Genomic DNA, 225430 nt, shown 5'->3' with positions numbered 1-225430 from the left:
AGCGCCGCGCGGCGCGGTTGCCCTGGCCGTCGGTCAGGACCAGCGGCCCGGTATCGCGCAGCCAGATATCGCCATAGACCCGCCGCTCCAGCTTGACTGCCGCGCTCGTCAGCTGGCGCGCCCGCATCTCGTTCGCGCCGTCACGTACCAGCAGCCGTACTTCCTGGCCGGTTTCGGCCACGGCATTTGCGAAGGCGGCGATTTCTTCCTGCGCCTGATCGATCACGCCCGACCATTCCGACGGATCATGCGGAAAGCCTATCCAGATCCAGTCCTGTGCTTGCCATTCGGGCGGCATCCGCCAAGTGGTATCGGTCATCGTAGCGTGTTGTCCTGATGATAACGGGTTGGCACCTGATCGTCTGGCGCGCACCGGTGCCAGAGCGTGCACAGGCAGGCAAGGCGAAGAACAACCATGCTCGCACCCAGGTTCCCCTTCTGATAGCCAGAGGACCATGATTACGACAAAATCCCTGCTTGCCGCCTCGCTCGCTGTCGTGCTCGTCGCCTGCGGGACAGAGCAGGCACCGGCCCCTTCGCCGACGGAGGGGATGGCCACGCCGGACCCGACGCAGACCGCGCTACCGGGCGAATCGCGCTTCCCGCAGTCGTTCCGCGCACTGGGCACGGAACCGTTCTGGGCCATTCATGTCAGCGAAGGGAAACTGCGCTACATGACACCTGAAGATCAGGAAGGGCGGCAGATCGACGTCATCCGCGAACAGACCGAAAGCAACGAGCTTGCCCTTTCGGGCGAACTGGACGGCGATGACCTGATGCTATCGGTGACGCAAGAGCCGTGTTCGGACGGTATGTCTGACCGCAGCTACCCCTTTGCGTCGACCTTGCGGTTGGGAACGGAGACCTTCCACGGATGCGCCCGTCCGACCGAGCCCTGATGGTGCGGCGCACAATAAGATTTGCGTCAGCCCCATAAGAATGCTCCTCTTTTCACGTATTAATATGCTGACGTGGCTGAATTACAATGGTTTACGTGATTAGTTGCATTTTGTGCAATTTACATTTCTGTTTTCGCACTTGCGAGATAGCCGCCGAACCGGCACTTAGGACGGGCCTTACAGGCATCCTCTCCCAAACTTATACGGCCCGGTCGGTCTTCCGCCCGGGCCTTTTTTTGTCCGAAATCCGCATGGCGAAGCGGCCTGACCGTTTGCATGTGGCGGAACCACTTCCCATCTCGTCCTTTGAGACCGTACCAGACAGGACGAGGACAATTTCATGGCCGACGCAGGCGCTGCGATCGAAAACGAGGTCAAGCTGCAGGTCGCAGCCGCGAAGCAGGAGGAATCGGGCCATGGCATCGCCCGCATCCCGCGCACCGCGATGGCAACACTTGGCATTACCGAAGGGGACGTGATCGAGATCGAGGGCAAGCGCAAGACGCCTGCCCGCGCCCTTCTGCCCTATCCCGAAGACGAAGGGCTGGACGTGATCCGGCTCGACGGGCTCGAACGCGGCAATGCCGAAGTGGGTTCGGGCGAGCATGTCTGTGTCCGCAAGGCCGATTCGCGCCCCGCCACCCGCGTCGTGTTCGCCCCGGCCCAGCGCGAGATGCGCCTGCAGGGCCCGGCAGAGGCGCTGCGCCGCAATTTCTTCGGACGCCCGCTTACCGCCGGCGATCTTGTCGCCACGCGCGGGCAGCAGCGCGTTCAGGACATGCCGCCCGAAATCGCGCGCATGTTCAACGCGCCCGCCTATGCCCTGACCCAGATCCGCCTTTCTGTCGTGTCGACCACGCCCAAAGGCATCGTCCACATCGACGAGAATACCGAAGTCGAGCTGAAGGCGGAGTTCGAAGAACCGCGCGACGCCCGTGCGGCCGTCAACTACGACGACGTCGGCGGGATGAGCGAGACGATCCAGCAGCTTCGCGAGATGGTCGAACTGCCGCTGCGCTATCCCGAACTGTTCACCCGCCTTGGTGTCGATCCGCCCAAGGGCGTGCTGCTGCACGGCCCGCCGGGAACGGGCAAGACGCGCCTGGCCCAGGCCGTCGCCAACGAATCGGACGCGAATTTCTTCCTGATCAACGGGCCGGAAATCATGGGTTCGGCCTATGGCGAATCCGAAAAGCGCCTGCGCGAGGTCTTCGAAGAGGCAGAGAAGAACAGCCCCTCCATCGTCTTCATCGACGAGATCGATTCGATCGCGCCCAAACGCCAGAACGTGCAGGGTGAGGCGGAGAAGCGCCTTGTCGCACAGCTTCTGACGTTGATGGACGGGCTTCAGGCGCGGTCCAACCTTGTCGTCATCGCGGCAACCAACCGGCCCGACGCCATCGACGAGGCGCTGCGCCGCCCCGGCCGTTTCGACCGCGAGATCATCGTCGGGGTTCCCGATGAAAGCGGGCGCAAGGAAATCCTCGCGATCCACACGCGCGGCATGCCGCTGGCCGACGACGTCGACCTGAAGGAACTCGCCCGCAAGACGCACGGTTTCGTCGGCGCGGACCTTGCCGCACTGGCGCGTGAGGCCGCTATCGACGCGGTGCGCCGGATCATGCCGCGCATCGACCTCGATGCCCGCACGATCCCGCCCGAAGTGCTGGACGACCTGAAAGTCGTGCGCGACGATTTCATCTCCGCTTCAAAGCGCATCCAGCCCAGCGCCATGCGCGAAGTCATGGTGCAGGCCCCGTCTGTCGGATGGTCCGACATCGGCGGTCTGGACGATGCGACCGAAATGCTGCGCGAAGGCGTGGAACTGCCGCTGAAGAACCCCGACGCTTTCAAGCGCCTGGGCATCCGTCCGGCCAAGGGCTTCCTGCTCTATGGTCCGCCGGGAACCGGCAAGACACTGCTGGCCAAGGCCGTCGCCAAGGAAGCGGAGGCGAACTTCATCTCGATGAAGTCGTCCGATCTCCTCTCCAAGTGGTACGGCGAAAGCGAACAGCAGATTTCGAAGCTTTTCGCCCGCGCCAGACAGGTCGCCCCTTGCGTCGTCTTCATCGACGAGATCGACAGCCTGGTCCCCGCACGCGGGTCCAGCGGCAACGAGCCGCAAGTCACCGCCCGCGTGGTCAATACGATCCTGGCGGAAATGGACGGCTTGGAAGAACTGCAGTCGATCGTCGTCATCGGTGCCACCAACCGGCCCACGTTGGTCGATCCGGCGCTGCTGCGTCCGGGCCGTTTTGACGAGCTGGTCTATGTCGGCGCGCCGAACGAACCGGGCCGCCTGCACATCCTCAAGATCCACACTTCGGCCATGCCCTTGGCAGAAGACGTCGACCTGGCCGACGTCGCGAAGAAGACCGAACGCTATACCGGCGCAGACCTTGAAGACGTGGTCCGCCGCGCGGGCCTCAACGCCATTCGGCGCGAAGGTTCGAACGTGTCCACCGTCACCAAGACGGACTTCGAGGACGCGCTGGAGGATTCGCGCCCGACGGTGACCGACCGGATGGAGAGCGAATACGCCAAGATGCGCGGCGAGTTGAAACGGCGCGCGGCCGAAGTGAACCCCATCGGGTTCGTGACGCCGGGGATGTTGAGCCCGACCCGCGACAACAAGCACGAATAAGGGAAAGGCCCGCCACCATGGCGGGCCTTTTTCGTATCAGCCCTGCAGGATAGCCGGAGCGCCCTCGACACGGACCGGTTCGGTCGTGCGCAGGCGCTGGCTGGCGATGGCGTCGGGCATTTCGCGGCGCAGCCAGTCCATCATCGATTCGCGGATCGCGACGCGAAGGTCCCAAAGCTCTTGCGCAGCGGTCGCACTGACCAGCAGGCGCACTTCCATCGCATTCGGTTTCAGGTCGGTGACCTGCACGTTCTGAACCCGCCCGTCGAAAAGACCGTGATCGGCGATCTGGCGTTCGAATTCCTCGCGGATCGGGGCGACATCGGTTGCGGGATCGACATAGAGCATGACCGAGCCGAGCAGCTGCGACCCGCGCTTGGTCCAGTTTTCGAAGGTTTCCTCAAGGAACTTGGTCGTCGGCACGACCAGCCGCCGCTCGTCCCATATCTTCACGACCACGTAAGTCGTCTTGATATCCTCGATCCGGCCCCATTCCCCGTCCACGATCACGACATCGTCGATGGCGATCGGTTCGGTCAGCGCCATCTGCATCCCCGCGATCAGCGACTTGAGCGCAGGCTGTGCCGCCGCGCCGACGGCAAGGCCGGCAAGGCCGGCCGAAGCCATCAGGGTCACACCGATATCGCGCACGCCGGGAATCGACAGGAGCATGAGGCCCACGGTGACGAAAATGATGACCGCGGTTCCGATGCGAGAGAATATGGCCAGCCGCGTGCGTTTGCGCCGCGCGCGCTGATTGTCGGCAACGGTGATATCCGCCCGGATGGTCATCGCGTGGATGAAAGCGTGCAGGATGGCCAGCGCGATCCAGCCGACCAGTGCGGGCATGACGAAGCCCGCCACGCGCTCCCATACCGTCTCCAGCAGGGGGATTTCCCGCGCCGCGAGGACCAGACCCAGTGCGATCAAGGCATAGCGCGAAGGCCGAGCCAGCTTGCGCACCAGAAGGTCGTCGGTACTGCTGTCGCTGCCCTTGGCGAACTTCCTGAGGATACGGAAGATGAACCGGTGCACGACAAGGGCCGCGAGGATGGCGATGGCCGCGGCCAGCAGCGCGACGGCGCTATCACTCATCCACGGCGGGGTTTCGGCGAGCAGGTCTTGAATCGCTTGCATGGCGGCGAACCTAGGTTGCTGCACTGCAACATTCAACGCCCCTTAAACTTCAAGGCGGGCAATCCGGCGCGGTTCAGGACGTGGGAACGCTCGCCGCGGCGAACGGGAAGTGGATATCGACGATCATGCCGTCAGGCTCGAACCGGCGCTCGATCGCGCCGCCGAGCTGGCGCGCGCTGCTTTGCATGAGCATCGAGCCGAAACCCGTACGATCGCTGGGCGGGGTCGGATTTGGCGAGGTTTCCTTCCACGCGAGGCGAAGCGCGCGATCGGCGCCCGCGCCTTCGTACGCCCAGTCGATGGCGATCTTGCCGCCCTCGCCAGACCAGGCGCCATACTTGACCGCATTGGTTGCCAGTTCGTGCAACACAAGGCCCAGCGGCGTCGCCTCCCTCGGCGTCAGATCGACGTCGGGGCCGGAAACCTCGACCACGCTGCCTGCGTCCGAATAGGGCGCGAGCACCTTGTCGATCAGCACCCGCATCCGCGCTGTGCCGTCCGGCCCCTTGCCCTGTGTCGCGTCATGGGCATCGAGAAGCGCGTGAATGCGGGCCGATATGCTCTCGACCACGGGTGCAGCCTCGGGCTTGTCGCGCGCGCTCATCCTCACGATGGCAAGGATGACCGCGAAAAGGTTCTTCACGCGGTGATTAAGCTCGTGGGCCAGCAGGTCGGCACGGTCGCGCGCCTCGGCCAGTTCGGCCGCCTGCGCGGCCTGCGCCTCTGCGTGAGCGGCGCGAACGGTGGACCACAGGCCAAGTCCCAGTGCGCCGATCGTCAGCAGGAGCGTCAGCGACAGGAGCGGAAGAATGCGATCTTCGGCAGCGGCCGCCTCTTGCGTGGCAGAGGCGAGGATGCCCTGCTCCAACGCTTCCATCTCAGACAGGGAATTGCGCAGCCGCTCCATCGCGATGCGCCCTTCGTCCGACAGGATCCGCTGCTGCGCATCGCGGATTTCGCCCCGCCCGATCATCTCGACGGTCGTGGCCAGTTCCTCGAACTTGGCGTCGGCGTGCTGTTCGATGACCGAGAGCAATTCGCGCTGGCGCGGAAGCATGCCCGCTGCCTCGACCTCGACCTTCAGCCGCTCCATCGATCGCGGATAGAGCGAACGGCCCAGTTCGTATGAGGCCAGGTATCGCTTGTCGAGCGTGATGAAATAGCCGCGCTGACCCGCCTCGGCATTGATTGCCGCCCGGTCGATGTCGCGCACCGCGTACATGATCTCATTGGTCCGCTCGACCTGCTGACGCTCGGCCCGCTCGCTCGCGATCGTGGACCAGACGAGCAGCAGGCTGCCGATCAGGCCGACCGCGGTCAGCGTCAGGACGAGAAGGATCGGCGCACGGCGCTGGCGCGAGCCGCCGGTATCGTCCGGCCGCAACATATTGAACAATTGCAATGGCATTCCTGTGCTAACCGTCCACGAGCCCGTTTTGCGGCGACAACAGGCCGCGCCCTTCTCTCTGGCAGATTGGCACCCGCGTCAATCGACTTGGCCGGACGTTCAAGGCGGCTAGTGCGCCTCGCCCCACGACTTGCCGGTGCCGATGTCGATGCCCAGCGGCACGTCGAGCGTGACGGACGGCAAGGCGGCTTCTGCCATGACCCGCTCGATAATCGGGCTGGCGGCGGCAACATCGCCTTCGGGCAGTTCGAAGACCAGTTCGTCGTGCACCTGCAACAGCATCCGCACGTCCTTCAGCCCCGCATCGCGCAGCGCCGGCAGCATGCGGGCCATCGCGCGCTTGATGATGTCGGCGCTGGTGCCCTGTATCGGCGCGTTGATCGCGGCACGTTCGGCCCCTTGGCGTTCGGCCTGGTTCTTCGAATTGATGTTGCGGAAGTGGGTCTTTCGCCCGAACAGCGTCTCGGAATACCCGCATTCGCGCACTTTTTCGAGCGTTGCGACGATGTAGCGCTGGATGCCGGGGAAACGCTCGAAATAGCGGTCGATCATGCCCTGCGCCTCTTCCGCGTCGGTGCCTAGCCGTCCAGCAAGGCCCCAGCGCGAGATGCCGTAAAGGATCGCGAAGTTGATCGTCTTGGCCTGCGCGCGGGTGTCGCGGGTGACCTCGCCATACATTTCGAGCGCGGTGCGGGCATGGATGTCCTCACCATTGGCGAACGCTTCCTTGAGCGGCGGAACATCGGCCATGTGCGCGGCAAGGCGCAATTCGATCTGGCTATAGTCGGCGGCCAGCAGGACATTGCCTTCCTCCGCCACGAAAGCCTCGCGGATGCGGCGGCCGGTTTCGGTGCGGATCGGGATGTTCTGCAAGTTCGGATCGGTCGATGAAAGCCGCCCGGTCTGCGCACCGACAAGGCTGTAGCTGGTATGCACGCGGCCCGTGCGCAGGTTGATCGCCTCCTGCAACGCCTCGGTATAAGTAGAGCGCAGCTTCGACAGCTGCCGCCAGTCGAGCACGCGGGCAGCCATGTCCACGCCCTGCGCGGCAAGCTTTTCGAGCACCGACTGGTCGGTCGAATACTGCCCGCTCTTGCCTTTCTTGCCGCCCTTGTAGCCCATCTTGTCGAACAGGATCTCGCCAAGCTGCTTCGGGCTGCCGACGGTGAACGGCTCTCCGGCCATTTCGTGAATCTGCTTTTCCAGCGCATCGATCTGGCCGCCGAATTCCGACGAAAGCCCCGACAGGAAATCGCGGTCGACCTTGATGCCTTCACGCTCCATCCCGGCGACGACGGGGATCAGCGGGCGGTCCACCTGCTCATAGATACGCGTCGCGCCTTCGTCTGCCACGCGCTGGCGCAGGACCTTCCACAGACGCCAAGTCACGTCCGCGTCCTCGGCGGCATAGCGGGTCGCCTTGTCGAGTGGGACCGCGCTGAACGGGATCTGCTTCTTGCCGGTGCCGCAGATATCCTTGAAGGTCAGCGTCGTATGGCCAAGGTGCGTCTCGGCCAGCGAGTCCATGCCATGCGCCTGCCCGATGCCGCCGCCGCCGCGCCCGGCGTCGAGGTCGAAGGACAGGATCATCGTGTCCTCCACCGGCCCCATCGCGATGTCGTGACGGGACAGCACGTTGATGTCGTACTTGATGTTCTGCCCGACCTTCAGCACCGCATCGCTTTCCAGCAGCGGCTTCAGTTTTGCGAGCGCGACGTCCATCGGCACCTGTTCGGGCTTTTCGGCGAACATGTCGTCGCTGCCGTGACCCAGGGGGATGTAACAGGCGTCATTGGGGCCAAGCGCCAGCGACACGCCGGCAAGCTCCGCCCGCATCGCGTCGAGCGAGCTGGTCTCGGTATCGATGGCCACGGCATGGGCCGTAAAGGCGCGTTCGATCCATGCCTCCAGGCGTTCGACGCTCTGCACACATTCATATGTATCGAGATCGATCTTCGGCCATTCGGGAAGCGGTTGGCGGGTCGCGCCCTCGACCTGCTCCGCTGCCGCGTTCTCCGCCTTGGCGGGATTGAGGTCGGTGGGCCGCGCCGGGCTGCCCGCGCCGTTGCCCAAACGCTTGAGCAGCGAGGTGAAGCCGTGCTTCGACAGGAACGCCGCCAGCGGATCGGGCGGGATACCGTCGAGCGCAAAATCCTTCAGCTCCATGGGAAGATCGCAATCCTCCTTCAGCTGCACAAGCTCGCGGGACAGGCGCGCCATGTCCGCGTGTTCGATGAGGTTTTCCTTCATCTTCGATTTCTTCATGTCCGGCGCGGCGGACAGAACGGCCTCAAGCGTGCCATATTCGTTGATCAGCTTCGATGCCGTCTTGGGGCCGATGCCCCGGACGCCGGGCACATTGTCGACGCTGTCCCCCATGAGAGCGAGGACATCACCCAGCTGTTCGGGCAGGACGCCGAACTTTTCCTGCACTTCGGGTATGTCGATGCGCGCGTTCTTCATCGTGTCGAGCATGTCGACACAGCCGCCCTCGACCCCGTCATCGGCATCGCCGCACTGTCCGACCAGCTGCATCAGGTCCTTGTCCGAGGACACGATCGTCACGTCCCAGCCCTTGCGGGTCGCTGCGCGCGCATAGCTGGCGATCAGATCGTCGGCCTCCAGCATCTCTTCCTCGATGCAGGGCAGGCTGAAAGCGCGGGTCGCGTCGCGAATCAACGGGAACTGCGGCACCAGGTCTTCGGGCGGCGGCGGGCGATTCGCCTTGTAATCGGGAAACAGGTCGTGCCGGAACGATCGCGACGCCTTGTCGAGAATCACCGCAAGGTGCGTCGGCCCATCCGCATCGTCGAGATCCTGCGCCAGCTTCCACAGCATCGTCGTATAGCCATAGACGGCACCCACCGGCGTCCCTTCGGGATCGGTCAGCGGCGGCAATCTGTGATAGGCGCGAAAGATATAGGCCGACCCGTCGACGAGATAGAGATGGGGCCTGCGATTCGCGGATTCGGCAGGGCTTTCGGCGGAAGTTTTCGTGTCGGCATCGCTCATGGCCAAGGGGATTAGCAGGGGGCCGCGGTAAGGTCAGCCGCTGATTTGCCCAAAAGCACAGGCAATCGGACGGCAGGAAACAGCCGGAAAGGGCCAAAAAAAGCGGCCTTTGCCCCAATTCCGCCTCAATACGCCGCATTGTTGCCCAAGTGTCCTGCGACAAGGAGCGTGGCGTTTTGCATGAGAACGCTTGCATCCCGATTCGGAAGTGTTTATTTGTGCCTCCATGGTTCGGTCCATGAGGGTCGGATCGCACGTGTTTGAGGGTCTCGGCACGTATTATTCTGAATAAGGATGCATATTCATGCGCAAGATCATTCTCGCCGCCGCCGTTGCTGGCGCTGCTCTCTCGCTGACCGCTTGCTCGGAAGGCACGCAGGATTCGGCTGAAGCTACCGTTGATTCGGCTGCTGATGACACCTCAGAAAACATGGACGAAGCCGGCATGGCCGTCGAAGCAGCTGCTGACGATGCTGCTGCTGCTGCTGACGAAGCCGCTGCTGAAGTCGAAGCCGACGTTCAGGGCGAAACCGAAGCAGAAGCACAGGCTGACTGAGCCTAAGCTTTCAAGCTTTACGAAAAGGGCGTGGGAACTTCGGTTCCCGCGCCTTTTTTGTTGTCTGCGCAACGGATGGCCGAAACCGATCCGGCTGCGCTTGAATAGCGGGCTTCGGCAAGGCATCTGCGTGGGCCGACCCGCAGGAGATCTTCGCCGATGGCCAGCCTTTACGATCGTTTCGCCCGCAGCTTCGCCCGATTCGGCGACAGGACCGCGATTGAGGCGGACGGCCGTAACTGGACTTATGCCGAACTCGAAAGCGCCGCTGGCGGCCTCGCCAGCCGGTTGCAGGCCAAGGGCGTGCGGGCCGGCGAACGCGTTCTGGTCCAGACCGACAAGTCGGTCGAGACGGTCGTTCTTTACCTCGCCACCTTGCGCTGCGGCGCGATCTACCTCCCGCTCAACAACGACTATACCGAGAGCGAGCTTGCCTATTTCGTAAGCGACGCTGGCCCTGTCCTTGCCGTCTGCCGCGAAGGCTCACGCGACCTGTTCGCCCGCATCGGCGGCAGTGACCTTGCGGTCACGACGCTTGAGGGCCAGTTCGAAAGCCTGCCCGAGACGGCGGTCGATCCGGTTTCGCGCAATGGCGACGATATCGCGGCGATCCTCTACACTTCCGGCACGACCGGAAAGCCCAAGGGCGCGATGCTGACGCACCGCAACCTCGTGTCGAACGGCGAAATGCTGGTCGATTTCTGGCGCTTCACTGCCGATGACCGGCTGATCCACGCCTTGCCCATCTTTCATGTCCACGGCCTGTTCGTCGCGCTGCACTGCGCGCTGTTTTCCGGCGCGACCGTGATTTTCCAGGCCCGGTTCGACGCACGGGCCGCGATCGATGCGATGCCGGACGCCACCGTCATGATGGGCGTGCCCACGTTCTACATCCGCCTTCTGGCCGAAGACGGCTTTACCGCCGAAGCGGCGCGGAACATGCGGCTGTTCATTTCCGGATCGGCGCCGCTTTCGGCCGACATCCACCGCGCTTTCGAGGCGCGGACGGCCCACCGCGTGCTGGAACGATATGGCATGACCGAAACGGGAATGCTGTGTTCGAACCCCTATGACGGGGCGCGCAAGGCAGGTTTCGTCGGCCCGCCGCTGCCGGGCGTGGATTTGCGGATTGCCGATGGCGAGGGCCAGCCGCTGCCGCAGGGCGAAGTCGGCATCGTCGAGGTGAAAGGCCCCAACGTCTTTGCCGGATACTGGAAAATGCCGGAAAAGACCGCGGCCGAATTCCGCGACGACGGGTTCTTCATCACCGGCGACATGGGGCTGATCGACGCGGACGGCTATGTCCAGCTTGTCGGGCGGGAGAAAGACCTGATCATCACCGGCGGGCTCAACGTCTATCCCGCAGAGGTGGAGGCTCTGTTGGACGATCGTGACGACGTGGCCGAAGCCGCCGTGATCGGCGTGCCGCATCCCGATTTCGGCGAAGCCGTCGTCGCCGTCCTGCGCGCCAATGGCGAGATCGACGCCGACGCGGTGCGAGAAGAGATGAAGCGCGACCTGGCCGGATTCAAAGTGCCCAAGACGGTCATCGTCATCGACGAAATGCCGCGCAACACGATGGGCAAGATCCAGAAGAAGGCGCTGCGCGAACGCTACGCCTCCCTCTTCACCGATTGACCGGGTTTAGCGGACCCGCGCGTTGTCGTTTGATGCGCTGGCGGCAAGACGCGGGTTTGCAAATCCGTTGTAAAGCGTGCGGGTGATCTCCGCGATCCGCGCATCGCGCTGCGGACGGCCACCCTGCCCAGTGACGTAGATCGCCATCACGACCACGCGGCCATCGGGCATCTCGACAAAGCCGACGTCGCTCGCCGTGTTGTTGAGCGTGCCGGTCTTGTGGCCGAAATCGATCCCGCTCGGCAGGCCCGCCTTCATCCGGCGGCGGCCGGTGACGGTGCGGGTCATCGCGCCGATCACGACATCGGTGCTTTCGCCCGAAAGCCATTCACCCTTGTAGAGCCCCGCGATCAGGCGAACCATCTCGGCAGGCGGGGTCGAATCGCGCTGATCCGCGCCGGTGGCGGGATCGAATTCGCCGTCATCGCGCACCAGGGTCGCGATGTCGCGGTCGATGCGGAAACGTTCGAACCCCTTGCTGCGCATCCACTTCGTCACTTCCGCCGGGCCGCCAACGGCCTTCAGCATCGCGTCGGTCGCGGTGTTGTCGCTGCGCGTAATCATCAGTTCGATCAGGCTGCGTGCGGTCAGCTCCATCCCCGGCTTGACCGGGGCCACGCTGGTCGAGAACGGGCGCGAGGCGACCGGAATCATCAGCGGATACTTGCTGTCGAGGCGATAACGCCCCTGATCCACCCCGGCGAGGAAAGTTGCGGCAATGGCGATCTTCGACGTGCTGGCCATTGGAAACGCCTGATCGCCCAGGATCGAAACGGTCTGACCCGTCGACAGGTCCATCGCGGCCACGCCGATGCGGCCCTTGTCCGGGCGGGCAACGGCGAACAGGTTCTGACGAAGGCCGGTACCGACCGGATCGGCTTCCCGCCCGTCGAGCACGGCGCCGTTCGGACCGTTTATGAACTGGTCGAACGTTTGCGCAGGCGCATTGTCGGCAGCTGCCGGATTGGCGGAGAAGAGCAGCGCGGAGGCCGAAAAGGCCGCCACCGCCGCGCGGCGAATTTTGCGTGTTCCCAGTCCCATCATGTTCCCGCGTATAGCATGGATCGGATTGTTACAGAATTAACCGATTCGCCTTTCACGCAAAAGCGTCTCGCGACAGGGTGTGCAAAAGCAGGCCGCGAGGCGATTTTCAGCCCTTGGGCGCGGGGTCCACGCGATCGGCAGGCTTCATCGCGCGGGCCTGCGCCTTGCGCCGCCGCAAGTTCTCGCGAAGCTGGCGCGCCAGCCGTTCCTCGCGGGTTTCCGCAGCCTTTGCCCCGGTCTCGTCCTGCTTTTCGCTCATTCGTCTGCGATGGCACCGGTCGCCGCGAACCGCAAGTCGCCGCAGCAGGCGAACGCCGTGCTTGACAAGGGCCCATGCCCCCGCCAATAGCGCGCCCCTGCGATGCGGTCCCATCGGACCGGCGGCAACTTGTCCGCGAATCGCCTTGCAATGGTTCTTGCTGCTGTAGCTCAGTGGTAGAGCGCACCCTTGGTAAGGGTGAGGTCGGGAGTTCAATCCTCCCCAGCAGCACCATTCGCTTCTCCGATATCGTTGAGAGATGGCCCGCAAGCTTGGTTTGCGAGCCCTTAACCTTTGCTCCCTATGGCTTGGGACTGCGCATGTGCGCGGTCCGTTAAGTCGATGAAGAGTGCTGTCATGGAAATGACCGGCCTTCTTCCGCGCTGCGGGCACGCGTATCTGGAACAGTACGGGCGTTTCGTGATGCTTCCCCCCCAACCGGCATCGCGGAACGTTCGACCATCAAGGATTACGGACGATGTTCAAGCGTTTCTGGAAAGACGAAAACGGCGGATCGGCGGCCGAATACGCGCTGATACTGGCCGTCGTGGGTCCGGGACTTGGCGCGGCCGCGCTGGTTCTTGGCGCTAACGTCGGCGCTTCGGGCAGCTCGCTCGAAAGCGATCTGGACGCGACGAATGCCTATGCCTCGGCGTCGAATTCGAACGGCGGGGGCGGCGGACAGGTCGATCCGGGCACCGGCAACAACTCGGGCGGCGGGACGGATACCGGCGGCGGGGACACCACTACGCCTACCCCAACGAACCCGGGCAAGGATTGCAATCCCAAAGCCAGGAAGTGCAAGTGACCTGAACCAAACAGCATTTTCGCGCGCGTCCCCAAACACCGCGCACGAAAAAGGGGCGAGGTGGCAGCGAACACCTCGCCCCGCTTCGTTTGGGGCCCCGCTTCGTTTGAAGCGCCTGCTTTCGTTCAGAGGGGCGAGCGCCAGGCTCGCCCCTCTGAAGATCAGCACTTGGGATGCTGGCCGATATCGCGGATATCGTAAACGCGGCCATCGGCGACCGTCATCTGCAGGCACTGCCGCGAAGCCGGGCGTGCCCAGATCGTATAGGCCGTGCTGCCCGTCTTGAAGCCATCGACATTGACGAACCCACGCTCGGTCAGCGTGCTGTCTGCCCCGGCCGCTCGCGCGCCGGAAAGGTCGTTGAACTGCGCCTTTTCGCGGTAACCGCCGCTGCCGTGGTGATAGCTGGTGTTATGCTTGCGCTGATCAACACCGGCCGAGTAGCCGGACGAGTAGGCGTCGGACTTGTCGTAATTATGATAGGCGACGTTGTGCAGGCCGTCGGTATAGCCGCGGTCGTACTGACGCTCCGCCTCTGCATCGTCGAGATGCTTGTTGTCGTCATGGTGGTGGGACTTGTGCGAAAGCAGCGCCCCGATCAATGCTGCGCCCGCGACGGCGGCAACCGCCGTGCCCGCACCCGAATGACCTTTTTCGGTATGGCCGCAATCCTGCGCCGCCACGTCGTTGATCGTCATCACGCGGCCATCCATCACTTCGACCGTCACGCAGTCGCGATCGCCCTTGTGCCACCAGTTCGAATAGGCCGCGCCATATCCGCCCTTGTGCCCGTCGATATATTTGAAACCGCGATCCTGCAGTTCGCCTTCCGCGCTCGACGCGCGCATGCCGTTGATGTCGGTCAGCGTGCTTGCTTTACGCGCCATGGCAGGCGTTGCCGCAAGCCCGGCAGCCGCGATCAGTGCCAGGATCGAACCTGAAGTACGTACAAATGCCATCTTTCTGTCTCCCCACATCCGGACAGTTCAAGCACAGGCCGACGCGAATCGTCGGCCTGTGCTTGAACACCAGGCGGGCATTCGGGGCGAATTGACCCAGATTGTCAACTATTTGGGAAGACAGGAAAGTCGATCAGGCCTCGACGTCGCTCCAGTCGGGATGGCGCCGGAACGCGGCGACGACATAGCTGCAGACGGGCTTGACCTTGAAGCCTTCCTTGCGCGCGTCGGTGACGAGCGCGTCGACCAGCTTGCCCGCGATGCCCTTGCCGCGAAGGTCGCCGGGCACGAAAGTATGGTCGGCAACGAGAACCTTGCCGCCGTCGTCCTTCCGGTAGGTCAGTTCGGCCTGCGTTTCGCGGCCGTCGACTTCGGCGTGATAGGCACCGCGGCTTTCGCCGTCCTGGCGCGTGATCGTGACATTGCTCATGAAAACTCCTTTACCTCCCTAACCAGCGGAGGCGCAGGCCAGTTCCATGCGGGGCGATGATCAGTCGCGCGCGCCAAACAGGGCCGTGCCGACGCGCACGTGAGTCGCGCCCAGCATTATCGCGGTTTCGAAATCCCCGCTCATGCCCATCGACAGGCCCGAAAGCCCGTTTTCCGCCGCCAGCTTGGCGAGCAACGCGAAATAGGGCGCGGCCTCCACATCGGCGGGGGGCACGCACATAAGCCCTTCGACCGGGATGCCTGCCTCGCGCGCTTCGTTCAGAAGGGCGGGAAGATCGGCGATGGCGCAGCCGCCCTTCTGGTCTTCATCCCCGATGTTCACTTGCACGAAACACGGCACGGTGCGGCCCGCCTTCTCGAAGGCCTTGGCCAAAGCCTTCACCAGGCTGGACCGGTCGAGCGAGTGGATCGCGTCGAACAGCGCGACGGCATCCTCGGCCTTGTTCGACTGAAGCTGGCCGACGAGGTGGAGCTTCACATCGGGATAGCGCGCCTTCAACTCGGGCCACTTGCCTTGCGCTTCCTGAACGCGGTTTTCGCCGAAGACCCGGTGGCCTTCTTGCAATAGCGGCTCGATCTCGCCCGCTTCCCTCGTCTTGGAAATGGCAATCAGGGTCACGTCCTCGGGTTTGCGGCGGGCAATCCGGGCGTTGCGGGCGATATCGTCTGCGATCTGGTTCAGTGCTGTTCCGGCCATGGCGCGCTGCTATAGCGAGTGCGTGCCGCCAATCCATACCCAACCTTCACCTGCCGCAATCTGGCTGATCAGCGACGCCCGCAACGACGCGGTGCTGGAGGCGGCGCTGATGCGCCTGCCGGTGGGAAGCGGGTTCGTGTTTCGGCACTATCACCTGGACCCTGCCGCAAGGCGTGCTCGGTTCAGGCGGTTGCAGCGGATTGCACACAGGCGCGGCCATGTCGTGGCGCTGGCGGGCGATCCTGCCCATGCGCGCCGCTGGGGCGCGGATGCGGTCTATGGCGCACCTGCGACAGTCGCGCGGGGGTACGGTCTGCTACGCATCGTGACCGTCCATTCGCTGCGCGAACTGGGCGCGGCGCACCGGGCGCGGGCGGATCTGGTCATGATCTCCCCGGTCTTTCCCACCCGTTCGCACCCCGGATCGGCGGTTCTGGGCGTGGTGCGTGCAAGGCTGCTGGCGCGCCGCGCGCGGGTGCCTGTCGTCATGCTCGGCGGGATGGATGCGAACAGGGCCATGCAGGTCGAACCGCACGGCTGGGCCGCGATCGACGGGTTGGCCGGATGGGCGGCTGGCTGACGATACCCACAGGCTCGCCTGAGCAGATTGACCCCCTTTGCCCGCACGGAGCATAATTCAAACCCGTTCGAACAGGGAATTTTGAGGCAATGGCCACACGAGCCGCAAGAGGCGCGCCCGATTGGCGCGCGGCGCTGAAGCGCAGCGTGAACCGCACCGGCGAACTGCTGGGCGCGGGCGCACTGCTGTTGTTCGCGCTGTTCCTCGCGCTTGCGATGGCGAGCTATGCACAGACAGACGCCTCGTTCTCGACCGCGGCGGGCGGCGGGACGGCCAACTGGATGGGCGCGCCCGGCGCCTATGCCGCCGACGCGCTTTTCCTCGCCTTTGGCCCCGTTTCCGTCCTGATCCTGCCGATGCTGTGGGTTTTTGCCCGCCGCTTGTGGCAGCTGGCCGATGAAGAGGACGTGGCGGCCCGTCCGCACTGGTGGCGGCCACTGGCTCTCCTGGCGCTGGCGATGATCCTGTTGGCCACCGTGCTGGCCCTGCTGGTCGAAGGGCCGGTCTGGGGCCTGCCTGCCGGGATGGGCGGCATTGCGGGTCTTGCCGGATCGAAGCTGATCTATGCCCTCTCCGGCTTTGCCCCGGCGGCCTATGCGGGCTGGGTCATCCTGGCACTGGCCGTCGTGTTCCTGCTGGGCGGGGCCTATATCGCGGGCCGCGTCTTCGCCATCGACTGGGCGGGCCTGCTGACGCTCCCCCTCGCCCTGCGCCGCGAACGCGCGGACGACGACGACGTGATCGAAGCCCCGCGGCCTGAGAAAAAGACGAAGAAGGCCGCAAGGCGCGAGACGATCGTCGATGACGAACCCGACCTGGTCGAGACCGCGACCCCGCGCCGCGCACCCGAAATCAGCGACCCGACCGCCCCGCCAAAGCCTTCCGCCAAGGCGAAGACCAAGCCGAAGCAGGGCGATTTCTTCAACGCAGATTACACCTTGCCGAGCCCCGAACTCCTCGCCGAAGTCCCGGACCAGAGCGGGCAGAAGCTCGACAAGCTGGCACTGGAACGCAACGCGCGCCTGCTGGAAAACGTGCTCGAAGACTTCAACGTCAAGGGCGAGATCACCGCGGTCCGCACCGGCCCCGTCGTCACGATGTACGAGCTGGAGCCTGCGCCGGGTATCAAGGCCGCGCGCGTCATGGGTCTTGCCGACGATATCGCCCGTAACATGAGCGCGATTTCCGCCCGTGTCTCCGCCATTCCGGGCAAGACCGTCATGGGCATCGAACTGCCCAATGCCGACCGGCAGATGGTATCGTTTCGCGAACTGATCGAAAGCGCGGCCTTTGGCGATCACAAGGGGATGCTTCCGATCATCCTGGGCAAGGATATCGCGGGCGAACCCATCGTCGCCGACCTTGCCGCCATGCCCCACTTGCTGGTCGCTGGCACCACCGGTTCGGGCAAGTCCGTCGGTTTGAACGCGATCCTGCTCTCGCTGCTCTATCGCCTGACGCCGGCTGAGTGCCGGTTGATCCTGATCGATCCCAAGGTGCTGGAGCTCAAGACCTACGACGACATTCCGCACCTCCTCTCGCCCGTGGTGACAGAGCCGCAAAAGTCGGTCCGCGCACTGAAATGGGCGGTCGAGGAGATGGAACGGCGTTACCGGATGATGAGCTCGATCGGATCGCGCAACCTTGCTGGCTTCAACGAGAAGGTGAAAGTCGCCAAGGCCAAGGGCAAGCCGCTCGGCCGCCGGGTTCAGACCGGGTTCGACCCCGAAACGGGCGAGGAAATCTTCGAGGAAGAACAGCTCGAATACGATGTCCTGCCCCAGATCGTGCTGATCGTCGACGAACTGGCCGACCTCATGATCACCGTGGGCAAGGAGATCGAGGTCCTGATCCAGCGCCTGAGCCAGAAATCGCGCGCGGCGGGCATCCACCTCATCATGGCGACGCAGCGCCCGTCGGTCGACGTCATCACCGGCGTCATCAAGGCGAACATGCCGACCCGCATATCCTTCCACGTCACCAGCCGCATCGACAGCCGCACGATCCTGGGCGAACAGGGCGCGGAACAGCTGCTGGGCAAGGGCGACATGCTCTACAAGGCCAGTTCCAAGCCGCTGACCCGCGTGCACGGCCCCTTCGTGTCGGACGAAGAAGTGGAGGAAGTGGCCAACTTCTGGCGCGGCCAGGGTTCGCCCGAATACGTCGATTCGGTCACGGAAGAACCCGAGGACGGCGGCTTTAGCTTCGACGATCTGGACGGCGCGTCCGACGATCCGGAGCAGCGCAAGTACATGCAGGTGTGCCAGATGGTGTTCGAAAACCAGAAGGCCTCGGCCAGCTGGATTCAGCGGCAGATGGGCGTTGGTTACAACACCGCGTCGAAATGGATCGAACGCATGGAAAAGGACGGCCTCGTCGGCCCGGCAAACCACGTCGGACGGCGCGAAATCTATCGCGACCGGGATGGACAGCCGCTCTGACCCGTGATGACCTTCGATTTCGGCGGCCCGACTCAAGATACGCGCGCGAATTGGGATACGACTACCGGTCCGTGCCAAGGGCCCTTGGTATTTTCACGTAGGAAATCGTTTCGCGGTCATTAACCAGACATCAAAACATCGCTGCCATCTTGCAGGACAATGGTGGGATGGTCTTACAGATTTCTGGCAGCCTTGATGCTGCTGGGCACTTTGCTGATGCCGCAATCGGCTTTGGCCGCACCGTCGGTGCGGGCCAGCTGTTTTGCCGCGACGCCCTATGTCCACGCCGTCGATCATCCCCGCCTGCCCGCGCGCGCGGACTGGACCTGCAACGGGCGTAGCCCTTCGGGAATGCCGCCGGTCAGCTGGGTTTTCTTCACCCCGGACGACTTCGCCCGCAAGGGGCTGGAGCCGAGCCATTTCGTCACCGACATCTCCCGCTTCGACCGCATCAGCCTGATCGTCATGGACGCCAGCGGCCCGCTGCGTTCGCGCAGCTATTCGATGGAGGACGTGAGCCACTTCGTGAACGGGCCCAAGTTCGCCCTGCCGCTTCCCGACATGCAGGGCGCCACCGGCCTTGTCGTGGCGATCGAACGTCCGTGGGCACCCGTAATGGCCGCCCGCGCGTCGCTTGAAGTGCAGCAGCAGTCGACCGATGCATTGGGGTGGAGCGAGGACTCCATGCTCCTCATCGCGCTATTGCTGGGCATGATGCTGACGCCGCTGGTCTATCACGGCGTGTTCCACAGCATCCTGCGCGAACGGTATGTCCTGTGGCAGATCGCGTCCACGGCCAGTGTCGTCGCGCTCATCACGATCCACTCCGGCCTCATCCATCACATTGTCGACCTCAGCCTTGCGACGACGATAGAGATATCGATGCTGGCGCTCTTGGTCCCGCTGATCTTCGCCAGCGGCTTCCTGCTCAGTTATTGCGAGGAAGAGGCGATCCCCGAAGGCTTGCGCAAATTGCTCAAGTCGCTGGTCATCGCATCGGCGCTGGTCCTGATCGTGCTCGTCCTTCCTTTCGCGTTCCTGCGCCCGCTGACCACGCCTGCTTTCCTTTTCATCCCGATCCCGCTGACCGCCGTGGCGATCATGGCTGCGGTCGCGGCCATCCGGTCGGGTCGGCGCATCGCCTGGCTGCAACTGGCAAACTGGGCAGCGCTCTCGATGGCCTTTGTCTTCAACGCCTTGCGCGGGTCCGGCATCGCAATGTCCGATGGCTGGGTCGATGCAGGCTTTTTCGGCGCGATCACGCTGCACGTCTCAATGTGCGTTTTCGCCGTGCTCTACCGCGTCGACATCATGCGCAAGGAGCGTGAGCGCGTGAACGCCCGGCTCGACGCGCTGACCAATCTCATCGATCTCGACCCGCTGACCGGGATTTTCAATCGCCGCGCCTTCGAACAGCGGTTCATCGAATTGCGCTCCGACGGGTTCCACGCGCTGGCCGTGGTCGATCTCGACCATTTCAAGCGGATCAACGACAAGTTCGGCCACTCCACCGGCGACCGCGTCCTGCAGGAAGTCGCCGCCGTTCTGGGCGGGGACAAGGACGCCATCGGGTTTCGCATGGGCGGCGAGGAATTCGTCGTCATGCTGCGCGGCAGCCAGGTCCAGCAGCGCGCAGAACAGCTGCGCCGGGCAATCACGATCCGCATCGCCAACGAAGTCGAGGGGATCGACGGCCCCGTCACCGCGTCGATGGGCCTTGTCGAAAGCCCGCCGGGCGGAGCATCGTCGATGCGCCAGCTCTACAGCCATGCCGACCGCCTGCTTTACGAAGCGAAGTATTCGGGCCGCAACCGCCTGATCAGCGAGCGCATCCAGATTTTCGAACCGCCTTCGCGCGAACGCCGGATGAAAGACCGCCGGGCCAGCGAACGCCGCAATTAGGCCTGATATCTAGGTCCGAATGAAGGCCTGCGCGACTTCGGCGGGGACGCGGGCAAGGCGCCCGGTATCGCGCTGGATCATGGCCCAGCTGGATCGGACCGACACGATAGGCTTGCCCTGCGGTTCGCCGCCGTCTTCGCGGAAAAAGTCGATCAGGCGTTCGAAACGTGCGCCCTTGGGCGGCTTTTCGATCCGGGTTTGGGCGATCACGCTCTCACCCTCGCCGATATTGCCGCGATAATCGATCTCGTGCCGGGTCACGACCCAAAGGTACGCCGCGACATGAGCCGGATCGGCGGCCTTCTCCCAATGCTCGGTCGCGATGTCCTGAGCCCAGTTCAGCCAGATCGCGTTGTTCACGTGGCCCATGAAATCGATGTGTTCGGGCCCCGCGGTAAAGGTCATGCGGTAGGAAGAAACCGGATCACTCATCGTCCAGATCGACTCCGACCAGTTTCCAGCCCAGCCCGTCACGGCGGAATACCAGCGCGCCGCTGCCTTCTTCGGCAGCAAGGCGGAAGGTGTTGAAGCCGCCACGCTCGAACCGCCACGCGACTTGCTCACGCTCGCTTTCCCGGCGCGAGATGACGAGGCCAGCAGCCTGTCCGGTACGGATGATCTGGGCGACCGTTTCAGGCGTGACGACGGTATCGACGACAACGCCGGTTCCGGCTTTCGCCAGCTTTGCGCCCAGAGGGCCGAGCGAGGCGCCGCGGGCCTCGGCCTCGCTCTCTATCCGGCTTTCGATCTGGCCTTTCACCGAATCGCGAAAGGCCGGGAAGTCGACCCGCCCTTCCAGCCGCGCGACATCGCCGTCGCGCGCGGCCTGTCGCAAGTCGTGCGCGGCATAGAACTGCGATCCGAAGAACCAGATGCCGCAGACGATGACCGCCAGTAACAGCCAGCCGAAAAGCTTCTTCATGCCGCGTCGGCCATGCCCAACTGCCACAGCAGGAAGGCATATTCCTCGGCCACTTCGCGCAGGCCGTCGAACCGGCCCGACTTGCCGCCGTGCCCTGCGCCCATGTTCATCTTGAGCAGGAGTTCGTTGTCGTCGGTCTTCATCTCACGCAAACGCGCGACCCACTTGGTTGGCTCCCAATATGTCACGCGCGGATCGTTCAGCCCGCCGGTCACCAGCATCGGCGGATAATCCTTTGCCGCGACCTGATCATAGGGGCTGTAGCTGCGGATCAGTTCGAACGCGGCCTTGTCCTCGATCGGATTGCCCCATTCGGGCCATTCGCCCGGCGTCAGCGGAAGCGAGGCGTCGAGCATCGTGTTCAGCACGTCGACGAAAGGCACTTGCGCCACGACCGCGCCCCACAGGTCGGGATCGGAATTGACGATCGCGCCCATCAGTTCGCCGCCTGCCGAACCGCCTGATGCGGTTATGCGGCCTTTTGACGAATAGCCCTTGGCGATCAGGCCCCTGGCCACGTCCACGAAGTCGTTGAACGTGTTGGTCCGCTTGGTCAGCTTGCCGTCCAGATACCACTGGCGGCCAAGGTCGTCGCCGCCGCGGATCTGCGCCACGGCATAGATGAAGCCGCGATCGACAAGGCTGAGCCTTCCGGTCGAGAAATAGGGCGTCATCGCGATGCCGTATGCGCCATAGGCATAAAGGTGCAGCGGCGCGCTGCCGTCCATCGGCGTGTCGGCGCGCATCATCAGCGATACGGGCACTTGCGTCCCGTCGCGCGCGGTGATCATCACGCGCTCGGTCCGGTACTGCGAGGCATCGTAGCCCGACGGGATTTCCTGGACCTTCAGCGTTTCGAGCGTCTTTGCCTGCGGATCGTATTCGAACACCGTGCTGGGCGTGACCATCGAGAAATAGCCGAGCTGCAGCATTTGCGTGTCATATTCGGGGTTGTTGCCAAGGCTTGCGGTATAGCTCGCCTCGGGAAATTCGATCGCCTCAAACTCGGTCGGCGTGTCGTAGGACCGCAGCTGCACCTGATCGAGACCCTGCAGGCGCCCTTCGGTGACGAAGAAGTCCTTGAACAGCTCGAACCCGGTCAGGTAAAAGTCGTCAGACCCTGCGATCACCGTTTCCCAGTCGCCCGGCGCGGACAGTTTGGCGCGGGCGAGGCGGAAGTTGATGTGATCGTCGTTGGTATGGACGTAGATATCCTCGCCCGCGACATCGATGTCGTATTCGACCCCGGTCTTGCGCGGCTTAACCAGGATCGGTGTGGCCAGCGGATCGGCGGCGGGGACCATGCGCACTTCACTGGTTTCATGGTCCGACGTGCCGATCAGAACCCACTTTTCGTCCGATGACAGGCTGGACCCGACGCGGAACCCCTCGTCATCCTCGTGGTACAGCTCGACATCATCCGCCAGCGGCTTGCCCAGCCAGTGGAGCCGCGCATTGTCGGTGCGCCAGTTCTCGTTCGCCAGCGAATAGACCACGCCCGTATCGTCCGCGACCCAGACCAGCGTACCCAGCGTGCCGGGGATCGTGTCGGGCAGGATTTCGCCGGTGGTCAGATCCTTGAACTTCGCCTCGAACCGTTCGGACCCGTTGGTGTCGACCGAATAGGCCAGCTTCGTGCCGTCCTGGCTGACCGAGAACGAGCCCAGCTTGAAATACTCGTGCCCTTCGGCGAGCGCGCTTTCATCCAGCATCAGCTCCTTGCCGTCGACACTGTCGCGGCCGCCCGCGGCGGGCTTGCGCCACCACTGCTTGTACTGCGCGCCCGCTTCGTATTCGACCCAGTAGTACCAGTCGCCGTCCTTGGTCGGGACCGAGCTGTCGTCTTCCTTGATGCGCCCGCGCATTTCGGCAAACAGCGTGTCGATCAGCGGCTCGAACGGCTTCATACGCGTTTCGAACCAGGCATTTTCCGCCTTCAGGTGATCGAGAATCTCCTGATCCGCCACGTTCGGATAACCGGCATCGCGCATCCACGCATAGGGGTCGTCCACGGTGATGCCGTGGTGACTGAAGCTATATGCGCGTTTTTCGGCGACGGGCGGAGCGATAGGGGCGGTTGCTGGCAAGCTGTCGTTCAAGGGTATCTGGTCCTCGGCATCGGGTGTTGGCAGGTCGGGGGAACCTGAAATGGGGACGCGCCCGGCCAGCGCAAAGGGGAACTTCGCTGGAAAGGCGGAAGCGTCAGGCCTATGTTGCGCGCATGAGCCTTACAAGAGCCTTTGCAACGGGCCTTCGGGCGTACCCAATTCGAATACGAAAGACGACACGATGCTGATGCAGACCCACGAAGCCCGCCTCCACGCCCTGAGGGAGGAACTGAAACGCCGCGACCTCACCGGGTTCGTCGTGCCGATCAGCGACGAACACATGAGCGAATATGTCGGCGAATATGCCCAGCGTCTGGCCTGGTTGACCGGATTTGGCGGGTCGGCGGGTATCGCGCTGGTCACGCTGGACCGTGCGGTGATGTTCGTCGACGGCCGCTATACCCTGCAGGTGCGCGATCAGGTCGATGGCAAGTTCTGGGACTATGAAAGCATCCCCGACACCAGCCCCGCCGACTGGCTGCGCCAGAACGCCACTGCCGACGCGCGCATCGGGTTCGACCCGTGGCTCCATTCGCGCGGATGGGCCAAGGGCATGGCCGCGGCGCTGGCGAAAAAGGGCGGCGAACTTGTCGCCGTCGACAGCAACCCGATCGATACCGTCTGGGAAGACCAGCCGGAGCGCAGCAACGCGCCCGCCCGCCCGCATGACGAGGCCTATACCGGCCGTTCCAGCGCGGACAAGCGCGGCGCGATCGCCGAATGGCTGAAGGAAAACGAATACGACGCCGCCGTCATCAGCGCGCTCGATTCGATCGCCTGGCTGTTCAACATTCGCGGATCGGACGTGTCGCGCACGCCGGTCGCCCTGTCCTTTGCCGTCGTGCGCGGCGACGGGACGGCGGACCTGTTCATCGCGCCCGACAAGGTTACGCCGGAGCTTATCGCGCACCTTGGCAACGCGGTATCGGTGCGTGACCGCGACGCTTTCGAGGACGAATTGGCCGCGATGGGCGGCAAGACCGTCGCCGTTGATCCCGACCGTTCGGTCGCCGCGATCTTTCGCGCGCTCGACGATGCCGGCGCGACCGTGAAGGAAGAGCGTGACCCCGTCGTCCTGCCCAAGGCGATCAAGACCGATGCGGAACAGTCCGGCCACCGCGCCGCGCAGGCCCGCGACGGCGCGGCCATCGCCAAGTTCCTGCACTTCGTCGAGGTCGAAGGCCCCAAGGGCGAACTGACCGAACTGGCCGCGTCTGACCGGCTGGAGGCGTTCCGCGCCGAAAGCGACAAGCTGACCGACCTGTCGTTCGACACGATTTCGGGCGCCGGCCCCAACGGCGCGGTCGTCCACTACCGGGTGAGCGATGAGACGAACCGCACGCTGGAACCCAACAGCGTCTACCTTGTCGATTCGGGCGGCCAGTATCATGACGGCACGACCGACATCACCCGCACCGTGTGGGTCGGCCCCGACGCGCCGGGCGCGGAAGTGAAGGACCGGTTCACCCGCGTGCTGAAGGGCCATATCGCGCTGGCCATGGCGGTGTTCCCCAAGGGCACTGTCGGCAGCCAGCTGGACACGCTGGCGCGCCAGTTCCTGTGGCAGGCGGGCATCGACTATGCCCACGGCACCGGCCACGGCGTCGGCGCGTATCTTGGCGTTCACGAAGGCCCGCAGAACGTGGGCAAGAGCCGGGGAACCAAGGAACAGGCCCTGCTGCCGGGCATGATCCTGTCGAACGAGCCGGGTTACTACAAGGCGGGCGAATACGGCATCCGGATCGAAAACCTGGTGCTGGTCCACAAGCTGGACATTCCGGGCGCGGAACTGGAATCGATGGGCTTCGAGACCCTGACGTTCGCACCCATCGACCGCCGGTTGATCGACGCCGGGATGCTTTCACAGGCGGAACGGGAATGGCTCGACGCCTATCACGCCAAAGTGCTGGACGTGGTTGGCCCGCAGCTGGACGGTGAACGGCTGGAATGGCTGAAAACGCAGTGCGCGCCGCTGGTAGCTTGAGGGGAAATTAACGGCGCTGCCGCGCTGATACACAGTGCGACAAATCTCCTCTCGCCCGGCATAAACCTGCGACATGGGCGGTGTAGAACGATCCTCAGAAGTCGCGGGGCGACGGATCTTCGGGTTTCCCCTGATGTCCCCTCCCCCAAGCCCGTGCCGGCGCTGCCGCGGCTTCGCCCCATTCACTCAAGATCGTTGAGAGAGGACGATAGTCATGATGAAGAAGACAATGCTTGCCGCAGGTGCCGCCGTTCTGGCGATGGGCACCGTGGCCTACGCCGCCCCCGGAATGATGGCCGAAAAGGGCCCGATGACGCTTGCCGAAGCAAAGGCCAAGTCGGCCACGATGTTCGACAGGATGGATGCCAACGGCGACGGCCAGATCAACGCCGCCGACCGCGAGGCCCGAATGGAACAGCGCTTTGCCAAAATGGATACCGATGGCAACGGCTCGCTCAGCCTCGCCGAATTCAACGCGGCGCACGAAATGCGCGGAGAGCGCAAGGGTCGACATGGCCATAACGGTCATGAAGGCAAGCGCGGCCACGGCATGCGCATGATGGGCAAGATGGCCGACACCAACAACGACGGCACGATCACTCGCGCCGAATTCGATGCCGGCGTCGAAGCCCACTTCGCCAAGATGGATGCCGACGGCAACGGCACCGTGACCGCCGAGGAACGCCAGAAAGCCCGCGAACAGATGCGCGAGCGTTGGCAGGAACGCCGCGAGGCGCGCCAGGCGAATTGAGCGGGGCGATTGATCCCGCCGCCATCGACGGCAATATCGAAGGGGCGCACCGGTACCTGCCGGTGCGCCCCGATTCATGTAATGGCCGCCAAAGTTTGAATACCCCAATCCGCGAAAGGCAGATCGATGTCCGACAGCACGGTTCCCGACCGCATCCTCCTCGTCGATGACGAGGAAGCCCTGCGCGATCCGCTTGCTGCCTATCTTGCAAAGCAGGGATTTTCCGTCCGGCAGGCCGAAAGCGCGGCGATGGCGCGCACGATGCTGCGCGACGAACCTGCCGACCTGGTCCTGCTCGACATCATGATGCCGGGCGAGGACGGGCTGTCGCTGTGCCGCCATCTCGTCGAAACGCAGAAAGTCCCCGTCATCCTGCTGACCGCGCGCGGGGAGTCGACCGACCGTATCGTCGGGCTGGAAATCGGTGCCGACGACTACGTCGTGAAACCGTTCGAACCGCGCGAACTGGTGGCGCGTATCCGGTCCGTCCTGCGACGCGCGACCCGGGCGGAGTCCGCACCGGCCAAGGAACAGGACTATATGTTCGAAGGCTGGCGACTCGACCCGCTGAAACGCCGCCTGTCCGACCCCGAAGGCGCGGTCGTCGCCATTTCCTCGGCCGAATTCCGCCTGCTGCGCGCATTCCTCGACCATCCGCGACAAGTGCTGGACCGTGACCGCCTGCTAGACATGGTACAGGGGCGCGAGGCGCACTTGTTCGACCGCTCCGTCGACAACGCGATCAGCCGTCTGCGCCGCAAGGTTGAGGAAGACCGCACCGACCCGCAGCTGATCCTGACGGTTCGCGGCGGCGGCTACATGCTGGCAGCGGACGTTACACGGGTCGATCCGGTCGCGGCATGAGGCGTTTCCTGCCCAGATCCCTTCAGGGCCAGATGCTGCTGGCCGTCGCGCTCGCGCTCTTGGTCGCGCAGGGGATCGGCGCGGGCATCGCCTATCGCGCCCAGCTTGAGCGCGAGGACAACGGCATTGTCCACTCGCTGGCTTTTCGCATGATCGGCGGGCGCATGCTGCGCCAGGCAGATGGCCGCGAACTGCGCCCGCCGCGGGGCCGTCCGCCGCGCACGGGCCGCCTGCTGCGCATGGACACGACCCCGCTGTTGGATAGCGACCAGCGCAAGCGCAAGTTCGAGGTCCGGCTTGACGATATCCTGGCCGCACAAGGCGTCGAGGCGGCAGAGATTCAGGTTTTCGAGCGTGACGCGCAAGACACCGCGATAGGCCGCTTTATCGAACGCCGACGCCAGCTTGGCGGCCGCGACCGCAGGCCCGCGCCCAAATCGGTGGTTATCGCCGCCGTTCGCGAACAGGGCAGTGACGACTGGATGGTGGCGCGCACGATCCGGGGCGAGCGCGAGCCGCGTTTCCTGCGCAACCTGATTTTCCAGACCCTGCTGATCTACGTCGTCCTGATCGGCGTGATCGCGCTGATCCTGCGCCAGATTACCAAGCCGCTGGCCGCGCTGACCCGGCGGGTGGAGGATTTCGCGGCCAATCCCACGCTTTCGCCCGAGGGCCGGGTGGAACCGCAAGGTCCGCTCGATACGCGCAGCCTGATCGCGGCACACAATGCGATGGAGGCGCGCATCGGCGCGCTGCTCGATGAAAAGGACGTCATGCTGGGCGCCATCGGGCACGATCTAAAAACCCCGCTGGCTGCGCTTCGCGTGCGAATCGAATCGGTCGACGACGATGACGAACGCGCCAAGATGGCCGGTACGATCGAGGACATCACCCGCACGCTGGACGACATCCTGTCGCTGGCCCGCGTGGGCCGCCCATCCGACCCGCTGGAGCCGACCGAGATTTCCGCCCTCACCGCCTCCGTCGTCGAGGAGTTCGAGGACATGGGACAGCCTGTCGAGCTTGGCGATACCCAGCGCATCGTCTTGTCGGTCCGCGCCACATGGCTGCGCCGCGCGATCCGCAACCTGGCCTCCAACGCCCTGCGCTATGCGGGCGGGGCCTGCGTCACGGTGAAAAAGCGCGGCAACCTTGCCGTGATCAGCGTGACCGACGACGGCCCCGGCATCCCCGACAACGAACTGGACCGCATGATGGAACCGTTCGAACGCGGCGACCCCAGCCGCAACCGCGGCACCGGCGGCGCGGGGATCGGGCTGACGCTGGCAAGGGCCATTGCCGAACAGCATGGCGGCTCACTGGTGCTGGAAAACCGGGCCAAGGGCGGGCTGAGCGCGGAATTGCGTTTGCCCTTGGGATAATGGGTGGCTCCGCAGTTTATTTGCTTTAGTCCCTCAAACGCCGGGCGGGGTGCATCCGCACCCCTTGGCTTCGCCGCAGATGCGGCGGCGGCCGTTCGGCCTTGCGGGAGTCGCTGGCGCGCCCCGGGTTTTTCCTGATGGGTCGTGCCATTCCGGGCGCGAAGCGACGCCGGCAAGCGCGAACGCGCGCCCGAGCTTATGCGAGGATAGCCAAGGGGCCGGATGGCCCCGCCAGCGCTTGAGGCTGAACAGAAGTTCCGGCGTCTGAGGAACTAAAACAAACAAACCACGAGCCACCAACCCCCGCCATCACCTCATCAAACCGCCCACGATATTCCGCACGAACGCGTTCAGCCCCGTCCGCAGCGGATCGGCACGCGATTTCTTGCCCAGCGCCGCCGCCACGCCGATCGATACGGCAGAACCAGCCGCCGCCTTGATCGCGCTTTTGCCCGCCTTGCCGATGTCCATGCCCCACAGGCTGGTCGACTTGCGTTCGCGCTTGGCCACTTCCTCGCGGCCCTTTTCCGCAACTTCGGCGGCTGTCGCCGCAGCGTCGGCCGCCTTTTGCGCCAGCACTTCTTCCGCGCTTTCGCGGTCGACCGCCTCGTCGTACTTGCCCTCGACCGGGCTGACCGAACGGATAATCGCACGTTCCTTGGGCGTGACGGGGCCAAGGCGCGAACGCGGCGGCTTCATCAAGGTGCGCTGGACGATCGACGGCGCGCCGTCCTCCATCAGGGTGGAAACGAGAGCCTCGCCGGTTCTGAGCTGCGTAATCGCCTCGACGACGTCCAGTTCGGGATTGATGCGGAACGTATCGGCCGCCGCCTTGATCGCCTTCTGGTCGCGCGGGGTGAAGGCGCGCAGGGCGTGCTGCACGCGGTTGCCCAGTTGTCCGGCCACTTCCTCGGGAATGTCGATCGGGTTCTGCGTCACGAAGAACACGCCTACGCCCTTGGAACGGATCAGGCGCACGACCTGCTCGATCTTTTCCTCCAGCGCGCGTGGCGCATCGTCGAACAGCAGGTGTGCCTCGTCAAAGAAGAACACCAGCTTCGGCTTTTCCGGGTCGCCCACTTCGGGCAGCGTCTCGAACAGTTCGGACAGGAGCCATAGCAGGAACGTGGCGTAAAGTTTCGGACTGCGCATCAACTTGTCGGCGGCCAGCACGTTGATGAAACCGCGCCCGTTTTCGTCACAGGCCAGGAAATCCTCGATCTCCAGCGCGGGTTCGCCGAAGAACTGGTCCGCGCCCTGCGATCGCAGCGACAGAAGCGAACGCTGGATCGCGCCGACGCTGGCCTTGGTGACGTTGCCGTAGCGGGTCGACAGGTCCTTCGCGTTTTCCGCCGTGTGGGCCAGCATCGATTGCAGGTCGTCGAGGTCGAGCAGCAACAGGCCCTGTTCGTCGGCCCAGTGGAACGCGATGTTCAGCACGCCTTCCTGCGTTTCGTTCAGATCCATCAGCCGCGACAGCAGCAGCGGACCCATTTCGGAAACCGTGGTGCGGATCGGATGGCCCTGTTCGCCGTAAAGGTCCCAGAAAACCGCCGGATTGTCGGAATAGGCATAGTCGTCCATGCCCAGTTCCTTCGCGCGTCCTTCCAGCTTGTCGGCGTGCTTGAACGTGGGCGATCCGGGCATCGAAATGCCCGACAGGTCGCCCTTCACGTCGGCGACGAAGACCGGCACGCCCCTGGCCGAAAAGCTTTCGGCCAATCCCTGCAACGTCACCGTCTTGCCGGTGCCGGTCGCACCCGCGATCAACCCGTGGCGGTTCGCGCGCGACAGTTCGAGGTACTGGCGCTCTCCATTGGCGGCGAGGCCGAGAAAAATCGCGTTGTCCGACATGCCTTGCGTCATTCCTTTTTCGAGACCCCTGAACGGTGCCGATCTGGCCTTGCCTGTGGGGCGCGGTCAAGTACGGCTTGCCGCACCCTGCAAGGAACGCCATCTAGGCGCGGCAATGCGCAAGCCCTTCATCCTGCTGGACGATGCCCGGGAAACGTCCGGCGCGGCCCCCGCCCGCCTCTACCGCGATCCCGTGGCGGTTTTCCGTGCGGACAGCGCAGACGAGGTCGAGGACGCGCTGTCGAGGGCGGAAAGCGCACGCCGCGGCGGCCTGCACCTGGCCGGATATCTCGCCTACGAAGCCGGGCTGGCGCTGGAGCCGCGACTGGCCTCGCGCCTTGCGGGCAAGGATGCCGCGCCGCTGGTGTGGCTATGCGCCTTTGCCGATTACGAGACGATCGCCGCCGACGATGTCGCGGACTGGATCGCCGGGCAGGTCCATGACGAAGACGGCCCGCCCATCCTGTCGCCCGCGCGCCCCGCGATAGAGCGGGAGGATTACGACGCCGCCTTCGCCCGCGTGCAGGAGGCGATCCGGGCCGGTGACATCTACCAGGCGAACCTGACCTTCCCGCTTCACGCGGCGTGGGCGGGCGATCCGCTGGCGATCTATGCCCGGCTACGCACCCGCGCGGCGGCGGGGTACGGTGCGTTCATCTACGACGGAGAGCGGCACCACCTCAGCCTCTCGCCCGAGCTGTTCTTCACCCTGAAGGACGGCGCCGTGATGCTCAAGCCGATGAAGGGCACGCGTCCGCGCGGCGAAGATGCCGCCGCCGACGCCGCGATGGTCGCCGATCTGGGGGCGAGCGAGAAGGACCGGGCCGAAAACCTGATGATCACGGACCTGATGCGCAACGACGTGTCGCGCCTTGCCGTGCCGGGGTCGGTCCAGGTGCAGGATGCCTTCGCGGTGGAGACTTATCCTACGCTGCACCAGATGACGTCGACCGTCAGGGCACAGCTGCGCGAGGGCGAAGGCGCGGTGGACCTCTTGCGCACGGTATTCCCCTGCGGTTCCATCACCGGCGCGCCGAAAATCCGCGCCATGGAAATCATCGACGAGATCGAGCAGTCGCCGCGAAAGTTGTACTGCGGCGCGGTGGGGCGGGTTGACGCAAGCGGCGATGCTGCGTTCAATGTGGCGATCCGCACCCTTTCACTGCACGGGCGCGGGCAGGGACAGGCGCATATGGGCGTCGGTTCGGGCATCGTCGTGGACTCGCGGCTGGACGATGAATGGGCCGAATGCCTCATCAAGGGAGAGTTCGTGGCAGCGGCGGGCCGTGATGTTCAGTTGATAGAGACGATGGCCTTTGATCCGAAGATCGGGGTGCCGATGATCGAACTGCACCTGCAACGCCTGAAGGACAGTGCGCTGGCGCTGGGCTTCGATCTCGATCGCCACGCCTTGCGCAATCACATCCAGGCCTTCTGCTTCCTCAACACCGAACCGAAGAGATTGCGCGTGCTGGTTGCGCAGAACGGGACGTGGGAACTCGACGGCAGCGACCTGCCCGATGTCATGCCCGATCCGGTGCCGGTCCAGATCGCGCCCCTTCCCGTCGCGCAGGGCGACTGGCGATTGCGCCACAAGACGACCGACCGGGCCTTTTACGACGATGCCCGCAAGGCGGCGGAGGCATCCGGCGCACGCGAGGTCGTGTTCGTGCGCGAAGACGGGCTGTTGACCGAAGGCAGCTTCACCAACCTGTTCGTGAAACGCGGCGACATATTCCTCACCCCGCCCCGGTCGGTGGGCCTGCTGCCGGGCGTGCTGCGCGCCGCGATGCTGGAGGATGGCCGCGCGCAGGAGGCGGAGCTGACCGCCGACGATCTTGCGGAAGGCTTCTTTATCGGCAATGCGCTGCGCGGGCTGATGCCGGCCCGGCTGATCTGATCCGACAAGGCGCGCTTGCACATGACCGAACCCCGCCTGTCCGCCGCCCTGCAGCGGATAGCCCCTTCGCAGACCACCGCGATGACCGATCGTGCGACCCAGCTTCGCGCGGAAGGCGCGGACATCATCTCGCTTTCGGTCGGCGAACCCGATTTCGACACGCCCGCCCATGTCGTGGCGGCGATGAAGGACGCGCTGGACGCGGGGCAAACCCGCTATACCCCGGTCGGCGGCACCGCCGCGATGAAGCAGGCCGCGGCCCTCCATTTCAAACGCGACCTCGGCATCGCGGCCGAACCAACGCAAATCACGATCAGTGCAGGCGGCAAGCAGGCGATCTTCCACGCGCTGACCGCGACGATCGATCCGGGCGACGAGGTGGTGATCCCCGCGCCGTGGTGGGTGTCCTATCCCGAAATCGTACGCTTTGCAGGCGGCACCGTCGTCCCGCTGGCGACGCGGCCCGAAACCGGCTTTCGTTTCTCGGCAAGCGAGCTTGAGGCGGTGATCACGCCGAAGACCCGCTGGCTTTTGATGAACAGCCCCGGCAACCCGACCGGCGCGGTGTTCAGCGCCGAAGACCTTGCCGCCATTGCCGAAGTGCTGGCCCGCCATCCCCATGTCCTGGTGATGAGCGACGATATCTACGCGCCGCTGACCTATACTGGCGCGCCGCATGCGGCGCTGGCCGCGCTGCGCCCCGATCTGGCGGATCGCGTGCTGACCGTGTCGGGCGTTTCGAAAAGCCACGCGATGACCGGGCTTCGCATCGGTGTCGCCACCGGTCCTGAATGGCTGATCCGCGCAATGGAAAAGCTGCAGTCGCATTCCAGCGGCAATCCCTGTTCGATCAGCCAGGCCGGTGCCGTCGCCGCCTTCGAAGGGCCGCAGGATTTTCTTGTCGAGTGGCGAGAGACCTTTCGCCGCCGCCGCGAACTCGTGGTAGGGCGCATCAATGCCATTTCCGGCCTGTCCACCCCCGTGCCGCAGGGTGCGTTCTACTGCTTCGTCGATGCCTCGCCCCTGATCGGCGGCAAAATCGCCGATGACGGCGCATTGGCGCTCCACCTTCTGGAACACGGGGTCGCGGTCGTCGCGGCTTCGGCCTTTGGCGGCACGCATTCGGGTCTGGCCGGTTTCCGTATCAGCTTCGCGGCCAGCGAAGCGCAACTGACCGAAGCGATCGACCGCATCGAGAAAGCCGTAAGCGTCCTATGACCATCCCCATCCTCTACGAAGACGGCGAAGCGCTGGTCATCGACAAGCCCGCCCGCCTTCCGATCGAACGGCCCCGCGCAGGGGGGCGCAGTCTCGACGATCATCTCGACGAATTGAAACTGGGCTTTCAGCGCGCGCCGATGCCGGTGCACCGGCTGGACACCGATACGTCGGGCTGCCTGCTGCTGGCGCGCAATCCCAAGGCGTTGAAGCGCTTCAACAAGGCGTTCGAGGACCGACAGGTCGAAAAGGTCTACCTTGGCATCCTTGCAGGAACCATCGCGGAAGAAGAGGGCGAGATCGCGCTTTCGCTGTCGAAGATCAGCAGCAAGGAAGGCGGCTGGCGCATGATCGCGGCGAAGAAGGGCAAACCGTCGCTGACCCGCTGGCGCAAGCTGGCGGAAAAGGACGGGACGACGCTGATCGAATTCCGGCCCGAGACCGGGCGCACGCACCAGATCCGCATTCACGCGCTGGCAGGGCTCGGCGCGCCGCTGCTGGGCGATCCGATTTACGGCAATGGCCCGAAATCCGGACAGGGGGGCGCACCGCGCACGATGCTGCACGCCAGCGGGCTTGTCGTGCACCGCGAAGGCAAGCCCCCGATCGAGGCGAGCGCCCCGCTGCCCGCCGATTTCGCCCGTCTGGGCTTCACCGTTCCCGATTCGCCAGGTGTCTGAAGAACAGGACCCCATCGTCGCGCGGGCGCATTCCCTCGCCGAAGAACGCTTCATCGCCGCATCGGGCCCCGGCGGGCAGAACGTCAACAAGGTGGCGACGGCGGTGCAGCTGCGCGTCAACATCTACAAGCTGGGCCTGACCCCGCGTGTGTTTCACCGGCTGAAGGCGCTGGCGGGAAGCCGCATTTCGTCCAGCGGCGACCTTATCATCGACGCCCGTCGATTTCGCACGCAGGACCAGAACCGCTCCGACGCGCGCGAACGGCTGGCCGAATTGCTGACAGAGGCGCAGATAGAGCCGAAAAAGCGCGCCAAGACCCGCGTGAACCGCGTGGGCAAGGTACAGCGCCTGAAGCACAAGAAAGCGCGCGGTGAAGTGAAGGCCGGGCGCGGAAAGATCAAGGGCTGGGATTAATCGGGAGCGGCTTCGCTCTCACTCGCTGCGGGCGTTTCGGCCGGCAGCATCTCGGCCGCATCGGACAGGACCCTGGCCTCGTCCGCTGCGGGGGTCGCCTGGGGTTCGGGCTCCCCGCCGCAGGCCGCCAGTAGCAGCAGGCCCAAGGCGGGGAGCGCGAGACGCATCAGTTCTGCTCGTTCATCGCCGCCTGCAGATCGGCCGCCGCGTCGGCAGCCGCATCGGCCGCGTCGTCGGCCGGAGCGGTCGTTTCCTCGACCACCGGCGTATCGCCCATTTCGTCGGCCATTTCGGCATCGACGGCCGGATCTTCGTCCATTCCGGGCTGTGCCATCACTTCATCGGCGGGCATTTCGACGGTATCGGCCTCTGCCGGGGCGTCCGGATCGTCGGTCGAACCGCAGGCGGACAGGGCAAAGGCCAGCGAGGCCGCGACGAGTGCAATCTTCTTCATGGGGATCCCTCCATGTGGCGGAAATAAGGCGACCTCTCTAGGGCAACGCCGCTCCGCCTGCAATCGCAACCGGGCCGTGGGAAAAGGCGGTTCGGCGCACCGTTGCAAACATATAAAGATTTCTTTATATGCCCGCCTGACGATGACCGTGCACGATCTCATCAGCGCCCTCGACGACCCTACGCGCCTGCGCCTTTTGCGCTTGCTTGCGCGCATGGAACTGGCCGTGGGAGAGCTGGCCGACGTTCTGGAACAGAGCCAGCCGCGCATTTCGCGCCACGTACGCATCCTGACCGAGGCGGGCCTTGTCGAAAAGCGCAAGGAAGGTAGCTGGGTCTTCCTGCGCGCCACCGGCCACGACGAAGACGCCATGGCCGCCCGCGCCGCGGACCTGCTGGCCGCGGCGGAGGAAGAGGACGCGGCCTTTGCCGATGTCTGCGCCGCCGACCGTGCACGCCTTGCCGCCATCCGCTCCGCGCGGGAGGAAGCGGCAGAGAAATACTTCGCCCGCCATGCCGAGGAGTGGGACCGCCTGCGTTCGCTGCACAGTCCCGACGGCGCGGTGGAGGCCGAACTGACACGCCTTCTGGGCGTGGCCGACGCGCATGACGATCCCGCGCCCTTGGGCCGTCTGCTCGATATCGGTACCGGCACCGGCCGTATGGCCGAACTTTACGCCCCCAGCGCGCAGCACGTCGCCGCCATCGACAAGAGCCCGGAAATGCTGCGCATCGCCCGCGCACGGCTGCAACACCTGCCGCCTGCGCGTCTGTCGCTGCTGCAGGGCGATTTTCTTGAGCTTCCTTTCGAGGCGGAGAGCTTCGACACGGTCCTGTTCCATCAGGTCCTGCACTATGCCCAGGCGCCCGAGCGCGTGCTGGCAGAAGCGGCCCGCGTGACGCGGCCGGGCGGGCGCATCGCCATCGTCGATTTCGCCGCCCACGCCCGCGAGGACTTGCGCACCGAACAGGCCCATGCCCGCCTCGGCTTTACCGACACGCAGATGCGGACCCTGCTCGAAGGGGCGGGATTCGCGCCTATCGCCGACAGCGCCCTTTCCGGGTCAGAGCTGACCGTCCGTATCTGGACCGGCAGCCGCACATCGTCCGTCCATCGCCTTCCCGCGCGTAGCGACACCAGAAGAAAAGCCAGCAAATGAACCAGTTCCAGTCCCCCACAGCGGCCCTTGCGGGCCTGCCGCTGTTTGCCGATCTTCCCGGCGACGTGAACGTCAGCTTCGAATTCTTCCCGCCCAAGACCGAGAAGATGGAAGCGCAGCTGTGGGACGCGATCGAAAAGCTGGCCCCGCTGAACCCCGATTTCGTGTCGGTCACGTATGGCGCGGGCGGTTCGACGCGCGAACGCACCCACGCCACGGTGTCGCGCATCATCCGGGAAGCGAAACTGCCCGCCGCCGCGCACCTGACCTGTGTCGAGGCGAGCAAGGCCGACATCCGGGCCGTCGCCGAACAGTACTGGGAAGAAGGCGTGCGCCACATCGTCGCGCTGCGCGGTGATCCGACGACGCCGGGCGGAAAGTTTCAGCCCCACCCCGACGGATATGCCAATGCCGCCGAACTGGTCGCGGGGCTGAAGGAAATCGCCCCGTTCGAAATCAGCGTGGCCGCCTATCCCGAAACCCATCCCGAGGCGACCTGTCCGCAAGCCGACATCGACAACCTTAAGCGCAAGATCGATGCGGGCGCAGACCGGGCGATCACGCAGTTCTTCTTCGCGCCCGAATGTTTCCTGGAATTCAAGGACAAGCTGATCGCCGACGGCGTAACCGCGCCGATCATCCCCGGCATCCTGCCGGTGTCGAACGTGGCGCAGACCCGCAAGATGGCCGCGATGTGCGGCGCGGCGATCCCCGACTGGATGGACCGCCTGTTCGAAGGGCTGGACGAACGGCCCGGTGCGCGCAAGCTCGTCGCCGCGACGATCGCGGCCGAATTCTGCCGCGCGCTCTATGCAGGCGGCGTTCGCGATTTCCACTTCTACACGCTGAACCGCGCGGACCTGTCCTACGCGATCTGCCACCTGCTGGGCCTCCGCCCGGAGAAAGTACCCGCATGACGCTTACCCCATCCCTTGCCCGCGCCCGGTTCGAGGCCGCAGCGGCAGAGCGCATCCTCATCACCGACGGTGCGTTCGGTACGCAGATCCAGACGAAAGGCTTGGTCGAGGCCGACTATGCCGGTGATCTGGGGCTGTCCCACGATCAGAAGGGCAACAACGACATCCTTGCGCTCACGCGCCCCGACGTGCCCGAATCGATCCACCGCGCCTATTTCGAGGCCGGTGCTGACATTGCCGAGACGAACACGTTTTCGGCGAACAAGATCAGCCAGGCCGACTACGGCGCGGAAGCACTGGTCGAAGCGATCAACCGCGAAAGCGCGGCGCTGGCCCGCAAGGTCGCTGACGAGTTCGAGGCAAAGGACGGACGCCCCCGCTTTGTCGCGGGCGCCATCGGCCCGACGAACAAGACCCTTTCGCTCAGCCCCGATGTGAATGACCCCGGTTACCGCGAGATTGACTTCGATTACCTCACGCAAGTCTACCGCGAACAGGCCGCCGCGCTGGTCGAAGGGGGGGCCGACTTCATCCTGATCGAAACGGTGTTCGACACGCTGAACGCCAAGGCCGGGATCATGGCGGTGAAGCAGCTCGAAAAGGACCTTGGCCGCGAGATCCCGATCATGCTGTCGATGACGCTGACCGACCTTTCGGGGCGCAACTTGTCGGGCCACACGGTAGAAGCGTTCTGGTATGCCGTGCGCCATGCCCGCCCGCTGACCGTGGGCCTCAACTGCAGCTTCGGTGCGACGCAGCTTCGTCCGCACGTGAAGTCGCTGAGCGCGATCGCCGACACCTACATCATGATCTATCCCAATGCGGGTCTGCCCAACGAACTGGGCGAATATGATGAAATGCCCGACACGACGGCGGGCTTCGTCGGCGAATGGGCGATTGCCGGACAAGTGAACGTGCTGGGCGGATGCTGCGGCTCTTCCCCTGCGCACATCGCCGCGATGGCGCAGAAAGTGGCGGGCCTGCCCCCGCGCAAGCTGCCCGACCTTGAAACGAAGACCCGCCTTGCGGGCCTCGAACCCTTTATCATGGCCGCCTGATGACCAATTCCCAGAATTCCTCACGTTTCGTCAATATCGGCGAACGCACCAACGTCACCGGTTCGGCCCGCTTCAAGAAGCTGGTCATGGCGGGCGACTATCCCGCCGCGGTTGAAGTCGCGCGCCAGCAGGTTGAAAATGGCGCGCAGGTCATCGACGTCAACATGGACGAAGGCCTGCTCGACGCGGTCGAGGCGATGACCACGTTCCTGAAGCTGATCGCCGCCGAACCCGACATCGCGCGCGTTCCGGTCATGATCGACAGTTCGAAGTTCGAGGTGATCGAGGCAGGCCTGAAATGCGTTTCGGGCAAGCCGATCGTGAACTCGATCTCGATGAAGGAAGGCGAAGAACCGTTCCTCGAACATGCGCGCAAGTGCATGGATTACGGCGCGGCCGTCGTCGTCATGGCCTTCGACGAAACGGGCCAGGCGGACACGAAGCAGCGCAAGGTCGAGATCTGCAAGCGGGCCTATGACCTGCTGACCGGCATCGGCTTTCCGCCAGAGGACATCATCTTCGATCCCAACGTCTTCGCCGTGGCGACGGGGATCGAGGAACATGACCGCTACGCCCTCGACTTTATCGAAGCGGTGGCGGAGCTGCGCGACCTCTGCCCCCACGCGCACTATTCGGGCGGGCTGTCGAACCTCTCGTTCTCCTTCCGCGGGAACGAGACGGTGCGCCGCGCGATGCACTCGGTCTTCCTCTACCACGCCATTCCGGCAGGCCTCGACATGGCCATCGTCAACGCGGGTCAGCTCGACGTTTACGACCAGATCGAACCGAAACTGCGCGAAGCGTGCGAGGACGTGATCCTCATGCGCCGCCCTGACGCGACCGAACGCCTGATCGAACTTGCCGAAAGCTACAAGGGCAAGTCGGTCGAGGCCGAGAAACAGGCCGCCGAGTGGCGTTCCTATCCGGTCGAGAAGCGGCTGGAGCACGCGCTGGTCAAGGGCATCGACGCGCATATCGTCGAGGATACCGAGGAAATGCGCGCCGCCGTGGCCGAAGCCGGTGGCCGCCCGATCGAGGTGATCGAAGGCCCGCTGATGGACGGCATGAACGTCGTCGGCGACCTGTTCGGCTCTGGCAAGATGTTCCTGCCGCAAGTCGTCAAATCGGCCCGCGTCATGAAGAAGGCCGTCGCCCACCTGATCCCCTATATCGAGGCGGAGAAAGAGGCTGGCGCCAAGGCCAAGGGCCGGATCATCATGGCCACGGTCAAGGGCGACGTTCACGACATCGGCAAGAACATCGTCGGTGTGGTCCTGCAGTGCAATGGCTACGAAGTGATCGACCTGGGCGTCATGGTGCCGTGGTCGACCATCCTGGACGAGGCACAGAAGCACGACGCCGACATCATCGGCCTGTCGGGCCTCATCACCCCTTCGCTGGATGAGATGGTTACCGTGGCCGAGGAGATGCAGCGCGCCGGGATGACCATTCCGCTGCTGATCGGCGGCGCGACCACCAGCAAGGTTCACACCGCGCTGAGGATCGATCCGGCCTATGAAGGCCCGGTGATCCACGTCCTCGACGCCAGCCGCGCGGTGGGCGTTGCCTCGCAGCTCCTGTCCGACACGCAGCGCGACGGCTTTGTCGAGGCGACGGCGGACGAATACGAAAAGGTCCGCGTCGCCCGCGCCAACAAGGGGCAGAGCGCGCTGCTCCCCCTTGCCGAAGCACGCGACAACGGGTTTGCGGCGGACATGGCGCTAAAGGCTCCGGCCCCTGCACAGCCGGGCCTCCACGTGTTCGAGGAATGGGACCTTGCCGACCTGGTCGATTGTTTCGACTGGACCCCGTTCTTCCGCGCCTGGGAACTGGCGGGCAATTATCCCGCCATACTGGACGACGAAGTTGTCGGTGAAAGCGCGCGTAATCTTTTTGCCGATGCGAAGAAGATGCTGGACAGGATCGTCTGCGAAAAGTGGCTGACCGCAAGGGGCGTCGCAGGCTTCTGGCCGTGCAAGCGTGACGGCGACGACGTGCTGCTGGACGATGGGACGCGCCTTCCCTTCCTGCGCCAGCAAGTGAAGAAATCGCGTGAGCGGGCCAATTTCTGCCTGTCGGACTTCATAGATCCTGACGGCGACTGGATCGGCGGCTTTGCCGTGTCGATCCACGGCATCGATCCGCACACCGAACGCTTCAAGGCCGCGCATGACGACTATTCGGACATCCTTCTAAAGGCGCTGGCCGACCGTTTCGCCGAGGCTTTTGCCGAACGCCTGCACCAGCATGCCCGCACGAACCTGTGGGGTTATGCCGAAGGTGAGCAGCTGACCAATGAGGCGCTCATCAAGGAAGAGTACCGCGGCATTCGCCCCGCCCCCGGCTATCCGGCCTGTCCCGACCACTCGCTGAAACCGGTCTTGTTCGATCTCTTGTCCGCGCAGGACAATACCGGCGTCACGCTGACCGAAAGCTTTGCCATGCTGCCGACCGCGGCGGTCAGCGGGTTCTACTTCGCCCATCCCGAAAGCCAGTATTTCGGCGTGGCGCGTATCGGGCCGGACCAGCTTGCAGACTATGCTGAACGGCGCGGGGTCGATATTGCGGTGGCAGAACGCTGGCTCAGGCCCAATCTAGACTGATGTTGCCCAACGCTGCGCCCTCGGTGTAAGGGCGCGGCAAAGCACGAACACCTGAACAATCGAGGATCAGCGGCAATGGCCGGCCATTCCAAATTCAAGAACATCATGCATCGCAAGGGCGCGCAGGACAAAAAACGCTCTGCCATGTTCTCCAAGCTTTCCCGCGAGATCACCGTGGCCGCCAAGATGGGCGCGCCCGATCCCGACATGAACCCGCGCCTGCGTCTGGCTGTGAACAACGCCAAGGGCCAGTCGATGCCCAAGGACAACATCCAGCGCGCGATCGACAAGGCGTCGGCCAACGAAGGCGACGACTACGAAGAGCTGCGCTACGAAGGGTACGGCCCGGGCGGCGTCGCGCTGATCGTCGAGGCGCTGACCGACAACCGCAACCGCACCGCCACCAACGTTCGCACCGCCTTTTCCAAGAACGGCGGCAACCTTGGCACGGCAGGCGCCGTCAGCCACGGGTTCGAACGCCTTGGCATGATCGAATACCCTGCCAGCGTCGGTGACGAGGAAAAGGTCCTTGAAGCCGCGATCGAGGCCGGGGCCGACGACGTCGAATCGAGCGAGGACGGCCACGTCATCTGGACCCAGATGGAAGCCCTTCACGAAGTTTCGTCCGAGCTGGAAAAGGCGCTGGGCGAGGCGGAAAACGTCAAGCTGGCGTGGAGGCCCAACATCACCGTCGAATGCGACGAAGGCACTGCGCAGACCCTGCTGAAGCTGGTCGACGCGCTTGACGACGATGACGACGTCCAGACCGTCTGGGGCAACTACGAGATTTCCGACGAAGTCATGGAAAAACTCGACGCCTGATGCTTGCGCTCATCGCCAAGGCCCTGCTGGCCGGCGCGATGATCGCGGCCATTGCGGAACTGGGACGGCGGCTGCCCGCGGTGGCCGCCCTCGTCGCATCGCTGCCTCTGGTATCGGTGCTGGGCATGGTGTTCCTGTGGCACGGCAAGCCCGATGCGGAGAACATGGCCCGCTTTAGCGAAGCGACGTTCTGGTACGTCCTGCCTTCGCTACCGATGTTCCTGCTCATCCCCTTCATGCTGCGCCACCAGTGGCCGTTCTGGCTTGCGCTTTCCGCGGGCTGCGCCCTGACCGTTGCGCTTTACGGCCTGCTGCGTCTTGCCGCGCCGCGCTTCGGCCTGCCGATCTGATTGCGGCGTGCTGGTCCTTGGCCTCGATCCTTCGCTGACCTGTACGGGCTGGGGCGTGATCCGGGTCGACGGGCCGCGCCTGTCGCACGTGGCCAACGGCCAGATCCCGACCGACGCCAAGACGCACCTGGCCGCGCGGCTGCACCACCTGCACGATGCGGTCTATGCCGTGATCGGGGCGTACAAGCCCGATGTCGCGGCGGTTGAGGAAGTCTTCGTCAACAAGAACCCGCACTCCACGCTCAAACTCGCGCAGGCGCGCGGCAGTGTGCTGGCCGCCTGCGGGCGCGGGTCGATCCCGGTTTTCGAACACGCCGCCCGGCTGGTGAAGAAATCGGTCGTGGGCACGGGCGCTGCCGACAAGACGCAGGTTCAAGCCATGCTGCGCGTCCTGCTCCCCACCGCGAAAGTCGAGGGCGCGGACGCCGCCGATGCACTGGCCGTGGCCATTGCCCACGCGCATCTCGGCAAACACTGACCCGGCCCGCTTGAAACATTGGCGGCCCCTGCGCGTTGGAGAAACATTCTCCATCCGTGTCGCAGAAGAAGGTCCCGCCCCATGCGCAAAGTGCCTGTCATCGCCGCCACCGTTATCGGTGCCGCTCTCGTCTCCGGCTGCACGGCCAGCCGCTACCAGATCTCCGACGCGCTGCAGCGTTATGGCCTGTCCTCCAGCGAGGCGAGCTGTGCTTCCGAATTCCTGCGCGGCGAACTGAGCACGCGGCAGGTCAACCGGCTCAGCGACGCGGCGCGTTACTACAATGCCGACGGCCCGCTGACGTTCGGCTCGCTCTTTGCCGTGGCGACCAGCCTCGACGATCCCGAAGTCGCGCTGAAGGTCGCAGGCTCGGCCGCCGCATGCGGCCTTGTCGCCGACATGCCGATTCCGGGCCTGTAATGTCGACGACCGGCGACGAGGCCTGGATGGCCAGGGCCGTCGAACTGGCGGTGGAGACCAAGGGCACCAATCCCGCCAACACCCCGATCGCCGCGCTTGTCGTCATGGACGGCAAGCTGCTGGCCAGCGGCGTGAACCAGACCGCCGAATGCTGCGACGCTACCGCCCATGCCGAAATCGTCGCCCTGCGCGCCGCGGGTAAAGCGGCAAGGGAAATGCGGGTAGAGGGCGCAACGCTTTATTCCACGCTGCAACCCTGCGGCATGTGCACGATGGCCTCGATCTGGGCAGGCGTGTCGCGCGTGGTCTTTGGCGCGGGGCGCGACGACGTTCACGCGATGTATTTCGAAGACCGCCACCTCTCCACGCTCGACTTCATCGCCGATGCCTACAAGGACGACCTGTCTCTGACCGGCGGGGTGCTGGCCGACGAATGCGCCCCGCTCTACTTCCGTCCGTGGGACGACGTGCCAGAAGACCTGCAGGGCAATGACTGATCTCGTCCGCTGATCACAGGGGATAGGCGCCGGCCTTCGGTTTGCGCGCCGCGCGCGGTGCGCTAGCGTTGCGCCATGATCGCGAAATTATCGGGAAGGCTGGACGAAACCGGGCTCGACTGGGCCGTTATCGACGTGGGCGGCGTCGGCTACCTCGTCCATTGCAGCGCCCGAACCCTGACCGCCCTTGGCGAAAAGGGCGAAGCGTGCACCGTCTATACCGACCTGCAGGTGAGCGAGAACGACATGCGCCTCATCGGCTTTGCCAGCGGCGGGGAACGCGACTGGTTCCGCATGCTGACGCTGGTGCAGGGCGTGGGCAGCAAGGTCGCGCTGGCGATCCTGTCGGCCCTGAGCACCGAGGAATTGCAGCGCGCCTGTGCCAACGGCGATGCCAAACAGGTCGCCCGCGCCAATGGCGTCGGCCCGAAACTGGCCGCGCGCATCGTCAACGAGTTGAAGGACAAGGCCGGTGGACTGCCCAGCGCGCCCTCAGCCGGTGGCACCATGATCAGCCCGGCCGGCGGGTCTAGCGCGGACGCGGTCTCGGCACTCGAAAACCTCGGCTTCAAACCTGCCATCGCGGCAGAAGCAGTTGCCCATGCGCAGGCCGAACTGGGCAGCGAGGCAGGTCTCAACGACCTGGTCCGCATGGCATTGAAGAAAGCGTCAAGCTGAACGCGAAAGGGGGGCTGTCATGAAAATCTGGGCTTCGGGCATCGCGGCGATGCTGATTTTGGCAACTCCGGCAGCGGGACAGGACATGAGCAAGTTCGATAAAGGCCCAGTCTTCACCCAATACGGCCCGCATGCCCCGGTCGAAACCGACATACCGATCCCGGCGGGCACCGTCTTCAAGGTGGCGTTCGACGCGTCGGATCGTGCCGAAGACGGCAAGATCAACCGCAAGTTCGAAAGCCTTGCCCGTTTCATCAACATGCATGTTGCCAATGGCGTGCCGGAGCAGGACATCCGCCTTGCCATCGTGCTGCACGGCGGTGCGGTCGACGATGTCCTTTCCGATGACGCCTATGGCAAGCGCCACGACGGGGCGGCCAACCCCAATGCCGATCTGGTGCGCCAGCTTCTGGCACACGACGTGCGCTTCATCGTCTGCGGCCAGTCGGCCACGGCCAGCAATATCGAGAAGAGCGATCTGATGGAGGGCGTCGAAATGGCGCTTTCGGCCATGACCGCCCATGCCCTGCTCAACCGCGAAGGTTTTACCACCAACCCGTTCTAGGCGCCGACAAAAGCCTCCCCCTGCGTAGGCATTTGTTGAGGAATCGCCGCTACACCGGCCCCCGTGATGGTTATCAAAGGGTAGCGGAACGGCCGCGATGGACCTTGGCGACAAACTTTTCGGGCGGCTGAAGCCCGGCTACTACCTGCTGCTGGCCATTATCGCGGCTGCGGTCCTGTGGGCCGCGCGCCAGTCAGGTACGCCTGTGCTCGACATCGTGCCCAACCTCTGGGCCGATCCGCGTTTCCTGTTTTTCCTGACTTTCCCGATCTACGGGTGGCTGTTCGTCGTGCTGTTCCGCCTGATGCGCAAGGGATCGAAGCATCCCGCCGCCACGATCAAGCGGCTGCTGCGCCGGGACAAGTGGTGGCTGGTGCGCATGGTCGTGCTGCTGGTCTTCGTGCTGATGGCGGGCAAGTGCTTCTCGCTTTTGAAGAACACGATTCCCCTCACCCTCAATTTCTATGCCGATCCGGCGCTGGTAAACCTGGAACGCACCCTGCTGGGCGGGAATGACGCGTGGGTCTATACGCACGCGGTGTTAGGCTCGCCTTTCGCCACCGAAGTGATCGACCGGATCTACACCCTGTTCTTCCCGATTTCGGCCGCGTTCTACGTCTGGATGATTGCTTCTTGGGACACGCGCCTGCAGCTGCGCGGGCTATTGGGCTGTGTCTTCGTGTGGATCGTGCTCGGCTACATGCTGGCGACGCTGCTGTCGTCGTCGGGGCCGGTGTTCTACGAATACCACTATGGCCGGACCGATTTCCTGCCCCTGCTGGAACGGTTGAACGCGATTTCGCAAGAACGCCACCTCATGGCGCCGGAAATCGCGGGCTGGCTGATCGAGAGCATGGGCAAGGGCGAATTCGGATCGGGCGTGTCGGCCATGCCGTCGATCCATGTCGGACAGGCGTTCCTGCTCTATCTCGTCCTGCGCTATCGGATGGGCTGGAAGCACTGGATCAGCTGGTGCGCGCTGGCCTTCGTGACGGTAACGTGGATCGGATCGGTGCACCTTGCCTGGCACTACATGCTCGACGGGCTGGTTTCGATCGTCCTGATCAGCATTGCCTGGCACTTCATCGGGCGGTTCGTGGATTACCTGTGGGCAAGGGACGACTTGCGCGCCCAAGCCGACTATACCCCGGTACTGGTTCCTCGATAACCCGCGCACGTCATCCGCGCGGCCAGCACAGGTGGACACGCGCAAGACATGGCGGAGCCTTCGCCCCTTCTGACCCCCGACCGCCAGCCGGAGGACCCGGACGCCGCACTGCGCCCGAAATCGCTGCGCGAATTCGTCGGGCAGGAAGCGGCGCGGGAAAACCTGCGCGTCTTTATCGAGGCGGCGCGCGGCCGGTCCGAGGCGATGGACCACGTCCTGTTCTTTGGCCCTCCGGGCCTTGGCAAGACAACGCTGGCACAGATCGTGGCCAAGGAACTGGGCGTCGGTTTCCGCGCCACGTCCGGCCCGGTCATCGCCAAGGCGGGCGACCTTGCCGCGCTGCTGACCAACCTTGAATCGGGCGACGTCCTGTTCATCGATGAAATTCACCGCCTGAACCCCGTGGTCGAGGAAGTGCTGTATCCGGCGATGGAAGACCGCGCCCTCGACCTCATTATCGGCGAAGGTCCGGCGGCGCGTTCGGTGCGGATCGACCTGCCGCCTTTCACCCTGGTCGGCGCGACGACACGTCAGGGATTGCTGACCACGCCGCTGCGCGACCGGTTCGGCATTCCGGTGCGGCTCAACTTCTACACGGTCGAGGAACTGGAAAAGGTCGTGACCCGCGCCGCGACGCTGCTGGGCCTCAAGATCGAACCCGATGGCGCGACCGAGATCGCCCGCCGGGCGCGCGGAACGCCGCGTGTCGCGGGCCGCTTGCTGCGCCGCGTGCGCGATTTCGCCGACGTGGCGCGCAGCGATACCGTGACGCGCAGACTTGCCGACGACGCGCTGACCCGGCTTGAAGTCGACAGCCTCGGCCTCGACGCGATGGACCGGCGCTATCTCCACATGATCGCCGACATCTACAAGGGCGGCCCCGTCGGCGTCGAAACGCTGGCCGCAGGGCTTTCCGAGCCGCGTGACACGATCGAGGAAGTGATCGAGCCCTACCTGATCCAGCTCGGCCTTGTCGCGCGCACCGCGCGCGGCCGCTGCCTCAACGATCGCGGGTGGGCCCACCTCGACCTCACCCCGCCGCGCAGCGCCACGCCGCAGGGCGGTCTGTTCGAGGACTGATCGCCGCTCGACCGGCGCAGTCGGTCGCTCGTCGAACGTTCACGCCGATTGTCGACCCCCCTGACGCCGCCGTCGATGCATCCGCGACGACGGCGTCCTCTTGCTGCTCTTCTTGCTTTGCCGGTGCCGATTGGTGCCGGGCATGACGCAAGGAGAAGCCACATGAAATCAGTACCCTGTGCCCTTGCAGCCCTTTCGATGATGCTGGCATCGGGGTCTGCCATGGCGGCCGAGCCCAATGGGCGGACCGTCGAGATCGAACTCGACGACGTGGATCTGACCGATCCGGCAGAGGTGGAACGCGTGAAGAAGTCGATCCGATCGGCGATGCGCAAGGTATGTTCCAACCGCCACACCAACGTGCCCGCCGTGCTCGACGAAGAGGATGGCTGCCGCAAACTCGCATTGGAAGATGCGATGCGACAGCTGGAGAAGAAGCAAAGCGAGCAACAACGCGTCCTATACGGGGGATAGCGGCTCGCCAGCGCTTTCAGCCAAGCCCCTGGACGGGGTATCCGCATGGGCGTGAAAGCCGAAATCGTCATTGGCGAGGAGGCGGGTCGCCCCGTCCAGATCGACATGGAAGAGCTGCTTGCCACGCGCCTTTTGGTGCAGGGCAATTCCGGCTCCGGAAAGTCGCACCTGCTGCGCAGGCTTCTGGAAGAAAGCGCCGGCATGGTGCAGCAGATCGTCATCGACCCCGAAGGCGACTTCGTCAGCCTGGCCGACGAGTTCAGCCACGTCGTCGTCGATGCCGCGTCCTATTCGCAAGGCGAGCTTGAGGCGCTGGGCGCGCGCGTTCGCGAACACCGCGCCTCGGTCGTCCTCGCGCTCGAAGGGCTTGAGGTGGAACAGCAGATCAAGGCCTGCGCAATCTTCCTCAACGCCCTGTTCGATGCCCCGCGCGAACACTGGTATCCCGCGCTGGTCGTGGTGGACGAAGCGCAGATGTTCGCCCCTGCCGCTGCGGGCGAAATGGCGGAGGATACCCGCCGCCTGACGCTTTCGGCGATGACCAACCTGATGTGCCGCGGGCGCAAGCGTGGGCTTGCCGGGATCGTCGCGACACAGCGTCTGGCGAAACTGGCCAAGAACGTCGCGGCAGAGGCATCGAACTTCCTGATGGGGCGCACGTTCCTCGATATCGACATGGTCCGCGCCGCCGACCTGCTGGGCATGGAACGCCGTCAGGCCGAACGCATCCGCGACCTGCAACGCGGCAGCTTCGTCGGGCTTGGCCCCGCGGTCAGCCGCCGCCCGGTAACGGTGAAGATCGGCCCCGTGCGTACCGGCAACAAGGCGGCGGTATCGGGCCTCATGCCCCTTCCCGAAGCGCCCAAGGCCGACATGGCTGCCCTGCTTACCGATTCGCTGATCGAGGAGGCCGCCGCCAAGCCCCCGCCGCCCCCACCTGCCCGCACAGCGCCTCCGGCAAAGGACCTGGCCGAAACGATGGCGGACATGTCGCAGACACCTGCACGGCGCGACACGGCAGAGCCGGTGGACCGATCCGAAACCGTGCGCGAGATCATGTCCGCGCTGGCATCCGATCCGAAAAGCCCGTTCCAGCCTGCAAGCGCGCTTTACCAGGCGTTTCTTGCCGGGTGCCGCTCCAAGGGCATTCACATCCCCCCGCTCGACCTGATCGGATTCCGCCGCGAATTCGCCTGCGCGCTGGCCGGGCTCGACCGCGTGGACGAGGAAAGGCGGACCCGCCTGCTTTCGATCGCGGGCGACATTCCCGACGATGTCCTCTCGCCTTTCCTCGTCATCGCGCGCAGTGTGCTCGAAGGCCGCGACGCGCCGGACGATGAGGAACTGGCCCGCGCCTACGGCACCAGTTCACCGGGCCGCGTGCGGCGCCTGCTCGACCATTTCGAGAGGGAAGGCCTGATCGCCGTCCGCGAGATTTTCGGCGGCGCGCGCAAGATCACCGTGCCTGCGCTGGAAGCAGCGGACTGAGCCTCAGCGCAGGGCACTCGTGATGCGGTGCTCCAAATTTGCCAAACGCACAAAAAAGGCCCGATCCAACGCTGGACCGGGCCCTTTTCGTGTCGCTTTACGCGCCGATCAGTCGGCGGCGAGCTTGCGCAGCACGTAGTGCAGGATGCCGCCGTTCTTGTAGTATTCGAGTTCGTTCGCCGTATCGATGCGGCAGAGAACTTCGAACGAGAAGGTCGAGCCGTCCTTGCGGGTGACTTCGACGGTCATGTCCTGCTGCGGCTTGACTTCGGCAACGCCCTTGATGGTGAAGGCATCGTCGCCGGTCAGGCCCAGGCTCTGGCGCGTGTCGCCGTTCTTGAACTGCAGCGGAAGCACGCCCATGCCGACGAGGTTCGAGCGGTGGATACGTTCGAAGCTTTCGACGAGGACCGCGCGCACGCCCAGCAGGATCGTGCCCTTCGCCGCCCAGTCGCGCGACGAACCGGTGCCGTATTCCTTGCCGGCCACGACGATCAGCGGGGTGCCGTCTTCCTTGTGCTTCATCGCGGCGTCGTAGATCGCCATCTGCTCGCCGTTGTAGACGGTTTCGCCGCCTTCGACGCCGGGGACCATCTCGTTCTTGATGCGGATGTTGGCGAAAGTGCCGCGCATCATGACTTCGTGGTTGCCGCGGCGCGAGCCGTAGGAGTTGAAGTCCGCCTTCGCGACCTGGTGGTCACGCAGGTAACGGCCAGCGGGGCTGTCTTCCTTGATCGAACCGGCGGGCGAGATGTGGTCGGTCGTGACCGAATCGCCCAGGATTGCCAGCGGCTTGGCCTCGATGATGTCTGAAACCGGCTCCGGCGTCATCGTCATGCCGTCGAAGTACGGCGGGTTGGCGACGTAAGTCGAGGTCGGGTTCCAGCTGTAGGTTTCCGAACCTTCGACGTTGATCGCCTGCCAGTGCTCATCGCCCTTGTAGACGTCGGCGTAGCGGGCCTGGAACATCTCGCGGCTGATCGAGCTTGCCATCAGATCGCTGACTTCCTGATTGGTGGGCCAGATGTCCTTGAGATAGACGTCAGTGCCGTCGCTGCCCTGGCCGATCGGGGTTTCGGTGATGTCCTGGGTCACGGTGCCCTTCAGCGCATAGGCGACGACGAGCGGCGGCGATGCGAGGAAGTTTGCGCGCACGTCAGGCGACACGCGGCCTTCGAAGTTGCGGTTGCCCGACAGGACCGAGGCGGCGACGATGTCGTTGCCGTTGATCGCCTTCGAGATCGGTTCGGCCAGCGGACCGGAGTTGCCGATGCAGGTGGTGCAGCCATAGCCGACGAGATCGAAACCGATCGCGTCGAGGTGGTCCTGAAGACCTGCCTTCACAAGGTAGTCGGTCACGACCTGCGAGCCCGGTGCCAGCGAGGTCTTCACCCACGGCTTGGGCATCAGGCCCTTTTCGTGCGCCTTCTTGGCGACGAGACCGGCGGCGACCAGAACGCTGGGGTTCGAGGTGTTGGTGCAGCTGGTGATCGCGGCGATGACGACGTCGCCGTCACCGATGTCGTGATCCTTGCCGTCAACATCGACGCGCTGGGCCGATGCCTTCTTGTAGATCGATTCGAGATCGGAGTTGAACAGTTCGTCCACGCGGTCGAGCGCGACTTTGTCCTGCGGACGCTTGGGCCCGGCAAGCGAGGGGACGACGCTGCCCATGTCGAGTTCGAGCGTGTCGGTGAAGACCGGATCGGGGTTCGAGGGCGAGAACCAGAGGCCCTGTTCCTTCGAATAGGCCTCGACCAGTGCGATTTCCTCTTCCGGACGACCGGTGAGGCGCATGTATTCCAGCGTCTTGTCGTCGACGCCGAAGAAGCCGCAAGTCGCGCCGTATTCGGGTGCCATGTTGGCGATCGTCGCGCGATCGGCGAGCGACAGCTTGGCCGTGCCTTCGCCGTAGAATTCGACGAAGCGGCCGACGACGCCCTTGGCGCGGAGCATCTGTACGCAAGTCAGCACGAGGTCGGTGGCGGTGATGCCTTCGGCCATTTCGCCCGTCAGCTTGAAGCCGACGACTTCGGGGATGAGCATCGAGACCGGCTGGCCCAGCATCGCGGCTTCCGCCTCGATGCCGCCGACACCCCAGCCCAGAACGCCGAGGCCGTTGATCATCGTGGTGTGCGAATCGGTGCCGACGCAGGTGTCGGGATAAGCGACGGCCGCGCCGCTTTCGTCGTTCGACGTCCACACGCCCTTGCCGATGTGTTCCAGGTTCACCTGGTGGCAGATGCCGGTGCCCGGGGGCACGGCGTAGAAGTTGTCGAGGCTCTTCGCGCCCCACTTGAGGAAGTCGTAACGCTCCGCGTTACGCTGATACTCAAGCTCCACGTTCTTTTCGAACGCCTTGGGATGGCCGAATTCATCGACCATGACCGAGTGGTCGATCACGAGGTTCACGGGAACCTGCGGGTTGATCTTCTGCGTGTCGCCGCCAAGCTTGGCGATGGCATCGCGCATGGCGGCCAGGTCGACGACGCAGGGAACGCCGGTGAAGTCCTGAAGCAGGACGCGGGCCGGGCGATACTGGATTTCCGGGTGCGGCCCCTTGGGGTCGTTCATCCAGTCGACGATCGCCTTGGCGTCGCCTTGTGAAACGGTGAAACCTTCGTCCTCGAAACGAAGCATGTTTTCGAGAAGGACCTTGAGCGAGAACGGCAGGCGGCTGACGTCGCCGAGCTTCTCACCGGCCTTCTTGAGCGAGTAGTAGGCGTATTCCTTGCCCCCGACGGTCATCGTCGAACGGGTGCCGAGCGTGTCCTTGCCGACTGCGGTCATGCGGTGCTTCCCCTTGGCTTACCGGTCGCGGCAGACGGCAGGAGTGCCGATTCGGCCGCGTATCCGTGTTGCAATTGCTAACGTGCGTGGGCGCGATGCGCGTAGAACGCCGCCACGTCAAGGCAGCCTATTGTCGAATGAGCGTGGTTTGCGCCCGATTGCGGGCTTTCGCGCGACCGGATGGCCGCACCTGCAGCGAAGATTAATTCTGTGATTATAGCAATGTTGCATATTATAAGCACTGCTACTATCTCACGCGCATGGTCAAGAACATAGCCTATCTCGCCAATGACATCGGGCGCCTTTTCCGAAAACGGCTCGACGTGTTCAGCCGTCCGGTCGGCATCACCGGCGCGCAAGTGCGCGTCCTGCTCAACATCCGGCGCAATCCGGGTATCAACCAGTCGACACTGGCCAGCATCCTCGAAGTCGAACCGATCACCGCGGGCCGGATGATCGACCGCATGACCGCCGCTGGCCTCGTTGAACGCCGCGCCGATCCGGACGACCGCCGCGCATGGCGCATACACCTCACCGATGAAGGCAGCCGCCTGCTGGCGCGCATGGATGAACCGATCGGCGAGATGCTGGAAACCGCACTTGCGGGCATGGACAGTGCAGAGCGCGATACGCTCGAGATGCTGCTGGGCCGGGTGCACGAAAATCTCGTGTCCGATTGCGACAGGAAGGAAGCCGTCAATGGCTGAGGCCGATCCCCAGACCGTACCGCATGCCGAAACGACAAACCCGGCGGCGGCAAAGCCCGCTTCGCGCTGGCGCAAGGCTTTGCTGATGCTGGGCGTGCCGCTGCTGATCGTGGCGGGCGGGCTCTATTACTGGTTCGGACATCCCGGCGAGGTCGCGACCGACAACGCCTACCTGAAGCTCGACATCGTTTCGGTCGCCAGCGAAGTCCCCGGCCAGATCACGAAAGTCCACGTCCGGGAAAACCAGTTGGTGAAGAAGGGCGACGTCCTGTTCGAGATCGACCCGAGCCAGTACGAAAACGCCGTCAGCCAGGCCGACGCGCAGATCGCGGCTGCACAGGCGCGGATCACCGCGCTGGACGCCGACGTACACGCCACCGCCGCCGACTTGGCCGGTGCGCGGGACGACCTGGCCCTGGCGCAGGCAAACTACCGCCGCGAAAAGGAACTGATGTACCGCGGCTTCAACACCCGCGCCCGCATGGACGCCGCCACCCACGCCGTGGCCAGCGCGCGCGACAGGTTGACCGCGCTTCAGGCCGACGTTGCCAAGGCGAAGGCGCAGCTTGCCACCGGCGCGCAAGTGCCCGGCGTAAACCCCGAAGTCGCCGCCGGGCGCGCGGCATTGGAACAGGCGCGGCTGAACCTTCAACGTACGGTCGTTCGCGCACCCGTCGATGGGCGCGTCACGCAAGTCTCTCGCCTGCAGGTGGGGCAGGCGGCGATGACCGGCCTGCCGATGCTTTCAATCGTGCAGGAAGCAGGCGCGCGGGTCGAAGCGAATTTCAAGGAAACGGACCTTGCGAACATGCGTCCGGGCCAGAAGGCGCGGATTTCGATCGACGCCTACCCGAATCTCGAACTCGCCGGGCATGTCGATTCGATCGGCGCGGGCACGGGGTCGGAATTTTCCGTCCTCCCGGCCCAGAACGCGACCGGCAACTGGGTGAAGATCACGCAGCGCGTGCCCGTGCGCATCGCCATCGACGAAGCATCGAGCCGCCCGCTGATTTCCGGCCTTTCCACCGAGGTGACGGTCTACACCACGGATGACTGAGGCCGCCGCCCTGCCGGACCGGGGGCCTGTGCCCCCTCCACCTCCTTCACCGCGCCAGGGGGTGCGGCTCGTCGTGTCGAACCGGCCGCTGCTGATCGGCGGGTCGATGGCGGCGATGGTCATGCAGGTGCTGGACACCACGATCGCCAATGTCGCCCTGCCCCACATGCAGGCCTCGCTGGGCGCGACGACGGACACCATCACCTGGGTGCTGACCAGCTATGTCCTGGCATCGGCCATCGCGCTCCCGGCGACGGGCTGGCTGGTGAACCGGCTGGGCCTGCGCACCGTTTTCGTCGGTTCGGTCGCGGCGTTCACGTTCGCATCGGTCCTGTGCGGCCTAGCGCAGAACATGCCGCAGATCGTTACCTTTCGCGTCATGCAGGGCCTGGCGGGCGCGTTCCTGGCCCCGCTGGCGCAGACCGTGCTGCTGGATATCAGCACCGAGGAAGAGCGCCCGCGCATGATGATCATCTACAGCCAGGGCGTGCTGTTGGGACCGATCATCGGGCCGGTGCTGGGCGGTTACATCACCGAGAATTTCAGCTGGCACTGGGTCTTCCTGATCAACCTGCCGATCGGGATCATCACGGGCCTGGTGCTGTTCGCAATGCTGCCCAATCTTCAGGGCCCGCGGGAAAAGTTCGATTTCCGCGGCTGGGCGCTTCTGGGCGTCGCGGTGGCTGCCTTGCAGCTGATGCTCGATCGCGGACAGGGAGAGGACTGGTTCTCCTCTGCAGAGATCGTGATCTACGCCGTCATGGCGCTGGCCGCGTTCTGGATGGCCGGGGTACACCTGTTCACGAAGAAGGATTCGATCTTTCCGCGCGAACTCTTCGCCGACGCGAACCTGCTGCTGTGCGTCTTCTTCACCTTCATTTTCGGCATGGTGATGATGTCGGTCCTGGCCCTGTTGCCGGGACTGTTACAGCAGATTTACGGCTATCCCGCGGTCGATGCCGGTTGGCTGCTCATGCCGCGCGGGCTGGGAATGCTCTTGTCGATGACGTTGATCGGCCGGCTGATCGCAAAGCTCGATGCGCGCCTGTCGCTGGCGCTTGGCTTTGGCATTACCGGCGGGTCGATGTGGATGATGACCGGCTGGACCGTGGACATGCCCGCCACCGAAATCTTCATTGCCGGGCTGGTACAGGGCGTGGGTTTCAGCTTCCTGTTCATGCCGCTCAACATCCTGGCCTTCGCGACGCTGCCCGGACACTTGCGCACCCATGCGACCAGCCTGCTGAACCTGACCCGCAACATCGGCCAGTCGATCGGCCTTGCGGTCTGCACGGTCCTGTTGTCACGCAACATACAGGTCAACCACGCCGAACTGGGCGCGCGGATCACGCAGTATTCCTTTCCCATCGATATCGGACGGCTGCGCGCGGCGGGCCAGCTATCGGAAAGCGCGCTAAGCGTGGTGGACGGCATCGTCACCAAGCAGGCGGCGATGATCGCCTATCTCAACGATTTCTGGTTCATGGCGATCATCTGCTGGGCCGCGATTCCGCTGATCGTCTTTACCCGCAAGCCAAAGCCCGCCGCGGGGCCGCCTTCGGGCGACATCCCGCACTAGGCGCCGATCAGGAAAGGGCGACGCAGGAGTGATAGCCGCCGCGATGGAACAGCAGCGGCGTATCGCCCCCGCACAGGTCCATCGCCTCGACCCGGCCGACGACCAGCCAGTGATCGCCGATGTCTTCCGTCCGCTCGATCACGCAGTCGATCCATGCCAGCGCCTCGTCGAACACGGGCTGTCCCGAGGGGCTTTCCCCGTGCGAGAGATCAAGGAACTTGTCCGGCGCGCGCGATGCGAACCGCTGGCACAGGGCAAGCTGGTCCGAACCCAGCACGTTGACGCAGAACCGGCCCGCCTTGGCGATACCCTTGTAGCTGCTCGACGACTTGTCCGGGAAGAATCCCACCAGCGGCGGGTCCATGGAAATCGAGGTGAACGATCCGACCACCATCCCGGTGCGGGTTCCCTCTTCGTCGAGCGACGTGATCAGGCAAACGCCGGTCGGATAGGCGCCAAGGACGGTGCGAAAGTGCTGGGGTTCGATCATGGACGCCTTTTGCCCAGACCGCCGCCACACGTCAAACGTCGGGGCCGTCAAATTTCCAGGACCGTAAAACATCCGGGAGAGGCAATTCAGAAACCCGAAAGCGGCGCTGGCGCATGAACCGGGAAACCCCTATGCGCTTCGGCGCGTTATCCCGGTGAAACGCGCGCCCTCCGGCGCCCGACTACCGGCAGGAGCATCTTGCATCGTGTTGCCCTATATCCGCCTTACGACTTCCAGCCTTGCCGCCATCGCGCTTGCAGCCTCGCCCGCCATCGCGCAGCAGGATATGCCCGCCGCACAGCCGCAGGACGGCACCGTCTATGTCGGCGAAGGGCAGCTGCCCAAGCCTGCCCAGACTCCCGCACCGGCTACTCCCGCCCCGGCTACTCCCGCACCGACCACCACGCCGGCCGGTACGGTCTTCGAATCGAACCCGACGGTACAGACCGTACCGACCGACTATTTCGCAACCGCGCCGCAATGGACGCAGGGGCAGGCAGAGGCGCTGCTCGGCTATATCGCTAACCTGGGCAACGAGGGGCTGTTTCCCGCCGACTACAACCCTTCCGAGCTTGAGGCCGCGATTTCGGCGGGCGACGGCGCACAGCTGAACGAGGTCGCCACGCGCATCTTCACGATGGTCGCGATGGACCTGCGCGACGGGCGCACCGAAATGGATTCGCGCCGCCAGTGGTTCGTGCGCGATCCCGATGCCGAACGCCTGCCGATCAAGCCGCTTCTGGAAGAGGCGCTGACCACGGGCGACGTCGTCTCGGCGCTCGATTCGCTCAACCCCGTGCACCCCGACTACGCGGTGCTGAAACAGATGTTGCTGGAAACGCCCGAAAGCGAGGCGGAAAAGCGCGCCAAGATCCGCATCAACATGGATCGCTGGCGCTGGCTCGCGCGCGATCTGGGCCGCAGCTACCTGCTCACCAACGTCCCCGAATACCAGCTGCGCCTGACGGTGAACGACAAGATCGTGCGGTCCTATCGCACCATCGTCGGCAAGCCGGGCCGCACCAGCACGCCGCAACTGGCCGAAACGGTCGAGGGCGTGATCTTCAACCCGACCTGGACCGTGCCGCAATCGATCGTGGTGGGCGAAGGACTGGGCGCGAAAGTGCTGAACAATCCGTCCTATGCCCGCGCCAAGAACTACAAGGCGTGGAAGAACGACAACGGCCTGATTACCGTGGTGCAGCAGCCGGGTCCGGGCAATTCGCTGGGCCTGATGAAGCTCGACATGCCCAACCCGCACGCGATCTTTCTGCACGACACGCCTTCCAAGAACCTGTTCGACACCGATAACCGCGCCTATTCGCACGGCTGCATCCGCACCGACCGCGCGCTGGAACTGGCGCTGACACTGGCAATGGTGCTGGGCGAAGTGCCGCAGGAAGAGGCCGTGGCCATTTCGAAATCGGGCGAATACACCAAGGTCCCGCTGAAAAAGCAGCTGCCGGTCTACATCACCTATTTCACGATGGCGCAGGACATCGACGGCCAGATGCGCAGTTTTGGCGACATATATGGGCGCGACGAACCGGTGCTTGCCAGCTTCAAGGCCCCGCGCGTCGCCAAGGACGGCCGCCGCGTCACGAACGAGGAAGTCGTCGCGATCGAAGATCCGGGTCTGTAAGACAGAACCGCTGCGTCAACTTTTGCGCGATCTGCGATTGGAAGCGGACTGTCGGCTAACGACCCAGTTGCGGACGTTGAACTTCGAAACTAGTGCTCTGATGGCCGGAATTATCTGTTCCTTAGGGCGCCTATCTCGTGAGGCAGGTTACTTGAGAACGGATTGTTCGGCACCTTCCTGTACGCAGCAAGATTGTCGAGCCACGACAATCGCCGCTCAATCCCGGTTGTCACTGCATCAGTCGTCATCTCGACCGTGATACCCTTGATCGAAACTCCCTGACCGAAGATGTCAGCAAGGTTGTCAGGATCGACCTGTCGGACCGTCATGGGGTCCTCGATATCAGCGAACGTCACCAGCATAGGATAGGCTTCGCGTGGCACGTCGGCATCGCCTTCAGTCTCTTTCAATTGGCGAATGGTTCTGATGGAGCCGTAATCACCGCGATACCTAGGTGGATCAAATGCTGCGTGAGCGATGCTGTCTGCCTTGTCTAGAAGGGCAAAAAGGAGATGCCCGCCGCCCAGATCGACAACAACGGCTTCACCTCTAGCTTGAGACCGGACGCCTCTTGCTTCGGGCAAAATGAAAGGACTGTCGCCTGTCTCGGTGACCGATACCTGGAGCACGCCGGACCCCGCCTTGATTCCATCTGGTGTATCGACCTCGACAGTGAGGCGGTATCGAAAGGTTTCAGATTTTGAGAAGATGCACCCGGTCAACGCGAGCGAGAGAAGGATGAGCGCAGCCAAGTTTCGTAATTGAGCCGTTCTGCAGAGATGAACAGTTTCAGCGCGCCGCATTCTTGTCTTGTCGCCCAATTCCGCCGATGCGGCAAGGTCCGCTTTCCACCCCAAAGTCAGACACTCGAAACCATCTGCACCGTTCCCGAAAGCTGACGCTCCAGATCTGGCCCTGGCCTCGCTAACGCCGCTCCCGAAAGAAACCGCGGAGCAGTTCAGCCGCTTCCGTTTCGCCGATGCCGGGATAGACTTCGGGCCGGTGCAGGCACGTCGCCTGTTCGAAGGTGCGGCAGCCGTGTTCCACCGCGCCGCCCTTGGGATCGGACGCGCCGTAATAGACGCGCGCGATTCGGGCGTGGGCGATGGCACCTGCGCACATCGGACAGGGTTCGAGCGTGACATAGAGGTCGCAGCCGGTAAGCCGCTCATCATCCAGCACTTGCGCCGCGCGGCGAATCGCCAGCATTTCGGCATGGGCGGTCGGGTCTTTCATCGCGCGCGGCGCGTTGTGCGCGCTGGCGATCACGGCGCCATCCTTCACGACGACCGCGCCCACCGGCACTTCGCCCACCTCGGCGGCCTTGCGCGCTTCGCCCAGCGCGGCCTGCATCGCAGGGGGAAGCGGCCATCTTTTGGCGGTTTCGTTCATTTCACCCGCCGACTTGCCCGAATCGATAGAATGCGGCAATGGGGCCTCGCACCGGAAACGGTTCAGCGCCCGTTTGCTTGACGGACGGGCCTGTCGCCGCTATGCGCGCCGCTTTCCGACAACGGATTCACTGTTTTACAAGCGAGTTTAAAGCCATGTCGCGCATCTGCGAACTGACCGGCAAGGGTCGTCAGGTCGGCCACAACGTGAGCCACGCCAACAACAAGACCAAGCGTGTCTTCCTGCCGAACCTGCAGAACGTCACGCTGCTCAGCGAAAAGCTGGAGCGCAGCTACAAGTTCCGCGTTTCGACGCACGGCCTGCGTTCGGTTGAGCACAATGGCGGTCTCGACAACTGGCTGATGAAGACCAGCGATACCAAGCTTTCGCCGCGCGCCCTCAAGGTGAAGCGCGAGCTGAAGAAGGCTGCCGCCGCAGCCTGATTTCTCCCGCAAGGGAAAATTGAAGAAGCGCCCGCGAGCTATCGCAGGGCGCTTCTTCGCGTTTCCAGTTTGAGCAGGATCGTGCGCTGAATGATCTGCGCGTCGTTGCTGTCGGACACGATCCAGATGGTCAGCGCACCGCCTGCGCCTTCCTCGACCGCCATGCCTTCGTAATTGTCGGACAGGCCGGGCCCGTCGATTCGCCCGATCAGCCGGGCAACGACCCGCCTTGCCGGGCCGACATCATCCAGGTCGAAGGCATAGAGCGCGCTTTCGAACCGGAACGGCAGTCCGAACTTGCGCCCCAGGACCAGCACCGTGCCATCGGAAAGCACCGCCGCATCCACCGGGCGCAGGCCGTCGGGCATCTTGAGGTGGAACAGGTAGGGTTCGGGCGCCGCAACCGGGTCGCCGTCAAAGACCAGACCCGGGAAGGTTCCGTCCCGTCCCTCCTCGCGCCCCTCTCCGATCACGATGAAGCGCCCGTCGGGCGTGCGGGCCAGCGTTTCGGGCCCGCGCATGGCGGACCAGTGCGCCATGGCGGCAGGGCGGACCGAATCGGGCCTCTCGCCTAATGCGCCCAGCCGCGAAATCATGTTGTGGCTTTCGCTGACGAACCAGGTTTCGCCGCCTTCGCCAATGGCGATGGCTTCCGAATCGATCAGGGCAAACCCGCCCTTGCCATCGGGCACCAGCGCCCGTGCCGTCGCCAATTCGCCTTCGCCGGGTTTGGGCATCTTGATCAGCAGCCCACGATCGCTGACCGCGGCAAGTTGCCCGTCCTGCGTGATGGCCAGCCCGGACAGCGAGTGAAACTCGCTCGCCCCGCCGGTCAGGCGCCATGCCCCCGCAAGGGTGAGCGGGCCGTCGCCGCTCAGCGCCGCACCCTCTATCGGCTCGGCCGAAACGGGAAAATCGAACAGGATTCGCGTTCCGCGCGGGACCGTGCGGTCCGGCACGAACAGGATCAGCCACACGAACAGCAGCAGGGCCAGAAGCCTGCCTGCCCGCAGGAGCCGCCGCATCAGTTGCCCATCGGCCCCGTGAACAGCAGCGGATCAAGTCGTGCGTCGTTCCACTTCAGGCTCCAGTGCAAGTGCGGACCGGTCGCCCGCCCGCTGGAGCCGACAAGGCCGATACGCTGCCCCTGCTTCACATGATCGCCTTTCTTCACGAAAAGCTCCTGCGAATGGAGGAACGCGCTGTTGAGGCCCATGCCGTGGTCGATAATCAGCAGCTTGCCTTCGAGCGAGAAGTCATCGACCGCCAGCACGACGACACCGTCCGCCGGGGCGACGTAGGGCGTGCCTGCGCCGGGCGCGATGTCGATGCCCGAATGGTAGCTGCCCGGTTCGCCTCGATAGATGCGCTGCGATCCGAAAAGGCCTGAAATACGCCCCTTCACCGGCCAGATGAAATCCTCGCGCCAGCCCTGCGCGCCGGTTTTTTCGGCGCGAGAGGCATTGATCGCCTCAAGCTCGGGCATGCGGCGCTTCATGAAGGCCTCGCTCGGCCCGCCGGTGCGGCGGGCGGCGTTGATGTGTTCGATCCGCCAGTCTCGCGGGCTGATCTGTAGCGGCTTCGTCACTTTCGACCCGTCGCTACGCGTAGCGACCAAAGTGGCGATCGGGCCTGAATCGCGGTCGAAGGCGGCAAGAAACCGGCCATCGGCATCCAACGCCACCGGATCGCCGTTCAGCGTCAGCGAAGTGGTGCCGACGGGCGCATCGCCGCGTAGCCAGCCGCCCTGCGTCATCTCACCCGATAGCGTGAAGGTGCCTGCGGGCAAGGCCTGCGGCGTGGGCGCGGGTGTCGGTGTGGGCGCAGGCGCAGGTCGCGCAGCCGGTGCGGATGCCGATGCCGCCTGCCCGCCGTCCGAAGGCGGTACGACGGTGCAGCCTGTCAGCGCGGCGGCAAGGGCGATGAAGGTAAGAGGCGCCTTGATCATCCCTTCGGCGAAAGCCGCTCTGTCGCGATTTCGCAGGTGGCGTAGGGTTCCTGACGCTCAACGCTCCAGTACCGGAGCATGTCGAGCTGGATCGGAACGCCGGACACGGCACAAAGGACATGGTCCCCCGCGCTCAATTGGCGAAAGCCGTTGGGGCCGTAAATCAGGCGGGCCGGTTCTTTAGTGCTCATCAACATTCATTCCAGATAGGCAAATGGACCTGTCAAAACAATGACTGCTGGCCCGAAGCGGGATCGTCCTGCGACGAGCGGCGCGCGGTCTTGCGCGGTCGCGGCGCGGGCGGAGCGGAATCGCCGGGGGTCACGTCCAGCGTACCATCACCGAATCGCAGGGTCAGTCCCGATTGCATGGCCGCAACCTCGCGCGTGGTCACCGCATGGCCACTGGGGTCGGTAACGACGGCATAACCGCGTTCGAGCGGGGCATAGGGGTTGAGCTGCGGCAAGAGACGCGAGAGCGCGGCCAGCGCCTGCGCCGCCTCGCCCACGCGTTTGCGCGCCAGCACGCCGGGATCGGGCACGCGGGCCAGATCGCGGCGCAGCTGGACGACGTGGCGTTGCAACAGGGCGGGGCGCAAGCCGCCGCCGCTTTCGGCCAGTGCCCGCCGCGCCTGTTCCGCCCGGCCCGCAAGCCCGCGGCGCAAACGGTCGGTCAGGTCGTCGAGCCGCTGGCCTTGTGCCTCAACCATCGTTTTGGGATCGGGCAGCCGCTCGCTCCACGATATCAGGCGTTCGCGGGCCAGTGCCACGGGCCGCACCACGCCGCGCCGCTGGCGAGCGGCATATTCGTCGAGCATTGCCATCAGTTCCTGCCGCACGGGAACCGCGATTTCGGCAGCAGCGGTCGGGGTCGGGGCGCGCAAGTCGGCGGCGAAGTCGGACAGGGTGGTGTCAGTCTCGTGCCCGACGGCGGAAATCGTGGGGATGGTAGATTCGGCGATGGCGCGGACCACGATCTCTTCGTTGAAAGACCACAGATCCTCGATCGAACCGCCGCCACGCGCCACGATCAGCAGGTCGGGCCTCGGCACCGGCCCGCCGGGGGCAAGCGCGGAGAACCCGCGTACCGCCGCCGCAACCTGCTCGGCCGAGCCCTGCCCTTGCACCATGACCGGCCAGACGACGACGTGGCTGGGAAAACGGTCGCCCAGCCGGTGCAAGATGTCGCGGATGACCGCGCCGGTCGGGCTGGTCACGACACCGATCGTGCGCGGCAGGAACGGCAGGCGGCGCTTGCGTTCGGGGGCGAACAGCCCTTCGCCCTCCAGCTTGGCTTTCAGCTTGGCGAGAAGCGCCAGGAGCGCACCCTCGCCGGCGATTTCCATCGATTCGATGACGATCTGGTATTTCGAACGCCCCGGATACGTCGTCAGCTTGCCGGTCGCGATGACCTCCACGCCGTCTTCGGGCCGGAACGCCAGCCTTCCGGCATTACCGCGCCACATCACGCCGTCGATCACGGCGTTTTCGTCCTTCAGCGCGCAGTACATGTGGCCCGATGCGGCGCGTTTGACGCCCGAAAGCTCTCCGCGCAGGCGCACATGACCGAAGCGATCCTCGACCGTGCGCTTCAACATGTTCGAGATTTGCGACACCGAGAGGGGTGCGGCGTTGTCCCCTTGCCTCTCCTTCGCTAGGAGCCGCGCGTCTTCATCATAATTTTCAGGGCGATTGGCCAATGAACTTCCTTTTGATCGGCTCGGGCGGACGCGAACATGCGCTGGCATGGAAGCTGGCGCAATCCCGCCTGCTGACGCCCGAGGGACGAGAGCCGGGGAAAATCTTTGCCGCGCCGGGCAACCCGGGCATTGCCGACCATGCCGAGTGCATAACGCTCGACGTGTCGGACCATGACGCGACTATCGCCTTCTGCGAGGAAAATCACGTGGGTCTGGTCGTCGTCGGCCCCGAAGCCCCGCTGGTCGGCGGCATCGCCGATGCCCTGCGCGGCGCAGGAATCGCGGTATTCGGACCCAGCCGGGAGGCTGCGCAGCTCGAAGGGTCGAAGGGTTTCACCAAGGACATGTGCCAGCGGGCGGGCATTCCCACCGCCGGTTACGTGCGCGCCGACACGGCGGACGAGGCGCTGGCCGCGCTCAAGGACTTTACTATCCCCGTCGTCATCAAGGCCGACGGTCTTGCCGCGGGCAAGGGCGTGATCATCGCCGAAAGCGAGAACGAGGCGGTCGAGGCTATCCGCGACATTTTCGGCGGGCGATTCGGCTCTGCCGGGGCGCAAGTCGTGATCGAGGAATTCATGCGCGGCGAGGAAGCGAGCTATTTCGCGATCACCGACGGCGCGACGATCATGCCGTTCGGGTCTGCGCAGGATCACAAGCGCGTTGGCGAAGGCGACACCGGCCCCAATACCGGCGGCATGGGCGCGTACAGCCCCGCCCCGGTGCTGAGCCCGATGCTGCGCGGACAAGTGCTGGAACGCATCATCGCGCCGACCGTGCGCCAGATGGCGGAAGACGGCACGCCCTATCGCGGTGTCCTTTACGCCGGGCTGATGCTGACCGACGAGGGGCCCAAGCTGATCGAATATAACTGCCGGTTCGGCGACCCGGAATGCCAGGTCCTGATGATGCGGCTGGAAGACGACCTGGGCGAGATCCTGCTGGCCTGTGCCACGAACTCGCTGGGCAAGCTGCGGCCTGCGCGCTTTGCCGATCGGACCGCACTGACCGTGGTGATGGCGGCCAAGGGCTATCCCGACACACCCGAAAAGGGCGGCGCGATCGGCGGGCTGGACGCGGCAGAGGCGAAGGGCGGGAAGGTCTTCCATGCCGGAACCGCGCAAAAGGACGGCCAGCTGGTCGCCAATGGCGGGCGCGTGCTGAATGTGACGGCCACGGGCGAAAGCGTCACCGCCGCGCAGAAGGCCGCTTACGAGATGGTCGACGCCGTGGAATTCCCCACCGGCTTCTGCCGCCGCGACATCGGCTGGCGCGAAGTCGAGCGTGAAGCGAAGGGCTGAGTATCGCGCTCAGCCCCGCGCGGGTCATCCCAGCCGCTTTGCGACCAGTTCCTTGAGGTCCGCCTCAGGCCGCGCACCATAGTGGCCGATGACTTCGGCGGCGGCGACCGCCCCCATCGTCAGGCAATCGGCAAGCGGTGCCCCGCTGACGTGGCCGTGCAGGAAGCCTGCGGCAAAGCTGTCGCCCGCGCCCGTCGTGTCGACGACTTTGGCAACGGGTTCGGCGGGGACTTCGGCCCGATCCGCACCGGCCACGGCAACCGCGCCCTTCTCGCTGCGCGTCGCGACGAGTACCGGCAATTTCGGCGCAAGCGCGGCAAGGCCCGCTTCGAAATCGGCAGCGCCGGTCAGGCCCATCAGTTCGACTTCGTTGGCGAAGAGGATGTCGATCAGGCCATCGTCGATCAGCTTGCGGAAATCGTCGCCGTGACGGTCCAGCAGGAAAGCATCGGACAGCGTGAAGGCGACCTGGCGGCCTGCCTTGCGCGCGGCCTCGATTGCGCCCTTCATCGCGGCGCGCGGATCGTCCGGGTCCCAGAGGTACCCTTCGAGGTAGAGCACTTTCGCACTGGCGATCAGGTCCGCATCGACGGCGCTGGCGGGCAAGTGCTGCGACGCGCCGAGGAAGGTGTTCATCGTGCGCTGACCATCGGGCGTGACGAGGACGAGGCACCGCGCCGTCGGCGGATCGCCGGCGCGCGGGGCGACTTCGTAGTGAATGCCCGCTGCCCGGATGTCATGCGCGAAAACCGCGCCAAGCTGATCGTCGGCGACCTGCCCGATGAACGCGGTGCGGCTGCCCAGGGCGGCAAGCCCGGCGCAGGTGTTCGCCGCCGATCCGCCCGAGATTTCGCGGGCCGGACCCATGTGGGCGTAAAGTTCTTCGGCCCGCGCGGTGTCGACCAGCGCCATCGCGCCCTTGTCGAGCCCTTCGGCCTGGAGAAATGCGTCTTCGCACGGCGAGATGACATCGACGATGGCGTTGCCGATGGCGAGGACGTCGAAACGGGTGTCGGTCATGGTCTGGCTTTGGGCCCTTGCAGTTCTTTATCGGGAATTGCGCAGCGGGTTAGGCGCAAGGGCCCGATACGGCAAGCACCGAACATCGCGTGCTTTATTGACAGCGGGCGCATGCTGGCATCTATCGTCACGCCCATGCAGGATGCCCGTTCAGCCCTTTCGATACCGCAGGCCTTCGCGCTGGCGACCACGCAGCTTGGCGACAGGCGGGTCATCTGGCTGCTGGTCAAGTCGATCCTGATCAGTCTCGTGCTGACCGTTGTGCTGGGGGTGGCGCTCGTCGCGCTGCTGGGCTGGGGGATCGGCGCGATCTTCGGGCTGGATTACGATCAGACGGTGCCGGGCGTGGGTATCGCGATGGTCGCGGTGCTGGGGCTGGTCGGCCTGATCGCGGCGTGGCTGGCCTGGCGCATCGTCGCGATGGCGGTGCTGCAGTTCTATGCCGACGATGTCGTCGAACTGGTCGAAGGCAAGTTCTATCCCGCGCTCAACCCGCGCGACCTGCCGATGGGCGAACAGGCGCGGATCGCGGTGCGCGGCGCGCTGCGAGCACTGATCGCGAACCTGATCGCCCTGCCCTTCGCGCTGGCGCTGGTCTTTACCGCGATCGGCCCGGCGGTGGTATTTGCCGTCGTCAACGCGTTCCTTCTGGGGCGGGAGCTTCAGGACATGGTGTGGATACGTCATCAAAAGGACGACAGCGCCGCGCCGCTGGGCTTTTCCAGCCGGTTCCTGCTGGGCCTTGCCGTTGTCGGAATGCTGGCCGTCCCGATCCTGAACCTGCTGGCCCCGTTCCTGGGGGCAGCGGCGGCGACCCATCTGGTGCATCGCGCCGCGCTGAGGCAGGGGAAGACCCATGCGTAATCTTGCCGCCCTGGCCCTTCTCCCCCTCGTCGCCGCCTGCGCAACCTCGCCCAACTATACCGTGCCGTCATCGCGCCCGGCGGGTTCGGCGGCGGTTCCCCCGCAGCAACCGCAGGTCCAGCCGCAGACCGGCTTTCGCGCGCCGCGAATCATGGATGCACCGGGCCTCGACGGCGTGATCGGCAGTGATGCGAGCGGGCTGGTCCGGCAATTCGGTACCCCGCGGCTGGACGTGTGGGAAGGCGATGCGCGCAAGCTGCAGTTTTCGGGCAATGCCTGCGTTCTCGACATCTTCCTCTACCCGCCCGCCCCCGGACGCGGCGAAACCGCGACATGGGTGGAGGCCCGCCGCAGCACCGACGGGCGCGACGTCGACCGGGCGGCCTGCGTTGCCGCGTTGCGTCGCCGCTAAACACGGATCACGGGATAGTAACCCGGTCTTAAGCTTGTTTGCGTAAGCCATTCCCCGACGAACAAGGGGTTTTGCGCGCTCATGACCATGCATTTCAGCGATATCGCCCGGCAGGCTGCTGCCGATCGCCAGATTTCGGACGAAGAAATTCTCCAGCTCCGCCGCGCCGGTTGGGGTGACGGACGGATCACGCCCGAAGAGGCGGAGGCGATCTTTGCCCTGAACGATTCGCTGGGCATCCGCACCGACGCCTGGGTCGATTTCTTCGTGGAGGCGATCGGCGAATACGTGCTCAACACGCTCGAACCGCGGGGCTACGTCACCGAGGAACAGGGCAGCTGGCTGATCGCGCGCCTCAACGCCAGTGGCAATGTCGAATCGATGGCCGAACTGGAACTGGTCGTCCGCCTTGTCGAACGCGCATCGAACGTGCCGGAAAAGATGAAGGTCTATGTCCTCGGCGTCATGGAACACGAAGTGCTGACCGGCACCGGACCCACGCGCTGTGGCGGCGAATTGTCGCACACGCATGTCAGCGCCGCGGAATGCCGTATCCTGCGCCGCGCGATCTTCGCCCCCGGTTCGGACCGCCCCGGCGCGGTAAGCCGCCGCGAGGCCGAAATGCTCTATCGCATCAAGGACGCCTGTCTGGACGCGAACAACGCGCCCGAATGGAAGCGCCTGTTCGTACAGGCCGTAGGCAACTACCTGCAGGGTTTCTCGTCCGAAAGCTCCCAGATCAGCCGCGAACGCGCCGCCGAACTGGAAACGTTCATGGCCGATGCCAGCTCCAACGTCGGCCGTTTCCTCGGCCGCATGGCCAAGACCAGTCCCAATCGTTTCGGCAAGGTCTTCGGCAAGAAGGGCACCGGAGCGCCGACCCGAGAACAGCTTGTCGCCGCCGATCACGCGGTCACGGCAAGCGAGAAGAAGTGGCTGGATGCGCAGATGTCCGGTAACGGCATGGTCGACGAATACGACCAGGCACTGCTCGACTTCCTCGACGGCGGGGACGCGCCTGTCGCCTAAATGCAAGTTTTGCCGTAGAAATTCGGTCAGGCGGTGCCGAGGCCGGTGGTTTGGGCAGACCCGGAGCGCAGCGTACCTCAGTACGTGAGCACCGGAAGCAGACCGAAACGCCGGCCGCAGGCCCGCATGGGCGGATTTATACGGTGAAACTTTCCCCGCAGCCGCACGATCCGGTGGCGTTGGGATTGTTGAACACGAAGCCTGCCTGAAAGTCGTCCTCGACCCAGTCCATCGTGCTGCCGATGAGGTAAAGCACGCTGGCACCGTCGATGAAGAACAGGCCGCCCGGTGTTTCGATCCGTTCGTCAAAGGCGTTCGCCTCGTCCACGTAGTCGACCGAATAGGCAAGGCCGGAACAGCCGCGACGCGGGGTCGACAGCTTCACGCCGATCGCCCCTTCCGGCGCCTTGGCCATGAGGTCGGCAATGCGCTGCTCCGCGCTGGGCGTCAGCGTGACAGCGGCCTTGGGGGCGGGGCGGGTTTTCGTGTCGGTCATAATTTCTTTTCCCAGAATTGGGCACTGCCCATCGCCGGATCAAGGGCATACGTCGCAAAGCCCTCGCTGGCGTAGAGCGCTTTTGCCCCTTCGTTGCCCGACAGGACCTCCAACGTGATCTTGCATGCGCCGCGCTTTCTCGCCTCTGTGGCGACGGCGCGCATCAAAGCCCGGCCAAGGCCCTTGCCCCGATGTTCGGGTAGGACTGCCAAGTCATGAATGTTGACCAGAGGCGCGCAGGCGAAAGTCGAAAATCCGGTGAAACAGTTGGCAAGGCCCGCCGGTTCACCGTCTTCACGCGCGATCAGGGTAAATGCGCCCGGCTGTTCGGCCAGCGCAGCCGGCAGGCCATCGCGTACCTTGGGCGAAAGCGGTTCGCCGCCGCCCATAGGGTCGCGCGCATAGGCATCGAGCAGCGCGACGAGCGCCGCGCCGTCCGCCGGATCGCGGTAATCGGCCAGGGCGATGGCCAGGGTCGAGGCGTTAGACGCGCTCACAACATTCCGAGTTCGAGCTTGGCCTCGTCGCTCATCTTCTGGGGGTCCCACGGCGGGTCCCAGATGAGGTTCACTTCGGCATCGCCCACGCCCGGCACCGCGCCGACGCGCAGTTCGACTTCGCCCGGCATCGATTCGGCGACCGGGCAGTGCGGCGTGGTCAGCGTCATGGTGACGACCGCGCGGCTGTTGTCGTCGATCTCGACGCCGTAGATCAGGCCGAGATCGTAGATGTTCACCGGGATTTCCGGGTCGTAGATTTCCTTCAGCGCGGTGATGACGCTTTCATAAAGGTCGCCGCCCGGTTCGTTACCCGCAACGCCTGCCGGCTTTTCCTTCAGGAAACCGTCGAGATAGTCCTTCTTGCGTTCCAGCTTTTCGCTGGCCGTTTCCGTGTCGTCGGCAAGGTCCTGAACGCGGGCGCGGCGCGGGACTTCCACGCTGCTCACTTCCTCGCTCAGCGGGCCTTCCGTCGGGGACGGGGCCAGGACACGGTCGGGGGTGTTGGTTTCGTCGTTTTCGGGGGTCATCCGAAGATCCTCATCGTACGTTCGATGCCGCGGATCAGCGCGGCGATATCGTCTTCGTCGGAATAGAGGCCAAAGCTGGCCCGGGCCGTGGCGGGAACGCCAAGGTGGTCCATCAGCGGCTGGGCGCAGTGGTGCCCGGCACGGATCGCGACGTTTTCCTCGTCCAGAATGGTGCCAAGGTCATGCGGGTGAATGTCGCCCAGCTGAAAGCTGACGATGCCCGCGCTGTCGTCCGGCCCGAACAGCCGCAGCGAATTGATCTTCGCCAGCTCGCTGCGCGCCTTGCGGCAAAGCTCGTCCTCGTGCCGCGCGATCTGTTCGATGCCGATACCCTCGACGTAATCGACGGCGGCGGCAAAGGCGATCGCCTCGGTAATGGCGGGAGTGCCCGCCTCGAACCGCTGCGGGGCGTCGGCCCATGTGGTCTTTGCAAACGTCACCCGGTCGATCATCGCGCCACCGCCCTGATAGGGGGGCATGGCGTCGAGGATATCTTTCTTCGCCCAGAGCGCGCCGATACCTGTTGGCCCGTAGATCTTGTGCGCGGAAAAGACGTAGAAGTCGCAGTCGAGCGATTTAACGTCGACTTTCGTGCGGGGAACGGCCTGACAACCGTCCAGCAGCAATTTCGCACCGACCGAACGGGCGAGTTCGGCGGCCTTTGCGGTATGCAGACGCGATCCGAGTACGTTGGACACGTGCGCCAGCGCGATCAGTTTCGTCCGTTCGTCAACCATTTGCTGCGCAGCATCGATGTCGATGCGGCCATCTTCGGTCAGCGGGCAGACGTCGATCTCTATCCCGACGCGGTCGCGCAGCATTTGCCACGGCACGATGTTGGAATGATGCTCCAGAACCGACAGCAGGACACGGTCACCCGCCTTCAGGTTTGCTGCACCCCATGTTGCAGCAACAAGATTGATCGCCTCGGTCGCGCCGCGGGTGAAAACGATCTCGTCCTCGGCCCCGCCGACCAGCCCGGCAACCTTGCGGCGCGCGGCTTCGTAACCCAGCGTCATTTCGGCAGAGCGCGAATAGACACCGCGGTGCACGGTCGCGTAATCGCGGCCCAGCGCGTCCGCCATCGCATCGACCACGGCCTGCGGCTTCTGCGCCGTCGCGGCGGTGTCGAGGTAGTGCCACGGGCTGCCGTCGGCATTGACCATGCCGGGGAAGTCCGCTTTGCGAGAGATCGTCTGCGTGCTCACAGCTGCGCACCTTCCAGAACCGACAGCGCGCGTTCCAGCAGGCGTTCGCCCAGTGCCTCGTCCTCGATATTCTCGAACGCGTCGGCGACGAAGGCCTGCACCTGCAGCTTGCGGGCGATCTCGGGCGGAATACCGCGCGCGGCCATGTAGAAACCCGCCATCTGGTCCAGCGCGCCGATCGCCGCGCCGTGGGCGCACTTCACGTCGTCGGCAAAGATTTCCAGTTCCGGCTTGGTATTCGCGCTCGCACCCTTTTCGAGCAGGATGGCGCGAAAGTTCTGAGCCGCGTCGGTCTTCTGCGCATCGCGCACGACCTCGATCCGGCCCAGGAAATTGCCGGTCGCCTTGCCCCAGTGAACCGCGCGCACGACCTGGTTGGACGTCGCATTGGGCTCAACATGGATGCAGCGGGTCACGAATTCGCGCGTTTCGTTGCCGCCGCCGATGGTGACGCCGCCGAATTCGAAATGCGCGCCGTCTTCCAGCGTGACTTCGCATTCCAGCCGGGCATATCCGGGCGCCGCGTTTACGGCGGACAGTTCGAATTTCCCGCTCTTGCCGACGCGCACCCGGATGCGTTCCACGCCGGTGACGTCGCGGCTTTCGGCGCGGCTTTCGCCCGCAGGAACCGCGATTTCGGTCCAGCCGGTCAGCGTTTCGGCGTCAGACGATTCCAGCGCGGCTGCATCGGCATAGCGCCAGTCTTCGTCACGCGTTGTGGGAAGTGTTGCCAGATCGGTCACACGACCTCCTCATAACCCTCGCGCTCAAGCTCCAGCGCCAGTTCGGGGCCGCCGGTCTTCACGATGCGGCCCTTGGCCAGGATGTGCACCTTGTCCGGCTTCACGTAATCGAGCAGGCGCTGATAGTGGGTGATGAGCAGCACGCCCTTGCCCTCTGCGCGCATGATCGAATTGATACCGTCACCAACCGTGCGCAGGGCATCGATGTCGAGGCCGGAATCGGTCTCGTCCAGAATGGCGAACTTCGGGTCGAGGATGCCCATCTGGACCATCTCGTTCCGCTTCTTCTCACCGCCCGAGAAACCGACGTTCACCGGACGCTTCAGCATGTCCATGTCCATGCGCAGCAGCGCGGCCTTTTCCTTGGCAAGCTTCAGGAATTCACCGCCGGTCAGCGGTTCCTCCCCGCGCGCCTTGCGCTGGGCATTGGCGGCCTCGCGCAGGAACTGGACGTTGGAAACGCCGGGGATTTCGACCGGATACTGAAAGCCGAGGAACAGGCCGGCGGCGGCGCGTTCGTGCGGTTCCATGTCCAGCAGGTCTTTCCCGTCGAACGTCACCGACCCTTGCGTGATCTCGTAACCGGGTCGTCCGCCCAGCGCGTAGGCCAGCGTCGACTTGCCCGCGCCGTTGGGACCCATGATGGCATGGACCTCGCCCGCGCCGACTTCGAGCGTCAACCCGTTCAGGATTTGCTTTGCCCCATCTGCGGTGGCGACTTCGGCGTGAAGGTTTTCGATTTTCAGCATCGTGCCAGTTTCTACCAAGTTAGTCTCTGTTCGGTCCGCGGTAGGTGCGGGGCTTGTAGCCCTGCCCGCTGTTCTTCTTTTCGTCGAAGTGCTTGGCCCGCGCCTCGCGGCGGTCGGCGATGCGCATCCGCATGCCGGCGGTGATGCGCTTCAACACGTCGTCGATATTGTTCAGGATGTCGTCGGCCTTGATCCGCATGACGCGGATGCCGACGGCCTCAAGGCTCTTGTCGCGGCGCTTGGCCAACGCCTCGTCCTCGCCTTCCTCGTCGATGTCGATCGCCATGCCGAGGGAGTGGCAGTTGAAATCGACGATCGCGCTGCCGACGACGGCGTGGCGGGTGAACTTGTGACGGCCGAGATCCGCCTTCGCGAACTTCTCGGCCAGCGCCTTGTGCGCAGGGGTCGAGTGCCGCCGCATCTCGCGCGCACGATCGTGCAGCGCGTCGAGGCGCGATTCGGAAATTTCCCAACCACGACCCTTCTTCTTGATCGTGGGTTCGGCGTCGTCCGATGCTTCGCGAAGCTTCAGCGTCTTCTTTTCAGTCATTTCGGTCATCCAACTGAACCCTCAAGCGAGATCGCGAGCAGCTTCTGCGCCTCGACCGCGAATTCCATCGGGAGTTCCTTCAGCACTTCCTTGGCAAAGCCGTTGACGATCAGGGCCACGGCCTCTTCCTCGCCCAGCCCGCGCTGCATCGCGTAGAACAGCTGGTCGTCGCTGATCTTTGACGTGGTCGCCTCGTGCTCGATCTGGGCACTCGGGTTCTTCACCTCGATATAGGGCACGGTATGCGCGCCGCACTCGCTGCCCAGCAGCAGGCTGTCGCACTGCGTGAAGTTGCGCACGTTGTCCGCGTTCGCGCCCACACGGACGAGGCCGCGATAGGTGTTGTCGGACTTGCCCGCGCTGATCCCCTTGGAAATGATCGTGGACCGGGTGTTCTTCCCGTTGTGGATCATCTTCGTGCCGGTATCGGCTTGCTGGTGATTGTTGGTGACGGCGACCGAGTAGAACTCGCCCACCGAGTTTTCACCGTTCAGCACGCAGGAGGGATACTTCCACGTCACCGCGCTGCCGGTTTCCACCTGCGTCCAGCTAACCTTGCTGTTCTTGCCCTGGCACAGCGCGCGTTTGGTCACGAAGTTGTAGATGCCGCCCTTGCCCTCGCCATCGCCGGGGTACCAGTTCTGCACCGTGGAGTACTTGATCTCCGCATCGTCGAGCGCGACCAGTTCGACCACCGCGGCGTGAAGCTGGTTTTCATCGCGCATCGGCGCGGTGCAGCCTTCGAGGTAGGAGACATAGCTGCCCGCTTCGGCCACGATCAGCGTCCGTTCGAACTGGCCCGTATTCTCGGCATTGATGCGGAAATAGGTCGACAGCTCCATCGGGCAGCGCACGCCCTTGGGCACGTATACGAAAGTGCCGTCGGAAAAGACCGCGCAATTGAGCGTGGCAAAGAAGTTGTCGTGCATCGGCACGACCTTGCCCAGCCATTGCTTCACAAGGTCAGGGTATTCCTTGATCGCCTCGCTGATCGAGCGGAAGATGACGCCCGCTTCTTCCAGTTCCTTGCGAAACGTCGTGGCGACCGAGACAGAGTCGAACACCGCGTCGACGGCAACCTTGCGCGCGCCTTCGACACCGGCGAGCACTTCCTGCTCGGCAATCGGGATGCCCAGCTTGTCGTAGACGGCCTTGATCTCGGGATCGAGTTCGTCGAGCGATTCCAGCTTCGGCTTCGCCTTGGGCGCGGCGTAGTAGTACGCGTCCTGGTAATCGATCGGCGGGAAATTCACTTTCGCCCAGTCCGGCTGCGGCATGGTCAGCCAGTGGCGATAGGCCTTCAGGCGCCATTCCAGCATCCATTCCGGCTCGCCCTTCTTGGCCGAGATGAAGCGCACGGTTTCCTCGGACAGGCCTTTTTCCGCAAACTCCTGCTCGATATCGGAGGAGAAGCCGTATTCGTAGGTCTCGAGCGCCTTGGCCGCGTCTTTGGCGGCGCGGTCCTTCTCGACAGCCTCTTCCTGCGCTGCTTTCAGAACTTCTGCCTGTGGGTCGTTCATGCGGATACTTCCAGATCGGTAATGTCTTGCGGCGCTTTCTCGTGGGCGAGATCGACCAGCGAAATGCCGGAAAGCGCAGAGCGGATGGCCCGGTTCACTTGCGGCCAGTGGGCGCGGGTGCCGCAGCGCAGTTCTATGGCGCAGTCGCCATCCTCGTCACAGCACTGGGTCAGCGCGATGGGGCCTTCGATGGCCTCGACAATGTCGGCCACGGTAATCGCGGCGGCCGGGCGGGCCAGGCGGAAACCGCCGCCTGCACCGCGCACCGAACGCAGCAGGCCAGCGGACGAAAGCCTGCTCACCAGCTTTTGTACGGTGGGCAGCGGCAGGCCGGTTTCTTCCGAGATTTCGGACGCATTGGTCCGGTCACCGCCACAGTGAAGGGCAGCGGCACGCATCGCCACGACGGCGTAATCGGCCATGCTGGAAAGCCGCATGTAAGATCGTGCTCCCGGGTGTCTACCAAGGGATCGATCCTTAATCGGAACGATCCGGTCCGGTTTCACCTAGGGATGCATTGCTACCGATTCAATGAAAACCGACTGTTGAGAGTCGTTTGCATTTGCCCCGGAATCGGCGCTTAACCGCCGCGGTCGACGATCACCGGATCGCAGAACGCAAAGGTGCCGCTGTCGTCGGTCGACTGCAGCAGGACGGCATATTCGTATTCCTGGCCTGCGGTGCCGCTGGACGTAACCTTGAGCTGCAGGTCCTGATCCGATGTGCCGGTGCGCGCGTTGAAAGCGATCTGGCCGTCCTCGACCAGCACGCCGATAAATGTGCCGCTCGCATCGGTCAGGGCAGTCCACGAGCTGTAACCGGCCGGGATGAAGCCGGTGTTCGTGGCGAACTCCCACTTGTTGTCCTGCGCGATGGTCAGTTCGACGATGCCATTCGCATCGGGCGTGATCTTGCGATGATCGACGATCACCCCGCTCTTGTTGACCTTGAAGTTCACCGTATTTGGCAGATTCTGACTTGCCATAGTCCCCACTCCTTTGCGTTATTCTGCAAATATTCCCCCGAAAGCAGAGGCAGGCACGCCGGCCCTATCCTCCGAGCAGAATTCCTGTTTGCCGCGCGTGCGGCGACACACCCTATCCTTCTGAAGCCTCTCCAGCACCGTGCGGTGGCCCGATGCCGCCAGCACCTCGCCTGCGCGGTCCCACGCCTTGCGCCGCGCCTTGCCGCCCGGTTTCTCGGCATCGCCGATCGCAATCAGGATCGCCGCGCGGGCCGGGGCGCTGCTCGCCAGCTTCTCGAAGTCGCCAGCATATTCCCTTTTGGCGTAGAGAGCGAGCGTTGCCGGTTCCGCAACGCCCAGCCCCGCAGCATAGGCCAGTGCGACGAGATAGAATTCGTCCGCCTCGTCCGTGCCGTTGCCCTCGCTGTGGGCGATCTTGCCGGAAATGGCGCGAAGATCGGCCGCCGCCTCGCCCTTGCCGCCCGCGCGCCACTTGCACAGCGCCATCTGCGCGCGGTCGAAATCGCGGTCCTGCGCCCATGCCTTGTTATCGGGGTCCAGCGCGATCAGCTCACGCCAGCGTCGGTCGGCCAGCTGCAGGCTGGCGCAACCTTCGTTCATCCGCCCCAGCGCGAAACGAAGGCCCGCCAGCTGGTCGAGCCCGATGGCACGATAGCGGTCGAGCTGGCGGTCCGAACCATCGTCGTAGGCATCGATCTGCAGGATCTGGCGGATGCGGCGCTTTTCCGCCGCGACCTCGTCACCTGCATAGGCCAGCGTCGTCGCCGCGTGCGAAATCGCCTGCACGATGAACATCCGCGTCATCCGGTCCTGCGGTTGGATCAGGCGGTAAAGCCGCTCAGCCTCGTCGAAAGAGGCGAGCGCATCGCCGAAACGGCCGATCTCGCGGTTGACGACGCCCAGGTTGAGCTCGCCCGAAGCCGCCTCCAGCTTCGAGGTCGGGTCGTCGGGTTTCAGCGCGACCAGCTTGCGGCCCAAATCGCGATAGCGGCCAAGGTGGACCGCCGCATTGGGCCAGTCGGCCTGTTCGTAAAAGCCGTAGCCGACCCAGAACTCGCTTTGCGAATGATCGAAAACGCGCTGCCAGTTGTCCGGATCGTCCTGCAAGGCAGCGCCCGTCGCTTTCGCCGCCTCGATGAAGCTGCGCCGTGCCTGTTCGGGCTGTCCGCGAAGGTTCGCGACTTCGCCGACGAGGTGCAGGGCTCGCGCCTTGCGGCCCAGAGCATCGATGTCGAGTTCGTCCTGGTCCTGATCCTCGTAATAGGACAGCGCCCGCTCTCCCACCGAATCGAGCACGTCGAGACGGCCCACTTTCTCGAGCCGAGGCTTCAGGTCGGTAATCATGAATTCGACCAGGCTGTCGGCTTGCGCCCGCTGATACTGCGCCTCGTCGCGGGCGCGCACGGCGGTGTAGGCCAGCAGGCTGGTACCGATCATGCCAAGGACCGAGGCCGCCGCCAATATCGCCAGCCGCCGGTGCCGCCGCTGGGCGTCGCGGCGCACGATCCGGTCCAGCTTGACCCCGATGATCCCGGCAACCAGCTTCAGCCGGGCCAGCCGCTTGCCGTCGCCGCCTTCGCGAAAATCGGCGGCCAGCGGCTCCACCCGCGTGTCGGTCAACTCTCCGTCCGGTCCGGTCGCGAAACGCAGTGCGCGCGGCAGGCATTCTTCGTCCTCCCGGCCCGGAATGTCGCTGGCATGCGGTTCGCCCGAAAGGATCGCGGCCAGCACCACGCCATCGGGCCGTACCGTGCGGAAATACCGGATTTCCTCGTCCACCCAGCGCGATTTCGCCGCGCGCGGCGAACAGATGACGACAAGACAGCGCGACGCGGCAATCGCCTCGCGCAGCCGGTCGCCAAGGTCGTTGGCGGCTTCCAGTTCCTGCCGGTCGCGGAACACGGGGAACAGGCGGCGGGGCAGGTCCCGCCCCTCGCCGTCCTGCAGGTGTCGGGGCAGGCGATAGGTTTCAAGCGCGCGGTGGAGCCATGTCGCAAACGGTATGTCCGCGTGCGAATAACTGATAAACGCCCAATAACTGGGCTCCGCCTCTTTAATCGCGGCGCCGTTCATTCCCGATGTCTCTGCCCCAAACACACAAGCATGCAACTTGCGCGCCCGTATAAGCCGGAACTATCGTTAACTCCATGATCCGCAACCCCGAACCTGACACGGTGCAAGCCATCGCACGCGGTTTCGACTGCGACGACGCGGTCGCGATGTCGCTGGCGCGGCAGGCGCAGCGCGTCAGTTTCGGGCCGCGCGACATCGTCCTGGCCAGCGGGCAGCGGGCTGAACACCTGTTCCTGATGATCCGCGGCCACGCCCGGATGCTGGCGATTTCCATCGACGGACGCATGGCCGTGATCGAGGAATTTCGCGATGGCGACCTGTTCGGCGAAGGCGCGCTGACCGACGACGGCGCGGGCAGCGAGACGGGAGACGAAGTCGTCGCCGTCAGTCACAGCACGGCCTGCAGCCTCGAATCGCACGTCATGGTCGCGGCCATGTCGGCCCATGCCAGCGTGGCGATGGCGATCTCGCGCCGCCTGCTCAAACGGTTGATGACCCAGAACCGCCGGATGGCAGAGGTGTCGACGCTGTCGACCGTCGGGCGCATCCATTCCGAACTGCTTCGGCTGGCACGTGACGGCGTGAACCTCACGATTTCGCCGCCACCGGTTATCACGCAATTCGCGCTCAGCCTTCAGACCACGCGCGAAACCGTGTCGCGCGCGATCAGCAAGCTGGAAAAGAAGGGCATCGTGAAACGGGAAGAGGACGGTCTGCGCGTCGTCGCCGAACACCGGCTCGAAGAACTGATCTTCTGATCTGCAAGGCCCGCCCGGCCTAGCCATCGCGCAGGGCGAAGAGGGTCAGGCCCTCGCACTCTCCGACAGGTTCGGCATAGACGACCCCCGGCACGCCGAGGAACAGGGCGGACGCGAAAGGCTCGCTCACCGTTACCACCCCTGGCAGCGCCTGCCCGGCAAGGCGCGACAGGTCCGCCACGCCGCGGCCTGCCAGCGCGGCGGGATCTTCGAACCAGTGGGCAAGCGCATAGTGGCCTGCGATCGACAGCGGCGCCTTGAAACTGTGCTGCCGAAGTTCGCAGGCAAACTGCCACGCGGCTTCCGGCGTGCCGAAGGCGGCAAGACGGTCGTTCCCGCACGACAGCATGACCGAAGGCTGCGCCTCCATCGCGGCGAGGGCGTCGCGCAGGGGATAGAGCAATTCGTCGGCCGCTTTCTCGAACGAGGCCTCGTCCAGATCGTCCAGCCCCGCGAACCCGATCAGCAGCATGGCGGCGAGCCGCCTGTCGGAGCGGCCTTCGCGCGGCTTGGTGGCAGAGGCGCGCACGCTTTCGACGCGGGGCCAGCGCAAGTGATGGCTGCGACGGCCCGCGTCCTGCCACCGGGTGGCATCGCGCGCGGTGGCGCGGCCCTGTCCCAGTTCACCCCCCTCGTCGTCGACGATGGTAAGCTGCACCGCCTCGCTCCCCATCATACAGGCGTGGAGTACCGCCGAACCCATCGCGACATCGGATGCCAGCGCGGTCGCCAGCGGTTCGTAGGCGCCGGTGTCGGTGGCCGTGGTGACAAGGCTTTCTGCGGCATCGAGGCAGGCGCGGAATCGCGCTTCCCACCCTTCGCCATAGGGGCGAATCGACTGGGCGACGAAAGCCTCCGGCGTCAGCGGCAGGACGACATGAAGCTGTGCACCGCGCGCCAGCAGGCGTTCCGCGATCAGGATGTCGGCCCCGGCGGCCAGTGCCCCAAAGCCGAAGCCGATCGCCTCTTCCTCAAGCACCGCGTCGATCCGGTCGGCCAGCGCGGCGACGTCGCGCGCGTCGACCCCCATGTGCCCGGCAAAGTGCAGCGAACGGGGCGGGCGGAATTCGTCCAGCCATTCCGCATCCTGCCCCCGCGCCTCGACGATCAGGCGCAACTGGCGCAGCGTGCTGGCCATGTCCTCGTGATTGTCGGGCGATGCCTGAAGCGCCGCGATCAGCGAGGCCCTGGCCCCGGCCCGATCTCCGACCAGCAGGAGCGCCTCTGCCCGCGTGGCGGCAAGGTAGAACGGCGTTTCGGCCAGTTCGGCGTCGTTTTCCAGCCATTGCGCGATTCCCGCGGCAAGGCTGCGCGCGCCTTCCTCGTCTCCCGAAAGCAGGCGCAGCGTCGCCACGTTGATGCGGGTATAGGGCTGAGGCAGCTGGGCGTCGGCCCGTTCGTAAAGCGACGCGGCCTCAGCCATCATCGCGCGCCGTTCCTCGCCCGACAGGCGCAGGGCGCGATCCTTGCGCAGGCGCCCCCTGACGGCGAGCGTCGAGGGTTCTTCCCGGCCTTCGGACCCGCCCGCCGCGAATAGGTGTTCGGCATGGTCGAGCGCACCTGCGCGCGCAGCCGTTATGATCGCGGGAAGCGTCGGCTTCATCGGCATTTACGGTCCTCGGTCAATTTCCGCCCCCGGACGGTCGTTGCGGGCAAGGGGTTAGCACAAACGCAGAAAGTCCGAACCCTCTCGGGCCCGGACTTTCTTTCGCCATGTTTTCCGGACGCGTCAGCGTGCGGGCGAACGCGGAGCCTTTGCGGGATCGACCGCGACCATGACCGGAAGGTTGTTCCGCGAATCGATGGCAGCTGCGACCTGCACCTCGGTGCGATCCATCGTATCGGCCATGCACTTGCGCACGAGAGCCATGACGCCTGCGCCGCGCAGTTCCTTGGCTTCGCAGACCTGTCGCGCAGCGCGGCGGACCGAGTTGCGAAGGTCCTTGACCCCCTCATCGCTCGTAAGATCGAAGGCCCAGGTATGGATCTCGATCGTACGCGTGGCCGGTTCGGCATGGGCGGCAGTGGTGAAGCCGGTGACAGCGACACCGGCGGCGATAATGGCGATGAATGCCTTGTTCTTGTACATGATAAGAGCTCCCCACAGTCTTGCATGTGATTGTTGCGACCAGACAAGAGATGCTCCCATTTTCGATTCGTTGCGCGTGATCGTCGTCACGAGTAATTTATTTATTTAAATAGAGATAGTTTCAGATCATATGAAATCTTAATAGAAACCGGATAGTATTAAGGCGCAAACTTCGATTTCTTTACTGACACGATTGTTTGTTTAATTTTTGCCCGGACTGATTTTTGGCGGCCCTGAAACGGCGAATGCCCGGATCTCGAAAGATCCGGGCACCCCCCACGGACACCGGCGCGGACAAACGCCGGTAGGCCTTGCAAGCGAGCCTTGGTCATCGGACCATGACGGAACAGGCTCAGCTCACAACGTACAGAACGGGAACTCCCCCAAGTCCCTGCCCTGTATCTGTTGGAAACGGGTTTAGGCCCGAACGCGAAACAGGGCCCGTGACGGCGGTCACGCTCACGACGAAAAATGCGGATTTTTATCGACGCGACTTTGCGTAAATTGCCTGCAGCCGCCGTTCGACATTGCGCAAAGCGTCTTTTATAGGCGCGCGCATGGTCTACTCGCTGCTGCGCCCGCTTATCTTCCGTCTCGACGCCGAACAGGCACACGGTGTCGCTCTCGACGCCTTGAAGACGACGCCCAGTTCCCTGTTGGCCAGCCCGCCGCGCCCCGATCCGGCGCTGGCGATCGACGTGGCCGGACTCCGCTTTCCCAACCCTGTCGGCATGGCCGCCGGTTTCGACAAGAACGGCGAAGTACCCGACGCCCTGCTGCGTTGCGGCTTCGGGTTCGCCGAACTGGGCAGCGTCACGCCTTTGCCGCAGGAGGGCAATCCGAAACCTCGCCTGTTCCGGCTTGCCGAAGATCGCGCCGTCATCAACCGCATGGGCTTCAACAACGAAGGGGCCGAGGTGGTGGAGAAGCGTATCATACGCCGCGCAGGCCGCCCCGGCGTGGTCGGGATCAACATCGGCGCGAACAAGGACAGCGACGACCGCGTGGCCGATTACGCCACGATGACGCGGATCATGGCGCCCTATGCCAGCTATCTGGCGGTCAATATCTCCAGCCCGAACACGCCGGGCCTGCGCGCTTTGCAGGACGAGACAGCGCTGACCGGCCTGCTCGATGCCGTGCTGGAAGCGCGTGGCGAAGACGGCCCGCCGGTCTTCCTGAAAGTCGCCCCCGATCTCGAACCGGCGGACGTGGATGCGATCTCGCGCATCGCTATCGACAAGAAGCTCGGCGCGCTGATGGTGTCCAATACCTCGATCACGCGGCCCCCGCTCGCATCGAAGAACCGCGCGGAAGGTGGCGGCTTGTCGGGCGCTCCGATCAAGGCGCTCGCGCTGCAGCGGCTGCGCGATTTTCGCAAGGCGACCGGCGGAGCGATCCCGCTGATCGGCATCGGCGGCATTGCTACGGCAGAAGACGCCTTCGAACGCATCCGCGCCGGGGCCAGCCTGGTGCAGCTCTATTCGGCCATGGTCTACGAAGGACCGGGCATCGCGGCAAAGATCGTGCGCGGGTTGCCCGCCCTTATGGCGCGTGACGGATTTTCATCGATTGCCGAAGCGGTTGGCAGCGAATAGCCTGCGCTCCATGATCCAACGCCTGATTGCCGTTCTCGCCGCGCCGCTCGCCCTTGGCGCCTGCGCGACGCTCCCTTCCGAAACCGGCCCGATCCGCCCTTCGGCAGGCATGGTCAGCGCCGCCGATCCGCAAGCGGCAGAGGCGGGTGTCGCCATGCTGCGCGCAGGCGGCAACGCGACCGATGCGGCCCTTGCCACGATGCTGGCGCTGACCGTGGTAGAGCCACAGTCGAGCGGGATCGGCGGCGGCGGTTTTCTCGTCCTCGACCCCGAAGGCGACGGCGATCCGACCACCTACGATGGCCGCGAAACAGCACCCGCCGCGGCAACGCCCGCGCGATTCCTCGATGCTTCCGGCCAGCCGATGCCGTTCCGCGCCGCGGTCGAAAGCGGGCTCAGCGTCGGCGTTCCGGGCAACGTCGCGCTGGCGGCCAAGGCGCACGCCGAACACGGCGCGCTGCCATGGAAAGACCTGTTCGACCCCGCAATCGCACTGGCCCGCGATGGTTTCGTCATCGGGCCGAAGCTGCGTGACAGTCTTGACCGCTGGCGCTCCGTCGGCGCGATGAGCGCGGATGGACGCGCCCTTTTCTACGGCGCGGATGGAGAGCCGCTGCCCGTCGGGACGAAAGTGCGGAATCCAAAGCTTGCCGCCTTCCTCGAACGGCTTGCCGCCGAAGGACCCGAGGCATTCTATACCGGCAGCAATGCCGACGCGATTGTCACCACGGTCGACACCGCGACTCCCGCAGGCAAGGGCGCGATGACCGTGGCCGACGTCACTTCCTACACGGCGAAGGAGCGTGGCAGCGCCTGCGGCACGTACCGCCTTTACGTCATTTGCGGCATGGGTCCGCCCTCTTCCGGGGCGACGACCGTCTTCGCCATCCTGAAACAGATCGAACGGTTCGACATGGGTGCCTATGGCCCGGAAAGCCCGGTCGCCTGGCACCTGATCGCCGAATCGATGCGCCTCGCCTTTGCCGACCGTGGACGTTGGCTCGCCGACAGCGATTTCATCGACGTGCCGCTGACGGGCCTGATGGATGAAGGCTATCTCGTAAAGCGCGGCCAGCAGATCAGCGCGACCGGCACGATGCCCGACCCGCAGGCAGGGCTGCCGCCCGGCGCAATGGCGATCATGAGCATGGCCGACCCTCAGCCCGAAAACGGCACGTCGCATTTCGTGGCCATCGACGGCGACGGCGGCATCGCATCCTATACCTCTACGGTAGAGAGCGCCTTCGGATCGGGGCTTACCGTCAACGGCTACTACCTCAACAACGAGCTGACCGACTTCAACTTCGCGCCCGGCACGGCGAACAGCGTCGAAGGCGGCAAGCGGCCCCGTTCCTCGATGTCGCCGTCGATCGTCTATGGTCCCGACGGCACGTTCCGCATGGCCGTGGGCGCTGCGGGCGGCTCCACCATCATCGCGCAAGTGGCCAAGGCGCTGATCGCGGTGATCGACTGGGACATGAGCGCACAGGACGCCATCGACCTGCCTGTCATCTTCGCGCCCGGCGATACCGTCTTCGTCGAGGAAGGTACCCCGCTAGTCGCGATGATCCCGGCGCTGAAGGCGCTGGGCCACGCGAACGTGACCACCCGCCCCGGCACGTTCAAGGCCAACGCGGTGGAGCTGGTGGACGGCGCCTATGTCGGCGCGGCGGACCGTCGCAGCGAAGGCGCGGCCGTAGCGCAGTAGCTTGCCGGTAGGGCCAGTAACTTGCCGGTAGGGAACGTGCGCCGTAGAAGCGCATTGACGGAGAGGAAAGGAAGGACACGCCGCATGGCGAAAACCACTGCGGGTGGACCGCATACGGGGCCTCACGGTTTCACCATCGCCGAAATGGACGAGGCGCAGAACCTCGTCTTGATGTTCCTGCATCGCGCCGACACGCTGGGCGATGCCCCTTTTCTCTATGCCAAGAAAGACGGCACCTGGCAGCCTCTGACCTGGTCCGAAGTCGCGCGGCAGGTCACCCTGCTGGCCGAAGCAATGCTGGCTATCGGTCTCAACAAGGGCGACCGCGTCGTGCTGGTCAGCGAGAACCGCCCCGAATGGCTGATCGCAGACCTTGCCATCATGGCCGCAGGGCTGGTCACCGTGCCCGCCTACACCACCAACACCACGGCCGATCACCTGCACGTGCTGGAAAATTCCGGCGCGCGGGCGGCTTTCGTGTCCTCTGCCAAACTGGGCAAGACGCTGCTGCCCGCCGTATTGAACAGCCCGTCGGTCGAACACGTGATCTCGTTCGACACATTGAAGCAGGAGCAAGTCGGCACGGCGCGGTTCCATACCCTGGCCGATCTGCTGACCGGCGATGCCGATGCGGCACGGGCGGCGGTATCCGAACGGATGCAGTCGGTCGGGCGTGAGGATCTTGCCTGCATCATCTACACCAGCGGCACCGGCGGCGCACCGCGCGGCGTGCGCCAGCACCATGGCGCGATCCTGATGAACTGCGCCGGCGCGGGCCGCGTCATTGGCGAGGATTTCGGATGGGAGGAGGAAACCTTCCTCTCCTTCCTGCCGTTAAGCCACGCCTACGAACATACCGGCGGGCAATTCTTCCCGATCTGCCTTGGCGCGAAAATCTACTACTCCGAAGGGCTGGACAAGCTGGCCGGCAATATCGAGGACGTGGGCCCGACCATCATGGTCGTCGTCCCGCGCCTGTTCGAAGTGCTGCGCGCGCGCATCCTCAAACAGCTGGAGAAACAGGGCAAGGCGGCACAGACGCTGGCGACACGCGCGATGGCGCTGGTCGAACGGCAATCGAACGGCAAACGCCGCCCCCTGATCGACGCGATGGAAGACCGCATCCTGAACAAGGTCCTGCGCCCCAAGGTGCGGGCCAAGTTCGGCGGGCGGATCAAGGCGATGGTGTCGGGCGGTGCGCCGCTCAATCCCGAAATCGGCTATTTCTTCACCGGCCTCGGCCTGCCGCTGCTGCAAGGCTACGGCCAGACCGAAAGCGGCCCGGTCATCTCGGTCAGCAGGCCGCAATCGGGGCTGAAGATGGATACCGTCGGCCCGCCGATCCACGGCGCCGAAGTCCGCATTGCCGAGGACGGCGAAATCCTGGCGCGCGGCGAAATGGTCATGCACGGATACTGGCAGAACGCAGCCGAAACCGCGAAAACGCTGGTCGACGGCTGGCTGCACACAGGCGACATCGGCCATTTCGACGAACGCGGGCGGATCAAGATCACCGATCGCAAGAAGGACATGATCGTCAACGACAAGGGCGACAACGTCGCGCCCCAACGGGTCGAGGGCATGCTGACGCTGGAGCCGGAGATCGCACAGGCGATGGTTTCGGGCGACCGAAAGCCCTACATCGTCGGCCTGATCGTGCCCGATGCCGAATGGACCCGCGACTGGGCGCGTGAGAACGGCACCGATACCGACTGGACAAAGCTGAAGGACAATCCCGACTTCAAGGCGGCGATCCGCACGGCCGTGGACCGGGTCAACACCAACCTGTCAGTGATCGAAAAGGTGCGCCGTTTCGAATTCGCGGACGAGCCCTTCACGATCGAGAACCACGAAATGACCCCGTCATTGAAGATCCGGCGTCACAAGATCCGCGATCGTTATGCGGACCGGATCGGGGCGATGTACAAAAGCTGAGGGCCTAGAACCCGAACTTGGTCTGGAACTGCTCCAGCTCGATGCTGAGCAGGGTATAGGCCGCGTCGAGCACTTCCTCGAACGCCTCGGCCTCGACCTTGTCGGCGACCCATTGTTCGATCTTCACGCTGTCGCCGCTGCCCGTGATCGAATCGAAGCGGGCGTGCCAGCGTTCCTTGTTCTGCATCAGCGCGGTGATGACGCCGTGAACCACGAAAGGCCGGCGCACGCCCATTTTCGACCAGGCATCGATCGCCCGCACGACGTTGGACCGCGTACCCTCCTCCCCGGTCTCCGCCTCGGCGAGATCGCGCAGGATGCCAAGCTGTTCGTGTGCCGGAAGCGTCAGGTCGACCTCGTGCCCGGCGGCTTCTGCCACCATCAGCGTTTCGCAGATGATCTCGTCACTGCGGGCGTAGAGGTTCATGCAGCGGCCCCGCCAGCTGCAGATTTCGTCCCAATGCGGTCCGTTTCCGCCGGTTTCGGGCACCGGCTGTCCCGTGATAGCGCTCAATGGATCTCCGCCGACTGGTCTTCGATCCAGTCAGGATAGAATCCAGGACGGCGCTTTGACCAGCCCGGAGCGCATGCGGCGGCCTCGCTGATCGAGTGAAGCAGGACCTTGCGCCGTTCTGGCACAATCTGGGGCAGCGCGGAGGCGGCGCAGAACGCCGCGGGAAGCCAGGGGCGCACTTCGGGGCCAAGCAAACGCTCATAAAGGAAGCGGTAGGCCGCGAATCCGTTGATGCATCCTTCGCACAGGTCGGCGACGGTCAGCGCGATGAGACGGCCCATGAACCGCTCCATCTTCTCTCCGCTGCGCATGTCGGGAAGCGCGGTGCGAAGCGTGCGAAGCTGCTGGTAGGCCAGCATCTGGCGGCGGATCGAGGCGGCCTCGTCCGGATCGCGCGCCCAGCGGGCCAGCGCGTCGGCGCGGGCCAGACCGATGTCGAGCCCTCTTCGGATATAACGCTGCTCCGCCGGGTCGAACTCGGCAAATTCGCGCAGTTCCGCGATCGCCAGAGATGCCGTGTCGAGCTGCGCCATGATCCTTCCTTCTCGTCCTGCGCCGTTCCTGCCGCGAAAACTGCGGCGGGGTTCGGCAAGATTGCGCGGGACAGGGTTAGGATCGGGTTAAGGCGGCTGGCGATTTTTGCACTGCCGGCCGCCCCGGAAATTCAGATCAACCCGGCAAGCGGGCTCGACGGATCGGCGTATTTGCGCGTCGCCATCCGGCCAGCGCGATAGGCGGCGCGGCCTGCTTCGACCGACAGCTTCATCGCGTGGGCCATCAGGACCGGGTCCTTCGCCTCGGCAATCGCGGTGTTCATCAGCACGCCTTCGCAGCCCAGTTCCATGGCGACCGCCGCATCGGACGCGGTGCCGACACCGGCGTCGACGAGCACGGGAACGCCCGCGCCTTCGACGATCAGACGGATCGTGACGCGGTTCTGAATGCCAAGGCCCGAACCGATCGGCGCGCCCAGCGGCATGATCGCGACGGCGCCTGCGTCTTCGAGCTGCTTGGCCGCGATGGGATCGTCGGCGCAATAGACCATCGGCTTGAACCCGTCGTTTGCCAGCACTTCGGTCGCGCGCAGCGTTTCGATCATATTGGGGTAGAGCGTCTTCGCCTCGCCCAGCACTTCCAGCTTGACCAGGTCCCAGCCGCCCGCCTCACGCGCAAGGCGCAAGGTGCGGATCGCGTCTTCGGCGGTGAAGCAGCCCGCCGTGTTGGGCAGGTAGGTGATCTTCTTCGGGTCGATATAGTCGGTCAGCATCGGTGCCTTGGGGTCCGACACGTTGACGCGGCGGACCGCCACGGTGACGATTTCCGCGCCGCTGGCCGCGACCGCGGCGGCGTTCTGTTCGAAGTCCTTGTACTTGCCCGTGCCCACGATCAGGCGCGAACGGAAGGTCTGACCAGCCACCGACCAGGTATCGTCATTTGCAACGCTCACGTCACCACCTCCCACGAAATGCACGATCTCCAGCTTGTCACCTTGTGCAAGGCCCACGCCTTCCAGCGTCGAGCGCGGGACGATGTCGCCGTTCCGCTCCACCGCGACTTTCGCCGGGTCGAGTTCGAGCAGGCGGGCAAGGTCCGCGATCGAACTGCCGTGGGGAATGCGGCGGGATTCGCCATTGACGATGATGGATATCTGTTCGGACATGCAGGCGACATAGCCGCTTTGCCCCGCGCTTCAAGCTTCGCCATCGATATGCACCGCGCCCCGACGCGGATTTGCGACGGGATCAGAACGCGTGCGCGCGCAAGTTCATGATGTGCGCGGCGGCCACGAAGGCGACGCCCGCGATGGTTAAGGAGGCTTCCGACACGCCGTGCGGAACGACAAGCGCCGAACCCATCAGCAAAAGTCCAAACCCGCCGACGGCCAGCGGCATCATCCGGCCATGGCGCAAAACGCCGACCCCGATCGTCGCCGCGCCGACCAGAATCGCAAGGCCCAGGCCGAATTCGTGGATTTCAGGCGCCAGCAGCCACTGCCCGCCCAGTCCGAGCAAACCGACCAGCAGGATGCTGGCCACGCAGTGCACGGCGCAAAGCCCGGACAGGGCGATTCCCATCCGGTCCAGCTTCAGGCGCGTTGCATAGCTTGGTCGTTCCATGCGGCGCATGTATGTAATATTGTATCATTACACAAGCAGAATCCGCGCTGGCCCCTTGCGCTTTGCGGCAAAGCGAAGCAGATGCGGGGCCGAAAAGATGAAAACGGCTCCTGTATATCCCCCCGATTCCGTGCGCTATGGCAGCGAAAGACCGCTGGCCCTGTCGCATTGGCTGACATTCGTGGCGGCGCTCGTCATCCTGATGATCGCGGTCGGCGGGATCACCCGCCTGACCGAATCGGGATTGTCCATCACCGAGTGGAAGCCTGTGACCGGGGCAATTCCACCGCTGAGCGAAAGCGCGTGGCAGGCCGAGTTCGACGCTTACAAGCAGATCCCCGAATATATCGAGGTGAACGGCCCCGCCGGGATGACTCTGGCGGAATACAAGTTCATCTATTTCTGGGAATGGTTTCACCGCCTGCTGGGCCGCCTGATCGGACTGGCCTTTGCCCTGCCGCTGGCGTGGTTCTGGTTTCGCGGCGCGATCCCGGCCGGATACAAGCCGCGCCTTCTTGCGCTTCTGGCGCTGGGCGGGCTGCAGGGCGTGTTCGGGTGGATGATGGTGCGTTCGGGCGTCGGTACCGAGGCGATGATCGACATGCGGACTGACGTTTCGCACTACTGGCTGTCGATCCACCTGATGACCGCGCTGTTCACGCTGGGCGGGCTGGTCTGGACCGCGTTCGATTTGCGCAACTGGGCGCGCAGCGATCCGCATGCGGGGCTTTCGCGCTTCAGCATTGTCGTCCTGGCCCTGCTCGCGGTGCAATTGCTTTACGGTGCGTGGATGGCCGGGCTCGATGCGGGCTACGTCGCGGGCGGCGGGATCATCAATTCCTGGCCCTTGATGCAGGGCCAGTTCTTCCCCGAGGGGATCGACTGGTCGCGCGGAGTGCTGCACGCCTTTACCGCCGATCCGTACCTCGTCCACTTCATCCATCGCTGGTGGGCATGGGTGGCCGTGGCCGGACTGATCGTCATGGGACGCCGCCTTCGGGCCAAGCATCGCCACATCTCGATCTTCATTCATGCCGCCTTCGGCACACAGATCCTGCTGGGCATCGCCACGGTCTGGTCGGGCATGGAAATCTGGGTCGCCGTCGCCCATCAGGTCGTCGGCGCGCTCGTTCTGGTCACCGCGGTCTGGGGCGCCCATGCGCTGGGCTTTCGCGACAGGATGCCGGGCAGCGTGCTGAAATGAGCGGGGCGGCGCTGATCTGGGCTCCTTTCGAGGACGAGGACAGCGCAGCCAAAGTCGCCGACGCGCTGCTCGACGAAGGGCTTATCGCCTGCTGCAACATGATCCCGGTAAAGTCGCGTTTCGTCTGGCAGGGCGAACGTGGCGAGGGCGAGGAAGTAGGCGCACTGTTCAAGACACGGGCCGACCTGCTCCACCGCGCGGTCGCCCGGCTTGAGGAACTGCACCCCTACGACACCCCGGCGGTCTCTGGCTGGACCTGTCAGGCCGCGGGCGGCGAAACGCTCGCCTGGCTCGCCGGAATCGGGCCGATGCTCAGGGAAAGCTGAACGGGCAAACGCGGCACGGTATTATTTTACCGCGCCCGAAAGCCCCCGATTTGCTTGACTTGCGGCAATGATGCGGACAAAAGCGCGCCAACTCGCCGCGGCAGCCCCGTGGCGATTCTCTTTTTTCAACGTAAGGAACTGAAAGCCATGAAGGCGCTCAGCACCCAGACCCGGTCGATCAAGCCGGCCGAGGTCGAAAAGAACTGGCACATCATCGACGCCGACGGTCTCGTCGTCGGTCGTCTGGCGGTTATCATCGCCAATCACCTGCGCGGCAAGCACAAGCCGAGCTACACCCCCCACGTCGATTGCGGCGACCATGTCGTCGTCATCAATGCGGACAAGGTGAAGTTCACCGGCAACAAGACGCAGAACAAGAAGTATTACAAGCACACCGGCTATGCCGGCGGCATCAAGGAAACGACCCCGGCGAAGATCCTCGAAGGTCGCTTCCCCGAGCGCGTTCTGGAAAAGGCCGTTGAGCGTATGGTCCCGCGCGGCCCGCTCGGCCGTCAGCAGATGAAGGCTCTCCACCTCTACGCCGGCACCGAACACCCGCACGACGGTCAGAAGCCCGCCGTGCTCGATGTCGCCGCCCGCAATCGCAAGAACAAGGTTGGTGCATAATGGCCGACAACGAAGTTAAGGATCTGTCCGATCTCGCCGAGCTGACCGAAGGCACCGAGATCGAGAACACCGAAGCCCAGGTTCCCGCCACGCCGCTGCGTGAACAGGAACTCGACAAGTTGGGCCGCGCCTATGCGACCGGCCGCCGCAAGGACGCCATCGCACGCGTCTGGATCAAGCCCGGTTCGGGCAAGATCACCATAAACGGCCGCGACCAGGAAGTGTACTTTGCACGTCCCACGCTGCGCCTCGTCATCGACCAGCCTTTCGCGATCACCGATCGCCAGGGTCAGTACGACGTCGTCGCCACCGTCAAGGGTGGTGGCCTCTCGGGTCAGGCCGGCGCCGTAAAGCACGGCATCTCGCAGGCCCTGTCGAAGTACGAACCGGCCCTGCGCGGCACCGTCAAGGCAGCCGGCTTCCTCACCCGCGACAGCCGCGTGGTCGAGCGTAAGAAGTACGGCCGTGCGAAGGCACGTCGCAGCTTCCAGTTCTCGAAGCGTTGACGCCTCGCAAACATATCTCGAAAAAGGGCCGTATTCGTACGGCCCTTTTTTTTGGGCCGCATTCTCTTGCAAGAGTTCCGCCTGACACATGCGTTTCCTGACCAGATCGAGATCCGCTGCGCCTGCCCGGATTGCCGGCTTCGAATATGCCGAAGATCCCAGGATAGATCGCATGGTGTTCATCTGAGGCCTTCACCGCACTGAGCGGCGCTGGCCGACATGCGTGACGAGGATTGCCACGTGCTGCGCTATGAAGACCTGTGCGAAGATGCCGATGCCGCCATCGCCGAAAGCGGCATCGACGCGCATCTGCAGCGCCGAGCCGAACCCATCGCGATCGAGGATCGCTCTGCGTCCTTCCGCAATTCCAACGCCCGCTATTTCGATCTGCATGAAGGCACCCGCTATGGCCGCGGGGCCTGGGACGCCTTCGGCTACAGCGTGTAACCCGATCTAACCACTTCAAATCGTGCGCTTGCTGATGCATCTTCCCCCGGTTCGTATCGGGGGAGTTGGTGGATGGGCAATTTGCATTTTCTCGGGCTTGCGGCGGCTGCACTTGCGGTATCGCCCGCCAACGCCGGAACAACCGCCCTTGTCGGCGCGACCGCCATCGACGGGACCGGCACCGCGATAGAGGACAGCGTGATCCTCGTCGACGATAGCAAGATCACATGCATCGGCACGGCGGAGGACTGCAAAGTCCCGAAAAAGGCCGAGGTCGTGCAATTGGCCGGACGTTACGTGACACCGGGCCTTGTCGACGCGCATGTCCACTTCGCCCAGACCGGATGGATGGACGGGCGGCCCGACGGGCTGAACGCGCCGGACATCTACCCCTATCCCGAAACGATGGCCGCCCTGCGCGCCGATCCGGGACGCTGGCACCGTGCCTATCTGTGTTCAGGTGTCACCTCGGTCTTCGACGTGGGTGGCGCGGACTGGACCGTCACGGGTGAACAGGCGAGCGATAGCGACAGACCCGATCGTGCCCGCGTCCGCGCAGCCGGCCCGCTGATTACCCATGCCAGCGAATACAACGAGAATTACGTCGCAGGCGGACACCCGGAACTGGCGCCTTTCCTGCCCTTCGGCACCGATGACGAGGTAAGATCGGGCATCGCACACCTCAAGACCATCGGTTCGCGCGCGGTGAAGGTCTGGTTTCTGAAGCCCAAGCCCGAACGGCGTGAGGAGCTGGAAGCCCGGCTCATGCTGACGGGGCAGCTGGCCAGGGAAGCCGGCCTGCCGCTCATCGTTCATGCCACCGGCCTTGATGAGGCAAAGGCCGCCTTGCGCGCTGGCGCTGCCATTCTGGTGCACAGTGTCGACGACAAGCCGGTCGATACCGAGTTCCTCGACCTGCTTAGGGCGAACGATACCGTCTACACGCCCACCATCGTCGTAGGCGAAGGCTGGCTGCGCGCGATGGCCGCGGTCGGGACCGGTGCTGCTTACGAGCTCGACGATCCCGGAAAGTGCGTTGACGAGGCGATCATCGAACGCATCAACGCGCCCGAACGGCTGAAACCGCGGGCCGCGCGGCTCACGCCAGAGTGGGTCGTGAACAGGGCGCTATCCATCGGAAGGGAGCAGGCGATCATGACGCACAACTTGCGCGCCGTGCGTGATGCCGGCGGGCGGATCGCGCTCGGGACCGACGCGGGCAACCCGCTCACCCTGCACGGCCCTTCGGTCAACTGGGAACTGGAAGCGATGCAGGCTGCCGGAATGACGCCCCCAGAAGTGATCGAGGCCGCGACGATTGCAGGGGCGAGGGCCATGGGCGTCGATGACGAGACCGGTTCGCTGACCGTTGGGAAGTCCGCCGACCTGCTGGTCATGCCCGACGATCCGCGCAAGGACGTCGCCGCTTTTCGCATGATCAGCCACGTCATGCGCCAGGGTACCTTGTACGAACAGCACGAATTGCAAGTGCGCTGAACCTTGCGCGTCAGTCGCGGTCGGAAAAGCCGATCTCGATGTGCGATCCGTCGCAGAACGGCTTGTTCCCACTCGCCCCGCAGCGGCACAGCGCCATGCGGTTTCGCGGCTCGTAAGCCTCTCCGTCCGCACCGGTAAGCGGCACGCCGCCCTCTACATAGAGGGGGCCGGAACATTGCTCTGCCGGGTCTTGCGTGGTGGAGATGCGCTTCTCTCGCCGGTCCTCGACGATCTGATCGGATGACGCGTCCACCGCGACCAGTCGGCCCGAAGGACAGCACGAAACCTGCTTCAGGAATATCTCCGCGACCTCTTCGTCGTCGGTCTGCTCCACCTCTTTCCACACGGTCTGGTACGTGTCGCAGAACCGCGCCGACGCGCAGAGGTCTTCCTTGTCGAGCAAATGATAGCGGGGGCCTTCCAACTTCTCCGCCTTGGCAACAAACCCGTCGCGATCAGCCGTTTCCGTGCCGTCGAAATCCGCATCTTCGTGGCTGTTGTCGCAGAACGGCTTGTTTGCGCTGCGCCCGCAGCGGCACAAGTAATAGTTCGGCTCTGCATCGTATTCGCCCGTCCGTTTCCAGTCGAGCGATGCGCCGTCGGGACCGGTTTCGATCGTCTGCCGATGGAGAGGCACCGATGCGCTGACCTCGTAAGGGCCGTCTTCGGTGATCTTGATGCCGTTTTCGTCTGCCATGCCCGGTAAACCGACCGGCAGGGCAAGCGGTTCCGGTCAGGGAATGTCCGAAAGAATGAAATTGTTGCCTGCCCCCTTCCGCGCCGACACGGTGTCCACCGCCAAGGGCGGCAAATCCGCCTCGATCACCTTTTCCGCGCACTCTGCCGGATTCCTATAGTCTAGCTTCAGAGGGCGGAGATCATAGCGCCACCATTCGCTTTTAAGCAGGAGCGCGATCGTCTCCGGTGGGAACCGGTAGCGCAGGATCTTTGCCGGAGTTCCGCATACGATGGCATAGGCGGGCACGTCCCTAGTCACGACGGCGCGCGCCGCGATCACCGCCCCATCGCCGATGGTAACACCTAGCGAGATGAACGCACCTTCGCCGATCCAGACGTCGTTTCCGATCCGGATCGGGCCGTTCTTGCCCCGGCCTGCTTTCTGAACGACGGCATCGATATATTCATCGTCGTTGAAACCGCCGCGATTGCCGTGGCTGAAGGGATGCGTCGTAAAAAGATTCACCGGATGTTCCGGAAGGCCGCTGACGAGATTCGCAGCGATTGAACAAAACCGGCCGATCGAGGTGTTCCTTATCTTCCCCGGCCCCGTCGCATATGTGTAAGCGCCAAGCGCAACATCGCCGTGCATGAGGAGATGCCGCACGTTGAGCGGCGTCTCGGCATGCAAGAGAGCGAGACGAGAATTCAGCCTGACCTTTGCACCGCGATCAATCAGTTGTTGCTCGATCTCGCTGGCAGGCCTCATCACTTGGGAATCACTCACGCGTCGTCCTCATTCCTCTTCGCCGCGCCCTTGAACCCTTGCGCGATCACGTACCATTCCGAACTGCCCTTGCGGCTGGCGGGGGGCTTGGCGTGTTTCACGGTTCGGAAATTCTTCTTAAGGATGTCGAGCAGGGCCTTGTCGGTTCCGCCGGCAAAGACCTTGGCCACGAAATCGCCGCCCGGCGCCAGTGTCTGCACCGCGAAATCGACGGCCAGTTCCACCAGCCCCATCGTGCGCAAGTGGTCGGTCTGCTTGTGGCCAACGGTGTTGGCGGCCATGTCGGACAGGACAAGATCGGGGGCCTGGCCCAGCGCTTCCATCAGGGCATCGGGCGCGGCGTCGTCCATGAAGTCCATCTTGAAGATCGTCACACCCGGCAACGGATCGACGTCGAGCAGGTCGATGCCGACGATTTTCGCCTGCGGACGCTGTTCGGACACCACCTGGCTCCACCCGCCCGGCGCGATGCCCAGGTCGACCACCGCGTTCGCCTTTTTCAGAAGAGCGAATTTCTCGTCCAGTTCCTTCAGCTTATAAGCCGCGCGGCTGCGATAGCCGTCGGCCTTGGCCTGCACGACGTAGGGATCGTTCAGCTGACGCGCCAGCCAGCGCGCCGACGATGCCGTGCGCTTCTTGTTGCTTTTCAGCTTCTGGCGGTCCTGACCCGATCTGCTCATGCCGGGCCTCTTACAGCGGTTTTTCACGCTGGGCGAGAGCGCGTGGCTGATCCAGCCTCGCCCCGCCCATCAGGGATCGCAAGATACCTTCGCGAATCCCGCGATCGGCCACGCCAAGGCGAGCGGCGGGCCAGAGGTCGAGGATCGTCTCCAGGATCGCACAGCCCGCGACGACAAGCTCGGCCCGGTCGCGCCCGATGCAAGGCAGCGCCTGCCGTTCGGCGGGCGAGATATGCGACAGGCTCTTGGCGATGTCGCGCATGGCCGTCGCCTCCACGATCAGCCCGTCGACCGCGCGGCGGTCGTATTGCGGCAGGCCGAGATGCAGGCTGGCCAGCGTAGTGACGGTGCCGCTGGTGCCCAGCAGGCGCAGGCCATCTTTCCCGCCTTGCGAGCGGAAAGGCGTCAGGCGGTTGGAGAAGTCGGCAAAAGACTGATGTACCGTGCGGCGCATCCTGCGATAGCGGTCGAGGCGATGCACGTCGGTTTCCTCGTCCGCGCTAGCGGGGAAACTCTCGGTCAGCGAAACGACGCCCCAGGGCACCGATTGCCAGTCCACGATGCGCGGCACCGCCTTGCCGGTTTCGATCAGGACCAGCTCGGTCGAACCGCCGCCGATGTCGAAGATCATCGCCGGGCCTTCGCCGCGCTCCAGCAGGACGTGACAGCCCAGAACGGCGAGCCGCGCTTCTTCCTGCGCGCTGATCACGTCGAGCACGATGCCGGTTTCGCTCCGGACACGCTCGATGAAATCGTCGCCGTTCGAGGCACGGCGGCACGCCTCTGTCGCGACGGATCGGGCCAGATGGACGTTACGGCGCTTCAACTTGTCGGAACAGACGTGGAGCGCGGACAGTGCGCGATCCATCGCCTCGTCCGACAGGCGGCCGGTCTGCGCCAGCCCTTCGCCCAGCCGCACGACGCGGCTGAACGCATCGATCACGACGAAGTTTTCGCCTGACGGCCGTGCGATGAGAAGACGGCAATTGTTGGTGCCAAGGTCGATCGCGGCATAGGCCTGCCGCGACGGGCGGCCCTGCGGCGCGCCATTCGGTGCAGGCTTGGCATTGCGTTGCGGGTCGTTCCCGCGCGCAGATCTGCCTCGCCCGTCCCGGTTGTACGAGTGCCTGTCCGGCGCGCTCTTGGCAGATGGGGGCCTCTTTGCCCCTTCCGATCCCGGATCGTGCGGCCCATCCTCGGCCTGCCGATCCCCGTCCTGCGTTGCCGGCGGGTCAAGATCCGCCATGCTGTATTTCCAAATCCAAAATCAATGAACTGCGCCGCCGACCAGTGGCCGTGCGCAGCGAACCTGGAACCCATGCTAACGACGGGCGGTTAATGTGACAAGTTCGCGGCCCGAAACCATGCAAGACTCGCCTTGACGCAGGCGGGAGATGCGAATATTGGGCGCCCCTCGGCGGCCATTTGGCTGCCCGTTGCCCCGTCGTCTAATGGTAAGACTACGGTTTCTGATTCCGTCTATCGAGGTTCGAATCCTCGCGGGGCATCCATCCTCTCGCCATCATCGAACGCCTTGTCCCTCAGGCCGCGACGCTTTCGAGTCGTGCGCGGATGTTGCGCAGCACGCGGCGTGAAATCTGGCGTTGTTTTTCGCGGTCCAGCGGATGGTCGGGATCGAATCGCGACTTGTCGCTGTCGGCGAAAACGTATCGGGCGACGATCGCGCGCTCCATGGCCAGATCGCGTTCCAGCACGTCCAGTTCATCCGGGTGCAGCGTGCCCGGCATCGTTTCCCGGCTGCGCACCGTTGCCCTTGCCTGGTCACGCGCGGCGCGTTCGCGCATCATCGCTTCGTAGTCGTCTAGCATGTCATCCAGCGTACGGTGCGCGATGCGGGCCGACGTCTCTGCCTCGACCCTTGCGCTTGCACTCTCATCCTCGATCTCGAAGCCGGGGCCGTCTTCGCCTTCGCCCATCATCGCCTCGAGAGAGACGGTACGCGCACCGACCCGCTTTGCACTGTCGCGCGAATCGAGGCGGACGCGGTGGCGCAGGGCCTGGAGTTCGCAGCGCAGTTGCCAGTTCACGAACGTCGTAAACAGCGCGCGGGCCGGATCGTATTCGCAGATCGCGCGATGCACGCCGATGGCGCAGGCCTGCCGCGCGTCTTCGGCCATGTCGAGAAGGCCGTAGACGCGGGTGAAGTGCCGGATGCGCGGTGCGATGAGGTGCATGATACGGTCAAAATGTGCGTCGATGGCATGCAATATGCGCGGCCCCTGCGGACCGCTACGCAAGGCGAGGATCGCGGCGACTTCGTGTTCCAGGGCCTGTGTCGTGCGCGACATGATCCCGATCCCTCCATCTGCGGAAGGCCGATGCCTCCCCGGGAGGAACAGGGTTAACGACGCGCCCATCAACAGCGCCCGCAAGCGCGGCTAGGCAATTGCACTTAGGCGGGAATGTTCAGGCGGGGTCGGATCAGGAAAGCAAGACGTCGAGCGTGTGGATCACAACGCCGACAAGCCCGCCGACGAGCGTGCCGTTAATGCGGATGAACTGCAGGTCGCGCCCAACCGCGCCTTCGACCCGCTGAGTTATCGTCGTCGCATCCCAGCGTTTCACGGTTTCGGAGACGAGCCGCACGAGCTGATCGCCATAACGGTTGGCGATGCCGACGGCGCTGCGGCGTGCGAAGCGGTTGATCTGTATCTGCAGGCGCGTATCGTCGCGCAGGGCCTGGCCCAGTTCCGAAATCGCCCCGCCAAGCTGACCGGCCAGCGCGGCATCGGGATTGCGGGCCATGTCGATGAGGCCGCGCCGCATCCTTTCCCAAACGCTTTGCCACCAGACGCCGACGGCGGGGCTGGACAGGATCTCGTGCTTCATCCCTTCGACACGATCACGCATTTCGGGATCGTGGACGAGATCGTGGGCCAGTTTCTCCAGCCCTTCCTCGATCTTGGCGCGGACCGGATGATCGGGGTTCACCAGCATTTCGGCCAGCATCCGGTAAAGCCCGTCGAGCACCGAATTGGCCAGCCGTTCGTCCAGCCCCGTCCAGCGCAGCAAGGCATTGGCACGTTCGTGGATCATGGTCCGCACCATCGGCTCGTTCGCCTCCAGCGTGAGACCGGCCCAGCGGATCGTCGAATCGACCAGCGGCAAGTGCTTTCCATCGGCGATGGCGGTGGTCAGGACATTGCCCAGAAGCGGTGCGACATCCAGCTTGTCGAGCTGGTTCTTGAGGCCCGAGCGGACCTGTTCGCCCAGCCTTTCGGGGTCGAGCGATTCGAGGATTTCGGCAAACAGTTCTGCCGCCCCTGCCCGGACTCCGCCACCGCCATGTTCGGGCGCAGCCAGATAGTCGCCGATGCCGCGAGCGATGTTCATCCCGGCCATGCGGCGGGCCACGACCTGGGGCGTGAGGAAATTGGTCCGCAGGAAGCCCGCCATGGTGTCGGCGATGCGGTCCTTGTTGGTCGGGATGATCGCGGTGTGCGGGATCGGGATGCCCAGCGGATGCCGGAACAGCGCCGTGACCGCGAACCAGTCCGCTAGCGCGCCGACCATCGCGGCCTCGGAAAAGGCCATGACGTAACCGACCGACGGGTGCATCCCGGCATACTGGCGCGAGACGAGGAAAACGGCCGCCATGAGGACGAGCAGACCCGTCGCCACCCTGCGCATGGTGCGGGCCCGGTCGGGCATCTCGCCCGTGCCGGGCGCGAGGTCTTCTCTGCCGGTCAAACCGGGCGCGTCTTGCGCATTATTCCGCCGGGGCGGGGCGATTGCCTCCGCCCAGTGCATCGTCGCGCAACCCGTGTTCGTCGCCGGGGCGATAAGTCAGGAACCAGTGGCGCAGCTTGGGACCGACGCGCTTTTCGAACCCGTCCGCGATGGAGAAGCCGGCCGGCACGATGACCAGCGTCAGGATCGTCGACAAAATCAGACCGCCGATCACGACCGTGCCCATCGGCGCGCGGAATGCGCCGTCACCGCTTAGCGAAAGGGCCGTCGGGATCATGCCCGCGGCCATGGCCACGGTGGTCATCACGATCGGCTGGGCACGCTTATGCCCGGCATCGATGATCGCTTCCTTCTTCGGCACGCCGGCTTCCATCTCCTCGATCGCGAAGTCGATCAGCAGGATCGAGTTCTTGGCGACGATACCCAAAAGCATCAACAGCCCGATATAGACCGGCATGGAGATGATGCCGAGGTTCCTGTCGAACAGCCCCAGAAAGGCGAGCAACAACAGCCCGCCGAGCGGCGCGAGCAGGATCGAGGTCATGTTCACCAGCGGCGAGATTACGCGCTTGTAGAGCAGGACCAGCACCGCAAAGACGAGGAAGATGCCGGTGATGACCGCATACATGAAGTTGGTCACCATCTCCTGCTGCCACTCGTCATCGCCGACCGGCGGGGTCGATACGCCCGTCGGCAGGTTCTGCATCGTGGGCAGCTTGTTGATCTCCGCCATCACGTTGCCCTTCACCTGACCGTCAGCCATGTCGGCACCGACGAGGATGCGGCGGGACAGGTTGAAACGCTGGATCTGGGTCGGACCGGCACCGAAGCTGACATCGGCGACACGGCCCAGCGGAACCGAAGCGCCATTGGCGGTCGGGATCGGCAGGTTCTCGATCGTGGAGATGTCCTGACGCGATTTCTTGGCAAGGATCACCCGGATCGGGATCTGACGGTCGGACAGCGAGAACTTGGCCGCGTTCTGATCGATCTCGCCGATAGTGGCGATGCGGATCGCCTGGCTGAGCGAGGCGGTGGTCACGCCAAGCTGCGCCATGAGATCCGGGCGCGGCGTGATGACGAGTTCGGGGCGCTGAAGATCGGCGTCGATACGCGGGGCGATGAGCGAATCGAGCCCGCGCATTTCGTTGACCAGCTGGTTGGCGACTTCCTCAAGCTGATCCGAATCCGAACCCGAAAGCATGATGGTGATGTCGCGGCCCGTGCCGAAGCCGCCCGACTGCGAAGCGAAGCTTACGCGGGCATCGGGAATCTCCTGCAGCAGCGGGGTCAGGCGATTTTCGAACTCGATGCTCGTCGTGTCTCGGTCGTCCTTGAGCGCGATATAGAGATTGCCGTTGCCTTCGTAGACCGACATCAGCGCGCGTTCGACTTCGGGCTGCTGGTAAAGCAGGTCCGAAATGCTGTCGGCGACGGCCACGGTCTGATCCAGCGTGGTGCCCGGCGTCATTTCGATCCGGACCTGGCTGGTGTCCTGATCGGATTCGGGCTGGAACTGCTGCGGCAGGGAAACGAGCAGGATCGCGGTCAGGACGAGAGCCGCGACGCCGCCGACGAACGCCCAGAAACGGTGATCGAACAGGCGGGCAAAAGCGCGGTGGCCGAAAGCGCGAAGCCGCGCCATCGCGCCGCCGCCGCCGCGCGTTGCCCGTACGATGACTGCGATGAGCAGGCTGATGCCGAACAACGCACCGCCCGCGATGGCCGCTGCGATAAGCGTTCCGCCAAGAACCTTGCCGGCCGTGACAAGCCCCTCGCCCACGGTGTCGCCATATTCGGCCGTGGCCAGTCCGAAGCTTGCACCGATGGCGAAGACGAAAACGGCCAGCACGAAGGCGGGCACGAACATCTCGATATCGCGGGCCGGACGGGCCTTGCGGTCCTCGGCCTTGGTTTCGTCCAGCATATAGGGGAGCAGGCGCATGTAGAGGTCCATCATGCGGCCCCCGCCATGTTCGGCATGCCCCTTTGCACGCAGGAAGTAAGCCGCGACCATGGGCGTTATCATGCGCGCGACGGCAAGGCTGGTCAGCACCGCAGCAACGACGGTCAGGCCGAAGTTCTTGAAGAACTGGCCCGAAATGCCCGGCATCAGGCCGACCGGCAGGAAGACGGCGACGATGCACATCGTGGTCGCGACGACCGCCAGGCCGATTTCGTCGGCAGCGTCGATGGATGCCTGATAAGCCGATTTGCCCATGCGCATGTGGCGCACGATGTTCTCGATCTCGACGATGGCGTCATCGACCAGCACACCCGCGACAAGGCTGAGCGCGAGTAGCGACAGCGTGTTCAGCGAAAATCCCATGAGGTCCATGAAGAAGAACGTCGGGATTGCCGAAAGCGGGATGGCGATGGCGCTGATGATCGTGGCGCGCCAATCGCGCAGGAAGAAGAACACGACGATGATCGCCAGCAGCGCCCCTTCGACGAGCGCCTCTATCGAGCTTTTGTACTGGTCCTTGGTGTAGGTGACCGAGGTGAAAAGCCGGTTGATGTGAATGCCCGGATTCTCTTCCTTGATCTTCTCCAGCTCGGCCACCGCGTCGTCGTAGACCGACACTTCCGATGCGCCCTTCGCCCGTTCCAGGCTGAAAGTGACGACCTGCCGTCCCTTGAGCTTGGCGATGCGGGTCTGTTCGGAATAGCTGTCGGTGACGGTCGCGATGTCCTTCAACCGGATGATGCGCCCGCCTGACAGGTTGATGCGGGTTTCGCCCAGCCGGAAGGCGTCGTCGGCATTGCCCAGGACGCGGACAGACTGTCGCGCACCGGCGATTTCTGCCTGGCCGCCCGCGGCATCGACGTTGACCTGGCGCAGCACGGCGTTGACCTGTGCCGCCGTGACGCCAAGCGACATCATCTTGGCCGGGTCGAGCACGACGCGGATTTCGCGGTCGACGCCGCCATTGCGGCTGACCGAGGCCATGCCTTCGATCGAAAGCAGGCGCTTGGCGACGGTGTCGTCGACGAACCAGCTAAGCTGTTCCATCGTCATGTCGTCGGCGGCGATCGCGAAGTAGGCGATCGGGCCGCCCGCGATATCGACCTTCGACACCTGCGGTTCGAGAATGCCGTCGGGCAGGTCGCTGCGGATCTGGTCGATCGTGTTGCGGACCTCGTTCGTGGCCTCGTTCGGATCGATGCCCAGTTCGAACTGCACGAACGTGTTGCTGGAACCTTCGCGCGCGGTCGACTGGATTTCGTCCACGCCGTTGATTGATCGGACCGCGGCCTCGACCTTCTGGGTGATCTGGGTGTTGATCTCGCTCGGCGCGGCGCCGGGCTGCGAGATGCGGACGTTCACACCGGGGAAATCGACGTCGGGATTGTTGTTCACGTCCATCCGCGCAAACGAGAACATCCCGGCGAACAGCAGAGCGGTGAACAGGACGATCGGAACGATCGGGTTGCGGATCGACCAGGCGGACAGGTTGCGGAAGTTCATGGGTCCGGCCCCTTACGTTCCGGGCTTGGAAAGGCTTGGCTTTACCTTGTCGCCTTCGAACAGGAAGCCGCCTGCGCGCAGGACGACCTTCTCGTTCCCGGTCAGGCCCTCGACGATGGTGATGCCCGCATCGGTGACGAGGCCCGTCTTGACGTTGCGCCGCTGAACCTTGTTGTCCTTGTCGACGATATAGACGAACGAGCCGCTGTCGTCGTTCTGGATCGCCGATTCCGGCAGCATCGGGGCATCGACCCCGCCGGTGCCGATTTCCGCCGTGGCAAACCCGCCGGGGCGCAAGGCGCGGTCATAGTCGAGCGCGATGCGCGCTTCGCCCTGACGCGATCCTTCGTCGATGGTCGGCGAAAGCTGCCAGATCTGGCCGGTGAAGGTCTTGTCCGAGCCGACGGGCTTCACTTGCGCAGTCGCGCCAACGGCAAGACGCGAAAGCTCACTTTCACCGACAAGCGCGGCCAGTTCCATCTCGCCGCCACGGGCGATCAGGAACAGCGGGCCCGAACCGGCCGAGACGACCTGCGCCTGCTCCACGTTGCGTTCGAGAACGAAGCCGCCGGCAGGGGCGACGATGTTGAGCCGCGCATTGCGGGCGCGCAGTTCGCCCAGTTGCGCTTCGGCCACGCGGACACGGGCGCGGGCGGCATCACGAGTCGCGGTCAGGCGGTCGACATCGGCCTTGGAAATGAAACCACGGTCGACCAGCTGCAGCGCGCGATCGAGATTGCTCTGCGCCAGTTCGGCATCGGCGCGGGCGACTTCGACTTGTGCGGCCTGGGCCTGCACCTGCTGGCTTTGTACCGAGCGTTCGATGACGGCCAGAACCTGTCCGGCGCGGACCCAGTCGCCCTCATCCACGCGGATGTCCGTGATCTGACCGCCCTCGCCCACGACGCCCACCGGCATCGGACGGCGCGCGGCCAGCGTGCCACTGGCGTTGATTTCGCCCAGCACGGTCTCGCTGCCCGGCACGATCACGGTCACGGCGGGAACCTGTTCGCCGTCGTTTCCGGTCAGCGCCGCGTCGTCCGTCCCGCTCATCATCAGGAACAGCGCGATGATGACGACCAGCGCACCGGCCACCAGGGCAGCGATCACGATCTGCTTGCGGCGACGTTCGCGCGCGGGCGTATCGTCCACACTGTCCGCATAGGGATCGACGTTCGCAGGCTCTACCGGGCCGCTGTTGGACATGGAATCGTACTTCATAAGCCAGGCCGGACGGCGGTCTCCATCATCGTCGTCATCGATACGAACGACGCTGTATTACTCGTATAAGTCACCTTCGGCAATAGGCATAGTCGACTTGCCGAAAAGAAGGCGGACAAACGAGAACCGGCCCGCCGAGATGGCAGGCCGGTAATCATTTCATATGATATTTGTTACAACCGTACGTCCGCGCATACAACTCGCGCGGGCAGGTCGTTGTACCTTTTTCTAGCGAACGCGTCCGCGCTGCACCATGTTGACGATGCCAAGCAGGATGACGGCACCGACAAGCGCGCTGATGAACCAGAGCAGCCAGTTCGCGCCGCCGGCAATGCCGAGCAGGCCCAGTACGAACTTGCCGATCAGGGCACCGATCACGCCGACGATGATGTTCCAGAAGATACCCATCGAGGCATCACGGTTCATCACCATGCTGGCCAGCCAGCCGGCGATACCGCCCACGATAATTGCAAGAATCCAATCCAACGCATCCTCCTCATTCTCTGAATGAGGGGAAAACGCCCCGGATCAGAACCGGTTCCACGCTGATTTTGGTTAACACCGTTCAGGCCCCGACGACCGGTGCGTCAGTACTTCATCTGCCGTTCGTAGAGGTCGCGGTAATGCTGGATGCGCGTGACGCGCAGGCCCTTCATTCCAGACCGTTCCACCGCGCGCTGCCACGAAGCGAATTCCTCGAGAGTCAGGTCGTAACGCTTGCACGCATCTTCGATGGTCAGCAGCCCGCCGTTCACGGCCGCCACCACTTCCGCCTTGCGGCGAACGACCCAGCGTTTGGTCGACGCGGGCGGCAAGTCGTCCAGCGTCAGAGGCTCGCCAAGCGGGCCGATTACCATCGCAGGTTTGATGTCCTGGTTCTCGATCATCTAGGTCCTCAAACGTTCCCTTCAGACGACGGCGAGGCCTTGGGGGTGACCTCTTCGTCCGAGCCGACTTCGGCGCCATGTTCCGTCGTATGTGACGGATTCTTACAATCAGAAGACTTAGGATTACGTAAACGCGGCCCCGCGCCCGTTACCTGCTGCGAAAGGGCGGCAAGGTCTTCGGGCAGGAAACGGCGTTCGGCCATGTCGCCGTGGACGCCGACGCCTGCGGCCAGCGCGAACAGCATTTCCGCCGCGTGCGGGTCGAAGCTTCCTTCGGTAATGAGTGAGGCAAGCCCGCGGCGGTCCATTCCGTCTTCAAGGGAAGATCGCAGATCGCGCTCCGCTTGCAGTCTGGATAGCAGGGCATGCCAGTCGATCCGCCGGGTTTCCCCGCGGTGATCTTCCGTTGCCCCGTCCATTGGCAGATTGGGAAGATTCTCGAACATGACGCGGATCATGCATCGCGCTTGGTCAAGAAAGCCTAAACGCACACTTCATAAACCATTAGGGATAATGCTTAATCCTTTGCAGGCCCGGCGCCGCCTTTTGCCCGATGCCGGAAACGTGTAGGGGCGGCAGCGACATGACCGGACAGACCGTGACCACGCCCCCCGCCGCATCTTCGGCAACCGACCTTGCCGGGCTGTTTCAGCTCGACCAGCCGCTTTCCGCGCGCCGGATCGTCGTGGCTATGTCGGGCGGGGTGGACAGCTCGGTCGTCGCCGCGCTGGCCGCCAAAAGCGGGGCCGAAGTCATCGGCGTCACGCTGCAGCTGTACGACCATGGCGAAGCGGTGAAGCGTAAAGGCGCGTGCTGTGCCGGTGACGACATCCGCGACGCGCGCGAAGTGGCCGACCGGCTGGGCATCGCACATTACGTGTTCGACCACGAGAGCGCCTTTCGCGAAGACGTGATCGACCGGTTCGCCGACGAATACATGGCCGGGCGCACCCCGATCCCGTGCATCCGCTGCAACATGGGCGTGAAGTTCACCGACCTTTTCCGCATGGCCCGCGAACTGGGCGCCGACTGCCTTGCCACCGGCCACTACGTCCAGCGTGTGGTGGGAGAGGACGGCCCCGAACTGCACCGCGCCGCCGATCCGGCGCGCGACCAGTCCTATTTCCTGTATGGCACGACGGACGAGCAGCTGGCCTTCCTGCGCTTTCCGCTGGGAGGCTTGCCCAAGCCGCAAGTGCGCGAGATCGCCGCCGAATTGGGCCTTGGCGTCGCAGCAAAGCCCGACAGCCAGGACATCTGCTTCGTGCCCGAGGGCGACTATGCCTCGCTGGTCAAGAAACTGCGCCCCGAGGCGGGCAATACCGGCCCGATCATCGACGCCCGCAGCGGCGATGAACTGGGCAAGCACAAGGGTATCATCCACTATACCGTCGGCCAGCGCCGCGGGCTGGAAATCGGCGGACAGGCCGAACCGCTTTACGTCACCGGTATCGATGCGGACCGTCAGGCCGTGCTGGTCGGGCCGAAGCGGATGCTGGCCGTGACCGCGATGGAAGTGGTCGAAACCAACCGCATCGGGCCGATGCCGCGGTTTGAAGGTTCAGCAGGGCAACTGTCTGTAAAGGTTCGCTCTCTTGCGAAACCGGTGCCTTGCCGGATAGAAGGCGATCTTGGCGATAACGCCACTGTCCGCGTCGTGTTCGACAATCCCGAATATGGTGTCGCGCCCGGACAGGCCGCGGTTTTCTACGCGGGGGAAAGGGTCGTCGGCGGCGGATGGATCGAGGATACCGAAAAGGCCTCAGGCTAGAGGCCGACCGCAAAAGCCGGGGCACCTGGCTCGGCCTGCTGATCGCGTCTTGGGTGGTGATCGCGCTTCTGGCGTGGCTCGATCCGTTCAAGATCGGACATCGGCGGTACGAACAACCGACTTGGCCTGCCGACATCCATCTCCAGACACCGGAACGCAGCGGCACGCTCCCGCGCGGGGTTTCGCTGGAGACCGATGGCTTCGGCGATCTCTTCGCGTTCGGCACGATCGAGGATGCGCCCGTGCTTTATGGCACGACCGCCCAGCTGGAGAGCGCAGGCACCGGCCGCTGGGGCGGGCCGTGGAGCCTGACCGAGGCATGGTCGCGCGAGGCACGGGGTGAGGAGCTGATCGGCAAAGTCGGCGACGCGGTGCGCGTGGTCGCCTTTGCAGACCCCGGCCGGCAGGAAGAACACCTGATCACCATCGATGCCGAACTTTCGGAACCCAGCCGCGCCGGGCCGGAAGAGACGAAGCTGGTCCTGTCGCGCGGCTGCCTGCGCCTTGGCAGCGTCAAAGGGCCGCTCGTCGTTCTGGGACAGCGCGCAAACGGCCTTTCGGTCGACAGCGAAGGCTGGCTCGCCGCCGGGCGCTTCGGATTGCAGCAGTTGCGCGTGGGTGAGGTGGGGGAAATCTGGCTCGACACGCTGGTCGACGACGAAATCGCGCTCAACGCTCTCAGGCTGCAGTGCGGCGGAAACCGCGACGTTGTTCAGGTCGGCGGATTGAACCGAAGGCCGGTGTGCGACCTGACCGAAGAACAGGCCGCCGCGAACCGAGCGGCGATGACTGAGCAGCAGCGCATGATTCGCGACCGCATGGCAGAGCAGTTCGAAACGCAAGTGGCCGCCTGCACGGCGCAGGGACGCAGCCGCCTTGCCTGCGAACGGTCGATCCCGCCGATGCCGCCTGCGCCCCTTCCCCCCGGGGCACCCGACTGGCCGACCTTTCAAGGACTGGGCCCCGGCGAACGTTGCATCCCGCAAGGCGAAGTACCGCCCGGCGCGTGGAAGCCGGATCAGTCCTCGTAAGCTTCCAGCACGCAGCCCCAGCCTTCGCGATAAGTCGCGGTCGTGCTGGCGATCAGCGGCACGCTGGCCGTGACGGAACGATCGACGTCATCTTCCGAGAGCGACACCAGGCCCATTCCGTCGAGAAAGTCCTTCTCGCAATCGCCAAGCTCGCGCCCGCCGACATAGCGGCACGAACAGGCGACTCGCGCGCCGTAGGCCGTCCCCGCCTCGGCCTGCGACGTCAGCGGGGTCCAGCCCCATGCGAGGATCACGGCCAGCACTGCAACGATCAGCATTGCGGCTTTCACGCCCCGACGGGCAGGCTGGCGCGTGGGGTGTTTGCGGGTGGCGGGCGATTTGCTTGGGGGCATCCGGGTTCGTGACTTGCTTTGAATGGGGCACTTGGTCGATCACGCGCGCCATGAAGACGCGTCACCTGCTCCCTATCCTTGCCGCCGCATGCCTGCCAGTGCTTTGCGCCTGCGATGCGACGGACGGTGCCCAGCCGCTACCCCCGCCGAGCGCGGAATCGATGGCTTCGCTGACCGATGGCGATACCGGCGCATCGCGCGAGGGGCTGGCCCGCGCGATCGACGGCGTGTTCGCGGACGACGTGGGCGAAACCCGCGCGCTTCTGATCCTGCACGACGGCAAGATCGTGTCCGAACGTTATGCCGACGGGTATACGCCCGAAACGCGGCACATCGGCTGGTCGATGACCAAGACCGTGACCGGCGTCGTCATCGGCATGCTGATCGCGGACGGTTCGCTGGCGCTGGACAAGCCCGCCCCCGTCCCGCGCTGGCAGCGGGTGGGCGATCCGCGCGGGGAGATCACGGTGCGCCACCTGCTCCAGATGCGCAGCGGCCTGCGCCACGAGGAAACGGGCGAACCTGCCTATGCCGCCGACACGCCGCAGATGCTGGTGCTGGAAGGGCGCGACGACATGGCCCATTTCGCCGAGACCCAGCCGCTGAGCGCCGCGCCGGGTGAGGAATTCGTCTATTCCACCGCCAGCAGCGTGATCCTGGCCGATATCGCCACCCGCGCGCTGACCGATTCGGATCGGCCTGCGACTCGCCGCGCCGCGATGGACGGATACTTGCACGAACGCCTGTTCGAACCGCTGGCGATGGACAGCGCGGTGGCCGAATTCGACGCGCAGGGAACACTGGTCGGCGGCAGCATGATCCACGCGACCGCGCGCGATTGGGCCAAGTTCGGCGAAATGCTGCGCAAGGGCGGCGCATCGCCAAGCGGCGTGCGGATCGTGCCCCAGGGCTGGGTCCGTTTCATGCGAACCTCCAGCCCCGCCGACCCGGCCTATGGCGCGCATCTCTGGCTGAACAAGCCAAGACCGGAAGGGCGCGAACGCGTGCTGTTCCCCGGCAGCGCGCCCGAAAGCATCTTTGCCATGCTGGGCTTTCGCGGGCAGTACACGATAGTCTCGCCAGCACAGAAGCTGACGATCGTGCGGCTGGGCAATTCGAATGCAGAGGAACAGGAGCTTCTGCGCGAGGCGATGGCGAACCTCGTCTCACGCTTTCCGTCAGGTCAGTAGCGACCCGTCAGTAGCGAAAAGTCCCCTCGACCAGCGTGACGCACGGACCGCCAAGCCAGGCGGTCTCGCCCTCCAGCCTGCAGGTCAGCAATCCGCCGCGGCGCGATGCCTGAAACGCGGTGAAGTCCGCACTCCCCAGCCGTTTTGCCCAGAACGGGGTCAGCACGGCGTGGGCCGATCCGGTCACGCTGTCTTCGTTCACCCCTGCTCCGGGTACGAAAACGCGGCTGATCACGTCGGTGTCACGCCCCGGTGCGGTGCAGATGAACTGGTCGTCGCCCATGGCAGCCAGGGCAGCGAAATCGGGGCGCAGGGCGCGGACCGTGTCCTCGCTGTCGAACAGGAAAACGTTGTACCCGTCGCCGGAGCGGGAAATGGCCTGTGGCGCCGCGCCCAGGGCAGCGACGGCGGCGGGGAATTCGCCCGGCTGCGTCGGGATGGCGGGCAGTGCGACTTCATAGGCATCGCCGTGCCGCCGAACGGTCAGCACCCCTGCCCGCCGCGTCAGGAACCGCACTTCATCTATGCCGTCACGGCCCAGCAGCGCGTGACCCGATGCCAGCGTCGCGTGCCCGCAAAGGCGGATTTCGCATTCCGGCGTGAACCAGCGCAGCTCGTAATCCGCTTCCGGCCCGGCGCAGGGCACCAGGAAGGCAGTCTCGGCAAAATTGTTCTCATTCCCGATGCGCTGCATCGTCGCATCGTCGGGAAAGCCGCCATCAAAGACCATGACAGCCGCCTGATTGCCCGCAAAGGGCCGGGGCGCGAAAGCGTCGATGTGCCAGAAGGGAACCGCAGGCATGATCAGGCCGGCTTCGCCTCTTCCGGGAAATCGGCGTCCACGCCCTGGGTCAGCAGGTCGACCGGTCGGTTCGCATCCAGCTCGATGTGCCCTTCGGGGTCGGTGTGGATCAGGAATTCCGTTTCGGGGAACTTCGTCAGCAGGCTCGCCTCGATCGCGTCCATCACCTCGTGCGCCTCGACAACGGTCATGTTCGGATCGACGGTGATGTGAAACTGCGCAAAATCGCGGTTACCCGCGGTACGGGTGCGAAGGTCGTGCACGCCCTGAAGGTCCGGGTTATCGCGGATCGTGTCCAGAAGGTCCTGACGTTTCTCTACCGGCCATTCGCGGTCCATAAGGTTGTCGATGGCGTGCTGGCTGGCCTCCCACGCGTTCCAGCCCAGCCATGCCGCTATGCCCAGCGCGAAAAGCGGGTCCGCCCCCGTAAATCCGGCATACTGGTCCAGCAACAGGGCCGCGACGACGGCGAAGTTCAGCAGGATGTCCGACTTGTAATGGACGTGGTCGGTCTGTATCGCGATCGAGCCGGTCTTGCGGATGACATGGCGTTGCCATGCCAGCAGGAACAGCGTCGCAACCACCGCGATCAGCGACACGACGATGCCGTCTTCGGCCTGTTCGATCCGGCCGCCGCCGATCCACACCTCTATCGCGCGGCCCGCGATGCCCACGGCGGAAATCGAGATCAGCACGACCTGTACCAGCGCGGCCAGCGCCTCCGCCTTGCCATGCCCGAAACGGTGATCGGCATCGGGCGGATGGGCCGCGACCCACACCCCGATCAGCGTCACCAGGCTGGCCACGATGTCGAGCGCGGTATCGGCAAGACTGCCGAGCATCGCGGTCGATCCGGTGCGGACCGTGGCATAGATCTTGAGAGCCAGCAGGAGCGTTGCCACGCTCATGCTCGCGATCGCGGCGCTACGCGTCAGCAGCGCGCGGCGCGCCCGTGCATCTTCGGCATGGACGGCGGTGGTGGCAGGGCCTGACGTCATCGGAAATGCATACTCACGGATAGAGGAGCGTACTGGCCCAGCCGTTCGCGCTGCGCGTAAAGCGGCGGCGTTCGTGCAGGCGGAAGGGACGATCGTGCCAGAATTCCATCGCCTGCGGCACAAGGCGGAACCCGCCCCAGTGGCTGGGCCGGGGCACGTCCTTGCCTTCGTACTGGCGGCGAACCTCTTCGAACCGCGACAGGAATTCGCGCCGGTCCGCCATCGGGGCCGACTGGTCGCTGGCCTGTGCGCCCAGCTGCGAATCGCGGGCGCGGCTGGCGAAATAGGCGTTCGCCATGTCCTCGCTTACCGGTTCCAGCGGTCCTTCGATGCGGATCTGGCGGCGCAGGCTTTTCCAGTGGAACAGCAATGCCGCCTGCGGATTGGCGGCGATCTCGCTGCCCTTGCGGCTGTGCTGGTTGGTGTAGAACACGAAACCGCCCCCTGCGCCAACATCGGCGCCGTGGCCCTTCAGCAGGACCATGCGCACCGACGGCGCGCCGCTGGGGCTGGCCGTGGCAAGCGCCATCGCGTTCGAATCGTTCGGCTCATGCTCGCGCGCAAGCGCAAACCATTCGTCGAAAAGGTTGAAGGGATCGCCGGTGGGGATCGCGTCTTCTGCCAGGAGTTCGGGTTCCACTGTTCTTGCCGTGCCTGTTTGCTTGGGACTGTTGCCGCGTCGGGACGGACTCGCGTCTGCCCCTTCACCTGCCAACATAGGCACGCCGCGCTGCCTGCGCAAAGAGCGATCCATGGCAACTGCCACGTTGCGTAAAGTGCAAAGGCTTCCTAGCTACGGTGCATGGCCGATCCCTATTCGATCCTTGGTGTGCAACGCGGCGCGAGCGAAAAGGACATCAAGTCCGCCTATCGCAAGCTGGCCAAGGAGCTGCACCCCGATAAAAACAAGGACAATCCCAAGGCGTCGGAACGTTTTTCCGACGTCACGAAGGCGTATGACCTGCTGTCGGACAAGGACAAGCGGGCCCAGTTCGACCGCGGCGAGATCGATCTCGACGGCAACCCGCAGATGCCTTTCGGCATGGGCGGGCAGGGTTTCGGCGGCGGACGGCGCGGTCATCCCGGCGGCATGGGCGGCGGCGCGGGCGGATTCGGCGCAGAAGAAGTCGACCTTTCCGACTTGTTCGAAGGAATCTTCGGCGGCGGCGGTCCGCGTTCGGCGCGCGGCGGCCCCGGTGGCGGTTTCGGCGGCATGGGCGGCGGCCAGCGGCGGCCCCCGCCCAAGGGCGCGAACGTGCAGTACCGGCTTGCCGTCACGCTGACCGATATCGCGAACCTCGCGCCGCAGCGAATCACGCTGTCCGATGGCAAGACGATCGACCTGAAACTGCCCAACGGGGCCGAAGACGGCACCCAGATGCGCCTGTCCGGCAAGGGCGAGGCCGGTCCCGGCGGCGCGGGCGATGCGCTGGTCACGATCATGGAAAAGCCCCACGCATTCTTCCGCCGCGACGGGGACGACGTACGGCTCGACCTGCCGATCACGCTGGACGAGGCGGTGAACGGCGCAAAGGTCAAAGTGCCCACGACCAGCGGCGCGGTCATGCTGACCGTTGCGCCCGGCAGCGGTTCGGGCAGGGTCCTGCGCCTCAAGGGCAAGGGATTTACCCGCAAGGACGGCTCGCGCGGCGATCAGCTGGTGACACTGGAAATCGACATTCCCGAAAACGATGCCGACCTGAAGCAAAGGCTCGAGGGATGGAGCGATACACGTTCCGTCCGGGCCAAGCTGGGCGTGTGACCGGGACGATCACCTGTGCGCCTGCCCCGGTCATTGCGGGATGAGACGGCGGATCGGTCGCCAGTTCCACAAGGTCCGGCGTGAAGTCGGACCGGGAACACGCACCTACCAGGTGATAAAGTGCACATTGCTGGGCGCGTGGGAGGACGGCTTCATCCACGCGGGCAATCTTGCCTACATGGCGATCCTGTCGCTGTTTCCCTTCTTCATCGTGTCTGCCGGCGTCTTTTCGCTGCTGGGCGACGCGGAAGATCGCACGGCCGCGATCAACGCCCTGTTGCTGGCGGTGCCGCGCATTGTTGCCGAAGTGGTCGAACCGGTGGCCAAGGACGTCGTATCCTCGCGAACCGGCTGGTTATTGTGGATCGGCGCGCTGTTCGGGCTGTGGACCGTGGGCAGCCTGATCGAAACGATCCGCGACATCCTGCACCGCGCCTACGATACGAAGCCGACGGCCGGCTTCCTGAAACACCGCCTGTTGTCGGCTGCGGTCATCATCGGGTCGATCATTCTTTTGATGATGTCCCTGTCGGCGCAATTCTACATTTCCGCCGCGCAGGAAGTGATCACCGCCTGGTTCCCCGACGCGGCCAACCTGGGCTCTGCCCTGTCGCTGTCGCGCATCATCCCCGCGTTCGGCCTGCTGCTGTCGATCTGGCTTCTGTTCGTGACGCTGACGCCCAAGAACTACCGCGGGCCGGAATATCCCAAGTGGCCCGGCGCGCTGTTCGTCGCAGGCTGGTGGATGCTGGTGACCGTGGCCCTGCCCCCGGTGCTGCGCACGGTGTTCGCCTACGACCTTACTTACGGAAGCCTTGCCGGCGTGATGATCGCCCTTTTCTTTTTCTGGCTGGTCGGGCTAGGGCTTGTCGTCGGCGCGGAGCTGAACGCCGCGCTCGCCAACACGCCACGCGCGGATGACGAAGAAACAGCAGAGGCTGGCGAGGATCCGCCCGCCGAGCAGGAATGAAGATAACAGGCATGGACGAAAACGCTCTTCCCACCGGAACCCTGATGCAGGGCAAGCGCGGGCTGATCATGGGGCTCGCCAATGACAAGTCGCTGGCATGGGGCATTGCAAGGGCCCTTCATGCGCAAGGCGCGGAACTGGCCTTTTCCTATCAGGGCGAGGCACTGGCCAAGCGTGTGAAGCCGCTGGCCGAAAGCCTGGGCAGCGATTTCCTGCTGGAATGCGACGTGGCCGACATGGACGCGCTCGACACCGCATTCGAAACGCTGGCCGCGCGCTGGCCCAAAATCGACTTCATCGTCCACGCCATCGGCTTTTCGGACAAGAGCGAACTGCGCGGCAAATATGTCGACACCAGCCTCGAAAACTTCCTGATGACCATGAACATCTCGGCCTACAGCCTTGTCGCGGTGACGAAACGTGCCGCCCCGCTGATGACCGAGGGTGGCTCGGTTCTGACCTTGACCTACTATGGCGCGGAAAAGGTCGTGCCGCACTACAATGTCATGGGCGTTGCCAAGGCTGCGCTGGAAACCAGCGTGAAGTATCTGGCCAACGATCTTGGCCCCGACAACATCCGCGTGAACGGCATTTCGGCAGGTCCGATCAAGACGCTGGCCGCCAGCGGGATCGGGGATTTCCGCTACATCCTGAAATGGAACGAGCTGAACGCGCCGATGCGCCGCAACGTCACGATCGACGATGTCGGCGGGTCCGCGCTCTATCTCCTGTCGGACCTGGCATCGGGCGTGACGGGCGAAACCCATCACGTCGACTGCGGCTACCACGTCGTGGGCATGAAGCAGGAAGACGCGCCCGACATCGCGCTGTCCTGACGGGCGAGGGGCGATGACGACCACGCTCGTCACCGGGGTTGCCGGTTTCATCGGCGCCGCGCTGGCAAAGGCCTTGCTGGCAAGGGGTGAGCGGGTCGTCGGGATCGACAACCTCAACGACTATTATGACGTCGCGCTGAAACGCGACCGGCTGACCGACATCTGCAAGGGTGCGGGCGACCGGTTCCGCTTTATCCAGCTGGACTTTGCCGACATGACAAGGCTGCGCGATGCGCTGGAGGGCGAGGGGATCGACCGGATCGCCCACCTCGGCGCGCAGGCGGGGGTTCGCTATTCGCTCGAAAATCCGCACGCCTATGCGCAGTCGAACCTCGTCGGTCATGTAAACATGCTCGAACTCGCACGCGAACGGGGGGTGGAGCATATGGTCTATGCCAGCTCGTCCTCGGTCTATGGCGGGAACGAGAAAGTCCCCTTCGACGTGGACGACCGCGTCGATCATCCTGTCTCGCTCTACGCCGCCACGAAAAAGGCGGACGAATTGATGAGCGAGACTTACGCCCATCTCTACAACCTGCCGATGACGGGGCTGCGCTTTTTCACCGTCTATGGCCCGTGGGGCCGGCCCGACATGATGATGTGGATCTTTGCGGATCGCATCCTGAGCGGGCGGCCCATCCCGGTGTTCAACAACGGCGACATGTACCGCGACTTCACCTACATAGACGACATCATCGCCGGTGTCGTCGCCTCGCTGGACCATGTGCCCGCCAACGACGGCACGAAGAAACCCGGTGGCAGCACGGCGCCGCATACGATCTACAACATCGGCAACAACCAGCCTGAACAGCTGATGCGCGTCATCGGTCTTCTGGAAGAGGCCTGCGGGCGCAAGGCGGAGCTGGACATGCAGCCGATGCAGCCCGGCGACGTGCCGCGCACATATGCCGACATCACCGCGATAAGCCGCGATCTCGGCTATGCGCCGACGACATCGGTGGACGCGGGCGTTCCCGCCTTCGTCGACTGGTTCAGGAACTACCGCGGCATTTAACGCCGCGACCTGCGCCCTTACTCGCTCGCGACGATTTCCGGCAGCGGCTCGTCATCGACGGCAGCGCCTTCCTGCGCCTTGCGGCGAGCTTCGTACTCGGCCTCGATCGCTTCGACGCGGGCCTGTTCGGCGGCGGCATCTTCGTCGATTTCGGCAAGACGTTCTGCGCGCGCCTCGGCGACAAGCTGGCCCATGCGGACGTCTGAACCGTTGGCCTTTTCGGCATAGGCCTGCTCGATCATGGCGGCGGTGCATCCGGTCTGACCCGACGGGCCGATCACGGTGCACGAACCCACGCCGGTCGCGCCGACATCGCGGTTGGCGGCGACACGCTGCGCCCAGGCCTCGTTCTGCTTGCTCTCGGTCTGACGCAGGGGCTTGGGAATGCGGTAGGGATCTTCCTGACGGACGCAGACTACGATTTCATCGGCAGTCGGTTCGGGACACGCCTGATCGCCATAGACAATGATGGAATTCACGGCCGGTTCGGCCGCTTCCTGTGCGGCGGCGGGGCTGGCAAGGCCGATACCGGCGGTTGCGATGGCAAGGGTCGCGATCAGCGTGCGGGTCATCGGTCTATGCGCCTCCTTCAAGCGCGGGATCTGTCTGTCGTTCTCAGTATAGGGGCGCTTTGCACTGAATGACAGGTGAAGGGTAACCTTGGTCTGCAATTCAGATGCGTTTGGAAAGCCCGATGGCGACGCGGCAGCCCAGCCGGATCGCGCCCGACATCAGGCCATAGACGGGCGCGCGTTCGGCACCCGCCTCGATCGCGGCATCGTGATGCTCACGCTCGTCATCGCGGAATTCGGTGACCATCGCAGAAAGCTCGGGGTCTTCCTCGCCAAGCTCGTCCAGCTGCTGCGTGTAATGACGTTCGATCTCGGTCTCGATCGCGGCAGTGCAGGCCATGGCCGCTTCGGGTCCGATCAGGGCCGTCACTGCGCCCAGCGCGAAACCGGCCTTGTCCCATATCGGCTGAAGCAGCGTGGGACGCACGCCGCGCTCAGCCATCAGGGCATCGAAACGCGCGCGGTGGTCGGCTTCCTGCTGCGCCATGGCGGAGATTTCGGCCGCACCCGGCGCACGGTCGCCCATCACGGCAAGCTGGCCCGCGTAGATGCGCGTGGCGCCATATTCGCCCGCCTGGTCGACGCGGATCATCGAATCGATCCGCTGCTGCTTTTCCGCTTCGCTCATCGTCATGCCCTACCAACGCCCGACCGGCCTGTCCGTGCCGAAAGGATCAGTACCGCGATAGCGCCCAGCCCGGAAACGATGAAGTTCCACCCCGCCAGCGATATGCCGAAGAGCGACCATTGCACTTCGTCACACCGCACGGTGGGCGCGCCCATGATCGCATCCAGCGCGCTCTGCCCCTCTGCGATTTCGAGCGAGGTGCACTGCGTGAACCCTTCCCACCAGCCATATTCGACACCGGCATGGAACGCCCCGATGAGGCCTGAGACCAGAATCGACAGCGCCGCCAGACGCACCAGCCAGACTTTCGCCGCCGCACCCGGCACGACGAAGGCCAGCAGGGCGATGGCGACCGCGGCAAAGTGCGGCCAGCGCTGCCACCAGCACATTTCGCAAGGGTAAAGCCCGAAGACGTATTGCGAGATATAGGCCCCCGCCAGAAGCGCGGCGGGAACCAGCAGCGCGAGCAGTCGCGCAAGTTTGAAATCGGCGCTCATCGTGTGTCCGGTCGTGTCAGCGTTCGATCAGGGCTTGGCGGCGCCGGTGTGCTTTTGCGCAAGCCGGGTGTTGCGCAAGGTGTCGAGCGCATAGTGCAGCTGGAAATCCTCGATGCCCTGCTTTTCCAGTTCCTCTGCCGAAATCTGGAAACGCGGATCGTCGATCAGATCCTTCTCCAGTTCCTGGTCCTCGACCTGAAGTTCGTTGATCAGGTGACCGCGCAAGTCCGATTCGCGGATCGCGCGTTCGGCGCGGGCGCGGGCATCGGGGTCCGACAACTGCGGCACCGCGATATCGGGTTCGATGCCGCCTTCCTGCACCGACTTGCCCGACGGCGTGTAATACCGCGCCGTCGTCAGCTTCAGTGCGCTGTCATTGGTCAGCGGGACGAGCGTCTGGACGCTGCCCTTGCCGAAGCTGCGCTGGCCCATGACCAGAGCGCGGTGATGATCCTGAAGCGCGCCGGCCACGATTTCGGAGGCCGAGGCCGAGCCGGAATCGATCAGCACGACGAGCGGAATGCCGCGTGCGATGTCACCGGTGCGCGCCACATAGCTTTCGTTGTCGCGCGCGAAACGGCCGCGCTGCGACACGATCTGCCCCTTGTCGAGGAACAGGTCGGACATGGCGACAGCTTCGTCCAGCAGTCCGCCGGGGTTGGAACGCAAGTCGATCACGATGCCTTCGGGCATCTTGCCCAGCTTCGTGCGGATGCCGTTCATCGCCCGCTCCACCTCGCGCCCGACGTTCGCGCTGAACGAGGACACGGTGATCACGCCGATATCGCCGTCGACTTCCCATTCGACCGGGGTCAGTTCGATGATCGCGCGCGTGACGGTGACGTCGAAAGGTTCGTCGCGGCCTGCGCGGTAGATGGTGAGATCGATTCCCGTGCCCGGCTTACCGCGCATCTGTTCCACCGCTTCGTCCAACGTGCCACCATAGATCAGCTTTCCGTTCAGATGCGTGATGTAGTCGCCCGCCTTGATGCCCGCGGCCTCGGCCGGGGTGCCCTTGGTCGGCGCGATGACCTTGACAACGCCGTCTTCCATGGTGACCGAAAGGCCCAGCCCGCCGTAATTGCCGTCGGTCTGCGTGCGCAGGCTTTCGAAGGCGGTCGAATCGAGATAGCCCGAATGCGGATCGAGGCTGGCCAGCATGCCGTCGATCGCGCCGCGCAGCAGCTTTTCGTCATCGACCTGGTCGACGTAGTTCGCCTTCACACGCTGGTAGATGACCATCAGCTTGCCGAATTCCGGGGCACTGCGGGCATCGACGGCGGCAAGACCGGCCGTCGTCGCGGGCAGCATGGCAAGGGCGGTGACAAGAGCCGCGGAGCGCAGGAACGGCGCGAGGCGAATGGCCATGGGTAATCAGATCCTTCTGGTCGCGCGGCGCATGACGCCGCCACGGGTCGCTGACAAATGTATAGCGCATGAAGGCTTAACGCCAGATGGCAGGTTTTCGGCGCGTTTCAGCGCGCCAGCAAGGGGTGGATCGCTCGCCTGCCCTGACGCAGTTCGTACAGGATGCGCGGATCTTGCGCGGGCGCGCTGCCGACGGTTTCGCCGCGCCGGACCTTGCCGCCCGTTTTGACGACCGTTCGGTCGAGGCCAGCCAACAAGCTGAGTTTCCCGTCCGCATTGCGCAGGATCACAACATTGCCATAGCCGCGAAACGGCCCGGCAAAGGCGACTTCGCCTGCCAGCGGTGCGACGACCGGCGCCCCCCCGTTCGGCGCGATGGTCAGCCCGTTGCTGCGCCCGCCCGCCGCGTCGCGTTCGCCAAAACCGGCAAGGATTTCACCGCGCACCGGCAGGCGCGGTGCGCCCGGATCGGTCTTCACCTCTGCAGAGGATGACGCCAGCAAGGTCGGCACGGGCAGTGCGGACAGCGCGGCGAGCGTGCGTTCGCCCCGTTCCTCACGGGCGACAAGTGCGCCGATCGAACGCACTTGTGCCCCGCGCAAGGTCGCCTCACGCCGCGCCTCGTTCGCCGCGTCCGCCAGTTTTTCAGCGGTCATCCGGTCCCTGGTCCCCATCGCCTGCAATTCGGCGCGGCTTTCGGCAAGGTCCGCCCTCGCCCGCTCACCCTCTTCCCGCGCGCGGCGGGCCGTTGCGGCAAGATCTCTGGCCTCGGCAAGGTCGCCGCGCAGTTCTTTCGTGTGCGCGGCAATCTGCGGCTGCATCCCCGCGACCATCGAGCGCATCCGCACGAAATCGCGCGTCGATGACGGCCGCATGACCAGCAGCAGTGTCGGTCGCTGCGCCAACCGCTGCAGCCCCGCCATCATGCGCGACAGGGGCGCACGCTTTACCGCCAGCTCGTCGCGCAGGACAGCCAGCCGATTTGCCGAAGCCTCGGCCCGCAATTGCGCCGCTTCCAGCCGGTTCTCGGCCTCGGCCACTTCGGCGGCGAGGGCGCGGGCGCGGGCCTCGGCCTTCAATCCGCGATCCTCGATCAACCGCGCCTGGTCGGCGAATTCCGCCGCCTTGCGCTGCGCTTCTTCGCGCGCAGCCTCGACTTCGCGCAGGCGGTCCTGCGTGCTCGTCACTGCCCCTGCGGCCGCAGGCAGGAGAGCAAGGGTCAGGACGGCAAGACGCAGGCGCATCTATCCGGCCCGGTGATACGGGTGGCCCGAAAGGATGCTGGTCGCGCGCCACAACTGTTCGGCCAGCATCGCACGCACCATCAGGTGCGGCCATGTCATCGGGCCGAAGCCCAGCAGCAGGTCCGCCTCCTCGCGCGCGGCGTCGCCGTGCCCGTCGGCAGCCCCGATCAGGAAGCGCGCTTCGCGCATCCCGTCATCGCGCCAGCGTTCCAGCAATTTCGCAAAGGATTCGGAGGACATCTGCTTGCCCCGCTCATCCAGCAGGACCTGTTTCGCAGGTGTCAGCGGGGCGGGCACCGTGCCGCCGGTATCGGGCAGCTCGGTCCACTTCATCGGCCAGGTCACGCGCTTGGCATAGCGGTCAACCAGTTCGGACTCTGCCGAACGGCCGATCTTTCCACGAGCGATGACGTGCAGGCGCATGAGGGCCTGTTACACCGCTCGTTCAATTCGCGTCCAGCACCCCGGCCGGTTATCCCGGCTGCGGGGAGTAGGATTCGCGGATCAGCTCAGGCGTTGCCGCCCTCGCCAAAGCCCCACATGCGTTCGAGGTTGTAGAACGTACGCACTTCGGGACGGAACACGTGGACGAGCACGTCGCCCGCGTCGATCAGCACCCAGTCGGCGGCCGGGAGGCCTTCGATGCGTACCGGTCCGAAACCGCCTGCCTTTACACGCTCGGCAAGTTTCTGTGCCATTGCGGCGACCTGACGGCTGGAGCGACCGCTCGCGATGACCATCTGGTCCGCGATGGAGCTTTTACCGGCAAGATCGATGGAGACGATGTCCTGGGCCTGGTCGTCGTCAAGCGACTGAAGCACCAGTTCGTGCAGGGAACCCGGCTCGGCATCGATATCCGCAATGCCCGATCCGGGGGTGTTGAGGCCGGTCTGCTCCGGCATGGCTTGGGCCTGGTTCATGAGTGTTATGTAGGCTCCTCGGCTTTGCCCTTCAATTCCTGACGGCGCAAACCGCCGGATGCCTGCACCATGCAGGCGTAATACAACCGGACTGTGGTGAATCGGACGCAGTTGGCACCGGCTTTCAAGCCGGGTCCCCGCCAGTTTGCGCAGGAAGCACCTTTCGCGTGACCGAATCGCGCGGTCTTGCAGCAGAAAAGGCCCCTGCCCAGTCGGGCATCGCGTTGCGCCGGGCCGTGGCCGAGCGCGGATCGGGATCGAATGCCAGGAACACCAGTGCCGGTGCGCTCCAACTTCCCCGGTTGCGTAATCCGGACAAAGGCACCCGGAAGCGCCTTAGCCAGGCCGTGGCAGGGCTTGTCACGGCATGGGCATCATACCCCGGCCGCGCGATCACCGCAATCGGCATGGTCCGCGCTATCCTCCGCCAATCCTTCCACCGGTGGAACTGGGCCAGATTGTCGGACCCCATCAGCCAGATGAAACGCCTTTGCGGATAACGCCTCGCGATGGCCTCAAGCGTGTCGGCGGTGAACACCGTGCCCAGTTCGCGCTCTATCGCGGTGACGCGGATCGGGGCGCGCCGCGCCTGTTTACGCGCCGATGCGACGCGGGCGTTGAGCGGCGCCATGCCCTTTTTCGGTTTCAGCGGATTGCCCGGCGAGACCAGCCACCAGACCTCGTCCAGCCGCAGCGCATCTTTCGCGAACAGCGATATGCGCCGATGGCCGCCGTGGGCAGGATTGAAGCTCCCGCCCAGAAGCCCGGTATAGATCGGTGCGGCCAAGGCCCTGCCCCGTTCGCGTCAGGGGCGGGTCTGGCCCGTGCCGCGCACCTGCCACTTGTAAGTCGTCAGCCCTTCGAGAGCGACCGGACCGCGCGCATGAATGCGGCCCGTGGCGATGCCGATTTCCGCGCCAAGGCCGAATTCACCGCCATCGGCGAACTGGCTGCTGGCATTGGCCATGACGATCGCCGAATCGACGGAATTGAGGAAATTCTCTTCCGCCTCCGCCTCGGACGTCACGATCACGTCGGTATGGCCCGACGAGTGTGCGGCAATGTGCGAAAGCGCGGCGTCCATGCCGTCGACCACGGCAACCGAGGCCACGGCTTCGAGATACTCGGTGTCCCAGTCCTCATCGGTCGCGGGCAGGATACGCTGATCCAGCGCCTGTGCACGGCCATCGCCGCGCAGTTCGCAGCCCGCGTCGAGCAGCTTGCCGACAAGGTCGGAAGCTTCAGGGTAGGAGGCATCGATCAGCAGGGTTTCCATCGCCCCGCAGATGCCCGTGCGGCGCATCTTGGCATTGACCGCGACTTCCTCTGCCATGCTCTTGTCGGCGGCAGAGTGGATGTAGGTGTGGCAGATCCCGTCGAGGTGGGCGAGGACCGGCACGCGGGCTTCATCCTGCACGCGGGCGACAAGCGACTTGCCGCCGCGCGGGACGATCATGTCGACGGCGCCGGTCGCGCGCAGCAGGGCACCGACCGCGGCGCGGTCCTGCGTGGGAACCAGCTGCACCGCCTTTTCGGGGATACCGCCGTCGGCCAGGCCCTTCGACAGGGCGGCAAGGATGGCGTGATTGGAGTGCACGGCCTCGCTACCGCCGCGCAGGATCGCGGCATTGCCGGCCCGCACGCAAAGCACGGCGGCATCGGCGGTCACGTTGGGGCGGCTTTCATAGATGATGCCGATGACGCCAATCGGAACGCGCACGCGCGATAGTTTCAACCCATTGGGTCGCTCGCTGGAATCGATGACGTCGCCGACGGGATCGGGAAGATCGGCGACCTGGTCCACGGCATCGGCAATTCCGGACAGGCGTGCTTCGTCAAGGCGCAGGCGATCAAGCATTGCGCCCGACAGGCCGCGTTCTTCACCGGCGGCAACGTCCTTGGCATTTTCGGCAAGGATCGTCGGGGCCGCATCGCGCAGGGCCTGTGCGGCAAGGTGAAGCGCCTTTGCCTTGTCGGCATCGCTCATCTGCGCAAGCTTGCGCTGCGCGGCGCGCGCATCGGCGGCAAGTCCGGCGATCAGCGCCTCGACATCGGTTTCGATCTGTTCGGGGGCGAGTTCGGTCTGAATGTTCATATGGTCGCGCCTATCATCATTGGGTGCGTCTTGTCAGGGATTTTCCCGCAGGAGAGCGGGCTTTTTGCCAGTTCATCAACGCAACGGCACCCGCCTGCGGACGTTCCGGCACGGCCGAAGATTCTGCTGACAACCCTGTCAGCGCCACCGGCGCGATGCGACAAAACGCACGAATTTTGAGAGCGTTCCCGCGCGATTATGAAGTTGTTCCACATTACGGGCTCAACTCGTCCCGTTCATCCTTCGGTTCATCCTAAAGACAGATTCGGGAACTCGACGTTAACCTTGGCCCTGTTAGCCCTTGTGTCGACGGGAAAGTCTCGCACCCCCAGCGAGGCTGTAAGGACTACGGGGTCTAATTGTGACACAGGTTGCCAGCGGGCTTGCCACCCGCCTGCAGAACTGGTTTCCGGATCGCGAATTCATCATGCGTTCGCAAGGCCAGGTACGGTTCGTCCGCATCAGCGGTAAATTCCAGAAACGCTGCGCCATTGCCATCGCGGCCCTTGCGGTCGTCTGGACCGGAACGATGGCCACCGCCCTCGTGAATGAGTGGCTCACCCACCAGAACGCTGTCGAACTCGCCAGCCGCGAAGCGAAGGTCGCCACTGCGGAAAACCGCGTTGCCGCCTACCGCGAAGACATCGACGCCGTGGCCGACGATCTGGTCCGCCGTCAGGATTTCATCGACGACATGGTCGAAAGCCACCTTGGCCAGCTGCCGAAGGCCGGCGTTGCCGGGGTCCAGGACAGCACCGTCGAAACGCAGCGCACCGTCGACAAGGTCAGCGCCGCCCTTCCCGAAGCATCCGCTCTCGCCCGGCTTGAAGCCCGCCAGCTCGCCTTCGTCGAAGGCCTGACGCGTCTTGCCGATAAGCGCGCTGAACAGGCCGCCGGCGAAATTCGCCGCCTCGGCCTCGATCCGGCATCGATCGTGCGCACGGCAAGCCCGGTCGCAGTCGGTGGTCCGTTCGAAGCTTTCACCAGCGGCGACAAGGGGCTCGACCCGCGTTTTGAAAAGCTGGGTCATTCGCTCGCCCGGATGAGCGCGCTGGAACGCGGTCTTGAGGGCGTGCCCAACGTGCTGCCCGCGGCCAAGGACATGATTTCCTCGCCTTTCGGCTATCGCCGCGACCCGTTCAACGGTCACGCCGCGATGCACAAGGGGCTCGACTTCCGCGGCCCGGTCGGCACCCCGATCCACGCTGCCGCCAAGGGCAAGGTCAGCTTCGTCGGATGGAAGGGCGGATACGGCAAAGTCGTCGAAATCCGCCACGGCAACGGCATGATGACCCGTTATGCCCACATGTCGAAGTTTGACGCGAAGGTCGGCGAAGCGGTAGAGGCCGGTGACGTCATCGGCCGCATCGGATCGACCGGCCGTTCGACAGGTCCGCACCTTCACTTCGAAGTGCGTATTCACAATCGCGCGGTGAACCCGCGTCCCATCCTCGAAAAGGGCGCCAGCCTTTCCGGAGCAAAACGTGTTCTCGAAGCAAAACAAGGCGGCGGAGCAGCGTCCGCAGAAAACGGTTAATCACGTGGCGAGCAACAGCTTCTCGGTCTTTGGACCGGATATCAAGATCAAGGGCGATATCACCGCCACCGACGACCTTCACATCGATGGCGGCGTCGAAGGCGATATCAGCTGCGGCGCGCTCGTTCAGGGCGAACACAGCGTGATCAGCGGTGCGATCGAGGCCGATTCGGCCCGCCTGGCCGGTACGGTCGACGGGTCGATCAACGCCAAGACGCTGGTCATCCTGAAAAGCGCGAAGATCACCGGCGATGTCTTTTACGACACGCTGACCATCGAACAGGGCGCAGCCGTCGAAGGAAAGTTCGCGCAGCGTCCGGCCAAGGGCGCCGCCGCTTCGAAAAGCGACGAGCCGGTCCTCAGCCTCGCAAACTGATCCGACGAATTAGAAAGGTGGCGCGAACCGGGGCTCAGGCCGCCGGTTGTGCCACCTTTTCTTTTGCCTGGTCCGCGATTTCGGCGCGCAGGGCCTTTCGGTCCAGCTTGCCGATCATCGTCTTGGGCAGTTCCTCGCGAATCTGCACCGCGACAACGCGTTCGTGCTTGCCCACGTGGCGGTTCACCCACTGGCACAGCGTGTCCTCGTCGTCCTCGCTGCCCGCGTCCAGCGTGACGTAGAGCTTGGGCCGCTCTCCCAAGTAGTCGTCGGGCACGCCGATGACGAGCGCCTCCTGCACGCCCTTGCGCTCCATAACGACTTCCTCGATCCGGCTGGGGAAGACCTTGAACCCGCCTACACTGATCATGTCCTTGATCCGATCGACGATGGTGATGAAGCCGTCCTCGTCGATCGTGGCCACGTCGCCAGTGCGCAGGAAACCGTCGGCAAAGACGCCGTCGTCGTTCGAACGGCTCCAATAGCCGACCATCGTCTGCGGCCCGCGGATCGCCAGTTCGCCCGGCTCTCCATCAGGGGCAAGCTGGTCTGGGTTGCTCTTGTCGAGCAGCCGCACTTCGGTTCCGGGCAGCGGCTGTCCGATCGTGCCGGGCTTTTCGAAATCCAGATTGCCGAAGGGATTGGTCGAAACGATGCCGGATTCGGTGAGACCATAGCCTTCGACGATATGCGCCCCGGTCCGTGCCTCGAACTTGCGCTTCAGCGGCAAGGGCAGCGGCGCGCCGCCCGAAATGCAGACCAGCAGCGAATCGAAGTTCGTCTTGTTGACGTCGGGATGGTCGAGCAGCGCCTGGAACATCGTGGGCACGCCGGGCATGGAGGTCGCCCTCACCCGGTTCTGCGCCTTCAGCGTCTGGCGCGCGTCGAAACGCGGCAGCATGACGATCATGCCCCCATCCAGCACCGTTCGGTTCAGTACGACGATATTGGCGAAGATATGGAACATCGGCAGGACGCCGATCATGATGTCGCGTTCGCCGCGATGCTTGTCGACACGCAGGGTCTGCCGCGCGTTCACGGTAATGTTCTGGTGCGTCAGCATCGCGCCCTTGGGCGTGCCGGTGGTGCCGCCAGTATACTGGAGCAGGACGACATCGTTCGAATCGATCTCGACCGGCGCGGGTTCGGAGCATCCGGCAACGAAATCGGAGTAAGGCCGCACGCGCGGGTCATTCGTCGGAATGGTGGCCAGCTGCTTGCGCCCGACAATACGGATCAGCGCCGATTTGAGGCGCGGCAGCATGTCGGCGAGGCTTTCGACGATCAGCCCTTCGAGGGAGGAGCAGTCCAGCACCTTCAGCGCCGTTGGCAGCAATGCGGCCGAATTGATGGTGAAAAGCAGCTTCGCGCCCGAATCCTCGACCTGCTGGGCCAATTCCTCGACCGTGTAGAGCGGTGAGAAGTTTACCACCGTCGCCCCGGCCATCGCGATGCCATAATAGGCCGCGACGTAAACCGGCACGTTGGGCAGAAACAGGCCGACGCGGTCGCCCTTGCCCACACCGGCGCGCTGCAAGGCGGCAGCGACTTTCTTCGCCTGGGCCAGCATGTCGATGTAGCTGGTGCGCCGCCCGTAGAAGTCGACGATCTTGCGCGTACCCGCCAGGTGCGCGCCGCGTTCCAGAAGTTGCGGGACGGTCAGGGGCTCGAACTCGCTGTCCCATGCGATGGGATGGCGATAATGGTCCAGGGCCTTTTGTCGGTCCTCACCGGGCCATTGTGCGTTCAAGGTCCTCTCCGATTCTTTATTGACATTCATGTCAGCTATTTTGCGCTTTTCCGCAGAATTCCGCAAGGTAGCAGCCTCGCAGGCGCAGCAAAAAGCCCGGTTCCGCAGCATTGCGGACCGGGCTTTTCGCAGATGCCGTAACGTCAGACGCCCGGCGAATTTCGGTGACTTTATTCCTTGGGAACACCATCGGCGCGGCGGGCGGCGAGCCATGCCTCGGCCTCGGCTTCCTGTGCCGCCTCGACTGCGGCGCGGGCTGCGTCTTCACGCTCGCGCTTCAATTCGTCGATCAGCGCCTGCTTGTCGTCGACCAGCTTCGAATCGGGCACGACGTCGGCTTCGATACCGGCCTTCTTCGCAGCCTTCGCAACCGCGGCGTCAAGCTCGCGCTGCGAACACAGACCCAGCGTAACGGGGTCCTTCGGGTTGATGTTCTGGATGTTCCAGTGGCTGCGTTCGCGGATCGCGGTGATCGTGTTGCGCGTCGTGCCGATCAGCTTGCCGATCTGCGCGTCCGACATTTCGGGATGGTTGCGCAGGATCCACGCGATGCCGTCGGGCTTATCCTGGCGCTTCGACACGGGGGTGTAACGCGGGCCCTTGGTACGCTGGATCTGTACCGGCACTTTCTGGATCTTCAGCTTGTAGGTCGGGTCGGCCTGACCCTTCTCGATCTCTTCGTGCGTCAGTTCGCCCGAACGCACCGGATCGCGGCCCGTGTATTTCGCACCGGCCAGATCGTCGGCCATCGCCTGCACTTCGAGGATGTGAAGACCGCAAAAGTCGGCAATCTGCTCAAAAGTCAGGCCGGTACTGTCGACCAACCAACTTGCCGTGGCGTGCGGCATCAGCGGAGTGGCTTGATTCTGGCTCACGCTAAAAACCTCTCGAAAAAAGGGGCCCGGTCGATCGATTGGAAAAGCGCCGGGCGGTAGAAACGATAAGGGCCGCCCCTTACCGGAGCGGCCGCTTGCGCTGTCGCATTTAGGCCAAGGCGGCGGTTTCGGCAAGGGTCCGTGTGATTCGGGCGATTTGCTGCGGGCATAGACCCCGCGAAATAGCCCTCTCAGACATCCAGCACGATCTTGCCGATATGGTCGCCGCCATCCATGCGGGCGTGGGCCGCACTGGCGTCGCGAAGGGCAAAGCTTTGATCCATGACGGGCCGCAACTGGCCGCTTGCCACGAATGGCCACGCGTTCGCGCGAATTTCGTCGGCGACCGCCGCCTTGAAATCGTTCGAACGCGGACGCAGCGTCGATCCGGTCAGCGTCAGGCGCTTGGTCATGATCTTGTGCATGGGGATCGTGGCTTTCACCCCGCCCATGACCGCGATCGTGACGTGGCGCCCTTCATCGGCCAGGCAGGCGATGTTCTTCGCGACGTAATCGCCCGAAATCATGTCCAGCACGACGTCGACCCCGCGGCCGCCAGTGATGCGATCGACTTCCTCGACGAAATCCTGCGTCTTGTAGTTGATCGCGTGACTGGCCCCGTGGCGCAGCGCGGCCTCGCACTTGTCCGCGCTGCCGCAAGTGACGATCGTGCGGATGCCGAACAGCTTCGCCAGCGAAATCGCCGTCGTCCCGATGCCGCTGGTGCCGCCGTGGACAAGCAGCCAGTCCCCTTCGTCGGCATAGCCGCGTTCGAATACGTTGTGCCACACGGTAAACACCGTTTCGGGCAGCGCCGCGGCTTCGGCCAGAGGCACATCGTCGGGAACCGGCAGGCACAGCGCCGCCTGTGCCAGGCAGTATTCGGCGTAACCACCACCCACGACCAGCGCGCACTGACGCGAACCCGCCATGCCGGGATCGACGCCCTCACCCAGGGCAACGACTTCACCCGCGATCTCGAGACCCGGAATTTCGGGCGCGCCCGGCGGCGGCGGATAGAGACCCTTGCGCTGCATGACGTCGGGCCGGTTCACGCCGGCATGAGCGACCTTGATCAGGACCTGCCCGGCAGCGGGCGACGGGACCGGCATCTCTTTGGGCACGAGCACCTCCGGTCCTCCGTGTCCTTCGCATACGATGGCAGTCATCGTGTCCGGCAGCATCAATATCCCCCTGTCGCGAGCCACAGCGAAGCCCGAAAGCGGACAAACCCCCTGCCCGCCTGTGGATTTCGCATCGTTTCAGCGGTGGAGTAGCGGGGCGACCCATTGACAGCAAGCCGAACGAACCCAAGATTGTCATTGCAATATGGACGACGACGATCGCCCCCGGACACGCGGCGACAATGCCAGCCGCCTCACCAGCGAAAGCCTCGACAGCTATTCGCAGGACGAGCTGGAAATTCGCATAGCGCAGCTTGAAGCGGAAATTCTCCGCACCCGTAGCCACATGGAAAAGGCGGCGGCGCACAGACAGGCGGCCGACGCGCTGTTTTCTCCAAAGCCGGACAGGCCTCCGGAGTGATCGCGACACGCCCTTCCCCTGCGGTTTGGGCAGTTCAGCCTGCATTCGTCGCATTTTTCTTTACGCAGGTGCAGCAATTGTGCTGCACTGCAGCAAGCACCTCGTTTGCCGTTCGTTCAGACCCGATGGGTTACACCAAGGGACGGACTCGCTTCCTAGGCACAGAAAGGGCCTGACATATGCCATCTTTTGCCCAGAGCCTTGAAAAGACTCTCCACACGGCGCTCGCCAATGCGGCGGAACGCAGCCACGAATACGCGACGCTGGAGCATCTCCTGCTCGCTCTCGTGGATGATCCGGATGCGGCGCAGGTCATGGAAGCGTGCGGGGTAGATCTCCCCGAACTCACCAACGTGGTCAAACAATACCTCGACCAGGAATATCAGTCGCTGAAAACCGCGGACAAGGCGGACCCCTCCCCCACGGCAGGGTTCCAGCGCGTGATCCAGCGGGCGATTCTCCACGTCCAGTCGTCGGGCAAGGACACGGTGACCGGTGCCAACGTGCTGGTCGCCCTGTTCTCCGAACGCGACTCCTATGCGGTCTACTTCCTGCAGCAGCAGGACATGAGCCGTCTCGACGCCGTCAGCTACATCAGCCACGGCATCGGCAAGTCGGGCCGTTCGGTCGAACAGCGTCCGGCCAAGGGCGCGAACGAGGAAGAGGCCAAGCAGGAAGAAAAGGCCGACAACGCGAAGGGCAAGAAGGACTCCGCGCTCGACCAGTTCACCGTCAACCTCAATGAAAAGGCGCTGGCCGGCAAAGTCGACCCGCTGATCGGGCGCGGTCCCGAAGTGGATCGCACGATCCAGATCCTGTGCCGCCGTTCGAAGAACAACCCGCTCTATGTCGGCGATCCCGGCGTCGGCAAAACGGCGATCGCCGAAGGTCTTGCCCGCAAGATCGTCGAAGGCGACGTGCCCGAAGTCCTGCAGGACGCGATCATCTATTCGCTCGACATGGGCGCACTGCTTGCTGGCACCCGTTATCGCGGCGATTTCGAGGAACGTCTCAAGCAGGTCGTCAACGAGCTGGAAAAGATGCCCGAGGCGATCCTGTTCATCGACGAGATCCACACCGTGATCGGCGCCGGTGCCACCAGCGGCGGTGCGATGGATGCATCCAACCTTCTGAAGCCCGCGCTGTCCAGCGGTGCGATCCGCTGCGTCGGGTCGACCACTTACAAGGAGTTCCGCAACCACTTCGAAAAGGACCGCGCCTTGCTGCGCCGGTTCCAGAAGATCGACGTGAACGAACCCACGGTCGAGGATACGATCAAGATCCTCAAGGGCCTGCGCACCGCGTTCGAGGAACACCACCAGGTCAAGTACACGCCCGATGCGATCAAGACGGCGGTGGAGCTTTCGGCCCGTTACATCAACGACCGCAAGCTGCCCGACAAGGCGATCGATGTCATCGACGAGGTCGGCGCGATGCAGATGCTGGTTCCGCCCAGCAAGCGTCGCAAGACCATCACCGCGCGCGAGATCGAAAAGGTCATCTCGACGATGGCCCGCATCCCTCCCAAGTCGGTGTCGAAGGACGACAAGAAGGCGCTGGAACATCTCGAGCGCGATCTGAAGCAGGTCGTTTTCGGACAGGACAAGGCGATCGAGGTCCTTTCGACCGCGATGAAGCTGTCCCGTGCAGGTTTGCGCGATGCGGACAAGCCGATCGGCTCGTTCCTGTTCTCCGGTCCCACCGGCGTCGGCAAGACCGAGGTTGCGCGCCAGTTGTCCGATATCATGGGCATCCCGCTACAGCGGTTCGACATGTCGGAATACATGGAACGCCACTCGGTCAGCCGCCTGATCGGTGCCCCTCCGGGCTATGTCGGGTTCGACCAGGGCGGTCTGTTGACCGATGCCATCGACCAGCAGCCGCACTGCGTCCTGCTGCTTGACGAGATCGAGAAGGCGCACCCCGACCTGTTCAACATCCTGTTGCAGGTGATGGATAATGGCCGACTGACCGACCATCACGGCAAGACCGTCGATTTCCGCAACGTCGTCCTCATCATGACGACGAACGCGGGCGCGGCGGACATGCAGCGCAGCGGTATCGGTTTCGGTGACGTGTCGAAGGCCGACGCGGGCGACGAGGCAGTGAAGAAGCTCTTCACTCCCGAATTCCGCAACCGTTTGGATGCGATCGTGCCTTTCGCCTACCTCGGCAAGACGGTCGTGGCGCGCGTGGTCGACAAGTTCATCCTGCAGCTCGAATTGCAGCTGGCCGACCAGAACGTCCACATCCAGTTCGACGGCGATGCGCGCAGCTGGCTGGCCGATCGCGGTTATGACAAGCTCTATGGTGCGCGCCCGATGGGGCGGCTTATCCAGGACAAGGTCAAACAGCCGCTGGCCGAAGAACTGCTGTTCGGAAAGCTGTCACAGGGCGGCGAAGTCCACGTTTCCACCAAGGAAGGCGAGGACGGAAAGCCGGTGCTGGCTTTCGAACTGACGCCGGCCGCGCCGAAGGTGGTGAAGCGCCGCAAGCGCAAGACCAAGAAGGTCGAAACACCCAAGACGCCCGACAGCAAGGCGGATTCGTCGGACGAGGCCCCGCAGGGCGGCGACGACAAGGCCGAATAAGGCCGGGAAACAACCGAAAAGGGGGAAGGGCGGTCCGGCGGGCCGCCCTTTTTCTATCCGCCCTATCTCTATCCGGTGTGCCGTTCGCGCAGGGCCTGGACCATCTCACCGACCTGTTCACGGGTTTCAGCAAGGGTCGTGCCCGTATCGATCACGAAATCGGCGCGGCGGCGTTTTTCCGCGTCAGGCATCTGGCGTGCCAGGATATCCTCGAACTTCGCCTCGGTCATGCCGGGACGGGCCAGCACGCGGCGCCGCTGCTCCTCTGCGGGTGCGGAGACGACGGCAACCGCGTCCAGACCCGCCGAGCCGGTCTTTTCGAACAGCAAGGGAATGTCGAAACAGACAACCGGCGCGTGCCAGTGCGCGTCCATGAAGTCGAACCGCTCCGCCGCAACCGCCGGGTGGACAATCGCCTCCAGCCGGGAAAGCGCCTCGCTGTCGGCAAAGACGATTGCGCCCAGTTCCGCGCGCTTTACGCCTTCGGGGCCGGTAGATCCGGGAAATTCTGCCTCTATCGCAGGCAGCAGCGCGCCTTCCGGCCCCTGCATGCGATGTACCTCGGCATCGGCGTCGAAGACCGGCACGCCAAGATCGCGCAACATCCCCGCCACGGTCGACTTGCCCATGCCGATCGAGCCGGTGAGGCCCAGGATAAAGGGGCGCGGCCCGTCGCGTTCGGGATAGAGGCGGCTCACGCGGTCAAGACCTTGCGCAAGGCGGCATCGTCCTCGCGCGGGGCGGGAACACCGTAGAATTTCTCGAACGCGGCGGCGGCCTGTCCGATCAGCATTGAAAGCCCGTCCACGGTGCGAAATCCGCGTGCCTTCGCCTCTTTCAGGAACGGTGTTTCCAGCGGCGTCGTGACGATGTCGTAACACACGCTTTGCGGCGGAACGTGGCTGAAATCGAAGTCCAGCGGCGGCTGCCCGACCATGCCCAGCGCGCTGGCGTTTACGACCACATCGAAACACCCCTCGCGGTCATCGAAGGCAAAGTCGGTCTCCGCGCCGAAATGGGCGAGGGGGGCGACGTGATGTTCGCCGCCGGGGTCGAGTTCATCGAGAAGGGCGCGCGCCTTGTCGACATTGCGCCCCGCGACGACAAGGACATGGCCCGTATCGGCCAGCGCCGCGATGATCGCACGCGCCGCGCCGCCGGTGCCGATGATGCGCGCCATGCGGAACAGGTGAGAACCGGCCAGATCGTCCCGCAGCGGTTCGATGAATCCGGCCGCGTCGGTATTATATCCGGCCAGCCCGCCGTCTTCGGGAACGATGGTGTTCACCGCGCCGATCCGCGCGGCAAGCGGATCGATCCGGTCCAGCAGCGGAATGACCGCCTGTTTGTGCGGCATCGTGACATTGCACCCGCGCCAGTAGGAATCGGCCCGGCGCGCGGCGATGTAGTCCGCCAAATCGTCCGCCGTGACGTGGCAATGCGTGTAATCGGCGTCGATTCCAGCCTTGTCCAGCCAGAAACGGTGGATCGTCGGCGATTTGGACTGGACGATGGGATCGCCGATCACTTCGGCATGAGGCTTGCTCATTTCGGCAATACGCCTTCGTCCCGCAGCGCGCCCAGCACTTCGAGCAGGGGCATGCCGAGCACCGTGAACTGGTCGCCGTCGATGCTTTCGAACAGTTGCGGGCCCAGCGCCTCTATACGGAAGACACCGACACAATAGCCTACTTCGGGCCATTCGGCATCGAGATAGCTTTCGATGAAGATATCGCTAAGCTCGCGGACCTTCAGGCGGGCAAGGCTGACGGTGCGGAACGCCACGTCACCGCCGCGCACCAGCACTGCCGCGCTATAAAGATACATGACCCGCCCCGAAAAAAAGCGCAGATGTTCTGCCGCGTTCTCCCTGCTTTCCGGCTTGTCGAACCGCTCACCATCCACGACGACGAGGGAATCGCTGCCCAGCACCAGTTCGCGCGGGCGCAGCGCCGATACGGACAGCGCCTTGGCCGCGGCCAGCCGCTCGGCCACGTCGGCGGGAAGCGCGTCTTCCAGCTCCGCCTCCAGCGCGCGTTCGTCCAGATCGGCCGGGATCGCCTCGAAATCGACACCTGCCGAAGTCAGCATCGCCTGACGCGACGCGCTCTTGGAAGCCAGGACGATCATACCGGGTTGGTCCCGGCATTGCGCGGCGACATCTGGGTGCGGCGTTCGTTGTAGAGGTTGATGACAGCCGCGGCGGTCTCTTCGATCGAGCGGCGGGTCACGTCGATCACCGGCCAGTTGTTGTCCGCGGCCATGCGCCGGGCGAACCTGACTTCATCCTCGACGTTTTCCCTGTCGACATAGGCCGTCTCAGGCGCCTGGTTCAACGACAACAGGCGATTGCGGCGCACCTGTACCAGCCGATCGGGCGACGTCGTAAGGCCCACGACCATCGGCCGTTTCAACCGGAACAGGTTCGGCGGAGGCGGGGATTCCTTGACGATGGGGATATTGGCGACGCGATAACCGCGATTGGCAAGATAGATCGAAGTCGGCGTCTTCGACGTGCGCGAGACGCCTGCCAGAACGATGTCGGCCTCTTCCCATTCTTCCCAAAGCAACCCGTCATCATGCGCGATGGTGAACTGGATCGCCTCCACCCGGCGGAAATAGGCCTCGTCCATCTGGTGCTGCCGACCGGGGCGGTGGAGCTGTTCCTGCCCCAGCACGCGCGATAGGCTCTCCGTTACGGCATCGAGCGCCGACACCGTCGACATGCCGGCCTCGGCACAGGACTTTTCCAGGCTACGGCGGATGTCGGTGTTCACCAGCGTAAACACGACAAGGCCCGGATAATGGGTGATTTCCTGCATGATCCGGTCAAGATGCTGCTGCGATCTGACCATCGGCCAGAAATGCCTCTCGACCTCGACGGCGTCGAACTGCGAGAGAGCCGCCTTGGCGATCATTTCAAGCGTCTCGCCGGTCGAATCGGACAGAAGGTGGAGGTGAAGTTTGGTCATGCGGCCCCGGATGCCTGTGGACAGGTGCCCGGATAAACCACGGGAGAGAACTGCGGACAAGCCAAAGGGCCAAAACCGCACCCACTGTCCCTGATTCCGTTAGGGGTATTTCTGGACAGGGAGCGCGATCACCCACAGCCTGTGGGTAAGGCGAACAAGTTTCGTTTGACCACGCACATCGCGGGATTCGGATGGCCGAATTGACGATGGCCTTTGCCGGATAATTCGGGCAGGGCCGCGCAATCCCCAGTATCCACAGGACCAACAGAGTCCATCAACCCTTTTAAAATCTTATTATTTGGAGTTTCTAAGGGGCATGCCCGGTCTTTTACTCGACACCTTGAAGGGAACGAACGGTTCCCGCCGACCCCTGTGGCTCATGCGCCAGGCGGGTCGCTATCTCCCTGAATATCGCGCGCTTCGTGCCGAAAAGGGCGGATTTCTCGCGCTCGTCTACGACAGCGAGGCCGCGGCCGAAGTCACACTGCAACCCATCGACAGGTTCGGATTCGACGGGGCGATCCTGTTTTCCGATATCCTGATCGTCCCTTACGCGATGGGGCAGGACCTGCAGTTCCTGGCAGGCGAAGGACCGCATCTCTCGCCCCGGTTGGCGGATAGTGCGCTGGCCTCGCTGGAGACGGTGCCAGAACGGCTGACCCCGATTTACCGCACGGTGGAACTGTGCGTCGAACGGCTGGACGATACGAAGACAATGCTGGGCTTTGCAGGCTCTCCATGGACGGTCGCGACCTACATGGTGAACGGCGAGGGCAGCCGGGATCAGCACGCGGCGCGCGAAATGGCCTATGGCGATCAGGCGGCGTTCAAGGCGATCATCGATGCCATCGCCGACGTGACGGTCGAATACCTGATCGGTCAGGCGAAAGCCGGAGCAGAGGCGGTGCAACTGTTCGATTCATGGTCGGGCAGCCTGGCACCGGACGAATTCGAACGCTGGGTTATTGCCCCCAATGCTGCGATCACCGCGCGATTCAAGCAGGCGTGTCCCGATGTCCCGGTGATCGGGTTCCCCAAGGGCGCGGGCGAGAAACTGGTCGCCTATGCCCGGGAAACCGGTGTCGACGCGGTCGGCGTGGACGAGACGGTCGATCCGGTCTGGGCCGCACGCGAATTGCCGGCAGGGATGCCGGTGCAGGGCAATCTCGATCCGCTGATCCTGCTTTCGGGCGGGCAGCGCATGACCGATCGGGCAAAGTTCATCCTCGATTGCTTCGCCGACCGTCCGCACGTGTTCAATCTTGGCCATGGCATCGGCAAGGAAACCCCGATCGCCCATGTCGAGGAACTGCTCGCGACCGTGAGAACTTGGTCCCGATAGCGAAATTGTCGTCAGGGGCGGGCAGGGGGGTTTGCGCCGCGCCTTGTCCGTCCTATCTCATGCCCCATGCAGGAGTATCTTTCCTTGCTCTATCCCTGGCTCAAGGTCGGCCACCTGGTCTTCGTGATCTTCTGGATGGCGGGGCTGTTCATGATGCCGCGGTTCTTCGTCTACCATCAGGAATCGCCCGAAGGCTCGGAAGAGGCGGCCCGCTGGGTGGAGCGTGAGGCACGGCTTCGCAAGATCATCCTCAATCCCTCGATGATTCTCGTCTGGGTTTTCGGGCTGGCGCTCGCCTTCACCATCGATGCGTGGAGCCAGGGGTGGTTCCATCTCAAGCTGCTGCTGGTGCTCGGCCTGTCGGGCTATCACGGCTGGATGATGGCGTATGCCAAGAAACTGGCCCGCGGTGAACGGCCGCTTTCGGGCAAGAAACTGCGTCTTTTGAACGAAGTACCGGGAATCGCGGCGATCCTGATCGTCACGACGGTGATCGTGGGGAAGCTTTACCTCTCGTAAGATCCGCCCGGTCGCAAGGTACGCACCGGACAGATTGACGTCACGGCGCGCAAAACCTATTTAGGAGATCAGCGGCGTCCTGCCGCCGTTCGTATCCCGCAAGGATCGAACAAGGTCCGCTTTCACCAAGCCCACAGACCATGGCCCCCAAGCCTGCCGAGCGATCGGCCCAAGGCGAAACGGGATCCGCCAGACACCTCAACCAGGCCTCCACACGGAAATTCAGACAAATGCACCTCAAGGAACTCAAACAGAAAACCCCCGCCGAGCTGGTCGGGATGGCCGAAGAGCTGGGCGTCGAAGGCGCGTCGACCCTGCGCCGTCAGGACCTGATGTTCGCCATCCTGAAGGAAGTGGCCGAAGAAGAAGAAATCCTTGGCATCGGTACGATCGAAGTGCTGTCCGACGGGTTCGGCTTCCTGCGTAGCCCCGAAGCGAACTACCTTGCAGGGCCCGACGATATTTACGTGTCGCCCAACCAGGTCCGCAAGTTCCAGCTGCGCACTGGTGACACGGTCGAAGGCGAAATCCGCGCCCCGCGTGACGGAGAGCGCTATTTTGCCCTCACGAAGCTGCTGAAGGTCAATTTCGACGATCCCGACGTGGTGCGCCACCGCGTCAACTTCGACAACCTGACGCCGCTCTATCCCGAAGAGAAGCTGGTCCTCGATACCGTCGATCCGACGGTCAAGGACAAGTCGGCCCGCGTGATCGACATCATCAGCCCGCAGGGCAAGGGCCAGCGAGCCCTGATCGTCGCGCCGCCGCGCACCGGTAAGACGGTGCTGCTGCAGAACATCGCCAAGGCGATTACCGACAATCACCCCGAAGTGTTCCTGCTGGTCCTGCTGGTCGACGAACGCCCCGAGGAAGTCACCGACATGCAGCGCAGCGTGAAGGGCGAGGTTATTTCCTCGACTTTCGACGAGCCCGCCCAGCGCCACGTACAGGTCGCCGAGATGGTGATCGAAAAGGCCAAGCGCCTGGTCGAGCACAAGAAGGATGTCGTCATCCTGCTCGATTCGATCACTCGCCTTGGCCGTGCCTACAACACCGTCGTTCCTTCTTCGGGCAAGGTGCTGACCGGCGGTGTCGACGCGAACGCGCTGCAGCGTCCCAAGCGCTTCTTCGGTGCGGCCCGCAATATCGAGGAAGGCGGTTCGCTCTCCATCATCGCGACCGCGCTGATCGATACCGGCAGCCGCATGGACGAAGTCATCTTCGAAGAATTCAAGGGCACCGGTAACTCGGAAATCGTGCTCGACCGCAAGGTCGCGGACAAGCGCATCTTCCCCGCGCTGGATGTCGGCAAGTCCGGCACGCGCAAGGAAGAGCTGCTGGTGGGCAAGGACAACCTGTCGAAGATGTGGGTCCTGCGCCGTATCCTCATGCAGATGGGCACCGTCGACGCGATGGAATTCCTCCTCGACAAGATGAAGGATTCGAAGACCAACGAGGACTTCTTCGCGACCATGAACCAGTAATCGGGTTCATCGGTAAGCTGATTGAAAAAGAAGGACGGCAAGCCCATCGGCTGCCGTCCTTTTTTTGTCTTATTTACAAAGAAGTTGTGACCTAGACGAGGTTCGCGGCAAAGAACTCCGCCGTGCGCTTGTCGGCAAGATTTGCGCCTTCCTCGTTCCGCCGCTTGCCCATTTCGGTTGCGAAACCATGGTCCAACCCTTCGTAATCGTGAAGCGTGACCTTGGGGTGATCGTCCAGCCCTTCATGCATCTTGGTCTGCGCTTCGGGTGAGACGAAGCCATCTTCGGTCGGGATATGCAGCATCAGCGGATGGGCGATGGCGTGGGATTCATTGAGCATCTGGTCGATCATCACGCCGTAATACCCGACGCTGGCATCGATATCGGTGCGCGCCGCGGTCATGTAGGCGAGCTTTCCGCCAAGACAGTATCCGACGCACCCGACCTTTGCGACGCCTTCCTTCTGGCGGATGAAGTCGATCGTCGCCTCGATATCCTGCACGTTCTTGTCCGGGTTGTTCTTGCCCATATAATCCAGCGCCTTCTGAAAGTCGCTTTCGACATCGGGATCAAGCGCGACACCCGGCTCGATCCGCCAGAACAGGTCCGGCGCGACGGCCAGGTAACCCTCGGTCGCCAGCTTGTCGCACTTCTTGCGGATGCCTTCGTTCACGCCGAAGATTTCCTGAATGACGATGATCGCGGCCCGCGGTGTGCCTTCGGGTCGGGCGATATAGGCGCCGAAGCTTTCATCATCGCCTAGCGTTTCGATCGTTGTATTGAAGGCCATCGTCGTCTCCTGATATTTTTGCGTTTCCCTGTGGGGATATGGCGCGGTATTGGACTTTGCCAAGGCCGTATGACAGCTTGTCGCTGTAACGGGCGTTTCGGACGAAGGGGAACGAGCGATGAAAGTGAATGTCGAGATCGAGTGCACCCCGGAAGAAGCGCGCCGCTTCATGGGCCTGCCCGATGTATCGCGCGCCAACGACGTCTATGTCGACAGCCTTGTCAACGCGATGAAAGGCGCGGGAAGCATCGATCAGGTCCAGGACCTCATCAAGGGCTTTGCCCCGATGGGCGAAATGGGCCTGCGCATGTTCCAGCAGATCATGGAAAGCGGGACAAAGGCGGCTTTCGGTTCGTCGCCGAAGAAGAGCTGATCTTTTACCAATCAAGGGATTTGGCCGCAGATGGGCGGCGATACGATCTTTGCCCTTTCCAGCGGCAGTCCGCCCGCGGCCATAGCCGTCATCCGCCTGAGTGGACCGGCATGCAGGCGCGCGCTCGAGATATTGGGCGGATCGGTCCCGGCAGAGCGTAAGGCGGCCTTGCGGTCCTTGCGCTGGCCTTCTGACGGCGTTCTGCTGGATCGGGCGCTTGTGCTGTTCATGCCCGGCCCCGCCAGTGCGACCGGGGAGGACTGCGCCGAATTGCATCTCCACGGCGGGCGTGCGATCATTTCCGCAATCGAAGAGGCGCTGTCGGGGATTGAGGGGCTGCGCCATGCAGAGCCGGGGGAGTTCACCCGCCGCGCCTTTGCAAACGGCCGAATGGACCTTTCCGAGGCGGAAGGTCTTGCGGACCTTTTGGCTGCCGATACCGAATTGCAGCGGCGTAATGCTCAGGCCCTGGCAGGGGGGGTCTTGTCACGGCAAGTGGGGGAGTGGCGGGACGCGCTTCTCTCGTTGGCCGCCGAGGTTGAAAGCAATCTGGATTTTGCCGACGAGGACGATGTGGCGGACCTTTCGCCCGGCTTTGCAGCATCTTGCCAGAAGCTTTCAGCCGATCTTTCTCAATGGCTTGATGTGCCGAGGGCGGAAGTCCTGAAGGAAGGCTATCGCGTCGTGATCGGCGGTCCGCCTAATAGCGGAAAGAGCAGTCTTTTCAATGCTTTGTTAGAGGAAGAGGCGGCGATAGCGACCCCGATTGCGGGCACGACACGCGATGTTTTGAGCCGGTCCGTCGGACTTGGCGGTGTGCCGTTCACTTTCACCGATACGGCGGGCCTTCGCGTAGAGACCGACGATCGGATCGAACAGATCGGCATCGAACGCGCGCGCGGAGAACTGGCGAAGGCGGACCTGGTGCTTTGGCTCGGGTTGGAAGGTGAGGGGCCGGATGGCGCTTGGGAGATCGAGACCATGATCGACGCGCCCGGTCATGCCGGAAAAGTGCATCCACGGCACCGGCTCTCTTCGGTTACGGGGGAGGGTGTTGGCGCGCTTCGCGATGATCTGATCGCTCATGCGCGGGGCGCCATGCCAAAGCCCGGGCAGGTCGCGCTGGCCCGACATCAGCGTGGGTTATTGTCCGATGCGCGTGGAGCGATATCCGATGCTGCTTTTGAAACGGACATGCTGATCGTCGCCGAACACCTGCGAAGGGCCAGAGTGGCTTTTGACCGGCTGACAGGGCGAGCAGCGACAGAGGATATGCTAGACGCGCTGTTCGGACGGTTCTGTATTGGAAAGTGATGTTCCACGTGGAACATCTTCTCTCTTTGACCTGATCGAGTAGCGGCTCTAGAGGGCAGCTATGCGAGAATTCGATGTCATCATCGTAGGCGGAGGGCACGCCGGTTGCGAGGCAGCGGCCGCCGCGGCTCGCGCAGGTGCGCGTACGGCGCTGGTGACGTTTGACCGTTCAAAGACCGGAGCGATGTCCTGCAACCCTGCGATTGGCGGTTTGGGTAAGGGGCACCTCGTCCGCGAAGTCGATGCATTCGATGGATTGATTGCCCGCGCGGCGGATGCGGCTGCGATCCATTATCGCATGTTGAACCGGTCGAAGGGCAGCGCAGTTCACGGTCCACGTGTGCAGGCTGACCGAAATCTCTTTCGCCGTGCGATCCAGACGATGATCGCGGCCCAGGATGGCCTTGAGGAAATCGAGGGTGAGGTTGCTGCTCTCCGGCTGGAAGGCGGTCGGGCGAGGGGCGTCGTCCTGGGCGATGGCATGGAAATCGCGGCAAACGCCGTGGTTTTGTGCACCGGCACTTTCCTCGGCGGACGTCTCTTCCGGGGGGAGGAAGTGTTCGAAGGCGGTCGGATTGGGGAGGCCGGCGCTCTCAGGTTAGCCGAACAACTTCGCGAAGCTGACTTGCCCATGGCAAGACTCAAGACCGGCACGCCGCCGCGCCTTGATGGCAGAACCATTGATTGGGCGCGGCTGGAGGAACAACCCTCGGATGCCGATCATTGGACGATGTCGCCCCTGACGCGTCGGCGGGCCAATCCTCAGGTATTCTGCTCGATAACCCGCACGACGGCTGAAACACACGACATCATCAGGGGTGGTCTGAACCGCTCTCCGTTGTTCAGCGGGGCGATCGATGCTCGTGGTCCGCGTTATTGCCCGTCGATCGAGGACAAGATTTTCCGCTTCGCCGACCGTGACAGCCACCAGATCTTCCTTGAGCCGGAAGGTCTGGACACGCACCTGATCTATCCCAACGGCATCAGCACGTCACTGCCGACAGACATTCAGCTGGCCTTTCTTCGGACGATCGAAGGGCTTGAGAACGTCGAGATGGCGGTGCCAGGTTACGCCGTGGAATACGATCACGTGGATCCACGCTGCTTGCACCGTTCGTTGGAGCTGCAGGGCATTCCCGGCTTCTACTGTGCCGGTCAGATCAACGGCACCACAGGTTACGAGGAAGCAGCGGCACAAGGGCTGATTGCCGGGCTGGAAGCTGCTTGTGCAGTGCTGGGCAAGGCCGGACCGGCGATAGACCGCGCGAATAGCTACATGGCCGTGATGATCGACGATCTGACCCTACACGGTGTGAGTGAGCCGTATCGTATGCTCACGGCGAGGGCCGAATATCGGTTACGGCTCCGCGCCAGCAATGCCGCGACACGACTGTCGCCGATTGCTGCGGAAGTTGGATGTCTTGGCGCAGAGCGGAAGGCGTGGTTGGTAAGTCGTGATGTTTCACGTGGAACACTTGCCGATGCTTTCCAAAAAACGTGGAGTGGGACCCAGCTGGTCGAGCGAGGCATCGACGTTCGCCGCGATCTGCCATCAGTGCCCCTGTCCGATTGGTTGCGGTTCGACAGCGTGGCGGCCTCGGCGGAAAGCCTGATCGACGCGACTAACCTTGACGCTGACCTCTTGGAAGAGATGGTCGAGGACGCGCGCTATGCCCCGTATCTCGCGCGGCAAGAAGCGGAGCTGCGCGACCTGCGCGCTAGCGAATCCCTACATCTGGCGCCCGATTTCCCTTATGCCGAGATTCCGGGGCTTTCCCGTGAAATGGTCGAGCGCCTGGTCAGTGCGAGGCCAGACAGTCTTGCAGCGGCAGGGCGCATCGCCGGGATCACCCCGGCGGCACTATCAGCGCTTCTGGTTCATGCCCGCCGTAGAGCGAGTGAGGCTGCCTGAATGTTCAACTCCGACGACGAGGTCTGGTCGAAGGACTGGCTGCGGAAGAGGGTGGGGGCGTCGGATGATGACCTGGACCGCTTAGAGACATTGCTCTCCTTGTTGGTCCTTGAAACCGAGAAACAGAATTTGATCGCCAAGGGCACGGTGCCTTTCGCGTGGTCGCGCCACATTGTCGATAGCGCACAATTGCTCACTCATGTTCCACGTGAAACAGGTACTTGGCTTGACCTAGGCACAGGCGCTGGCTTTCCCGGGTTGGTTTGTGCGGCGCTAATGCAATCCTGTCATTTCACTCTTGCCGAGCAGCGCCCGCTGCGGACCGAGTGGTTGCAAAGGGCGGCCGACGCCATGCGACTCGACAATGTCGACATCGTCACCGCGAACGTATCTCAACTTCCGGATACGAAATACGATGCAATTAGCGCACGTGCCTTTGCGCCTTTACCACGTTTGCTCAGGCTATCCGCCGCCTTTTCCACAAAGGCTACCGAATGGCTCTTGCCGAAAGGGCGCTCGGCAAAGCAGGAATTGGAAGATCTAAAAGGCTGGCGACATATGTTCCACGTGGAACAGTCGGTAACCGATCCGCAATCGGGCATCATTATCGGGAAATTGCTCGGTCCCAAATAGAAGCGAGGATTCGCATGATCACGATAGCGGTAGCCAATCAGAAAGGCGGGGTTGGCAAGACGACCAGCGCCGTGAACCTTGCAACCGCATTTGCGGCCATCGGATGGCGCACGCTGCTTGTCGATCTCGATCCACAGGGCAATGCCTCGACAGGGCTGGGCGTCGAACGCGAACAGCGTGTCAAATCGAGCTACGATCTCCTTGTCGATGGCTTGCCAATGACCGAATGTGTCGTACCCACGCAGATTCCCGATCTTGACCTGATTCCCGCTACGGTCGATCTTTCGGGTGCCGAGATCGAACTTGTCGAGATGCATGACCGCACCGGCCGTCTGCGCGCGGGATTGGCCGAAGCGCATCACGATATATGCTTCATCGATTGTCCGCCGTCGCTGGGGCTGCTGACGCTCAACGCGCTGACCGCCGCGGATCGGCTTTTGGTGCCGCTACAGTGCGAATTCTATGCGCTGGAAGGCTTGAGCCAGCTGCTCAATACGGTGGAGCAGGTGCAGCAGCGCTTCAATCCTGAGCTGGCAATCGTGGGTATCGCGCTCACCATGTACGATCGTCGTAATCGCCTGACCGACCAGGTTTCGGACGACGTGCGCAATGTTCTGGGCAAGCTGGTCTTCGAATCGGTCGTTCCCCGAAACGTCCGCCTGTCCGAGGCGCCCAGCCACGGATTGCCCGCCATCGTATACGACCACAATTGCACCGGATCGCGGGCCTACATGGATTTGGCACGTGAATTGATCGGTCGTCTGCCCGAAAAGAGGAAAGCCGCATGAGCCAGGAAACGAAGACCAAGCCGTCGCCCAAGGGGCGGGCTGCACTGGGTCGCGGGCTTGGCGCATTGCTGGGCGATACGCGGCGGGAAGAGCCTGTCGCCGCTGCTGGGTCGAAGCCTGCGAAGGCAGCGCCGGCTGCGCCCGTTGGGGAAGGGCTGGCGATGCTTTCAGTGTCCAGCATTGAACCGCACCCGGAAAATCCGCGCATCCATTTCGAGGAAGGTGCGCTGGAGGACCTGGCAAAGTCGATTGCGGCGCGCGGCGTGATTCAGCCGGTCATCGTTCGCCCGGCCAAGGACGGGACGTACCAGCTTGTCGCTGGTGAGCGTCGCTGGCGGGCTGCGCAGAAGGCGCAAGTCCATGAAATTCCAGCGATTGTTCGCGATCTGAACGATCGTGACGTGACCGCGCTGGCCCTGATCGAGAATATTCAGCGCGAGGACCTGAACCCGGTTGAGGAAGCGCGCGCCTATCACCGCCTGTCAGAGCGCGATGGCATGTCGCAGGGTGATATCGCCGAACTGGTCGAAAAATCGCGCAGCCACGTCGCAAACCTGATGCGCTTGCTCACGTTGCCTGAAGGCGTGCTGACCTTGGTGGAGAAGGGCGAGCTTTCGATGGGTCACGCCCGCGCGCTGATCAATTGCGATGCGGCCGAACAGATCGCGAAGGAAGCAGCCGGCGGCGCACTGTCTGTGCGCGAAGTCGAAAAACGCGTTCGCAAGTCCAGCGGCAGCGAAGCCCCGCGCCGTCGCGCTGCCCGGCCACCGCGCGAAGACAACGCCGATATCGCCGCCGTCGAAAAGCATCTTGAGGATTTTCTTGGCCTGCCGGTGCAGATCAAGTCCGATGACGATCCGACCAGCGGTGTGGTGATCGTGCGTTACAAGACGCTCGATCAGCTCGACCTGGTTTGTCAGCGCCTGTCGGGCGGCGAGATCTAGAACCTTTCGGACAGGATCGCGGCTACAGTCTCGATCCCGGCCTGGTCCTCTGCATCGAAGCGGGCCGGGGTGGGGCTGTCGAGATCGATGATCGCGACGACTTCGCCGTCCTTGAAGATCGGTACGACAAGTTCGGACCGGCTGGCCGCATCGCAGGCGATGTGGCCGGGGAAGGCGTGAACGTCCTCGATCCGCATGGTCCGCTTTTCCGAAACCGACGATCCGCAGACGCCCTTGCCGAACGGGATGCGGATGCACGCTGGGCGCCCCACGAAGGGTCCGAGCACCAGTTCGCCGTCGACCACGCGGTAAAACCCCGACCAGTTCAGATCCGCCACGAAGGCGTCGATCAGTGCCGCACAGTTCGCCATGTTGGCGATCCGGTCACTCTCTCCGGACGTGATGGCGGAAACGGCCTCTGCCAATTCGGCATATGTGGCGCGCTTGTCGGAGGGGTTGGTCGGGAGAAAATCGAACATGGCCCGCCCATAGCCGCCTATCGGTGCCATGGCCATTGCCCGCGTAACGGGCTGGTCCTATCTAACCCCGTATGACTTCTGCAAAACGCAACGTGTTCGTCTTCGTCGGCCTGATCGTGCTGATCATCGTCGGGATCATCGTCTATCTCTGGATCGGCAACCCGGCTGAAATGACCGAGGACGAGGTATCGGGCACCGATCCGGTCATCGCGCCGGCACAGCCGGAAACGATCCCGACCGTCAAGCTGGTGGAACCCAGCGGATGGACCGATGGCGATGCGCCCGTTGCCGCCGAAGGGCTGACGGTTTCGCGCTTTGCCCAGGGGCTGACGCATCCCCGATCGATGCTCACATTGCCCAACGGGGACGTGCTGGTCGCCGAAACCAATTCACAGAAGCGTCCGAACGACAGCCTTGAGGAAAAGGTCATGAACTACTTCATGGCCAAGGTCGGGGCAGGGGTGCAATCGCCCGACCGGATTACGCTATTACGCGACGCAGACAAGGACGGGGTGGCTGAACAGACCAGCGTGCTCGTCGAAGGACTGGTTTCGCCATTCGGCATGGTCTGGCACGAAGGCACGCTCTACGTCGCCAATGTCGATGCGCTGGTTTCCTTCCCTTATGAACCGGGTCAGACGAAGATCGACGCCGCGCCGACCAAGCTGATGGAATTGCCCGGCGGCGGCTTGCACTGGACCCGCAACCTCACGCTTTCCCCCGATGGGGAGCGGATCTACGTCAGCGTCGGTTCGGCCTCAAACATCGGCGAAAAGGGCATGGACATCGAAAAGGGCCGTGCTGCGATTCATGAATACGACATCGCGACTGGCAAGGGCCGCATATATGCAGAGGGCCTGCGCAATCCCGTCGGGCTTGCCTTCAACCCGCAATCTGGCGAACTGTGGACCACTGTGAACGAGCGGGACATGCTGGGCAGCGACGGTCCGCCCGACTACCTCACCAACGTGCCGATCGGCGTCAATTACGGTTGGCCCTGGATCTACTGGCGTTTCGAATACGATCCGCGTGTGGAAACGCCGATGCCGCAGTATCTGCAGGAATACGTCCGTTGGCCGGAATACTCGCTGGGGGCGCACGTCGCGCCGCTGGGCCTGAAATTCGCGCAGGGCGATGCGCTGGCATCGCGCTTTGCCAACGGCGCGTTCGTGGCGCGGCACGGTTCGTGGAATCGGAAGCCGGCGGCGGGTTACGACGTGGTCTTCGTCGCCTTCGACAAACGCGGCAACCCGCTGGACGAATTGCCAAAGCCCGTTCTCACCGGCTTCATGGACGGCGGCGGCAAGGCCCATGGCCGTCCCACGATGCTGGAATGGGACCAGACTGGCGCACTTCTGGTCAGCGACGATACCGGCGGCATCATCTGGCGCGTGACCGGTTCCTGATCATTCGCCCGATCAGTCCAGGGCGCGTCCGGCGCGTCCGGCCAGTTCGGTGACATAATGTCGTGCCACGCGGCCCGATCGTGCGCCGCGCCGCTTCGACCATTCCAGGGCGTCGGCCTGTTCCCAGGCCAGGCCGTAATGATCGGCATAGGCGGCGATGATGGCGAGGTAGTCGTCCTGGGTGCAGTTGTGAAAGCCGATCGACAGGCCGAAACGGTCGGCAAGCGCCAACGTGTCGTCGACCGCGTCGCGCGGGTTCACCGGATCGTCCTGTTCGGCCATGTGGCGCGAGACGATGGCACGGCGGTTCGAAGTGACCGCGATCCGCACGTTGGCAGGGCGGGGCGTGACGCCGCCTTCCAGAAGCGATCGCAGGGTGCGCGCCTCGTTCTCCTGCCCTGCGCCAAAGCCGATGTCGTCGATGAACAGCAGGAACCGTCGGTCCGCGTCTCTCAGGGCGCTCATCAGCGCGGGAAGCGTGCCCAGGGCATCTCCGGCCGCCTGGACCAGCGCGATGCGCCCTGTGGCCCCCGCAGCGGCCTTTACCGAGGCGCGGACGAGGGCGGACTTGCCCATCCCGCGCGAACCCCAAAGCAACATGTCATGCGCATCGGCCCCGGCGGCATGGCGCGCGACGTTTTCGGCCACCGTGTCGCGCTGTCGGTCGATCCCGCGCAGCAGGGCCAGCGGTGGGGCGTCGATCGCCGGAATCGCGCTCAGCGCCCTGCCGTCCCAGCCATAGGCGGGTGCGCCGAGCAGGTCCTGCGCCTCTGCCGGGGCAGGGGCGATGCGTTCAAGCGCGTCGGCGATGCGGGCAAGGGTCTGGTCGTTGTCTGTCACGCGCGAAAATCTTCCCTTCCGGCCCATGCGGCATCCCGCCTATAGCGACGCAAGATGACCGATGCCAATCCATCCCTGCCCCGCGTTTTGCCCGCCGACGAAGCGGGCATCATTGAGGCCGTACGCCTGCTGGACCAGGGGGCCTGCGTCGCCCTGCCGACAGAAACGGTCTACGGTCTTGCCGCAAGAGCCGACAGCGCCGATGCGGTGGCCGGAATCTACCGGGCCAAGGGCAGGCCGGACTTCAATCCGCTGATCGTCCATGTGCCCGATCTTGCCGCGGGCGAAAGGTTGGCCGTGTTCGACGATCGGGCAAAGCTTCTGGCCGACCGCTTCTGGCCCGGATCGCTCACCATGGTCCTGCCGCTGCGGGCCGATTCGGGACTGGCACCGGCGGTTACGGCGAACCTGCCGACCGTCGCGCTACGCATGCCGAGCCATCCGGTCATGCGCTCGGTCCTGATGGCCGCTCCTGCTCCGCTGGCCGCGCCTTCGGCCAACCGAAGCGGCGGGGTCAGCCCGACTAGCGCGGACCACGTCGCGGCTTCGCTTGCGGGGCGCATACCACTCGTCCTCGATGGCGGAGAGACCGAGCGCGGGCTTGAATCGACGATTGTCGCCGTGCGGGAAAACGGGTGGCAGATCCTGCGCCCCGGCCCGGTTACGGAGGACGAGATCACGCAGGTGCTGGGCCCCGCCCTGGCGGGTGATACCAAGGGGATCGAGGCACCGGGCCAGCTTGCCAGCCACTATGCCCCCGGCAAGCCCGTCCGACTTGAAGCACGGGACGCGCGCGACGATGAGTTTCGCATCGGGTTCGGAGCAGACGGCGGCGATTTCAACTTGTCCGAGCGTGGCGACCTCGCCGAGGCGGCATCGCGCCTTTATGCCGCGCTCCACGCAGCAAGCCACGCTCATCGGCCTCGTGTCGCCATCGTCCCGATCCCGCATGAGGGAATCGGAGTGGCGATCAACGACCGGCTGGCCCGCGCCGCGGCCTAGTCCCGCTCGACCGGGATGGTCGGCAGGATGTCCTGAATTTCGGAATATGTCTCGCGCGCATCGGCGCAGGCTTCGGTATCGCCCCGGTCGCAGTCGGCCATTTCCTTGCCATACTGCCTCTCAAGCTTACCCAGACGTTCCTCGCGCTTCCTGATCTCGCGGCCTCGCTTCTCGTCGGCCTCGGATTGACTTGTCGTTGCCAAGTCCACGGCCTTGCCGGCGACGCGGACGGGCGCGGTCGCCACGTCGAGCGCGGTCTTGGCGATACAGCCGGACAGGGCTGTGGCGGATAAGAGCAGGACTGGAACGGCCAGCTTCAGGCGCATGCGAAAACTCCCCACGACGGTGATCCCGGCGTGAGGAGTATTCGATTTATCATGGCGTTGTGATGAACTGCGCCAATCCGTGCAATTCTTACGCCTCTTCGCAGATCAGCTTGCCCGACCCCATCGAGGAGACTTCACACCTGGCGCGGCCCTTCACCTTCACGCTGCCCGATCCCATGATCGAGGCATCGACCGTCCCGTCCGAGCGGAAAGCGCCGTTGCCCGATCCTGCGATGGAAATGTCGGCCTTTTCGACCTTCAGCTCGCCAAGCGCGGCATCGCCGCTGCCCGCGATGTTGAGGTCGAGCGCGCCTGCCGTGCCGCTGGCGCGGTAAGTGCCGGAACCGACGATGTTCACGTCCAGCGCGCTGATCGCGATGTCCTTTGTTTCCGCGCTACCCGAACCGGCGATCGTGACATCGGCCTTGTCGGCCAGTTTCGCGGCATGGACCGTGCCCGATCCCGCGATGACCAGTGAGGTGGGCGCGGGCATCGTGACCATCACGGTCGCGCGTTCGTCGCTGGGTGCGTCCTTGCTGCGCATGATGGCCAGCGTCTTGCCTTCAAGGTGAAAGCGCATGGCATCCTTCATTTCCTGCGACCCTTCGACTTCGATGACGAGGCGGTCCCCCTCGGTCAGCCTGACCGTGTCGGGACCGGCCAGTGCGAGAGAGGTCGGTGCCTCGCCGCTCATGTCGAGCTCGGAGAGCGGCACGCCCTGCTTGCCGCCGAAGGAAATATTCTCGGCGTTGCAGGCCGAAAGGCTTGCGCCCAGCGCGAGCCCGGCAACCGCGCCGATCGCCTTGCCGATGGTGTCGAAGGGAAACTTGCGGGACATCTCATACTCCTGAACTGTATTAACACGGTAATACACAAGCAGGCGTAGGCGGGCAAGGGCGGGGGCCTCCCGCTCGACCAGCGGGCGATTCGCCTCGACGAACGACGATAACGGCGGAAACGAAAAAGGCCGCCGGTATCCCGGCGGCCTCTTCACGCGATCAGATCGCCGGATGAGGGATCAGGCGGGCTGTTCGTAGTACTTGGGCGCATACTCGTTCAGGATCTCGAGGATCTTGGCGAGAGCAGCCGGTTCGTCGGTCTTTTCCATCGCGGCCAGTTCGCGCGCAAGGCGGCTGGACGCGGCTTCGAAGATCTGGCGTTCCGAATAGGACTGTTCCGGCTGATCGTCGGCGCGGAACAGGTCGCGGGTCACTTCGGCGATCGACACGAGGTCGCCCGAATTGATCTTCGCTTCGTATTCCTGGGCGCGGCGCGACCACATGGTGCGCTTTACCTTGGGCTTCGACTTCAGCACGTCCATCGCCTCACGCAGGGTCTTGTCGGACGACAGCTTGCGCATGCCGATCGATTCGACCTTGTTGACGGGAACGCGGAGCGTCATGCGCTCCTTCTCGAACCGCAGAACGTAGAGTTCCAGCTGCATGCCCGCGATTTCCTGGCTTTGCAGCTCGATCACACGGCCAACGCCGTGTTTTGGGTAAACGACATAGTCTCCGACGTCGAAGGCAGGAGCCTTGGCAGTCATGCATTGTCCTTTCTATGGCGTGATCGTCCCGCGATTCGACGACGGACCCTTGGGGCAGGGCACGAAGCGATGGAGTGCAATGTCCCTCGCGCCGATAATCACGGCCCGATTTGTGCACACCTCGCGGGAATTTCGCCTTTCCTGACGGCAGCAGGCGGCACTACGCCACCAGCTTGGGTGGAGTTTTACCACAATCTGACTGAAAATGCGAATCCTGTTGCGAACGCTCGCAACAAGCGATCACAAGGACTTGCATACCATGTCGTCGGAGGATCCGACCGCGAGGCGACTCGCGCCCCGCGCGAGCTGGATCAATCGCCTTCGCCGGGCTCTGCCGAGAAGTACTTGTCGAACTTGCCTTCTTCGCCCTTGTGCTCGTCCGCATCGGCGGGCGCGTCCTTGGCGGCCGTGATGTTGGGCCATTCGGCCGAATACTTGGTATTCAGCTCAAGCCACTTTTCCAGGCCGTTCTCGGTATCGGGAAGGATCGCTTCGGCCGGGCACTCGGGTTCGCAAACGCCGCAGTCGATGCACTCGCTGGGATTGATGACGAGCATGTTCTCGCCCTCGTAGAAGCAGTCCACCGGGCACACTTCCACGCAGTCCATGTATTTGCATTTGATGCAGGCATCGGTGACGACGTAAGTCATTTCGCGTGGCTTCCCCGTGTTATCGTGGCCTGCCAGGCGGCAGGCAAAAGCTAGAGCCGTTGATCCCGCTGCTATGCAGGGCGTTCCGGTTCGTCAAGACGCCTCGCCTTCTTGCGAAACGCTTGCATTTACGCCGGGCGTATGGTCGCGGAACTGCGCGCTGGCTTCAACCGGCGGCCCGCGGCGGCTGGGCAGGTCGAGAATTTCGATGATCCTGACCATCTCGCCAAGCGGCAGGGTGACGATGTCGCCAATGGCGATGGCCTGCGAACAGCGCAGGACGCGCCGCCCGTTTACCCGCACGTGACCTTCGCAGACCAGGTCCTGCGCCGCGCCGCGCGTTCGCGTCAGGCGCAGCATCCACAACAGGCGATCGATCCGCCGCGTCTCGCGCGCCGGAACGACCTGCCTTGCCATTAGCGGATAAGCTCCGCCAGCGATGCGAAGGGATTGCCCTCGACCACCTTCGGTTCCGGCTCGCGCCGCCCACGCGGGCCGCGACCGCCCTTGCGTCCGTCGTTCCTGCCGCGGCCACGATCATTCCCGCGCGGGGCACCGTCACGGCGCGGACGCCAGCGCCACAGCGGCGGTTCGGGCGGGCCGAAGGTGCCTTCGCCAAGCTCTGCGGGCGGCTGGGCCGTAAAGCCCGCTTGCCGCAGTAGCTCGGTATAGGTTTCCGGCGTCAGGCCCATCGACAGCGCCATCGAGGGGTCCAGCGCGAAGCGCACCGGCTCTGCAGGCTTTTCGCCTTCCTTGCCCTTGCGGCGGCGGGGCGGGGCATCGCCTGCCCAACGCGCGCGGCGCTGGTGCGCGCCGTGTACCAGCCGTTCGGCAAGATCCACGCGTACGTTCTGTTGCCCGACACGGCGGTAGAACAGCGGCGGCGCGCCCTTTACGGGCAGGATCGCCTGCATTTCGGTGGCGACGGGACGGGTCTTCATGCCGCCCAGTTCCGCCAATGCGCGCCATGCCTCAAGCGTCGATGCCTTGGCCATCGCGGGCACGAATACGTCGAGCGCGCCTACTTGCACGCCCAGGCGGCGCAGGCGCGAACGCTTGTCCGGGTCGAGCTTGCCGACACCGCTGTCCTTGCGCGAAACCGCGCCGCCCGCATCGTGCAGCGCGATGGCAAGCGCGCGAAGCTCGGTTCCCGCCTCGGCCTCTTCGGCCGCTTTCGACAGCTTCACCAGCGGCTTCAGCCGTACGGCGATCTCGCCTTCCAGCCAGCCCTGCAAAGCCTTCTCGATCTTCGCACGCAGCGGCGCGTCGAGTGCGTTGAGCCCCGGCGCCAGCTTCACTTGCGGCTCCAGCAGGCGGCGGCCCGCGATCAGTTTGGCGACCGGCTGATCCAGCCAGCTGACCGTATCGCCGGTCCATGCCAGATCCTCGCCCCGGTTCTCGCAATCCGCGATCAACGCATCGGCACGTTCGTTCAGCAGTGCGGGCAAGTGTTTCTCCGCCGCGGCCAGAAGCAGCCGCCGGGTTTCAAGCCGTGCCTGGGGATCGACATCGAAGCGAAATCCTTCGAGTTTCCCGATTTCCTCGCCGTCGACCATTACGGCTCCTCCTTCTCCAAGCGTCACCGGCAATAGTGCGGTGTCGCCCAGTTTCTTCATCAATACGGCGGTACGGCGATTCACGAACCGCTCGGTCAACCGCTGGTGCAGGGCATCCGAAAGCTTTGCTTCGACCGTGCGGGCCCGATCGGCCATGTCTTCACGGTCGCGGACCCAGTCCGGACGCTGCGCGATGTAGGCCCATGAACGGATTGCGGCAATCCGTCCCTGCAAAGTGTCGATATCGCCGCGCGCATCGTCAAGGTGCGCGATCATCCCCGCGACGTAATCGTGCCCCAGCCTGCCGGTGCCTTCGGACAGGTCATCCCACAGGCGCGCGACGAAGCGGGCATGGTTTTCCGCGCCCAAGGACCGGAAATCGGGGAGCGAGCAGGCATCCCAGAACCGGGCGACCATGGCCTTGCCCTTCGCGCGTTCGCGTACTTTCGGGCTTTCGGACAGGATTCGCGCAACGGCAAGGTCGATGGCTTCAGGTGCGGGCGCAAGGGCCGGGTCGTGGGGCGGGGCGGACAGGTCATCGATCAGGACATCCACCGAATCGAGCCGAGGCCGCGCGTCGCGCCACATCATCTTCTCGATCGGCGGGAAGATGTGTTCCTCGATCGCGTGGACTTCGTCTTCGGAAAATTCCGCCCCGCGTTCGCCCGCTAGCGTGCCGAAAGTGCCGTCCTTCTGGTGCCGTCCGGCGCGGCCCGCGATCTGGGCCATTTCGGCGATGGTCAGGCGGCGGCGGCGCTGGCCGTCGAACTTGGCAAGGCCGGCAAAAGCGACGTGGGCGACATCGAGGTTGAGGCCCATGCCGATGGCGTCGGTCGCGACGATGTAGTCGACTTCGCCCGACTGGAACATCTCGACCTGCTTGTTGCGGGTCTGCGGGCTGAGCGCGCCCATGACAACGGCAGCGCCCCCGCGGAACCGGCGCAGCATTTCGGCGACGGTGTAGACTTCCTCTGCGCTGAAGGCGACGACCGCACTGCGCGGCGGCAGGCGGGACAGCTTCAGGCTTCCGGCATGAGTCAGCGTGGAAAAGCGCGGGCGCGTGACGATCTCGGCCTCGGGCACCAGTTGCTCGACCATCGGGGTCAGGGCCGAGGAGCCGAGGATCATCGTTTCCTCTCGCCCACGGGCGTTCAGCATGCGGTCGGTAAAGACATGGCCGCGTTCACGGTCCGCGCCCAGCTGCGCCTCGTCCACCGCCACGAAGGCGAGATCGGCATCGCGGTCCATCGCCTCGACCGTGCAGAGCTTCCAGCGCGCATTGGGCGGCTCGATCCGTTCCTCGCCTGTGATCAGCGCGACCCGGTCCGGGCCCTTGATGGCAACGACGCGGTCATAGACCTCGCGCGCCAAGAGGCGCAGCGGAAAGCCGATCTGCCCGCTGGAATGCGCGCAGAGCCGTTCGACGGCGAGGTGGGTCTTGCCGGTATTGGTCGGGCCGAGCACGGCCTTGACGGTGCGGCCGTCGGGGGCTGCGCGGTTCATCACTTGCCTAACTTGGCAGTCGCAAGGCGGCGCGACAAGGAGGCCTGCCATGCTCATCACCCGCGATTGACGGCAAGCACCCCACCATTCGTCGCAGCCCTGCGGCAGTTCGTCGCGCAGGCCTGTTGAAGCAGCACTTCATCAACTTTGCGGAAGGCATGTTTTGGGCCAACGCGTTAACCCGTGCCGCGCGCAGGCAAAGGATCGTATCTGCGCGCAGGTCCACGAACCCACGACGAGGAGGCGCGCGGTGCAGGCACCGCATATCGCAAAGCCGGACGACGGAAAGACGGAAGAGGTCGAGAAACGCGACCTCGGCACCGTGCTGCGTCAGTTCGGCCTGAAGGGCGGAGAGGAGGAACCCTGGGTTTCCGACCTCGGTTCCGGCATCGGATCGCCGCGCTGGTATCGCAGCCTTGCCTTCATGCTCGTCCTCATCGCGCTGGCGCTGGCGCTATGGCCCGATTTCAACGCCGTCCAGGCCGCGCCCGAAGTCGACCTGACGGAGGAAGAGCGTGACGAATACCGCAGCCAGATGATCACGCCGCTGGCGCTGGGCGCGGACACGGGCCGACGCATGGGGCCTTCGCGCCTGGTCGTGCCGCTGGCCAGTGCTCCCGAACGTCCCGCCGTCGAACTGACCGCGACGTTCGGTTCCGAAGATTCGCTGGCCGCGATGCTGCGCCGTGCCGGTGTCGGTGCGGGCGATGCCGCGCGGGCGGAGGAACTGATCGGCAGCGCTTTCCCGGTTGAGGACATCGAGAGCGGCACTGGCTTCAAGCTCCTGCTCGGCCGGCGCGCTTCGCCGAGCGATCCCAGGCCGCTCGAAAACCTCACTTTCCGTGCCCGTTTCGACCTTCAGTTGACGCTTGACCGCGAGGGCGGCCCGCTCGCGCTGGAAAAGCGGGTGATCCGGGTTGATGAAACCCCGCTGCGCATCACCGGCAAGGTGGGATCGGGCCTTTACCGTTCGGCCCGCGCGGCGGGTGCACCGGCGCGTGCGGTGCAGCAGTACCTGAAGGCGCTGGACGAGGCGATCGACCTTGACCGCGAAGTCGGCGCCGATGACGATTTCGACATCATCATCGCCTACAAGCGCGCCGAAACCGGCGAAGTCGAAGTGGGCGACGTCCAGTTTGCCGGGCTTTCGCGCCGCGGCACGGCCAAGGCGCAAATGCTGCGCTGGGGCAAGGACGGCAAGTTCTACGACGCGAACGGACAGGGCGAGCTGCGCACCGGTCTCGTTTCGCCCACGAACGGCGCGATTACCTCGCGTTATGGCATGCGGCGTCATCCGATCCTGCGCTACAAACGCATGCACAAGGGCGTTGATTTCCGTGCCCGCACCGGACAGCCGATCTATGCCGTGACCGATGGCACGGTTGCCTTTGCGGGCCGCAACGGCGGTTATGGCAACTTCGTCAAGTTGAGCCACGGCGGTGGGTTGCAGTCGGGCTATGCCCACATGTCGCGTTTCGCCGTGTCGCGCGGGCAGCGGGTGAAGCGCGGGCAGGTCATCGGCTATGCCGGGTCCACCGGCCTCTCCACCGGTCCGCACCTGCATTACGAGCTTTATCGCAACGGCAAGAATATCGACCCGCTATCGGTGCAGTTCGTGGTGCGCGCCCAGCTTTCCAGCAGCGAGCTGCAGGAATTTCGCGCCCATCTTCGCGACTTGAAGTCGGTGAAACCGGGGGCAGCGCTCGAAGCACTGGCACCAAAAAGCGAGGAACCGGAGCAGCCCGTGCGCGAGATCGATCGCCTGTCCAACGCGGCCTGAGGCGACAAGCCACTTGCGTTCGACATGGGCAAAGGGGCAGGAGACTGCGCCATGAGCACCTATCCCAATCTTCGCATGCGCCGCACCCGTGCCACCGCGTGGAGCCGCGCGATGCTGCGCGAAACCGTTTTGACCCCGGGCGACCTGATCTGGCCGCTTTTCGTGACCGAAGGGACCGGCGTGGAAGACCCCGTCGCATCGCTGCCCGGCGTATCGCGCTGGTCGGTCGATGGCATTGCGGCGCGGGCGAAAGAGGCGGTGTCGCTGGGCATCCCCTGCGTCGCGCTGTTTCCCAATACGCCGCGCGATCTGCGCGATGACAGCGGGTCTGAGGCGCACAACCCGCAGAACCTGATGTGCCGCGCGATCCGGGCGATCAAGGACGCGGTCGGCGACGATCTGGGCGTGCTGACCGATGTCGCGCTCGACCCCTATACCAGCCACGGGCAGGACGGATTGCTCGACGACAACGGCTATGTCGCGAACGACGCCACGGTCGAGGCGCTGGTCGGTCAGGCGCTGGTGCAGGCCGCCGCCGGTGCGGACATCGTCGCACCTTCGGACATGATGGACGGGCGCATCGGCGTGATCCGCGAAGCGCTGGAAGAACAGGGACACCACAATGTCCAGATCATGTCCTATGCCGCAAAGTACGCCAGCGCGTTCTATGGCCCGTTTCGCGACGCGGTCGGGTCCGGCGGGCTGCTGAAAGGTGACAAGAAGACCTACCAGATGGACCCCGGCAACGGGCGCGAGGCGTTGCGCGAAGTGGAAATGGACATCGATGAAGGCGCCGATAGCGTCATGGTGAAGCCGGGCCTGCCCTATCTCGATATCGTGCGCCGCGTGCACGAGGCTTTCGAGGTGCCGGTTTATGCCTACCAGGTAAGCGGCGAATACGCGATGATCGAGGCCGCCGTCGCCGCCGGTGCAGGCGAGCGTGAGGCGCTCGTCCTCGAAACGCTGATGTCGTTCAAGCGCGCGGGCGCGAGCGGGGTGCTGACCTATCACGCGCCGCTTGCTGCAAGGCTGCTGAATGGCTGACACGATCTGCCAGACCGAACGCCTGCGCCTGCGCAAGTGGCGCGAGGACGACTTTGCGGACTGGCAGGCGCATCTCAACACCGACGAAGTGCGCAAGCACTTGTGCGGCAAGCTTGCGCCAGATCGTGCGCGGGAAGTTTTCGCTCGCCTGGTCGAGGGGTGGGATCGCGACGGTCACGGCTTTCTGGCCGTCGAACGACTTGCGGACGGTGCCCTGCTGGGATCGTGCGGCACCGCGCCGATATCGTCGCCCAGCGTACCCGATGAATTACGCGGTGGATACGAGGTGGGTTATCAGCTGCGCATCGACGCCCACGGGCAAGGCTATGCGACAGAGGCAGCGGGCGCGGTACTTGGCCTGATCTTCGATCGTTTCGACCAGCCGGTCGCCTATGCCCAGGCATCGCAGGCCAATCGCGGGTCGTGGCGCGTGATGCAGCGGCTAGGCATGGTGCGGCGCGAAAACCTCGATTACGACGACCCCGACTATCCGCCACAGGAAAACCCGACGATGGTGTGGTCGTTACAAAGACCTGAGGAAGCGTAATGGAAATCGAGACCGAACGCCTGCGCCTGCGCGACTGGAAGGTGGGCGACGATGGCGAAATCGATGCGATGCACGTGCTGGGCACCGATCCCAAGGTTATGGCAACGCTAGGCCCCTTGCTGACGTGTGAGCAGACGGCGGCCATGATCGCACGGCTGGACAAGGTGGCGCAGGAACAGGGGCACACGTTCTGGGCGTGCGAGCGCAAGGACGACGGGCGCGTGATCGGGTTCGTGGGCATGTACCGCACATCGGTCGGCCCGATCGCCGGAGAGATCGAAATCGGCTGGCGACTTGCCTGGGACTGCTGGGGCAAGGGCTATGCGACCGAAGCCGCCCGCGCGACGATCGAACATGCCAGGGCGATCTATCCCGGCGCGCCGATCTACGCGATCACCGCGGTCCTCAATCATCGCAGCCAGGCGGTCATGCAGCGGCTGGGCATGGAACGGGTGGAAGAGATGGACTTCGACCATCCACGCATTCCGGCCGGGTCCCCGCTCGAGCCCCACGTCACGTACCGGATCGATACCTGAAAGGTTCGCCAGGCGTGGACGCGTGCTCGCTGCTGCCCCATAGAACGGTTCAATTCATGCAAGTGCGAGGAAGAACATCATGACCGCACCCGACGGCGTTTCGATCATCCCGTTCGGCGGCAAGACCCCGAAGATTCACGACAGCGCGTTCATCGCGCCGGGTTGCCGCATCATCGGCGATGTCGAGATCGGACCCGACGTCAGCATCTGGTACAACTGCGTCATCCGCGCCGACGTGAACCACATCCACATCGGCGCGCGCACCAATATTCAGGACGGTTCGATCGTTCACTGCGACAGCCCTGATGAGGCCAATCCCGCAGGCTGGCCCACGATCATCGGTGAAGACGTGCTGATCGGTCACTTGGCCATGGTCCACGGGTGCTCCCTGCACGACCGCGCCTTCGTCGGGCTTGGCGCTATCGTGATGAGCGGGGCGGTGATCGAGAGCGACGGCATGCTGGCCGCAGGCGCGATGCTGACCGGCGGCAAGACCATCGCCGCGCGCCAGCTCTGGGCGGGCCGCCCGGCCAAGTTCATGCGCGATCTCAGCGATGCGGCGCTTGCCGATATGCAGGGGGGCGTGGCGCATTACGTGGACAACGCCAAGGCGCACAAGGCCGCCATCGCGGGCTGACCTTGGCCCGGCCCAAATCCCCTCTCCCTTCGCCCGATGCCGTTCGCGCCCTTGCGGGGGCCGACGGCCTTCTGCCCGTTCGCGTCACCCCCAATGCCAGCCGTGAGACGCTGACCATCGAGGGCGACCGGCTTCTCGCCCGTGTCACGGTCGTGCCGGAGGATGGCAAGGCCAACCGCGCCGTCGTCAAGCTGGTGGCAAAGGCGCTGGGCATCGCGCCGGGTACGATCGAAATCGTGCGTGGCGCGACTTCGCGTGAAAAGGTGCTGAAGATCGACTGACCCGTCAGGCGGGGACTTTGGCCATGCCGCGCGCCATCGTGGTCAGCCGCTGTGAAAGCTGCGCGGCAAGGTCAGCGTTTTCGATTTCCGCATCGTCAATCGCACGCTCCATCGCCTCGGCCCATTGATCGGCGGTGTCGGCATCGATCGGAAAGTCTGCGTGGACCGAGAACATGCAGCGGCCCGGATTCGCTTCGAACCATTCGCGCGGCCCGCCGGCCCAGCCGCCTAGGAAACTCGCCAGCGCGCTGCGCATCGGCGCCAGATCGGGCGCGTGCATGGCGCGAAGCTGCGCATAGGCCGGGTCGCTTTCCATCAGGTCGTAGAACCTGTCGGTGATGCGGCGAAAGGTCTCTGCCCCGCCAAGCGCTTCGTATGGTGTGCGCGGTGCCGTTGTCATTCGTGTTCCCGTCAGTCGAACTGCTGCAGGCTTTTTCATCCACCCCATGCGGGCCAAGGTCTTTGATACCTGTCAAAAACTGCAAGTGATTGGTTGAAAGCGACCGTTTTTCAAAGCTATGAGCCGCCGGTCGCAGATACGAAGGGTCGCACTTTCTTGCCAGTCATGACGATCGCCGGCACGCGCCCGGAAATCATTAAGCTCGTCCCCGTGATGCGCGCGCTGGGGGATGAGCCGAGCCTGCGGCGCAGTTTCTGCCATTCGGGCCAGCATGCCGATCTTGGCCGCGACCTGCTGACCATCGCGGGCATCACGCCCGATGAAACGCTGGACCGGCCCGAAGGCGAGGGCGTCGACCGGCTGCTTTCCGGTATGATCGAGACGATCGGCGCGGCGCTGGACCGGCGGCGTCCCCGTGCGGTGATCGTGCAGGGCGATACCGCGACCACGCTGGCCGGCGCGATGGCGGCCTTTCATCGCCGCATTCCCGTCGCCCATGTAGAGGCAGGACTGCGGTCTGCCGATATGACACAGCCCTTTCCCGAAGAGGCCTATCGGCGGCTCGTGACCCCGCTGGCCCGGTGGCATTTCGCCCCGACCGAGACCGCCCGCCGGGCCCTGATCGCGGAGAGCATCGCCGCCGAGAGTATCGAGGTTGTCGGCAATACCGTGGTCGACGCGCTCCAATGGGCCTGCGCGCGGCTGGATGTCGATCCTGCGCTTGGCGAAGCGGCGAACGAATATATCGCCGCGGCACAGGGACATGCGCTGGTTCTGGCCACGGTGCACCGGCGCGAACACGACACCGCGGCCCTGAAGGCGATTGCCTATGGCCTGCTCTCTCTGGCCGAAAGGCGCGACGTGCGGATCGTGCTGCCGTTGCATCCGCGCGCGGAAAGTGCGGTGCTGCGCGACCTTCTGGCCGACATGCCGCGGATCGCGCTGATCCCGGCGGTCGACTATTTTACCTTTCTGCGCCTGATGCGGGCATCGCGGCTGGTGGTGTCGGACAGCGGCGGCGTGCAGGAAGAGGCGACCGCGTTGGGACGGCCGCTGCTGGTGCTGCGCAAAGTGACGGAGCGGGCCGACGCGATCCGCGCCGGGGTTGCGCGCCTCGTCGGGCATGACCGCGACCTGATCGTGAGTGGCGCCCAGGAAGTGCTGTCGCAGCCGATGCCGGAACCAAGCGATGCGTTCGGCGACGGTCGCGCGGCACAGCGGATCGCGGGCATCCTGCGCAGCGCGCTGATCGGGCGTTAATCGCGGACGAGCGCCTTTAGCGCCGCGATCCGGTCCGCCTCGTGTGCGGGCTTGTCCTGCCGGATGCGGTTGATACGCGGGAAACGCATGGCAAGGCCGGACTTGTGCCGCTTGCTTTCGTGGACCGAATCGAACGCGATCTCCAGCACCAGCGACTTGTCGGTTTCGCGCACGGGGCCAAAGCGGTTGACGGTGTTCTGCCGCACGTGGCGGTCCAGCCATTTCAGCTCGTCGTCGGTGAATCCGAAATAGGCCTTGCCCACGGGAAGCAGGTCCGCGCCCTTGTCGGGATCGCCGTCCCAGCAACCGAAAGTGAAATCGGAATAGAAGCTGGACCGCTTGCCCGACCCGCGCTGGGCATACATCAGCACGCAGTCGATCAGCAGCGGATCGCGCTTCCACTTGTACCAGAGCCCGACCTTGCGGCCCGCGATATAGGGCGAATCGCGGCGTTTCAGCATCACGCCCTCGATCGCATCGTCGCGCGCGCCTTCGCGGATGGTGGCCAGGTCCTCGAAGCTGTCCGCCTCGATCAGACGGGACAAGTCGAACCGTTTAGGGTCCAGCCGGTCCATCAGCAGTTCGAGATGCTCGCGCCGCTCGGCCCAGCCAAGTTCGCGCAAATCCTCCCCATCGCGGATCATGACATCGTAAAGCCGGACGAAGGCGGGCGCCTCGCGCAGCATCTTCTTCGATACGGTCTTGCGGCCCAGCCTTTGCTGCAGGGCGTTGAAACTGGCCGCGCCACCTTCTTCGCCGCCCTGGTGGCTGCCGCGCACCAGCAATTCGCCGTCCAGCACCGCGGGAAAGTCCAAAGCCTCGGCCATTTCGGGGAAAGTCGCGGAGATATCGTCGCCGCTGCGCGAATAGACGCGGGTTTCGCCGTTTATGTGTACCAGCTGCACGCGGATGCCGTCCCATTTCCACTCTGCCGCATAGTCGTCCATCGACACCACGGTCTCGTCCAGCGGGTGGGCCAGCATGAAGGGACGGAACAGCGGGACGAGATCGGTGCGCGGCGGCGGCGCGCCCTCGGCGGCCCAGGCGAACAGGGTGGGGTACGGCGGTTCGACCCCGTGCCAGTACTCTTCCACCTCATCGACCGACACATCGAAGGCTTGTGCAAATGCAACGCGGGCAAGGCGGGCCGAAACGCCGATCCGCATCGCGCCGGTGGCGAATTTCAGCAAGGCATAGCGGCCATTGGCGTCCAGCCGGTCGAGCAGTTTCGGCAATTCGGTCAACACCGTGCTGCGGGTCATCGCGCGCAGCAGGTCGACCACTTCGGAAAGGCTCGGCTCGTCGCTCGGATCTTCGCCCTCGGGCGCGGGCCACAGCAGGCTGGCGGTTTCAGCGGTGTCGCCCACGTAATCGCGCGACAGGGTATAGAGCACCGGATCGACCCGCTCGGTCAGCAGGTTGCGGATCGTGCTCGACTTGACGGCGGGAAAATCCAGCGCGCCGGTCAGCGCCGCCAGTGCCCAGCCCCGGTCCGGATCGGGCGTCGTGCGTAGATAGTCCGCGATCAGGTCCAGCTTCGCATTACGGCTGCGCGTATAAGTAAGCCTGTCGACCAGGGTGGCGAAGGCGCGCATCAGTCGTCCTCATCCTCGTAACCGACCATGGCGAGGGCGCGGGCGCGGCGCTGATTGAGCTGGCACCAGCGGAGCAGGGCTTCTTCGCGGCCATGTGTCACCCATGTCTCGGCCGGATCGACCTCGGTTATGGTCTGGGTCAGTTCGTCCCAGTCGCAATGGTCCGAAATGACGAGCGGCAGTTCGACGTTCCTCTGCCGCGCCCGCTGGCGCACGCGCATCCAGCCCGAAGCCATCGCGGTCACGGGATCGGGCAGCCGCCTGCTCCACCTGTCGTTCAGCGCGGATGGCGGGCACAGGACGATCTGGCCCTTCAATTCGTCCTTCTTGATGCCGGTCGCGCTGCGCAATTCGCCCAGCGGCACTCCAAGCTCTTCATAAAGGGCGCACATCTTCTCCAGTGCGCCGTGCAGGTAGATCGGCTCGTCATATCCTGCGCGCCGCAATTCGCAGATCACCCGTTGCGCCTTGCCCAGCGCATAGGCCCCCACCGCGACGCAGCCCTCGGGCCGCTGTTCGCGCGCATCGAGCAACTTGCGCATCTCGCCCGCGATCGGCGGATGTTTGAAGACAGGAAGCCCGAACGTGGCCTCGGTGATGAAGATGTCGCACGGGACGACTTCGAACGGCTCGCAGGTCGGATCGGGCCGCCGCTTGTAATCGCCGGTGACGACGACTCGCTCTCCGGCATGTTCCAGCAGGATCTGCGCGCTGCCCAGCACGTGGCCTGCCGGGAAATAGGTCGCCGTGACGCCGCCGCCGATGTCCACCGGCTCACGCATCGGTATCATCACGTCTCGTCCGGCTCCGCCATAGCGCAGGTCCATGATCGCAAGCGTCTCCCGAGTCGCGAAGACCGCGCCGTGCCCGCCGCGTGCGTGATCGGCATGGCCGTGGGTGACGAGCGCCGTTTCCACCGGCTTCGACGGGTCGATCCACGCGTTGCATGGCTCCACGAAAATCCCGTGGGGATCGGGTTTTATCCATGAAAAGTCGGGGGCGGGCTTGATCGGCATCTGCCTGTCAGAACCAGCGGCGCACAAGGTTCGTTCCGCGCGCCGATCTCCACTTGCCACGGGGGCGGGCGAAGCGCATAGTTTTTCAGATGCGCGAAATCGTGTTCGATACCGAAACCACTGGCCTTGATCCCCGGACCGGGGACCGTCTCGTCGAAATCGGCTGTATCGAAATGATCAACCGGGTCGCCACGGGCCGCGTCTATCACGAATATTTCAATCCCGATCGCGACATGCCCGCAGAGGCAGAGGCCGTGCACGGGCTTTCGGCCGCTTTCCTGTCGGACAAGCCGCGCTTTGCCGAAAAGGTCGCCGAATTCCTCGAATTCATCGGCGATTCGCCGCTGGTCGCGCATAACGCGGGGTTCGACTTCGGCTTCATCAATGCCGAACTGGGCATGTGCGGGCACGAAGTGGTCTGCACCTCGCGCATGATCGACACCGTGCAGATCGCCAAGAAAAAGCACCCCGGCGCAAAGCTCTCGCTCGACGCATTGTGCACCCGTTACGGCATCGACCGCAGCCATCGTACCAAGCACGGCGCATTGCTCGACGCCGACCTGTTGGCCCAGCTTTACGTTGAACTGACCGGCGGCCGCCAGATCGGCCTTGAACTGGCGGTCGAGGCGGCGGCGCAGGAAGTTTCAATCGAAGTGGAAACCGTCGTTGTCCGGCGCGAATTGAGACCGGCTCGTCCCCATGTGGCGAGCGCGGACGAAATTGCGCGGCACCAGGCCTTTATCGCGACGTTGAAAGACCCCATCTGGAATGAAGGAGCGGTCGCGGGCTGAACCAGATCGGCGCCACGCTCCTTGCCCTTTCGATGGGTATGTAAAAGAAGACTAAAAATAGGAGTTGTCGATGGATATTCGCGTTTCCGGTCACCAGGTCGAGACGGGTGCAGCGCTTCAGGAACACGCCTCCGACAGACTCAACGCAATCGTAGACAAGTATTTCAACCGGGCGATCTCGTCCCAGGTCACGTTGGGCAAGGGCCCGCATGACAGCTTTACCGCCGACATCGTCACGCACGTGATGCAGGGCCTGATTCTGAAAGGCCACGCCGAGGCGCAGGACGCGCACCAGGCCGTCGACAAGGCGGCGGAAAAGATCGACAAGCAGCTGCGCCGTTATAAGCGCCGCCTGAAGGATCGCCACGAACAGGCCGAATACGCGCTCAAGCTGGAAGACGCGGCCTATACCGTGTTCGGTGCCGCGCCCGAAATGGAAGATGATGGCGAAGACGTCATCGAAACCGACGCCCCCCCGATCATTGCCGAAACGCGGACCGACATTCCCGAAACTTCGGTTTCGGACGCAGTGATGCTGCTCGATCTGCGCAACACTCCGGCCCTGTTTTTCAAAAATGCTGGCACCGGACGGCATAATATGGTTTACCGCCGCTCCGACGGCACGATCGGCTGGGTCGAGCCGTCGCAGTAATGTCCGCTGGCGCCTGTTGAGGCGAAAGGGCCTTCCGTTGAAAGGAAGGGGCGGACCCTAATCGGTTTGCGAATCAGGGAGAAGAGTTCGCAAGGGCCGGACAGGCGCGGGGTGTTCCCTCGCGCCTAGCCGCGCTTGGCCGTTACCCTGTCGTACCCGCTATGAAACAGGCGGGACGGCGATTGTAAGGCTGGAATGAACTGTAACTGATATGAGTGCGCTGTATCTGCTCGATCCCGCTGCTGTCGGGATGTCGAACGCCATGTCGAAAGGTGAAGTGCTCCAGGCGCTCGCCGATCGCTTTGCCGCGGTTTACGACCTCAACGCCGTTTCCGTGATGGAAGCGCTGGAAGAACGCGAACGCCTGGGAAGTACGGGCTTCGGTCGCGGGGTTGCGATCCCGCATGCCCGCATTCCGGGACTGCGTCGCCCGGTCTGCGCGGTGTTGCGTCTGTCGACGGCGGTAACGTTCGATTCGGCCGATGGTCTGCCGGTTGAAATCGCCTTTGGCCTGCTGTCGCCCGACAATTCCGGCGCGACCCATCTTCATGCGCTGGCCGCGATTTCGCGCATGATGCGCGACGACCGCTTGCGCGATCGCCTTGCCGAAGCGCAGAACGAAGAGGCAGTCTACGCCCTGCTGACCAGCGACTCGAACCGCAGCGCGGCCTGATCGTTCCTGTCGGCACGGCAAAGGCGCGGATATAAGGGCAGGGAATGGCGGACGGCGAAAAGACGGGCGATGGGCAAACCGGTGCGCAGATGCACTGGCGCGCGCTCGAATCGCTCTATGCCTCGGCCCCTGTGAATTCTCTCTTCGCGTCAGAACTTAAAATCGTGGGCGAGGGGCTTTCGCGCATCACCTTCGACGTCGATGAACGCGTTTTCCATGCCGCCGGTGCGGCGCATGGCACGATCTATTTCAAGATGCTGGACGATGCCGCTTTCTATGCGGCCAACACGATGGTGTCGGATCGCTTCCTTCTGACCACGTCTTTCAACCTTCACTTCGCGCGCCCGATCAAGGCCGGCCGCGTCATCGCGGAGGGGAAATGGATCTCCGGCCGCCGCCGCGTCCTGATGGGCGAAGCGCGGCTGTTGGATCAGGACGGAGAGGAAGTGGGCCGGGGCACCGGCACGTTCATGCGGTCGCAGATCAAGCTGTCCGGCCTGTCGGGATATCGCGTCCCTGACGGCAAATAGGGCAATTTTGTGGACGCCCGGCTACCGACTCGCCTCGAAGTGACGGCCATGATTCGGGCTGTGGAGGTCTCTGGAGGCTTTGCCACGGTTCTGAAAAAGGGTGAATCCGATTCTGGTTCCCTGCTTGTCGTCGTTTGCGAAAGAGGCGGCGAATCAATACTTTACGAGCGCATGCCGGACCTTTCGGGCGGACGGAAATGGATCGAAAGTCGCCGTTCCGATCCCGAAAAACCATTTGATTTCAATGACTACGTTGAAAAGCGCGGCGGGCAGGATCCCGATTGCTGGGTCGTGGAACTGGATGTCGCAAATGCGCAACAGTTCATCCCGGGAATGGCTTAACCTTTTGGTTACCGGTGTTGACACTTTTCCGCCACAATCGCACATGGCGCGGCATAGACGGGCGTAGGCAGATCGCGCGTGCACTAAGGCACGCCTGATCAAGCGCGCAGACGGGGAACGGCCGGCAGTGTCGTTTCAAGGAACATTAGACAGGTTGTCGGGATCGACCGCCGTTCCTTCGAAAGCGCTGCGACAGGACGTTAACCGCACTCGATAGTACATCGATGAGCCGCAAGGTTAAGGGCGCCAGCGTTCTTTCGCTGGTCGCGACCCTCGGGGTCATACTGCTGGGAACTGACGGATCCAGCGCATTTGCATATAGCGACGTGGCAACGCCCGTCGAAGCCACCGTCCAGGAAACTTCACAGGTGGAGTCCGCCGTCGACGCGCAGCCCGAAGAGGCCGCAGTGTCCGGTGATGTCCAGCCTGCTTTCATCTCGCAGCCTGTCGTGCAGCCGGTTCCCGAAGAACCGGAAGTCGTGCCCGCCAGTGCCTCGTCGCTTCATGAACTGGTCGCGAGCGTACCGGTTCCCGACAGTCTCGACGAACAGATGCGCTGCCTCGCCGGGGCGATCTATTTCGAATCGAAGGGCGAACCGCTGGCCGGTCAGCTGGCCGTGGGCCGCGTGATCATCGCCCGCACCGAATCGAGCCGCTTTCCGTCCAGCTATTGCGGTGTCGTCTATCAGCGTTCGCAGTTCTCGTTCGTGCGCGGTGGCCGTATGCCGGCCATCAACGCCGGCAGCCGGGCCTGGACCCGCGCCAAGAAACTGGCCGTCATCGCCCGCGACAACGCGTGGGAAAGCCCGGCCGAAGGCGCTCTCTTCTTCCACGCAAACTACGTGTCGCCGCGCTGGAAGAACAAGCTCACGCGGCTTGCGCAGATCGACAATCACATTTTTTACCGTTGATACGGTAACACCAGATCGCTGACGCGCGTCCCCCCCAAACGCGCGCGGAAGCGGAAAGGCCGCCGGATCCCCCCTCCGGCGGCCTTTCGTTTTTGAAATCCTGAAATTTGCGGTCAGTCGGTGATTTCGACCCAGACGGGTACGTGGTCGCTGGCCTTTTCCCGGCCGCGATATTCCCGGTCGATTCCGGTGGCGACCAGCCGGTCGGCCAGCGAAGGCGACAGCAGGGCATGGTCGATACGGAAACCGTGATCGCGTTGCCACGCGCCGGCCTGATAGTCCCAGAACGTCCACATGCCGCCGCGCGGATGGTGCAGGTCGATCGCATCGGTCCACCCGTCGTGCAGCAGACGGAAATAGGCATCGCGCGATTCTGGCTGCATCAGCGCGTCGGACGCCATCGCCTTGGGTGACCAGACGTCCTTGTCCTCGGGAATGACATTGTAGTCGCCGATGACGACCGCGGGGATTTCCTCGGCCAGAAGCTGGTTCATGCGCGTGCGCAGCCGCTTCATCCAGTTCAGTTTGTAGTCGAATTTCGGCCCCGGCACCGGATTGCCGTTGGGCAGGTAGATGCACACGACGCGCACGCCATTGACGTCCGCCTCGATATAACGGGAATGCGTGTCCTCGTCGTCGCCGGGAAGGCCGCGTAACACTTCGTGCGCCGGTTCCTCGCCGCGGCGCAGGATGGCGACGCCGTTGAAACCCTTTTGTCCGTGCCAGATCGCGCGATAACCGACTTCATGGAAGGCATCGCCGGGAAAGGTGTCGTCGCTCGACTTGATTTCCTGAAGGCAGGCGACGTCGGGTTTCGTCTCGTCCAGCCATTCCAGCAGGCGCGGCATGCGTGCCTTTACGCCGTTGATGTTGAAGCTGGCGATGCGCATTCAGGCCCCCTCGACCCGCAAGATCAGATCGAGAAGCTGGAGCCGCAGCCGCAGCCCGATGCCGCGTTGGGGTTCTGCACCTGAAACGATGCGCCGCCCAGCGATTCCACGAAATCCACCACGCTCCCGCGCACGAGATCGAGGCTTACCGGATCGACGACGAGCTTTACCCCGTCACGTTCGACCACGATGTCCTCGCCCTCTATCTCGCTCGCAAGATCGAAGCGGTACTGAAAGCCGGAGCAGCCGCCGCCTTCGACGGCTAGCCGCAATGCGGCGTCGCGTCCCGTCTTGGCGGCAATCGTCGCCACGCGGCTGGCGGCGGACGGGCTCAGGTCGATGGGTTGTTCCATGCCTGCCGAGATAGGATGCCCGGTGCGCGGGGGCAAGCCGCGCGATTGGGCCGATCAGACGCTGTGGATGTATTCGCGCATCGCCTGCGCCTCGGACTCGATCGAATCGATGCGCGATTTCACGAGGTCGCCGATGGAGACGAAATCGACCATCTTGCCATCGTCGACCACGGGCAGGTGGCGGATACGGCGGCGGGTCATCAGGGCCAGGGCCTGGTTTTCGGACGTGTCCGAGCTGACCGTCACGGCGGGCGACGTCATCACCTGCTCCATGTCGAGATCGAGCGCGGCCCCGCCATGCACATTGAGGCAGCGGATTACGTCGCGTTCGGAAAAGACGCCGATCACGCGGCCTTCGTCGTCGGTCACGGGCATGGCGCCGATTCTGCGTTCGGTGAGTAGTCCTACGGCTTCCCTGACTTTCGTCGCGGCCTTGCAGCTCACGATTTCGAATTCCCGTCCGGCAATGATCTTTGCAATGCTCATGGTCCGTATCTCCCGCCCTGGTCGCCGCCCGTCGCTGCGGCACTGCAACATCCATGGTGCCATAAGACCGACCGACTTGCCAGCGGGGCGCATGAGGTCCATGTGAAGGCCGTCATGACCCCTAGATCACCCCTCGACGATCCCGAAAACGCGGCCCACGCCTGGGCGCGCTATCGCTGGTTGATGAAGCTGATGTTCGGAATCACGAGCGTGACGGTCGTGATCTCGCTGGGCTTTCTCTACTGGCGCAACGGACTGGTATCGATCCACCTTTACATCGCGACCGCGCTGGGCGTGACGGCGGCGATGATGCTGATGGCCGCGCTCATGGGGCTGGTCTTCCTGTCCAGCGGTACGGGGCACGACGAAGCGATCGACGACCGGCTGGGCGATCAGGCGAAAGACGCCTGGGAAGAGCTCGACTAGGGTTTGGCGCCTGGTAAATTCGGAATGTCGAACGCCAAGACCCGGATCATGTACATCGAGGACAAGTCCGAAGGGCTCAATGGGCCCGCGCGCATTGGTCGGGTGACCTTTTCGAAGTCTGGACGGTCGCTGCGTTATCGTGGGCGGACATTTCTAAGGGTGGGGTCTGGCTACAAATACAACCATGTTGCCGAAGATAATGGCGACAGGTTCTGGATTTCCGGTCCACGCAAAGACGGTGCCGATCGGCTTTACGCCAGCGCCCTACCTGTCGAAATCGACGCTGACGTCGAATCCGAATATTGGCGAGATATCAGGGGCATTGGCCAGCCTGCCTGACAACGCCGACTATCCCTGAGGCACAGTCAGGCCCTGAGGCACAGTCAGGCGATATTCCTCGACCGGCTCTCCGCCGATCAGGTGCTTCTGGATGATCTCTTCCAGCACCTCGGGGCTGCACGAATGGTACCAGACGCCTTCGGGATAGACGACGGCAAGCGGCCCGGCGACGCACAGGCGCAGGCAGTTGGCCTTGGTCCGCATGACACCGCCCGCCCGGTCGAGACCGAGTTCGGCAAGCCGCTTTTTCAGATAGTCCCACGATTTCAGCCCCGCCTTTTTCGGGCAGCACTTGGGCTTGGTCTGATCGGCACAGAGAAAGATGTGGCGGGAAAATTCCTCGCCCCCGCCCATCACGGCCAGTTCGGCACGTGCGCGTTCGATAACCGCCGGTCCTGCGACCTTTGCCATGGTGTCAACGCCGTCCGGTGATACGGGCGATCTCGTCCTGGACCATACGCTCGATGATGGTCTGCAGGTTGGCATCGAGCCAGTCCTTCAGCATCGGGCGAAGCATTTCCTTCACCATGTCTTCGAGCGGGTTGTCCGCCGCCTTCGCCTTGGGTGCGGAGGCCGACAGGTTGTCGAGCGCGGAAAGCTGGGCGCGCACGGCCGCGGCGGCGGCACCGGCCAGAAGGCCTTCGCCTTCCGAGGCGGGGGCTGCTGTCGCCTCGGGCCTTGGCGCTTCTTCGGGCGTTGGCGCAGCGGGCGGTGTTTCGGCTTCGGGCTCTTCCTCGCCTACGCTCTCTTCCCCGGCGCCAAAGTCGTCGCCGTCCTCTGGCGTGATCAGCGTCGAAAGCGTCAGTGGTTCATCATCCGCCTCGCCGTCCTGCCACGGGGCGGCCGATTCGTAACGGTGGACCTGGAATCCGGCGGGCAGGGACACGGTTTCATCCGGCGCAACGGCTTCGGGTTCTGACGGTGCTTCGCCATCGGGAAGCGCGGCCAGATCATAGACTTCTTCCGAATCGGCAGGCGCATTGGCCGCGGACGGAACGGCCGTGGGCCGGGTAAAGGCATCGCGCCGCGCGAAGGGATTGTTGCCGAAACCGGGCGCAGAGCCCGAACGAGCCTCGCCCTGGGCCCCTTCGTCCTCGCGGGAAATGACCTGTTTGATCGACCGAAGAATATCCTCGACCGACGGTTCCCCTTCCTTGTTCACTCGCCGCTCCTGTCCGGGAGCCGGGCCACGACCCGACCCATCACTGCTTCGGAATGTCTGCGTCTTGCGCCGGTGTGTCAACGGTGCGGGTAGAGACCGGTTCGGGGTCGGGTTCAAAGCGCCAGTCGAAGATCGCGCCCTTCACGCTGTCGTAGTGGACCAGCGGGTCGTAAAGCGGGCCGACGTCGAGATTGAGGTCTTCCGCCTCGGCCATGCCCATCGCGGCCAGCAGGCTGAAACCGGCGACATAGGCGTTGCGTTGCGCCGTCACCAGCTGGACCTGCGCCGCCAGCAGTTCGCGTTCGGCATCGAGAATGTCGAGGATCGTGCGATTGCCGACGGTGTTTTCCGCGCGCACGCCCTCGAGGCTGAGCGAGGCGGCCGAAACGGCGGTCGTCGTCGCCTGGATCACTTCGTTCGCGGCCAGCCACGCCGAATAGGCGGCTCGGGTCTGGGCGATGACGTCGCGTTCGATCGCGATTTCGGTTTCCATCATCGATTGCGCGCGGGCTTGGGCCTGGCGTTCGAGCGCGGCGGGAAAACCGCCCTGGAAGATCGGCACCGTCAGGCGGGCACCGGCCTGCGCCGTCGTTTCCGTCTGTTCGATATCGCGGGCATTGCCGCCCAGCGTGCCGAAATAATCGGTATAGCCGCCGCTGGTGAACAGTTCGACGCGCGGCAGGCGGGTGGAGCCAGCCACTTCGATGTCATAGCGCGAAGCCTCGCTACGCTCCCGCGCGGCGATGAGGTCGGGATTGTTGGCCAGCGCCACGTCGACCGCCTGTTCCGGGCTCGACGGCAAGCCGGGCAGAGGCGGCGGGGGCTGCAGGTTGACCGGCGCCTTGCCGACCAACTGGATATAGCGTTCGCGGCTGCCGATCAGGTTCGACTGCGCGGTCAGAAGGTCGCTCTGCGCCAGGGCGAGGCGCGAATCGGATTGCGCCACGTCGGTGCGGGTCAGGTCGCCGATTTCGAAACGGTCGCGCGTCGCCTGGAGGTTCACGCCCAGCGTATCGACGTTCTGGCGGTTCAGCTGGACCACCGCACTATCGCGGATCACGTCCATGTAGGCGGCGACGACCCGGCTGAAGACGCCCGATTCGGTGGCCTTCAGGTCTGCGCGTCCGGCCTGCACCCGTTGCTTTGCCGCGCGGATCGAATTCTTCACCCCACCGCCGGAATAGACCGGCACGGACAGTTCGACACCGGCATTGAGGAAGCGGCTGGGCGAATTGAAGCTGTTGTCGTTCTGCTTCAGGACCTCGGTATACTGTGCATTGCCGCCAATGCTGGGCAAGCCGTCCGATTTTTCGATCGGCACGTTTTCGTCCGTCGCGCGCAAGTCCGCGCGGGCGGCCTGGATCGTCGGGTTGGTCTGATAGGCGAGCGCGAGAGCTTCTTCGAGCGTGTCGGCCATCGCCGATCCCGGAAAGATCAGCGCGGCGCCGGCCAGGAGCGCGGCACCCGTACGACCCTTCATCAGAAGCTCCAGCCCTTCGGCGCGGCGAAATCGGCGAGGACCGGCATCGAGATGTCGGCGACATCGTCGAGAACGGCCGAATTGCCGACGCGGCGGCCCACGGCGATGCGGGTCACGCCGCGCGACACCGTACCGGTGACCAAGCGGCCGTCTTCGGCCATCTGCTTCGCGATTGCGGCGGGGATTTCCTCGGCCGCGCCGTCGATGATGACGAGATCGTAGGGAGCACCCTTCTTCCAGCCAGAGGCGAGATCGCCGCTGTGCCAATTACCGGCCTTCACCGCGGCCATCGCGGAAAGCGCATCATCGCTTTCCACCACGTCGAGCGATGCGACGAGCGGGGCAAGGACAGCGGCCAGGTAACCCGAACCGCCGCCGATCAGCAGGACCTTGTCGGTCGCGGCCGGCTTCGCCTCGAGCAGGAGCCGTGCCTGGCCGAGCGGCGCGGTCATGACGCGGCCGCCGCCAAGCGGGATCTGGCGGTCGTTGTAAGCGACGGCGCGGGCCGAAGCGGGGACGAAATCTTCGCGCGGCACGCGGGCAAAGGCATCAAGCAGGTAAGGCTCGTTGATGCCGCTGGTCCGCAGCTGGCTGTCGATCATCGCGCGGCGGGCGCGGGCAAAATCACCGGTCTGGGCGGTCGGAGCGGCAGCACTGGCCATCGCGTCATGCACTCTCTTGTTGCAGCAGCCCGAAAATGCGGACTGTCCTAGTCAGGTAACACACTTGCCCCGAAACGACCGTGGCCGTCAAGGTGCGAGTCCGCTTGGCGCCCTACGCCATCGAAGCCCCGACGCCAAGAGGCACCGGCTTGCAGGGGCCACGCATCCTGCCGCGACCCCTCCTTTTGTCTGGTCCGAACGGCATTGCCACTGCGACAGATCGCTCCTAAGTCGCCTTTCGTAACGACTGGCATGCAGCGAAAGAGGTGGGTTTTACATGTCCGACATGGTGGTGATCGAGGAACAGGACCTCATCGACAGCGTCGCCGACGCCCTGCAGTACATCAGTTTCTATCACCCGATGGACTACATCAAGGCGCTGGGCGAAGCGTACGAGGCCGAACTGAACCCGGCCGCCAAGGACGCGATCGCCCAGATCCTGACCAACAGCCGCATGTGCGCCGAAGGGCACCGCCCGATCTGCCAGGACACCGGCATCGTCAACGTTTTCGTCAAGTGGGGCCAGAACTGCCGCCTCGGTTCGAAGCTGTCCTTGCAGGAAGTCGTCGATGAAGGCGTGCGCAAGGGTTACAACAATCCCGACAACAAGCTGCGCGCATCGGTCCTGGCCGATCCCGCCTTTACCCGCCGCAACACCCGCGACAACACGCCCTGCGTGCTGAACGTCGAAATGGTCCCCGGCGACACGGTTTCGATCGACGTCGCGGCCAAGGGCGGCGGCAGCGAGGCCAAGTCCAAGTTCAAGATGATGAACCCGTCCGACAACATCGTCGACTGGGTGCTGGAAATGATTCCGCAGATGGGCGCGGGCTGGTGCCCGCCGGGCATGCTGGGCATCGGTATCGGCGGTACGGCCGAAGAATGCGTGAAGCTGGCCAAGAAAAGCCTGATGGACCCGATCGACATGGGCCAGTTGAAGGAACGCGGCCCGCAAAGCGACATCGAAAAGCTGCGCATCGAGATTTTCGACAAGGTCAACGCCATGGGCGTGGGCGCACAGGGTCTTGGCGGGCTTGCCACCGTCCTCGACGTGAAGATCTACGACTGGCCGTGCCACGCGGCGAACAAGCCAGTGGCGATGATCCCCAATTGCGCGGCAACGCGCCACGCGCACTTCACGCTGGACGGCAGCGGCCCGACGTTCCTGCCGCTGCCTGACCTCGACGCATGGCCCAAGGTCCACTGGGAACCCGATGCCTCGGCGAAAAAGGTCGATCTCGACAAGCTGACGCCGGAGGAAGTGCAGAGCTGGAAGCACGGCGACCGACTGCTGCTTTCAGGTCACATGCTGACCGGCCGCGACGCCGCGCACAAGCGTATCGCCGATATGCTTGCCAAGGGCGAGGAACTGCCCGTCGATTTCAAGGGCCGCGCGATCTATTACGTCGGACCGGTCGATCCGGTCGTCGGCGAAGTCGTCGGACCCGCAGGGCCCACCACCGCGACCCGCATGGACAAGTTCACCGAACAGATGCTGGAGCTTGGCCTTCTCGCCATGATCGGCAAGGCCGAACGCGGGCAGGGCGCGACCGAAGTGATCGCCCGGCACAAGGTTGCCTACCTGATGGCGGTCGGCGGCGCGGCATACCTCGTCGCTCGCGCGATCAAGGAAGCCAAGGTCGTCGCATTCGAAGATCTCGGCATGGAAGCGATCTACGAATTCAGGGTGGAAGACATGCCCGTCACCGTCGCGGTCGATAGCGAGGGCAAGAACGTCCACACGCTGGCCCCGGCGGTCTGGCGTGAGAAGATCGCCCGGGAACATCTGCTTCCTTCGACCTGAGGGCGCAAGTTCACGACTACAGTTGTGAACGTTCGACAAACGGCCGACTCGTCTCGACGGGGGCGAGTCCGGCCCTCTGGCGCATGGCGCGCGCGCCGCGTAACACGGTGCTTGTGAAACATTACGAAGACACTGGGCCCGAACCGCACCCCCATGCGGCCGTAGGGCTGCCGACCGTTCTGATCTCGATGGTCATCCTGTGGGCCGTCTACTTCGCGCTGGCGACGGCGCGCGGTGTCGTCCTGGGTTTCGACATGCAGATGGAAATGCTGTCGCGCAGGGTCGTCGTCAGCATTGCGGGCGTTGCCGTCACGGTTCTCTTGTGGCTGCTGCTGCGCGGGTTCGACCGGCGCGGACTGGGCCTGCGCATCGTGGTCGCCATCGTCGCGGCGGCACCGGCCTCGCTCCTCCTCGCCTTCATCAATCAGCAGGCCTTTGCCGAGATCGAGGAACGGACTGCGAAACGGATCGGTGACGAACAAGGCATCTCGATCCGCCGGGACGAGGCGGGCAACCTGTTGGTCGACGTACCCGACATTCCCGCCCCGCCCGAAGCACCGGTCCCGCCAATGCCGCCGGACAGCGAAATGCCGGACCCCGCCCCCGTGCCGGACCCGCCCGCCGTTCCGGAAGATCAGGCCGCATCGCAGACCGTGATCGCCGCGCCGGGTCCGCAAAAACTACTCTGGCAGCAACTGACCGACATCGCGCTGGGCCGCTATTACCTGCTGCTGTCGTGGTGTGCGATCTACATCGCGCTGGGACAGGCGGTGCAGGCCCGCGTCGCCGAACGGCGCGAAGGCGAATATCGCCGTGCGGCCAAGGCGGCAGAGCTGAAATCGCTGCGTTACCAGGTCAATCCGCATTTCCTGTTCAACACGCTCAATTCGTTGTCCGCGCTGGTAATGACCAACCGGAACGATCAGGCCGAGACGATGATCCAGATGATCAGCCGGTTCTATCGCCGCTCGCTTTCGGGCGATCCGACGCATGACGTCGCGCTGGAAGAGGAGATCGAGCTGCAGCGCACATACCTGCAGATCGAGGCCGTGCGCTTTCCCGACCGGCTGGTCGCCGAGATCGACGTGCCGCCCGAACTTGCCAAGGCGCGTATTCCGGGCATGATCCTGCAGCCGCTGATCGAAAATTCGGTCCGCTATGGCGTGGCACCGGTTAATCGGCCCGTCACGATCCGGCTGGCAGCAATGGAAGAGTACGAGCGGCTGGTCGTCACTGTCACCGACGATGGCCCCGGCGCCTCCAACGACGAGTCCGGCGGCTTCGGCATCGGCCTTGCCAATGTGCGAGACAGGTTGAAGGCGCGGTTCGGCAAGGAGGCAAGCGTTGTCAGCGGCCCCGGTGAAGAGGGGTGGCGCACTATTATCAGGATGCCGCTCAGGTTCGGCGGCGAGGAGGACTGAACGACATGTCCGGGGGGACGCACGATCAGACAACGGTCGCCAGACACGACAATGAGACGCTTTCGACACTGATCGTCGACGACGAGCCTTTGGCGGTGGAGCGGATGCAGGTCATCTGCTCCCGCATCCCCGCCTTGCGCATCGTGGGCACCGCCGGCGACGGTGCGGCCGCGCTGCGCATGATAGAGGCTTTGACGCCCGATCTCGTCCTGCTCGACATGACGATGCCGCAAGTGGACGGGCTGTCCGTCGCGCGCCGGATTGCCGAAACCGTGCCCGACATGGCGCAGCGTCCGGCCGTCGTCTTCGTCACCGCACACGACAGCTTCGCGGTCGAGGCGTTCGACCTCGACGCCGTGGACTATGTCTTGAAGCCGGTTGCGACCGACAGGCTGGAACGCGCCATCGACCGCGCTTTCCATCGCCGCGCCGCGGGACAGGCCGCTGCCCCGGCAGAAACCGCACCCAGCCCCTGGATCGAGGAATTCTGGGTGCCGCACCGGTCGGAACTGCTGCGCATTTCGGTCGACGACGTCTGCCGCATCGATGCCGAGCGCGATTACGTGCGGCTGCATGTGGGAGAGGCAAGCCATCTCCTGCTGGAAACGATCGGATCTTTGGACGAGCGGCTGGACCCGGAACGGTTCATCCGGGTCCACCGGTCCACGATCCTTGCCCGCCAGTTCATCACCGGCCTGCGCCACGAAGGGCTGGGCGTCTGGTGTGCCGAAATCGCGCGGGGCGAACCCGTTCGCATCGGGCGCACGCACCTGAAGGCCGTAAAGGCGATGGCCGGACGCTGATCGCGCCGGCCACTTCCGCATCTCGCAAGAACGAAAAAATGCCGCAGGAAGGGGGACTGATCCTTCCTGCGGCAGGTTGACCTCGAAGGGACTACATTTCCTTCTGAGGGTAACTTGTCCCCGGACCGGGGGACTGATCCGGTCCGGGGTGGGACGGCTGCGGGATCAGCCGCCGTAACGGATATCTTCGGCGCGCTTGGCCATTTCGATACGGCCCTGCTTCATCGCGGCGGCATAACAGTCGCTTGCGGCGCGGCGGTGGGCAAAGCTCTTGGTGGTCTCGACCTTGCAGATGTTGCGAGCGGCGCGGGCGATCCGGCGGTCCATTTCGGCCTGGCCTTCCTGCGTCGTCAGGTCGACGTCGTGGAACGACACTTCGGTGCTTTCGGTCACGACCTCGTTGGCGAACGCCGCATTCGAAGCGGCAAGCAGTCCAAGGGCGGCGGCTGCGGTCAGAACGGTCTTCATATCTTGTCTCCTCAAGTATGTTGCGGCGTTGTGCTGCAGTGCCGCTTCGTCATTCTGTGTAGACAAGGGCGAACCGTCGGGCATTCGTCCCTCTGCAAGGGCGGCTGGCGGGTCGATAAACTTCGTTCATGCCGGACGAACGACATATTCGGGCTGGACGAACGACTTCATGCGAAAAACAACAGTCATGCGCCGATGTGGGCCGGAGTGTAAAAAAGTGCCCGCGAATCGCGGTTACATGGGTAGAATGTTCGCCTGATGCTCTTGCTTGCCTTCATCCTCGGCGTCGGGAATTTCGCGATGCACAAGGCCGTGCTGGAAAGCGGTCACCCCCTGCTGGGCGAAATGCCGTGGTTCGTGCACATGCTGTCGGGGCGGTTTTCCATCGCGGTGGAATTCGTGATGCTGCTGGCGGCGATGCTGATGGGTGTGAACGGCTATCCCCAGGCGATCTGGGCCTACTTCGCCTATACCGTGGCGAACGGCGTCGCGGCCTGGCTCATCATCTCGCGCCGGGTCTAAACGGGAACCGCGCGCGGTTTCACGCTTTTTTCCGAACATGAACCACGCGCGCAAGACATGGCTGGTCATCAATCCCGACAGCGGCAGTTATGACGATGCGGCGTTCGAAGCGCTTCAGCATTGTTGCGGTAAGAACGGGATCGATGTCGACAAGGTCATCCGCTTTCCCGAAGACGACCTGCCGACCGCATCCGAACTGGATGCAGCGGGCATAGAATTCGTCACCATCTATACCGGCGACGGCACGATCAACGCGCTGGTTACCGGCCTTTACGGCTGGGGCGGGGCGGTGCTGGTCTTGCCGGGCGGGACGATGAATCTGCTGTCGATCCGGCTGCACGGCGATGTGGAGCCGGACGTGATCGTATCGCGTTTCTGCGCGAACAGCGCGCAGCGCCAGCGACCCCATGTCATCCGCTGCAAGGACGGCGATGCGCTTGCGGGCATGATGGCGGGCCCTGCCTGCGTGTGGAGCGAGGTGCGAGAGGCGATGCGCCATTTCGACGTCGTCGGCATGGCGGGCAGTGCGGCCGATGCCGTTCGGGAATCGACCGACGGGCCGATGGTGCGCATCACCCGGCCTGAAATCGGCCGGGAGGACGGCTATCCGCTGGTCCTGATGTCCCCCGAAGACGGCAAGATGACGGTCGACGCCTATCGGGCCGAAACGCTAGGGGAATATGCGCAGCAGGGGATCGCCCTTTTGAAACGCGATTTTCGCGAAGGCCCGCACGATGAACTGGGGGAACTGGACGAAATGACCATCACGGCCTGCGAAGGCGAAAGGCTCGACGTTCTCGTCGATGGCGAACCGGGCGACCTCGACAGCGAGGCCACGTTCCGCGTCGTCCCTTGCGAAGTCGACCTCGTGGTGACGCGTGGCTGAGGAACGCCTGCTTTTTCACTTGAGCGACATTCATTTCGGGCTCGAGGACCAGCGCGCGCTGGACTGGGTCGTGGCCGAGATAGCCGAACGCCGTCCCGACGCCGTGGCGATCACCGGCGACCTGACGATGCGTGCTCGCCATCACGAATTCACCGCAGCCTGCGAATGGATTAGCGCGCTGGACGTGCCGGTCACGGTCGAAATCGGCAATCACGACATGCCCTATTTCAACCCGATAGAGCGGTTCTTCGATCCCTATCGCCGGTTCCGCTCGATCGAAGGCGTGGTGGAGAAGGAAATCGACCTGCCGGGCGCGGCCATCGTGCCGCTCAAGACCGCGGCTAGGGCGCAATGGCGGCTGAACTGGTCGAAAGGCTGGATCACGGGTGCGGCGCTGAAAGAGTGCCTCGACAGCATCGACGCGCTGCCGGTGGGTGTGCGGCCCATCGTCGCGTGTCACCATCCGCTGGTCGAAGTGGGTACGCACGGCACCGCGCTGACCCGCGGCGGCAACAACGCGCTGGCCGAACTGGCGAAGCGCAATGTGCTGGCCGTCCTTTCGGGCCACGTGCACGATGCCTTCGATCTCGTGCAGGATACGCCCAACGGCAAGGTCCGCATGATCGGGGCGGGCACCCTGTCACAGCGGCTGCGATCTTCGCCACCCAGCTTCAACGAACTGCACTTGTCGGATGCGGGGCTGAAAGTCGTGGTGCGCAACCTGGAACAGGTGCCGAGCGAGGACATGATGATCCCTGATGTCCCCGAAGACGCCCTGCCGCCGCGCAAGCCGGGCGAACCGGTCGCCCCGGTCGGCCGCATTCCGGCAGAAGATCCGCCGGTTCACTGACTTCACGACTTGAGAAGGCAAAGAAAAAGGCCCGCAGGGACGATCCCGGCGGGCCTTTTCGTGTTCGCTTGCGCGGCGCTTACTGCGCGACGGCGGTGCCCTCTTCGGCGACCGGCGTCTGCGTTTCGCCATCTGCGGCATCTGCGCCGCCGGGAGTGGCCGAGACGGCGGGTTCTGCCGCGGTGTCGACCAGGCCGTCGGCCGCTTCATCGTCAGCCGGCGCTTCCGGGGTCGGAAGCGGCAGGTTCGAACCCTGTGCATTGAGATAGGCCAGGATGTTGGCGCGATCTTCCGGCTTCGACAGGCCGGCGAAGCTCATCTTCGTGCCCGGTGCGAAAGCCTTGGGACTGGCGAGCCAGGCGTCCATGTTTTCGAACGTCCAGGTGCCGCCGTGATCGGCCAGCGCCGACGAGAAGGCGAAGCCAGCCTTGCCGTGGCCGATTTCCTCACCCATCGTGGCGTAGAGGTTCGGACCGATGCCGTTTGCGCCGCCCTGATTGATCGTGTGGCATGCCGTGCACTTGGCAAAGATCTTTTCGCCCGCTGCCGGATCGGCCGTTGCGAGCAGGGCCGCAAGGGTCGGCCCTTCGGCGCCGCCTTCTTCCTCGGCCGCCTGAATGACGTAGCCTTCGGTTTCGGGCGCGTGCGAAGAAATCACGCGGCTGCTGATGCTCGAAAGGCCGAGTGCGACGACTCCGCCGAAAAGAACCCAGCCGGCAATGGTGTTGAACTTGTCATCCATTTGGAAAAACCCGTCGAGCGTGTCCCTGATCGCCCCCCGGACGGGGGGTTTGCGCGCCGCTCTAGTTGCACGAACCGGCTTGCGCAAGTCTCATTTGGGGCCGAATTGCTGCTATGCGGCAGGAATAGCGATTACGCGCACGCGCACGCACGGGCTTGGCAGGAGCCTTGCGCGCGCCTAACGCGCTTGCCGCCATGCACAGCTATCCCGCACCAGCCCTCGCCCTTGCCGAGGAACTCAACCGCGCCGCGCTTGCGGATCGAACCCGTGCCATGTCCTTTCAGGGCGCGCCGGGCGCCAATTCGCACATTGCCGCGCTGCGCTACGATGCCGGTTGCCTGCCGATGCCATGCTGGTCCTTTGCCGACGCGATCGATGCCGTGCGCGAAGGGCGGGCCGATCGGGCGATCATCCCGATCGAGAACAGCCACAACGGGCGCGTGGCCGATATCCATTTCCTGCTGCCCGAATCGGGTCTGTCGATTACGGGCGAACATTTCATGCCGATCCGCCACACGCTGATGGCGACGGGGCCGGGGCCGTTCGCCGCCGCGGTCAGCCACCCGCAGGCATTGGGGCAGTGCCGCCACTGGCTGCGCGAAAACGGTATCGTCCCGATGGAATATGCCGACACCGCCGCTGCCGCCGCCAAAGTGGCAGAGGACCAGGATCCCTCGCTTGCCGCGATCGCCCCGCCGCTGGCGGCAGAGCTCTATGACCTCATGGTGATCCGGGAATCGATCGAGGACAATTCGAACAACACCACGCGTTTCGTGGTGCTGGCCCGCGCGCCGCTGGACCCGGCGGAGATCGAGGGGCCGGCGATGACGACGTTCGTCTTTGAAGTGCGCAACATTCCCGCCGCGCTTTACAAGGCGCTTGGCGGGTTCGCGACCAACGGGGTCAACATGACGAAGCTGGAATCCTATCAGGACGGGGCCAGCTTTGCCGCGACGCGCTTCTACTGCGACATCGTGGGCAAGCCGGGCGATCCGGCCATCGATCTCGCGCTGGAGGAGCTGGGTTTCTATTCAAAGAACCTGCGCGTTCTGGGCTGTTATCCGCAAGGGTTGATCCGCGACTGATCGTGCCTGTTGCGCTTTCGGCCAAGTGCCGGAAAAGTGGCGGTTATCGACACCGGAAACCCCATCGCATGCCCTTGGCGATTGCGTCGGGCGGCCGGGACGGGCATGGGGCCTTTGGCAGTGTACGGACACGACGGATTGTTACCAATGGACGAACGGGCCTGACCGCATGACCGCGATTACCTACCGCGATGCCTTGCCCGAAGACCGCGACTCGCTTGTCGCGCTGGGCCGTGCCAGTTTCGATGCGGCTTTCGGCCATCTTTACAAGGCCGAAGACCTCGCCAGCTTTCTCCATTCCGCTCATTCGCCCGAAAAGGTCGCCAGGCAGATCGCCGACCGCCGCGTCGCCTATCGCCTGGCCGAAAAGGGCGACAAGCTGGTCGGCTATTGCAAGCTGGTCGAAGGCGCACAGTTCGGTGACCATGGCGATGCCCGCCGGCCTATCGCGCTGTCGCAGCTCTATACCGATCCGCGTTATACCGGGCGCGGCATCGGGTCCGCGTTGATGGAATGGGCCATGACAGAGGCGCGCAGCCGCCGGGCCGATGCGATCCAGCTGTCGGTCTGGGCCGAAAACCACGATGCGCAGCGGTTCTACGCGCGCCATGGTTTTGCAAAGATCGCCGACATCGAATTCTGGGTCGGCAATCACCGCGATGACGAACTGCTCTACGAACGAAAGCTCGAGAAGGTCACAGCCGCTTGATCGCAAAGTGGGTGCAGGTCGCCTCCTGCGGGCGGATCTGCGGCGCATAGCAGACTTCGGCCTCGCGCAGTTCGCCGGGCTGCATCGCCTGAAACACGATCAGCACGCGGCGGTTTTCGCCCCCGTCCAGTTCGGGCATGGCATCGGGCAACACGCGCACGCCGTTCACCGGCGCATCGCTACCCGGCGCGGCCACGCGCACGGTGAAACGGCGGGCCGCGGTATCGGTGTTTTCCATGTCGATCCACAGCGACTCCATCGAACTCGTCGTTTCCCTCGACACGACGTCCCCATCGCCGTCCGAAAACTCGATTGTCGGAATCACCGCGATCGCCAGCACCACCATGGGAATGGCGAGCAGTTCCTTTATTTGCCCATTTTCCTTCTACCCCACACGGGCAAAAGGATTGGCAGAGCCGGATGAATCCTGCGGAGGAGCGAGGCTAGGTATTGGCCCCTAAGCGCCGGGCGAGAGGGTCAGAACCACTTCCAGCGCCAGAACAGCGCAAATTGCATGACCAGGATCGCACCGCACAGCGCGACGACTTCCCAGAACGCATTGGGGTCGCTTTCCCCCGGCATGCCGCCGACGTTGATGCCCAGAAGGCCGGTCAGAAAGCCCAGCGGCAGGAACACGGCGGCAACAATGGTCAGAAGGTAGCTGGTGCGTTCCGATCTTGCCGCGGCGCGCGCGCGGATTTCGTCCTGCAGAACGACGGCGCTTTCCTTGGAAATGTCGATATCGTCGAGATAACGGGACAGCCGGTCGATGGTCTCGGCGATTTCGCGCCGGTCGTGTTCCTCGAACCATTCCGGTGCTTCGCGGCTGATTCGCTCGAACGCCTCGTGCTGGGGGCTCATGTGGCGTTTGAGGGCGAGGCAGTTGCGCCGGATCGACGTGATCTTTTCCAGAACCTCTTCGGTATCGCCGTCCAGTTCGGCGTCTTCCAGCGCGTCGATATGTTCGTTCATGTCGATGATCGAACGGCTCATCCGGGCGATCATGTGCTCGGTCAGCGATGTGATCAGCGCGCCGGCATCGCTCGGCCCGCGGCCCATGTCGATTTCGCGCAATGTGTCGCGCGGGGTTTGCAGGGGGTGGCGGCGCAGTGTGATGACGCGCTTGCCGTCGCTCCACAACTGCATCGAGACCATGTCCTCGGGCTCTGCATTGGGGTTGAAGTTGATGCCGCGCAGCGTCGCGACCAGCGTATCGCCTTCGCGAAAGGCGCGGGGGCGGGTCTCGTCCGATACCAGCAGTTCGGCGGTCGGTTCGGGGACCGCGTATGTCGCCTCAAGCCAGTGCTGAATGCCGGGCTGGTTGCGGCAAAGATGCATCCAGATCACTTCGGCATTGTCACCGGGCGACCATTCGCGCGCCTCGGCCCAGGTAACCGGCCTGCCGCCGCCCTTGCCGTCCAGCACGCGGCCGAACAAAAGGGCTTCGTCGCCCGCCACATCGTCGTTCAGCAGGATGTCGTCGGAATTCGGGTGGTCTGGAAGTCGCGTGGATGTCATGGCGGATATCTATGCCGGTTGTCGGAGCAATTTCATACTGCCCTGAAAAACTGCTAGGGAAATCCCTATTTGGCTATCAAGGCGCATGGAACGGGCGGTACAGATCGTTCGTTCCAAATGTCCGGACACGAAATTCAGGAAGACGATCCAGCATATGAACGCGATCCGCCCTTGGCGCACGATCGAGCGACGCAAGAGCCGGCAGATCATGGTCGGCAAGGTCCCCGTGGGCGGCGATGCCCCGATCACCGTGCAGACGATGACCAACACGCCGACCGAGGACGTGGCCGCCACGATCGACCAGATCCGCCGCTGCGAGGATGCGGGCGCGGACATCATCCGCGTGTCCTGCCCGACCGAGGAATCGACCGCGAACTTCGACCAGATCACGCGGGCTTCGCAGATCCCGGTCGTTGCCGACATCCACTTCCACTACAAGCGCGCGCTTGAGGCTGCCGACAAGGGCGCGGCGTGCCTGCGCATCAATCCCGGCAATATCGGGTCGAGCGAGCGGGTGGCCGAAGTCGTCCGTGCCGCCAAGGCCAACGGCTGCGCGATCCGCATCGGCGTGAACGCCGGTTCGCTTGAGAAGGACTTGCTGGAAAAATACGGCGAGCCTTGTCCCGAGGCGCTGGTCGAATCCGCGCTCGACCATATCAAGCTGCTGCAGGATCACGATTTCCACGAATACAAGGTGGCGGTGAAGGCCAGCGACGTCTTCCTGGCCGTCGCGGCCTATCAGGGCCTGGCCGATGCGGTGGATTGCCCGCTGCACCTTGGCATTACCGAGGCTGGCGGGTTGATCGGCGGGACGGTGAAATCCTCCATCGGCATCGGCAACCTGCTGTGGGCAGGCATCGGCGACACGATCCGCGTATCGCTTTCGGCAGAGCCTGAACAGGAAGTGCGTGTCGGGTTCGAAATCCTCAAGTCGCTGGGCCTGCGCACCCGCGGCGTTCGCGTCGTGTCCTGCCCGTCCTGCGCGCGGCAGGGTTTCGACGTGATCCGCACTGTCCAGACGCTGGAAGAGCGGCTTCAGCATATCAAGGTGCCGCTGTCGCTGTCCGTATTGGGCTGCGTCGTCAACGGTCCGGGCGAAGCGCGCGAGACCGACATCGGCATCACCGGCGGCGGCAATGGCAAGCACATGGTCTACCTGTCGGGCGTGACCGATCATCACGTGCAGTCGGGCGACATGCTCGACCATATCGTCGAACTGGTCGAGAAAAAGGCCGCCGAGATCGAGTCCGACATGTCCGATGCGGGACAGGCCGACCCGAGCCCCGAACCGGCGGAATAGGCGAAAAACACCGAAAATTTACGCTATCTTCAACCCTGCGGCGCAGGCTGCGGGGTATGAAGATCGGCGGAATACTTGCAATCGGCGCTTCGTTGTGTGCCCTTGGCGCGATAATGCCGGAAAAATTCGGCAGCCCCGACACCGGGGTGGAGCCGCAGCCTGCCGCCTTGTCCAGCGACATGCAGAATTCCCAGCCGGGCAGCACCGATTACCTGTCGGGCGAAATGGTGCTGCAGCGTCAGTCCGACGGCCATTTCTATGCCACCCCGTCGGTCAACGGCGTTCAGATCAACTCGCTGGTCGATACGGGCGCCAGCGTGATCGCGCTGACCGCCGATGATGCCTACGCGATCGGTATCACATGGCATCCGTCCGAACTCTCGGTAATCGGGCGCGGGGCCAGTGGCGACGTCGTGGGTGTTGCGGTCCACCTCGACCGCGTGGAACTGGGTGGTTTCGACGTGCGCGACGTCGATGCCGTGGTCATTCCCGAAGGGTTGCACATAACCTTGCTGGGTCAGAGCTTCCTGTCGCGCATACCCAATGTCGCGATTGCCGATGAAAGAATGAGCCTGTCCGACTACTAGGCGCGGCGAATCCGTCCTTTGATTAAGTGCATGGCAAGCTGATTCGTGGTAAATACGGGTGGCTATGAAGGACAGGACAAGCAGGCGATCAATTCTGAAGGGCGCAATCGCGGCAGGCGCAGGCCTTGCGCTGCCGACACGCGTTTTTGCGCAGGCGAGCGCGTTGACCCCGCGTGATCGTGCCATCCTCGACATCGCGAAGCGCGAGATGGACCGCGCCGGCAATGCCATCTGGCGCAAGGATATCGCCGGAATCGCCGATTTCGGCGTCCATTCGGCGATCCCGCGCTTTCATTTTGCCAATGTCGAAACCGGCAAGGTGCAAAGCTTCCTCGTCAGCCACGGCCAGGGTTCGGACCCCGAACACGACGGCTGGCTCAACGATTTCTCAAACACCCCCGGATCGAACGCGACCAGCAAGGGGTCCTACGTCACTTACGAGTGGTATAAGGGAAAGTACGGCACCTCGGTCCGTCTTGGCGGGCTGGACCAGACCAATTCGAACGCCTTGCCGCGCTATATCGTGATGCACGCCGCCGAATATGCTCGCGCCTCGCACATTGATAAATGGGGCAAGCTGGGCCGGTCGAACGGCTGCTTCGCGATGAGCCCCGAAGACTTCAACCAGGCGCTCTGGCACCTGTCAGGCGGCCGCCTGCTCTATGCGGACAAGCTGGGACTGGGCTGAAGGCCTGCTTTCGGGATTGATTTTGTGAGCGGGCTTTGACTGCTTTTCGGTTGGAAAGCTGACATTGCGTTACCGGCGCGAGGGCCGTAGCTATCGGAGATGGATGACGGAAAGCCCGATTGGGACGAGGACTTTGCAAAGAACCTGATGGGAGCCGTCGTGCTGGTAGGCATCACGCGGATAACTTCCGATGGCGAGACCCAAGAACAGTTCTATGGAACGGTCGAAAGAGCAGATGCCGAGGGCATCGACATTCGCCTTGCGGGATCGAGGTCTGGAGAAAGCTTCTTTCTCCCCCCGGATCCAAGAGCTTTCTTCCCGGCAGAGCCAAGTTCTTATCGGCTTCTTGAAACAGGGGAAGTAGTCGAAAATCCCGATTACACTTCCACATGGACAATCGAGGCAAAGGACGATTGAGGCTAAGGTCCGCAATCGGGTCGCTAGTTAGCACAGCGGGCTTGAACACCTGTGACCGCAGCTTGCCAATCACTCCAAGAGGCAGGATCACCCGGCATTTGGTTCGACCACACGTCGCGACTTAGATCTGATAATAGGACCGCAATGTCCTCCGATGACTGGCCTCTCATCTCCCAATATCTGGTGAGGAACGACACCATAGCGTCGTAAGCTTCCAGTTCGCTCAGAGTGCGAGGTTTGTCAGGCGGAAAGTCAGTCATATCCGCATAATACGTGCATATCCTTGATGTCCGCAATGGGGTCGTTCGCTGACAGGCAGGTTTTGGTCGCAACTATGGTGAAGCTGCCAGTCGGCTTTCGGGCGGTGCGGTTACTGTTCGCTGCGTCCGACAATGGGGTGGGAAGCTGCTTCTGTTTGTCCGCTACTCATCGCCTTTCTCAAGCGGGAAAATCCCCGCCTCCATGAGCAATGCATCTGTTGCAAGATACGCGTCGTCGAACCGGTGAAAGAACCGAGCCTCGAAATCATCCGCGACCGGGCATGACTCGACACTTCGGTCGAAAAATCCTTGAACTGCGTTCCGCACCTCTGCCAGTCGCTCCTCGGCAGTCGAACCAAACGCCATGATCGCCTGTGTGCCATGCATTTCGACCGGCTGCGCCGCATCACAGGCTGGTGCGACGGTTTCCATGAGCAAAGGAGACGCGTAGATAGACGGCTCCTTTGCGACATAAACCGCCACAATAACCCCATCGAGATCTCTAACCATCGCGGCGTGGTAGTCAGGATGAGAACCGACGAACCACTCATCCGATTGGGCATTAGCGGCGTTAGGGGCCGCTAAAAGCCCGCAAACGGCGATCATTGCGTATAACAGCCTCATCGGCCAATCCCCTTTCGTCAGCAAGATGAAGCTCTTGCGGCATTGCTATGCGCAATGCCTAATGTCCGCAACGGGTCGGTAACCGACGTTAACGGACATCAAGATGATCGGCGAGACCGACCACCGCGCTCGCAAAGCTCTCCTTGAAATAATGGGCGATCTCGCCGACCTCTATTGCTTCGTCATCCGATGTAGGCTCGAAGCGGACACGATCTCCATCACGCCCGCCCTTCACTTGGCTGCCACCCAAAACGTGATCTGACTGGCTTTCGATACCCAGAAAACTAATCACAGCATCATCGGTCGATTCACCGCCTGCCACGATCCATAGGTCCAAAATTTTGCGGCAGGCTAGGATCAACGCAGCTGGTTGAAGCTCCTCATTTGCAATTCGCCGCTGCAACTTGCTGACTACTTCCTGCAACTCAGCATAGGCCGCATCACGTTGGGGCTGATTGATCGACATGACCGGGAGATTAGCCGCAGAGCTAAGGTCTGCAACGGGTCGTTAGCCGACAGTCAGCTTAGCGCGTCAGCGATCCCTAAACCGGCTGAAAATCCAGACCGATGTCGGCGGCAGGTGCGCTTTGGGTGAGGCGGCCGACCGAGACGTAATTCACGCCCGTCGCCGCGATCGGGCCGATGGTGTCGAGATTGACCCCGCCCGACGCTTCTGCGGGAACGCGCCCGTCGATCAGGGCCACGGCCTTGCGCAGCGTGTCCGGTCCCATGTTGTCGAGCAGGAGATGGGTCGCGCCAGCCTTAAGCGCAGGTTCGATCTGGTCGATCCGGTCGACCTCGCAGATGATGTTCTCGACCCCGGCACGGACGGCGCGGGTCACGGCTTCGCCGACGGAGCCGGCGACCGCGACGTGGTTGTCCTTGATCATCGCCGCATCCCACAGACCCATGCGGTGGTTCTGCGCCCCGCCCATGCGGGTGGCGTATTTTTCGAGGTGGCGCAGGCCCGGAATGGTCTTGCGCGTATCCAGCAGCGTCGCGTGGCCATCCATCGCGGCAACATAAGTCGCGGTAATTGTCGCGATACCCGACAGGTGCTGCACCGTATTGAGCGCGCTCCGCTCTGCCGTCAGCAGCGCGCGGGCGTTGCCCGACAGGCGCATGAGGTCGGTTCCGGCGTCGACAGCCTCTCCGTCCGCGATAAGGACTTCGACCGAACAGGTGGGATCGAGCGCGCGGAAAAAGGCCGCGGCAATCGGCAGGCCCGCCACGGTGATCGCGTCCCGGCTGTCCATCACGCCCGAAAAGCGTGCGCCTGCGGGGATCACGCTTCCGCTCGTCACGTCATGCCCGCCCCCCGGCAAGCCCTCGCCAAGATCCTCCGCAAGCGTTTCGCGGATAAAGCGGTCAAGGTCGAAGCCGGGAAGCGAGAAAGTCATGGAGTGCCTTTGTAGGGAACGAACTTTGAGGTCGGCGCAAATATCGGGGCGCGAAGCGACACCCGCAAGCGCGAATGCGCGTCCGAGCTTATGCGAGGAAGCCAAGCGGGCCGGATGGCCCGCGCCCGGCGTTTGAGGGCGCCCGCCCCGAAGGGCGGGCCAATAAAATCAATGCACGAAACGGGCCACTACGTCGCGGTAGCTGCGGCTTACTTTCACCTCGGCACCCGAATCCAGCACAAGGAAGCATTCGCCGTTGGTGTGCGGCTTTACCTGGCGGACCTGGTTGAGGTTGACGATGGTGGAGCGGTGCACGCGCTGAAACGCGCGCGGGTCGAGGCGGCGTTCGAGGTCCTTCATCGTTTCGCGCAGGACCAGCGAGTTTTCTCCGGTCGAGATCACCATGTAGTCGCCCGCAGCCTCGATATGTTCGATCGTGTCGACGTCGACGCGGAAAATCTGGCCGCGGTCCTTCACGTTCAGCATCTTTTCGTACCGCGATTCGGCGCCGATATCCTCGTCCTGCATCTGGTCCATCGCATCGGGCGCGACTTCGGCCAGGACGTTCTTGAGCTTCTCGACCTCTTCAAGCCCCTTGCGCTCGCTGATGCGGGTGCGGGCGCGTTCGATGGCGTCGGCCAGGCGGTCTTCTTCCACCGGCTTCATCAGGTAGTCGACCGCATTCGCCTCGAACGCCTTCAAGGCATGTTCGGAATAGGCCGTCACGAAGATGAACAGTGGCGGATCGACGTCCATCACGCCTTTCACCACGGAAAAGCCGTCGAAACCGGGCATCTGGATGTCGAGGAAGACCAGATCGGGCTTCTCGGTCTTGATCGCGCGGATCGCCTCGCGCCCGTTGGCGCAAGTGGCGATGACTTCGATGTCGGAGAACGGCTCGAGCCGGACCTGGAGGCCCTGAATGGCGAGCTTTTCGTCGTCGACCAGAATTGTTCGCAGAGTCATGGGAATTGGAATCCTGTCACGTGTTTGACGGTAAACGGGTAGCGGACGACAAGGTTTCAGCGATCCGGCGAGAGATGGCGGACGCCCCTGCGCCCTTGGTGCCTTCAAACGCCTCGTCTTCCTCGTCAGGTTCGGTGTCGAACGGAATTTCGATGATTACGGTAAAGCCGTCCTGTGGCCGTGATACGATGTCGAAGCGCTGGTCCTCGCCATAGGCCTGCGACAGTCTTTCGCGGATGTTGGCGAGGCCGACACCGGTCGAGCGCATGCCTTCGCCGTGCGCCACGCCGATGACGTCGTCGGGCCGCTTGCCGCGAGGGATGCCGGGGCCGGTATCGGACACGCTGATGCGCAGCATGTCGGAAATGCGTTCGGCCTTCACGGTGATTTCCGCGCCCGCTTCCTGCGTGCTGACCGCGTACTTGATCGCGTTTTCGACCAGCGGCTGCAGCAGGAGCGAAGGCAGGTACGCACCCGCTACGCCGGGCGCGATGTCGAACCGGGTGCGCAGCCGTTCCTCAAACCGCATGCGTTCGATGTCGAGGTAGAGTTTCAACGTGTCGATTTCCTGCGACACCGTGACACGCCCCGTCGGCTGGTTGACGAGGGTGTAGCGCAGGAAGCTGGAAAGCCGCGACAGCATCGCGTTCGCAGGTTCGGTCTGTTTCAAAAGGACCAGCGTCGAGATCGAGTTCAGCGTGTTGAACAGGAAGTGCGGATTGAGCTGATAGCGCAGCATGGCAAGCTGCGCGCTCGTCGCCTGGTTCTCCAGCGCGAGCAGGCGGTCGTTCGCTTCTTCGACCTGAAGGTAGAAATTGATCGCGTAATAGAGCGCAGACCATGCGCCCAGCAGCGTGAGGTCGAGGTAGAACACGCCGAGGAACAGCTGCGCGAAATTGGATTCGGCGCTGGGGCGGTAGAGTGAGATCACCCAGCTGTCGATGAAGGCATAGACACCGACGGCCGTCGCCAGGACGATCGCGGTAACGCCCCATGTCACGATGGCGCGGCGGTTCATCAGGTGGCGATAGATGACCGAGAGCACGAGACTGAGCGAGAAGCCGGTGACGGTGGCCAGGAAGACCAGCAGCAGGAACGAGAACGGCTGCGCATTGGCGAGGCTGGACATCGCGCGCAGGACCATCGCCCCGCCCCAGCCCAGCGCCTGAAGGCGCCAGAATGCGCGGTTCTTGTCGGCAAAGAAGGGTACGGGGGCGACGGGAAGAACGGACATGCCTGATTGATAGCGCAATCGCGGCTTGCGCGACAGCACCCCAGCGGGCCCAAGAATTGACCATGGCTTGCGCCCGGCGGGTATCATGGACCCTTGTTGGCGATCATAGGGACGGGCGTGAAGCAGCGCGGCCTGTCATAAACGCCGGACCGCGCTGCCGATCGGGTGAAGCGAGCGGCTTAGCCGCCCTTGCCGGACAATGCGCTGGAAAGTGCGGCCTTGCCGACTGCCCCTTGCAGCATCTGGTCCTGCGTCACCCAGGCGGGCGTGCCGTCGAACTGTAGCTGGTTGGCAAAGGCGCGGTTGGCCTCGATCTCGGCGGCGACGGCGTTGCTGGCGGCGGCCTTCTGCGCCATGGCCAGGTCGAGCCCGGCCTGACGGGCGGCCTTTTCGATGTTTTCGGGCGTCGGCTTGCCGATTTCGTACATCGCCCGGTGGAATTCCTCGTACTTGCCCTGATGTGCGGCGGCGAGCGCCATCTTGGCGGCATCGACGCTGCCCTGCGACAGGATCGGGAATTCGCGGATCACGACTTTGAGGTCGGGGTCCTCGGCGATCAGTTCGTCCACGGCCTCAACCGACTTGCGGCAGAACCCGCAGGCATAGTCGCTGAATTCGACGAGGACCTTGGTGCCCTTCGGATTGCCGAGATAGGCGCCCGGATAGGGCGTGAACAGATCCTGCTGGATCCCGGCCATCGCCTCTTCGGCCTGCTTTTCGCGCAGGCGTTCGACCACTTCGGGCAGGATTTCGGGGTTTTCGAGCAGGTAGTTGCGGACCAGCGCCTCGATCGCGGCGCGTTCGTCGGCGTCGAAACCGGCGGCGCGGACCGCGGCATCGGCCTCGTCCTCGGGCGATGCGCCGCGGGCGTTGACCACCCAGATGGCGGCAGCGGCGGCAAGGACGATCGCGATGATCGCGGCCGTAAGGCGGTATGGCTTTGCAGAAAGGTTCATGAGGATGGTTTTACCTGCGCTTTTCCTGCTGTTCAATGATCGCCCGCGCTTCGAGCTTGATATCCTGTGCGCGCAGCCAGTCGACGGTCTCTGCCGGAAGCCCCGCCTCGGCGGCAGTGGCGTTCTGAAGGGCCGAACGGGCCCGCCCGGTCAACATCTGCTGTTCGGCGCTGGCAAGGCGGGCGCGGGGCGTGTCGCCGCGTTCGCCGTAGATGCGGCCCAGAAGGTACCACGCGGTCGGGTTGTAGCGGTCCCGCGCGACTGCGGTGCGCAGGATCTGCTCCGCCTCTTCATAGTGGCTGCGATCCTCTGTCGCGATGAGGGCATGGCCGAACATCGTGGCGATCAGCGGTTCGGTGCCCGAAAGCTCGACCGCGCGGCGCAGCGGTTCCAGCGCCTCTGCCGGCTTGCCCGATTCGAGCAGGACCTGCCCCTTCAGTTCGAGGAAATAGGGATTGTCGGGCTCTGCCGCGATCAGCGCGTCGATCTCGTTCACGGACTGGCCGATCAGCGCTTCCTTGTTGCGGGCGAAGGCGCGGGCATAGTGTGCGGGAATCGACGTGTCGGTTTCAGGATAGGCGACGAGCGTGGCCTTGGGCTCTGCCTGATAGCCGTAAAGCTTGGCCTTCACGCGGCGAAAACGCTCCTCGATCCGGGGGTCGGAGGGCATGTTCCACGCCGGGTCCTTTTCATAGACCGCGGTCAGCGTCTCGATACGGTCGCGCGAGAGGGGGTGGGTGCGAAAGAAAGTGTCTTCCTCTTTCGCGAAATATCCGGCCCGGCGCTCAAGCGTTTGCAGCTTTTGGAAAAACTCCAGCGAGCCGCGGCCCGAAAGGCCCGCGCCCGAAAGATATTGCGCGCCTGCAAGGTCGGCGGCCGATTCCTGCCCGCGGGTAAAGGCCAGGAACTTGCCCATTGCCGCCTGTTGCCCGGCGGCGATCACGCCCATTGCCGCCTCTCCACCGCCTGCGACGGCAGCCGCCGCGCCCAGCAGGAGCGAGATGATCGAGATGTTGCTGGCGGCCTTCGCGCCTTGCGAGAAATTGATGACGTGCCCGCCGGTGATGTGGCCCAGTTCGTGCGCGATGACGCCCTGGACCTGCAGCGCGGTATCCGCTTCGTTGATGAGGCCCGAATGGATGTAGATCGCCTGTCCGCCCGCGACGAAGGCGTTAACCGACGGTTCGTCGAGCAGGACAATGTCGACGTTATTGGGCTCAAGCCCGGCGGCCGCGATGATCGGCGCGCTCATGTCCTTGAGCAGGGCCTCGGTCTCTGCATCGCGCAGGACCGACTGCGCCAGCGCGGGGCGCGCGCCCAGAAGGACGAGCGCGAGGAGCATGGCGATATAGGCCAGCGGTCTGAACTGGGTTCTTTGCATCAATGCCTTGCATCCCGACGTCTGCTTGCCGCAACTGGCCGTCGGGCGCTGAACGAGGGATTAAGCCGGACCGGCCGCAGGCTCAAGCGTCTTGGGGCGACTGTGCCGTTTCGGTGGTATCCTGTAACGCGCCATCTTCCTCGATCGTTTCGACGATCTGCGCGGTATCGCCCACTGACGAAACGCCGATCCGGTCGAGGAAATCGGCCCCCACGTCGAAACTGTCGCCCAGCCAGAGGGGGATCCCTGCGTCATCGATCCGCGCCTTTGCGGCCAGTTCCTCCGCCGTGTGGGGTTCGCCGTTCATGCGGATGAAGATCGCCGCCACGCGGCCCGGGTTTTCCATCGCGATTTCGGAAAAGGCGATCAGATCGCCCTGCGTATCGTCGCCGATCAGCGCGAAACGCATGTGGGGATAGGCTTCCAGCAGCGCCGTTGCCGCCAAGCGCTTGTGCAGTCCGTGCCCTGCCGAACCCAGTGTCGAACGGTTGAACCCCCAATCGCGCAAATGGATCGGGCCCAGCGGGAGCGAGCGCGATTCCATGAAGGCGACGAGATAGTGGAACAGGTTCCACGGGCTGGACGAGATGTAGAAGAAGGGCCGCTCCGTCGCGACGCGCCGCGTGCCGGGATCGTCATGCCCCGAAGGCGCACCGGCCAGATGGCCGTAGAGCCGGTCCGCGCCGGGTACTTGCGTGCGGTCGGACGGCATCGTCGCCAGCAGCCTGCGCCAGTTGCGCGCGACATTGCCGATACCGCCGGTGATGCCGGTTTCGATGATCGTGTCGTCGATGTCGGATATGACGGCGAGCGAAGATTGGGTGCCCGGTGCCAGGACATAGCCATCGGCGGTCTGCGCGCCATTCACATTATGCCATTCGAAACGGACGGTTTCCCACGCGGTCGCCGCGGGAAGGCCCCAGCCATCGATATCGACGTCGAAGCGGACGAACCCTTCGTCGTTGGTTACGCCTTCGTGCCGACGTTCGCTGCCGCCGGGGGCAGCGATCACCAGCGACACGGGCAGGTTCGGGTGTTCCTTCGACGCGAACTGCGACCAGAGCGCGCGGACCTTGGCAAAATCGCTCTGGTGGTCCCAGCTCGGTTCACGCGCGCGCAGGGCGCGGGCGGTGATGGTCAGGCGGCGATCGTTGCGATGGCCGAAATAGGGAAAGACGTGCGGCGGGTGTCCGAAGAAAGGCATAACCGACCAACACCGGTGGGCCGGTTTTGTGCCCCTATCGCCCCTGAAGCTTGTTCGCGGCCTGGCGCATCAGTGCCGGATCGAACGGAATTTCGCCCAGAAGCGCGACATTGCCCGACGACATGCGCCGCGCCATCAGCAGCGTGAATTCCGGCCCATTGTCGTCCAGCGTGTCGAACCCTTTGGGCGTGATTGCACGCAGCCGGCGCGACAGCGGCGCGGGCAGGGGGTCTTCGGCCCGGACCGCGCCTTCACCGGCCTGTAGAAAGGCACCGGCCAGTTCGCCCGAAACCAGATCGGCGATGCCGGTATCGGCCACTTCCTTCCAGTTCAGCACGCCGTAGATGTGGTCGATCTTGCGGTCGTCGCTGGAAAAGGGGAGCAGGATGCCGCGATAGACGATCAGCGCGCCGCGCCTGTTCACGAATTCCGCTTCGAAGCCGATCGGGGCCTGGCGGGCCAGGATCTGGACGTAGTGATCGGTAATGCGCGACAGCAGCGATCCTGCCGGAACGTCGGAAAGCTGGCCGATCACGCGGTTGCCGGTGGCGCCGCATTCCTCTGCCAGGCGCTTGCCCAGGTGCATGACCATCGGGTCTTCGATGCCGCTGGAAAAGTCGAGCAGGATCGAGAAATCGGCAAAATCGGGATCGCCCGAGGCGTCGAGGTCGCGAATGTCGGGAAAGGCGCGGTGGCCCAGAAGGTCGGCCCACAGGTTGTAGGCGCGCACCTGCATGCGGCGTTCGTCCTGGCCGATGGCCGGGGGCGGCGCAGCGGGCCCGGTATCGCGGGCTTCCTCGACGATTTGTTCTTCGTAACCGGCAAGTTCGAGAGTGTCGCCGGCGCCGATCCAGTCGTAGAAGCCGCCTTTCACCGTATCCATGTCGATTCCCCCGAATCCCGCGCGGCAGGGCATCGCCCGATGCCCGTCTGAAGCGCCGAGTATGGCGGGAAAGGGTAAACGGGGTGTTAAGTTAACCCTAATCAGATTGATGTTTGTTTATTTTTGTCCTTCAATCACTTGCGCGCGCAAAAGGCATTTTTCAGCCTGCGCCAGATGCAGCCTTTCGGTCATCTTTCCGTTGACCCGCAAGGCGCCCTTTCCTGCGTTGGCAGGATCGGCAAAAGCATCGACGATGGCGCGTGCTTCGGCCACTTCGTCCTCACCCGGTGCGAAAATCGTATTGGCCGGCCTGATTTGTTTGGGGTGGATCAGCGTCTTGCCGTCAAAGCCGCCGTCACGCGCCTGTTCGCACTCTGCCACGAAGCGTGCTTCGTCATCGATCGCGTTGCAGACCCCGTCGATCACGGCAAGGCCGTGGGCGCGCGCGGCAATCACGCTCATCGTCAGGACCGTTTGAAACGCGGCCCTGCCGGGAAGCTGCGCGATGCCGGTATCCTTGGCCAGGTCGTTGAGGCCAAGGACGAAACAGGCCAGCGGGCTGTCTTTTGCCGCGGCCGCGATTTCGGACAGGTTGAGTATCGCCTCTGGCGTTTCGATCATCGCCCACAGCGCGACTTCGGGGCCGAAACCCGCTTGCGCCATGGCATCGGACAGGTCCGCAACGTCCGCCGCGCTGCACACCTTGGGCGCCAAGATCGCGTCGAGCGGGACACCCTGCATCGACCGGATGTCGTCCGCGCCCCACTGGGTCGAAAGCGCGTTGATCCGCACAACACGATAGCGCGACCCGAACCCGCCTTCGTGCAGCGCATCGGCGATCATCTTGCGCGCATCGGCTTTCGCCTCGGGCAAGACGGCATCTTCAAGGTCCATCGCCACGGCATCGACGTCCAGCGTGCGCGCCTTGGCGATCGCCCGTGCGTTGGAGCCGGGCATGTAAAGGACCGAGCGCAGCAGCAGCGGCAGTTCGGGCAAATTTTCTCTCCAGAAGGCGATTTTAAAGGATGTACCGCATCTTGATCGGCTGAACGACGTCTTCGCTGCCGACGTCGAAGGCGGCTTTCGCGAAAGGCGGCGGGCCCATGCGAACAGGCGCGTCGCGTGAAAAGCCGAAGCCTTCCTTGGGAATCATCAACGCCTTGTCGATCTTGCCGTTGCCGTTTTCGTCATGAAGGATGGCGATGGCATAGCGGCCGGGCGCAACCCCGTGAAAGGCAAAGTGCCCCGCCTCGTCCGCGGGGATCTTCAGGTCCATGCCGCCGCCGCCCTTGCAATCGGGAAACGAATCCTTGGCCGGTGCAAGGCAGGCAAAGACCTGCCCGTCCTCGGACCGCATGTTGGTGACCGTGACCTCGATATCCGCACCGACCCTGGGGGTGGCACCGATCAGCGGCAGGGCAGCCAGCGGAAGCAGCAGGCGGCGCATCTTCATCGGCCGTCCCAACCCGGTTTCGCAAGGCCCGCGTCCGTTCCGCAAAGCCGGTCCCAGAACCGGAAATAGAGCCCGTAGTTGCATCGATACTTCTCGTGGTGAACCTGATGATGACTGGCGGTTATCAGCATGTTTCCTAAGCGCGAGTGAACAAGTGCGCGCGGGAAGATTTCCCAACCCATGTGATTGGTTACGCCCATTATCGTCATGATCGCAAGCACCGCGCCCAGAACGCCAACATGGATTGGCACCAGGAAGACGAGCGCGGGGATGACCACGGCGCCGGTTATCGCCTCGATCGGGTGAAAGGCCATCGCCGCCCAGGCCGTGGGCGGGCGGCTGGCATGGTGGACGGCATGGGCGATGCGAAACGGGCGCGGCCAGTGCATCCAGCGGTGGGTCCAGTAGAACCAGGTATCGTGCGCGAAAAGATAGACGAGCAGCGAGACCGGCATCCACCACAGCGGCATCGCGGCAGGATCGGTGTAGATTTGCGTCCAGCCCCGTTCCTGCCAGCCCCATGCCACGATGCCCGCCGGAATGCCGTAGATCGCAGCCGATAGCAGCGACCAGCGGATTTCCTTGCCGATCTGGCTGTCGAGGCCGGAATAGAGACCGGGCCGCACGCTGCGGGTGGCAAGGGCAAAGCCGCCGCTGGTCAGCAGGTATCGCACCGCCACGATGACCGTCATCGCCAGTGCCGACAGGGCAATCGCAACGATCGCCGTTTCCGTCATGAACCCGTCCATGCAGAACGGTTTACCGATAATACCCGAACTAAGAAAGCGGCAGGGCAGGTTGTACCCTTGCCAAGGGCATTCAGCCCGAAAACTCGCCGCCCCACGGCGAACAGTGCGGATCGAAATCGACCTGTCTGCGCCGCATCGCGCACCGGGCCAGCCGCTCCACCTCCACCCGGCGGCGTGCCGGGGCCAGCTTGAGCAAGGGGGCAGGGCGCAGGATTTCCGCGTCGTAGCTGTCGGCCACGATCACGCCGCACCGATCGGGCAGAAAATCCTCACTTTCGAGGCATTGCCGGTCGAGATCGGGTGAAAGCCCCCAGTAGAACCGGTCGCAATGATCGAGGTAATCGGTCCATTTCCCATCACCGAGCAGGTCGGCGCGCGAAACCTTGATCTCCACGATCACTACCTTGCCGCGGGCATCGATCCCCATGAGATCCGCCCGCCTGCCGCCGACAAGGGGCATTTCGGGGATCGTCCAGATATCGTTGCGCGCCAAAAGGCGCCCGATACCGCGTGCGACGGCGGCGGCACCCGATGGCATATCGTTACAAGGTTCGCGAAGCGGGATGGCGGCTGATTCGATCATGCCGCGATTGTATGGAACGAAATGGGAACATGGCAAGCGTTGCAACGCCTGTCCGTGTAAAACCTTCAGGCCCGCACCAAATACTCAGGCGGCGAGGTCGGCGCTCTCACCATCCTGGCTCAACAGCGTGCGGCGGCGATTCTCGAACCGGTTGAGCAGCGCCTTGGCCGCGACTTTCGCCTCCGCCCCGTGTTCGCGCGCGCGCAGCACGGCAAAAAGTCCCTGTTCCATCATCGCATGAAGGTCGCCGGTCGCGGTCTCCAGCTCGGCCAGATCGCCGCCGGGCAATCCGACCGGATAAGGGGAAAATGCCCGTTCCGCCCCAAGACCCGACTGACCCAGCATCTTGGCAAGGGCGTCTGCGGCCTGGTGCATGGCGGCCCAGCGTGCGGCAAGGATATCTTCCTCGCACCCGACGGGGTTGCCGGCATCATCGATGGGAAAGTCCTGAACTGCGCTCATGAAGGTTAACGTGGCAGGACAGCGTTGAAAAACTGCTAACGCGCGAATAGGCCCTTCAAAATAGTAACGCAAAAATACTGGCAAGCCGCGCCGAGCGCTGTTAAGCGGCTGCCTCGTTCCACAAGGAACCGCGCACCCGTAGCTCAGCTGGATAGAGCGCTGCCCTCCGAAGGCAGAGGCCACAGGTTCGAATCCTGTCGGGTGCGCCAAAATTAGGAACTCGTCGGAATCCTCCCCCGGTACAAGTGCAGCTAGAAAATCGGGTGAAACAAGCGAGTCGGTCGCGCACCGCGGTACGGGATGCTAAAGGTCGCGGCCGTTGCTTTGCGCGATCGCTGCCAGAATGGCGTAGCTCGGCTTCGGAGTGCGCTCGAACGTCTTGCGGTTCACTGCGACCAGGCCGAAGCGGTTTTCCGGCTCACCGCCCCATTCGTAATTGTCGAGCAGGCTCCAGTGGTAATATCCGCGCACGGGGACGCCATCCGCTATCGCTTTGCGCAGATCGCGCAATGCTGCGGGGATAAGCGCCTGGCGGATGGCATCGTCGGACGTTCCGACGCCGTGTTCGGTGACGTAGATCGGTTTGCCGGTGACGTCATGCACATAGCGAACCGCATTGGCGAGCGAAGGTGCATAGACTTCCTCGCCCGAGAAGTTGACCGGCGCACCTTCGGGGCCTTCCCGTTTTCCTTCGGCGCCCCAGATCTTGCGGTGGTAGTTCTGAACGCCGATGAAGTCGTCATCCGCGACGGCACGCAGCCATTGGCCGTAAGCCTGCTCGCGGATCGCGTCACGCTTGCCCTTGCCGCCGCGCGCCGCCTGATCGTCGTTGACGGCCACCGTCACGCCCACTTTCGCATGGGGTGCCGCAGCGCGGATTGCTTCCCTGCCGGCGGCATGACCGGCCAGCAAACCGGTAGTGACCGCGTCCAGATCTTCGGCAAGGACCAGGTTCGACAGGACGAACTGGTCGCTCCCGCTTTGTCTTGCCGCGATGTTCAGCGTTGCGCGCACCGCTTGGAAAAAGCCGTCGGGCAGGCTGATCGCCAGCAGGTTGCAGACATTGGCTTCGTTGATGGTGACGACGTTGCTTACAAGATCGCCCATGTGTTCCATCACGCGGGTGCAGTAGCGGGCGAACAAGGCGGGCGCATCGGGCTGTTTGAAGCCCCCTGAGGCGGCGAACCATCGCGGCGTGGTGAAGTGGCAAAGCGTGACCATCGGCGTGATGCCCCGCGCCCGGCAACCTTCGAGCATTCTGCGATAATGGTCGAGCATCGCGATGGAAAATTCGCCCTTCACGGGTTCGATACGCGGCCATTCGATCGAGAACCGGTAACTCGAAAGGTTTGCCCCCCGGATCAGGTCGAGGTCCTTCGGCCACAGCTCGAAGCTGTTGCAGGCATCGCCCGACGGAGTCTTCGCCAGGCGCGGTTCCACGGTTTCGAACAACCATTGGTCCGACGCGATATTGTTGCCTTCGGTCTGGTGTCCGGACGTAGCCGAGCCCCAGACGAAGTCTTCGGGAAAGCCGTGACGTTGCGTGCCCCGTGCAAAGGCGGGGGCCGCGGTTGCGCCGATCGCAAGAGCACCGGCTCCGAGAAATGAACGCCTATGCATGTGTCGGTCCTTTCAGAATATCGCCGTTGCTTTCGCAACGCCAAAGCATTGATCGCGCGGCGCGTCACGGTCTTCCAGGATCAGTTCGGCAGCGCGCCAGCCCAGCATCATCGCCGGTCCGTTGGTATTGCCGGACGGCGGGGTCGGCATCGCGGAACAGTCCACCACGCGCAGACCCTCAACGCCGCGCACCCGGCAGCGACTGTCCAGCACGTCGTCGGCGTTGGGCCCCATACGGCAGGTGCCGGTCGCATGGACGCCGGGGCTGACCAGCCATTCCAGGGCAGAGCCGATTTCCTCGTCGGTCTGATACTCGGGGCCGGGGGTGATCTCGCCCACGGTATATCTTGCCAGTTCGGGCTGGCCCGCCAGGCGGCGGAACAGGCGAACGATCCTGACCAGCGTTTTGCGGTCGTCTGGATCGCCCCACCAATTGGCATCGACCGTCAGCGGGGCGTCGATATTGCCGCCGGTGATGGCAACGCTGCCCCGCGTTTTCGGGCGCAGGTGATATCCGTTGAGGGTGTAGCCAGGCTCGCTTTCCAGCGCGCCGCGGCCCGGATCGGCCTTTATCTCTTCGCTCGAACGCATTGAGAAAGGGCCGATACCGATCTGCACGTCGGGCCAGTCCTTGGGCGCATCCATCGCGACAAGTGCTGTCAGCTCGGGCGAGGTATAAGCCATCAGTCCCTTGCGGGTCAGGTAATACTGCACGACGTGCCTCAGCAGCCGCCAGCCATGGAATTCATGGTTGAAACCGCGATAGTTCTTCATCCGGAAGCTGACGGAAAGCATGACGTGGTCGGCCAGGTTTCGGCCCACCTGCGGGCTTTCGATCCTGACGGGAACGCCGGCTTGCTCCAGCACCTCGTGCGGGCCGATGCCGGAAACCTGCAATAGCTTGGGGCTCTGCAATACGCCCGCACAGACGATGACTTCCCGGGCTACGGTAGCCAGCTTTGTCACGCCGTCATGCGTGAAGGTGACGCCGCTGGCACGGGTGCCTTCCAGCTCGATCCGCTGAACCATCGCGTGGGTCAGAACCGTCAGGTTGGGGCGATCCATCGCAGGCTTCAGGAATGCCTGATACGAGGAATGCCGCCGCCCCCGCCGATTGACGGTCGTCTGGGTATAGCCGATCCCTTGCGTGCCCGGCGTGTTGATATCGGGAAGGGTCGGCACGCCCATCTTTCCTGCCGCGGCCTTCACGGCGTCCAGGAACCGGGATCGAAAGGGAAGCTCCGTTATCTGAAGCGGCCCATCACGGCCGCGGCTGGGATCGGCATGGTCGTAGTGATAGCTCTCCATCTCGCCATAGCAGCGCACGACCTCGTCCCATCGCCACTCGTCAAGGCCCATCGCCGCCCAGCCATCGTAATCGGCGGGCATGCCGCGCAAGTACCACGTGCCGTTGGTCGAGCTCGATCCGCCGAGGCCTCTTCCATAGAACCACGTTTCGCCCTTGGGCCGGCCCTTCTGTTCCTTCACCGGGAACGACCAGAAATAGGTCGGGTTGCCGAACATCTTCATGAAGGCACGCGGCAGATTGACCACCTCGGCCTCGTTGGTGCCGCCCGCTTCGAGCAATAGGACTTGCGACCGGCCGTCGGCCGAAAGCCGGTCAGCCAGCACCGCGCCGGAAGAGCCGGCGCCGATAATGATGTAGTCGTATTTCATGATATCCATGTCAGTTGGCAGTCGTGCCGGAGAGCCGGGGCTGGCTGCGAGCGACCACGGCGGCGATGATGGCTGCGATCAGGCAGATCGCTCCGAACAGTATCATGGCCGGCATGAGCCCGCCTGTGATCGTCTCTCCAAAGGTGACCATCGGCGGGCACAGGAACGTCCCGGCAAAGAAGCTGGTGGTCCAGATGCCCATGCCCCGCGCGCGTTGTTCATAGGGCAACCGTGCCTGTCCCCAGGCCAGCAAGGACGGAATGGTGAGACCGGCCCCGATCTGCTGGATCGTCGCCCCGATGCCCACGCCTGCCAGCGTGGACGACAGGCCGATCACTATCAGGCCTATGCCCATCAACAGGAACTGCACCGCCATGTGTTCGCCGATGGACCGCTGCGCGGTTCGGCCGTAAAAGTATGCGCCCGCGATGAAGCCCAGCGATGTTACGGCCTGTGCGATACCGGCCAGCCCCGAATTGGTGAGCCCGATTTCCGCGAAAACGCGCGCGATGTTGAGCGGCTCGACATAGTAGAGCAGCGACGCCACCACCGTCAGCGATCCGATCGTCGTCGCCTCGCGCCAGGGGAAGGGCAGGGCAATCCGCTCCGCCTCGCTTCGCAGGTGCTGTTCCGGCTCTTCTATGTAGAGCAGCGCCAGCACGAACCCCGGAATGGCCAGGAGATAGATGAAGAACGGCCCGCGCCAGTCCCATTCTGCCAGGAAGCCGCCCGCGACCAACAACATCGTCCCGGCCGGTGAGATCACCATGCCGACCCGGGTGGTCCATTTGCGCCGGTTTTCGCCGAAATAGTCGCCGATCAGCGCGCTCGAAACGGTCACCGCCATGGCCTCGGCAATGCCCAGCACCGCGCGGCTTGCCACGATCACGAAGATATCGGCGGTGAAGACCGGCACGATGCCCATCGCGACATAGAGGAACATGCCCAGCTGGAAGCTGGTCTTGCGACCGAACCGGTCGGCAATGGCACCCGCGATCGGCGCGAAGATCGCCACCATCAGCGACGGGACAGTCAGGATCATCGGAACCAGCAAGGCAGCATGTTCGACATCGCCGAATTGCTGCATCAGCTTGGGTATGGCCGGGAAAAGGGAAACGATCGCCATCACGGGCAGGACTTGTGCGAAAAGAAGGGTGACGCCCTTGGCGGTTTCGTTTCGTACCGGTGCGGCAGTCGCGGTCATTGGCCTATCCCCATGATGCGCCGGTTGAGATCCCGGTCCGCGCCGCCGGCGGCGAAGTCGTCGAAAGCCTTCTCGGTCACGCGGATGATGTGATCCGATATGAAAGGTGCGCCCTCGGCAGCGCCCTGTTCAGGGTGCTTGAGGCAGCATTCCCATTCCAGGACCGCCCAGCCGTCGAAATCGTTGGCCGCCATCTTGGAGAAAATCGCGCGGAAGTCGACCTGCCCGTCACCCAGAGAGCGGAAGCGGCCGGCCCTGTCGGCCCAGCCCTGATAGCCGCCGTAAACGCCTTGCCGACCGGTCGGATTGAACTCCGCATCCTTCACATGGAAGCAGCGGATGCGATCCTTGTAGATGTCGATGTAGTCAAGGTAGTCGAGCTGCTGCAGCACGAAATGGCTGGGATCGTACAGGATGTTGCAACGCGGATGGTTGTCCACCCGCTCCAGGAACATTTCGAAAGTCACGCCGTCGTGCAAATCCTCGCCGGGATGGATTTCATAAGCGACATCGACGCCGCATTCGTCGAAATGGTCAAGGATCGGGCGCCAGCGGCGGGCCAGTTCGTCGAAGGCATCCTCGACCAGCCCGGCGGGGCGCTGCGGCCATGGGTAGATATAGGGCCAGGCAAGTGCGCCGGAGAACGTGGCATGGCGGTCGAGCCCGAGACGGCGGCTGGCGTTGGCGGCCTTTTTCACCTGATCGACCGCCCACTCCTGCCGCGCTTTCGGATTGCCGCGCACGTGATCGGCGGCAAATCCGTCGAACATTGCGTCGTAGGCGGGGTGCACGGCGACAAGCTGGCCCTGCAGATGTGTGGAGAGTTCAGTGATCTCAAGCCCGTGCGAATTTGCGACGCCTGAAATCTCGTCGCAATAATCCTGGCTGTCGGCGGCCTTTTCGAGGTCGAACAGACGTGCATCCCAGCTGGGCACCTGCACCCCTTTGTACCCCATGCCGGCGACCCAGTCACAGATCGCGTCGAAGGAATTGAACGGCGCTTCGTCGCCCGCGAACTGGGCGAGGAATATGGCAGGCCCCTTGAGGGTTCTCATGCTTCGATCTCCGGAAAATCGGTCCAGCCGGCGCCATCGCGGCTGGCGGCGACGGCGGTTTGAATGAAGGCCATACCGCGCAGGCCGTCGGCGATACCGGGTAGGAGCGGCGCGTCTTCGCCCCGCAGCACGGCAGCAAAATCGCGGTAGAGATTGGCAAACGCTTCCAGATATCCTTCCGGGTGTCCGCCCGGCGTACGGGTGCGCGCCGCGGCCCATTCGCCCAGAGACGCATCGCCTGCGCGCACGATCTGCGTCGTCCCGTCGATCCGGTGCCAGATGAGGGCGTTCGGATCTTCCTGCTTCCAGATCATCCCGCCGGTCTCTCCATAGACGCGGATGCGCAGTCCGTTGAGTTCACCGACCTCGATCTGGCTGGCAAGCAACACGCCGCGTGCGCCGTTCTCGAACTGCATCAGGACGGTTGCGTCGTCGTCCAGCTCACGTTCCGGGACCACTGCCGCAAGGTCCGCGAGCAGGCGCGTGACGCGCAGGCCCGTGACGAATTCCGCAAGGTTGAATGCGTGCGTGCCGATATCACCGATACAGCCGCCAGCGCCCGAACGCGCCGGATCGACGCGCCATTCGGCCTGCTTGCCTTCCGCCGGACCGGCCAGCCAGCCCTGCGGATACTCGACCACCACCTTGCGGATCGTGCCAATTGCGCCGTCAGCGATCCGCGCCTTCATCTCGCGCACCAGCGGATAACCGGTATAGGTATGCGTCAGCCCGAACGGCAGATTGGTCCTTGCGATAATGCCCGCCAGTTCCTGTGCTTCTGCGAACGACGAAGTCGCAGGCTTGTCGCACATGGCGGGAAAGCCCGCCTGCATGGCAGCGCGCAGTGATGGCAAGTGGTTGTGATTGGGCGTCACCACGGAAACGAAGTCCGCGCCGTCCTCCCTTGCCCTTTCCGCCGCCAGCATTTCATCCAGCGCCCCATAGGCCCGCGCCGGGTCGATGCGGTAGATGTCAGCCGCCGCCCGGCTGCGCTCGGCTTCGGAGGAAAATACGCCCGCAACCAACTCGATCTCGCGGTCAAGCTCGGCGGCAATGCGATGGACGGGGCCGATGAAGGCCCCGGGACCGCCGCCGATCATCGCCATGCGTAGGCGTCTGGTCATGGTTCCATCCTGGTTGTCGGCCGACCCCGCCATTCTTGCCGGGGTCGGCCAGTCACGGGTAATGACGATCTGCGACCGGTTCCTAGAATTCGAAGCTGGCGCGCAGTCCGGCGGTACGAACCGATTCGAAGTTGAAACGCTGGCTCAGGGTCAGCACCGGAGGTCCGGCAAGCGGATTGGCATCACCGCCATCAGACCCGATGGAGATGGGGCGGATGGAGTTCGTGCAGTTCTTGCAGAACAGCGAGAGCGTCCAGTTGTCGCCGGCCACGCCCGCACGCAGGTCGATCGTGTCCCAGGACGGGATCTTGAAAGGCTCTCCCAGGCCTGCCGATTGCGAGGACCGGTGATAGTAACCCACGCCAAAGTCGGCATCCAGCGACGGTCCGATCGGGACCGTGTAACTGGCGCCAAGCGTTGCGGTGAACGGTGCCGAAAGCGGTACGTCGTAGCCGGCGGCGTTGAACGTTCCGACGAATGCGGGATCGCTGGAATTCACCGCAGCGTTGCACCCGCCGGTCGTCTGTGTCGGATAGCACTGCGCACCGGGGTAATCGTTGAAACTCGCATCGAGGACGGCCACCGACGCGCTCAGTTCGAGCCCGGCCGCAGGACGGGCCTGGACCGACAGGTCGATGCCCTTGGTCGTCGCGGTGGCGGCGTTGCTCAGCACGAAGGTGCGAAGCGACTGAACGAATGCCTGGACCTGCAGATCGTAGAACTTGGTGTAGAATGCAGATGCGCTGAAAGTCACCATGTCATCCAGTGTGCGGCCCTTGATACCGATCTCGCCGCCACGTGAAATTTCAGGCCTGACCGAAAGATCGGCGCCGGGTGAGGGGGAGGTGTTCGAAAAGCCCGGCCCCTTGAAGCCTTCACCGTAGAAACCGTAGATCAGCAGATCGGGAGTCGCCTGCCAATCGAGGCCGACCTTGTAGCTCAGGTCGGTGGCGTCGACACTCTGATCGCTGATATTGCGTGGTACGCCGAGGGTCACGAAGTAGTCGCCGAAGTTCTCCACCAGGTGAATTTCTGCCTTCTCGCGCGTGAGGCGCGCACCGGCAGTCAGTTTCAGCGTGTCGGTCAATGCGTAGCCGACTTGTCCGAATGCGGCGTAACTGGTGTTCTGCAGCGTGTATGCGTAGTCCTGACCCAGGAACGACCGGTTGCTGACGTTGCAGGCAGGCGGCGGCCCGGCGGTCGGCGTCGCCCCGATGCAGAACGGGAAACCGGAACTGATGAAATCGGGGAAACCCAGGTTGCCCCCACGGTAACCGTCTGCCGCCGAATCCGACCGGAAGAAATAGAGCCCGGCCTGTCCCGTCAGGCGGTTTTCGTCGGGCAAGGCCAGCCGCAATTCCTGCGAATACTGGTCATATGTGCCCTTCGACATGTTGAAGTTGAAGAAATTGAACGGCGTATTGTCGGAATCGAACTGGAAATCGGTCTTGGCGGTCTTCCAGGCCGAGACGCTGGTGAGTTCCAGGCCACTATCGAATTCGTAAGCGATATTCGCCTGCAGCCCGCCGGTATCGCTGTCCCGATAGTTTGGCGCATCGACCGAATAATTCAGGTTCTCAGGGCCTGCGACCAGGCCCAGCGCAGGATACTGGCTGTTCGGGCCGAATTCGCGGAAAGTCACGTCGTAACGGGTCGTGATTCCGCGCTGCCGGTTCAGGTCGCCGGCAATATATACCGACAAGGAATCCGACGGTTCGAAGAGAAATTTCGCGCGGACACCGAAGTTTTCCTTCTTCAGGTCATTACGCACGGCCGGGTTTACACTCACCACGGTCACCGGATCGTCTTCGGAATAGATCGCGTTCAGCCTGGCCGCTGCATTGTCTCCGACCGGCAGGTTCAGCGTGGAGCGCACCTGGAAACCGGTTCCGTCCTTGCCGGGACGTGCCCGCCGCACGATTTCTCCGTCGGCAGACATCGACAGATCGCCCAGTACCGGGCGCTTGGTCGTGATGTTGACCAGACCGGCCGAGGCGTTCTTGCCGAACAGCAACCCTTGCGGGCCGTTCAGCACCTCGACCCGCGCAACGTCGTAGAAAGCATTGGACGCGAATTCGCGGTTCCCAAGGACGACGTCGTCGACGACCTGCGATACGCTGGCCTCAACCGTGTTGGCGAAAGTTCCGGTGCCGATGCCGCGGACTGAAAAGGTGTTGTCTTGAGCGACCTGCAGGCTCGGCGCGAGCTTGGTGACTCCGCTGAGGTTGTTGACGCCGCGCTCCTGAAGCTCCTGCTCTCCGACTACCGTCACGCTCACCGGAACCTTGAGAACGTCTTGCGACCGACGCTGCGCGGTGACCACGATGACGCCTGCCTGGTCCTGACTTTGCGCGTCTTGGCCCGACGTATTGGCAGAGCCCGTGTTCTGGGCGTGCGCTGCGACCGATGTGATGGAAACGCCCATCATCAGGCAGGCGAATAGAGTACGCTTCGTGTTCATGTGCTTCCTCCCCGGGAAAGTTATGTTGCCGAACGGGAGGAGAAGCTTGCGGAGATGAGCGGGCACCGATCCCACACCATTTCCGCACCATGCCGACCTCACCCCGCACCAAATCTTCTGTCTGGCCGAATTAGAATCTGCTTCTAAGAATTTCAGAGCGGGTGTCAAGCTGGCTTGATTGGCATTCCGGCGGTCTTGGTGCGAGGATCAAATTCCCCGGAAAACCGGGCATGGAGCCGTGGCCGGAGAGGTGATTTCGATTAGTGCGTTGCAATGTACAGGTGTACCGTAATAGATTCCCGCTTTGATGGGGATGCAAATCGCATCGCCGCAAACAGGATCAGTCCGTGCCGAAATCCGCCGCATCGCAGGTCACCCGCAAACCCAAGCAGCCACGCAGCCAAGCCTCGCTGAAGCGAATGATGGATGCCGCGCGCCAGTTGCTGATCGAGCGTGGGGGTGACGAATTTACCCTGCAGGAGGTCAGCAAGGTAGGCGAGGTTTCGATCGGATCGATCTATCACCGCTTTGAGAGCAAGGAAGATCTCGTTCGCGCGGTGCTTGGACTAGCGATGAGCGAAATGGCCGAGGAAGAGAGAAATTCCTTCGTCCATGTTCTGAAACAGTCGGATAACCTCGCATCCTTCGTCCGCGCCTACGTCACGAATTATTCCGAAATTCTACGCGACAACGCCCTAATGCTGAGCCTTGCCATGCGGCAGGCCAGCGGCGACCCGGATTCCTCGCGCGAAGGCTACCGCCGCGAGAAGGACACTGCCGATGAAATGGCGCGCGGAATCCTTCACTTCGAATCCGAAATCGTCGGCGACGCGAAAGTGAAAGCGCATCTTGTCTTTCACATAACCTTCGCCACGCTCGCCAGGCACCTCAGCCTGGACAGCCAGGACCCCATGATCGAACAACAGGACTGGAACACGCTGGTCGAAGGCCTTTGCGACATGATCGTCGCTTATCTGACCAACTGACACCAAGGCGTTCAGGTGAATTCGATCGTTTTTTCCGTGAAGCGGACCGATGGGAACGGCATGTAGCTGATCCTCAGCTGCTGACGCAGCGACACGGTATGCTTTCCCGCGGTCAACCCTCCGGGATAAGCGACTATCAGCTTTGCCGGGGCGCCAAAATTCCAGCGCCGATCGTAGGCGGTTTCCATTTCATCCAGACCGATTCGGCCGTTGCCATCGTCGAAGGAAATTGCGTCCCGCGGCAGGTCGTCCCCATCCAGAGAAACCGCCAGGTCTTCAAGCATCGAGAGCGTCAGGCCGCGATAGTAGCCCAGCTTGGTTCCGAAACTGAACCCGGTAGGCGCGTGCTCCGGGCCGACATTGGCAAAGCTGTCGGGGTCTATGATGTACTTGTCGAACATTGCATCAATCCTTTGACGAAACGCGCGGCTGCGTGGCGTCGAGCCACCGAACGAACTGTTCAAGCCAGCCTTCTGCCGCCGTACCCTTGACGCCAGCCCCGAAGCCATGGCCCCCATTTGCGAAGTAGTGGAACTCGACCGACTTGCCGGCCGCCTCCCAGCTGTCGACGAGGCCATGCGGCCCCTTGCCGAACAAGGGATCGTCGGCTGCGAGCACGACGAAGAGCGGTGGAGCATCGGCAGGCACGTCAACTGAATTCATCATCGGATATATCGGCGCGGCGAAAGCCAGCTCTCCTGCATCTTCGCCGGTCGCGAGACTTCTCGCCAGCATGCCGCCCGCCGAAAATCCCATGAACCCGATCCGATCGGGGTCGATGCCGTAAGTCTGCGCGTTCGCTTTCAGGTATGCGATGGCCGCTTCCCCGTCGGATAGCGCCTCTGGCGGCGTATCGTCCGGAAGAGCGAAGCTGGCTTTCGCACCGCTCATGGCAGGGATGATCTCGCGATCGAACTGCGCCTGATCGACGGGGGTGGGGACCGTGCGGTATTTCAGGATGAAGGCCGGAATTCCGTTATTCGCCAGCCAGCGGGCAATATCCCACGCCTCGTTCTGCATCGACAGGCCGAGAAACCCGCCACCGGGTGCGACGATGACGGCCGTGTCGCGGTGAGTGCCCACGGGAAGCACGGGCGTAAGGGTGGGGTGCGTCACATTGCGGACCCACGTCTTCCCTTCCGAAATCGTCCAGATCTCGCGATCCTTCGCCTGATCGGACACGGGCATCGCAATTTCGCCCTGCATCACGGGCGGCGCGATGATCGTGCTTTCCATGACCGGATATTCCGGTTCCTGCGCTGCGGCCGGCACGGTCAGCGCGCATGCGGCGATGCCAAGCAAAAAGGCGTTCTTCATGCTGTCTCTCCCAGAAGTCTCTCGAACATCACGTGCTGGCGCCGGACTTGTTCGCGGCTGTCGACGTCCTCTGCGTCCTGCACCCAGCGGTTGCCTTCATATTCGCTCGATAAAGTGCCTTGCCAACCGGCCTTTACCAACTCGGGGATGACTTCGTCGTAGGCGATGGACGGGTCGTGGCAATCCTCGGTCATGCCGTAGAACTTGGCCTGAATGTGCCTGAAATAGGGTGCGAAGTCGCCGATCCGCCTGGGGTTGGCATAAGGGGCGTGACGTAGCGTTTCAGCCATGCGCACTTCTGCCGGATTGCCCTGCATCTTCACGGCCACTTCGTAGATCGTGTATTCGCACATCACCTTTTCCTCGTGCTGGTCGACGATGAACTGGGTGATTTCGGGGCGTGCGCCTTCGCGTTCGAACCGGGCGCGGAATTCGGGCGGGTAGTGCTTCATGAAGATGCCCATGTCGGGCAGAATTCCCAGGTGCCTGGTATTCAGCCGATCCGCGACCTCTATGGTGCGCAGGATCCACGCGTGATCGAGATACCATGGGGCATGGACTTCCACCCCCATGTGCACGTCAAGCTCCTCCGCATAAGGGACGCAGCGTTCGAGGATGTCGGGCCTGACGAAGATCAGGATGCGCATGTTCCGGATGCCGAGCCGGTTGCAAAGTTCCAGATCGCGGCGAATGCTGGCGACCTGTTCATCGTCGGTCATCAGCCGGTTCTTGCGCAGTTTCGTATCGAGAAACATGTCGTAGCACGTGAAGTGACAACCGTGTCGGTCCAGCATCGCATGCCATTCGGCGATTTCCGCATCGGTCACGTGCGGAAAGCTGGGCATGTTCTGTTCGGGGAGAATCTCGATCCCCTTCGCCCCGATTGATGCTGCGAACGATACGCAGTCCTCAACGTTCATCTGGCCCAGGAACATCTCCTCCTGGAAGCTGTAAAGGCTGACGCCCCGCTGTATCTTCGGTTTCATTTCTAGGCCAATCCGATCAATGGAAACTGTGCTGTGCGCGAATGGGGCGCGGGCCGGAGGTTATGATGCGAACCGGGCCTGGGCTGCGGCCGCACGAGTGGTCAGAAGACCCCGTTGCCGGTTGACGCAATGCCCCCGATCCGCCTGACACGGCGGCGACAACGGTTGCAAAAATCGCGATCATGTCGCCCACCCGAACAGCTCATCCCCGATATCATTATGGAATCATGTTCTAGTATATAGTTTTGGACATGTAAATCGGGAAGCCACCCGCGCGATCGAAGCCTTGGGGGCAGTGGCCTATGATTTCGGCTCACCCGGCGCTAACAGGCCGGTTTGCGAGTGGCTGGACTGGCGCTACTGGCTTTGCGGAAACTTTCGGACCCAGGGGGGTTTAGAGAGTTTGGAGGGCTTCTGATGTTGAAGTGGGTGCGCCGTCGATATCTCGACGTTCTTGGTTCGATTTACATTTACAACGAACATCGGGGTTACACGGCAATCGACCGCGTCCTTGAGGCTGTCCGCGTGCGATCACCCGGCGATACCGATCTCATAGCCGCGATCGAGCAGCACCGCGCGGACGAGCGTGCGCACTACGTGATGTTTCGCCGTTGGTTCGAACTTCAAGGCCGGATGCCCCTCGCGGTCGACCGTACTTTCGGTCACATCGATCGTTTTATCGAGATCATGTTCCGGACCCGTATCGACCAGCTCGATACGCAGGCCATCATCGATGACGACCGGCAGTTCGAGAAATTGTGCCGTGTTATCGCGCTGACCGAACAACGCGGCTACAGGCAGGTCGAAATCCTGCTCAATCACCGGCTGGTAAAAAGTGACCCGGTACTGATGAAGATCTTCCGCGTGATCAAAAAGGATGAGCCGAGTCACTGGGCTCCCTATGAAGGCTGGCTGCGCAAGCACGGCAAGCGCGAACCGAAATGGTGGGAACGCCGGATCGACACGTTTATCCATTCCGAGCTGCTGTTCCTAAAACTGCCGGTCCTGTTCCTCAATCCGTTCATCGGCCGCCGCACCGACTGGGCGGACAGCGGCGAAGCACAGGCCAAACCCGCTACGGCTCCCGCCGCCGCGTGACGGCACGTCTGGAAGAGGCTGGAAAGCCGCCGCTGCTTGCGCGCCTCCTCACGCTCGATGTGGGCGGCATGCTGCTGCGCAATACCGTGGTCAGCACCGGCGCATTCCTGTTGGGACTGGCGGCGCTTTGGGCGCTTGTGGCTCTTGGCGGGATGGACAAGGTGCTGGCGACCGGCATCACTTTCCTGCTGGCGCAGACGTTCCATTACACGCTTGGCCGGACGTGGGTTTTTCGCGGGACCGACCGGGCGGTCGGCGCAGGCTATGTCATATTCCTCGCCAATTCCGGGATCGGCCTGATCATCACGGTCGCGCTGTTCGCCCTGCTCATGGAATACACGGCGATGCACTATCTTGTCGCGCGGGTGGTGGTGTCGGTTTTTGCCGGGCTTGCCATGTTCGTCGCCAACGCGACTTTCAATTTCCGGCGCGTCTGAAGCCATGCGGGTCGCGCTTTTTTCCGGAAATTACAATTACCTGCGCGAAGGTGCCAATCGCGCGCTCAACAAGCTCGTCGGCTATCTTGAGCGCAAGGCCGGTTGCACCGTGCGCGTCTATTCGCCGGTCACCGATACGCCTGCATTCGAGCCGGAGGGAACGCTGGTGCCGGTATCGTCCATTGCCTTGCCGGTGCGCAGCGAATTCCGGCTTGCGCTGGGCCTGCCCCGCGCGGCGAGGGAGGACCTCGACCGTTTCGACCCACAGATCGTCCACGTCTCGACCCCCGATATCCTCGGCACTCGCGCCCAAAGCTGGGCGATTTCGCGCGGCATCGTGCAGGTGGCCAGCATGCACACGCTGTTCGAGACGTACCTCGCATATTACGGCATCGACTGGCTCAGGCCGCTCGCCGAAGCGCATTTGAACCGGTTCTATCGCCGGGCAGATCATGTCTTTGCCCCGACGCCTGCACTGGTCTCGGACCTTCAGCGACTTGGCGCGGATACGCGTGCGAGCGTGTGGAGCCGGGGCATCGATCGAGAGTTCTTTTCACCCTCAAGGCGCGACATGGTCTGGCGGCGGGCACATGGTATCGCAGACGATGAAGTCGCGGTCCTCTTCTTCGGGCGACTGGTCAAGGAAAAGGGGATCGACATCTATCGCGACGTGCTTGCGGGCCTTGGCCATCGCGCGAATGTTCGCGCGCTGATCGTCGGCGCCGGACCGGCAGGTTCCGAATTCGAAGGGATCGGCCGCGCAGTCCTGACCGGCCACCTCGAAGGCGAAGAACTGGCGAGGGCCGTGGCGAGCGCGGACATCATGCTGGCCCCCAGCACGACGGAGACCTTCGGCCAGGTCATGCTCGAAGGGATGGCGAGCGGCCTTGCGGTCGTCAGTGCGGATGCTCCCAGCGCAAGGGCCCTTATCGAGCCCGGAGTCACTGGCCTGCTTTGTCGCCCCAAGGCGGTCGGAGAGTATATCTGCGCGCTCGAGAGCCTCATCTCAGGCCCGGCCATACGTCTTGGCATGGGAGAGCGGGCCCGGGCAGCAAGTTCGGCGTACAGCTGGGATCGTGCGTCCGACAGTGTCGCCGAGGTCTATCGCGATCTCCTCGCGAATTACGCCCGATCGTAGTCCAGCGAACGCCTGGGTGCGGTTTCAGCGCCTACACCGACCCAACGCAATCGCGAAACAGCTAGCGCCCCTTTATGTCGAGCATACGACAACCGGCCGCTGGCGACACTTCGCGACATTCGCCCTGTTTGCAGACATTTGCGGCTTCACGACTGTCAGAACAAATCTGCATCCTAGTCGAAGTAGTCACGCGCAAATAAAGCAACAGATGATTGAAATTGATGCAAGACTCATCTTTGCTTGAGTTAAGTTAACAATCGTGGTTAACTTTTAACCTACTTTTCCGAGTCGTGGCTGTGGTACTGCCATTGTGTTCTCATGAACCAATGGACTGTTATCTCATGTCTTTTTGACTCGGGCGATTTGCTGAAATCCGATCCGGATCTTTTCGGATCGACTGGATCAGGCATGTTTGCGGGGGGCGATCATGACGATTTCGATATCTTTTCTCGATGGTGACGGCGTCGAAGACACGCTGAAGCTCGACCAGACCTCTGGCGTTCAGGACAGCGATCCTGATCGGCCGACGGGGGCGGACGACGACGATGACGATGACGACGTTCCGCTTTACGTCCTGGCCAACGCCGATGGCGGCTCCGATGAAGGCGCCGACGACGCGCTTGTCACCGGTGCAGGAACGCTTGCCGAGCCGTTTCTGGACTATCTCAACACCCTTAACGGCTCGCTTCTCGACGATGACCTGATCGCCTTTGCCGCCGATGTCGGCGGGGCGAGTTCGCCGACTTTCGCAACCGTCACCGCGTCGGGCGGAGAGACGATCAAGAGCGTCTATTTCGGCGATGGATCGGGCAACCTGTTCGATGGAGACAAGGCCACCTGGAACGGAGAGGACTTGCTCACCGCGGCGGGCGACAACATCTACCTGTGGTCTGTGGCGTCGGAGGGCGGCCGTATCCTGCTCGCCACGACAAGCAGTGTCGAAGGGGCCGGCGACCTGGTCGCGGCTTTCTACATGGAGCCGAGCTATACCGGCGATGTCCCGCCTGCCGAATTCACCGTGAAGGTCGAGATGATCACCTTCATGCCGATCAACCACCCCGATTTTACCGACCCGGACGACTTCATCAGCTTTGCCGACGTGGTGAACATCAGCGTCGCTGGCAGCCTGTCGTTCGACTTCGACAATCTAGATTCGGGCAACTTCCTGTGGGTCGCTGTCGGTGACGGTAGCGAAGGCCTGCTCGTCACGGGCCATGACCTCAATGTCCATGACGGCGGCAGCAAGGATGGCCAGTTGGTCAAGGGCGGGCAGGACCCGTCCGACACCGTGAACACCAGCCAGGGTGGCATCGGTGCAACCATCGGCATCAACGCCCAGCACTTCGTGGACGGCCCCAAGGACAAGGGACAGCCAACCGATGGCTCAATCGGCGTCTTCACGCTGGTCACCGGCTTTCAGCCGCTGGAGGATTCCGGGACGGGTCAGGCGACGGGCATCGATATCGACGACGTCGACTACACCGGTTACATCAACGCGCCGAGCGCGAAGATCTTCATCTCGCAGACCGAAGGCGGCACCGCCACGTTCAGGCTCGCGGCCTGGGAAGCGGACGCCGACAAGTCGACCGCGACGCTCGACCCCGAAACGGGCAAGGCCTATATCAATACCAGCGGCACCGGCCCCTATGACGAGGACGCCGAAACCGCACTGAATGATGATACCGCGATCGATCTCAATCGCGTTGTGCTCTACCGCGAGGGTCAGGACCCGCTGGTCTGGGATATCGACGAAGGATCGAACGATACGACGCAGGGCGGCATCCACGTCAACATCACCGACAATTACCTTGAGATATCGGGCGTCACGACGGCCGATACGATCGAGTTCTTTGCCGAGGATGGATCGACCTTCAACCGCTTCACGGTGCAGGGCCTGAAAGGCACTAATGCCTTCGACATCGGGCGTGTCGACATCTCGCAAGGCACGGTCACCAGTGCAGCCGCGCCTTTGCTGGTGGACGACGACGGCCCCGATGCGGTCGCTTCCGGCACGCCGGACGCGCTCTATCTGGACGAGAGCGAAACCACCGATCCCGATGGCGGGACAGGCAACGCGCCCGCCGATACGGTAAGCGCGACTTCGGCGACTTATGCGGCACTGTTCTCTGGTTCCGACCATGGCACCGACGGGGCCGGAACGACCAGCTATACGCTCGACCTCAGCACCGATGGCACGGGATCGGGCATCTTCGTCATCGATACTTCTGGCGGCAAGGGCGAGGAGGTCAAGCTTTACCAGCAGGACGATCAGACGATCATCGGCTATACCGGGGACAGTCCGGGCGGTGAAGGCAGCCCGGTTTACCAGACGATCTTCGTGATCTCGGTCGAAAACAATTCCGCAGATGCCGAATTCGGCGAAGTGACCTTTGCCCTGGGCGCAGATTACGCGAATGTCTGGCACTCCGATTTCGCCGATGGCGATGCCGACGACGACGTCAGCCTGACGGTCGGTACCGGCGAACACTTGCGCCTTGTCCAGATGCTGGTGGACGGCGACTTCGATCCCGATAGCGACCCGGTGCCGGAAGGCGACAGCGATTCCGCCTACGTCGATCTTGGCGCCGGTGTCTTCTATGTCGAGGACGACGGACCCAAGGCAGGCACGCCGGGCACGCCGACCAAGCTATATGTCGATGAAAGCGTCGGCACCGATCCCGATGGCGGCGCAGGCATGGCCGATGCTGACGTGGTGACGGCTTCTGCCGACTTCGGCGCTCTGTTTACCGGCGGCACGTACGGGACGGACCTTCCCGGATCGACCGGCTACACGCTCGTGCTCGCCACCGAAGGCGACGGGTCGGGCCTCTACGCCATCGATCCGGTCAGCGGCGGGAAGGGTGACGAGATTCTGCTCTACACCTCGGGCGGCCAGATCATCGGCACCGCCTATGGCGACACCTACCTGTCGATCGCGGTCGACAATGACGATACCAGCGCCAACTTCGGCAAAGTCACTTTCAGCATCGACCATGCCGACTATGGCAACATCTGGCACAGCGGCACCGGCAGTGACGACGATGCGGCCGAACTGAAGCTGGACGCCGCGGGCGACCTCCTCCTGCGCCAGACGCTCACCGATGCCGATGGCGACAAGGATACTGCCGACATGGGCCTCGGCATTGGGGTATTCTATGTCGAGGACGACGGCCCCAAGGCGGGAACGCCCGGTACGCCGACCAAGCTCTATGTCGATGAGAGCGTCGGCACCGATCCCGATGGCGGCGCAGGCATGGCCGATGCCGATGTGGTGACGGCTTCTGCCGACTTCGGCGCTCTGTTCACGGGCGGCGCATATGGTACGGACTTGCCCGGATCGACCGGCTATACGCTTGTCCTCGCAACCGAAGGCGACGGATCAGGCCTCTACGCCATCGATCCGGTCAGCGGCGGCAAGGGTGACGAGATTCTGCTCTACACCTCGGGCGGCCAGATCATCGGCACCGCCTATGGCGACACCTACCTGTCGATCGCGGTCAACAACGACGATACCAGCGGTGACTTCGGCAAGGTCACTTTCAGCATCGACCATGCCGACTATGGCAACATATGGCACAGCGGCACCGGAAGCGACGATGATGCGGCCGAACTGAAGCTGGACGCCGCGGGCGACCTCGTGCTGCGCCAGACGCTTACCGATGCCGATGGCGACAAGGATACTGCCGACATGGGCCTCGGCATCGGGGTCTTCTATGTCGAGGACGACGGACCCAAGGCAGGCACGCCCGGCACGCCGACCAAGCTCTATGTCGATGAAAGCGTCGGCACCGATCCCGATGGCGGCGCAGGCATGGCCGATGCCGATGTAGTAACGGCGTCTGCCGACTTCGGCGCTCTGTTTACCGGCGGCGCGTACGGGACGGACCTTCCCGGATCGACCGGCTACACGCTCGTCCTCGCCACCGAAGGCGACGGGTCGGGCCTCTACGCCATCGATCCGGTCAGCGGCGGCAAGGGTGACGAGATTCTGCTCTACACCTCGGGCAGCCAGATCATCGGCACCGCCTATGGCGACACCTACCTGTCGATCGCGGTCGACAACGACGATACCAGCGCCAACTTCGGCAAGGTCACTTTCAGCATCGATCATGCCGACTATGGCAACATCTGGCACAGCGGTACCGGCAGTGACGACGATGCGGCCGAGCTGAAGCTGGACGCCGCGGGCGACCTCGTCCTGCGCCAGACGCTCACCGATGCCGATGGCGACAAGGACACTGCCGACATGGGCCTTGGCATCGGGGTGTTCTACGTCGAGGATGACGGCCCCAAGGCGGGAACCGCGCAGACACCCACGAAGCTGTACCTGGACGAAAGCGTCGGAACTGATCCCGGCGGTCCGGGCAATGCGGCCGCCGGAACGACCACGGCGACAGCCAATCTGGGCGCACTCTTCATCAACCAGGCTCTCGGCACCGATCTGCCGGGTACCACCGGCTATTCGCTGGTGCTCAGCCTCGACGGGGTCGGCTCCGGGCTGTTCACGCTGGGCGCGGACGGTGCCAAGGGTGAGGAGGTCAAGCTTTACCAGCAGGATTCCGGCACGGTCATCGGCTACACGGGTGATGATCCGGGCGGTGAGGGAACACCGGATTACGACGAGATCATCGTCATTTCGGTCGAGACGGCGGCGGGACCGGACTTCGGCAAGGTCACCTTCCAGTTCGGCGCGGACTACGACGACTTGTGGCACCCGGATGAAACGCTGGACGATGAAAGTATCGTCCTGACCGTCGCGGGCAGCGAAACACTCGCCCTGCGCCAGACTGTCACCGATGCCGACGGCGATTCAGCCTATGCTGACATGCAGCTGGGCGCGAATGTCTTCTACGTCGAGGACGATGGCCCCTGGGTCACCACGTCAGAGATCGACAGCTATTCCTCCGACACGACCTATTTCGCCGACAACGTCGTGGGCGACACGCTGAGCGATGCGGACGGGTTCAGCTTCGGCGGTGTCCAGGACGAGGACTACTCTTGGCTCATCACCGATGCGCCGGGCGGCAAGGACAGCGCCGATGCCAGCGGGTTCAGCTGGCGCTATGCCGATGTCGATGGCGACGGCGTGGTCGGGGAACATGAAATCATCGGATCGTACAAGGGCGTCGATCTTTACGAGCTATCCATCGCTGACGACGGCGCGGGAACGGCGAACTACTACTTCGAGATGTTGTCCGCGTTTCTTGGCAGCAGCACCGAACTCGACACATCGAACATCAAGGCGGGCGGGCCGGACACGAATTTCATCGATGTTGGTGTCCTCAACGGGGGCGATGGCGACTTCGTCCGGATATCCGGCTTCGACGATGCCAACGACGATGGCGTCGGCGACCCGGACGAGGGAGAGGCCGTCAACGAGAGCAATCTCAACGTCGGTGTCGACAACGGCAACCTCGACAGCGGCGAGATCCTGGCCTTCAGCCTGTACGAGAACGGACCCGACGCCGATCCGACGCCGATCACCGGGATCATCATCGGCACGAAGACGGCACAGGGCTTCAGCTACGAGTGGGTGGCCTACGATGCCCAGGGGAACGTGGTCGACACGGGCGGCGACACGATTGGCAAGAACGAAGCCATCGTCGTGGAAACCAATGCCAACAATCCGTTCGCATATGTCGAGATCAAGAACCTGGACGGCGAAGCGGTGAAGATCGGGCTTGGCGATATCGAGATCCTGCGCAACCCGCCGGACTACGTGCTGGAATTCGACGCGGCGCTTCGCGATGCGGACATGGACGCCTCCGCGTTCTCGTTCGAGATCGGCATAGACGGCGACGGCGACAGCCAGATCACGACACCGATCGACGTGTCGTTTGCGCCGGATGCGACGGAACTGGCTGCCATGCAACTGGCGCCGATTGCCTGAGGCCGCTCAGCGGCGCACCGCAAGGGTTATGGTTTTCGGGTGCGGGTCTGCATCCGCCATTGCCGGCGGCGTTTGCGTCAGTGTTGCCGCTCTCTCGATCTGGCCGTCGGCGTTGCGCATCACGGCCTTGAGGCAGGTGTGGCGCACGATCGCCATTTCCAACGGCCATTCGTTGAAGCCGCAGACTTGTTTGGCCGCTTCGCGCGCGCGTTTCCGCAAGGTGATCAGCCCGTCCTGCGTGTCGAGGCGTAGGTCGGCGTAGCTGACCCTGACCATCCGCGTCGCAGAAACGTTCAATGGTTCGGCACTGGCCTGGCTTGCCGAAATCGTCGCCGCGCAGGCGAGCGTTATGAAAATTGCACGGTACAACATGATTGTTCCCCTTCATCGCAATAGAGCCAGCGAAAGGGTCGGACAGTTGGCGTGTTTTCGCCATGATCAGGACCTGATTTTTAGCTGATGGATTTATGAAAAATGCCTGATTTCCATTGGAAATACTTCACGCCAGACTTGTAGCGCCCGTGCTCTCGTTGACTCGAAACGGGGCGTCGTCGTAAATTACAGGTCATCAATTCGAACACGCTTCGGGCCATGAGTGATGGCGGCAAACACGATCGAACTGGCGCATGAGCCGGATTTCACGGCAGGACCGCTGACCGTCCTTCCGCGCACGCGTGAACTTGTCGGACCCGATGGCGATCGCATCGTTCTTGAACACCGGGTCATGCAGGTGCTTATCGCGATTGCGCGCGTCGATGGCGAAATCGTCACGCGGGACGACTTGATAGAAACTTGCTGGAATGGCCGGATCGTCGGCGAAGATGCCCTGAACCGCGTCATTTCCCGCCTGCGCAAGGCGCTGGCCAGGGTCGGTGACGGGGCCGCCCGGATAGAGACCCTTCAAAAGGTCGGATACCGGCTGGTGCTTGGCGATACGGTCGAAACACCGCTCGCGCCCGAGGGTTCGGTTTCTCGCAGGCAGGTTCTTGCCGCGTCTCTGGCGCTGGCCGTGCTGGGCGGTGCCGGGATATTCGTCGGTAAGCGCGGGCGAGAGCGTATTTCGCCTGAAATCCTGGCGCTCCTCGAACAGTCGCGACAGCTTCTGGGACAGGAGACCCGCGATGCGCAGAACCAGGCGATCGGATTGTTGAAGAACGTCGTCGGCGAAGTCCCGGGCTTTGCCGACGGCTGGGGCAGGTTGGGGCTGGGCTATGGGTTGGTGTCGCACACGCGCGTGCGGGCAGAGGCCGATGTCATGCGCACCCGCGCGATGGCTGCGGCGCGGCAGGCGCTGGAGCTAGACCCGGGCAATGCCTGTGCCGAGATCGCGGTTTCGGTCTCGCTCCCTTGCGTAGGAAGTTATCTTGAACGCGAACAGTGCCAGCAACGCGCGATGAAGGTGGAGCCCGGCAATTACGACGCGATCGTCTGCACGGCCAATACCTTGCAGTTCGTCGGCCGCAATGGCGAGGCCGTGGCGCTTTACCGTAGTCTTCCCGACGGGCCACTGACGCCTGCGGATCGCAACAACATGATCCGCGCCTTGTGGAGCGCAGGGCTGGCCGAAGATGCGGAGCGCGAGATGGTGGAGGCTGCCTCGTTATACCCGACGCAGATTTCGATCTGGCTTACCCGGCTTTATATCAAGCTTTTCAGCGGGGACGTCGGGGCGGCGATTGCCTTGTCCCATGACACGCGAAACGCGCCCACCGGCACTTTCCCCGACCGGGTCGCACGGTTTGAGACACTGGCAGCCGCCCTGCAAACGCGCGAGCCAGAGCAGGTCAAGAAGGCGGCCCAGATGCTGCGTGAACGGGCGAAGATCTGCGTCTACGAAGCGGAACTTTCGATGCGGGGGTTGAGCGCGCTTGACCGCGTGGATGCGGCTTTCGAAGTTGCCGATGCCTATTATTTCAGCCGCGGCTATCGCGTGCCGGACTTCACGCCGGACGGAGGTATCTCGCTCGACCGGCGCAACACGCGCCAGCTGTTCGAACCCGTCACCGCAGCCATGCGTGCCGATCCTCGCTTCGGGCGCTTGATGGCAGAACTTGGGCTGGACGAATACTGGGCCGCATCGGGCTCCCGCCCTGATTACCGGCTGGCCTGAACCTTATAGCGGCGTGAAATTGCGCGCGCTGGCGCCGAGTATCGCTTCGGCCTCTGCCATCGGCACAGGGGCGAGTTCGGCGGGAAGCGGGCGCATTTTTGCCGCTGGTGGGAACGTCCCGTAACCGGCGAAGAGACAGTGCCAGCTCATCGGGGCGTAGTGCGGCGTGCGGTAGATTTCGACATTGGCCGCCGCGATGTCCTTTTGCGTGAACCAAGCCGTCATCATCGCCTTCAGGCTGTCCGACAGCGACTGGTTCGCCGCGTTTTCGCGCCAGTAGGGCGTGTCGGTACGTTGGTTCATCCGGTAATGCGCGACGATGTAGTCGCGGATCGCGTCATAGCGCGCTGCCGTTCGCGCGTTGAATTCGTCGCGGCGGGCATCGCCTCCCGCATCATGGGCCCGCACGAAATCGAGCGCGGTGGCGATCACGATGTGCAGCGCAGTCGCCTCCAGCGGCTCGATGAACCCTTGCGCCAGACCTGCGACGAGGCAGTTGCGGGTCCAGCTTTTCTCCACCCGGCCGACCTTCATTTTCAGGAAGCGCGCCTCGACCCCGTCAGCCTCGGCACCTAGTGCCGCGCGCAGATCGGCCTCGGCCTCCTCGTCGCCGATGTGGCGCGAGGAATAGACGTAGCCGTTGCCCACCCGCGTCGTCAGCGGGATGGACCAGCGCCAACCCGCCTTCATCGCGATGCTTTCGGTCTGCGGCTTGTAGGTCGGCCCGCGCGGCGTCGGCATGACGACCGCCCGGTCGTTGAACAGGTTGTCGGCAAACGGCACGAAGGGTTCCTGCAAGGCCTGCTGCGCGATGATTGATCGAAAGCCGGAGCAGTCGACGAATATGTCGCCGGTAACCCGCGTGCCATCCGAACAGGCAAGCGCGGCGACGTCGCCGTCCTTGGCGATCTCCACGTCCTCCACCTTCAGCGGCAGATGCGTGACCCCGCGCGCGGTCGCCCATTCGCGCAGGAACGCGCCCAGTTTATAGGCGTCGAAGTGGTACCCGTAGGTCGGCGTAAAGGGGAAGTTTTCCGATGGCTGCGGCCCCTTGCCTTCCCCGGCCAGCATTGCGGCAAGGAACCAGGCATCGGGATGGGCCGGTGCCTCGAACCCGCGGCGAGCCAGCGCGCAGGCATGGACGAAACCGGGTTCGGTATGCAGGTCGACCGGGCTGGGGAAGGGGTGGAAGTAGCTGTCGTATCCCGCCCGCTCGCTCCACCCGGTGAAACGGATGCCCAGCTTGAAAGTCGCGTCGCAGGCGGCCATCCAATCGCCTTCGGCAATGCCGAGGTGTTCGAACAGGGCCTTCAATTGCGGCGTCGACCCTTCGCCCACGCCGATGATCCCGATCTCCGGGCTTTCGACGACGGTGACGCGGTCGGCGCCCCATTCCTTTGCCAGCAGGCACGCGGTGATCCACCCGGCGCTGCCGCCGCCAAGCACCACCACGCGCGGAGGGGCAGAGGCGGCAGTCTGGTTCACTGGCGCGGCTGCAGCCTGATCGCCAGCCCGCCACCGGGGGCAAGGCGAACCGTCATCGTGTCGCCCTGGCGCACCTTGCGGGCGTCATAGGCGATATCGTGGCGCGCGTCGGACAGGTAAGTTGCATCCGGGCCATCTTTCCAGATCGTCGCATCATAAGTGCGCCCTTCGTCGAGGTGGTCGAACGTGATCGTGACCTCGCGCTCTGTCGCGTCGTTCATGCCGCCGACGTACCAGTCGTCGCTGTTCCGGTCCTTGCGCGCAAAGATCGCGTAATCGCCCACTTCGCCCGCGATCAGGTGGCTTTCGGCCCAGTCGGCGGGGACCGCCTTGATGAATTCCAGTTCGCGCGGATGGTCGGCAAGGCTTTCGATGAAATCCGCCGCCATCTGGATCGGCGAATAGATCGCGAGATAGAGGCCGAGCTGTTTCGCCAGAGTGGAGGCGAGCGGCACGTCCTTGTCGCCCTTAAGGCTGAGAATGCCGGGGGTATAGTCCATCGGCCCCGACAGCATGCGGGTATAGACCAGCGTCGGTTCGTGGTCCGGCCCGTTGTTGAACGCGCCCCACGCGTTGTATTCCTGTCCGCGCGCGCCTTCGCGGGCGACCCAGTTGGGGTAAGTGCGGCGAAGGCCGGTATCCTTTACCGGTTCGTGCGGGTTGACCGCGACGCCGTTTTTGGCCGCTTCTTCCACGACCTTCAGGTGATGCTGCACCTGCCTTTGGCCGTCATGCCATTCCATGACCTGCCCTTCGCAAGGGTCTGCGATGTCGGCGTTGCATGCGATGATGCCGCCCGCATCCGCGACATAGCCCGTCTTCACCACGTCGATGCCCAGCTTGCCGTAAAGCGCCATCGCATCGGCAAGCTGCGCTTCGTAATTGGCAATGTTGCCGCCGGTTTCGTGGTGCCCGATCAGGTGCACGCCCTTCTTTTTCGCATAGGCGGAAAGCGCCTCGATATCGAAGTCAGGGTATGCCCTGGTAAAGCTGAAGTCACGCCCGTTGCCGAACCACGTGCCGTCCCAGCCATAGTCCCACCCTTCGACCAGGACACCGCGAAAACCGTGCTTTGCGGCAAAGTCGATGTACTGCTTCGTCCGCTCTGTCGTCGCACCGTGCCGGTCGCCCTGGGCCCAAGTCCACCGGTTGGAGATCATGCCCCACCAGATGCCGATGTACTTGGCCGGTTCGAACCAGCTGACATCGCCCAGCTTGTTCGGCTCGTTTAGATTGAGTTCAAGGTCGCTCTCGACAAGGCCCGCCGCGTCACCTGCAATGCGGATCGTGCGCCACGGCGTGTCGAAGGCGTCGGTGCGCACCACCTTGGCCCCGCGCGAAGAGGGGGCAAGATTGGCGCGAAAACGCTGGCCCTGCATGCGTTGCAGCCACATGCCCGAATAATCGACCAGCGCCGCTTCGTGGAAAGACAGGTGCGTGCCGTCGTTCAGCCGGATCGTCATCGGGGTGTGCGCCATCGACACTTCGCTGATGGGCGTTTCGGAATAGAGGTATTCGTACCGGTTCCAGTCGCCCGCCGGAATCCACCACGCCGTGCCTTCGGGGACGATGACGAATTCGGTCAGTTCTTCGGCGATGCGGGTTTCGGGATGATCGTCGCGGCCCGCGAATTCATAGCGGAAGCCGATACCGTCGTCGAAAGCGCGAAACCGCACGGTGAAGCCGCGGGTTTCGTCGGTCTTGTGCGCGAAAGTGACGGCCAGTTCGTTGTGGCGATCGGTGACGAACTGGCGTTCGCCCCAAGGCTGTTCCCATCGCGTGTCGACGCTGTCGCTCGCCTCGGCCACGACTTTCATGTCACGGCGAAGCGGGTCCTCGTCGGTGAAGTTGAAGCCAAGGGCCGAGCGGGCGATCAGCAGCTCTCCGTCGCGGGATACCTCGTAGAAGGGCTTGCCCTCGTCGTCGGCGTCGAGCGTGACGGTGATGCGCCCGTCGGGTGACTGGACGGTTCCGGCAAGGGCGGCACTCGAAAATGCGATTGCGGCAAGCGAAGCGGACAGAAAGCGGGCAAAGGTCATAGGCTGACGATGAGAGCTCCGTATGCGGGAAGTTCGCTGCTGCTCGCATCGTTTAGTGCGAGCAGGATTTCGCCCTCGGGCGTTTCGGAAAGCGTGATGGGATCGGTCGAGAGATTGAAGAAACAGTCGACGGTCTCATCCCCGAAGGTCCGGCGGAAGGACAGCAGCGCGCCTTCGCAGCGGCAGTCGACGACGGCCCCGTGATGCAGCGCGGGATGCGCATTGCGCAGGGCCAGCATCGCCTGCGTGTGGCTTAGCAAAGAGGCGCGGGTGCTTTCCTGCGCGGCGATCGATTTCGCCAGGTTCTGTTCGCCATAGGGCAGCCACGGATCGCCGGTGGTGAAACCGCCTTCGGGCGTCCATGGCATCGGCGTGCGGGCGCCGTCGCGCGACAGGGTCAGCGGCCAGTTGGCGATTGCCTCGGGATCCTGAAGCTGGTCGAAGGGAATGTCGACCTGTTCAAGGCCCAATTCCTCGCCGTTGTAGATGATGATGTTGCCCCGCACCGATGCCAGCAGCGCCATCTTCATCAGGGCGAAGCGTGTCCGATCTTCCGGCGCGCACCAGCGCGAAATTGCGCGCGGCGCATCGTGGTTCTCGAACGCCCAGCTCGGCCAGTTCGTGCCCGGTTCGTCCGGCCACTCGGTCAATGCCTTGCAGACCAGCGTGGGGGTCAGCTTTTCGGCATAGAGGAAGTTGAACCCGTAAGTGGAATTGAGATGCTTGTCGTCGGACGTGAAGGCGCGCATCTCCTCTTCCACGTCGTCACCGCCCACTTCGGCGACGGTGAAGATCGCTTCGTACTCGTCGGTCAGCTGGCGAATACGGCGCACATAAGCCGGGATGTCGGCGTGCGACTGGTTGTTGATGCGCAGCTGGTAATCGAACGGCCGGGTCCGTTCCGCGCGCTTGTCATAGGCGGGCGGATTGTCGGTCAGGTCCGGGTTGTGCATGGCAAAGTTCAGCGCATCCATGCGGAAGCCGTCGACGCCGCGGTCCAGCCAGAAGCGCAAGTTGGCCAGCATCGCTTCCTGAACTTGCGCGCAATGCCCGTTCAATTGCGGCTGGCTGGAAAGGAAGTTGTGCAGGTAATACTGCCTGCGCCGCGCGTCCCAGGTCCATGCCGGGCCGCCGAAGACAGACTGCCAGTTCGACGGGGGCGAACCCTCGTCCTTGGGATCGGCCCAGACATACCAGTCCGCCTTGGGATTGTCCTTGCTGGACCGGCTTTCGACGAACCACGCGTGTTCGTCCGAGGTATGCGACATGACCTGGTCGATCAGGACCTTGAGGCCCAGTTCATGCGCGCGTTTCACCAGCGCGTCGAAATCGTCCAGCGTGCCGAAGATCGGATCGACCGCGCGGAAATCGGCCACGTCGTAGCCGAAGTCCTTCATCGGCGAGAGGAAGAAGGGCGAGACCCAGATCGCATCGACGCCAAGCCGCGCGACATAATCGAGCCTGGCAGTAATGCCCGGCAGGTCGCCGATGCCATCGCCATTCGAATCCATGAAACTGCGCGGATAGATCTGGTAGATCGTCGCGCCGCGCCACCAGGGGAGGGTATCGGTCATTGGTCAATCTCTTCGATGCGGCACACCGCCCATCCGAAAGGCGCGAGCGAAATGCTCGCGCTGCCCGGCGCGGTCACGGCGGCGGGGCAGGTGCCCGACAATGTCTGGAACGTGCGGGCGGCGGGCCCGACGACGACGTTGCGGGTGATCGGATTGGCGGTCGTGTTGAA

The 225430-nt window shown here is 63.8% G+C and carries 228 protein-coding genes and 3 tRNA genes (2 of these 231 cut by a window edge); 108 read left to right on the top strand and 123 right to left on the bottom strand.

Annotation, left to right across the window (positions count from 1 at the left end):
- Positions 1-319, bottom strand: partial view of an agmatine deiminase family protein gene (locus FAX90_RS09745; RefSeq protein ID WP_144097190.1) — the 5' portion only. It extends 671 nt beyond the left edge of the window; only the first 319 of its 990 coding nucleotides appear in the window; its start codon is at positions 317-319; the stop codon falls past the left edge of the window.
- Positions 320-455: 136 nt separating this feature from the next.
- Between FAX90_RS09745 and FAX90_RS09740 the strand changes: the two genes are divergently transcribed.
- Entirely contained in the window at positions 456-899 is a 444-nt protein-coding gene (locus tag FAX90_RS09740; protein WP_144097189.1) for a COG3650 family protein, read from the top strand.
- A 340-nt stretch (positions 900-1239) separates the two neighbouring features.
- Positions 1240-3543: a CDC48 family AAA ATPase gene (locus FAX90_RS09735; protein ID WP_144097188.1), complete on the top strand. Its 2304-nt coding sequence runs from the start codon at positions 1240-1242 to the stop codon at positions 3541-3543.
- 36 nt (positions 3544-3579) lie between these two features.
- On the opposite strand, the gene FAX90_RS09730 is transcribed toward FAX90_RS09735, so the two are convergent.
- The 3 genes from FAX90_RS09730 to polA all read right to left on the bottom strand — a co-directional run bounded on the left by FAX90_RS09730 (position 3580) and on the right by polA (position 9100).
- Positions 3580-4680 carry a mechanosensitive ion channel family protein gene (locus FAX90_RS09730; RefSeq protein WP_144097187.1) on the bottom strand — a complete coding sequence of 367 codons (1101 nt, stop codon included), beginning with the start codon at positions 4678-4680 and terminating at the stop codon, positions 3580-3582.
- 73 nt (positions 4681-4753) lie between these two features.
- Positions 4754-6067, bottom strand: coding sequence for a CHASE3 domain-containing protein (locus FAX90_RS09725; protein WP_170234931.1), 1314 nt, complete (start codon positions 6065-6067; stop codon positions 4754-4756).
- Positions 6068-6196: 129 nt separating this feature from the next.
- Positions 6197-9100: a DNA polymerase I gene (gene polA, locus FAX90_RS09720; protein ID WP_144097185.1), complete on the bottom strand. Its 2904-nt coding sequence runs from the start codon at positions 9098-9100 to the stop codon at positions 6197-6199.
- 304 nt (positions 9101-9404) lie between these two features.
- Between polA and FAX90_RS09715 the strand changes: the two genes are divergently transcribed.
- Together FAX90_RS09715 and FAX90_RS09710 are read left to right on the top strand one after the other, a co-directional pair.
- Positions 9405-9656, top strand: a complete 252-nt coding sequence (locus FAX90_RS09715; protein ID WP_144097184.1) for a hypothetical protein — start codon at positions 9405-9407, stop codon at positions 9654-9656.
- Positions 9657-9815: 159 nt separating this feature from the next.
- Positions 9816-11294 carry an AMP-binding protein gene (locus tag FAX90_RS09710; protein ID WP_144097183.1) on the top strand — a complete coding sequence of 493 codons (1479 nt, stop codon included), beginning with the start codon at positions 9816-9818 and terminating at the stop codon, positions 11292-11294.
- A gap of 6 nt (positions 11295-11300) precedes the next feature.
- On the opposite strand, the gene FAX90_RS09705 is transcribed toward FAX90_RS09710, so the two are convergent.
- Positions 11301-12338, bottom strand: a complete 1038-nt coding sequence (locus FAX90_RS09705; RefSeq protein ID WP_240704828.1) for a serine hydrolase — start codon at positions 12336-12338, stop codon at positions 11301-11303.
- A gap of 106 nt (positions 12339-12444) precedes the next feature.
- The gene (locus tag FAX90_RS16605; protein WP_170234930.1) at positions 12445-12597 is read right to left on the bottom strand and encodes a hypothetical protein; all 153 of its coding nucleotides are present in this window, start codon (positions 12595-12597) and stop codon (positions 12445-12447) included.
- A gap of 159 nt (positions 12598-12756) precedes the next feature.
- Between FAX90_RS16605 and FAX90_RS09700 the strand changes: the two genes are divergently transcribed.
- Together FAX90_RS09700 and FAX90_RS16700 are read left to right on the top strand one after the other, a co-directional pair.
- Positions 12757-12831 (top strand) — tRNA-Thr (locus FAX90_RS09700).
- Between the two features lie 244 nt (positions 12832-13075).
- Positions 13076-13405 (top strand): Flp family type IVb pilin, encoded by a 330-nt coding sequence (locus FAX90_RS16700; RefSeq protein ID WP_205700661.1) that lies wholly within the window; start codon positions 13076-13078, stop codon positions 13403-13405.
- Between the two features lie 161 nt (positions 13406-13566).
- On the opposite strand, the gene FAX90_RS09690 is transcribed toward FAX90_RS16700, so the two are convergent.
- The 3 genes from FAX90_RS09690 to FAX90_RS09680 all read right to left on the bottom strand — a co-directional run bounded on the left by FAX90_RS09690 (position 13567) and on the right by FAX90_RS09680 (position 15511).
- Positions 13567-14364, bottom strand: a complete 798-nt coding sequence (locus FAX90_RS09690; protein WP_144097182.1) for a hypothetical protein — start codon at positions 14362-14364, stop codon at positions 13567-13569.
- Between the two features lie 133 nt (positions 14365-14497).
- Positions 14498-14794, bottom strand: coding sequence for a GNAT family N-acetyltransferase (locus tag FAX90_RS09685; protein WP_144097181.1), 297 nt, complete (start codon positions 14792-14794; stop codon positions 14498-14500).
- Positions 14795-14854: 60 nt separating this feature from the next.
- Positions 14855-15511, bottom strand: a complete 657-nt coding sequence (locus FAX90_RS09680) for a YggS family pyridoxal phosphate-dependent enzyme (protein ID WP_144097180.1) — start codon at positions 15509-15511, stop codon at positions 14855-14857.
- Between FAX90_RS09680 and FAX90_RS09675 the strand changes: the two genes are divergently transcribed.
- From FAX90_RS09675 to FAX90_RS09665, 3 genes are all read left to right on the top strand, one after another.
- On the top strand, positions 15510-16091 hold the full coding sequence (locus tag FAX90_RS09675) for a thiamine phosphate synthase (protein WP_144097179.1): 582 nt from the start codon (positions 15510-15512) through the stop codon (positions 16089-16091). The genes FAX90_RS09680 and FAX90_RS09675 overlap by 2 nt on opposite strands.
- 89 nt (positions 16092-16180) lie before the next feature.
- Entirely contained in the window at positions 16181-18532 is a 2352-nt protein-coding gene (locus tag FAX90_RS09670) for an FtsK/SpoIIIE family DNA translocase (RefSeq protein ID WP_144097178.1), read from the top strand.
- A gap of 159 nt (positions 18533-18691) precedes the next feature.
- Positions 18692-20434, top strand: a complete 1743-nt coding sequence (locus tag FAX90_RS09665; RefSeq protein ID WP_144097177.1) for a GGDEF domain-containing protein — start codon at positions 18692-18694, stop codon at positions 20432-20434.
- A 9-nt stretch (positions 20435-20443) separates the two neighbouring features.
- On the opposite strand, the gene FAX90_RS09660 is transcribed toward FAX90_RS09665, so the two are convergent.
- The 3 genes from FAX90_RS09660 to FAX90_RS09650 are packed head-to-tail and all read right to left on the bottom strand — an operon-like array spanning position 20444 to position 23455.
- Positions 20444-20866, bottom strand: a complete 423-nt coding sequence (locus tag FAX90_RS09660; protein ID WP_144097176.1) for an acyl-CoA thioesterase — start codon at positions 20864-20866, stop codon at positions 20444-20446.
- Positions 20859-21356 carry a DUF2939 domain-containing protein gene (locus FAX90_RS09655; protein ID WP_144097175.1) on the bottom strand — a complete coding sequence of 166 codons (498 nt, stop codon included), beginning with the start codon at positions 21354-21356 and terminating at the stop codon, positions 20859-20861. Before FAX90_RS09655 ends, FAX90_RS09660 begins: the two co-directional genes overlap by 8 nt.
- The gene (locus tag FAX90_RS09650) at positions 21353-23455 is read right to left on the bottom strand and encodes a S9 family peptidase (protein WP_240704827.1); all 2103 of its coding nucleotides are present in this window, start codon (positions 23453-23455) and stop codon (positions 21353-21355) included. Before FAX90_RS09650 ends, FAX90_RS09655 begins: the two co-directional genes overlap by 4 nt.
- A gap of 196 nt (positions 23456-23651) precedes the next feature.
- On the opposite strand from FAX90_RS09650, the gene FAX90_RS09645 reads away from it, so the two are divergent.
- From FAX90_RS09645 to FAX90_RS09630, 4 genes are all read left to right on the top strand, one after another.
- Entirely contained in the window at positions 23652-25448 is a 1797-nt protein-coding gene (locus FAX90_RS09645) for an aminopeptidase P family protein (RefSeq protein WP_144097395.1), read from the top strand.
- Positions 25449-25662: 214 nt separating this feature from the next.
- Positions 25663-26199 carry an EF-hand domain-containing protein gene (locus FAX90_RS09640; RefSeq protein WP_144097174.1) on the top strand — a complete coding sequence of 179 codons (537 nt, stop codon included), beginning with the start codon at positions 25663-25665 and terminating at the stop codon, positions 26197-26199.
- Positions 26200-26325: 126 nt separating this feature from the next.
- Positions 26326-27063, top strand: a complete 738-nt coding sequence (locus tag FAX90_RS09635) for a response regulator (protein WP_144097173.1) — start codon at positions 26326-26328, stop codon at positions 27061-27063.
- Positions 27060-28445, top strand: coding sequence for a sensor histidine kinase (locus tag FAX90_RS09630; RefSeq protein WP_144097172.1), 1386 nt, complete (start codon positions 27060-27062; stop codon positions 28443-28445). Before FAX90_RS09635 ends, FAX90_RS09630 begins: the two co-directional genes overlap by 4 nt.
- A 309-nt stretch (positions 28446-28754) precedes the next feature.
- Here FAX90_RS09630 and FAX90_RS09625 read toward each other — a convergent pair whose 3' ends face one another.
- Positions 28755-30299, bottom strand: coding sequence for a helicase HerA-like domain-containing protein (locus FAX90_RS09625; protein ID WP_144097171.1), 1545 nt, complete (start codon positions 30297-30299; stop codon positions 28755-28757).
- A 115-nt stretch (positions 30300-30414) separates the two neighbouring features.
- Between FAX90_RS09625 and pabB the strand changes: the two genes are divergently transcribed.
- The 4 genes from pabB to arfB are packed head-to-tail and all read left to right on the top strand — an operon-like array spanning position 30415 to position 34512.
- Positions 30415-32199 (top strand): aminodeoxychorismate synthase component I, encoded by a 1785-nt coding sequence (gene pabB, locus FAX90_RS09620; protein WP_144097170.1) that lies wholly within the window; start codon positions 30415-30417, stop codon positions 32197-32199.
- Between the two features lie 21 nt (positions 32200-32220).
- Positions 32221-33417 (top strand): pyridoxal phosphate-dependent aminotransferase, encoded by a 1197-nt coding sequence (locus FAX90_RS09615; protein WP_144097169.1) that lies wholly within the window; start codon positions 32221-32223, stop codon positions 33415-33417.
- Positions 33414-34097 (top strand): RluA family pseudouridine synthase, encoded by a 684-nt coding sequence (locus FAX90_RS09610; RefSeq protein ID WP_144097168.1) that lies wholly within the window; start codon positions 33414-33416, stop codon positions 34095-34097. The genes FAX90_RS09615 and FAX90_RS09610 overlap by 4 nt, the downstream gene beginning before the upstream one ends.
- The gene (arfB, locus tag FAX90_RS09605) at positions 34090-34512 is read left to right on the top strand and encodes an alternative ribosome rescue aminoacyl-tRNA hydrolase ArfB (RefSeq protein WP_144097167.1); all 423 of its coding nucleotides are present in this window, start codon (positions 34090-34092) and stop codon (positions 34510-34512) included. Before FAX90_RS09610 ends, arfB begins: the two co-directional genes overlap by 8 nt.
- On the opposite strand, the gene FAX90_RS16600 is transcribed toward arfB, so the two are convergent.
- Complete coding sequence (locus FAX90_RS16600; protein ID WP_170234929.1) at positions 34509-34679, bottom strand: hypothetical protein; 171 nt, start codon at positions 34677-34679, stop codon at positions 34509-34511. The genes arfB and FAX90_RS16600 overlap by 4 nt on opposite strands.
- Positions 34679-34966, bottom strand: a complete 288-nt coding sequence (locus tag FAX90_RS09600) for a hypothetical protein (RefSeq protein WP_144097166.1) — start codon at positions 34964-34966, stop codon at positions 34679-34681. Before FAX90_RS09600 ends, FAX90_RS16600 begins: the two co-directional genes overlap by 1 nt.
- Positions 34967-35108: 142 nt before the next feature.
- On the opposite strand from FAX90_RS09600, the gene FAX90_RS09595 reads away from it, so the two are divergent.
- From FAX90_RS09595 to FAX90_RS09525, 15 genes are all read left to right on the top strand, one after another.
- A complete protein-coding gene (locus tag FAX90_RS09595; protein ID WP_144097165.1) occupies positions 35109-36125 on the top strand; it encodes an ArsR/SmtB family transcription factor in 1017 nt (338 codons plus the stop codon).
- On the top strand, positions 36122-37042 hold the full coding sequence (gene metF, locus FAX90_RS09590; protein WP_144097164.1) for a methylenetetrahydrofolate reductase [NAD(P)H]: 921 nt from the start codon (positions 36122-36124) through the stop codon (positions 37040-37042). Before FAX90_RS09595 ends, metF begins: the two co-directional genes overlap by 4 nt.
- A complete protein-coding gene (locus tag FAX90_RS09585) occupies positions 37039-38100 on the top strand; it encodes a homocysteine S-methyltransferase family protein (RefSeq protein WP_144097163.1) in 1062 nt (353 codons plus the stop codon). The genes metF and FAX90_RS09585 overlap by 4 nt, the downstream gene beginning before the upstream one ends.
- On the top strand, positions 38100-40703 hold the full coding sequence (metH, locus tag FAX90_RS09580) for a methionine synthase (protein ID WP_144097162.1): 2604 nt from the start codon (positions 38100-38102) through the stop codon (positions 40701-40703). The genes FAX90_RS09585 and metH overlap by 1 nt, the downstream gene beginning before the upstream one ends.
- A gap of 75 nt (positions 40704-40778) precedes the next feature.
- A complete protein-coding gene (locus tag FAX90_RS09575; protein WP_144097161.1) occupies positions 40779-41525 on the top strand; it encodes a YebC/PmpR family DNA-binding transcriptional regulator in 747 nt (248 codons plus the stop codon).
- The gene (locus FAX90_RS09570; protein WP_144097160.1) at positions 41525-41875 is read left to right on the top strand and encodes a DUF3147 family protein; all 351 of its coding nucleotides are present in this window, start codon (positions 41525-41527) and stop codon (positions 41873-41875) included. Before FAX90_RS09575 ends, FAX90_RS09570 begins: the two co-directional genes overlap by 1 nt.
- A gap of 7 nt (positions 41876-41882) precedes the next feature.
- Positions 41883-42353: a crossover junction endodeoxyribonuclease RuvC gene (gene ruvC / locus FAX90_RS09565; RefSeq protein WP_144097159.1), complete on the top strand. Its 471-nt coding sequence runs from the start codon at positions 41883-41885 to the stop codon at positions 42351-42353.
- An 81-nt stretch (positions 42354-42434) separates the two neighbouring features.
- A complete protein-coding gene (locus tag FAX90_RS09560; protein ID WP_144097158.1) occupies positions 42435-42773 on the top strand; it encodes a hypothetical protein in 339 nt (112 codons plus the stop codon).
- Entirely contained in the window at positions 42773-43270 is a 498-nt protein-coding gene (locus FAX90_RS09555; RefSeq protein WP_240704826.1) for a nucleoside deaminase, read from the top strand. Before FAX90_RS09560 ends, FAX90_RS09555 begins: the two co-directional genes overlap by 1 nt.
- 75 nt (positions 43271-43345) lie before the next feature.
- Positions 43346-43948, top strand: a complete 603-nt coding sequence (ruvA, locus tag FAX90_RS09550; protein WP_144097157.1) for a Holliday junction branch migration protein RuvA — start codon at positions 43346-43348, stop codon at positions 43946-43948.
- 19 nt (positions 43949-43967) lie between these two features.
- A complete protein-coding gene (locus FAX90_RS09545) occupies positions 43968-44513 on the top strand; it encodes a DsrE family protein (RefSeq protein ID WP_240704825.1) in 546 nt (181 codons plus the stop codon).
- Between the two features lie 97 nt (positions 44514-44610).
- Positions 44611-45681 carry a phosphatase PAP2 family protein gene (locus FAX90_RS09540; RefSeq protein WP_144097156.1) on the top strand — a complete coding sequence of 357 codons (1071 nt, stop codon included), beginning with the start codon at positions 44611-44613 and terminating at the stop codon, positions 45679-45681.
- A gap of 48 nt (positions 45682-45729) precedes the next feature.
- Positions 45730-46761, top strand: a complete 1032-nt coding sequence (gene ruvB / locus FAX90_RS09535) for a Holliday junction branch migration DNA helicase RuvB (protein ID WP_144097155.1) — start codon at positions 45730-45732, stop codon at positions 46759-46761.
- A 162-nt stretch (positions 46762-46923) separates the two neighbouring features.
- The gene (locus FAX90_RS09530; RefSeq protein WP_170234928.1) at positions 46924-47235 is read left to right on the top strand and encodes a UrcA family protein; all 312 of its coding nucleotides are present in this window, start codon (positions 46924-46926) and stop codon (positions 47233-47235) included.
- A gap of 51 nt (positions 47236-47286) precedes the next feature.
- Positions 47287-48723: a helicase HerA domain-containing protein gene (locus FAX90_RS09525; protein WP_144097153.1), complete on the top strand. Its 1437-nt coding sequence runs from the start codon at positions 47287-47289 to the stop codon at positions 48721-48723.
- A gap of 108 nt (positions 48724-48831) precedes the next feature.
- Here the strand turns inward: FAX90_RS09525 and acnA are convergent, their stop codons facing one another.
- Positions 48832-51513: an aconitate hydratase AcnA gene (gene acnA, locus FAX90_RS09520; protein WP_144097152.1), complete on the bottom strand. Its 2682-nt coding sequence runs from the start codon at positions 51511-51513 to the stop codon at positions 48832-48834.
- Positions 51514-51773: 260 nt separating this feature from the next.
- Between acnA and FAX90_RS09515 the strand changes: the two genes are divergently transcribed.
- The 3 genes from FAX90_RS09515 to FAX90_RS09505 are packed head-to-tail and all read left to right on the top strand — an operon-like array spanning position 51774 to position 54856.
- Positions 51774-52220: a MarR family winged helix-turn-helix transcriptional regulator gene (locus tag FAX90_RS09515; protein WP_144097151.1), complete on the top strand. Its 447-nt coding sequence runs from the start codon at positions 51774-51776 to the stop codon at positions 52218-52220.
- Positions 52213-53277, top strand: a complete 1065-nt coding sequence (locus tag FAX90_RS09510; RefSeq protein WP_144097150.1) for an HlyD family secretion protein — start codon at positions 52213-52215, stop codon at positions 53275-53277. The genes FAX90_RS09515 and FAX90_RS09510 overlap by 8 nt, the downstream gene beginning before the upstream one ends.
- Positions 53270-54856 (top strand): DHA2 family efflux MFS transporter permease subunit, encoded by a 1587-nt coding sequence (locus FAX90_RS09505; RefSeq protein ID WP_144097149.1) that lies wholly within the window; start codon positions 53270-53272, stop codon positions 54854-54856. The genes FAX90_RS09510 and FAX90_RS09505 overlap by 8 nt, the downstream gene beginning before the upstream one ends.
- A gap of 7 nt (positions 54857-54863) precedes the next feature.
- Here the strand turns inward: FAX90_RS09505 and FAX90_RS09500 are convergent, their stop codons facing one another.
- Positions 54864-55346, bottom strand: coding sequence for a flavin reductase family protein (locus tag FAX90_RS09500; RefSeq protein WP_144097148.1), 483 nt, complete (start codon positions 55344-55346; stop codon positions 54864-54866).
- 205 nt (positions 55347-55551) lie between these two features.
- On the opposite strand from FAX90_RS09500, the gene FAX90_RS09495 reads away from it, so the two are divergent.
- On the top strand, positions 55552-56988 hold the full coding sequence (locus tag FAX90_RS09495) for a L,D-transpeptidase family protein (protein WP_338080274.1): 1437 nt from the start codon (positions 55552-55554) through the stop codon (positions 56986-56988).
- 110 nt (positions 56989-57098) lie between these two features.
- On the opposite strand, the gene FAX90_RS09490 is transcribed toward FAX90_RS09495, so the two are convergent.
- Together FAX90_RS09490 and FAX90_RS09485 are read right to left on the bottom strand one after the other, a co-directional pair.
- Entirely contained in the window at positions 57099-57791 is a 693-nt protein-coding gene (locus FAX90_RS09490; RefSeq protein ID WP_144097147.1) for a hypothetical protein, read from the bottom strand.
- A 121-nt stretch (positions 57792-57912) separates the two neighbouring features.
- Entirely contained in the window at positions 57913-58380 is a 468-nt protein-coding gene (locus tag FAX90_RS09485; protein WP_144097146.1) for a nucleoside deaminase, read from the bottom strand.
- A 155-nt stretch (positions 58381-58535) separates the two neighbouring features.
- On the opposite strand from FAX90_RS09485, the gene rpmB reads away from it, so the two are divergent.
- Positions 58536-58823 carry a 50S ribosomal protein L28 gene (gene rpmB, locus FAX90_RS09480; protein ID WP_144097145.1) on the top strand — a complete coding sequence of 96 codons (288 nt, stop codon included), beginning with the start codon at positions 58536-58538 and terminating at the stop codon, positions 58821-58823.
- Positions 58824-58861: 38 nt separating this feature from the next.
- On the opposite strand, the gene FAX90_RS09475 is transcribed toward rpmB, so the two are convergent.
- From FAX90_RS09475 to xseA, 4 genes are read right to left on the bottom strand one after another with little or no spacing between them, the layout of a single operon-like run.
- Positions 58862-59848, bottom strand: a complete 987-nt coding sequence (locus FAX90_RS09475) for an esterase-like activity of phytase family protein (RefSeq protein ID WP_144097144.1) — start codon at positions 59846-59848, stop codon at positions 58862-58864.
- Positions 59848-60771 carry a M23 family metallopeptidase gene (locus FAX90_RS09470; protein ID WP_144097143.1) on the bottom strand — a complete coding sequence of 308 codons (924 nt, stop codon included), beginning with the start codon at positions 60769-60771 and terminating at the stop codon, positions 59848-59850. The genes FAX90_RS09475 and FAX90_RS09470 overlap by 1 nt, the downstream gene beginning before the upstream one ends.
- Positions 60768-60968: a DUF2093 domain-containing protein gene (locus tag FAX90_RS09465; protein ID WP_144097142.1), complete on the bottom strand. Its 201-nt coding sequence runs from the start codon at positions 60966-60968 to the stop codon at positions 60768-60770. Before FAX90_RS09465 ends, FAX90_RS09470 begins: the two co-directional genes overlap by 4 nt.
- Positions 60969-60994: 26 nt before the next feature.
- Positions 60995-62518, bottom strand: a complete 1524-nt coding sequence (gene xseA, locus FAX90_RS09460) for an exodeoxyribonuclease VII large subunit (protein WP_144097141.1) — start codon at positions 62516-62518, stop codon at positions 60995-60997.
- On the opposite strand from xseA, the gene purD reads away from it, so the two are divergent.
- Positions 62470-63771 carry a phosphoribosylamine--glycine ligase gene (gene purD / locus FAX90_RS09455; protein WP_144097140.1) on the top strand — a complete coding sequence of 434 codons (1302 nt, stop codon included), beginning with the start codon at positions 62470-62472 and terminating at the stop codon, positions 63769-63771. The genes xseA and purD overlap by 49 nt on opposite strands.
- Positions 63772-63795: 24 nt before the next feature.
- On the opposite strand, the gene FAX90_RS09450 is transcribed toward purD, so the two are convergent.
- Complete coding sequence (locus tag FAX90_RS09450; RefSeq protein ID WP_144097139.1) at positions 63796-64791, bottom strand: adenosine kinase; 996 nt, start codon at positions 64789-64791, stop codon at positions 63796-63798.
- A 111-nt stretch (positions 64792-64902) separates the two neighbouring features.
- On the opposite strand from FAX90_RS09450, the gene FAX90_RS09445 reads away from it, so the two are divergent.
- The 3 genes from FAX90_RS09445 (at position 64903) to FAX90_RS09435 (ending at position 67096) form a co-directional block, all read left to right on the top strand.
- The gene (locus FAX90_RS09445) at positions 64903-65655 is read left to right on the top strand and encodes an EI24 domain-containing protein (protein WP_240704822.1); all 753 of its coding nucleotides are present in this window, start codon (positions 64903-64905) and stop codon (positions 65653-65655) included.
- A complete protein-coding gene (locus FAX90_RS09440) occupies positions 65648-66067 on the top strand; it encodes a hypothetical protein (protein WP_144097138.1) in 420 nt (139 codons plus the stop codon). The genes FAX90_RS09445 and FAX90_RS09440 overlap by 8 nt, the downstream gene beginning before the upstream one ends.
- A gap of 81 nt (positions 66068-66148) precedes the next feature.
- Positions 66149-67096 carry a hypothetical protein gene (locus tag FAX90_RS09435; RefSeq protein WP_144097137.1) on the top strand — a complete coding sequence of 316 codons (948 nt, stop codon included), beginning with the start codon at positions 66149-66151 and terminating at the stop codon, positions 67094-67096.
- Positions 67097-67232: 136 nt separating this feature from the next.
- Here the strand turns inward: FAX90_RS09435 and FAX90_RS09430 are convergent, their stop codons facing one another.
- The 11 genes from FAX90_RS09430 to FAX90_RS09380 all read right to left on the bottom strand — a co-directional run bounded on the left by FAX90_RS09430 (position 67233) and on the right by FAX90_RS09380 (position 76447).
- Entirely contained in the window at positions 67233-67592 is a 360-nt protein-coding gene (locus FAX90_RS09430) for a HesB/IscA family protein (protein WP_144097136.1), read from the bottom strand.
- On the bottom strand, positions 67589-68089 hold the full coding sequence (locus tag FAX90_RS09425) for a GNAT family N-acetyltransferase (protein ID WP_144097135.1): 501 nt from the start codon (positions 68087-68089) through the stop codon (positions 67589-67591). The genes FAX90_RS09430 and FAX90_RS09425 overlap by 4 nt, the downstream gene beginning before the upstream one ends.
- Positions 68086-68619, bottom strand: a complete 534-nt coding sequence (locus tag FAX90_RS09420) for an SUF system Fe-S cluster assembly protein (RefSeq protein WP_144097134.1) — start codon at positions 68617-68619, stop codon at positions 68086-68088. The genes FAX90_RS09425 and FAX90_RS09420 overlap by 4 nt, the downstream gene beginning before the upstream one ends.
- Positions 68616-69785 carry a cysteine desulfurase gene (locus FAX90_RS09415; protein WP_240704860.1) on the bottom strand — a complete coding sequence of 390 codons (1170 nt, stop codon included), beginning with the start codon at positions 69783-69785 and terminating at the stop codon, positions 68616-68618. The genes FAX90_RS09420 and FAX90_RS09415 overlap by 4 nt, the downstream gene beginning before the upstream one ends.
- A 38-nt stretch (positions 69786-69823) precedes the next feature.
- Positions 69824-70570: a SufD family Fe-S cluster assembly protein gene (locus tag FAX90_RS09410; protein WP_144097132.1), complete on the bottom strand. Its 747-nt coding sequence runs from the start codon at positions 70568-70570 to the stop codon at positions 69824-69826.
- Positions 70567-71319, bottom strand: coding sequence for a Fe-S cluster assembly ATPase SufC (sufC, locus tag FAX90_RS09405; protein WP_144097131.1), 753 nt, complete (start codon positions 71317-71319; stop codon positions 70567-70569). The genes FAX90_RS09410 and sufC overlap by 4 nt, the downstream gene beginning before the upstream one ends.
- Before the next feature lie 19 nt (positions 71320-71338).
- On the bottom strand, positions 71339-71878 hold the full coding sequence (locus tag FAX90_RS09400; protein ID WP_240704821.1) for an endonuclease domain-containing protein: 540 nt from the start codon (positions 71876-71878) through the stop codon (positions 71339-71341).
- The gene (gene sufB, locus FAX90_RS09395; RefSeq protein ID WP_144097130.1) at positions 71875-73389 is read right to left on the bottom strand and encodes a Fe-S cluster assembly protein SufB; all 1515 of its coding nucleotides are present in this window, start codon (positions 73387-73389) and stop codon (positions 71875-71877) included. Before sufB ends, FAX90_RS09400 begins: the two co-directional genes overlap by 4 nt.
- Positions 73386-73826 (bottom strand): SUF system Fe-S cluster assembly regulator, encoded by a 441-nt coding sequence (locus FAX90_RS09390; RefSeq protein ID WP_144097129.1) that lies wholly within the window; start codon positions 73824-73826, stop codon positions 73386-73388. Before FAX90_RS09390 ends, sufB begins: the two co-directional genes overlap by 4 nt.
- 143 nt (positions 73827-73969) lie before the next feature.
- A complete protein-coding gene (locus tag FAX90_RS09385; RefSeq protein WP_144097128.1) occupies positions 73970-74374 on the bottom strand; it encodes a hypothetical protein in 405 nt (134 codons plus the stop codon).
- An 18-nt stretch (positions 74375-74392) separates the two neighbouring features.
- Positions 74393-76447, bottom strand: a complete 2055-nt coding sequence (locus FAX90_RS09380; RefSeq protein WP_144097127.1) for a toll/interleukin-1 receptor domain-containing protein — start codon at positions 76445-76447, stop codon at positions 74393-74395.
- Positions 76448-76521: 74 nt separating this feature from the next.
- On the opposite strand from FAX90_RS09380, the gene FAX90_RS09375 reads away from it, so the two are divergent.
- Positions 76522-77205, top strand: coding sequence for a Crp/Fnr family transcriptional regulator (locus FAX90_RS09375; RefSeq protein WP_144097126.1), 684 nt, complete (start codon positions 76522-76524; stop codon positions 77203-77205).
- Between the two features lie 19 nt (positions 77206-77224).
- On the opposite strand, the gene FAX90_RS09370 is transcribed toward FAX90_RS09375, so the two are convergent.
- Complete coding sequence (locus FAX90_RS09370) at positions 77225-78814, bottom strand: tetratricopeptide repeat-containing protein (protein ID WP_144097125.1); 1590 nt, start codon at positions 78812-78814, stop codon at positions 77225-77227.
- 120 nt (positions 78815-78934) lie between these two features.
- Positions 78935-79294, bottom strand: a complete 360-nt coding sequence (locus FAX90_RS09365; RefSeq protein WP_170234927.1) for a UrcA family protein — start codon at positions 79292-79294, stop codon at positions 78935-78937.
- 557 nt (positions 79295-79851) lie between these two features.
- Between FAX90_RS09365 and FAX90_RS09360 the strand changes: the two genes are divergently transcribed.
- The 3 genes from FAX90_RS09360 to FAX90_RS09350 all read left to right on the top strand — a co-directional run bounded on the left by FAX90_RS09360 (position 79852) and on the right by FAX90_RS09350 (position 84535).
- The gene (locus FAX90_RS09360) at positions 79852-80892 is read left to right on the top strand and encodes a quinone-dependent dihydroorotate dehydrogenase (protein WP_170234926.1); all 1041 of its coding nucleotides are present in this window, start codon (positions 79852-79854) and stop codon (positions 80890-80892) included.
- 10 nt (positions 80893-80902) lie between these two features.
- Entirely contained in the window at positions 80903-82600 is a 1698-nt protein-coding gene (gene ggt / locus FAX90_RS09355; RefSeq protein ID WP_205700660.1) for a gamma-glutamyltransferase, read from the top strand.
- Between the two features lie 84 nt (positions 82601-82684).
- Positions 82685-84535, top strand: a complete 1851-nt coding sequence (locus FAX90_RS09350) for an AMP-dependent synthetase/ligase (RefSeq protein WP_144097122.1) — start codon at positions 82685-82687, stop codon at positions 84533-84535.
- A gap of 4 nt (positions 84536-84539) precedes the next feature.
- Here FAX90_RS09350 and FAX90_RS09345 read toward each other — a convergent pair whose 3' ends face one another.
- From FAX90_RS09345 to FAX90_RS09330, 4 genes are all read right to left on the bottom strand, one after another.
- On the bottom strand, positions 84540-85049 hold the full coding sequence (locus tag FAX90_RS09345) for a hypothetical protein (protein ID WP_144097121.1): 510 nt from the start codon (positions 85047-85049) through the stop codon (positions 84540-84542).
- Positions 85046-85582, bottom strand: coding sequence for a hypothetical protein (locus FAX90_RS09340; RefSeq protein ID WP_144097120.1), 537 nt, complete (start codon positions 85580-85582; stop codon positions 85046-85048). Before FAX90_RS09340 ends, FAX90_RS09345 begins: the two co-directional genes overlap by 4 nt.
- A 131-nt stretch (positions 85583-85713) precedes the next feature.
- Positions 85714-86709, bottom strand: coding sequence for a sulfur carrier protein ThiS (thiS, locus tag FAX90_RS09335; RefSeq protein ID WP_144097119.1), 996 nt, complete (start codon positions 86707-86709; stop codon positions 85714-85716).
- An 82-nt stretch (positions 86710-86791) separates the two neighbouring features.
- Positions 86792-87166, bottom strand: coding sequence for a MerC domain-containing protein (locus FAX90_RS09330; RefSeq protein ID WP_144097118.1), 375 nt, complete (start codon positions 87164-87166; stop codon positions 86792-86794).
- A 97-nt stretch (positions 87167-87263) separates the two neighbouring features.
- Between FAX90_RS09330 and FAX90_RS09325 the strand changes: the two genes are divergently transcribed.
- From FAX90_RS09325 to FAX90_RS09300, 6 genes are all read left to right on the top strand, one after another.
- A complete protein-coding gene (locus FAX90_RS09325; RefSeq protein WP_144097117.1) occupies positions 87264-88370 on the top strand; it encodes a COX15/CtaA family protein in 1107 nt (368 codons plus the stop codon).
- Positions 88367-88696, top strand: coding sequence for a divalent-cation tolerance protein CutA (cutA, locus tag FAX90_RS09320; protein ID WP_144097116.1), 330 nt, complete (start codon positions 88367-88369; stop codon positions 88694-88696). Before FAX90_RS09325 ends, cutA begins: the two co-directional genes overlap by 4 nt.
- Before the next feature lie 147 nt (positions 88697-88843).
- Positions 88844-89323: a 50S ribosomal protein L13 gene (gene rplM / locus FAX90_RS09315; RefSeq protein ID WP_144097115.1), complete on the top strand. Its 480-nt coding sequence runs from the start codon at positions 88844-88846 to the stop codon at positions 89321-89323.
- Positions 89323-89829: a 30S ribosomal protein S9 gene (gene rpsI, locus FAX90_RS09310; protein WP_144097114.1), complete on the top strand. Its 507-nt coding sequence runs from the start codon at positions 89323-89325 to the stop codon at positions 89827-89829. Before rplM ends, rpsI begins: the two co-directional genes overlap by 1 nt.
- A gap of 219 nt (positions 89830-90048) precedes the next feature.
- Entirely contained in the window at positions 90049-90276 is a 228-nt protein-coding gene (locus FAX90_RS09305) for a hypothetical protein (RefSeq protein WP_144097113.1), read from the top strand.
- Positions 90277-90348: 72 nt separating this feature from the next.
- The gene (locus FAX90_RS09300) at positions 90349-91773 is read left to right on the top strand and encodes an amidohydrolase family protein (RefSeq protein ID WP_144097112.1); all 1425 of its coding nucleotides are present in this window, start codon (positions 90349-90351) and stop codon (positions 91771-91773) included.
- Positions 91774-91783: 10 nt separating this feature from the next.
- Here FAX90_RS09300 and FAX90_RS09295 read toward each other — a convergent pair whose 3' ends face one another.
- From FAX90_RS09295 to FAX90_RS09280, 4 genes are read right to left on the bottom strand one after another with little or no spacing between them, the layout of a single operon-like run.
- Positions 91784-92470, bottom strand: a complete 687-nt coding sequence (locus FAX90_RS09295; RefSeq protein ID WP_144097111.1) for a CDGSH iron-sulfur domain-containing protein — start codon at positions 92468-92470, stop codon at positions 91784-91786.
- Between the two features lie 36 nt (positions 92471-92506).
- On the bottom strand, positions 92507-93238 hold the full coding sequence (locus FAX90_RS09290) for a CatB-related O-acetyltransferase (protein ID WP_240704820.1): 732 nt from the start codon (positions 93236-93238) through the stop codon (positions 92507-92509).
- Entirely contained in the window at positions 93235-93918 is a 684-nt protein-coding gene (locus FAX90_RS09285) for an RlmE family RNA methyltransferase (RefSeq protein ID WP_144097110.1), read from the bottom strand. Before FAX90_RS09285 ends, FAX90_RS09290 begins: the two co-directional genes overlap by 4 nt.
- A 10-nt stretch (positions 93919-93928) precedes the next feature.
- On the bottom strand, positions 93929-95164 hold the full coding sequence (locus FAX90_RS09280) for a Ppx/GppA phosphatase family protein (protein WP_144097109.1): 1236 nt from the start codon (positions 95162-95164) through the stop codon (positions 93929-93931).
- Positions 95165-95355: 191 nt separating this feature from the next.
- Here FAX90_RS09280 and FAX90_RS09275 point away from each other — a divergent pair.
- A tRNA-Gln gene (locus tag FAX90_RS09275) sits at positions 95356-95429 on the top strand.
- Between the two features lie 30 nt (positions 95430-95459).
- Here the strand turns inward: FAX90_RS09275 and FAX90_RS09270 are convergent.
- The 7 genes from FAX90_RS09270 to FAX90_RS09240 form a co-directional block, all read right to left on the bottom strand.
- Positions 95460-96227 carry a sigma-70 family RNA polymerase sigma factor gene (locus tag FAX90_RS09270; protein WP_144097108.1) on the bottom strand — a complete coding sequence of 256 codons (768 nt, stop codon included), beginning with the start codon at positions 96225-96227 and terminating at the stop codon, positions 95460-95462.
- A 133-nt stretch (positions 96228-96360) separates the two neighbouring features.
- Complete coding sequence (locus FAX90_RS09265) at positions 96361-97569, bottom strand: DUF445 domain-containing protein (RefSeq protein ID WP_144097387.1); 1209 nt, start codon at positions 97567-97569, stop codon at positions 96361-96363.
- Between the two features lie 79 nt (positions 97570-97648).
- Positions 97649-101098: an efflux RND transporter permease subunit gene (locus tag FAX90_RS09260; protein ID WP_144097107.1), complete on the bottom strand. Its 3450-nt coding sequence runs from the start codon at positions 101096-101098 to the stop codon at positions 97649-97651.
- A 12-nt stretch (positions 101099-101110) separates the two neighbouring features.
- On the bottom strand, positions 101111-102319 hold the full coding sequence (locus tag FAX90_RS09255) for an efflux RND transporter periplasmic adaptor subunit (protein ID WP_144097106.1): 1209 nt from the start codon (positions 102317-102319) through the stop codon (positions 101111-101113).
- 228 nt (positions 102320-102547) lie between these two features.
- Positions 102548-102805: a GlsB/YeaQ/YmgE family stress response membrane protein gene (locus FAX90_RS09250; protein ID WP_144097105.1), complete on the bottom strand. Its 258-nt coding sequence runs from the start codon at positions 102803-102805 to the stop codon at positions 102548-102550.
- Between the two features lie 101 nt (positions 102806-102906).
- Positions 102907-103206 (bottom strand): CtrA inhibitor SciP, encoded by a 300-nt coding sequence (gene sciP / locus FAX90_RS09245; RefSeq protein WP_144097104.1) that lies wholly within the window; start codon positions 103204-103206, stop codon positions 102907-102909.
- Between the two features lie 8 nt (positions 103207-103214).
- A complete protein-coding gene (locus FAX90_RS09240) occupies positions 103215-103664 on the bottom strand; it encodes a hypothetical protein (protein WP_144097103.1) in 450 nt (149 codons plus the stop codon).
- Between the two features lie 125 nt (positions 103665-103789).
- On the opposite strand from FAX90_RS09240, the gene mnmA reads away from it, so the two are divergent.
- The gene (gene mnmA / locus FAX90_RS09235) at positions 103790-104977 is read left to right on the top strand and encodes a tRNA 2-thiouridine(34) synthase MnmA (protein ID WP_205700659.1); all 1188 of its coding nucleotides are present in this window, start codon (positions 103790-103792) and stop codon (positions 104975-104977) included.
- Positions 104944-106008: a hypothetical protein gene (locus FAX90_RS09230; protein ID WP_144097101.1), complete on the top strand. Its 1065-nt coding sequence runs from the start codon at positions 104944-104946 to the stop codon at positions 106006-106008. The genes mnmA and FAX90_RS09230 overlap by 34 nt, the downstream gene beginning before the upstream one ends.
- Here the strand turns inward: FAX90_RS09230 and FAX90_RS09225 are convergent.
- Positions 105996-106286: a hypothetical protein gene (locus FAX90_RS09225; protein ID WP_144097100.1), complete on the bottom strand. Its 291-nt coding sequence runs from the start codon at positions 106284-106286 to the stop codon at positions 105996-105998. The two genes, FAX90_RS09230 and FAX90_RS09225, sit on opposite strands and share 13 nt — an antisense overlap.
- A 125-nt stretch (positions 106287-106411) precedes the next feature.
- Between FAX90_RS09225 and FAX90_RS09220 the strand changes: the two genes are divergently transcribed.
- Positions 106412-107551 carry a serine hydrolase domain-containing protein gene (locus FAX90_RS09220; protein ID WP_144097099.1) on the top strand — a complete coding sequence of 380 codons (1140 nt, stop codon included), beginning with the start codon at positions 106412-106414 and terminating at the stop codon, positions 107549-107551.
- Positions 107552-107558: 7 nt separating this feature from the next.
- On the opposite strand, the gene FAX90_RS09215 is transcribed toward FAX90_RS09220, so the two are convergent.
- From FAX90_RS09215 to pdxH, 3 genes are read right to left on the bottom strand one after another with little or no spacing between them, the layout of a single operon-like run.
- Positions 107559-108353, bottom strand: a complete 795-nt coding sequence (locus FAX90_RS09215) for a PhzF family phenazine biosynthesis protein (protein WP_144097098.1) — start codon at positions 108351-108353, stop codon at positions 107559-107561.
- Positions 108354-108355: 2 nt separating this feature from the next.
- Entirely contained in the window at positions 108356-109351 is a 996-nt protein-coding gene (locus FAX90_RS09210) for a cation diffusion facilitator family transporter (protein WP_144097097.1), read from the bottom strand.
- 13 nt (positions 109352-109364) lie between these two features.
- The gene (pdxH, locus tag FAX90_RS09205) at positions 109365-109991 is read right to left on the bottom strand and encodes a pyridoxamine 5'-phosphate oxidase (protein ID WP_240704819.1); all 627 of its coding nucleotides are present in this window, start codon (positions 109989-109991) and stop codon (positions 109365-109367) included.
- A 162-nt stretch (positions 109992-110153) separates the two neighbouring features.
- On the opposite strand from pdxH, the gene FAX90_RS09200 reads away from it, so the two are divergent.
- From FAX90_RS09200 to FAX90_RS09185, 4 genes are read left to right on the top strand one after another with little or no spacing between them, the layout of a single operon-like run.
- Entirely contained in the window at positions 110154-111113 is a 960-nt protein-coding gene (locus FAX90_RS09200; protein WP_144097096.1) for a DnaJ C-terminal domain-containing protein, read from the top strand.
- Positions 111114-111153: 40 nt separating this feature from the next.
- The gene (locus FAX90_RS09195; protein ID WP_170234925.1) at positions 111154-112083 is read left to right on the top strand and encodes a YihY/virulence factor BrkB family protein; all 930 of its coding nucleotides are present in this window, start codon (positions 111154-111156) and stop codon (positions 112081-112083) included.
- 11 nt (positions 112084-112094) lie between these two features.
- Positions 112095-112919, top strand: coding sequence for an enoyl-ACP reductase FabI (fabI, locus tag FAX90_RS09190; RefSeq protein WP_144097095.1), 825 nt, complete (start codon positions 112095-112097; stop codon positions 112917-112919).
- A gap of 13 nt (positions 112920-112932) precedes the next feature.
- Entirely contained in the window at positions 112933-113934 is a 1002-nt protein-coding gene (locus FAX90_RS09185; RefSeq protein WP_144097094.1) for an NAD-dependent epimerase/dehydratase family protein, read from the top strand.
- A gap of 17 nt (positions 113935-113951) precedes the next feature.
- Here the strand turns inward: FAX90_RS09185 and FAX90_RS09180 are convergent, their stop codons facing one another.
- The 9 genes from FAX90_RS09180 to FAX90_RS09140 form a co-directional block, all read right to left on the bottom strand.
- Positions 113952-114506, bottom strand: a complete 555-nt coding sequence (locus FAX90_RS09180; protein ID WP_144097093.1) for a hypothetical protein — start codon at positions 114504-114506, stop codon at positions 113952-113954.
- 100 nt (positions 114507-114606) lie between these two features.
- A complete protein-coding gene (locus tag FAX90_RS09175) occupies positions 114607-115140 on the bottom strand; it encodes a demethoxyubiquinone hydroxylase family protein (RefSeq protein WP_420810971.1) in 534 nt (177 codons plus the stop codon).
- Positions 115137-115631: a disulfide bond formation protein B gene (locus tag FAX90_RS09170; protein ID WP_144097092.1), complete on the bottom strand. Its 495-nt coding sequence runs from the start codon at positions 115629-115631 to the stop codon at positions 115137-115139. Before FAX90_RS09170 ends, FAX90_RS09175 begins: the two co-directional genes overlap by 4 nt.
- 27 nt (positions 115632-115658) lie before the next feature.
- A complete protein-coding gene (locus FAX90_RS09165) occupies positions 115659-116999 on the bottom strand; it encodes a S41 family peptidase (RefSeq protein WP_144097091.1) in 1341 nt (446 codons plus the stop codon).
- A 107-nt stretch (positions 117000-117106) separates the two neighbouring features.
- Positions 117107-118243, bottom strand: coding sequence for a murein hydrolase activator EnvC family protein (locus FAX90_RS09160; RefSeq protein WP_144097090.1), 1137 nt, complete (start codon positions 118241-118243; stop codon positions 117107-117109).
- Positions 118244-118666, bottom strand: coding sequence for a 23S rRNA (pseudouridine(1915)-N(3))-methyltransferase RlmH (locus FAX90_RS09155; protein WP_144097089.1), 423 nt, complete (start codon positions 118664-118666; stop codon positions 118244-118246).
- An 86-nt stretch (positions 118667-118752) separates the two neighbouring features.
- Positions 118753-119163 (bottom strand): ribosome silencing factor, encoded by a 411-nt coding sequence (gene rsfS, locus FAX90_RS09150; RefSeq protein ID WP_144097088.1) that lies wholly within the window; start codon positions 119161-119163, stop codon positions 118753-118755.
- A gap of 124 nt (positions 119164-119287) precedes the next feature.
- The gene (locus tag FAX90_RS09145) at positions 119288-119950 is read right to left on the bottom strand and encodes a nicotinate-nucleotide adenylyltransferase (protein ID WP_144097087.1); all 663 of its coding nucleotides are present in this window, start codon (positions 119948-119950) and stop codon (positions 119288-119290) included.
- 18 nt (positions 119951-119968) lie between these two features.
- The gene (locus FAX90_RS09140) at positions 119969-121258 is read right to left on the bottom strand and encodes a glutamate-5-semialdehyde dehydrogenase (RefSeq protein WP_144097086.1); all 1290 of its coding nucleotides are present in this window, start codon (positions 121256-121258) and stop codon (positions 119969-119971) included.
- Between the two features lie 361 nt (positions 121259-121619).
- Here FAX90_RS09140 and FAX90_RS09135 point away from each other — a divergent pair, with 361 nt between their 5' ends.
- Positions 121620-122795 carry a peptidoglycan DD-metalloendopeptidase family protein gene (locus FAX90_RS09135; RefSeq protein ID WP_240704818.1) on the top strand — a complete coding sequence of 392 codons (1176 nt, stop codon included), beginning with the start codon at positions 121620-121622 and terminating at the stop codon, positions 122793-122795.
- Positions 122743-123171 carry a bactofilin family protein gene (locus FAX90_RS09130; RefSeq protein ID WP_240704817.1) on the top strand — a complete coding sequence of 143 codons (429 nt, stop codon included), beginning with the start codon at positions 122743-122745 and terminating at the stop codon, positions 123169-123171. The genes FAX90_RS09135 and FAX90_RS09130 overlap by 53 nt, the downstream gene beginning before the upstream one ends.
- A gap of 34 nt (positions 123172-123205) precedes the next feature.
- Here FAX90_RS09130 and FAX90_RS09125 read toward each other — a convergent pair whose 3' ends face one another.
- The 3 genes from FAX90_RS09125 to FAX90_RS09115 form a co-directional block, all read right to left on the bottom strand.
- The gene (locus tag FAX90_RS09125; RefSeq protein ID WP_144097085.1) at positions 123206-124951 is read right to left on the bottom strand and encodes an AMP-binding protein; all 1746 of its coding nucleotides are present in this window, start codon (positions 124949-124951) and stop codon (positions 123206-123208) included.
- A 140-nt stretch (positions 124952-125091) separates the two neighbouring features.
- Positions 125092-125769 carry a DUF1013 domain-containing protein gene (locus FAX90_RS09120; protein WP_144097381.1) on the bottom strand — a complete coding sequence of 226 codons (678 nt, stop codon included), beginning with the start codon at positions 125767-125769 and terminating at the stop codon, positions 125092-125094.
- Between the two features lie 218 nt (positions 125770-125987).
- Positions 125988-126965 (bottom strand): NAD(P)H-quinone oxidoreductase, encoded by a 978-nt coding sequence (locus FAX90_RS09115; RefSeq protein WP_240704815.1) that lies wholly within the window; start codon positions 126963-126965, stop codon positions 125988-125990.
- A gap of 160 nt (positions 126966-127125) precedes the next feature.
- Between FAX90_RS09115 and FAX90_RS09110 the strand changes: the two genes are divergently transcribed.
- Both FAX90_RS09110 and clpA read left to right on the top strand, forming a co-directional pair.
- Positions 127126-127341 carry a DUF1192 domain-containing protein gene (locus tag FAX90_RS09110; RefSeq protein ID WP_144097083.1) on the top strand — a complete coding sequence of 72 codons (216 nt, stop codon included), beginning with the start codon at positions 127126-127128 and terminating at the stop codon, positions 127339-127341.
- A gap of 179 nt (positions 127342-127520) precedes the next feature.
- Positions 127521-129932 carry an ATP-dependent Clp protease ATP-binding subunit ClpA gene (gene clpA, locus FAX90_RS09105; RefSeq protein WP_144097082.1) on the top strand — a complete coding sequence of 804 codons (2412 nt, stop codon included), beginning with the start codon at positions 127521-127523 and terminating at the stop codon, positions 129930-129932.
- Between the two features lie 68 nt (positions 129933-130000).
- Here the strand turns inward: clpA and coaE are convergent, their stop codons facing one another.
- The 4 genes from coaE to FAX90_RS09085 are packed head-to-tail and all read right to left on the bottom strand — an operon-like array spanning position 130001 to position 132904.
- Complete coding sequence (gene coaE, locus FAX90_RS09100; RefSeq protein WP_276612278.1) at positions 130001-130630, bottom strand: dephospho-CoA kinase; 630 nt, start codon at positions 130628-130630, stop codon at positions 130001-130003.
- Positions 130627-131481 carry a shikimate dehydrogenase gene (gene aroE, locus FAX90_RS09095; RefSeq protein WP_144097081.1) on the bottom strand — a complete coding sequence of 285 codons (855 nt, stop codon included), beginning with the start codon at positions 131479-131481 and terminating at the stop codon, positions 130627-130629. The genes coaE and aroE overlap by 4 nt, the downstream gene beginning before the upstream one ends.
- Positions 131478-132062, bottom strand: a complete 585-nt coding sequence (locus tag FAX90_RS09090; protein ID WP_144097080.1) for a Maf family protein — start codon at positions 132060-132062, stop codon at positions 131478-131480. The genes aroE and FAX90_RS09090 overlap by 4 nt, the downstream gene beginning before the upstream one ends.
- Positions 132059-132904, bottom strand: a complete 846-nt coding sequence (locus FAX90_RS09085; RefSeq protein ID WP_144097079.1) for a pyruvate, water dikinase regulatory protein — start codon at positions 132902-132904, stop codon at positions 132059-132061. The genes FAX90_RS09090 and FAX90_RS09085 overlap by 4 nt, the downstream gene beginning before the upstream one ends.
- Before the next feature lie 316 nt (positions 132905-133220).
- Here FAX90_RS09085 and hemE point away from each other — a divergent pair, with 316 nt between their 5' ends.
- The 3 genes from hemE to rho all read left to right on the top strand — a co-directional run bounded on the left by hemE (position 133221) and on the right by rho (position 136249).
- On the top strand, positions 133221-134246 hold the full coding sequence (gene hemE, locus FAX90_RS09080) for a uroporphyrinogen decarboxylase (RefSeq protein WP_144097078.1): 1026 nt from the start codon (positions 133221-133223) through the stop codon (positions 134244-134246).
- 66 nt (positions 134247-134312) lie between these two features.
- Entirely contained in the window at positions 134313-134765 is a 453-nt protein-coding gene (locus FAX90_RS09075; protein WP_144097077.1) for a CopD family protein, read from the top strand.
- A 230-nt stretch (positions 134766-134995) separates the two neighbouring features.
- A complete protein-coding gene (rho, locus tag FAX90_RS09070; RefSeq protein ID WP_144097076.1) occupies positions 134996-136249 on the top strand; it encodes a transcription termination factor Rho in 1254 nt (417 codons plus the stop codon).
- Positions 136250-136340: 91 nt separating this feature from the next.
- Here the strand turns inward: rho and FAX90_RS09065 are convergent, their stop codons facing one another.
- Complete coding sequence (locus FAX90_RS09065; protein WP_144097075.1) at positions 136341-137039, bottom strand: dienelactone hydrolase family protein; 699 nt, start codon at positions 137037-137039, stop codon at positions 136341-136343.
- Positions 137040-137157: 118 nt separating this feature from the next.
- On the opposite strand from FAX90_RS09065, the gene FAX90_RS09060 reads away from it, so the two are divergent.
- The 6 genes from FAX90_RS09060 (at position 137158) to FAX90_RS09035 (ending at position 143003) form a co-directional block, all read left to right on the top strand.
- Positions 137158-137412: a DUF6489 family protein gene (locus FAX90_RS09060; protein ID WP_205700658.1), complete on the top strand. Its 255-nt coding sequence runs from the start codon at positions 137158-137160 to the stop codon at positions 137410-137412.
- A 30-nt stretch (positions 137413-137442) separates the two neighbouring features.
- On the top strand, positions 137443-138726 hold the full coding sequence (gene mnmE, locus FAX90_RS09055) for a tRNA uridine-5-carboxymethylaminomethyl(34) synthesis GTPase MnmE (RefSeq protein WP_144097074.1): 1284 nt from the start codon (positions 137443-137445) through the stop codon (positions 138724-138726).
- Between the two features lie 61 nt (positions 138727-138787).
- The gene (gene mnmG, locus FAX90_RS09050) at positions 138788-140638 is read left to right on the top strand and encodes a tRNA uridine-5-carboxymethylaminomethyl(34) synthesis enzyme MnmG (RefSeq protein ID WP_144097073.1); all 1851 of its coding nucleotides are present in this window, start codon (positions 138788-138790) and stop codon (positions 140636-140638) included.
- Positions 140639-141271, top strand: coding sequence for a 16S rRNA (guanine(527)-N(7))-methyltransferase RsmG (locus FAX90_RS09045; protein WP_144097072.1), 633 nt, complete (start codon positions 140639-140641; stop codon positions 141269-141271). It abuts the gene before it with no gap.
- Between the two features lie 14 nt (positions 141272-141285).
- Positions 141286-142059, top strand: a complete 774-nt coding sequence (locus FAX90_RS09040) for a ParA family protein (RefSeq protein WP_144097071.1) — start codon at positions 141286-141288, stop codon at positions 142057-142059.
- Complete coding sequence (locus FAX90_RS09035) at positions 142056-143003, top strand: ParB/RepB/Spo0J family partition protein (protein ID WP_144097070.1); 948 nt, start codon at positions 142056-142058, stop codon at positions 143001-143003. Before FAX90_RS09040 ends, FAX90_RS09035 begins: the two co-directional genes overlap by 4 nt.
- Here the strand turns inward: FAX90_RS09035 and FAX90_RS09030 are convergent.
- A complete protein-coding gene (locus FAX90_RS09030; protein WP_144097069.1) occupies positions 143000-143482 on the bottom strand; it encodes a GAF domain-containing protein in 483 nt (160 codons plus the stop codon). The two genes, FAX90_RS09035 and FAX90_RS09030, sit on opposite strands and share 4 nt — an antisense overlap.
- 71 nt (positions 143483-143553) lie before the next feature.
- On the opposite strand from FAX90_RS09030, the gene FAX90_RS09025 reads away from it, so the two are divergent.
- Positions 143554-144888, top strand: a complete 1335-nt coding sequence (locus FAX90_RS09025) for a PQQ-dependent sugar dehydrogenase (protein ID WP_144097068.1) — start codon at positions 143554-143556, stop codon at positions 144886-144888.
- 12 nt (positions 144889-144900) lie between these two features.
- Here FAX90_RS09025 and FAX90_RS09020 read toward each other — a convergent pair whose 3' ends face one another.
- Complete coding sequence (locus tag FAX90_RS09020) at positions 144901-145728, bottom strand: ATP-binding protein (protein WP_420810970.1); 828 nt, start codon at positions 145726-145728, stop codon at positions 144901-144903.
- Positions 145729-145782: 54 nt separating this feature from the next.
- On the opposite strand from FAX90_RS09020, the gene FAX90_RS09015 reads away from it, so the two are divergent.
- Positions 145783-146730, top strand: a complete 948-nt coding sequence (locus FAX90_RS09015) for an L-threonylcarbamoyladenylate synthase (RefSeq protein WP_144097066.1) — start codon at positions 145783-145785, stop codon at positions 146728-146730.
- Here the strand turns inward: FAX90_RS09015 and FAX90_RS09010 are convergent.
- The 6 genes from FAX90_RS09010 to FAX90_RS08985 all read right to left on the bottom strand — a co-directional run bounded on the left by FAX90_RS09010 (position 146727) and on the right by FAX90_RS08985 (position 152311).
- On the bottom strand, positions 146727-147056 hold the full coding sequence (locus tag FAX90_RS09010; RefSeq protein ID WP_144097065.1) for a hypothetical protein: 330 nt from the start codon (positions 147054-147056) through the stop codon (positions 146727-146729). The genes FAX90_RS09015 and FAX90_RS09010 overlap by 4 nt on opposite strands.
- A gap of 88 nt (positions 147057-147144) precedes the next feature.
- Positions 147145-147894, bottom strand: a complete 750-nt coding sequence (locus tag FAX90_RS09005) for a head GIN domain-containing protein (RefSeq protein WP_144097064.1) — start codon at positions 147892-147894, stop codon at positions 147145-147147.
- Positions 147895-148074: 180 nt separating this feature from the next.
- Positions 148075-148602 (bottom strand): CarD family transcriptional regulator, encoded by a 528-nt coding sequence (locus tag FAX90_RS09000; RefSeq protein ID WP_144097063.1) that lies wholly within the window; start codon positions 148600-148602, stop codon positions 148075-148077.
- A 311-nt stretch (positions 148603-148913) separates the two neighbouring features.
- Positions 148914-149252 (bottom strand): ferredoxin FdxA, encoded by a 339-nt coding sequence (fdxA, locus tag FAX90_RS08995; protein WP_144097062.1) that lies wholly within the window; start codon positions 149250-149252, stop codon positions 148914-148916.
- Positions 149253-149345: 93 nt separating this feature from the next.
- Positions 149346-149669, bottom strand: a complete 324-nt coding sequence (locus FAX90_RS08990) for an RNA-binding S4 domain-containing protein (protein ID WP_144097061.1) — start codon at positions 149667-149669, stop codon at positions 149346-149348.
- Positions 149669-152311, bottom strand: a complete 2643-nt coding sequence (locus tag FAX90_RS08985) for a helicase-related protein (RefSeq protein WP_144097060.1) — start codon at positions 152309-152311, stop codon at positions 149669-149671. Before FAX90_RS08985 ends, FAX90_RS08990 begins: the two co-directional genes overlap by 1 nt.
- Positions 152312-152561: 250 nt before the next feature.
- Here FAX90_RS08985 and FAX90_RS08980 point away from each other — a divergent pair, with 250 nt between their 5' ends.
- The 6 genes from FAX90_RS08980 (at position 152562) to FAX90_RS08955 (ending at position 157136) form a co-directional block, all read left to right on the top strand.
- The gene (locus tag FAX90_RS08980) at positions 152562-154091 is read left to right on the top strand and encodes a M23 family metallopeptidase (protein ID WP_240704814.1); all 1530 of its coding nucleotides are present in this window, start codon (positions 152562-152564) and stop codon (positions 154089-154091) included.
- Between the two features lie 51 nt (positions 154092-154142).
- Entirely contained in the window at positions 154143-155135 is a 993-nt protein-coding gene (hemB, locus tag FAX90_RS08975; protein WP_144097059.1) for a porphobilinogen synthase, read from the top strand.
- A complete protein-coding gene (locus FAX90_RS08970) occupies positions 155128-155682 on the top strand; it encodes a GNAT family N-acetyltransferase (protein WP_144097058.1) in 555 nt (184 codons plus the stop codon). The genes hemB and FAX90_RS08970 overlap by 8 nt, the downstream gene beginning before the upstream one ends.
- Entirely contained in the window at positions 155682-156218 is a 537-nt protein-coding gene (locus FAX90_RS08965; protein ID WP_144097057.1) for a GNAT family N-acetyltransferase, read from the top strand. Before FAX90_RS08970 ends, FAX90_RS08965 begins: the two co-directional genes overlap by 1 nt.
- 79 nt (positions 156219-156297) lie before the next feature.
- The gene (locus FAX90_RS08960; RefSeq protein WP_144097056.1) at positions 156298-156855 is read left to right on the top strand and encodes a gamma carbonic anhydrase family protein; all 558 of its coding nucleotides are present in this window, start codon (positions 156298-156300) and stop codon (positions 156853-156855) included.
- A 2-nt stretch (positions 156856-156857) separates the two neighbouring features.
- Positions 156858-157136 carry a DUF167 domain-containing protein gene (locus FAX90_RS08955; RefSeq protein ID WP_144097055.1) on the top strand — a complete coding sequence of 93 codons (279 nt, stop codon included), beginning with the start codon at positions 156858-156860 and terminating at the stop codon, positions 157134-157136.
- Positions 157137-157140: 4 nt separating this feature from the next.
- Here FAX90_RS08955 and FAX90_RS08950 read toward each other — a convergent pair whose 3' ends face one another.
- The gene (locus FAX90_RS08950; RefSeq protein ID WP_144097054.1) at positions 157141-157536 is read right to left on the bottom strand and encodes a group II truncated hemoglobin; all 396 of its coding nucleotides are present in this window, start codon (positions 157534-157536) and stop codon (positions 157141-157143) included.
- A 165-nt stretch (positions 157537-157701) separates the two neighbouring features.
- Here FAX90_RS08950 and wecB point away from each other — a divergent pair, with 165 nt between their 5' ends.
- Positions 157702-158796 carry a non-hydrolyzing UDP-N-acetylglucosamine 2-epimerase gene (gene wecB / locus FAX90_RS08945; protein ID WP_144097053.1) on the top strand — a complete coding sequence of 365 codons (1095 nt, stop codon included), beginning with the start codon at positions 157702-157704 and terminating at the stop codon, positions 158794-158796.
- Here wecB and FAX90_RS08940 read toward each other — a convergent pair.
- A complete protein-coding gene (locus tag FAX90_RS08940; RefSeq protein ID WP_144097052.1) occupies positions 158793-160391 on the bottom strand; it encodes a cisplatin damage response ATP-dependent DNA ligase in 1599 nt (532 codons plus the stop codon). The two genes, wecB and FAX90_RS08940, sit on opposite strands and share 4 nt — an antisense overlap.
- Positions 160391-161407, bottom strand: coding sequence for a ligase-associated DNA damage response exonuclease (locus tag FAX90_RS08935; protein WP_144097051.1), 1017 nt, complete (start codon positions 161405-161407; stop codon positions 160391-160393). Before FAX90_RS08935 ends, FAX90_RS08940 begins: the two co-directional genes overlap by 1 nt.
- Positions 161408-161484: 77 nt before the next feature.
- On the opposite strand from FAX90_RS08935, the gene dnaQ reads away from it, so the two are divergent.
- From dnaQ to FAX90_RS08905, 6 genes are all read left to right on the top strand, one after another.
- The gene (gene dnaQ / locus FAX90_RS08930; RefSeq protein ID WP_276612309.1) at positions 161485-162198 is read left to right on the top strand and encodes a DNA polymerase III subunit epsilon; all 714 of its coding nucleotides are present in this window, start codon (positions 161485-161487) and stop codon (positions 162196-162198) included.
- A 70-nt stretch (positions 162199-162268) separates the two neighbouring features.
- A complete protein-coding gene (hpf, locus tag FAX90_RS08925; RefSeq protein WP_144097049.1) occupies positions 162269-162850 on the top strand; it encodes a ribosome hibernation-promoting factor, HPF/YfiA family in 582 nt (193 codons plus the stop codon).
- Between the two features lie 211 nt (positions 162851-163061).
- A complete protein-coding gene (locus FAX90_RS08920) occupies positions 163062-163523 on the top strand; it encodes a PTS sugar transporter subunit IIA (RefSeq protein WP_144097048.1) in 462 nt (153 codons plus the stop codon).
- A 44-nt stretch (positions 163524-163567) separates the two neighbouring features.
- Entirely contained in the window at positions 163568-164053 is a 486-nt protein-coding gene (locus tag FAX90_RS08915; protein WP_144097047.1) for a PaaI family thioesterase, read from the top strand.
- A gap of 9 nt (positions 164054-164062) precedes the next feature.
- Positions 164063-164395, top strand: coding sequence for a DUF1491 family protein (locus FAX90_RS08910; RefSeq protein WP_144097046.1), 333 nt, complete (start codon positions 164063-164065; stop codon positions 164393-164395).
- Between the two features lie 224 nt (positions 164396-164619).
- A complete protein-coding gene (locus FAX90_RS08905) occupies positions 164620-165306 on the top strand; it encodes a cell wall hydrolase (RefSeq protein ID WP_144097045.1) in 687 nt (228 codons plus the stop codon).
- Between the two features lie 113 nt (positions 165307-165419).
- On the opposite strand, the gene xth is transcribed toward FAX90_RS08905, so the two are convergent.
- The 3 genes from xth to FAX90_RS08890 are packed head-to-tail and all read right to left on the bottom strand — an operon-like array spanning position 165420 to position 167035.
- Positions 165420-166196, bottom strand: a complete 777-nt coding sequence (gene xth / locus FAX90_RS08900) for an exodeoxyribonuclease III (protein ID WP_144097044.1) — start codon at positions 166194-166196, stop codon at positions 165420-165422.
- Positions 166197-166219: 23 nt separating this feature from the next.
- Positions 166220-166549: an iron-sulfur cluster insertion protein ErpA gene (erpA, locus tag FAX90_RS08895; RefSeq protein ID WP_144097043.1), complete on the bottom strand. Its 330-nt coding sequence runs from the start codon at positions 166547-166549 to the stop codon at positions 166220-166222.
- A gap of 54 nt (positions 166550-166603) precedes the next feature.
- Positions 166604-167035, bottom strand: coding sequence for a CBS domain-containing protein (locus FAX90_RS08890; protein ID WP_144097042.1), 432 nt, complete (start codon positions 167033-167035; stop codon positions 166604-166606).
- Between the two features lie 114 nt (positions 167036-167149).
- Here FAX90_RS08890 and FAX90_RS08885 point away from each other — a divergent pair, with 114 nt between their 5' ends.
- Together FAX90_RS08885 and FAX90_RS08880 are read left to right on the top strand one after the other, a co-directional pair.
- The gene (locus tag FAX90_RS08885) at positions 167150-167461 is read left to right on the top strand and encodes a hypothetical protein (RefSeq protein ID WP_144097041.1); all 312 of its coding nucleotides are present in this window, start codon (positions 167150-167152) and stop codon (positions 167459-167461) included.
- Between the two features lie 24 nt (positions 167462-167485).
- Entirely contained in the window at positions 167486-167800 is a 315-nt protein-coding gene (locus tag FAX90_RS08880) for a 1-deoxy-D-xylulose-5-phosphate synthase (RefSeq protein ID WP_144097040.1), read from the top strand.
- Positions 167801-167809: 9 nt separating this feature from the next.
- On the opposite strand, the gene FAX90_RS08875 is transcribed toward FAX90_RS08880, so the two are convergent.
- Genes FAX90_RS08875 through FAX90_RS08860 form a run of 4 tightly spaced genes read right to left on the bottom strand, consistent with a single transcriptional unit; the run spans position 167810 to position 171104 of the window.
- Positions 167810-168211, bottom strand: coding sequence for a (2Fe-2S) ferredoxin domain-containing protein (locus FAX90_RS08875; RefSeq protein ID WP_420810969.1), 402 nt, complete (start codon positions 168209-168211; stop codon positions 167810-167812).
- Positions 168212-168215: 4 nt separating this feature from the next.
- Positions 168216-168962 carry a DUF2497 domain-containing protein gene (locus FAX90_RS08870; protein ID WP_170234924.1) on the bottom strand — a complete coding sequence of 249 codons (747 nt, stop codon included), beginning with the start codon at positions 168960-168962 and terminating at the stop codon, positions 168216-168218.
- A gap of 40 nt (positions 168963-169002) precedes the next feature.
- Positions 169003-170442, bottom strand: a complete 1440-nt coding sequence (locus FAX90_RS08865; RefSeq protein ID WP_144097038.1) for a TolC family outer membrane protein — start codon at positions 170440-170442, stop codon at positions 169003-169005.
- Complete coding sequence (locus FAX90_RS08860) at positions 170442-171104, bottom strand: protein-L-isoaspartate O-methyltransferase family protein (protein ID WP_240704813.1); 663 nt, start codon at positions 171102-171104, stop codon at positions 170442-170444. Before FAX90_RS08860 ends, FAX90_RS08865 begins: the two co-directional genes overlap by 1 nt.
- A gap of 277 nt (positions 171105-171381) precedes the next feature.
- Between FAX90_RS08860 and FAX90_RS08855 the strand changes: the two genes are divergently transcribed.
- From FAX90_RS08855 to FAX90_RS08845, 3 genes are all read left to right on the top strand, one after another.
- A complete protein-coding gene (locus FAX90_RS08855; protein WP_144097037.1) occupies positions 171382-172908 on the top strand; it encodes a fumarate hydratase in 1527 nt (508 codons plus the stop codon).
- A gap of 83 nt (positions 172909-172991) precedes the next feature.
- A complete protein-coding gene (locus FAX90_RS08850; RefSeq protein ID WP_144097036.1) occupies positions 172992-174329 on the top strand; it encodes a sensor histidine kinase in 1338 nt (445 codons plus the stop codon).
- 5 nt (positions 174330-174334) lie between these two features.
- Positions 174335-175132 (top strand): LytR/AlgR family response regulator transcription factor, encoded by a 798-nt coding sequence (locus tag FAX90_RS08845; protein ID WP_144097035.1) that lies wholly within the window; start codon positions 174335-174337, stop codon positions 175130-175132.
- A 165-nt stretch (positions 175133-175297) separates the two neighbouring features.
- Here the strand turns inward: FAX90_RS08845 and FAX90_RS08840 are convergent, their stop codons facing one another.
- Positions 175298-175600, bottom strand: coding sequence for a UrcA family protein (locus FAX90_RS08840; RefSeq protein WP_170234923.1), 303 nt, complete (start codon positions 175598-175600; stop codon positions 175298-175300).
- A gap of 258 nt (positions 175601-175858) precedes the next feature.
- Between FAX90_RS08840 and FAX90_RS08835 the strand changes: the two genes are divergently transcribed.
- From FAX90_RS08835 to FAX90_RS08825, 3 genes are read left to right on the top strand one after another with little or no spacing between them, the layout of a single operon-like run.
- A complete protein-coding gene (locus FAX90_RS08835; protein WP_144097033.1) occupies positions 175859-176122 on the top strand; it encodes a hypothetical protein in 264 nt (87 codons plus the stop codon).
- A gap of 37 nt (positions 176123-176159) precedes the next feature.
- Entirely contained in the window at positions 176160-177008 is an 849-nt protein-coding gene (locus tag FAX90_RS08830) for a diacylglycerol/lipid kinase family protein (protein ID WP_144097032.1), read from the top strand.
- A gap of 19 nt (positions 177009-177027) precedes the next feature.
- Entirely contained in the window at positions 177028-177858 is an 831-nt protein-coding gene (locus tag FAX90_RS08825; RefSeq protein WP_240704812.1) for a metallophosphoesterase family protein, read from the top strand.
- Between the two features lie 79 nt (positions 177859-177937).
- Here the strand turns inward: FAX90_RS08825 and FAX90_RS08820 are convergent, their stop codons facing one another.
- Entirely contained in the window at positions 177938-178600 is a 663-nt protein-coding gene (locus FAX90_RS08820; protein WP_144097030.1) for a c-type cytochrome, read from the bottom strand.
- Between the two features lie 194 nt (positions 178601-178794).
- On the opposite strand from FAX90_RS08820, the gene FAX90_RS08815 reads away from it, so the two are divergent.
- On the top strand, positions 178795-179685 hold the full coding sequence (locus FAX90_RS08815) for a prephenate dehydratase (protein ID WP_144097375.1): 891 nt from the start codon (positions 178795-178797) through the stop codon (positions 179683-179685).
- A gap of 169 nt (positions 179686-179854) precedes the next feature.
- Positions 179855-180394 carry a GNAT family N-acetyltransferase gene (locus tag FAX90_RS08810; RefSeq protein WP_144097029.1) on the top strand — a complete coding sequence of 180 codons (540 nt, stop codon included), beginning with the start codon at positions 179855-179857 and terminating at the stop codon, positions 180392-180394.
- On the opposite strand, the gene FAX90_RS08805 is transcribed toward FAX90_RS08810, so the two are convergent.
- Entirely contained in the window at positions 180381-180740 is a 360-nt protein-coding gene (locus FAX90_RS08805; protein ID WP_144097028.1) for a hypothetical protein, read from the bottom strand. The genes FAX90_RS08810 and FAX90_RS08805 overlap by 14 nt on opposite strands.
- Before the next feature lie 131 nt (positions 180741-180871).
- Positions 180872-181912 carry a zinc transporter ZntB gene (locus FAX90_RS08800; protein WP_144097027.1) on the bottom strand — a complete coding sequence of 347 codons (1041 nt, stop codon included), beginning with the start codon at positions 181910-181912 and terminating at the stop codon, positions 180872-180874.
- Between the two features lie 154 nt (positions 181913-182066).
- Here FAX90_RS08800 and ispG point away from each other — a divergent pair, with 154 nt between their 5' ends.
- The 4 genes from ispG to FAX90_RS08780 all read left to right on the top strand — a co-directional run bounded on the left by ispG (position 182067) and on the right by FAX90_RS08780 (position 184904).
- Positions 182067-183212 (top strand): flavodoxin-dependent (E)-4-hydroxy-3-methylbut-2-enyl-diphosphate synthase, encoded by a 1146-nt coding sequence (gene ispG / locus FAX90_RS08795; RefSeq protein ID WP_144097026.1) that lies wholly within the window; start codon positions 182067-182069, stop codon positions 183210-183212.
- Between the two features lie 113 nt (positions 183213-183325).
- The gene (locus tag FAX90_RS08790) at positions 183326-183799 is read left to right on the top strand and encodes a retropepsin-like aspartic protease family protein (RefSeq protein WP_170234922.1); all 474 of its coding nucleotides are present in this window, start codon (positions 183326-183328) and stop codon (positions 183797-183799) included.
- Positions 183800-183863: 64 nt separating this feature from the next.
- Positions 183864-184487, top strand: a complete 624-nt coding sequence (locus tag FAX90_RS08785; protein WP_144097024.1) for a murein L,D-transpeptidase catalytic domain-containing protein — start codon at positions 183864-183866, stop codon at positions 184485-184487.
- 99 nt (positions 184488-184586) lie between these two features.
- Complete coding sequence (locus FAX90_RS08780) at positions 184587-184904, top strand: hypothetical protein (RefSeq protein ID WP_144097023.1); 318 nt, start codon at positions 184587-184589, stop codon at positions 184902-184904.
- Positions 184905-185326: 422 nt separating this feature from the next.
- Here the strand turns inward: FAX90_RS08780 and FAX90_RS08775 are convergent, their stop codons facing one another.
- The 14 genes from FAX90_RS08775 to FAX90_RS08710 all read right to left on the bottom strand — a co-directional run bounded on the left by FAX90_RS08775 (position 185327) and on the right by FAX90_RS08710 (position 197059).
- On the bottom strand, positions 185327-185788 hold the full coding sequence (locus FAX90_RS08775; RefSeq protein ID WP_144097022.1) for a hypothetical protein: 462 nt from the start codon (positions 185786-185788) through the stop codon (positions 185327-185329).
- Positions 185789-185876: 88 nt separating this feature from the next.
- A complete protein-coding gene (locus FAX90_RS08770; protein ID WP_144097021.1) occupies positions 185877-186254 on the bottom strand; it encodes a hypothetical protein in 378 nt (125 codons plus the stop codon).
- Positions 186255-186330: 76 nt separating this feature from the next.
- Positions 186331-187188, bottom strand: a complete 858-nt coding sequence (gene nadC / locus FAX90_RS08765; RefSeq protein WP_144097020.1) for a carboxylating nicotinate-nucleotide diphosphorylase — start codon at positions 187186-187188, stop codon at positions 186331-186333.
- Positions 187189-187356: 168 nt separating this feature from the next.
- The gene (locus tag FAX90_RS08760; protein ID WP_144097019.1) at positions 187357-188154 is read right to left on the bottom strand and encodes a LytR/AlgR family response regulator transcription factor; all 798 of its coding nucleotides are present in this window, start codon (positions 188152-188154) and stop codon (positions 187357-187359) included.
- A 16-nt stretch (positions 188155-188170) separates the two neighbouring features.
- Positions 188171-189388, bottom strand: coding sequence for a sensor histidine kinase (locus FAX90_RS08755; protein WP_144097018.1), 1218 nt, complete (start codon positions 189386-189388; stop codon positions 188171-188173).
- 179 nt (positions 189389-189567) lie between these two features.
- Positions 189568-190344, bottom strand: coding sequence for a DsbA family protein (locus FAX90_RS08750; protein WP_144097017.1), 777 nt, complete (start codon positions 190342-190344; stop codon positions 189568-189570).
- 10 nt (positions 190345-190354) lie between these two features.
- Positions 190355-191725: a M48 family metalloprotease gene (locus tag FAX90_RS08745; RefSeq protein WP_144097016.1), complete on the bottom strand. Its 1371-nt coding sequence runs from the start codon at positions 191723-191725 to the stop codon at positions 190355-190357.
- An 82-nt stretch (positions 191726-191807) separates the two neighbouring features.
- On the bottom strand, positions 191808-192929 hold the full coding sequence (locus FAX90_RS08740) for a phosphatase domain-containing protein (protein WP_144097015.1): 1122 nt from the start codon (positions 192927-192929) through the stop codon (positions 191808-191810).
- 34 nt (positions 192930-192963) lie between these two features.
- The gene (locus tag FAX90_RS16695) at positions 192964-193812 is read right to left on the bottom strand and encodes a PAS domain-containing protein (protein WP_205700657.1); all 849 of its coding nucleotides are present in this window, start codon (positions 193810-193812) and stop codon (positions 192964-192966) included.
- Positions 193813-193929: 117 nt separating this feature from the next.
- Positions 193930-194808, bottom strand: coding sequence for an HpcH/HpaI aldolase/citrate lyase family protein (locus FAX90_RS08730; RefSeq protein ID WP_276612269.1), 879 nt, complete (start codon positions 194806-194808; stop codon positions 193930-193932).
- A gap of 22 nt (positions 194809-194830) precedes the next feature.
- Complete coding sequence (locus FAX90_RS08725) at positions 194831-195265, bottom strand: DUF2141 domain-containing protein (RefSeq protein WP_240704811.1); 435 nt, start codon at positions 195263-195265, stop codon at positions 194831-194833.
- Entirely contained in the window at positions 195262-196002 is a 741-nt protein-coding gene (locus FAX90_RS08720) for a sterol desaturase family protein (protein ID WP_144097014.1), read from the bottom strand. The genes FAX90_RS08725 and FAX90_RS08720 overlap by 4 nt, the downstream gene beginning before the upstream one ends.
- 82 nt (positions 196003-196084) lie before the next feature.
- Positions 196085-196597: an MmcB family DNA repair protein gene (locus FAX90_RS08715; protein ID WP_144097013.1), complete on the bottom strand. Its 513-nt coding sequence runs from the start codon at positions 196595-196597 to the stop codon at positions 196085-196087.
- 84 nt (positions 196598-196681) lie between these two features.
- Positions 196682-197059, bottom strand: a complete 378-nt coding sequence (locus tag FAX90_RS08710) for a hypothetical protein (RefSeq protein ID WP_144097012.1) — start codon at positions 197057-197059, stop codon at positions 196682-196684.
- A 132-nt stretch (positions 197060-197191) separates the two neighbouring features.
- Between FAX90_RS08710 and FAX90_RS08705 the strand changes: the two genes are divergently transcribed.
- Positions 197192-197268, top strand: a tRNA-Arg gene (locus FAX90_RS08705).
- Between the two features lie 94 nt (positions 197269-197362).
- Here the strand turns inward: FAX90_RS08705 and FAX90_RS08700 are convergent.
- The 6 genes from FAX90_RS08700 to FAX90_RS08675 all read right to left on the bottom strand — a co-directional run bounded on the left by FAX90_RS08700 (position 197363) and on the right by FAX90_RS08675 (position 206200).
- Entirely contained in the window at positions 197363-198679 is a 1317-nt protein-coding gene (locus tag FAX90_RS08700; RefSeq protein WP_144097011.1) for a glycoside hydrolase family 1 protein, read from the bottom strand.
- A gap of 12 nt (positions 198680-198691) precedes the next feature.
- A complete protein-coding gene (locus FAX90_RS08695) occupies positions 198692-200365 on the bottom strand; it encodes a GMC family oxidoreductase (protein WP_240704810.1) in 1674 nt (557 codons plus the stop codon).
- 1 nt (position 200366) lies between these two features.
- Positions 200367-201560 carry an MFS transporter gene (locus tag FAX90_RS08690; protein WP_144097010.1) on the bottom strand — a complete coding sequence of 398 codons (1194 nt, stop codon included), beginning with the start codon at positions 201558-201560 and terminating at the stop codon, positions 200367-200369.
- A complete protein-coding gene (locus FAX90_RS08685; RefSeq protein ID WP_144097009.1) occupies positions 201557-202615 on the bottom strand; it encodes a sugar phosphate isomerase/epimerase family protein in 1059 nt (352 codons plus the stop codon). The genes FAX90_RS08690 and FAX90_RS08685 overlap by 4 nt, the downstream gene beginning before the upstream one ends.
- Complete coding sequence (locus FAX90_RS08680; RefSeq protein WP_240704809.1) at positions 202612-203739, bottom strand: Gfo/Idh/MocA family protein; 1128 nt, start codon at positions 203737-203739, stop codon at positions 202612-202614. Before FAX90_RS08680 ends, FAX90_RS08685 begins: the two co-directional genes overlap by 4 nt.
- 82 nt (positions 203740-203821) lie before the next feature.
- Entirely contained in the window at positions 203822-206200 is a 2379-nt protein-coding gene (locus FAX90_RS08675; RefSeq protein ID WP_144097008.1) for a TonB-dependent receptor, read from the bottom strand.
- Positions 206201-206547: 347 nt separating this feature from the next.
- Here FAX90_RS08675 and FAX90_RS08670 point away from each other — a divergent pair, with 347 nt between their 5' ends.
- Entirely contained in the window at positions 206548-207186 is a 639-nt protein-coding gene (locus tag FAX90_RS08670) for a TetR/AcrR family transcriptional regulator (protein ID WP_144097007.1), read from the top strand.
- 11 nt (positions 207187-207197) lie between these two features.
- Here FAX90_RS08670 and FAX90_RS08665 read toward each other — a convergent pair whose 3' ends face one another.
- From FAX90_RS08665 to FAX90_RS08655, 3 genes are read right to left on the bottom strand one after another with little or no spacing between them, the layout of a single operon-like run.
- A complete protein-coding gene (locus tag FAX90_RS08665; RefSeq protein ID WP_144097006.1) occupies positions 207198-207587 on the bottom strand; it encodes a C-glycoside deglycosidase beta subunit domain-containing protein in 390 nt (129 codons plus the stop codon).
- A gap of 4 nt (positions 207588-207591) precedes the next feature.
- Positions 207592-208503 (bottom strand): alpha/beta hydrolase, encoded by a 912-nt coding sequence (locus tag FAX90_RS08660; protein ID WP_205700656.1) that lies wholly within the window; start codon positions 208501-208503, stop codon positions 207592-207594.
- The gene (locus FAX90_RS08655; protein ID WP_240704808.1) at positions 208500-209489 is read right to left on the bottom strand and encodes a sugar phosphate isomerase/epimerase family protein; all 990 of its coding nucleotides are present in this window, start codon (positions 209487-209489) and stop codon (positions 208500-208502) included. The genes FAX90_RS08660 and FAX90_RS08655 overlap by 4 nt, the downstream gene beginning before the upstream one ends.
- A gap of 342 nt (positions 209490-209831) precedes the next feature.
- Here FAX90_RS08655 and FAX90_RS08650 point away from each other — a divergent pair, with 342 nt between their 5' ends.
- From FAX90_RS08650 to FAX90_RS08635, 4 genes are all read left to right on the top strand, one after another.
- Positions 209832-210587, top strand: coding sequence for a ferritin-like domain-containing protein (locus FAX90_RS08650; RefSeq protein ID WP_240704807.1), 756 nt, complete (start codon positions 209832-209834; stop codon positions 210585-210587).
- Positions 210584-211024, top strand: coding sequence for a GtrA family protein (locus FAX90_RS08645; protein WP_144097005.1), 441 nt, complete (start codon positions 210584-210586; stop codon positions 211022-211024). Before FAX90_RS08650 ends, FAX90_RS08645 begins: the two co-directional genes overlap by 4 nt.
- A 4-nt stretch (positions 211025-211028) precedes the next feature.
- Positions 211029-212162 carry a glycosyltransferase family 4 protein gene (locus FAX90_RS08640; protein ID WP_144097004.1) on the top strand — a complete coding sequence of 378 codons (1134 nt, stop codon included), beginning with the start codon at positions 211029-211031 and terminating at the stop codon, positions 212160-212162.
- A 427-nt stretch (positions 212163-212589) separates the two neighbouring features.
- A complete protein-coding gene (locus FAX90_RS08635) occupies positions 212590-218052 on the top strand; it encodes a DUF5801 repeats-in-toxin domain-containing protein (RefSeq protein WP_144097003.1) in 5463 nt (1820 codons plus the stop codon).
- 6 nt (positions 218053-218058) lie between these two features.
- Here FAX90_RS08635 and FAX90_RS08630 read toward each other — a convergent pair whose 3' ends face one another.
- Positions 218059-218424: a UrcA family protein gene (locus FAX90_RS08630; RefSeq protein ID WP_144097002.1), complete on the bottom strand. Its 366-nt coding sequence runs from the start codon at positions 218422-218424 to the stop codon at positions 218059-218061.
- 226 nt (positions 218425-218650) lie between these two features.
- Here FAX90_RS08630 and FAX90_RS08625 point away from each other — a divergent pair, with 226 nt between their 5' ends.
- Complete coding sequence (locus FAX90_RS08625; protein ID WP_144097001.1) at positions 218651-220162, top strand: winged helix-turn-helix domain-containing protein; 1512 nt, start codon at positions 218651-218653, stop codon at positions 220160-220162.
- Positions 220163-220165: 3 nt separating this feature from the next.
- On the opposite strand, the gene FAX90_RS08620 is transcribed toward FAX90_RS08625, so the two are convergent.
- The 4 genes in view from FAX90_RS08620 to FAX90_RS08605 are tightly spaced (each overlapping or abutting the next) and all read right to left on the bottom strand, a layout consistent with a single transcriptional unit that may run on beyond the window.
- Entirely contained in the window at positions 220166-221647 is a 1482-nt protein-coding gene (locus tag FAX90_RS08620; protein WP_144097000.1) for a tryptophan halogenase family protein, read from the bottom strand.
- Entirely contained in the window at positions 221644-223686 is a 2043-nt protein-coding gene (locus FAX90_RS08615; protein WP_144096999.1) for a glycoside hydrolase family 97 protein, read from the bottom strand. Before FAX90_RS08615 ends, FAX90_RS08620 begins: the two co-directional genes overlap by 4 nt.
- Complete coding sequence (locus FAX90_RS08610; RefSeq protein WP_144096998.1) at positions 223683-225260, bottom strand: alpha-amylase family glycosyl hydrolase; 1578 nt, start codon at positions 225258-225260, stop codon at positions 223683-223685. The genes FAX90_RS08615 and FAX90_RS08610 overlap by 4 nt, the downstream gene beginning before the upstream one ends.
- On the bottom strand, positions 225257-225430 hold the end of the coding sequence (locus FAX90_RS08605) for an alpha-amylase family glycosyl hydrolase (RefSeq protein ID WP_144096997.1). 1683 nt of this gene lie beyond the right edge of the window; the window shows 174 of its 1857 coding nt (coding positions 1684-1857); the start codon falls outside the window, past its right edge — the gene reads right to left on this strand; it ends in the stop codon at positions 225257-225259. Before FAX90_RS08605 ends, FAX90_RS08610 begins: the two co-directional genes overlap by 4 nt.

This window comes from Croceicoccus sediminis, from assembly GCF_007570835.1.
Lineage (GTDB): Bacteria > Pseudomonadota > Alphaproteobacteria > Sphingomonadales > Sphingomonadaceae > Croceicoccus > Croceicoccus sediminis.
The sequence above is the reverse complement of the archived record's forward strand: the minus strand, read 5'-3'. Positions and strand labels throughout refer to the sequence as shown.

Bases quoted from the DNA above. Each gene is read 5' to 3' on its own strand.
- FAX90_RS09740 (WP_144097189.1), top strand. From the start codon at position 456: ATGATTACGACAAAATCCCTGCTTGCCGCCTCGCTCGCTGTCGTGCTC.
- FAX90_RS09735 (WP_144097188.1), top strand. From the start codon at position 1,240: ATGGCCGACGCAGGCGCTGCGATCGAAAACGAGGTCAAGCTGCAGGTC.
- FAX90_RS09730 (WP_144097187.1), bottom strand. From the start codon at position 4,680: ATGCAAGCGATTCAAGACCTGCTCGCCGAAACCCCGCCGTGGATGAGT.
- FAX90_RS09725 (WP_170234931.1), bottom strand. From the start codon at position 6,067: ATGTTGCGGCCGGACGATACCGGCGGCTCGCGCCAGCGCCGTGCGCCG.
- polA (WP_144097185.1), bottom strand. From the start codon at position 9,100: ATGAGCGATGCCGACACGAAAACTTCCGCCGAAAGCCCTGCCGAATCC.
- FAX90_RS09715 (WP_144097184.1), top strand. From the start codon at position 9,405: ATGCGCAAGATCATTCTCGCCGCCGCCGTTGCTGGCGCTGCTCTCTCG.
- FAX90_RS09710 (WP_144097183.1), top strand. From the start codon at position 9,816: ATGGCCAGCCTTTACGATCGTTTCGCCCGCAGCTTCGCCCGATTCGGC.
- FAX90_RS09705 (WP_240704828.1), bottom strand. From the start codon at position 12,338: ATGATGGGACTGGGAACACGCAAAATTCGCCGCGCGGCGGTGGCGGCC.
- FAX90_RS16605 (WP_170234930.1), bottom strand. From the start codon at position 12,597: ATGAGCGAAAAGCAGGACGAGACCGGGGCAAAGGCTGCGGAAACCCGC.
- FAX90_RS16700 (WP_205700661.1), top strand. From the start codon at position 13,076: ATGTTCAAGCGTTTCTGGAAAGACGAAAACGGCGGATCGGCGGCCGAA.
- FAX90_RS09690 (WP_144097182.1), bottom strand. From the start codon at position 14,364: ATGGCATTTGTACGTACTTCAGGTTCGATCCTGGCACTGATCGCGGCT.
- FAX90_RS09685 (WP_144097181.1), bottom strand. From the start codon at position 14,794: ATGAGCAATGTCACGATCACGCGCCAGGACGGCGAAAGCCGCGGTGCC.
- FAX90_RS09675 (WP_144097179.1), top strand. From the start codon at position 15,510: ATGGCGCGCTGCTATAGCGAGTGCGTGCCGCCAATCCATACCCAACCT.
- FAX90_RS09680 (WP_144097180.1), bottom strand. From the start codon at position 15,511: ATGGCCGGAACAGCACTGAACCAGATCGCAGACGATATCGCCCGCAAC.
- FAX90_RS09670 (WP_144097178.1), top strand. From the start codon at position 16,181: ATGGCCACACGAGCCGCAAGAGGCGCGCCCGATTGGCGCGCGGCGCTG.
- FAX90_RS09665 (WP_144097177.1), top strand. From the start codon at position 18,692: ATGGTGGGATGGTCTTACAGATTTCTGGCAGCCTTGATGCTGCTGGGC.
- FAX90_RS09660 (WP_144097176.1), bottom strand. From the start codon at position 20,866: ATGAGTGATCCGGTTTCTTCCTACCGCATGACCTTTACCGCGGGGCCC.
- FAX90_RS09655 (WP_144097175.1), bottom strand. From the start codon at position 21,356: ATGAAGAAGCTTTTCGGCTGGCTGTTACTGGCGGTCATCGTCTGCGGC.
- FAX90_RS09645 (WP_144097395.1), top strand. From the start codon at position 23,652: ATGCAGACCCACGAAGCCCGCCTCCACGCCCTGAGGGAGGAACTGAAA.
- FAX90_RS09640 (WP_144097174.1), top strand. From the start codon at position 25,663: ATGATGAAGAAGACAATGCTTGCCGCAGGTGCCGCCGTTCTGGCGATG.
- FAX90_RS09635 (WP_144097173.1), top strand. From the start codon at position 26,326: ATGTCCGACAGCACGGTTCCCGACCGCATCCTCCTCGTCGATGACGAG.
- FAX90_RS09630 (WP_144097172.1), top strand. From the start codon at position 27,060: ATGAGGCGTTTCCTGCCCAGATCCCTTCAGGGCCAGATGCTGCTGGCC.
- FAX90_RS09625 (WP_144097171.1), bottom strand. From the start codon at position 30,299: ATGTCGGACAACGCGATTTTTCTCGGCCTCGCCGCCAATGGAGAGCGC.
- pabB (WP_144097170.1), top strand. From the start codon at position 30,415: ATGCGCAAGCCCTTCATCCTGCTGGACGATGCCCGGGAAACGTCCGGC.
- FAX90_RS09615 (WP_144097169.1), top strand. From the start codon at position 32,221: ATGACCGAACCCCGCCTGTCCGCCGCCCTGCAGCGGATAGCCCCTTCG.
- FAX90_RS09610 (WP_144097168.1), top strand. From the start codon at position 33,414: ATGACCATCCCCATCCTCTACGAAGACGGCGAAGCGCTGGTCATCGAC.
- FAX90_RS16600 (WP_170234929.1), bottom strand. From the start codon at position 34,679: ATGCGTCTCGCGCTCCCCGCCTTGGGCCTGCTGCTACTGGCGGCCTGC.
- FAX90_RS09600 (WP_144097166.1), bottom strand. From the start codon at position 34,966: ATGAAGAAGATTGCACTCGTCGCGGCCTCGCTGGCCTTTGCCCTGTCC.
- FAX90_RS09595 (WP_144097165.1), top strand. From the start codon at position 35,109: ATGACCGTGCACGATCTCATCAGCGCCCTCGACGACCCTACGCGCCTG.
- metF (WP_144097164.1), top strand. From the start codon at position 36,122: ATGAACCAGTTCCAGTCCCCCACAGCGGCCCTTGCGGGCCTGCCGCTG.
- FAX90_RS09585 (WP_144097163.1), top strand. From the start codon at position 37,039: ATGACGCTTACCCCATCCCTTGCCCGCGCCCGGTTCGAGGCCGCAGCG.
- metH (WP_144097162.1), top strand. From the start codon at position 38,100: ATGACCAATTCCCAGAATTCCTCACGTTTCGTCAATATCGGCGAACGC.
- FAX90_RS09575 (WP_144097161.1), top strand. From the start codon at position 40,779: ATGGCCGGCCATTCCAAATTCAAGAACATCATGCATCGCAAGGGCGCG.
- FAX90_RS09570 (WP_144097160.1), top strand. From the start codon at position 41,525: ATGCTTGCGCTCATCGCCAAGGCCCTGCTGGCCGGCGCGATGATCGCG.
- FAX90_RS09560 (WP_144097158.1), top strand. From the start codon at position 42,435: ATGCGCAAAGTGCCTGTCATCGCCGCCACCGTTATCGGTGCCGCTCTC.
- FAX90_RS09555 (WP_240704826.1), top strand. From the start codon at position 42,773: ATGTCGACGACCGGCGACGAGGCCTGGATGGCCAGGGCCGTCGAACTG.
- ruvA (WP_144097157.1), top strand. From the start codon at position 43,346: ATGATCGCGAAATTATCGGGAAGGCTGGACGAAACCGGGCTCGACTGG.
- FAX90_RS09545 (WP_240704825.1), top strand. From the start codon at position 43,968: ATGAAAATCTGGGCTTCGGGCATCGCGGCGATGCTGATTTTGGCAACT.
- FAX90_RS09540 (WP_144097156.1), top strand. From the start codon at position 44,611: ATGGACCTTGGCGACAAACTTTTCGGGCGGCTGAAGCCCGGCTACTAC.
- ruvB (WP_144097155.1), top strand. From the start codon at position 45,730: ATGGCGGAGCCTTCGCCCCTTCTGACCCCCGACCGCCAGCCGGAGGAC.
- FAX90_RS09530 (WP_170234928.1), top strand. From the start codon at position 46,924: ATGAAATCAGTACCCTGTGCCCTTGCAGCCCTTTCGATGATGCTGGCA.
- acnA (WP_144097152.1), bottom strand. From the start codon at position 51,513: ATGACCGCAGTCGGCAAGGACACGCTCGGCACCCGTTCGACGATGACC.
- FAX90_RS09515 (WP_144097151.1), top strand. From the start codon at position 51,774: ATGGTCAAGAACATAGCCTATCTCGCCAATGACATCGGGCGCCTTTTC.
- FAX90_RS09510 (WP_144097150.1), top strand. From the start codon at position 52,213: ATGGCTGAGGCCGATCCCCAGACCGTACCGCATGCCGAAACGACAAAC.
- FAX90_RS09505 (WP_144097149.1), top strand. From the start codon at position 53,270: ATGACTGAGGCCGCCGCCCTGCCGGACCGGGGGCCTGTGCCCCCTCCA.
- FAX90_RS09500 (WP_144097148.1), bottom strand. From the start codon at position 55,346: ATGATCGAACCCCAGCACTTTCGCACCGTCCTTGGCGCCTATCCGACC.
- FAX90_RS09490 (WP_144097147.1), bottom strand. From the start codon at position 57,791: ATGCGGCGCGCTGAAACTGTTCATCTCTGCAGAACGGCTCAATTACGA.
- FAX90_RS09485 (WP_144097146.1), bottom strand. From the start codon at position 58,380: ATGAACGAAACCGCCAAAAGATGGCCGCTTCCCCCTGCGATGCAGGCC.
- rpmB (WP_144097145.1), top strand. From the start codon at position 58,536: ATGTCGCGCATCTGCGAACTGACCGGCAAGGGTCGTCAGGTCGGCCAC.
- FAX90_RS09475 (WP_144097144.1), bottom strand. From the start codon at position 59,848: ATGCGGCGGCTCCTGCGGGCAGGCAGGCTTCTGGCCCTGCTGCTGTTC.
- FAX90_RS09470 (WP_144097143.1), bottom strand. From the start codon at position 60,771: ATGATCAAGGCGCCTCTTACCTTCATCGCCCTTGCCGCCGCGCTGACA.
- FAX90_RS09465 (WP_144097142.1), bottom strand. From the start codon at position 60,968: ATGTTGATGAGCACTAAAGAACCGGCCCGCCTGATTTACGGCCCCAAC.
- purD (WP_144097140.1), top strand. From the start codon at position 62,470: ATGAACTTCCTTTTGATCGGCTCGGGCGGACGCGAACATGCGCTGGCA.
- xseA (WP_144097141.1), bottom strand. From the start codon at position 62,518: ATGCCAGCGCATGTTCGCGTCCGCCCGAGCCGATCAAAAGGAAGTTCA.
- FAX90_RS09450 (WP_144097139.1), bottom strand. From the start codon at position 64,791: ATGACCGACACCCGTTTCGACGTCCTCGCCATCGGCAACGCCATCGTC.
- FAX90_RS09445 (WP_240704822.1), top strand. From the start codon at position 64,903: ATGCTGGCATCTATCGTCACGCCCATGCAGGATGCCCGTTCAGCCCTT.
- FAX90_RS09440 (WP_144097138.1), top strand. From the start codon at position 65,648: ATGCGTAATCTTGCCGCCCTGGCCCTTCTCCCCCTCGTCGCCGCCTGC.
- FAX90_RS09435 (WP_144097137.1), top strand. From the start codon at position 66,149: ATGACCATGCATTTCAGCGATATCGCCCGGCAGGCTGCTGCCGATCGC.
- FAX90_RS09430 (WP_144097136.1), bottom strand. From the start codon at position 67,592: ATGACCGACACGAAAACCCGCCCCGCCCCCAAGGCCGCTGTCACGCTG.
- FAX90_RS09420 (WP_144097134.1), bottom strand. From the start codon at position 68,619: ATGACCCCCGAAAACGACGAAACCAACACCCCCGACCGTGTCCTGGCC.
- FAX90_RS09415 (WP_240704860.1), bottom strand. From the start codon at position 69,785: ATGGTCAATGCCGACGGCAGCCCGTGGCACTACCTCGACACCGCCGCG.
- sufC (WP_144097131.1), bottom strand. From the start codon at position 71,319: ATGCTGAAAATCGAAAACCTTCACGCCGAAGTCGCCACCGCAGATGGG.
- FAX90_RS09400 (WP_240704821.1), bottom strand. From the start codon at position 71,878: ATGACCGAAATGACTGAAAAGAAGACGCTGAAGCTTCGCGAAGCATCG.
- sufB (WP_144097130.1), bottom strand. From the start codon at position 73,389: ATGAACGACCCACAGGCAGAAGTTCTGAAAGCAGCGCAGGAAGAGGCT.
- FAX90_RS09390 (WP_144097129.1), bottom strand. From the start codon at position 73,826: ATGCGGCTTTCCAGCATGGCCGATTACGCCGTCGTGGCGATGCGTGCC.
- FAX90_RS09385 (WP_144097128.1), bottom strand. From the start codon at position 74,374: ATGGCAAGTCAGAATCTGCCAAATACGGTGAACTTCAAGGTCAACAAG.
- FAX90_RS09380 (WP_144097127.1), bottom strand. From the start codon at position 76,447: ATGAACGGCGCCGCGATTAAAGAGGCGGAGCCCAGTTATTGGGCGTTT.
- FAX90_RS09375 (WP_144097126.1), top strand. From the start codon at position 76,522: ATGATCCGCAACCCCGAACCTGACACGGTGCAAGCCATCGCACGCGGT.
- FAX90_RS09370 (WP_144097125.1), bottom strand. From the start codon at position 78,814: ATGCCGATGAAGCCGACGCTTCCCGCGATCATAACGGCTGCGCGCGCA.
- FAX90_RS09365 (WP_170234927.1), bottom strand. From the start codon at position 79,294: ATGTACAAGAACAAGGCATTCATCGCCATTATCGCCGCCGGTGTCGCT.
- FAX90_RS09360 (WP_170234926.1), top strand. From the start codon at position 79,852: ATGGTCTACTCGCTGCTGCGCCCGCTTATCTTCCGTCTCGACGCCGAA.
- ggt (WP_205700660.1), top strand. From the start codon at position 80,903: ATGATCCAACGCCTGATTGCCGTTCTCGCCGCGCCGCTCGCCCTTGGC.
- FAX90_RS09350 (WP_144097122.1), top strand. From the start codon at position 82,685: ATGGCGAAAACCACTGCGGGTGGACCGCATACGGGGCCTCACGGTTTC.
- FAX90_RS09340 (WP_144097120.1), bottom strand. From the start codon at position 85,582: ATGGCGCAGCTCGACACGGCATCTCTGGCGATCGCGGAACTGCGCGAA.
- thiS (WP_144097119.1), bottom strand. From the start codon at position 86,709: ATGTCCGAACAGATATCCATCATCGTCAATGGCGAATCCCGCCGCATT.
- FAX90_RS09330 (WP_144097118.1), bottom strand. From the start codon at position 87,166: ATGGAACGACCAAGCTATGCAACGCGCCTGAAGCTGGACCGGATGGGA.
- FAX90_RS09325 (WP_144097117.1), top strand. From the start codon at position 87,264: ATGAAAACGGCTCCTGTATATCCCCCCGATTCCGTGCGCTATGGCAGC.
- cutA (WP_144097116.1), top strand. From the start codon at position 88,367: ATGAGCGGGGCGGCGCTGATCTGGGCTCCTTTCGAGGACGAGGACAGC.
- rplM (WP_144097115.1), top strand. From the start codon at position 88,844: ATGAAGGCGCTCAGCACCCAGACCCGGTCGATCAAGCCGGCCGAGGTC.
- rpsI (WP_144097114.1), top strand. From the start codon at position 89,323: ATGGCCGACAACGAAGTTAAGGATCTGTCCGATCTCGCCGAGCTGACC.
- FAX90_RS09305 (WP_144097113.1), top strand. From the start codon at position 90,049: ATGCGTGACGAGGATTGCCACGTGCTGCGCTATGAAGACCTGTGCGAA.
- FAX90_RS09300 (WP_144097112.1), top strand. From the start codon at position 90,349: ATGGGCAATTTGCATTTTCTCGGGCTTGCGGCGGCTGCACTTGCGGTA.
- FAX90_RS09295 (WP_144097111.1), bottom strand. From the start codon at position 92,470: ATGGCAGACGAAAACGGCATCAAGATCACCGAAGACGGCCCTTACGAG.
- FAX90_RS09285 (WP_144097110.1), bottom strand. From the start codon at position 93,918: ATGAGCAGATCGGGTCAGGACCGCCAGAAGCTGAAAAGCAACAAGAAG.
- FAX90_RS09280 (WP_144097109.1), bottom strand. From the start codon at position 95,164: ATGGCGGATCTTGACCCGCCGGCAACGCAGGACGGGGATCGGCAGGCC.
- FAX90_RS09270 (WP_144097108.1), bottom strand. From the start codon at position 96,227: ATGTCGCGCACGACACAGGCCCTGGAACACGAAGTCGCCGCGATCCTC.
- FAX90_RS09265 (WP_144097387.1), bottom strand. From the start codon at position 97,569: ATGCGCAGGGTGGCGACGGGTCTGCTCGTCCTCATGGCGGCCGTTTTC.
- FAX90_RS09260 (WP_144097107.1), bottom strand. From the start codon at position 101,098: ATGAACTTCCGCAACCTGTCCGCCTGGTCGATCCGCAACCCGATCGTT.
- FAX90_RS09255 (WP_144097106.1), bottom strand. From the start codon at position 102,319: ATGAAGTACGATTCCATGTCCAACAGCGGCCCGGTAGAGCCTGCGAAC.
- sciP (WP_144097104.1), bottom strand. From the start codon at position 103,206: ATGATCGAGAACCAGGACATCAAACCTGCGATGGTAATCGGCCCGCTT.
- FAX90_RS09240 (WP_144097103.1), bottom strand. From the start codon at position 103,664: ATGATCCGCGTCATGTTCGAGAATCTTCCCAATCTGCCAATGGACGGG.
- mnmA (WP_205700659.1), top strand. From the start codon at position 103,790: ATGACCGGACAGACCGTGACCACGCCCCCCGCCGCATCTTCGGCAACC.
- FAX90_RS09230 (WP_144097101.1), top strand. From the start codon at position 104,944: ATGGATCGAGGATACCGAAAAGGCCTCAGGCTAGAGGCCGACCGCAAA.
- FAX90_RS09225 (WP_144097100.1), bottom strand. From the start codon at position 106,286: ATGCTGATCGTTGCAGTGCTGGCCGTGATCCTCGCATGGGGCTGGACC.
- FAX90_RS09220 (WP_144097099.1), top strand. From the start codon at position 106,412: ATGAAGACGCGTCACCTGCTCCCTATCCTTGCCGCCGCATGCCTGCCA.
- FAX90_RS09215 (WP_144097098.1), bottom strand. From the start codon at position 108,353: ATGCCTGCGGTTCCCTTCTGGCACATCGACGCTTTCGCGCCCCGGCCC.
- FAX90_RS09210 (WP_144097097.1), bottom strand. From the start codon at position 109,351: ATGACGTCAGGCCCTGCCACCACCGCCGTCCATGCCGAAGATGCACGG.
- FAX90_RS09200 (WP_144097096.1), top strand. From the start codon at position 110,154: ATGGCCGATCCCTATTCGATCCTTGGTGTGCAACGCGGCGCGAGCGAA.
- FAX90_RS09195 (WP_170234925.1), top strand. From the start codon at position 111,154: ATGAGACGGCGGATCGGTCGCCAGTTCCACAAGGTCCGGCGTGAAGTC.
- fabI (WP_144097095.1), top strand. From the start codon at position 112,095: ATGGACGAAAACGCTCTTCCCACCGGAACCCTGATGCAGGGCAAGCGC.
- FAX90_RS09185 (WP_144097094.1), top strand. From the start codon at position 112,933: ATGACGACCACGCTCGTCACCGGGGTTGCCGGTTTCATCGGCGCCGCG.
- FAX90_RS09180 (WP_144097093.1), bottom strand. From the start codon at position 114,506: ATGACCCGCACGCTGATCGCGACCCTTGCCATCGCAACCGCCGGTATC.
- FAX90_RS09175 (WP_420810971.1), bottom strand. From the start codon at position 115,140: ATGACGATGAGCGAAGCGGAAAAGCAGCAGCGGATCGATTCGATGATC.
- FAX90_RS09170 (WP_144097092.1), bottom strand. From the start codon at position 115,631: ATGAGCGCCGATTTCAAACTTGCGCGACTGCTCGCGCTGCTGGTTCCC.
- FAX90_RS09165 (WP_144097091.1), bottom strand. From the start codon at position 116,999: ATGGCCATTCGCCTCGCGCCGTTCCTGCGCTCCGCGGCTCTTGTCACC.
- FAX90_RS09160 (WP_144097090.1), bottom strand. From the start codon at position 118,243: ATGCGCCTGCGTCTTGCCGTCCTGACCCTTGCTCTCCTGCCTGCGGCC.
- FAX90_RS09155 (WP_144097089.1), bottom strand. From the start codon at position 118,666: ATGCGCCTGCACGTCATCGCTCGTGGAAAGATCGGCCGTTCGGCAGAG.
- rsfS (WP_144097088.1), bottom strand. From the start codon at position 119,163: ATGAACCAGGCCCAAGCCATGCCGGAGCAGACCGGCCTCAACACCCCC.
- FAX90_RS09140 (WP_144097086.1), bottom strand. From the start codon at position 121,258: ATGAACATTCAGACCGAACTCGCCCCCGAACAGATCGAAACCGATGTC.
- FAX90_RS09125 (WP_144097085.1), bottom strand. From the start codon at position 124,951: ATGAATGTCAATAAAGAATCGGAGAGGACCTTGAACGCACAATGGCCC.
- FAX90_RS09120 (WP_144097381.1), bottom strand. From the start codon at position 125,769: ATGCCGCACGCCACGGCAAGTTGGTTGGTCGACAGTACCGGCCTGACT.
- FAX90_RS09115 (WP_240704815.1), bottom strand. From the start codon at position 126,965: ATGACTGCCATCGTATGCGAAGGACACGGAGGACCGGAGGTGCTCGTG.
- FAX90_RS09110 (WP_144097083.1), top strand. From the start codon at position 127,126: ATGGACGACGACGATCGCCCCCGGACACGCGGCGACAATGCCAGCCGC.
- clpA (WP_144097082.1), top strand. From the start codon at position 127,521: ATGCCATCTTTTGCCCAGAGCCTTGAAAAGACTCTCCACACGGCGCTC.
- aroE (WP_144097081.1), bottom strand. From the start codon at position 131,481: ATGAGCAAGCCTCATGCCGAAGTGATCGGCGATCCCATCGTCCAGTCC.
- FAX90_RS09090 (WP_144097080.1), bottom strand. From the start codon at position 132,062: ATGATCGTCCTGGCTTCCAAGAGCGCGTCGCGTCAGGCGATGCTGACT.
- FAX90_RS09085 (WP_144097079.1), bottom strand. From the start codon at position 132,904: ATGACCAAACTTCACCTCCACCTTCTGTCCGATTCGACCGGCGAGACG.
- hemE (WP_144097078.1), top strand. From the start codon at position 133,221: ATGCCCGGTCTTTTACTCGACACCTTGAAGGGAACGAACGGTTCCCGC.
- FAX90_RS09075 (WP_144097077.1), top strand. From the start codon at position 134,313: ATGCAGGAGTATCTTTCCTTGCTCTATCCCTGGCTCAAGGTCGGCCAC.
- rho (WP_144097076.1), top strand. From the start codon at position 134,996: ATGCACCTCAAGGAACTCAAACAGAAAACCCCCGCCGAGCTGGTCGGG.
- FAX90_RS09065 (WP_144097075.1), bottom strand. From the start codon at position 137,039: ATGGCCTTCAATACAACGATCGAAACGCTAGGCGATGATGAAAGCTTC.
- FAX90_RS09060 (WP_205700658.1), top strand. From the start codon at position 137,158: ATGAAAGTGAATGTCGAGATCGAGTGCACCCCGGAAGAAGCGCGCCGC.
- mnmE (WP_144097074.1), top strand. From the start codon at position 137,443: ATGGGCGGCGATACGATCTTTGCCCTTTCCAGCGGCAGTCCGCCCGCG.
- mnmG (WP_144097073.1), top strand. From the start codon at position 138,788: ATGCGAGAATTCGATGTCATCATCGTAGGCGGAGGGCACGCCGGTTGC.
- FAX90_RS09045 (WP_144097072.1), top strand. From the start codon at position 140,639: ATGTTCAACTCCGACGACGAGGTCTGGTCGAAGGACTGGCTGCGGAAG.
- FAX90_RS09040 (WP_144097071.1), top strand. From the start codon at position 141,286: ATGATCACGATAGCGGTAGCCAATCAGAAAGGCGGGGTTGGCAAGACG.
- FAX90_RS09035 (WP_144097070.1), top strand. From the start codon at position 142,056: ATGAGCCAGGAAACGAAGACCAAGCCGTCGCCCAAGGGGCGGGCTGCA.
- FAX90_RS09030 (WP_144097069.1), bottom strand. From the start codon at position 143,482: ATGTTCGATTTTCTCCCGACCAACCCCTCCGACAAGCGCGCCACATAT.
- FAX90_RS09025 (WP_144097068.1), top strand. From the start codon at position 143,554: ATGACTTCTGCAAAACGCAACGTGTTCGTCTTCGTCGGCCTGATCGTG.
- FAX90_RS09015 (WP_144097066.1), top strand. From the start codon at position 145,783: ATGACCGATGCCAATCCATCCCTGCCCCGCGTTTTGCCCGCCGACGAA.
- FAX90_RS09010 (WP_144097065.1), bottom strand. From the start codon at position 147,056: ATGCGCCTGAAGCTGGCCGTTCCAGTCCTGCTCTTATCCGCCACAGCC.
- FAX90_RS09005 (WP_144097064.1), bottom strand. From the start codon at position 147,894: ATGTCCCGCAAGTTTCCCTTCGACACCATCGGCAAGGCGATCGGCGCG.
- FAX90_RS09000 (WP_144097063.1), bottom strand. From the start codon at position 148,602: ATGACTGCCAAGGCTCCTGCCTTCGACGTCGGAGACTATGTCGTTTAC.
- fdxA (WP_144097062.1), bottom strand. From the start codon at position 149,252: ATGACTTACGTCGTCACCGATGCCTGCATCAAATGCAAATACATGGAC.
- FAX90_RS08990 (WP_144097061.1), bottom strand. From the start codon at position 149,669: ATGGCAAGGCAGGTCGTTCCGGCGCGCGAGACGCGGCGGATCGATCGC.
- FAX90_RS08985 (WP_144097060.1), bottom strand. From the start codon at position 152,311: ATGAACCGCGCAGCCCCCGACGGCCGCACCGTCAAGGCCGTGCTCGGC.
- hemB (WP_144097059.1), top strand. From the start codon at position 154,143: ATGAGCACCTATCCCAATCTTCGCATGCGCCGCACCCGTGCCACCGCG.
- FAX90_RS08970 (WP_144097058.1), top strand. From the start codon at position 155,128: ATGGCTGACACGATCTGCCAGACCGAACGCCTGCGCCTGCGCAAGTGG.
- FAX90_RS08965 (WP_144097057.1), top strand. From the start codon at position 155,682: ATGGAAATCGAGACCGAACGCCTGCGCCTGCGCGACTGGAAGGTGGGC.
- FAX90_RS08960 (WP_144097056.1), top strand. From the start codon at position 156,298: ATGACCGCACCCGACGGCGTTTCGATCATCCCGTTCGGCGGCAAGACC.
- FAX90_RS08950 (WP_144097054.1), bottom strand. From the start codon at position 157,536: ATGACAACGGCACCGCGCACACCATACGAAGCGCTTGGCGGGGCAGAG.
- wecB (WP_144097053.1), top strand. From the start codon at position 157,702: ATGACGATCGCCGGCACGCGCCCGGAAATCATTAAGCTCGTCCCCGTG.
- FAX90_RS08940 (WP_144097052.1), bottom strand. From the start codon at position 160,391: ATGCGCGCCTTCGCCACCCTGGTCGACAGGCTTACTTATACGCGCAGC.
- FAX90_RS08935 (WP_144097051.1), bottom strand. From the start codon at position 161,407: ATGCCGATCAAGCCCGCCCCCGACTTTTCATGGATAAAACCCGATCCC.
- hpf (WP_144097049.1), top strand. From the start codon at position 162,269: ATGGATATTCGCGTTTCCGGTCACCAGGTCGAGACGGGTGCAGCGCTT.
- FAX90_RS08920 (WP_144097048.1), top strand. From the start codon at position 163,062: ATGAGTGCGCTGTATCTGCTCGATCCCGCTGCTGTCGGGATGTCGAAC.
- FAX90_RS08915 (WP_144097047.1), top strand. From the start codon at position 163,568: ATGGCGGACGGCGAAAAGACGGGCGATGGGCAAACCGGTGCGCAGATG.
- FAX90_RS08905 (WP_144097045.1), top strand. From the start codon at position 164,620: ATGAGCCGCAAGGTTAAGGGCGCCAGCGTTCTTTCGCTGGTCGCGACC.
- xth (WP_144097044.1), bottom strand. From the start codon at position 166,196: ATGCGCATCGCCAGCTTCAACATCAACGGCGTAAAGGCACGCATGCCG.
- erpA (WP_144097043.1), bottom strand. From the start codon at position 166,549: ATGGAACAACCCATCGACCTGAGCCCGTCCGCCGCCAGCCGCGTGGCG.
- FAX90_RS08890 (WP_144097042.1), bottom strand. From the start codon at position 167,035: ATGAGCATTGCAAAGATCATTGCCGGACGGGAATTCGAAATCGTGAGC.
- FAX90_RS08885 (WP_144097041.1), top strand. From the start codon at position 167,150: ATGACCCCTAGATCACCCCTCGACGATCCCGAAAACGCGGCCCACGCC.
- FAX90_RS08880 (WP_144097040.1), top strand. From the start codon at position 167,486: ATGTCGAACGCCAAGACCCGGATCATGTACATCGAGGACAAGTCCGAA.
- FAX90_RS08875 (WP_420810969.1), bottom strand. From the start codon at position 168,211: ATGGCAAAGGTCGCAGGACCGGCGGTTATCGAACGCGCACGTGCCGAA.
- FAX90_RS08865 (WP_144097038.1), bottom strand. From the start codon at position 170,442: ATGAAGGGTCGTACGGGTGCCGCGCTCCTGGCCGGCGCCGCGCTGATC.
- FAX90_RS08860 (WP_240704813.1), bottom strand. From the start codon at position 171,104: ATGGCCAGTGCTGCCGCTCCGACCGCCCAGACCGGTGATTTTGCCCGC.
- FAX90_RS08855 (WP_144097037.1), top strand. From the start codon at position 171,382: ATGTCCGACATGGTGGTGATCGAGGAACAGGACCTCATCGACAGCGTC.
- FAX90_RS08850 (WP_144097036.1), top strand. From the start codon at position 172,992: ATGGCGCGCGCGCCGCGTAACACGGTGCTTGTGAAACATTACGAAGAC.
- FAX90_RS08845 (WP_144097035.1), top strand. From the start codon at position 174,335: ATGTCCGGGGGGACGCACGATCAGACAACGGTCGCCAGACACGACAAT.
- FAX90_RS08840 (WP_170234923.1), bottom strand. From the start codon at position 175,600: ATGAAGACCGTTCTGACCGCAGCCGCCGCCCTTGGACTGCTTGCCGCT.
- FAX90_RS08835 (WP_144097033.1), top strand. From the start codon at position 175,859: ATGCTCTTGCTTGCCTTCATCCTCGGCGTCGGGAATTTCGCGATGCAC.
- FAX90_RS08830 (WP_144097032.1), top strand. From the start codon at position 176,160: ATGAACCACGCGCGCAAGACATGGCTGGTCATCAATCCCGACAGCGGC.
- FAX90_RS08820 (WP_144097030.1), bottom strand. From the start codon at position 178,600: ATGGATGACAAGTTCAACACCATTGCCGGCTGGGTTCTTTTCGGCGGA.
- FAX90_RS08815 (WP_144097375.1), top strand. From the start codon at position 178,795: ATGCACAGCTATCCCGCACCAGCCCTCGCCCTTGCCGAGGAACTCAAC.
- FAX90_RS08810 (WP_144097029.1), top strand. From the start codon at position 179,855: ATGACCGCGATTACCTACCGCGATGCCTTGCCCGAAGACCGCGACTCG.
- FAX90_RS08805 (WP_144097028.1), bottom strand. From the start codon at position 180,740: ATGGTGGTGCTGGCGATCGCGGTGATTCCGACAATCGAGTTTTCGGAC.
- FAX90_RS08800 (WP_144097027.1), bottom strand. From the start codon at position 181,912: ATGACATCCACGCGACTTCCAGACCACCCGAATTCCGACGACATCCTG.
- ispG (WP_144097026.1), top strand. From the start codon at position 182,067: ATGAACGCGATCCGCCCTTGGCGCACGATCGAGCGACGCAAGAGCCGG.
- FAX90_RS08790 (WP_170234922.1), top strand. From the start codon at position 183,326: ATGCCGGAAAAATTCGGCAGCCCCGACACCGGGGTGGAGCCGCAGCCT.
- FAX90_RS08785 (WP_144097024.1), top strand. From the start codon at position 183,864: ATGAAGGACAGGACAAGCAGGCGATCAATTCTGAAGGGCGCAATCGCG.
- FAX90_RS08780 (WP_144097023.1), top strand. From the start codon at position 184,587: ATGGATGACGGAAAGCCCGATTGGGACGAGGACTTTGCAAAGAACCTG.
- FAX90_RS08775 (WP_144097022.1), bottom strand. From the start codon at position 185,788: ATGAGGCTGTTATACGCAATGATCGCCGTTTGCGGGCTTTTAGCGGCC.
- FAX90_RS08770 (WP_144097021.1), bottom strand. From the start codon at position 186,254: ATGTCGATCAATCAGCCCCAACGTGATGCGGCCTATGCTGAGTTGCAG.
- nadC (WP_144097020.1), bottom strand. From the start codon at position 187,188: ATGACTTTCTCGCTTCCCGGCTTCGACCTTGACCGCTTTATCCGCGAA.
- FAX90_RS08760 (WP_144097019.1), bottom strand. From the start codon at position 188,154: ATGACTCTGCGAACAATTCTGGTCGACGACGAAAAGCTCGCCATTCAG.
- FAX90_RS08755 (WP_144097018.1), bottom strand. From the start codon at position 189,388: ATGTCCGTTCTTCCCGTCGCCCCCGTACCCTTCTTTGCCGACAAGAAC.
- FAX90_RS08750 (WP_144097017.1), bottom strand. From the start codon at position 190,344: ATGAACCTTTCTGCAAAGCCATACCGCCTTACGGCCGCGATCATCGCG.
- FAX90_RS08745 (WP_144097016.1), bottom strand. From the start codon at position 191,725: ATGCAAAGAACCCAGTTCAGACCGCTGGCCTATATCGCCATGCTCCTC.
- FAX90_RS08740 (WP_144097015.1), bottom strand. From the start codon at position 192,929: ATGCCTTTCTTCGGACACCCGCCGCACGTCTTTCCCTATTTCGGCCAT.
- FAX90_RS16695 (WP_205700657.1), bottom strand. From the start codon at position 193,812: ATGGATACGGTGAAAGGCGGCTTCTACGACTGGATCGGCGCCGGCGAC.
- FAX90_RS08725 (WP_240704811.1), bottom strand. From the start codon at position 195,265: ATGAAGATGCGCCGCCTGCTGCTTCCGCTGGCTGCCCTGCCGCTGATC.
- FAX90_RS08720 (WP_144097014.1), bottom strand. From the start codon at position 196,002: ATGACGGAAACGGCGATCGTTGCGATTGCCCTGTCGGCACTGGCGATG.
- FAX90_RS08715 (WP_144097013.1), bottom strand. From the start codon at position 196,597: ATGATCGAATCAGCCGCCATCCCGCTTCGCGAACCTTGTAACGATATG.
- FAX90_RS08710 (WP_144097012.1), bottom strand. From the start codon at position 197,059: ATGAGCGCAGTTCAGGACTTTCCCATCGATGATGCCGGCAACCCCGTC.
- FAX90_RS08700 (WP_144097011.1), bottom strand. From the start codon at position 198,679: ATGCATAGGCGTTCATTTCTCGGAGCCGGTGCTCTTGCGATCGGCGCA.
- FAX90_RS08695 (WP_240704810.1), bottom strand. From the start codon at position 200,365: ATGGATATCATGAAATACGACTACATCATTATCGGCGCCGGCTCTTCC.
- FAX90_RS08690 (WP_144097010.1), bottom strand. From the start codon at position 201,560: ATGACCGCGACTGCCGCACCGGTACGAAACGAAACCGCCAAGGGCGTC.
- FAX90_RS08685 (WP_144097009.1), bottom strand. From the start codon at position 202,615: ATGAGAACCCTCAAGGGGCCTGCCATATTCCTCGCCCAGTTCGCGGGC.
- FAX90_RS08680 (WP_240704809.1), bottom strand. From the start codon at position 203,739: ATGACCAGACGCCTACGCATGGCGATGATCGGCGGCGGTCCCGGGGCC.
- FAX90_RS08675 (WP_144097008.1), bottom strand. From the start codon at position 206,200: ATGAACACGAAGCGTACTCTATTCGCCTGCCTGATGATGGGCGTTTCC.
- FAX90_RS08665 (WP_144097006.1), bottom strand. From the start codon at position 207,587: ATGTTCGACAAGTACATCATAGACCCCGACAGCTTTGCCAATGTCGGC.
- FAX90_RS08660 (WP_205700656.1), bottom strand. From the start codon at position 208,503: ATGAAGAACGCCTTTTTGCTTGGCATCGCCGCATGCGCGCTGACCGTG.
- FAX90_RS08655 (WP_240704808.1), bottom strand. From the start codon at position 209,489: ATGAAACCGAAGATACAGCGGGGCGTCAGCCTTTACAGCTTCCAGGAG.
- FAX90_RS08640 (WP_144097004.1), top strand. From the start codon at position 211,029: ATGCGGGTCGCGCTTTTTTCCGGAAATTACAATTACCTGCGCGAAGGT.
- FAX90_RS08635 (WP_144097003.1), top strand. From the start codon at position 212,590: ATGACGATTTCGATATCTTTTCTCGATGGTGACGGCGTCGAAGACACG.
- FAX90_RS08630 (WP_144097002.1), bottom strand. From the start codon at position 218,424: ATGTTGTACCGTGCAATTTTCATAACGCTCGCCTGCGCGGCGACGATT.
- FAX90_RS08625 (WP_144097001.1), top strand. From the start codon at position 218,651: ATGGCGGCAAACACGATCGAACTGGCGCATGAGCCGGATTTCACGGCA.
- FAX90_RS08615 (WP_144096999.1), bottom strand. From the start codon at position 223,686: ATGACCTTTGCCCGCTTTCTGTCCGCTTCGCTTGCCGCAATCGCATTT.
- FAX90_RS08610 (WP_144096998.1), bottom strand. From the start codon at position 225,260: ATGACCGATACCCTCCCCTGGTGGCGCGGCGCGACGATCTACCAGATC.